This is a genomic window from Sulfitobacter sp. 1A15106 (assembly GCF_043556995.1).
Classification (GTDB): Bacteria; Pseudomonadota; Alphaproteobacteria; order Rhodobacterales; family Rhodobacteraceae; genus Sulfitobacter; species Sulfitobacter faviae.
Genome location: NZ_JBIFFM010000004.1, coordinates 113,071 through 334,062 on the forward strand (window position 1 = coordinate 113,071; position 220,992 = coordinate 334,062).

Consider the following 220,992-nt stretch of genomic DNA (forward strand, 5'->3'; position numbering starts at 1 on the left):
CACCAAGGTACAGCGCCCCGAGCCGCCGGTGCAGCGCGAGGCCACGCCGCCCCGTCAAGCTGCGCCCGAGCCTGCCCCGGCAGGCCAGAACCCGGCCCAGATGCGCGCCGCGCGGCTCAAGGGCCGTGCGCAGGTCCGGGGCCAAGCGGCGGTACAGGGCAAATCCGAACTGGTCCGTACCTTTTTCGACATCACCAAGGAGCGTAAGGAATGAGCCGTATTTCCCTGCCCAAGATCGCGCTTTTTGGCCTTGGCGTGGCTGGTGTGCTCAAGCTTACGGTTGAGTTCATGCCGATGATGGCCATCGCCGAAACCCCCGATGACACGCCCCCGGTCCCTGTTGAGCTTGCCGCCGCCCCCGCGCCGCCCAGCTATGACGCCAGCGCCCCGGGCGAGAGCGGCATGTGCGAACCGAGCCATTTGATCGCCGAAGCCATCGCCGAAGAACGCGCGCTGCTGAAAGACCAACGCGACACGATTGCCGATCGGGAAGCCAAGCTCGCGCTGGCCGAACAGAGCCTCAAGGCCGAACAGACCCGCCTCGCCAGCCTGCGCGACGAGATCGGCGCGCAGCTCAAGGTGATCGAAGAGGCGAACAATCAGGACATGACCAAACTGGTCGAACTTTACCGCAACATGAAGCCGCAGGTGGCGGCGGGCATCATGGATGAGATCGACGTGGAAACCGCCGTGCAGGTCATCGGTGCCATGCCCGAACGGGACGCCGCGCAGATCATGGGTTCGTTCAGCCTTGTCCGGGCGCGGTTGATCACGAAAATCCTGCTGGAGCGCTCCAAACTCCCCGCCGACCGCAACCTCGAAGGGCTGCGCCTGCGCTGAACGCGCGTCACTCCTCGCGGATTGACGACCCGGCAGGGGGCTTGCGGCGCACATTGCGGCGCAGGTCCATGACAAAGCCGATGATCTCGGCCACCGCCTGCCAGTGTTCCATCGGAATGCGGTCGTCGACCTCCACCGCCGCGTGTAGCGCGCGGGCCAGCGGGCGGTTCTCGATCATCGGAATGTCGTGTTCCTTGGCCAACTCGCGGATACGGTGGGCCATGACATCGGCCCCTTTGGCCACGCAGACCGGCACATCATCGACGCCCTGTTCATATTTCAGCGCCACGGCGTAATGGGTCGGGTTGGTCAGGATCACGCTGGCATTGGGGATGGCCTGCGCGATGCGCTGACGGGCGCGGGCGCGGCGCAATTCGGCACGGCGGCCCTTGATCTGCGGATCACCCTCACTGTCTTTATGCTCGTCGCGGATCTCCTTGAGGCTCATCATCTGTTTCTTTTTCCACTGCGCCCGCTTCCAGATGATGTCGGCGATGGCGATGGGCACCAGAAGCACGGTGGTGACCAGAAAAATCCAGCGTACCTTTTGCAGGGTCGCTTGCAGCAGCGTCTCAGGGATGAAAGCCTGCGTCTGGCCCAGTGACTGCGCGATGTCGCGCACGGCCCAGACGGTGATGAAACCGATCACCAGCACCTTGGCCGTATTCTTGGCAAACTCCACGAAAGCCTCGGCCGAGAACAGCCGCTTGAACCCCGACAGCGGGTTCAGCTTGGAAAACTTCGGTTTGATCCGCTCTGCTGAGACGACGGTCTCGCCTTGGATTAACACGCCGAAGAGGGCTGCCAGCACCATGATCCCCACCACCGGCATCATCGCCAGCCCCAGCGTAAAGCCGAGCGATTTCAACACTTGGCCCGCTTCGGCGACGCCAGTGCCGCCGGTGCCGATGGCGGTGACACCCGCCCCCAAAAGGGGGCTTTGCAGCGCCGCCACGATCCCGTCGATCGAGGCGGGCAGCACGAAGATCAGGATCATCAGCAGGGCAAAGACCAGCATCGCGGTGCCGGTCTCGCGCGATTGCGGCACGTCGCCTTTCTTGCGCGCGTCGCGGAGCTTTTTCTCCGTCGGCTCTTCGGTCTTACTGCTCTTGTCCTCTTCCGACATGGGCTAGAATCCGTAGGTGGTGAGCCAATTCGCGAAAGGCTCAAGAAACCCGCGCATCATGGTCGGAACCGCCAGCACCATCAAGGCCAGCCCGGCGGCGATCAGCAGGGGCTGGGCGATAAAGAAGACCTGAAGGCTCGCCATCATGCGGTTGGCCAGACCCATGCCGACGTTCAGCACCAGACCCGCCACATAGAAAGGCGCGGCGATCGACAGGCCAAGGTAGAGGCTGACCTGCGTGGCACGGGCAAACTGATCGGTCAGATCGGCCAACATGAAGGTGCCGGGGATGAAAACCTGATAGGACATCAGCAAGGATTCAATAATCAGGTGGTGCAGGTCAGTGATGAAAATCAACGCCGTAGCCCCGATCAGCAGCATCGCCGCCATGGAGGTCGCCCCCTCGAATGCGCCAATGTTCGGTGCCAAGGCATTGGCCAGCCCCGACATCAACGCCATCTGATAGCCCGCGAATTGCAGCGCCGAGAGCAGCGTGCGCGCCACCAGCCCGATCCAGAGGCCGACAGTGATCTCGGACCCGAAGATCAACAGCAAGGCACCGGGGCGATCTTCGGCCACGGGGCCAAGGCCGGTGACCGGATAAAGCGCAGCACTCAGGATCAGACCAAAGAAAAGCCGGTGCCGCGTGGGCACCGAGGTTTCAGCAAAGCCCGGCATGAACAAAAGCGCGCTGCCGATGCGGGCAAAGACGACGAAGTATCCCATCAGCGCGTCGGTCAAAAGGGCGGCGAGGTCCATCCCTAGCCCCCGATGGTGGCGACGGTCCGCAGGGATACCTTGCGATGGATCTCGGCGTTGGAGATCACCGGCGTCATCGGGCTGACCCGCTCCAGCATGGAACGCACATAGGACCGCGCCTCGGGGTTGACCATCAGCGCGGGCCAACTGTCTTCCGAGGCGAAACGCTGGATTTGCTGGCGGGCTTGCAGCACGAATTCCTGCACGCGTTTGGGCGACATGACAAAGGTGCGGTCCTCGCCCACGATCTTGACCGCCTCGATAAACTCCGCCTCCCATGAGGGCGACAGGGTGATGACCGGCACGAAGCCCTGCCCATCGGCCAGCCCTTGGCAAATCTGGCTCGACAGGCGGCGGCGCACGTTCTCCAGTACCAGCGCGGGCTTGGAAGTCTGGCGCGTCGCCTCCGCCATCGCCTCGACGATCAGCGGCAGGTTGCGGATCGAGACGCGTTCAAGCAGCAGTTCCTGCAAGACCTGCTGCACCAGAATGGCGGGGGAGGGGACGGGCAGGTCGTTGACCAGCTTTTGATAGTTCCGGTCCAACCCCTCGATCGCCTCTTTCGCCGCGCCATAGGTCAGCAGTTCCGACATGTTCTCTTTGACGACTTCGGTCAGATGGGTGGTGATCACGCTTTCCGGGTCCACCACCGTATAGCCCTGCGCCTCGGCCTGATCGGCGACCTTGCTGTCGACCCAAAGCGCGTCGAGCCCAAAGGTCGGCTCGCGCGTGGCCTCACCGGGCAGTTGCAGCGGCGCGCCTTCGGGGTTGATCACCATCATCTGGTTGGCGCGGATGTCACCCTTGGCTGCGTCGACGCCGTGGATTTGGAAGGCGTAGCTGTTGATCGGCAGGCTCACGTCATCCTTGATCCGCACCGAAGGCATGGGAAAGCCGAACTCTTCGGCGAAATGTTTGCGCAGGGATTTGATCTTGCTCGGCAGCACCGCATCGGGGCGGTTGGCCAGCGCCACCAGCCCTTCGCCCAGCACCAGCCGCAGTTCGTCCAGATGCATCGGGTTGTTGTCGACCTCTGGCATGTCCTGCTGTTTCTGCGCCTCGGCATCGGCCTTCGCCTTGGCCTCTGCCGCCTCGGCCGCGCCGCGCTGGATCATCAGCCCCAAGCCCACCATGGCCGCGGCCAGAAGGGCAAAGACCAGCAGCGGAAAGCCGGGCAAAAGACCGATGCCAAAGAGCAGCAGAGCCGCCATGTAAAGCGCCTTGGGGAAGTTCGAAAGCTGATCGAAGACCGCCTCATTGGCCGCCCCCCGCGTGCCGCCCTTGGTCACGATCAGACCGGCGGCGAGCGAGACGACGAGCGCCGGAATTTGGCTCACCAGCCCGTCGCCGATGGTCAGCGAGGTAAAGACGTTGAAGGCATCGCCCACGCCCATGCCGCGCTGCACGACGCCGATGAGGATGCCGCCGATCACATTGATCAGCGTGATGATCAGCCCCGCCACCGCATCGCCGCGCACGAATTTCGAGGCACCGTCCATCGCCCCGAAAAAGGCGCTTTCGTCCTCAAGCTCCTTGCGGCGGCGGCGGGCCTCGTCTTCGTCGATCAGCCCCGCGCCCATATCGGCGTCGATCGCCATCTGCTTGCCCGGCATCGCATCCAGCGAGAACCGCGCGGCAACCTCGGCGATGCGGGTCGACCCCTTTGTAATCACGACGAAGTTGATGATCACGAGGATGGCAAAGATCACCACGCCGATGACGAAATTGCCCGCCACGATGAACTTGGAGAACCCTTGAATCACATCCCCCGCCGCATGCATCCCCGCATGGCCTTCGCTGAGGATCAGCCGGGTCGAGGCCACGTTAAGCGACAGCCGCAGCATGGTGGTGACGAGCAGCAGCGTCGGGAAAGAGTTGAACTGCAAAGGTGATGGAATCCAAAGCGCCACCATGAAGATCAGCACCGAGAGCGAGAGCGACAGCGCCAGCCCGAAATCCAGCAGGATCGGCGGCAGCGGCAGGAAGAGCACCGCCAGCACCAACGCCATGCCAACGGCAAAGCTCACGTCCTTATTGGCGCCAAACATGCTCAGTTGCGGCAGAAGGGTATTGGGTTTCGTGATCATCCCGCATCCTCCGCATGGACGGTGGTGAACTGCGGCAGGACCGGCTGCATCTCATGCGCCGAGTAAAGCGAGCGCCGCGCGTTCGCCGCCCCGCCGATCTGCGCGCCCCATGTGGCCTTGGCCGCCAGCCTGTCATAGCGGCTCGCTTCGCGCCGCGCCGTTTTGCGCGGGCGGGCAGGGGCCGGGCTGGCACTGGCCAGCGCCTGAAACTCCGGCAGCCGCGCATTGGCGGCGGAAATGTTCTTTTGCAGCCGGTCGAGGTAGGTATCGCGGTATTCCGGCTCAAAAGAATGATACGAGCCCGCCGCCTGCAGCCAACTGCCCGTGCGCCGATGCAAGCGCTTGAGAAAGCGCGCTGCGTAGTCGACATTCACGCGCGGGTCGAACCCTTGGGCGGGGCTGTCAAACGCCTCCGGGTGCCAGCGCATGTTGATCTGCATACAGCCCACGTCGATGGAGCGGATGCCGCTTGCCTGACGCTCTGCAATCCAATCCAGCGCGGCAGTGCGGCTGTCGAACAGCCGCCCTTCGCCCGCGGCGTTGACCGCATAGGGCCAGACGGTGAAATGCCCGTTGCGGCGGGTGCCCGCCTCTTGCAGGCCGATCGCCAGCAGCAGATTGTCGGGGATGCCATGCCGGGTTTGGGCGGCGAGGATCTCGCGGATGCAGACGCCTTCGGGCCCGCCCTTGGCGGCCAGCGTCCGCGCAGTCTTGGTCACCGCGTTTTTCTGCGATGGCTCATAGAACGACCCCCAGCCTTGGGCGAGGGCAGGGGTCGCAAGCACCGCCCCCAGCAGCGCCGCGCGGGCCATATGCCAAAGCGCTCTCACAGCCCACCGTTCTGCACGAGGTCAAAGACTGTATCCGACAGGTTCTTCAGCGTGGCATACATAAACGGCGTCGCCGCCAGCAGGGTGACAAAGATCATCACAATCTTGGGCACGAATGTCAGCGTCATTTCCTGAATCTGCGTGAGCGCTTGAAAGAACGCGATCACCAGACCAATCGCCAGCGCCACCCCCAACACCGGACCCGAGGCCAGAAGCACGGCCCAGACGGTAGCAGAGATGATGTCATAGGTCTGGGTTTCGGTCATGGCCTAGATCGGCATCCGCAGAATTTCCTGATAGGCTTCGACAAAGCGGTCGCGCACGGAGACAGCCACTTTGACGGTGGATTCCATCGCCAGCATGGCTTCGACAACCTGCTGGGTATCCGCCTCACCGCGCAGCCCGGCTTGGGCCACGGCTTCGCCCTCGCGCACCGTTTCCAACGCGCTTTCCGAGGCTTGCTGCACCATATTGGTGAAACTATTGGCGCTGGCGCCTGCCTCTTCGGTGATAGCTTCGCCCTTTTGCGCCGTCAGAGATTGCGAGGTGCGATAGGCACCGCGAACCGCGGCGGTCGAGATCAGGGAGGCGGGATCGCTCATCTCAGGTCAGCCTCACTTCAGCAGGTCGAGCATCTGACCGCGCATCCGGCGGCCTGACTCGAACATGTTCATATTGGCCTCATAATTGCGCGAGGCTTCGCGCATGTTGGCCATCTCGATGATCGGATCGACATTGGGGCGTTTGACATAGCCGGTTTCATCCGCCGCCGGATGTGCCGGGTCATAATCGCGGCGAAAGGGGGATTGGTCGCGCCCGATACGGTCGACCTCCACCAAAGAGCCGCCGCCATTGCGGTCGATCAACTCTGAGAAACTGATGGTCTTGCGGCGAAATGGATCGGCGCCGGGCGTGGTGCCCGTTGAATCGGCATTGGCCACGTTTTCCGAGATCACCCGCAAACGCGCGGTCTGCGCGGTCATCCCGCTGGCGGCGATTTTAGCGATGGACTGAAGCGGATCCATGGGCTTTCCTTACCTGTTTCCGGTGACGGCAATGGTCAGCATGTCATAGCTTTTGCGGTAAAGCTGTGCGGCCAACCTGTAGTGATCGCCGATCTCGGCGGCCTTCACGGCCTGTTCTTCAAGGTTCACGGTATTGCCATCCAAAGTGGTGCCCTTGGCGTGGCCATCCGTCACCTCGCGCACGCCGGGCGTGCCATGGGCGACGCCGGTGAAGTGTTTGTCATGGGTGGTCACCAGCCCGGTATCGCGCGACAACTCGCCGCTGAGCATCGATTCAAAGGACGATACATCGCGCGCCTTGTAGTTCGGGGTCGAGGCATTGGCGACGTTTTCAGACACGACCTTTTGCCGGGCCGAGAGCCACTGCATCCGGTCCGACGCGAGTCCAAGAATAGAAAGATTAGACAAGTTCATTTTTTTGCCTATAGCCTGTTTAATCCTTGTATAGTAAATATTGCCCCGCGCTCCTAGAGGAAATTTATCCATGCAGACACTCTTTTCCGAGCTGACCAGTTTCGCCCGCGAGGCAGGCGAGGCCGAGATCACCGGCGAAGTGCGCGCGATCACCGGCATCACCCTGACTGCCGTGGGGCTGGAGCGGGTCTTGGGCATCGGCGAGCGCTGCATCGTTCATGGCTCCGACGGGCCGGTCCATGCCGAGGTGGTGGGGTTGGGCAGTCACGGCACCGAATTGCTCCCCTTCGGCTCATGGCGCGGGGTGGCGGCGGGCGACCGGGTCGAGGTCGCGATTGGCCGCGATGTGATCCGCCCCGATGAAAGCTGGAAGGGTCGGGTGATCAGCGCCTCGGCCACGCCGCTCGACGGGAAGGGGCATCTGCCCGAGGGCAACGACCCCCGCCCGCTGCGCGCCGCCCCGCCGGGCGCTTTCGACCGCAAGCGCATCGGGCCGAAACTCGCGACCCATGTCCGCGCGCTGGATGTTTTTACGCCGCTTTGTCAGGGCCAGCGCTTGGGCATTTTCGCAGGCTCCGGCGTCGGGAAATCGACGCTCATGGCCATGCTGGCACGCTATACGGACTGCGATGTGGTGGTGATGGCACTGGTCGGCGAACGCGGACGCGAGGTGCAGGATTTCATCGCCTCCGACCTCGGCCCCGAGGGGATGGAGAAGGCGGTGCTTGTCGTCGCCACGGGCGACGAGCCGCCGCTCACCCGCCGCCAAGCCGCTTGGACCGCCATGGCCGTGGCCGAGCATTTTCGCGATCAGGGCCAGCATGTGCTGCTCTTGATGGATAGCGTCACCCGTTTCGCCATGGCGCAGCGCGAAATCGGCCTCGCCTCGCGCGAACCGCCCACCGCCAAGGGCTATCCGCCGACGGTTTTCTCGGAGCTTCCGCAGATGCTGGAACGCGCCGGGCCGGGGCCAGTGGGCAAGGGCGACATCACCGCAATTTTCACCGTTCTGGTGGATGGCGATGATATGAATGACCCCATCGCCGATGCCGTGCGCGGGATCACCGACGGGCATATCGTGCTTGACCGCAAGATCGCCGAAAAGGGCCGCTACCCGGCGATTGACCTGCTGGCGAGCGTCTCTCGAACGTTGCCGGATTGCCACAGTGATGTGGAATATACGCTGCTCACCGCCGCCCATAAGGCGCTGGCGGCCCACGCGGATATGGAGGAATTGATCCGCATCGGGGCCTACCGCGCTGGCAGCAACCCCGAGCTTGACCGCGCCATCGCCTTTGCCGGCCCTTGCGAGGCTTTCCTGAGCCAGCGCAAGGCCGAGCATACCCCGCCGCAATCCTCTTTTGCCGAGGTGGCAGGGATGCTCGACCGGGCAGGCATCAGCCCGGGCTAGGCCCGGTCACTGCAACCGGCGCAGCAACTCGACCGAAGGTTCACCCGTCGCGGGCAGGCCGACGCTGGCTTGATAGGCGCTGATCGCCTTGCGGCTGTTCGGCCCGATCACCCCATCCGCGCCATCGGTATCGAACCCCCGCGCGGTCAGCCGTTGCTGTAGCGCGATCCGGTCGTCCTTGGTCAGCCCATTGGCATCGGGCGGGAAGCTGCCGAGCAGCGGCCCGCCGCCCGCGATCCGATCCGCCAGATGGCCCACGCCAATCGCATAGCTGTCGGAGTTGTTGTAGCGTTTCAACGCGCGGAAGTTGCTGGTCACCACGAACTGCGGCCCGCCCGCCTGCGGTTGGATCACTGACCCCGCGCTGGCGGGGAGACTGCCTAACTCACCGCCCCATTTCAGCCCCCGCGTCCAGCCGTTGCGCGACAGATATGCGGCGGTCGAGGCCAGCGCATCGCTGGGGTCTTCCGACCAGATATCGCGCCGCCCGTCGCCGGTGAAATCCACCGCGAAGGCTTGGTAAGAGGTGGGGATGAACTGCGTATGCCCCATGGCCCCGGCCCAAGACCCGGTCAGCCGGTCGGCAGTGATGTCACCGTTTTGCAGGATCTTCAGCGCCGCGATCAGCTGCTTTTCAAAGAACGCCCCGCGCCGCCCATCATAGGCCAATGTCGAGGTGGCCGAGACGACAGGCACATTGCCGCGCCGCTCTCCGAAATAGCTCTCCAGCCCCCAGACCGCCGCGACGATCTCTGCCGCCACGCCGTAGCGGCTCTCAATCGCGTTCAAAGTGCTGCGGTGGCGGGCAAAGGCGGCGCGCCCCTTGGAAACACGCTCGTCCGAGGCCGCGATGGCAAGGTAATCTTCCAGACTGCGGCTGAATTCCGTCTGGTTGCGGTCCCGCTTGACCACGCCGGGCAAATAGCCCGTGCCGCGGAACCCGCGGGCCAAGGTGCTGGCCGAAATACCCTGCGCCGAGGCGCGGCTTTTGAACGCCGCGACCCATGCGTCATAGCCTGCGTTGGGCACCGGGCGCAGATCGTCCGGCACCCCCGCCGCCGCCGCGGGGCCAAGCGTGCCGCCGCCGGTCGAACAGGCCGAGGTCAGCCCTAATGCGGCAAGGCCGAATGCAAATGTTCTGCGTGAATGTCTCATAAAACCTGCCTGTCGCTGCGCTGTTGCCTTTTGCGCAGCATATCGCAGGCAGGTCGCCCGACAAGGCGGGATCGCCCCAATGGCAAGGCTTTGCCTAAGCGATCCTCGGCTTTCGGCTACTGACCGGGCTGGTACAGGGGCACCGTCGACATCGATGTCTTGGCCGAGCCGTCTTGCACCCGCTGGCTGTGGCTGATGTAGATCAGCGTGTTGTTCGCTTCGTCGAAAATACGCTTCACCTTCAAGGTCTTGAAGATGATCGAACGCCGCTCGCTAAAGACGTTTTCACCCTCGTCGCCACGGTCGATATCGCCGATCTCAATCGGGCCGGTTTGACGGCAAGAGATGGAGGAGTTCGACGGGTCTTCGAACCAATTGCCCTTTTGCAGGCGGTCGATCAGCCCGCGCTCGAAATAGGCCAGATGGCAGGTCACGCCCTTCACCTTGGGGTCGGCCACGGCTTCGACGATGATGTCATTGCCCAGCCAATCCACATCCACTTTGCCCACCTCTTCGGCGGTGGCGGTGGTGGCGAGGATGGTGGCGGAAAGGGCGGCGGCGCGGGCAATTGTCTTATTCATGGCAGGCAAACGCACGACGGGCAGGGCGGTTCCCGAAATTCCGCTGTGCGCGGTCATTGGGCGCGTTTTGCCAGCGCGCAGACCGCTTCATGCTGGCTGAGGAAGACTTTGCCGGTCAGATCGTCGAGGAAGTGACTGCGTTTCAGCCGGTCCATCACCGGGCCTTTCACCTCGCTCAGGTGCAAGCGGATGTCGGCGTCCTTCAGCCGGGTGTTGATCGCCTCGAGCGACTCCAGCGCCGAGAGGTCAATCTCATTCACCGCTGGGAACATCAGCACCACATCCGTCAGGTCCGGCTTGTCGGCGGCATATTGGGCCAATTGATCCTCCAAGAACCGCGCGTTGGGGAAATAGAGGCTCTCGTCCACCCGCAGGCTCAGCACATGGGGCTGGGTCTCGACCTCGTGGCGCAGCACGTTGCGGAAATGCTCGGTCCCCGGCACCCGGCCCACCACGGCCATATGCGGGCGCGAGGTCTTGTAAAGATGCACGAGGATCGAAGTCACGACGCCCGCGCTCACCCCGGCCTCGACTCCAAAGATCAGCGTCAGCAGGATCGTCACGCTGACGGCGGCGAAATCGGCGTGGCTGAAGGCCCATGCGCGTTTCAGGATGGAGAAGTCGACGAGGCTCAGCACCGCGACGATGATCGTGGCGGCCAGCGTGGCCTTGGGAAGGAAGTAGATCAGCGGCGTGAGGAAAAGCGCGGCAAGGGCCAGCCCAACGGCGGTAAAGGCACCGGCGGCCGGGGTCTCGGCCCCTGCATCGAAGTTCACCACCGAGCGCGAAAAGCCCCCGGTGACCGGGAAACCCCCGGTGAAGGCGGCGCCGAGGTTGGCGCTCCCCAGCCCGATCAACTCCTGATCCGGGTCGATCCGCTGGCGCTTCTTCGCGGCCAAGGTCTGCGCCACGCTGATGCTCTCGACAAAGCCGATGACCGAGATCAGCAGCGCCGGGACGAAAAGCTGTGACAAGAGCTCGGGGGAAAAGGAGGGCAGGGTGAGTGGCGGCAGGCTCTGCGGCACTTCCCCCACGATCGCAACACCCCGCGCACCCAGATCGAAGCCCCAGACCGCCAGCGTCGTGGCCAAGATCGCCAGCACCGGCCCGGTTTTGGCCCCGATATCCGCCATCCGCGGCCCCAGCCCCATGCGCCGCAGCAGCGGTTTCAACCCGCCGCGCACCCAGAACAGGAAGGCCGTGGCGGCCAAGCCCAAGCCGAGGGTGATGCCATTGACCTCCCCCAGATGCGCCCAAAGGCTCGACAGGATCTGCGGCAGGGTATGGCCCTCGGCCTCGATCCCCAGAATGTGCCGCAGCTGGCTTGCGGCAATCAGGATGCCGGAGGCGGTGATGAAGCCAGCGATCACCGGATGCGAGAGGAAATTCGCCAGAAACCCCAGCCGAAACAGCCCAAGCGCCAGCAGCATCGCACCCGACAGAAAAGCCAGCGTCAGCGCCGCCGTGACATAGCCCGCCGTGCCGCTCTGCGCGATCTCGCCCACCGCCGCCGCCGTCATCAGTGAGACCACGGCCACCGGCCCCACCGCCAGCGCGCGGCTGGTGCCAAAGATGGCGTAGAGCACGATGGGCGCGATGGAGGCATAGATCCCGGCCTCGGGCGGCATGCCCGCCAGTAGAGCATAGGCCAGCGATTGCGGGATCAGCATGATCGTGACGATCACCGCCGCGATCATATCCCCGGTGAACTGGCCGCGGTCATAGCGCCGTCCCCAGTCGAGGATCGGCAGGTAGTGCGAAAGCGAAGGGAAAGGCATGGGCGGCGATCCGTCAGATAGGGGCGGCCCCGAGGGGCCACCCGGTTGGCTCAGTCGAAACGGTTCACGGGCAGTTTCAGGTAGTGATGGCCGTCACCCTCCGTCGGAGGCAGCCGCCCGCCGCGCAGGTTGATCTGCAAGGCAGCAAGGATGCGGTTGGGCAGCGACAGGGTCGCGTCCCGCTTCTGACGGCGCTCGATGTAGTCCTCGCGCTTGGTGCCATCCTTGACGTGGATGTTATGGGCGCGGTGCTCGTCCACAGTGGCCTCCCACTGCGGTTCATTGCGCTCATCGGTGCCGTAGTCATGGCCGATGTAAAGCCGTGTGTCGCCGGGCAGGGCGAGGATGTCTTGGATCGACTCCCACAGCTCTTCCGTCGTGCCGCCGGGGAAATCGGAGCGCGAGGTGCCCGCATCGGGCTGCATCAACGTGTCATGCACAAAGGCCGCATCGCCGCAGACATAGGTGATCGACCCCAGCGTGTGACCCGGCGAGAGCATCACCTTCGCGTCCAACTCCCCGATCTTGAAGGTCTCGCCCTCCTGAAACAGGTGATCAAAATCGCGATCCGGGTCAAAGGCATCGGGCATGTTGTAAAGATCGGCCCAAATCTTGGCGATTTCAGGCACCAGCGCGCCAATTGCGTTGGGCGCGCCCGTACGCTCTTTCAACTGGGCCGAGGCCATGACGTGATCCGCATGGGGGTGGGTATCCAGCACCCATTCCACGGTGAGGCCATTTTCCTTAACCAGATCAAGCACCTGATCCATGCTTTCGGTCGTGAATTTGTAGTTCTTCGGGTTGAAGTTCCACACCACGTCGATCAGCGCGGCCTTCTTCGTTGCCGGATCGGCGCAGATGTACTGGATCGAGCCGGTGTCGGGTTCATAGATGCCCCAGACATCGGGGCTGCCCGCCCCTGTTGAGGGGGAGTGGTGCACGACGGGTGAATTGAGAGGGTCGCTCATCAGGCTGGTCCTTTCTTGGTTTTAGAGGTCAAATCAGGGCTGTGCCGGGCGATCCACATGCCGCCCAGCATAAAGGGGACAAAGATCAAAGTGCCGTTGGCCGCGATGGGCAGGGCGGTCAATGCCGGGCCGGGGCAAAAGCCGCCCAAGCCCCAGCCGATGCCGAAAATCGCGGCGCCGGTCAGCAGTTTCGGCTCAAGATCGTTGCGGGTGGGAAGGCGGAATTTATGGTCGAAATAGGGGGTCTGACGGCAGCGGAACAGCCATGCGAACCCCGGTGCCGTAACCGCGATGGCGCCGCCCATGACAAAGGCAAGGCTGGGATCCCATGTGCCGAAAACGTCGAGGAAGTTCAGCACTTTGGCCGGGTCGGCCATGCCGGAAACGATCAGGCCTATGCCGAACAAAAGGCCGGAGAGGAGGGCGAAGAACTGTTTCATGTCACCCTCCGATCACATGGCGCATGACAAAGACGGTCACGAATGCCGTCGCCATGAAGGTCACCGTCGCCACGATCGACCGCGCCGAGCCTCGGCTGATCCCGCAGACGCCGTGGCCCGAGGTGCAGCCGTTGCCATAGGTCGCGCCAAAGCCGACGAGCAGCCCGGCCACGGCCATCAGGACGGGGTTCGAAGGCACCCATTGCTGCGGCCAGCCACCCGAGGTGATCAACCAAAGCGGCGCCGCGAGCAAAAGCCCCAATACGAAGAAAAACGACACGCCCCGCGCTTCGCCGTCGCTGTCACGCGCGAAAAGCCGAGAGGTCAGCCCGCTGATCCCCGCGATGCGGCCGTTCGTGGCCATCAACAGCACCGCCGAGGCCCCGATCAGCGCGCCGCCGCCCAGCGACAGCCATGGTGTGAATTCGGTTTCCATCTCTCAACTCCTTACGGCCCGCCAAGCGGCTGGCTTGTGTCAGACTGGAAACCAGTATATATTACGACCTCATAATATTCAATGATGCTAATATGAAAAACACGGACGACTTTCTGGAGGGCGATATCGCCGGGGCTGCGGCGCTCATGACGATGCTTGCGTCAGAGGCGCGGTTGCAGATCCTGTGCCGTCTGATCGGTGGGGAACGCTCGGTCGGGGATTTGGCGCAGGCCTGCGGTCTGTCGCAATCCACCATGTCGCAGCAGTTGAAAAAGTTGAAGGACGCCGGTCTGGTCGACAGCCGCCGGGCTGGGCAGACGATCTTTTACCGCGTCAAGGGGCAGGAAGCCGTGGCCGTTCTGGAAACGCTGCATGGCCTCTACTGCGCGCAAAAGTAAAACGCCCGGCAAAACCGGGCGCTTCTCTCATGCTTTGCTATCCGCGTAGGATTTGACCAACTGACCGATCTTCTCTTCGGTCAGGTCGATGCCGCGGGCCTTGCCCTCCTGCAGGGCCGTGTCACCGTCCCAACCCTTATCCCCCGCGAGCGCCATCAGGGTCATCGCCCCTGCACGTTTGCCCGAAGCGCAGTGCAGAAACACTGGCTGGGGCAGGTCGTCCAGTGACTTGCGGAATTCATCCACCGTCTCGGGGCCGAGGCAGTACGGCGTCACCGGATGGTGCAGGTAGTTCAACCCCAGCTTCTCGGCCACCAGCCGCTCTGCATCGGGGGAGAGGCCGCCTTTCTCATCCGAGGCACGGAAGTTCACCACCGTTTTCATCCCAGCAGAAGCCGCCTGCTCCAGCGCTTTCGCGTCCGGCATGAACAGAGCCACGTTGTGGGTAGGGTCGATGGTCGCGATCTTTTGGCTGTCGTCGGTCATTCTGGCCTCCTTCTCTGCGCGGATGCAGTCGCCCGCGCGTGGTGGTTTCAGCGGCCCAACCCCAACCCGGCGCAACTGTTCCCCGCTTAGCAGAACGGGCCGCGCTGCGCAGATATAATCCGAGTATTAAAGTCAGGATTGTCACCGCCGCCCGGTTTTGCTAGGCAGCAGGCAGAAATTCCGCTTGGCGCAAGAGGTGCTGCGACGATTCTGCCCCGCTGTGGCAGGCGCCCCAGACCTGCGCCGTGATCAAAGACAAACCCATCGGGAGCCACCCCCATGCCGCATTTTCGTTCCGCGTTCCTCGCGGCCCTGTCCCTGACCATCGCCCAAGGCGCCGCCGCTGAGACGCCCGCCGCGACCCCGGCCAGCGCCGCGCCCGCGCTCAAGGTCGAACTGAACGCCGCCGACACCACGGAAGCCAATTGCAAGCTGACCTTCCTCATCACCAACGAGCTTTCCGCCCCACTCGACAAGGCGGTCTATGAAACCGTGCTGTTCGACCGTGAAGGCACCGTGAACCGGCTAACGCTCTTCGATTTCGGCGAACTGCCCGTTGGCCGCCCGCGCGTGCGTCAGTTCGTGGTGCCGCAGACCACCTGCGAAAACCTTGGCCGCATCCTCTTTAACGGCGCGCAAAGCTGTGACGGCGCGGGGATCGAGGCGGGCACCTGCGAAAGCGCGCTGGCCCCGGCGACCCGGACCGAGATCGAGGTGCTGGGCTGATGGATCAACTTGACGCGCTGCTGACCCCATTGCGGGGCATTGCCGAAACCGGTGGCCCGGTGGTGGTGATCCTGATGGCCGTGGCCGTGCTGACCCTTGCGGTCGCGCTTTATAAAACATGGCAGTTCCGCGCCGCCGCCGTGGGCCGCCACCGGGCGCTGTCCGAAGCGGTCAACGCATGGGAGCGTGGCAATGCCGCCGCCGCCCGCGCGGCGCTGGGCCGGTCGAAAAGCTACCTCGCCCCGGTGATCGAATTGGCCATGTCCGCGCCTGAGGCGGGTGCCTCTCGCTTGCAGGCCGAGGCCGAGATGCGTTTTGCCAAGCTAGAGCGTGGCTTCCGCCTGCTTGATTCCGTGGCGCAGCTTGCCCCGCTCTTGGGTCTCTTCGGCACGGTTCTGGGCATGATCGAAGCTTTCCGCGCCTTGCAGGATGCCGGCTCTCAGGTGGACCCGTCGATCCTCGCCGGTGGCATCTGGGTGGCGCTTCTGACCACCGCCGTCGGGCTTGTCGTGGCCATGCCGACCGCGCTGGTGCTCAGCTGGCTTGAGCAACGCATGGAGAACGAGCGCGTCATCGCCGACAAGGCGATCCTCACCGTGCTGCATCCCGGCCAGAACGCGGCCCCCGCCGCTGCGCCCGCCGCCACCCCCTTTGCCGCCGCCGCGCCCCGGCCAGCCCATGGCTAGGCCACGCCGGCGGCGCAACCGCCTCTCCATGACCTCCCTGATCGACGTGATCTTTCTGCTGTTGTTGTTCTTCATGCTGACCTCGACCTTCTCAAAATTTGCCGAGATCGAATTGGCCGCAGCGACATCCGGGGCAGGGGCCGAGACGGGGGCGAAACCCTATTTCCTGCAACTGACCACCGAGGGGTTGCGCCTCAACGGCGATGCGCTGGCGCTTGAGGCGCTGACCACCAGCCCCTTGGCCGAGGCCGAGGAGGGCGCGCCGCTTCTGGTCTCGCTCGGGGCCGAGGTCGAGGCGCAGGCGCTGGCCGATCTGCTCATCGCGCTGCGCGCCCTGCCGGGGCTTAGCGTCTCGGTTCTGGAGGGCTGACCATGCGACCCATCGCCAAGGCCAAACCGCAACGCGAACCGACCATCGCGCTGATCAACATCGTCTTTCTGATGCTGGTCTTTTTCATGGTCGCAGGCACCCTGTCGCAGCCGCTCGATTCCGATCTCAACCTCGTCGAAACCCGCGAGCTTGAGGGGCGCGCCCCGCCGAATGCGCTGGTGGTCCATGCCGATGGCCGCATGACCTACGCAGGCCAAGACCGCGCCAGCGTGGCCGATTTCATCGACGCGCTGCCCGAAGAAGAGCGCGACACCGTGCGGCTGCTGCCCGACCGCGCGCTGCCCGCCCGCCGCCTTGTCGAACTGACCCGCGAACTGCGCGGGGCAGGGGCCGCGCGCGTCATGCTTGTCACCGAAAGGGCGCTGCAATGATCCCCCGTTCCGGTCTCGTCAAAACACTTTCCATCGGCGTCGCTGCCAGCCTCGTCGTGGGCGTGTCGCAACTCGCCCAGATCGACGACAGCGCCAAGATCGCAGGCGGCGGCGCGCCCGCCGCGGCCCAGCTTGGCACGCGGTTCGAGGATATGGCGGTCGGCACATTGGATGCCGAGCCGGTGGAAGAGATCACCCCAACCCCCGAACCCGAACCGGTGGAGACCGCAGAGGCCCTGCCGCCGACCCCCGCGCCGGAGCCCGCGCTAACATCGACGCCTAGGCCCGTCGCAGAGCCGGTGCAGGCCGTCGAAGCCGAACCCATGCCCGTGGCTCCGCCCGCCGCATCGCCGGCAGAGACGCCGGTCTTGCCCGCGCTGACGCCGGTCGAAACCCCGCCCGAGACGACTGAGGCCACGCCAACGATCACCGCTGCCGCCCCGGTGCCGCCGGTCGAGACCCTCACCGCCGAGGCCGAGGATGACGCGCCGCGCCTGTCGCAGCGCCCGCAACGCCGCGACCCCGAGCGCGCCGCAGAGGCCGCCAAGAAGGCCAAGCCCAAGCCACAGCCGAAGCCCAAGCCCAAACAGACCACGCGCGGCAATGCAAAGCGCAACAACACCAAGGGCGCGCAGACCGCCAGCCGCGCCGGCAATTCCGCGCAATCGGGCAGCCGGCAACGTGCCGCCGCACCTGCGGGGAATGCGGCGGCCAGCAACTATCCCGGCAAGGTGATGAGCCGCATCGCCCGCGTCGGCAAGCCGCGCGTCCGCTCCCGCGGGACGGCTGTGATCGCCTTTTCCATCGGTGGGGGCGGGCAGTTGGCAGGGGTCCGCGTGGCCCGCAGCTCCGGCTCGGCGGCGCTGGACCAAGCGGCGCTTGGCATCATCCGCAAGGCCGCCCCTTTCCCGCGCCCGCCCGCCGGGGCGCGGCGCAACTTCTCGATCCAGATCAAAGGCCGGTAACGGGCAGGCGGAGGGCTCAGCCCTCCGCGATCACCCCGTCGACCGCCGTGCCCAGCATCTCGACCGTCATCTCGATTTCCTCGGGCGGGGAGGTAAAGGCCGGGGCCAGCAGAACGTGATCCCCCGCCGTGCCATCGGCGCAGCCCTGCGAAGGGTAGCAGATCATCCCCGCCTCCATCGCCGCGCGCTGGATCTTGCCCGCAAGGTTGCGGCTGACGTCGAAGGGCGTCTTGCTGTCGCGGTTGGCCACCAGTTCGATGGACCAAAACAGCCCGCGCCCGCGGATGTCACCGACATGGGGATGCTCCCCGAAGCGGTCGCGCAGCGCGGTTTCCAATTGCTGCCCCCGGGTGCGCACCGCGCTCAGCAAATCGCGGCTCTCGACCTCTTGCAGCACCGCCAGCGCCCCCGCCGTGGCCACCGCATGGGACATATAGGTGTGCCCGTTCCACAGGTTGCCGCTGCCCGCCATGATCGCCTCGATCACGCTTTGCCGCGCCATCACCGCCGCGATCGGCTGGTAGCCCGCGCCGAGGCCCTTGGCCATGGTGGTGATATCGGCGCAAATGCCTTCCTGCTCCAGCGCAAAAAGGCTACCGGTGCGCCCCATGCCGCACATCACCTCATCGGCGATGAGTAGCACGCCGTGGCGGTCGCAAATTTCACGCACATGTTTGAAATAGCCCTCGGGCGCGGGCTGGGAGCCGAGCGAGGCGCCGACCACCGGCTCGGCCACGAAGGCGGCAACCGTCTCTGGCCCCAACTCGACGATCCGCGCGTCCAACTGATCCGCCAGTCGCCGCGCGAAATCCGTCTCGCTCTCGCCCTCGCGTTGGAGGCGGTAGGCATAAGCGGCGTCGATATGCTCCACCTCCATCAACATCGGGGCGAAGGGCGCCCGCCGTCCGGCATGGCCGCCCACCGCCAGCGCGCCGAGCGTGTTGCCGTGATAGCTGGGCTTGCGCGCGATGATCTTGGCGCGGCCCGTGTCGCCGCGCTCCAAATGATACTGCCGCGCGAGCTTCAGCGCCGCCTCCATCGCCTCGGACCCGCTGCCCAGATACATGACCCGGCCTTCGCCCGTACCCTCGGGCGCGCGGGCGATGAGATGGTCGGCCAGCGCCTCTGCCGGGGCGTTGGTGAAAAGGCCAGTATGGGCAAAGGCAAGCTTGTCCATCTGCGCGGTGACGGCGGCGCGCACGGCGGCATTGTCATGCCCAAGGCTTGATACAGCCGCACCGCCACAGGCGTCCAGATAGCGCTTCCCTTTGTCATCAATAAGGAAATTTCCTTCTCCGCGTACGATCACAGGTTGCGTGGCGCGCAGGTTACGGTGCAATACATGGCTCATCGTAGAATCCGATCCTTGGGGTCGACCCTATTTACCGCTTCGCCTGCTGACTGCCACATTAATCAGCACAAGGCGCCTATTCGGAAAAGCTTGGGCTGACCTAGGGTCAGGAGAAGCTTGACAGGTAAAATATTTTATCAAACGGTAAAATACCTAACCAACGGGGGATAAAAATGACACAACGCAATTTCACACGCCGCTTCCTATTGGGTACGGCGGCCATGCTGGCGGGTGCCAGCCTTTTGCCGCAGGGCGCGCTGGCCGCCGAGCCGATCAAGGTTGCGGGCGTCTACACCGTGCCGGTGGAACAGCAATGGGTCAGCCGTATCCACAAGGCTGCCGAGGCGGCACAGGAACGTGGCGACATCGAGTATACCTTCACCGAGAATGTCTCAAACACCGATTACGCCCGCGTGCTGCGCGAATATGCCGAGGCCGGCAACCAGTTGATTGTGGGCGAGGTCTTCGGCGCCGAGGCCGAGGCGCGCGAAGTCGCCGCCGATTACCCCGAGGTCGCCTTCCTCATGGGCTCCAGCTTCAAGCAGGACGATGCGCTGCCGAATTTCGCGGTCTTCGACAACTACATCCAAGACGCGGCGTACCTCTCGGGCATCATCGCGGGTGCGATGACCGAGAGCGGCAACATCGGTATGGTCGGCGGCTTCCCGATCCCGGAGGTGAACCGCCTGATGCATGCCTTCATGGCCGGTGCGCAGGAAATGAACCCCGACATCAAGTTCCAGGTGAGCTTCATCGGCTCCTGGTTCGATCCGCCCAAGGCCAAGGAAACCGCGTTCGCTATGGTCGAGCAGGGGGCCGACGTGCTCTATGCCGAGCGGTTCGGCGTCTCTGACGCGGCGCAGGAGAAGGGCGTGCTGGCCATCGGCAACGTGATCGACACCCAAGCGGAATACCCCGAGACCGTCGTCGCCTCCGCCCTGTGGCATTTCGAGCCGACGCTGGACGCCGCCATCGCCGCCGTCAAAGCGGGCGAGTTCAAGGCCGACGACTACGGCCGCTATTCCTTCATGGCCGAGGGTGGTTCCTCGCTCGCGCCTCTGGGCACCTTTGAGGGCAAGGTCCCGCAAGAGGCGATGGACCTCATCGAGGAGCGCGAGAAGGCGATCCGCGACGGGTCCTTCACGGTCGAGATCAACGACGAAGAGCCGAAGTCCAACTAAATGACCGATCAAAACCCCGAGGCGCAGGTGGTCCTGCGCCTCGATGGCATTACCAAGCGATTTGGCAAGCTCACCGCCAATGACGCGATCAGCTTTGATCTGCGGCAGGGCGAAGTCATTGCCCTGCTGGGCGAAAACGGCGCGGGCAAGACCACGCTGATGAATATCCTCTTCGGCCATTACACGCCCGACGAAGGCCATGTCGAAGTGTTCGGCGAGCGTCTGCCCGCCGGCAATCCGCGCGCGGCATTGGCCGCCGGTGTCGGCATGGTGCACCAGCATTTCACGCTGGCCGACAACATGAGCGTTCTGGAAAACATTGTCCTTGGCACCCGATCGATCTGGCGGCCCGGCTTTGGCAGGACGCAGGCGCGGCAGCGAATCGTGGCGCTGATGGAGGACTACGGGCTGCGGGTGGACCCCGACGCGCAAGTCGGCAGCCTCAGTGTCGGCGAACGCCAGCGGGTCGAGATCCTGAAGGCCCTCTACCGCGAGGCGCGTATCCTGATCCTCGACGAGCCGACCGCCGTTCTGACCCCACAAGAGACCGAAGACCTCTTCGCCACCATGCGCAAGGCCGTCGCACTTGGCCTGTCGGTCATCTTCATTTCTCACAAACTACACGAGGTCATGGCGATTTCGTCGCGCGTCGTCGTGCTGCGCCACGGCAAGCTGGTGGCAGAAGCCAAAACAGCCGAGACCGACCGCGCCGCGATGGCGCAGATGATGGTCGGCTCCGAGGTCGCAGCCCCGGTCGTGCGCCGCGCCGATCCGGGCGAGGCTTTGGTCACGCTGAGGGGCGTTTCCACCCCCGACATCGGCTCTGCACCGGGGCTGAAGAACGTCGACCTTGAGTTGCGCGCGGGCCAGATTACCGGCCTCGCCGGGGTGTCCGGCAATGGACAGACGGCGCTTGCCGACCTGATTGGCGGGCTCATTCGTCCTGCCTCGGGCACGTTCCACGTCAAGGGAGACGTCCCGCGCGGCTGGTCGCCCCATGCCGCCATCGGCGCGGGCATCGCCCGCATCCCCGAAGACCGCCATAAGACCGGTACCATCGCCGATTTCGACCTCACCGAAAACGCGGTGCTCGAGCTTTACTCTCGCCCCGGTTTCTCCCGTCACGGCTGGATGAACTGGCGCGCCGCGCGCGATTTCGCGGCCAAGATCATCAAGGGATACGACGTGCGCTGCCCCGGTCCCGAAACGCGCATTCGGCTGCTCTCAGGCGGCAACATGCAAAAGCTGATCTTGGGCCGGGTGCTAGAAACCGCGCCTTCGGTGGTGCTGGCCAACCAGCCGGTGCGCGGCCTGGACATCGGGGCGCTCACCTACGTGCACGAACAACTGCTTGCCGCCCGCGACCGCGGTGCCGCGGTACTGCTGATCTCGGAAGACCTCGACGAGGTCACGGCGCTGTCGGACGTGATCCACGTGATCTCCGAAGGCCGCCTTTCGCCCCCCTTCGCCCGCGGCGCGCTCACCCCCGCCGAACTGGGCGTTTGGATGGCGGGCGATGGATTCGAGGAGACCTCCCATGCGGCTTGAACCCGTCGCCAACCCCACATGGACCCGCTCGCTGGGCCTGCCTGCGCTGGCGCTTTTCGCGACCGTGGTCGTGGCTTCGCTGCTCGCGATGGTCGCAGGCGCGCAGCCGTTTTCGGTGCTGGGCCTGATCGTCAAGGGCGCCTTCGGCTCGAAGTTCGCCCTGCTGGAGACGCTCAACCGCGCCACGCCGCTCATCTTCACCGGGCTTGCCGTCGCCGTCGCCTTCCGCGCGAAACTGTGGAACATCGGCGCCGAGGCGCAGCTTTACATGGGCGCGGTGGTCACCGTGGTGCTGGGCACCGGCGCGCTGGCATGGCCCAGCTTTGCGCTGCTGCCGACGATTGCCCTCGCCGCCATGCTCGCCGGGGCCGTGGTGCTGCTGGTGCCGACCTTCCTCAAGACCCGATTCGGCGTCGATGAGGTCGTCACCACGCTGCTTTTGAATTTCGTCGTGCTGCTTTGGGTTTCCATGCTGCTCGAAGGCCCGCTGAAAGACCCGATGGGCCTCGGCTGGCCCAAGTCCGCCCGGCTGATCGGGGAGGCGCGTCTGCCGCGCATCGCCGAGGGGCTGCGGCTGCATTGGGGCTTCGCCCTTGCGCTGATCTCGGCCCTCGTCGTCTGGGTGATCCAGCGCCGCAGCACGCTGGGCTACGAGATGCGCGCGGTGGGTCTGAACCCCGCGGCGGCGCGTTTCGCGGGCATCCCGGTGAACGCCGTGCTGATCAAGACGGCGCTTCTGTCGGGTGGCCTCGCCGCGCTGGCGGGCTTTTCCGAGGTGGCGGGGCTCAAGGGCAGCCTCACCTTGGATATCTCGCCGGGCTTTGGCTACACCGGGATCATCGTCGCCATGCTGGCGCTGCTGAATCCGCTTGGCGTGGTGGTCGCGGCACTCTTCGTCGCGGGTATCTTCGTCGGGGCCGACAGCATGAGCCGCGCCGCGGGCGTGCCCACCTACCTTGCCGACATCATGCTGGCGCTGGCGCTGCTGGCGATGGTGCTGGCGATCATGCTCACGAAATTCCGGGTGAGGCGCGACTGATGGATATCTTCGACATTCTCCTTCAGGCGAGCTTCTGGACCGCCGCGATCCGCATCGCCTCGCCGCTGATCTTTGCTGCCCTGGGCGAGCTGATCTGCGAGCGGGCAGGGGTGCTGAACCTCGGCATCGAGGGCATCATGGTCGTCGGCGCCTTCGCCGGTTGGCTCACCGTCTACCTCGGCGGCGGGCTGTGGTTCGGTGTGGCGGTGGCGATGCTTTCGGGCATGGCCTTCGGGTTGGTGCATGGCGTGCTGACGGTGCCTTTCGGCCTCAGCCAGCATGTCGTCGGCCTCGGCATCACGCTTTTGGCGACCTCGCTCACCTACTATTGCTACCGTCTGGCGCTGCCCGAGGTCACCTCGCCGCCGAAGATTGAAGCCTTCCAACCGCTTGAAATCCCGCTTCTGTCCGACATCCCGGTGATCGGCCCCGCGCTCTTCAATCAGACCCCGCTGACCTATCTGGCCTTTGTGCTGGTGCTGGTGGTCACGCTGGTGCTCTACCGCACGCCCATGGGCCTCGCCCTGCGCGCGGCGGGCGAAAACCCGGCAGCGGTCGAGGCGCAGGGGCTCAGCGTCTCGGCCATCCGCATCGGCGCGGTGATGGTCGGCAGCGGGCTGATGGCTGTAGGCGGGGCGTTTCTGACGATGAGCGCCTTCAACTCCTTCTTTTTTGAGATGGTCAACGGGCGCGGCTGGATTTGCATCGCGCTGGTGGTTTTTGGCTCGTGGAAACCGGGGAAGACGCTTCTGGGCGCGGTGCTCTTCGCCGCCTTCGACGCACTGCAGATCCGGGTGCAGCAGACGCCGCTTGGGGCAGACATTCCCTATCAGATTTTCCTCATGGCGCCTTATATCCTGTCGATCCTCGCGCTTGTCGTCATGTCGCGCCGCGCGCAGGTGCCAGCGGCGCTGATGGTGCCGTTCAACAAGGGTGAGCGCTGAACGCAGCGCTCCCTCTCAACCCTTCCGTCCGGCCGCAGGCCGGGCAGCCCCCGGCCGCCCCCCGGGCGGGGGCTTTCACCCCCCACCCGCGGCCGGGGACTGCCCTTCGTGGTATTCAGCCCCGCAGTCACAAGGACCAAACCATGTTCGACCTCATCATCAAAGGCGGCACGCTCCCAGACGGCCGCAGCACCGACATCGGCATCAAGGGCGACCGCATCACCGCCATCGAAGACCTCTCCACGGCAGAGGCCCGCGAGACCATTGACGCCAGCGGCGACCTCGTCAGCCCGCCCTTCGTCGACCCGCATTTCCACATGGACGCCACGCTCAGCTACGGCACCCCGCGGATCAACGCATCCGGCACGCTTCTGGAGGGCATCGGCCTCTGGGGCGAGCTCAAAGAGGTCATGACCCAAGACGAGGTCAAAGCCCGAGCACTGGAATACTGCGATTGGGCCGCCTCGCTGGGCCTTCTGGCGATCCGCAGCCATGTCGACACCTGCGACGACCGCCTTTTGGGCGTCGAAGCCCTGCTCGACGTGCGCGAGACGGTGAAGGACTACATCGACCTGCAACTCGTCGCCTTCCCGCAAGACGGGCTCTACCGCGACCCCACGGCGCATGAGAACACCATTCGCGCCCTCGATATGGGTGTCGACGTGGTGGGCGGCATCCCGCATTTCGAACGCACCATGGCCGACGGCGCGCGCTCCGTCACCGCCCTATGCGAGCTCGCCGCAGAACGCGGCCTCATGGTCGACCTGCATTGCGACGAGACCGACGACCCCCATTCGCGCCATATCGAGACGCTGGCCTATGAGACCCAACGCCTCGGCCTGCAGGGCAGGGTGGCCGGCTCGCATCTCACTTCGATGCATTCGATGGACAATTACTACGTCTCGAAACTGCTGCCGCTGATGGCCGAAGCCCAAGTCGCCGCGATCCCCAACCCGCTGATCAACATCACCTTGCAGGGCCGTCACGATACCTACCCGAAACGCCGCGGCCTGACCCGGGTGAAAGAGATGCAGGCCATGGGCATCGACGTCGGCTGGGGGCAGGACTGCGTCATGGACCCGTGGTATTCCATGGGCACGGGCGACATGCTCGACGTGGCCTTTATGGGGCTGCATGTGGCGCAGATGACCTCGCCAGAGGAAATGCGCCGCTGTTTTGACATGGTGACGAATGTGAACGCGCGGATCCTCGGGTTGCAGGACTACGGGCTGCGCGTCGGCGCGACCGCCTCGCTGGTGGTACTGGACGCGGGCAACCCGATCGAGGCGTTGCGCCTGCGGCCCGACCGGCTCTGCGTCGTGGCTAAGGGCCGCGTGATCTCACAACAGGCGCGCAATGACGCACGGCTCAGCCTGCCGGGGCGGCCCGACAGCGTGCGCCGCCGCCATAGCGCGCATTCGTAAACCCGGGCTGAAAGCAGGCCCAAAATCGGCGCCTTGAAACCGGGTGCCGATTTCCTACCTCTGGCCAATTGAACTCCATCACACCCAATGCTATGTTAGCGCTAACCGCGCCAATCCGCCCGAAACCGGGCCACCGGAGGACTCACCATGACCACTAAAATCGCCATCAACGGCTTTGGCCGCATCGGACGCTGCGTGCTGCGCGCGCTGATCGAGAACGGCTTTGACGGGATCGAAGTCGTTGCCATCAACGACCTGACCGATGCCGAGAACCTGCTGCACCTGCTGAAATACGACTCCGTCCATGGCCGCCTGCCGGTGGATGCGGAATTGAAGGACGGCACCCTGCATGTGGCGGGCCAGAGCATCCGCATGACGGCAGAGCGCGACCCGGCGAAGCTGCCTTGGGGCGACGTCGATGTGGCCTATGAATGCACCGGTTTCTTCACCGCCCGCGACGCGGCGGCGAAACATCTGGAGAATGGCAGCAAACGCGTGTTGATCTCGGCCCCCGGCAAGGGCGTGGACCGCACCGTGGTCTACGGCGTCAACCATGACGAGTTGACAGGCGAAGACGTGATCGTCTCCAACGCGTCCTGCACCACCAACTGCCTCGCCCCCGTGGCCAAAGTGCTCGACGATACCTTCGGAATCGAGACCGGCTATATGACCACGATCCACGCCTATACCGGCGACCAGCCGACCCATGACAGCCCGCACCGCGACCCCTATCGTGGCCGTGCCGCCGCCCTGTCGATGGTGCCCACCTCGACCGGCGCCGCCGCCGCGATTTCCGAGGTGATCCCCCATCTGAAAGGCGTGCTCGAAGGCTCCGCCGTGCGGGTGCCGACGGCCAATGTCTCGCTCGTGGACCTGTGCATCATGCCCAAGAAACCCGCCACGGCAGAGGCGGTGAACGCCGCGATGCAAGAGGCCGCCAATGGCGCGTTGAAAGGCGTGTTGGCCTATGAGCCCGCGCCGCTGGTCTCGACCGATTTCAACCACGATCCGCATTCCTCCACCCTCGCGCCCGATCAGACGCGGGTGACCGATGGCGGCATGATCCGCGTGGTCAGCTGGTATGACAATGAATGGGGTTTCTCGAACCGCATGAACGACACTGCGCGCGCCATTGCCGCGCTGATTTAAGCTATTGCCGGCGCGGGGGGCAGCCCTCGCGCCCGCGCTCTACAGTGAGGCCGCCGCGCGGCTCGCTTGGTCATATTGCCCCGACATCGCCCGAAGCTGCGCCGCAATCTTGCGCAGTTCGTCGCCCGAGATATCGGTGCGCGGCAAGCCATCCAGAAAACACGCCTGACGGATCGCGCGATAGGCTTCGCACAGCTCGGCGCCCGCAGGCGAGGTGCGATAGAACACCTCCTTGCCGCGCTTCTCTGCGCTTAGCAATTCGGCCTTCACCAGCTTGCGAAGGGCGTAGTTCACCGTATGCGTGTCTTCGATGTTGAGCAGGAAGCAGATATCCGTCAGCCGCTTCTCCCGGCCCCGGTGGTTGGCGTTGTGCAGCACGAGGATTTCCAGCGGCGTCAGATCGCCATTGCCCGCCGCCGCCATGCAGCGCGACATCCAGCGCGTGAAGGCGTTGTAGGCGATGATCATGCCGTATTCGAGTTCGGAGGCCTCCCAGCCATCGCCCTCGGCCAAGTGACGTGAAGAGACGATGCGGCGTGACGGGGTGGGGGGTACTTCTTCCGACATGCGGTGCCTCCGGCTGTTTGACCCCTCTGACGTTACCAAGACGCTGACAATTTACAAGCGTTTCGCAGCGCTTCGCCGGTGCCGCAGGGGTGAAGATCAATTTGCAACAGGTTGCGCCGCCACATTCACGCCATCTTTCGCGAGCGCCCCGCCTTTGCTAGGCTAACGGTAATAATAAAGAGGCAGGCAGAGCAGTCATGAAAACGGGCTTTCGGGGCACGTTTGTCATCAGCTGGTCGCAAACAGAGATCGACGGTCTGGAGGCCGCGCCGGTGCAGTCGCTCAAACTGGGCTCGGCCTGGGCGTGGCGCGGGGATACCATCCGGGTGGATGGGCCGAATGATGTGCTGCGGCTGGATATGGCGGACGGGGCAGAGCGGCTGCGCAAACGCGCGGCCCGCAAGGTGCAGCGCCTGATCGGGGCCGCGCTTGAGGAGGGGGGCATACTGCCGCCCGCACCGCGGCGCGATCTGGGCACGGCCCCGCTGCCCGACGACAGCTTCATGGTCACCAATGGCGCGCGGACCTATACCGTCACCCTGATTGACGCAGGCCCGGGGCGGATGCCGCTGCTGATGTTCGTCGATGAAATGCCCCCGCGCAACAGCGAGCTTTGGGTGATGCACAGCACCCTGACCCCGGCGCGCGATGACCGGCCCGAGGGCGGCGGGGTGATCTGTTTCACCCCCGGCACCCCCATCCGGACCCCCAAGGGCAGCGCCCTGATCGAAGAGTTGCGCGAGGGCGATCTGATCCAGACGAAGGACAATGGCGCGCAGCCGCTGGAGTGGATCGGCAGCCGCCGGATGACCGGCGCGCGGCTACATGCCATGCCGCATCTGCGCCCCGTGCGCTTCCGCCCCGGAGCCTTGGGGATTGCCCAGCCCGACGCCCCGCTGCTGGTCTCCCCCGATCACCGGATCGTGCTGCAAGGCGCTCAGGCCCGTGATCTGTTCAACTGTGACGAAGTGCTGGTCGCCGCCAAGGACCTGATCAACGGCCACAGCGTGGCCAGCGATATGTCCCTGCGCGAGGTGACCTATGTCCATGTGTTGCTGGCCGAACATCAGGTGATGTGGGCCAATGGGGTCGAGACGGAAAGCTTTCATCCCGCCTCGGCCCCGCTCACCAGCCTTGGCGCGCAGGACCGGGCGCGGCTGCTGGAGGCCTATCCGCAGCTTGAGACGGACCCGCACAGCTATGGCGGTTTCGCGCGGCGCAATCTCAGCACTTCGGAGGCGGCGATCCTGCGGCATGTGGCGTGAAGGCCGGGTCCGGGCGCCCGGCCTTGCGTTGGGCGCTTAGCTTTCGGCGCCTTCTTCGATCAGGGCCGCGATGATCGCCCGTGCGCTGTCGGAATCCCATTTCGCATCGCCCTGCAACCGGGCAATCTCGCGCCCCTCGCGGTCTAGGATCACGCTGATCGGCAGGCCGAACACGCCCATCTGGCTGGCAAGCTTTTGCTTCGGGTCTTGGTGACGGGGCAGGCTGTCGACGCCCGCTTCCTCAAAGAAGCGTTTGATCCCTTCTTCTGAGTTACGCCCCGTGGCGATGGTCAGCACCTGAAAATCATCGCCGCCGAATTCCTTTTGCAGGGCATTCAACTGCGGCATTTCCTTGCGGCAGGGCGCGCACCATGTGGCCCAGAAGTTCACCAACACGATCTTGCCTTCGTAATCCGCCAGCGACATCGCCTCGCCATCGTCCACACGCTCAAAGGTCACGTCAGACGCCGCCTGCGGCGCGTCATGGATCACGAGTTTCTTCATGTCCCCTTCGCGCAGCCCCGCGATGTCAGCCGTTCCGGCAAGGGCGGGGTTTGCACCTGCGACAAGCAGCGTATAAACGAGGCCGAGAACAAGATTTTTCATACGTCCCTCCAAGGGTATTCAACATGACCGACACGACCTCGAACAAAATGTGGGGCGGGCGTTTCGCCGCCGGACCGGATGCGATCATGGAGGCGATCAACGCCTCGATCGGGTTCGACAAACGGATGGCCGCGCAAGACATCAAAGGGTCGCGTGCCCATGCCGCCATGCTGGCAGCCACAGGCATCCTGACTGATAACGACGCTGACGCGATACGGGAAGGGCTTCTCACAATCTTGTCAGAGATCGAAGAGGGCCGGTTCGAATTCTCCGCCGCGCTCGAAGACATCCACATGAACGTGGAGGCGCGGCTGAAAGACCTGATTGGTGAGCCCGCAGGCCGCCTGCACACGGGCCGCAGCCGTAATGACCAAGTCGCGACCGATTTCAAACTCTGGGTGCGTGACCAGTTGGACGCGGCCGATGAGGGGCTGCAAGCCCTGATCCGCGCGCTTTTGTCTCAGGCCGAAGCGGGGGCCGATTGGGTCATGCCGGGCTTTACGCATCTGCAAACCGCGCAGCCCGTGACATGGGGGCATCACATGATGGCCTATGTCGAGATGTTTGGCCGTGACCTGTCGCGCATCCGCGATGCGCGGGCGCGGATGAACGAATGCCCGCTGGGGGCCGCCGCATTGGCTGGCACCTCCTTCCCGATCGACCGCGAGATGACGGCAGAGGCGCTTGGTTTCGACCGCCCCGCCGCGAACTCCCTCGACGCGGTGAGCGACCGCGACTTCGCGCTGGAATTCATGTCAGCCGCCAGCATCTGCGCCATGCACCTGTCGCGCTTCGCCGAGGAACTGGTGATCTGGTCCTCCGCGCAGTTCCGTTTCGTGGCGCTGTCGGATCGCTTCTCGACCGGCTCTTCGATCATGCCGCAGAAAAAGAACCCCGATGCCGCCGAGCTCATTCGCGCCAAGGTGGGGCGCATTTTTGGGGCCAACACCGCCCTGATGATGGTGATGAAGGGGCTGCCGCTGGCCTATTCCAAGGACATGCAGGAGGACAAAGAGCAGGTCTTCGACGCTGCCGACAACCTGATGCTGGCGCTGGCCGCGATGACCGGGATGGTGGGTGACATGACCGCCGAGCGCGAGAACCTTGCCGCTGCCGCGGGCTCGGGTTTCTCCACCGCCACCGATCTTGCCGACTGGCTGGTGCGCGTGCCGAACCTGCCGTTCCGCGACGCGCATCACGTGACCGGCACGCTGGTGGCCATGGCCGAGGCGCAGGGCTGCGATCTGCCCGACCTGACGCTGGAGCAGATGCAATCGGTCCATGCCGAGATCACGTCGGACGTTTTTGATGTGCTTGGCGTCGAAAATTCGGTAAACTCGCGCATGTCCTATGGCGGCACCGCGCCTGCGCAGGTGCGTGCCCAGATCGCGCGTTGGAAGGAAATCCTGAAGTGAAACGCCTCCTTGCGGCCCTTTCCCTGTTGAGCCTTGCCGCCTGTGGCGCGGATGGCGAACCGGTGCGGCCCACGGCGAGCAGCAGCATCACCATGTCCTCGTCGGGCGTCTCGGTAGGCACAGCGGTGGGGCTGCGCCGGGGGCCGTTCTCCGTCTCGCTTGGGGCCGGGTCGTGAGGCCGCTGTTGCAGATCACGCTGGTGGCCGGGGGGCTTGCTTTGGCCGCTTGCACCCCGCCGCAGCCCAGCCCACGGCAGGCCGCGCCGACACCGCCGACCGAGCCGGGGATCAGCCTGTCGGGCTATGCCACCGTCGGCGTGGTCAAGAGTTTCTGATGTCGCCTTTGCGGATGCTCTACCTCGCCCTCGCGGTCTGGGGTGCGGTGCATCCGATGTATTACTTCGTCACATGGTTCAACGCCGAAGGCTGGAGCCTGAGCGCCATGGTGGACGCTTGGCACGCCAATGCCGCCGCCAGCGGGCTGGTCTGGGATCTGACCATCGCTGCCGTCACTTTGACCATCTGGATCATTGCCGAGGTCGCCGTGCGGCGCAATTTCCTCAGCCTGATTGCCATTCCCGCCACGTTCTGTATTGGGGTGAGTTGTGGCCTGCCGCTCTATCTGTTCCTGCGGACAGCGCCCATCAGATAAGCGGCGACGACATGGGGCCAAGCGCAGATGGATCATTTTCTCTATAAAGACGGTGTGTTGCACGCCGAAGACGTAAGCCTCGCCGAGATTGCCGCCGCCGTGGGCACGCCCGTCTATGTCTATTCCACCGCCACGCTGCTGCGCCATTTCCACCTTTTTGACGATGCGCTGTCGGGGATGGACCATCTGGTCTGCTACGCGATGAAGGCGAACTCCAACCAAGCCGTCTTGCGCACGTTGGCGCAGGCGGGCGCGGGGATGGATGTGGTCTCGGGCGGGGAATACCGCCGGGCGAAAGCGGCAGGCGTGCCGGGCGATAAGATTGTCTTCTCCGGCGTTGGTAAGACCCGGGAAGAGATTGAGCTGGCGCTGACGGGGGGCATCCGCCAGTTCAACGTCGAGAGCGAACCGGAGATGATCCTGCTGGATGTCGTGGCGCGGGAATTGGGCAAAGTGGCCCCGATCACCATCCGCGTAAACCCGGATGTGGACGCGAAAACCCACGCCAAGATCGCCACCGGCAAGAGCGAGAATAAGTTCGGCATCCCCATCGCCCGCGCCCGCGAAGTCTATGCGATGGCGGCCAAACTGCCGGGGCTCAAGATTGTCGGCATCGACGTGCATATCGGCAGCCAGTTGACCGATCTCGCCCCCTTTGAGCAGGCCTACGGCAAGGTCGCGGAACTGACCGAGGTGCTGCGGGCCGATGGCCATGACATCCGGCGGCTCGACCTTGGCGGCGGCTTGGGCATCCCTTACGAGCGGTCGAATTCCGCCCCGCCGCTGCCCACGGATTACGGTGCGATGGTGCAGCGCACGCTGGGGCATCTGGGCTGCGAGGTCGAGATCGAGCCCGGCCGCTTGATCGCGGGCAACGCAGGTGTGCTGGTGAGCGAGGTGGTCTATCTCAAATCCGGCGAGGGCCGCGATTTCCTGATCCTCGATGCCGCGATGAACGATCTGATCCGCCCCGCGATGTATGACGCATGGCATGACATCGTGCCGCTGAACGAACCCGCCCCGGGGGCCGAACCGCGCCCCGTCGATATCGTGGGTCCGGTCTGCGAATCCGGCGATACTTTCGCCAAGCAGCGGATGATGCCGGTGCTGGGCTCAGGCGATCTGGTGGCCTTCCGCTCTGCCGGGGCTTACGGCGCGGTGATGAGCAGCGAGTATAATTCGCGACCCCTGATCCCCGAGGTGCTGGTGAACGGCGATCAATTCGCGGTTATCCGCCCACGGCCAAGCTTTGACGAAATGATAAACCGCGATACCATCCCTGAATGGCTTTGACGGCATCCCGCCGCCGGGCCACCGGAGCGTGACGCATGGAGAGATCCGCTGACAGGACAGACGGGCTGCGCGCTTTGCGTTGGCCCCTGCGACTGACCTGGGCGGGGATGCTGGCCGAGGCGCTGGTGCAGGCGTTCTGGCCCATGCTGGCGCTGGTGCTGGCGGTGTTGGCGGCGCTGATGATGGGGGCGCAGGATGCTCTGGCAGGCGGCGCGCTTTGGGCCGTGCTGGCCGTCGTCGGTTTTGCGGCCCTCTTTGCTTTGTTCTTTGCGCTGCGCCGTTTCCGTCTGCCGTCCCGTGCAGCGGCGCTGGCGCGGTTGGATGCCAGCCTTCCGGGGCGGCCCATCCGGGCGCTCTTGGACGATCAGGCGATTGGCGCAAGCGATGCCGCCTCGGCGGCCGTCTGGCAGGCGCATCAGCGGCGCATGGCTGCGCGGGCGGCTGCGGCCAAGCCGGTGAAGGGCGACCTTCGGGTCGCGCAGGCCGATCCCTATGCGCTGCGCTATGTGGCGCTGCTTGGGTTCATCGTGGCGCTTGTCTTTGGCTCCGTCTGGCGGTTGGCCGAGGTGACGCATCTGGCCCCCGGCGGGGCGGGTGGCACGCTCGCCTCCGGCCCCGTTTGGGAAGGCTGGGCCGAGCCGCCGCGCCATACCGGCAAGCCGACGCTCTACCTCAACGATCTTGAGGCCGGGGCGCTGTCGCTGCCTGAGGGCACGTTAATTACCCTGCGGCTCTATGGCGAATTGGGCGCGTTGACGGTGGCGGAGAACGTCTCGGGCCGCGAGGTGGCGGCATCCGCAGAGCCCGCGCAAGATTTCACCCTGCGCCAAAGCGGGGAGATCAGCATCGACGGGCCGGGCGCGCGGGCGTGGCAGATCACGCTTTTGCCCGATGCTGTGCCGCAGGTCGAACGGCTCGGCCCGCCTGAGGTGACCGCCTTGGGAGAGATGAGCCTGCCGTTCCTTGCGCGGGATGACTATGGCGTCGAAGCCGGAGAGGCGCGGATCAGCCTCGATCTGGCCTCCGTCGACCGACGCTATGGTCTGACCGTCGACCCCGAGCCGCGGCCTGAGATCGTCGTGCCGCTGCCCATGCCGATCAGCGGCGACCGGCGGGATTTCGAAGAGACGTTGATCGAGAATTTCTCGAAACACCCATGGGCCAATCTCCCGGTGTCGCTGCAACTTTCGGTCTTGGACGCCTCCGAACAGCAGGCCTTGACCGAGGTGAGCCAGCTGACCCTGCCGGGGCGGCGTTTTTTCGATCCGGCGGCGGCAGCGGTGATCGAGATGCGGCGCGATCTTTTGTGGTCGCGCGCCAATGCGCCGCGCATCGCGCAGGTGTTGCGCGCCGTGACCTACGCCCCCGGCGATGACCTGCGCTCGGAGGTGACAGCACTGCGGCTCAAGCAGGTGATCCGGCGGTTGGAACTGCGGGCGCGCTACGGGCTGGACGAAGAGATGCAGACCGATCTGGCCGAAGACCTCTGGGCGCTGGCGATCGAGTTGGAAGAAGGCGTGTTGGCCGATGCGCTTGAGCGGATGCGCCGCGCGCAGGACCGGCTGAACGAGGCGATGAAGAACGGCGCCTCTCAGGCCGAAATCGCCGAGCTGATGGACGAGCTGCGCCGCGCCACCGAAGACTACCTTGAGCAACTCCAGCGGCAGCAGGCGCAGGAGGGCGCGGGCGAAGACCAGCAGCCGCAGGGCGAAGCGATGCAGATGACCCAAGACGATCTGCAACGCATGATGGACCGCATTCAGGAGTTGATGGAACAGGGCCGCATGGCCGAAGCCGCCGAGGCGCTGCGCCAGTTGCAGGAAATGATGGAGAACATGCGCGTCACCGAAGGCCAGCCGGGTCAGGGCGGCAATTCGCCCGGTGAGCAGGCGATGGAGGGGCTGTCGGACACGCTGCGTGAGCAACAGGGGCTGAGCGATCAGGCCTTCCGCGACCTGCAAGAGCAGTTCAATCCCGGCACCGGCGCGGGCGAGAGTGACGGCAACGAAGGCCGCAACGGCGGGCAGGGGCGCGGCGAGAGCCATGAAGGCCAGCGCGGGCAGGGCGGCCCCTCCGGTGAAGATGGGGCCGAGGAGGGGCTGGCCGGTCGCCAGCAGGCACTGCGCGACGAGCTGCGCCGCCAGCAAGGGCGTTTGCCCGGGCAGGGCACGGCTGAGGGGGACGCGGCCCGCGACGCGCTGGACCGCGCGGGCGAGGCGATGAACCGCGCCGGAGAGGCGCTGCGCCGCGATGAACTGGCCGAGGCGATCGACAATCAGGCGCAGGCGATGGAAGCGCTGCGCGAGGGCATGCGCGCCCTCGGTGAAGCGATGGAACAGGAGCAACGCGCAGGCCAGCCGGGCCAAGGCACGGCAGAGGGCGGCGATCAGCGCGGCGAGGGGCGCGATCCGCTTGGGCGTGAGCAGGGCGGCAGCGGGGCCAACAGCTCGGACGCGCCGCTGGCGCAGGGGCCGGACGATCAAGGCCGGGCGCGGCGGTTGCTGGACGAAATCCGCCGCCGCTCAGGCGAGGCGGAGCGGCCCGAGGTCGAGCGGGATTACCTTAACAGGCTGTTGGATCGGTTCTGATCGGGCCTAGCCCTGCGACTGGGTCGCCACGGTGTCGAGCCAGACCAGCAGGTCTTGCAACTGCCCGTCGAGCCAGAGCCGCGCATCATCCATCCATGCCACATAGGATGACAGATAGGGATCGGCCTGCGGCAGGGACTGCGCGATCTCGGGCGCGTAGACATAGACCGCCGCGAGGATGGCGGCCAAAACGATCATTATAGTGAACCCACGCATGAACCCGCCGGATTTCTGCGGCTTTTCGGGGCGGTCGAGCGCGGCGGTGGGGGTGGGCCCAGCCTGCGCGCCCTCTTGCCCGTCATGGCGCAGAGTCGAGTTAATCTCTTCGATATCGGGCAGAAGATCGCGGCGCGAGGCGCTGCCATAGGCGTCGACCTCGCTCTCGGGCACCGGCTCTCCGCGCATCTTGGCCATGCGCAGGCGCGCCTCATGGGCGCGGCGGGCGTCTTCATCCTCGGGCACATGGTCGTCCGCGGCGATCTCGGGCGTGCGCTGCGGCTGGGGCGCATCGTCTAGGCCAAGGTCCGGCTGGCTTTCCAGCGGTTCGGACTGGCGGCGACGGCGGGCTTCTTGCTCTGCCGCGGCCTCTTGGCGGAGGATCTCGGCGATGGCGGGGTCGAGGGGGCGGCGCACCGGCGCGGCGGGGGCGGGTTGGGGCGTTTCCTCCTCGGGGTCGAATTCGTCTTCGAAGTCGTCGTCTTGATCGTCTTCGAAGGGCGCGTCTTCCTCTTCATCGCCGAAGGGCTGCAAATCGGGCAGGCTGGCCGCTGCGGCGGCTTCCGTGTCCTCATCCGGGCCGCGCTGCTTCATCCGCATCACGTCGTCGGCGAAATCATCCTCTTCGGCCTCTGGCGCATTGTCGGGGTGATGCTGGAACCACGTCTGCCCGCAGTTGGAACATTGCACGTCACGCCCCGCCGCCGGCATCACATCGTCGGGGACTTCGTATTGCGCGTCGCAGTTGGGGCAGATCAGCCGCATGGTCATTCCTGGGTTCGTTCGGTGCTCTGAGATCGTAACGGGCAGCATATGTCCTAGAATAACGTAGGAAAAGTGATATCTGGGCAGGGTGCTGGGGTTCTGAGTGATTGAATCCTTTCCGGTGCTGAGGCACAACAGGTCGAAGTTTTTTAAGGTGGATGCGTGATAGAGCTCGAAAATGTGGCCTACAGCTATGGCGGGGGCGAATTGCTGTCCGACATCACGCTGAAACTCGCCCCCGGATCGTTCCATTTCCTGACCGGCCCCTCGGGCGCGGGCAAGACCACCTTGATGAAGCTCTGCTACGGGGCGCTTTTGCCCACGGCGGGGCATCTGCGGATGTTCGGGCAAGACGTGCGCGGGCTGGGGCGCGATGACATCGCGTTGATGCGCCGCCGTGTCGGCGTGGTGCACCAAGACGTGAAATTCCTCGACCATCTCCCCCTGACCGAGAATGTGGCCCTGCCGCTCACTGTCTCGGGCCGCGGGGCCGAGGCGGGGGGCACCGATCTGGAAGAATTGATGTCTTGGGTGGGCCTCACCAACCGCGCCGACGCCCTGCCGCCTGAGCTCTCGGGCGGGGAGCGGCAGCGGGCCGCATTGGCGCGCGCGGTGATCATGTCGCCCGATGTGATCCTCGCGGATGAGCCGACGGGGAACATCGACTGGGAGATGTCCCAGCGGCTGCTGCGCCTGCTGATCGAGTTGAACCGCATGGGCAAGACCGTGTTGATCGCCACCCATGATCTGGGCCTCATCCGCGCTACCAAGGCGCATGTGCAGGCCCGGGTGCTGCGCATCGCGAACCGGCGCATCCAACTGGCGGGGGCGGATCTGTGAAGCGCTTCGATCTGGGCGCCCTGCGCGCGATTTTCAAAGGTGATCGGCAGGCCGACCGCGTTGTGCCGCCTTCGGGTTTCACCGCACAACTGACGCTTTTCGCAGCGGCGGCGATGGCCTTTCTGGCGGTCTTTGCCTTGGCGCTGTCGCTGGCCTCGGGCCGTTTGGCGCAGGTCTGGGGGCAGGAGTTGGCGCAGTCGGCGACGGTACGGATCGTGGCGCCGCTGGATCAACGCGCGGCCCAGACGGAGGCGGCTTTGAAGGTGTTGCAGACGACCAAGGGCGTGGCCTCGGCCCGTGCCCTGACGGATGCGGAGCAGGAAGAGCTGCTCGCCCCGTGGTTCGGCCCGGAATTGGCGATGGAGAACCTGCCGGTGCCGCGCCTGATCGAAGTGGTCGAGGAAGGCGAGGGGTTGGACCCCGTGGGCCTGCGCCTGCGTCTCTCGGCTGAGGTACCGGGCGCGGTGCTTGACGATCACAGCCGCTGGCGCGCGCCGCTGGTCGCGGCGGCGAGCCGCCTGCGCCTCTTGGGCTGGATTTCGACGCTGTTGATCGGTGCTGCGGTGGCCGCGATGGTGACGCTTGCCGCGCAGGCGGCGCTTGCGGCCAATGCGCAGGTGATCGCGGTGCTGAGGTTGGTGGGGGCGACCGATGATTATATCGCGCGGGCCTTCATCCGCCGTTTCACCCTGCGCGCGCTGCTGGGTGCGGCGGCGGGCACGGCTTTGGGCATGATCGCGGTGGTGTTGCTGCCTGACGCGGGCGAGGCGGGCGGATTCTTGACCGGCTTGGGCTTCCAAGGCTGGCATTGGGCCGTGCCGCTGATGGTGCCATTCCTTGTCGGCGCGGTCGCCTTTGTCGCCACCGGGGCCGCCGCGCGGCGTACATTGAGGGAGTTGACATGAAGCTGCTGCAATGGGTCCGCTCGATCCTTTATATCGTGCAGGTGACCGTGGCGATGCCGGTGATCGGGCTGGCCTTCGCGCCTTGGGCGATGTTTTCCAAACGCGGCGCCTATGCGGGCTGCAAAACCTATGCCGCTTGGGCCATGTGGACGGCGCGTTGGCTGATCGGGCTGCGCTGCGAAGTGCGCGGCCAAGTCCCCGAGGGTGAGGTTCTGATCGCGGCCAAACATCAATCGTTCCTCGATATCATCATGATCTTCCACGCCCTGCCACGGGCCAAGTTCATCATGAAGCGCGAGGTGCTTTGGACGCCGGTGATCGGGCAATACACCAAGCGGATGCAAATGATCGCCGTGAACCGGGGCAAGCGCGGGCAGGCGATTACCAAGATGATGGAAGACGTAAACGCGGGCCGGGTGGAGCCGGGGCAGATTGTGATCTATTCCCAAGGCACCCGCGTCGCCCCGGGGCTGAGCGCGCCTTACAAAGTCGGCACGGCGGTGCTTTACGATCAACTGGGGCAGGTCTGCGTGCCTGCGGCGACCAATGCGGGCTACTTCTGGCCACGCCGGGGCCTCTACCGCCGCCCGGGCTTGGCTGTGGTGGAGTTTCTTAAGCCGATCGAGCCGGGGCTGGGCAAGCGCGCCTTCATGGCGCGGTTGGAGCAGGAGGTGGAGAGCCATTCCGACGCGCTGCTGCGCGAGGCGGGGTGGCGGCCTGCGGAGGCGGGGTAGGCGCAGGGCGCTCGCCTTTGTTGGTCTTCGAGGGGCTCTCGGAATGACCCGCCCGGCCGCAGGCCGGGCAGCGCCGACCCGCCCCCCTGGGGCGGCGCTTTCAGCACCACCCCGCGGGTCGGCGCTGCCCTTCGCGATTTTTCGGCATGCTGTAGTGCCCGCTGAAACGATGGTTTCGCGGGACGCAAACTCAGAAATTTAGGAAGCCGTTCGAAAGTGGCGGCGCCGCCGAGGGTGGTGGAAAAGACAGGCGTCACCCTGCATGTCTCTACGTATCGACATGACCCGCGAGGGGCCTCGTCTTCCGTGAATGTCGCGACGGGGGAGGTTGTAGGGCAGGGGTGTTAACGCGCGATAGCCGCAGCGTGCGCCGCCTGCGCAACGAAAAGGGGCGGACCCTTGGCCCGCCCCGTCGTCTTACATGTGGATCGGCCCGTCGCCGCAGGCCAGTGCGGCTTCGCGCACGGCTTCGGAATAGGTCGGGTGCGCGTGGCAGGTCATCGCCAAATCCTGCGCCGAGGCGCCGAATTCCATCGCCACGCAGACCTCGTGGATCAGGTCGCCCGCGCCGGGGCCGATGATGTGGCAGCCGAGGATGCGGTCGGTCTCTTTATCCGCGATCAGCTTGACGAAACCGTCGCCGGCAAAGACCGCCTTGGCCCGCGCGTTGCCCATGAAGGAGAATTTGCCGACCTTGTAGGCCCGGCCCGCTTCCTTCAGCGTTGCCTCGGTCTCGCCCACGCTGGCGACTTCCGGGTGGGTGTAGATCACGCCGGGGATCACGCCGTAGTTTACATGGCCATGCTTGCCCGCGATGACTTCGGCGGCGGCCATGCCTTCGTCCTCGGCCTTATGCGCCAGCATCGGGCCCTCGATCACGTCGCCGATGGCATAGACGCCTTTGACGGAGGTCTCCCAATGCTCGTTGACGGCGATCTGGCCGCGCTCTGTCATCTTGATGCCGAGATCATCGAGCCCCATGCCCTTGACCACCGGCTTGCGGCCTGTGGCGACGAGCACGGCATCGGCTTCGATCTCATGTTCGCTGTCGTCCTTGCGCAGCTTGTAGCTGACCGTGGCCTTGCCCTTGGCGACTTCGGTCTTCTGCACGGCAGCGCCCATGACGAAGTTCAACCCCTGCTTTTTCAGCATGCGCTGGAAGGTCTTTTGCACCTCGGGGTCCATGCCGGGGGTGATCACGTCGAGATATTCGACGACCGTAATCTCGGTGCCGAGACGGGCGTAGACGCTGCCCAGTTCCAGCCCGATCACGCCCGCGCCGATCACCACCATCTTCTTGGGGATCTTGCCCAGTTCCAGCGCGCCGGTGGAGGTCACGACGGTTTTCTCATCGACCTCGACGCCCGGCAGCCCTGCGGGCTCAGAACCGGAGGCGATGATGATGTTCTTGGCCTCATGGACCTCATCGCCAACCTTGACCTTGCCCGCTTCGGGGATCGACCCCCAGCCCTTGAGCCAGTCGATCTTGTTCTTCTTGAACAGAAATTCGATGCCCTTGGTGTTGGTCTCGATCGTCTTGTCTTTGTAGGTCAGCATCTGCTTCCAATCGACGGTCGGCGCTTTCGCCTTCAGACCCATCTCTTCGAAATTATGCTCGGCCTCATGCAGCATATGCGTGGCGTGCAGCAGCGCCTTGGAGGGGATGCAGCCCACGTTGAGGCAGGTGCCGCCGAGGGTCTCACGGCCTTCGACACAGGCGGTTTTCAGGCCCAGTTGCGCGCAACGGATGGCGGCGACATAGCCGCCGGGGCCGGAGCCGATCACGATGACATCATAGCTCGACATGGGGGTCTCCTTAGCAGTCGGGTGGTGCAGGCAAGGTATGAGGCGCGGGTTTCAGGTGCAAGCGCCGCTGCCTGCGGGTGTTGGGGGAAAGGGTTAAATGAGGGCCGCCAGCAGCATCAGCATGGTCGCGGCGAAACCGATGATCCAGATGAACGACCGATGCGGGCGCAGGCCAAGCGCATAGGCGGGAATATAGAGCAGCCGGGCGATGAGATAGACCCAAGCGCAGGCGGCGGTGAAGGCGGTGTTCTGGGCCGACATCTGCACCACGCCCACGGCGATGCCGAAAAGGATCAGCCCTTCGAAATGGTTGTTCATCGCGCGGCCCAGACGGGCGGTGCGGTCGCTCATGGCGCGCGACGGCTCACGGTCACGCGCCGACATGGTGTAGCCGGGGCCAAGCTCGCGGTTGGCGGGCACGGCGTAGAGCACGAATTGCAGCCCCTGTAGCAGGGCCGCGAGGGTCAGGACGGTCAGCTCGGCGCTCATGCGGATTTCACGAAATAGGCGGTGGAACTGGTCACGGTGCCCTTGTCATCGCTGCTGAGCGCATCGGAGCGGGCGAGCCAGTCATCGGCCTTTTTGCGGTCGTTCACATCCAACAGGACAGAGGCTTTGCTGCTGCTGTCGGCGTGTTGCCAGATTTGCAGCACCGAGAGCCCCGCATTGCGCCGCGCCTCGGCATCGGCGTCGAATGCGTCTTTCCAAGCGGCGAAATCGGTGACGTCGAAGTGGCAGATCATCTGCATGGGAATGCCTTTCAGAGCGCGTGGAAATAAAGAACGGCGGTGGCGGCATAGCCTGCGAGCCACGCCAGCGTGCGGATCGTCGGCACGCCGAGGGCGTAGACGATCAAATAGATGATCCGCGCCAGCAAAAAGACCTGTGCGGCGAGCAAGGTGGCGCTGTTGTTGCGGCCCATGATCTCGACCAGCAGCACGGCGGGGGCGAAGATCGCCATGGCCACGACGGAGTTATCAAGCGCGCGGCCCAGACGGGCGGTCATGCCAGTGGTGGTGCGCGTCTCGTCGCGCGAGGACATCAGGTAGCCCATCGAGAGTTGCCGGGTCGCGCCCAGCACCTGCAAGAGGATCGTCAGCATGACCAGAAGGCCATAGGCGGCGAGGAGGGTTGTTTCACTCATGGTCTGTGTCCTTTCGCTATGTGGGAAAACCCACGGGTCCACAGGTAGATAGGGCGGGGGTCGCCCCCCGCCCATAGTATCACAGATCCATCAACAGACGGCGCGGATCTTCCAGCATCTCTTTGACGCGGACGAGGAAGGTCACAGCGCCCTTGCCGTCGATCAGGCGGTGGTCGTAGCTGAGCGAGATATACATCATCGGACGGATCACGACCTCACCGTTGATCGCCATCGGACGGTCCTGAATTTTCGCCATGCCGAGGATGCCGGACTGCGGCGGGTTCAGGATGGGCGCGGTCATCAGCGAGCCGTAGACGCCGCCGTTGGAGATGGTGAAGGTGCCGCCGGTCATGTCGGCCATGGTGAGCTTGCCGTCACGGGCCTTTTTGCCCATGGCGTTCACGGCCTTTTCGATCTCGGCAAAGGACATCGCATCGGCGTCTTTGATCACCGGCACCACAAGACCCGTGGGCGTGCCCGCGGCGACGCCCATGTGGACGTAGTTCTTGTAGATCACGTCGGTGCCGTCGATCTCGGCGTTGACCTCGGGGATCTCTTTCAGCGCGTGGCAGCAGGCCTTGGTGAAGAAGGACATGAAGCCCATCCGCACGCCGTGCTTCTTCTCGAAGTCGGCCTTGTAGGCGTTGCGCAGGGCCATGACCTCGGTCATGTCGACCTCGTTGAAGGTCGTCAGGATCGCGGCGGTGTTCTGCGCTTCCTTCAGGCGGCGCGCCATGGTCTGCTTGAGGCGGGTCATCTTGACGCGCTCTTCGCGGGCGGCGTCATCGGGGGCGGAGGCAGCGCGGGGTGCTGCGGGTTTCGCCTCGGCTTTCGGCGCGGAGGCGCCGGCGGCCACGGCTTTGGCCACGTCTTCCTTCATCACGCGACCGTCACGGCCCGAAGCTGTGACCTGATCGCGGCTGATGCCTGCTTCGGCCATCGCTTTCTTGGCGGAAGGCGCGTCTTCGACATCTTTGCCATCGGCGGGCTTGGTCTCAGGCGCGGCACCGGCACCGGATTTGGCGTCTTCACCCTTGGGGGCGGCAGCGCCTGCGCCGGTGGTCAGCGCGGCCAGCGTGGCGGAGGCTTCGACGGTGCTGCCTTCTTCGGCAAAGATCTCGGCCAGCACGCCTGCGGCGGGGGCGGGGACTTCGACGCTGACCTTGTCGGTCTCCAACTCGCAGAGCATCTCATCGGCTTCGACCTTGTCGCCAACCTTTTTGAACCAAGTGCTCACGGTCGCTTCGGTCACCGACTCGCCCAAGGTGGGCACCTGTACGTCGATGCTTTGACCTTCGCGAGCGGCGACTTCGGTAGCGCCTGCGTCGATGGCTTTGGGCGCATCGCCGCCACGGTCGGACTGGGAGGCGGCGCCAGAGTCTTCGGCGGCCTCCTTGGCCTTGGGCGCGGCGGCAGAACCGCTGTCGCCTTCGCTGACATTGGCCAGAAGGGCGTCGACGCCCACGGTGTCGCCTTCTTGGGCCACGATCTCGCTCAGGGTGCCTGCGACGGGGGAGGGCACCTCGACAGTCACCTTGTCGGTTTCCAACTCGCAGAGCATTTCATCCACCGCGACGGTATCACCGGGTTTCTTGAACCATGTGGCAACGGTGGCTTCTGTGACGGATTCGCCCAGCGTTGGGACGCGTACTTCGCTTGTCATGGTTTACTTTCCTTTGATGGTCAGCGCCTCGTCAACGAGGGCGGCTTGTTGTGCTTTGTGCTGGCTGGCCAGACCCGTGGCGGGCGAGGCCGAGGTGGCGCGGCCCACATAGGAGGCGCGGCCATGTTTCGCGTCGATGCGGCCCAGAACCCATTCGATGTTGGGCTCGATGAAGGACCATGCACCCTGGTTCTTGGGCTCTTCCTGACACCAGATCATCTCGGCCCCTTTGAAGCGTTCCAGCTCCTTCACGGCGGATTGCGCGGGGAAGGGGTAGAACTGCTCGAAGCGCAGGAGGTAGATGTCGTCGATGCCGCGGGCGTCCCGCTCTTCCAGCAGGTCGTAATAGACCTTGCCCGAACACATCACCACGCGCTTGATCTTGTCATCCGCGACCAGTTTGGTGTCGGAGTTGCCCTTTTCGGCGTCATCCCAGAGCACCCGGTGGAAGCTCGACCCGGTGGTGAATTCATCGGCCTTGCTGACGGCCAGCTTGTGGCGCAGCAGCGACTTGGGCGTCATCAACATCAGCGGCTTGCGGTAGCTGCGGTGCAGCTGGCGGCGCAGGATGTGGAAGTAGTTGGCGGGCGTGGTGCAGTTCGCCACGATCCAATTGTCGCCGCCGCACATGGTGAGGAAACGCTCCAGACGGGCCGAGGAGTGCTCGGGCCCCTGACCCTCGTAGCCATGCGGCATCAGGCAGACGAGGCCCGACATCCGCAGCCATTTGCTCTCACCGCTTGAGATGAACTGATCGAACATGATCTGCGCGCCGTTGGCGAAGTCACCGAATTGGGCCTCCCAGAGCGTCAGCGCATTGGGTTCGGCCAGCGAATAGCCATACTCGAAACCCAGCACCGCATATTCGCTGAGCATCGAGTCGATGACCTCATAGTCGGCCTGACCTTCGCGGATGTGGTTCAGCGGGTAGTAGCGGTCTTCGTTCTCTTGGTTGATGAAGGCCGAGTGGCGCTGGCTGAAGGTGCCGCGGGTGCTGTCCTGACCCGACAGGCGGACCTTGTAGCCCTCGGTCAGCAGGGAGCCGAAGGCGAGCGCCTCAGCCGTGGCCCAGTCAAAGCCCTCACCGCTTTCGAACATCTTCTTTTTCGCGTCGAGCAAACGGCCGATGGTCTTGTGCAGGGGGAAGCCCTCGGGCGCGGTGGTGATCGCCTTGCCGACGTCTTGAAGCGTTTCGGGGGCGATGGCGGTTTTGCCGCGTTGGTAGGACTTGTTCTTTTTGTCCATGCCGGACCACTTGCCGTCGAGCCAGTCGGCCTTGTTCGGGCGGTAGTCTTTTCCGGCCTCGAACTCATCATTCAGATGGTTCTGGAAGGCGGTCTTCATGTCTTCGATCTCACCCTCGGGGATCAGACCGTCGGCCACCAGACGCGAGGTATAAAGGCTCAGCGTGGTTTTCTGTTTCTTGACGCTCTTGTACATCACCGGGTTGGTGAACATCGGCTCATCGCCTTCGTTGTGACCGAAGCGGCGGTAGCAGAAGATGTCGATGACCACGTCCTTGTGGAACTTCTGGCGGAACTCGGTCGCGACGCGGGCGGCGTGGACCACGGCCTCCGGATCATCGCCGTTGACGTGGAAGATCGGCGCCTCGACGACCAACGCGTTGTCGGTCGGATAGGGGGAGGAGCGCGAGAAATGCGGCGCGGTGGTAAAGCCGATCTGGTTGTTCACCACGATATGCATGGTGCCGCCGGTCTTGTGGCCCTTGAGGCCCGAAAGCGCGAAACATTCCGCCACGACGCCTTGGCCCGCAAATGCCGCGTCACCGTGCAGCAGCACGGGCATGACGGCGGTGCGGTCTTCGTCGTTCAATTGGTCCTGCTTGGCGCGGACCTTGCCCAGCACCACGGGGTTCACCGCTTCAAGGTGGGAGGGGTTCGCGGTCAGCGACAGGTGCACGGAGTTGCCGTCAAACTCACGGTCGGACGACGCGCCGAGGTGGTATTTCACATCGCCCGAGCCATCCACATCGTCAGGCTTGAAGCTGCCGCCTTGGAATTCGTTAAAGATCGCGCGGTAGGGCTTCTGCATGACATTGGCGAGAACCGAGAGGCGGCCCCGGTGCGGCATGCCGATAACGATGTCCTTGACGCCCAACTGGCCGCCGCGCTTGATGATCTGCTCCATCGCCGGGACAAGGCTTTCGCCGCCATCAAGGCCGAAACGCTTGGTGCCCATGTATTTGACGTGGAGGAACTTCTCGAAACCTTCCGCTTCGACCAGCTTGCTCAGGATCGCCTTGCGGCCCTCCTTGGTGAAGGCGATTTCCTTGCCGTAGCCTTCGATCCGCTCTTTTAGCCAACCGGCCTGTTCGGGGTCGGAGATATGCATGTATTGCAGCGCGAAGGTGCCGCAGTAGGTCGAGCGGACGATGCCGACGATCTGCTTCATGGTGGCCACTTCGAGGCCCAGCACATTGTCGATGAAGATCGGGCGGTCCATGTCAGCATCGGTGAAACCGTAGGACTTGGGGTCAAGCTCGGGCTGCTCGCCCATGTCGCGCATGCCCAGAGGGTCGAGCGTGGCGGCGAGGTGGCCACGAATGCGGTAGGCGCGGATCAGCATGAGCGCGCGGATGCTGTCGAGCACGGCGGCGCGGATTTGATCGTCGGAAACGGGCACGCCCTTTTCCTCGGCCTTTTTCTTGATCTTCTCGCCTGCGGCCTTCGCCTCGGTCGGTTCGGGCCAGACGCCGGTCAGCGCGCCCATCACCTCGCTCTGCGGGGCGGGGGGCCAATCGGGGCGTGCCCAAGAGGGGCCAGCGGCCTCGGCCTGCGCGGTTTCGGCGTCATCGCCCATCGCCGCAAAGAACGTTTGCCATGCCTCGTCAACCGCGTTGGGATCGTTGGCATAGCGGGCGTACATCGCCTCAAGATATTCCGCGTTGTCGCCTTCCATAAAGGAAGAGGCGTGGAATTGTTCGTTGGCGGGTTGGTCGGTCATTGGGTCACCTTTGTTCGGCGGGGCAGACGGGACAGGGTCAGAATCAGGGTCGGTCTATAGTCAGGCCCGGGGCGGGGGGCCATAGGTATTGAAGGCGGAGGTGCAGGGCCCTGCGAAGCCGCCGGTTCGGGCGCTTGCCCGCGGGCCGGCGCCGGGCGAAAGCGGGCAGAGATTGACCGCGGTCTGAATGTGCATCTTGCCCTCCTTCGCTGTCGGCGGCGCCGGGTGGTTTTTATCAAGACCCCGAAAAACATAGTGCTTTGCGGAGTGGGTCAATGGGCGGGCCGTGGCCCGCCCGGCAGGCATCAGCCTTTGTCGATCGCTTCTTTGACCGCTTCGCCCAGTGTGGCGGGGCTGTCGGCGACTACGATCCCGGCTTCTTTCATTGCTTCGATCTTGCTCTCCGCGTCGCCCTTGCCACCGGCGACAATCGCGCCCGCGTGGCCCATGCGGCGTCCGGGAGGGGCGGTGCGGCCTGCGATGAAACCGGCTGTGGGCTTCCAACGGCCCTTCTTCTTCTCATCGGCGAGGAACTGTGCCGCTTCCTCTTCGGCGGAGCCGCCGATTTCGCCGATCATGATGATCGATTGTGTCTCGTCATCGGCAAGGAACATCTCCAGCACGTCGATATGCTCGGTCCCTTTGATCGGGTCGCCGCCGATGCCCACGGCGGAGGATTGGCCGAGGCCCATGTCGGTGGTCTGCTTGACGGCCTCATAGGTCAGCGTGCCCGAGCGCGACACGACGCCGACGGAGCCGCGGCGGTGGATGTGGCCCGGCATGATGCCGATTTTGCAGGCATCGGGCGTGATGACACCGGGGCAGTTCGGGCCGATGAGGCGCGACTTGGAACCTTCGAGCGCACGGGCGACGCGGGCCATGTCGAGCACCGGGATACCTTCGGTAATGCAGACGATCAGCTCCATCTCGGCGTCGATCGCCTCAAGGATCGAGTCGGCGGCGAAGGGCGGCGGGACGTAGATCACGGAGGCATTGGCCTCGGTCGCGTGTTTGGCTTCGTGCACGGAATTGAAGACCGGCAGGTCGAGATGCGTTTGACCGCCTTTGCCCGGTGTCACGCCGCCGACCATCTTGGTGCCATAGGCGATGGCCTGTTCGGTGTGGAACGTCCCCTGCGAGCCGGTCAGACCCTGACAGATGACTTTGGTGTTTTCGTTGACTAGTACGGCCATGATTTCTTCCTTGGTCGGTGATGTTTAATCCCGGGGGCAGGCCCCGGGGGCGTCAGACGCGGTGCGCCCGGTTGGTGGGATGGGCCGTGGCAGGCGCAGGGCCGGGCCACAGCAGGATGGCGACGAGGAACATGACCGGGATGCCAAGCTCCCCGATCTCCTCGACGACGAAAGCGGTGCGTTCGGCATCGGCGCTGACCTCGATCCCCAAGGGGGCGAGTTTGCGCGCGATGCCGTCGAGCAGTTTGTAAGCGACGGTGAAACCGATCCCCAGCAGGACGGCCCCCGCCCAAGCGCGGCCCCGAAACAGAGCCGTGAGATAGGGCCGGGCGTGACGCCAGAGCATCAGCAGGATGGCGGTGACGATCAGCGCAAGGATCAACCCGGCGATCAGCCTTTCGCCCAGCGGGACGCCCTCACCAGTATATTGCCGGGCTTTGAACAGGCCGCGGGTGAACAGGCTTTTGTCGAGGTCCAATTCACGCGCCGCCATGACCGCGAGTACCAGCGGCAGATACCAGACCCGCTGCACCGCGCCGCGCAGGGTCCAGACCAATGCGAGAATGCAAAGGATGTAACCCACGACGGAGAGGCTTTCGTAAAAGCCGCCTTCGGCCAGTAGCGTGGTTTGGGTGGCGGCGGGCAGGCCGTTCACGACGACCATCTGCGCGGCAAAGGCCAGGATCAGGGCAAGGATCACCCACCAGCCCGCGCGGGAAGAGGCAAACGCCTGTGTCATAGGCCCGCCTTTCGCGGGGCGCTGTCGCGCTTGGCCGCATGTTGGGTAAAGGGGGCGAGCGACAGCACGGGCATCAGTAAAGCTGCTCATCTTGATCGACCAATAGGTCCAGCACCCGCAGGGTCAGCAGACCCGCGCCCATGATCATCAGGCTGCGGCCAATGGAGCCAGTGAGGTTCGACGGCAGGATCATCGCCAGCCCGTCACGGGATTTCCGCGCGGCGCGGCGTAACCCGCGGTCGTGGCGCCGGTGGTTGACCGGTTCGGGCAGGCGCAGGGCGCCGGGTTGCCATTGGCGGATCAGAATGCCCGCCCCCAATAGCGCAATACCCGTCAGAACGGGGGAGGATTTGGGAGATTGATCCATACTGACCTCATTGCGTGATCGGGTGGGCGCGGCGCGGTGTCGTCGCATCTGCCCCCGCCGCCAAGGGGCGGCGGGAACGGTGATATCGGCCATGCCCGCGGGGCGCCGTGCCCTGCGGGAACGGCCAAAAAGGCTTAGCCTTTGACCGCTTTCACGATCTTCTGCGCGCCATCTTTCAGGTCGTCGGCGGCGATGACGTCGAGACCGGAGTTGTTGATGATCGCCTTGCCTTCTTCGACGTTGGTGCCTTCGAGACGGACAACCAGCGGCACTTGCAGGCCGACCTCTTTCACCGCAGCGACAACGCCTTCGGCGATGACGTCACAGCGCATGATGCCGCCGAAGATGTTGACGAGGATGCCTTTGACGTTCTCATCGGAGGTGATGATCTTGAACGCCTCGGTCACCTTCTCCTTGGTCGCGCCACCGCCCACGTCGAGGAAGTTGGCAGGCTCCGCACCGTAGAGCTTGATGATGTCCATGGTGGCCATCGCCAGACCCGCGCCGTTCACCATGCAGCCGATCTCACCGTCGAGCGCGATGTAGTTCAGGTCATACTTGGAGGCTTCGAGTTCCTTGGCGTCTTCCTCGGTCTCGTCGCGCAGGTTGGCGATGTCGGGCTGGCGGTACATGGCGTTGCCGTCGAAGCCGACTTTGGCGTCCAGCACCTTGAGTTCGTTGCCGGGCATGACGATCAGCGGGTTGATCTCCAGCATCTCCATGTCCTTCTCGATGAAGGCTTTGTAGAGCTGACCCATCAGCTTGACGCATTGCTTGACGGCGGCGCCCTCAAGACCCAGCGAGAAGGCAACGCGGCGACCGTGGTAGGGCTGGTAGCCGGTGGCCGGGTCGACGGAGAAGCTGAGGATTTTCTCAGGTGTCGCTTCGGCGACTTCTTCAATGTCCATGCCGCCTTCGGTGGAGCAGACAAAGGAGATGCGGCTGGTCTGACGGTCGACCAGCAGGGCGAGGTACAGCTCACGCTCAATGTCGGAACCGTCTTCGATGTAGATGCGGTTGACCTGCTTGCCTGCCGGGCCGGTCTGGTGCGTGACCAGTGTTTTGCCCAGCATCTTCTTGGCTTCCTCGGCCGCTTCTTCCACGGATTTGGCAAGGCGCACGCCGCCCTTTTCGCCAGCGGCGGCTTCTTTGAAGCTGCCCTTGCCGCGACCGCCTGCGTGAATCTGCGCTTTGACAACCCAGAGGGGCCCGTCCATTTCGCCGGCTGCGTTCTTGGCGTCCTCTGCCTTCAGCACAACGCGGCCGTCGGAGACAGGGGCGCCATAGCTGCGCAGGAGGGCTTTTGCCTGATATTCGTGGATGTTCATGAAAACGGTCCCGTTTCTGTTCCAGTTGCCCCGTAGTATGGGGATGACTTTCGTTCCTGTAAGGGTTTTTTCGGAGAAAGCCGGGTTTGGCCAGCTAAAAATGAGTTTTGTGATCACACGATAAATAGGTGTGATCACATTTCCGCTCAGCGGCTCCGAATCGGCTGATTCTTGCTTGAATAAGGGGGGATAGGGCGCCCCACCGAAGGGGCGGACCGGCTGTTTAGCGCGGCATGAGCGCCCAGTAATCGAGGTCAAGCAAAACCTCGGGGCGGTATTTTCCGACCTCGTCGCGCAGCTCGAAGGGGGCGCCGCCTTTGGTCGCCACAAGGCGCAGACGCAGCGCGCCGACACCGGGGGCCGACGTCTCGGCCTTGTCGAGCACTTCGGTCCAGGCACGCACGGTATCGCCCGCAAGGCAGGGGTTGGCATGGGCGCCGCCGTTCAGCCCCACGACCATCTGCGCGTTGGCCAGCCCGTTGAAGGACAGCGCGCGGGCCATGGAGATCACATGACCGCCATAGATCAGCCGCGAGCCATCGGGGCGGGCGGAGGTGTCAAAATGCACCTTGGCCGTGTTCTGCCACAGGCGCGTGGCCATCATGTGCTCGGCCTCTTCGATCGTGACGCCGTCAACGTGGTCGATCTTTTCACCCACGGCGTAGTCGCCCCAGCGGTGCGGCTCCCCGGCGCGGGCGAAGTCATAATTGGAGAAGTCGAGGCCCTGCGGGATGTGCAATTGATCCACGCTCAGCGCATCGGGCAGGTCGGGCACTATGGTCTCGGGCGCGGGGGCGTCGAGGTCGCCTTTGCGCACCATGACCCAGCGGACATAGTCGAGCACCTTTTCGTCATTCTGGTTCAACCCGGTGGTGCGGACCCAGACGACGCCGGTCTTGCCGTTGGAGTTTTGCTTGAGGCCGATGACCTCGCTTTCGGCGCGCAGCGTGTCGCCGGGCCAGACGGGGCGCAGCCAGCGGCCTTGGGCATAGCCCAGATTGGCCACGGCATTGAGCGAGACATCCGGCACGGTTTTGCCAAAGACGATGTGAAAGGCGATCATATCGTCGAGCGGGCTGGCCTTCAGCCCGCAGGACTGGGCGAAACTGTCGGCGGAATAGAGCGCGTGCCGGGCGGGGTAGAGCGCGTGATAAAGCGCGCGTTCGCCCGCGCCGACTGTGCGGGGCACCGCGTGATGCAGCACCTCGCCCAGTTTGTAGTCTTCGAAAAAGCGGCCCCGGTTGGTCTTGCTCATCACTGCTCGCCCAATTTGGTGTCGGGCGAATAGGTGCCGGGGGCGTCTTTCACCACGGCTTGGCCGCAGCGCATGACCCCGGCCTTGTGGTCCCATGTTTGGGTGGGAGAGCCGTAAAGCTCCCAGCCTTTGTTCAGCGCATCGGTGACTTTGTGGCAAAAGGCGGATGTGTCTTCTTCGGAGAGGAATCGGTAAACTTTCATGGAAGGCTCCGGGATCAATGGGGGAAGGGGATGACGCCGAGCCATGTGTGAATGCCGGCGACGAGAACGAAGAGGATCGTTGAGATCACGATGAGGCGGATATAGGTGGCGCGGCCTGCCTGGGGCGGGGGTGTCCAGCCCGGCTCGGCGTGGTTGATCAGGATCACCTCGCTCACCGCCCAGCCGAGCATGGTGCCGAAGAGCAGGATGGAGGCGAGATCGCCGTTGACCAGAAGGTGTGCCGTGGCCCAGATCTTCACCGCCAGCAGTTGCGGGTGGCGGGTTTTATAGGCGGGCCATGCTTTGGCGCCCTTAGCAGCACTTGAGCCGAAGACCCAGAAAGCCAGCACCATTAGAAGATTGTTGATGTGCGTCAGGAAGCTGGGCGGGTTCCAAACGGGAATGAACTCCGCCGCGCGGTAGCCCCAGATGATGAGGGCCAGCGCCACGACCAATGCGGCGGCCACCGCGCCCCGGCCCGCGGTGCCCATCTGCGCCCGTTGGGCAGGCATCAGGCGTTTGAAGAGATGGGCCCCGATCCAAAGGATCAGGCCGAGGATGAGGATTGTCATGGCGAAGGCTCCGGGCTCATGGCTGCAATTGCCGCCAGTTTTGCCAGTGTTTCGCGGGCGGTGGCAACATGGAGATTTTCCACGATTTTACCATCGACGACCGCCACGCCCTGACCTGCGGCCTGTGCCTCTTCATAGGCGTCGATCTGGCGGCGGGCGAGGGCCGCTTCTTCCTCTGACGGGGTGAAGGCGGCATTCGCGATGTCGAGCTGCGCGGGGTGGATCAGCGTTTTGCCGTCGAAACCCATGTCGCGGCCCTGTTCGCATTCGGCGCGCAGGCCGTCTTCGTCTTTGAACGCGTTATACACCCCGTCGATGATCGCCACGCCATGCGCTTTGGCGGCCAGCAGGCAAAGCCCGAGGCCGGTCATCAGCGGCAGCCGGTCGGGGCGGAAGCGGGTTTGCAGGTCTTTCGCCAGATCGTTGGTGCCCATGACCATCGCCTGCAACTGGCGGTGTCCGGCGATGGCGGCGGCGTTGAGCATCGCGCCGGGGGTTTCCATCATCGCGCAAAGGGGGATGTCGCCCACGATCTCGGCCAGCGCTTCGAGATCGGCGGGGGAGCCGACTTTGGGCAGGAGAATCGCATCGGGGTTCATCGCGGCGGCGGCGCGGGCGTCATCGGCGCCCCATTCGGTATCGAGCCCGTTGATCCGCACCACCCGCATCCGCGCGCCGTAGCCGCCTTCGGCCAGTGCCTCGGCCAATGTTTCACGTGCAGCGACCTTCTCATCGGGGGAGACGGCATCTTCGAGGTCGAAGATCACCGCGTCGCAGGCCAATCCGCGGGCCTTGTCCAAGGCACGGGGCTTGGAGCCCGGAATGTAGAGAACGGAACGCAGGGGGCGGGTTGTGGCGGTCATGAAAGTCTCCTCAAGCAGGGCGGCGTGCTGGCCGCCTAACATTATTGCGCACAGAGGGGCATTTTTGTGCGAAAACTTCAAGGCAAAACATGCCGCGACGCAGCGAAGCTGTTGCGGTGATTTCCGCGCGGCGGATTAACCAGTCTTTCAGCCTTGGGGCGCACTGTCAGTTGCATCGCATCTGCCGCAGTTTCCAGCGCAGCGGATGCAGTCATTTCAACCAAGGCTGCTTTGGGGGCCGGTGCGAAAGACGGCGCATTGCCATCCCCCAAGGATCACGCCTTTCGATGCGAAGGCAGATGCTATGACAGGTTTCGTTAAATTTCTTCACCTCGCGGCGCTCACCGCGGCTTCGGCGATTGTGCTGGCCACCACGACCGAGGCGCAGACGCCGCGCAATTGCGCGCCGCGCGATCATGTGGTGCTGCGGCTGGCCGACGGCTATGGCGAGACGCGTCAGTCGATGGGGTTGGGCGGCGACAACGCAGTGGTTGAGGTTTTCGCCTCTGACCAGACGGGCAGTTGGACGATCACGGTGACTGGCGTGAACGGGATCACCTGTCTGGTTGCCTCGGGGCAGGGGTTCGAGGCGCTGGCTGAGGGATTGCCCGCCAAGGGCGAAGACGCCTGAGGGCGGAATATATCGGGAAAGCGCGGGCGGCCTGGGGCCGCCTTTTCTATGTTTGGGGCTTGCCGCTGCTTGGGCGAAGTTTCGCCATTTATTTGTGCCGCCGTGGAACTGGAGAGGGCCATCCGGGTTGTGGTTCCAGAAGAGCAAGCAACGCTCATTTTTGGAAGGAGACCTACAATGAAACGTTTTCTGAGCACGACGGCCATCGTATTGACCATGACCGGCGCAGCCTTTGCTGACGCGCATTCCGAAGGCTTTGGCAACGTTGCCGTAGAGCAGACAGATTTCCTTGCATCCGACCTGATCGGCATGCGCATCTACAACTCCGAAGCCGAAGTTGACGCGGCAACCCCCGTTGCCGATGGCGCCGAGCAGGAGTGGGATGATATTGGCGAGATTAACGACATCATCGTGTCGCAGGACGGCGAAGTGACTGCCGTGATCCTCGGCATCGGCGGCTTCCTTGGCATGGGCGAACGTGACGTTTCCATCTCCATGGACAAGATTCGCATCCTGAACGACGAAGGCGGCGAGCGCTTCCTCGTTGTGAACACCTCGAAAGAGATGCTGGAGCAGGCGCCTGAGTTCGAACGCCCCATGATGGATGGCGAGCGGATGGAAGGCGACGCCATGAACGAGACTGACGCGAACGTCACCGTCATCAATGGCGAGACCGAAGCCGAAGAGATGGCGAACGATGTCGAAGCCGAGACCGAGGAAATGGCCAATGACGTAGAGGCCGAGACCGAGGAACTGGCGCAAGACACCGAGAACGCGGCCGAAAACCTTGAAGCCGAAACCGAAGAGATGGCCAATGATGTAGAGGCCGAATCCGAGGAAATGGCGCAAGAAGCCGAAACCATGATGGAGAACGCCGAAGCCGAGACAGAAGAAGCTGTCAACGAAGCCGAAACCAACACCACCGTGATCACAGGCGACGAAACCGTTGAGCGTGAACTGCTGCCGCGCCCCGAAGTTGAGCGTGAAGGTTATGCCAATGCCGAAGCCGAGATGATTGAGCAGATGAGCGCCGAAGACCTTGAAGGCTCCTATGTCTATGGTGCCAACGACGAAACCGTGGGTGAGATCGACACCCTGCTGATCGGCGACAACGGCCAGATTGACCGTGTGGTCATCAACGTGGGCGGTTTCCTTGGTCTGGGCGAAAAGCCGGTGGCCGTGACATTTGATGAACTTCAGGTTCTGCAAAACGTGGAAGGCGATGACGTGCGCATCTACATCGACAGCACCGAAGAGCGTCTGGAATCGCAGCCTGAGTACCAAGGCGACTAATTCTTCGCCTTAAGGTTTAGCAATTGGCCGCCCCCCCGGGGCGGCCTTTTTCGTGGTGAGGGCAGGGGTTAGCCGCCCGCCAATGCTGCAACTTGCACGGGACCGTGCATTTCGGTATCTCCGGCGCAAATGAAACCTCTGTCGGAGACATGACCATGGCCAGACCCAAAATCGCGCTTATCGGCGCGGGGCAAATCGGCGGCACTCTTGCCCATCTCGCAGCTTTGAAAGAATTGGGCGATGTCGTCCTGTTCGACATTGCCGAGGGCACCCCTGAGGGCAAAGCTCTCGATATCGCGTCGTCGGGCCCCTCAGGCAAGTTCGACGCCACCATGTCGGGCACCCAAGACTACGCCGACATCGCCGGCGCGGATGTCTGCATCGTCACCGCCGGTGTGGCGCGCAAGCCGGGCATGAGCCGCGACGACCTCTTGGGCATCAACCTCAAGGTTATGAAATCCGTGGGCGAGGGCATCGCCAAACACGCCCCCGACGCCTTCGTGATCTGCATCACCAACCCGCTTGATGCGATGGTCTGGGCGCTGCGCGAATTCTCGGGCCTGCCGCACAACAAGGTTTGCGGCATGGCTGGCGTGCTCGATAGCGCGCGTTTCCGCCACTTCCTCGCGACCGAATTCAACGTCTCGATGAAAGACGTCACCGCCTTCGTTCTGGGCGGTCACGGCGACACGATGGTGCCGCTGGTGCGTTACTCCACCGTCGCAGGCATCCCCCTGCCGGATCTGGTCAAGATGGGCTGGACCACACAGGACAAGCTAGACGCGATCGTGCAGCGCACCCGTGATGGCGGTGCCGAGATCGTTGGCCTGCTGAAGACCGGTTCGGCCTTCTACGCGCCTGCCACGTCGGCGATCGAGATGGCTGAAGCCTACCTCAAGGACCAAAAGCGCGTGTTGCCCGCGGCGGCGCATGTCGATGGGGCCTACGGCTTGAACGGCTTCTACGTGGGCGTGCCCACCGTGATCGGCGCAGGCGGTGTTGAGCGTGTCGTCGAAATTTCGATGAACAAAGACGAGCAGGCGATGTTCGACAACTCCGTTAGCGCGGTCAAAGGTCTGGTCGAAGCTTGCAAAGGCATCGACGAGAGCCTCGCCTAAGCCTCAAGGCATATGCGTTCGAAAGCGCGTCCCAATCGGGGCGCGCTTTTTCGTTCGGGGGTGGGGTAGGTTTGTGATCACACGATAATCTGCTGTGATCACAAAAGCGGGCAGGACCACCTCACTCTGTCATTTTTCCACCGAAACACCGGCCAAACCCCGCAGATTCCCCGCAGTTCCCCGTGACAGTCCTGTAAAAACCGCTATCAAGATGCAAAGCACAGGACAAAGCACAGGACAAAGGACCGCGCCATGGCCGATGTGAACCGGGGTAACCGCCCGCTTTCCCCGCATTTGACGATCTACCGCCCTCAATTGACCTCCATGACGTCGATTCTCACCCGGATCACCGGCAACGCGATGCTGATCACCGCGCTGCTGATCGTGTGGTGGTTCCTCGCCGCGGCCACGTCGCTTGAGTATTTCGACACGGTGAACGGGATCATGACCAGCTGGTTCGGTGATCTGGTCTTTACCCTGTCTCTCCTAGGTCTGTGGTATCACACGCTGGCCGGTGTGCGGCACCTGATCTGGGACACGGGCCGCATGCTCGATATCCCCACTGCGGAAAAGCTGGGCTGGACCGTGCTGATCGGATCGGTCGTGCTGACCATCCTGACCATCATCATCGTTTGAGGAGCGACACCATGGCATACATGACAGATCGCAAACGCGCCCGCGGCCTTGGCTCGGCGAAAACCGGCACCGCGCATTTCTGGGCGATGAAAGTCTCTTCGCTGGCGCTGTTGGTACTGATCCCGCTGTTCGTCTTTACCTTCGGCAGTGCGCTCGGCGGCACATATGAAGAAATCCTTGCCTATTACGCGCGTCCCTTCCCGGCCATCGTGGCGGCGCTGACGCTGATCGTGGGCTTTAAACATTTCAATGACGGCGTGCAGGTGCTGATCGAGGACTATGTCCATGGGCTGGCCAACAAAGTCGCCCTCATCGTGATGACCATCATCAGCTACGGCGCAGCAGCGGTCGGCGTTTTCGCCATCGCCAAGCTCGCCCTGTAACAATACGCCCAAACGGGAGACCGATTAAATGGCAGCATATGAATACGAAACCCACGAATATGACGTTGTCGTGGTGGGGGCAGGCGGTGCTGGTCTGCGCGCGACTTTGGGCATGGCGGAGCAGGGGCTGCGCACGGCCTGTATCTCTAAGGTGTTCCCGACCCGCAGCCACACCGTGGCCGCGCAGGGCGGCATAGCCGCGTCCTTGAGCAACATGGGCCCCGACAATTGGCAGTGGCATATGTATGACACGGTCAAGGGGTCGGACTGGCTGGGCGATACCGACGCGATGGAATACCTCGCCCGCGAAGCGCCCAAGGCGGTTTACGAGCTTGAGCATTACGGCGTGCCCTTCTCGCGCACTGAAGAGGGCAAAATCTACCAGCGTCCTTTCGGCGGCCACACCACCGAATTCGGCGAAGGCCCGCCCGTGCAGCGCACCTGTGCCGCCGCTGACCGGACCGGCCACGCGATCCTGCACACGCTTTACGGCCAGTCGCTGAAGCAGAGCGCGGAATTCTTTATCGAATATTTCGCCATCGACCTGATCATGTCGGACGACGGTGTCTGCCAAGGTGTGCTCTGCTGGAAACTCGACGACGGCACCATGCATCTGTTCAGCGCCAAGATGGTCGTGCTGGCGACAGGCGGCTATGGCCGCGCCTATTTCTCGGCGACCTCCGCACATACCTGCACCGGCGACGGCGGCGGCATGGCGGCCCGCGCGGGTCTGCCGTTGCAAGACATGGAATTCGTTCAGTTCCACCCCACCGGCATCTACGGTGCGGGCTGCCTGATCACCGAAGGTGCGCGGGGCGAGGGTGGCTATCTCACCAACTCCGAAGGCGAGCGCTTCATGGAACGCTACGCGCCGACGTATAAGGATCTGGCCTCGCGCGACGTTGTTTCGCGCTGCATGACGATGGAAATCCGCGAAGGCCGCGGCGTGGGTGAGAATAAGGATCACATCCACCTGCACCTCAACCACCTGCCGCCGGAGACGCTGGACCTGCGCCTGCCGGGCATCTCGGAATCGGCACGCATCTTTGCCGGTGTGGACCTCACGAAAGAGCCGATCCCGGTGCTGCCCACCGTGCACTACAACATGGGTGGCATCCCCACGAACTACTGGGGCGAGGTGCTGAACCCGACCGCCGACAACCCCGATGCCATCGCACCCGGCCTGATGGCCGTGGGCGAGGCGGGCTGTGCTTCTGTACATGGGGCCAACCGTCTGGGCTCCAACTCGCTCATCGACCTCGTGGTCTTTGGCCGCGCCGCTGCGATCCGGGCCGCCAAGATCGTCGACGCCGACAGCCCCGTGCCCGCGCCGAACCTCAAATCGGTCGAGAAGGCGTTCGATCGCTTCGACGGTCTGCGCAATGCCAAGGGCGGCACGCCGACAGCCGAACTGCGCCTTGAGATGCAAAAGACCATGCAGGCCGATGCCGCCGTCTTCCGCACCGACAAGACGCTGGAGGAAGGCCGCAAGAAGATGATCGACGTGGCCGACAAGCTGAACGATCTGCATGTCACCGACCGCAGCCTCGTGTGGAACTCCGACCTGATGGAGACGCTGGAGCTGACCAACCTGATGCCCAACGCCACCGCCACGATCACCGCCGCCGCCGCGCGGAAAGAGAGCCGGGGCGCGCATGCGCATGAGGATTACCCGGACCGGAACGACGACGAATGGCGCAAGCATTCGCTGGCCTGGTTCGATGGCAACGATGCCAAGCTGACCTACCGCGCCGTGCACCTTGATCCGCTGACCAAGGAAGACGAAGGCGGGATCGATATGAAGAAGATCGCCCCCAAGGCACGGGTGTATTGATGGTTCGCACAGCACTCATCGCGGCCACACTGCTCGGCCTGTCGGCCTGTGTCGAGGTTCAGCAGGCGGTGGATGACACCGCCCGCCAGACCTCCAAAGGCGTGGTGACCGAGGTTCTGGCCACCCGTTTCCCGCAGGTGCCGAAAGAGCTAATCACCCCCTTCACCGATTGCATCATCGACAATGCCGACGCGCTGGAGCTGCGCGAATTGGCCCGCGCCACCGTGGTTGGCGTGGATGAGACAACAGCGGGCTCCGTGCGCACCATCCTGTCGCGCCCCGAGACCCGTACCTGCCTGCTGGCCGCCGCGCCCGCAGCCGGTCTGACGCTTTAGGAGACGCATAATGGTTCAACTGACGCTTCCGAAAAACTCCCGCATGACCAGCGGCAAGACATGGCCCAAGCCCGAAGGGGCAACCAACCTGCGCGAGTTCCACATCTATCGCTGGAACCCCGACGACGGGAAGAACCCGGCGCTCGACACCTATTTCGTCGATATGGACGATTGCGGGCCGATGATTCTCGACGCGTTGATCAAGATCAAGAACGAGATCGACCCGACGCTGACCTTCCGCCGCTCCTGCCGCGAGGGCATCTGCGGCTCTTGTGCGATGAACATCGACGGGATCAACACGCTGGCCTGCACCTACGGCATGGAAGAGATCAACGGCGTGGTGAAGATCTACCCGCTGCCGCATATGCCGGTGGTCAAGGACCTGATCCCCGATCTGACCCACTTCTACGCCCAGCACGCCAGCATCCAACCATGGCTGGAGACCGACACGCCCGAGCCGCGCAAGGAGTGGAAACAGTCGATCGATGACCGCGCCAAGCTCGACGGTCTGTATGAGTGCATCATGTGCGCCTGCTGCTCGACTTCTTGCCCCAGCTACTGGTGGAACGGCGACCGCTACCTCGGGCCAGCGGCCCTGCTGCATGCCTACCGCTGGATCATCGACAGCCGGGACGAGGCGACGGGCGAGCGTCTTGATGACCTCGAAGACCCCTTCAAGCTCTACCGCTGCCACACGATCATGAACTGCGCCAAAACCTGTCCCAAGGGGCTGAACCCGGCGGCGGCGATCGCCAATATCAAGAAACTGATGGTCGAGCGCACCGTCTAATCCACCCAATCCGACAGGAAGGCCCGGCCAAGCGCCGGGCCTTTGGTTTTTCCCATGATCCTGCCCTTTGTCATCGTTATCGTCTTTGTGATCGTGCTGATCTTTGCCCGTCGCAACGCGCCCACGCGCGACTGCCGCTGGCGCGAAGACCGGGCGGGGGACAAGGGCGCGCTGCGCAAATACCACTGCGTCGCCTGCGGGGCCGAAGCCTACCGCAGCGAAGGCCCGCCCGACCGCTGCCTCAAAGGGCTCGACACTCCGCGCCTGTGACTTGCTTTTGCCCCCAGCCCGCCGCAAGCTTGCCGGAACAGGGGAGGTGGGAATGGGTGAGCGTTTCAATGCAGATGTGATCGTGGTGGGGGCGGGTCTGGCCGGCATGGTCGCCGCCCATGAGGCCGTGCTGCGCGGTCGCCGGGTGCTGCTCATGGACCAAGAAGGCCCGCAAAGCCTTGGCGGGCAGGCCTATTGGTCGCTCGGCGGTCTCTTCATGGTCGACACACCCGAACAGCGCCGCATGGGCATCCGCGACAGCGCGGAACTCGCCTATCGCGACTGGATGGGCTCGGCGCAGTTCGACCGGGCAGAGGACGCCAATCCCCGCAAGCTCGCGGAAGGGTTCATCGACTGGGCCGCGGGCGACATGCGCGCTTGGCTGCACCAGATTGGCCTGCGCTGGTTCCCGGTCGTCGGCTGGGCCGAGCGCGGCGGGGCAGGGGCCCATGGCCACGGCAACTCTGTCCCGCGCTTTCATATCACCTGGGGCACCGGCACCGGCGTCGTCGCCCCCTTCGCGCGGCTGATGCAGGACTACGCGGCAGCGGGCAAACTGCGCCTTGCCTTCCGCCACCGCGTCACCCGGCTGGTCACAACGGATGGCGCGGTCACCGGCGTGGCGGGCGAGGTGCTGGAAAACAGCGACGCCCCGCGCGGTCAGAGCACATCGCGCAATGTCACCGGCGACTTTGAGCATACCGCCGAGGCCGTCATCCTCACCACCGGCGGCATCGGCGCCAACCACGATCTGGTGCGGCAACACTGGCCCAAAGACCGTCTCGGCCCCGCGCCGCGCCACATGGTCAGCGGCGTGCCCGACTACGTCGACGGCAAGATGCACGCCATCGCGGCAAAGGCCGGGGCGGGGCTCATTAACGAAGACCGCATGTGGCACTACTGCGAAGGCGTGCAAAATTGGGATCCGATCTGGCCCAACCACGGCATCCGCATCCTACCCGGTCCCTCGTCCATGTGGTTCGACGCGCAGGGCAATCGGATGGAAGCGCCCTGCCTGCCCGGCTTCGACACGCTCTCGACCCTCAAACGCATCCTGCAAGCAGGCGAGCACAGCTGGTTCATCCTCACGCAAAAGATCATCGAAAAGGAATTCGCCCTCTCGGGATCCGAACAGAACCCCGATCTTACCTCCGGCAAATGGGGCGAAGTCCTGAAAGCACGGCTCGGCAAGGGGGCAACCGCCGCGGTCGAGGCCTTCAAAGAAAAAGGCGCGGATTTCATCGTCGCCGAGGACTTGGAAACCCTCGTCACCCGCATGAACGCCGTCACACCCGAGACCCCCGTCGCCCTAGAGCACATCCGCGCCCAGATCAAAGCCCGCGACGGCCAATTGGGCAACCCCTTCGCCAAAGACGCCCAGATCACAGCAATACGCGGCGCCCGCAACTACCGTGGCGACCGCTTGATCCGCACCGCCAAACCCCACGCCATTCTCGATCCGGCCAACGGCCCGCTCATCGCCGTGCGGCTCAACATCCTCACCCGGAAATCCCTCGGCGGATTACACAGCGACACCCAAGGCCGCGTGCTCACGCCTGCGCGCACCATCCTCCCCGGTCTCTTCGCAGCCGGAGAGGTCTGCGGCTTCGGCGGCGGCGGCTACCACGGCTACAACGCCCTCGAAGGCACCTTCTTGGGCGGCTGCCTCTACTCCGGCCGCCTCGCCGGCCAACACGCCTGAAAGACGCACCACACCCCCTCCCTTCATCCTTTCCCAAATACCTTCCGCACTTTCCCCACACGCGAGCGCCAACCAACGAAGCACCCCCCTCGCTCACACCACCCGCCAAGCCACGAAAAAAGGCGCGACCCCCGCCGCGCCCCTTCATCCTTTTTCAAATACCAATCCCGCCCTCTCAGCAGGCGCCGCACTCAGGCAAAGGCCGCCTCCAGCGCAATCTCGACCATATCGCCAAAACTCTTCTCGCGATCCTCCGACGGCAACGCCTCGCCGGTCTGCAAATGATCGCTCACCGTCAACACCGCCAAGGCACGCCGCTTGTGCCGCGCGGCCAGCGTGTAAAGCTCCGCCGCTTCCATCTCGACACCGAGGATGCCATGGCGCACCATCTGCTCATCGAGATCGGGGCGCTCCGCATAGAAAACATCTGAGGAATAGATCCCGCCCACATGGGTCTTGGCCTCCAGCTTTTCGGCGGCAGCGACAGCAGCGCTCAAAAGGCCGTAATCGGCGCAGGGGGCGTAGTTCAATTCGCGGAAAATGCCGGAGGAGGGCGAGGTGATCGTGCTCGCCGTCATGGCGATGATCACGTCGCGGATGCCGACATGGGATTGCATCCCGCCACAAGAGCCGATGCGGATCAGGGTCTGCGCGCCATATTCGGTCATCAACTCATTGGCGTAGATCGACAGCGACGGCATGCCCATGCCCGAGCCTTGGATCGTCACCCGGTTGCCGCGCCATGTGCCGGTAAAGCCGAGCATACCGCGCACTTCGTTGACCAGTTCGGGCCCTTCAAGAAAGGTCTCCGCCGCCCATTTCGCGCGGTAGGGGTCGCCGGGCATCAATACGGTTTCGGCGATATCGCCGGGTTTTGCGCCAATATGGACGGTCATTTCTGTCTCCTGATGTTTGGCGCATTTTGCCTGCGCAAGGCGGGCTTCACAAGGGCTGCGGTGGGGCAGGGGGCGTGACGTAAACTTCCGCTCGGCGCCGTGCGGGCGGTGACTATCGAATTCACATTTCCGTTAGCAACAAAAAAGCGCCGGTGAATTGCTATTCAGCCGGCGCGAAATTCCCGTATTTCGGGAAGTATTAAACCCGCATCGTTTCCGGATCGGCACCATTCTCTACTTGGGCGCGGAACCAATTCGGCTGGCGGCCTTTTCCAGTCCAAGTCTGGGACGGGTTCTCCGGATTGGCGAACTGAGGTTTCGATTTCGGACCGGCGGGCGCTTTGCGCGGCTTCTTGGCCTTCTTGGGCGCGGGGGCCTCATCAGCTAACTCATTCAGGGAAAAGCCATATTCCGCCGCTGCCTTTTGCGCGGCCTTGCGTGCGGCGCGGCGTTCGCGCGCCTGCGCGGCCTGCAATGCCTTTTTGACATCCGACAGAAGTTTCTCCAGTTCCTTACGGCTCATGGATTTCAGGTCTTTTTCCATATCTGATATTTCCTTTCCAGATTGTGCTGGTAGAGGGAATTATAGAGGCAATAAGTTAATTGCACGATGTATTTTGTGTCAGCCTATTCCGCCGCCACTGCTTTGGGATCGGCGAGCGTAATGATATCCTGCATGATGACGTTCAATTCGAAGTCCTTCGGCGTATAGACCTGCGCCACCCCGGCGGCGCGCAAACGGGTCGCGTCGGCCTCGGGAATGATGCCGCCGACGATGACGGGAATATGGGTCAACCCGGCCTCGGCCATGCGTTTCATCAGGTCTTCGACCAGGGGCACGTGAGAGCCCGAGAGGATCGACAGGCCGACCACATGGGCAGCTTCCGTTTGTGCTGCTTCGACGATCTCCGCAGGTGTCAGACGGATGCCTTCATAGCTGATGTCCATGCCGCAATCGCGGGCGCGGACGGCGATCTGCTCGGCCCCGTTTGAGTGGCCGTCGAGGCCCGGTTTGCCGACGAGGAATTTCAGCCTGCGGCCCAATTTGTCGCTGACCGCGTCTACCGCGTCGCGCAGGTCGTCCAGACCTTCGGTCTTGTTGGACTGGCCTGCGGAAACCCCTGTGGGGCCACGATATTCCCCGTGAACGGCGCGCATCTGCGCGGCCCATTCGCCGGTGGTCACCCCGGCCTTCGCGGCGGCGATGGAGGCGGGCATGATGTTCTCGCCGCCCTGCGCTGCGGCGCGCAGATCGGCCAGCGCCTGTTTCACGGCACCCTCGTCGCGCGCGCTGCGCCATGCGTCGAGCCGGGCGAGCTGGTCGGCCTCGGCGCCGGGGTCGGATTGCATGATATCGCCCGCGCCGGTCATCAGGGGCGAGGGCGCGCCTTGCTGCCATTTGTTGACGCCCACCACGACGGTTTCGCCGCTTTCGATGCGGCGCAGCCGGTCGGCATTGCTTTCGACCAAACGTCCTTTCATGTAATCGATCGCGGAAATCGCGCCGCCCATACCGTCGAGATTCGCCAATTCGGCCCGTGCGCCTTCTTTGAGCAATTCGACCTTTGCATCGACCGCCGGGTTGCCGTCGAATAGATCGTCGAATTCCAAAAGATCCGTTTCATGGGCCATGATCTGCTGCATCCGCATCGACCATTGTTGATCCCAGGGGCGGGGCAGGCCGAGGGCTTCGTTCCATGCGGGCAATTGCACGGCGCGGGCGCGGGCTTTTTTCGACAGGGTCACGGCCAGCATTTCGATGAGAATACGGTAGACGTTATTCTCGGGTTGTTGTTCGGTCAGCCCCAGCGAATTGACCTGCACCCCATAGCGGAAACGACGGAATTTTGGGTCTTCAACCCCATAGCGCTCGCGGCAAATCTCGTCCCAAAGGTCTACAAAGGCGCGCATTTTGCACATTTCGGTGACGAAACGGATGCCTGCGTTCACGAAGAAGGAGATGCGGCCCACCAATTTCGGGAAATCCTCTGCCGGGACGCGGGGTTTCAGCGCGTCGAGCACGGCGGTGGCGGTGGCCAGCGCGAAGGCCAATTCCTGTTCCGGCGTCGCGCCCGCCTCTTGCAGGTGGTAGGAACAGACGTTCATCGGGTTCCATTTCGGGACATTCGTATAGCAGAATTCGGCCACATCCGCGATCATCTTGAGCGATGGCGCGGGCGGGCAGATATAGGTGCCGCGGCTGAGGTATTCCTTGATCAGGTCGTTTTGCACCGTGCCTTGCAGCTTTGAGACATCCGCGCCCTGTTCCTCGGCCACCGCGATATAGAGCGCGAGCAGCCATGGGGCGGTGGCGTTGATCGTCATCGAGGTGTTCATCTGTTCCAGCGGGATGCCGTCGAACAATGCGCGCATATCGCCGAGGTGATTCACTGGCACGCCCACTTTGCCCACCTCGCCACGGCTGAGCACATGGTCGCTGTCATAGCCCGTTTGGGTCGGCAGGTCGAAGGCCACTGAAAGCCCGGTCTGCCCGCGCTCGAGGTTCGAGCGGTAGAGCGCGTTGGATGCGGCGGCGGTGGAATGGCCCGCGTAGGTGCGAATGAGCCAGGGGCGGTCTTTCTGCGGTTGGGTCATCGTGGCCTCATGAATCTGGGTGGCAATAAAGTTGCGTTGCGATGTTGATAGGGGAAATAATATGCCTCTGTCAATTCGCTGCGTTGCGGCATCACCTGCGTCGCGCAAGGGGGCGCTAGACAGATAAATATTGTCCTCTCGCCCCTGCACTGTAAGGGTTAAGCCATGACGCAGACTGTGCAATTGCCCCTTTGGCTGTTCATCCTCATCGTGGTTTTCGCAGCCGTCACGGCGCTGAGCCATTTTCTACTGCCTTCGGTGCGTTGGTTCTTTCGCCGGCGGCTTGAGCGGGCGGTGGCGCGGTTGAACAAGCGGCTGACGCGGCCCATTGAGCCCTTCAAACTGGCGCGGCGGCACGACATGATCCAGCGGCTGATCTATGATCCGGAGGTCAGCCAAGAGATCGTCAACTATGCCCGCAGCAACGGCGTGCCCGAGAACGTCGCCTTTCAAAAGGCGCGGGAATATGCGCGCGAGATCGTGCCGCGGTTTTCGGCCTTTGCCTATTTCAGCTTTGGCATCCGGCTTGCGCGGTTGTTGACCAATACGGTCTACCGGGTCGAAACAGCCGTGAGTAACGAGACGACATTTGCCGCGCTGCCGCGGGATGCCACGGTGGTCTTTATCATGAACCACCGGTCGAACATGGATTACATGCTGGTGACCTATCTCGCCGCGCGGTCTTCGGCGCTGAGCTATGCAGTGGGGGAATGGGCGCGGGTTTGGCCGCTGAGCACGCTGATCCGCTCCATGGGGGCCTACTTCATCCGCCGCCGGTCGCGCGGGGCGCTCTATCGCAAGGTCTTGGCGCGCTATGTGCAGATGGCCACGACGGGCGGGGTGACGCAGGCCTTCTACCCCGAGGGCGGCTTGAGCCTGACCGGGGCCTTGCAGCCGCCGAAGGTCGGGCTTCTGTCCTATGTCGTGGATGGGTTCGACCCCGAGGGCGAGCGCGATATCATCTTTGTGCCCGTGGCGATTAACTATGACCGGGTGCTGGAAGACCGCGTGTTGATCGCCGCCGGGCAGCGCGGGGACCGGCGTTTCGGAGCGCGGATCACGGTGGTTGTGGGTTTTGTGCTGCGCAAGATGTGGCGGCGGCTGCGCGGGCGCGACACGCGTTTTGGCACGGCGGCGGTGACTTTCGGCGATCCGCTGTCGCTGCGTCGTACTGGGGCCGGCGTGCCGGTCTCGGAGTTGTCCGAGATGTTGATGGAGCGGATCGCGCAGGCGATGCCGGTGCTGACCGTGCCGCTGATCGCGCGGGTGATGTTGCAGGCCGCCCGCCCGATGAAGGAGGCCGATCTGCTGGCCGAAGTGGCTGCCACTTTGGAGCAGATGCCACCGCGCAATCGGGTGCCAAAGCCGGAAGTCCTGCCCGAACGGGTCGCCCGCGCTGTCGCGCGGCTCAAGAAACGTGGCGTCATTTCCGAAGGCCCAGAGGGGCTGGAGATCGTCGAGGGGCAGGGGCCTGTTTTGGCCTTCTACGCTAATTCCATTGCACATTTCCCCTCGGAGGATGCTGCACCTGCGGCAGAAATTGCTGCGACTGCTGGGTCATAAAATTACAAACGGCGGCATCTAGGGGTTGCATTGTTGCGCGGTGGGTCATATCCCGAAAGGGAGCCGCCGCGATTCTGCGGTGCGGCACAGACCTTGTAGACACCGATCACCGGCAGGAGGCCCACATGGCACTGGATACGAAACACGCCGAATATGACGCCCCGCAAAAGGACCTCTATGAAGTGGGCGAGATGCCCCCGATGGGGCATGTCCCGAAACAGATGTATGCCTGGGCGATCCGCCGCGAACGGCACGGCGACCCCGACAGCGCGATGCTGCAAGAGGTGGTCGACGTGCCCAAGCTTGATAGCCAAGACGTGCTGGTTCTCGTGATGGCGGCGGGCATCAACTACAACGGTGTCTGGGCCGCGCGCGGCGTGCCGATCAGCCCCTTCGACGGCCATGGCGAGCCTTACCACATCGCAGGCTCCGATGCCTCGGGCATCGTTTGGGCGGTGGGCGACAAGGTGACCCGTTGGAAGGTCGGCGATGAGGTGGTGATCCACTGCAACCAAGACGACGGCGACGACGAGGAATGCAACGGCGGCGACCCGATGTATTCTCCCAGCCAGCGGATCTGGGGCTACGAGACGCCCGACGGCTCTTTCGCGCAGTTCACCCGGGTGCAGAGCCAGCAGTTGATGCCGCGCCCCAAGCACCTCACGTGGGAGGAAAGCGCCTGCTACACGCTGACGCTGGCGACCGCTTACCGGATGCTCTTTGGCCATGAGCCGCATGACCTGAAGCCCGGCCAGAACGTGCTTGTCTGGGGCGCCTCCGGTGGCCTCGGCTCCTATGCGATCCAGCTCATCAACACCGCGGGCGCCAATGCGATCGGCGTGATTAGCGACGAGAGCAAGCGCCAGTTCGTGATGGATCTCGGTGCGAAGGGGGTGTTGAACCGCAAGGACTTCAACTGCTGGGGCCAACTGCCCACGGTGAACACGCCGGAATATGCCGAGTGGTTCAAGGAAGCGCGGAAGTTCGGCAAGGCGATCTGGGACATCACCGGCAAGGGCGTGAACGTCGATATGGTGTTTGAGCACCCCGGCGAGGCGACCTTCCCGGTCTCCACCTTCGTGGTGAAGAAGGGCGGCATGGTGGTGATCTGCGCAGGCACAAGCGGGTTCAACCTGACCTTCGACGTGCGCTACATGTGGATGCACCAGAAGCGCTTGCAGGGCAGCCACTTTGCCCACCTCAAACAGGCGAGTGCGGCCAACAAGCTGATGATGGAGCGGCGGCTCGACCCCTGCATGTCCGAGGTCTTTAGCTGGGCCGACCTGCCCGAGGCGCATATGAAGATGATGCGTAATGAGCATAAGCCGGGGAATATGTCGGTACTGGTCCAAGCGCCGACGACCGGGCTGCGCACGTTGGAAGACACGCTGGTCGCCCGCGACTGAGCATCACGGATCGGCTAAGATGAAACCCCCGTGGCTTCGGCTGCGGGGGTTTTGCATGGTGCCCTGTCGAAACAGAGGCTTAGCGCCCGCAGCCCCGCTATTTATGTGGGGGCAGAAAGCGCGGATGGTGCAAAATTTCGTACATGCTATGGTTGTATTAATCTGCCATTAACCAAAGCTGGGCGACCCTCATGCGAGATGATTGGATATTGGACGTTTTGGCCGATCTCAGGGCTTTTGCCATGGCGAACCAACTGCCGCGCACGGCGGAACAGTTGGACGACGCGGCGCTGATCGCTCTGGCTGAGATGTCCTTGCAACGCGAAAGGGCCATGGGCCGGACGCATGAGGATAAAGCCGCATCTGGAACGGATTTGGGAAAGGCTGGCGCAGGCTGATGGCCAGCCCGCCCTTGGGCAGGCCTGCAAAGACCTGCGCGATCACTATGGCATTTTGCATGTCGTCTATCACTGGGTCGACACGGCGGGGGTGCAATATGGCTGCGGCACCTATGGCGCGCTCTGGTCTGAGCGCTATCAGGCGCATAATTACCTGCGGATCGATCCTGTGGTCTCGGGCTGCTATCGCCGGTTCGAGCCGGTGGATTGGAAAGACCTCGATTGGTCCTCTCGCGCCGCGCGGCAGTTTCGCCGGGATGCTTTGGACCATGGGGTTGGCGATCAGGGGTTCTCGGTCCCGATCCGGGGGCCGCATGGGCAATTCGCGCTTTTCACCACGAACCACAGTTGCACCGATCGGGTTTGGGCCGCTTTCACCGCGCGGCACCGGCGCGATTTGATTTGGGCGGCCCATTGCTTCAACGAAAAGGCGCTGGCGCTGGCCCCGGAGCGGGCACCGGGTGCCGTGCAGGCGCTGTCCCCGCGCGAGGTGGATGCGATGACCCTGCTGGCGGTGGGCTACAGCCGCGCGCAGGTGGCTGACCGTCTGTCGATCTCGGAACATACGCTGCGGGCCTATGTGGAAAGCGCCCGCTTCAAACTGGGGGCGTCCAACACCACCCATGCCGTCGCCCGTGCGCTCAGCCGGGGGCTGATCGTCGTCTAAGGCGGATAATCCACATGAATCGCAGGCGCGCGGGGCAAAGCCATCTGGCCCCCGGCGCGGGGCTCATTTAGGGTCGCCCAATGACATCTACCGCGCTCACCTATTCCGAAGACCAAGCCGCCGCCCATGACAAGGTGGCCGATATGCTGCGCTCTGCGGGCATCGATCTGGACGACTCGCTTTTGATGCCGCCTGCGGGCGGGCCGGATCAGGTGATGGCGGTGACCGGCAAGGCCGGATCGGGCAAGACCCTGCTGCTGGCCGAGCTTTACCGCGCGCTGGAAGGGGCCGGGGTCGAGATCGTCTCGGGCGATTACGAATCGCGCAAGAAGCGGGAGAAGCGCACCTTGGCGATCCTCGCGCCCACCAACAAGGCGGCGAGCGTGCTGCGCCTGCGCGGGGTGCCCGCGACGACGATCCACCGCATTCTCTATACGCCGGTCTATCACCCTGAATACGAGCGCATCGCCGAATGGCTGACCGGCAACGGCGAAAAGCCCGAGATCGAGGGCCTCAGCGAAATGGCGCTCGACCGCGCGGCGGCGTTTTTCGCGAACAACAAGTCGGTGCCCGGGGCGCTGGCGGCGGCGGGGCTGCGTGGCAGCGACTTCATCACCGGCTGGAAACGGCGGGAAGAGCCCTTGGATATCGGTTTTGTCGACGAAAGCTCGATGCTGGACGACAAGCAGTTCGAGGATTTGAAAGAGATTTTCCCGACGCTGCTGCTGTTCGGCGACCCGGCGCAGTTGGCACCGGTGGGGCAGTCGGGCACGATGGTCTTCGAGAAACTGCCCGAGAAGCGCGTCTTGAACCTCAACCGCATCCACCGGCAAGAGGCCGACAACCCGATCCTTGATCTCGCCCATGCGCTGGCCGATCCGCAGTTGGAGTTTCATGACTTTGAGCGGATGATTGAAGACGCGGCGCGCCGCGATGACCGCGTGGTCTGGGGCCAGCGTGTTGAGGTCGACCTGATGGCGCGCAGCCCGGTGCTGGTCTGGCGCAATGCGACGCGTATTCGGCTCATCAATGCGTTCCGCAGCGTGCATGGCGCGCCGGAGGATGCGTTGTTGGCGGGTGAGCCGCTGATCTGCGATGGGATCGAACTGCCGCTGAAACACCGGAAGAAACGGCTGGACCTTGAAGCGCGCGGCCTGATCAAGGGCGCGCAGGTGGTCTATCTGGGCGAGGGGCGCAAGCCCGGCTTTAGCCGCTTGCATGTGATCGGGGCCGAGGACCCGCAGGTGAGTGCCGCTTCGATCGTGAAGATCGAGAAACCCGACGAAGAAGAGCCCTTCATCCCCTTCGCCGCGCGCATGGGGGCGACCTTTCTGCACGGGGCGGCGGTGACGATCCACAAGGCCCAAGGCAGCCAGTGGGAGAATGTGCAGGTCTTCGCCCCCGATCTCTATGCCGCCGCACGGATGGGGCGGAGTGAGGCGGGGCAGCCGCTGTGGAAACGGCTGGCTTACGTCGCCATCACCCGCGCTCAGGAGCGGCTGATCTGGGTGGTGCGCAACCGGCTCAGCAAGCCTTCGGGGCCGCTGCGGGTGGACGATCTGCGGGCCGCGCCAGCGGCGGCGCTGACGCTTGAGGCGACCGAGGATGGCGCGGCTTAGCGGCGCATGAGGCCGAAGACGGCAGAGGCGCCCCAGCCCGCCGCGACCGCGATGAAGAGCGACAGGAGCCCGTAGAGAAACGCCTGTTGGTGGGCGAGGTTGAACAACCAACGCTCCATCCCGACTTTGCGCACGTCGATGATCGTCTCATATTGCGCCACCACATCGCCGCCGCGCGTGAGGAAAATCCGCGTGTCATAGGCCCCTTCGGTGAGCGAGGCGGGCAGGGCGACGGCGGCGCGGAAGAGGGTCTGCTCATCCACCTTCACCCCGTCTTCGATGACTTGGTACAGGTTCGCATCTTTGCGCACGCGGATCAGCGCGTCGGTGAATTGGGTGGGGTCCGCGATTTCCATCGGGGCGCCGACCGACCGGATGGCGCGGGGGATGGAGATGCGGTGGCGCAGGTCTTCGATGCGTTTGAGCACCTCGGCCAGCGGGCCGGAGGTGACCACGGCGTAGAAGCTTGGTGCGCGGTCGACCTCAACCGCGGCGGTGTTCACCCAGATGCCAAAGCGCCGCTCTTTGCGGCGCACCATCACCGGGGCCGAGGGGCCGGAGACGGTAATGACGACTTCGAGCGGCGCGCCATCGGGGATCGGGGTTTCGCGTTTGACGGCCCCGTAGACGAGGATCTCGGACCCGTCGAAATTGGTGGTGATGGAGACTTCGGCCTGGCTGAGGCCAAGCACGATTTCCTCTTCCGCCGTGGCGGTCAGGGCCGTGAAACACAGGCCAAGGAAGGCGATCAGCGCGCGCATCATTCCGCCGCCACCGGGCTGAGTGAATAGAGTTCCGCCGGCTCCAGCAACAGGTCGAGCGCCAGCTTGCCGCAGACCGCCAAGACCAGCACCGCGAGCAGGATGCGCAGCTGTTCGGCCTGCATCCGCACGCCGATCCGCGTGCCCACCTGCGCGCCGAGTACGCCGCCCACCAGCAGCAGCACTGCCAGCACGATGTCGACCGTCTGGTTGGTGGTGGCATGCAGCATGGTGGTGAAGCCGGTGACGAAGATGATCTGCAACAGCGAGGTGCCGATCACCACTTTTGTCGGCATGCCGAGCAGGTAGATCATCGCGGGCACCATGATGAAACCGCCGCCCACGCCCATGATCGCCGAAAGCATCCCGACCGCCGCGCCGACCAGCACCGGCGGGATCACCGAGATATAGAGGCCCGAAACCCGAAAGCGAATTTTGAACGGCAGCCCATGCACCCAATAGTGCTTCTTGCGTTTGACTCGGCCCCCCTTGCGGGTGCGGCGGATGGCGCGGAGCGATTCCACGAACATCAGCCCGCCGATAATGCCAAGGAAGACGACATAGCAAAGCGTCACCAGCAGATCGACTTGGCCGAGCGATTTCAGGTAGTTAAAGATGAACATGCCGATGCCGGAGCCGATCAGGCCCCCGGCCAGCAGCACCCAGCCCATTCGGAAATCGACCGTCTTTCGCTTGAGATGCGCCAGAAGCGCCGAGAAGGAAGAGGCCACGATTTGATTGGTCGAGGTCGCCACCGCCACGGCGGGCGGGATGCCGACAAAGAACAGCAGCGGCGTGATCAGAAACCCGCCGCCGACGCCGAACATGCCCGAAAGGATGCCCACGATGCCGCCCAATCCCAAAAGGAGGAAGGCGTTGACCGATACTTCGGCAATGGGCAGGTAGATTTGCATGACGTTTCCTAGCCCCGAACGGCCGCGCAGTTCAACATAGCTTGTCGCGGTGAGGCGACCACTTTGACAGGTTGCGCCGATCCGGCCCTCGGGTGCAAGGGCCGGAAGGAAGTGTCAACGTTCTTTCACATAGGGCTCGCCACCCGCGCGCGGCGGGATCGCTTTTCCGACAAAACCGGCGAGGATCACCACGGTCATCAGGTAGGGCAGGGCGCCCAGAAGCTGGCCCTGCACCTTGATGCCGATGACCGACTGGATCACGTCCGGTCGGGTCTCCAGCGCGCCGAAGAGGCCGAAGAGCAGGGTGGCCCAAAGGGCGTACCACGGACGCCACTTGGCGAAGATCAGCGCGGCCAGCGCGATGAAGCCGCGGCCCGCCGACATGTCCTTGACGAAACCCGCCTGCAGCGCGGTGCTGAGGTAGGCGCCCGCCACGCCGCAGAGCAGCCCCGCGATGGCCACCGCGGCATAGCGCAGACCCACGACCGAGACACCGGCGGTGTCGACGGCGGCGGGGTTCTCGCCCACCGCGCGCAGGCGCAGGCCGAAGCGGGTGCGGAACAGGATCCACCATGTCAGCGGCACGGCGAGGAAGGCGGCATAGACGAGGATCGAATGGCCCGAGATCAGCTCTTCGTAAAGCGGGCCGATGACGGGCACGCTCTCCATCGCCTCAGCGAAGGGCAGAGTGATCGGCTCGAACCGCGCGCCGCCGAAGAGCGAGGGGGTGCGGCCCCCTTGGGCGAACCAGTCCTGCGCGATCAGCACGGTCATGCCCGCGGCGAGGAAGTTGATCGCCACGCCTGAGATCAGCTGGTTGCCGCGGAAGGTGATCGAGGCAAGGCCATGCACGGCGCTAAGCGCCAGCGAAGAGGCGATGCCCGCCGCCAGACCCAGCCAGACCGACCCGGTGATTGAGGCGAGCGCCGCCGAGAAGAAGGCCGCGGCCAGCATCTTGCCCTCAAGCCCGATGTCGAAGACGCCCGCGCGTTCGGAGAAAAGACCGGCAAGACAGGCTAAGAGCAGCGGCGTCGCGAGCCGCACGGTGCTGTCAAGCAATTGGATGAGCGTGATGTAGTCCATAGGTCAGACCCGCTTTCTCAGGGGGGTATAGGGGCTCATTCCGCGCTCTCCGACTGGGCGCTGCGGGGGCCGGGTTTGGGCGGGCCGGGGCGGCGGAACATCAAGAAGAAACGCTCCAGCGGCATCCGCACCATATTGTCGAGCGCCCCGGTGAAGAGGATCACCAGCGCCTGGATGACGACGATCAGCTCGCGCGGGATCGAGGTCCAGAGCGCAAGCTCCGCGCCGCCTTGGTAGAGGAAGCCAAAGAGCAGCGCGGCAAAGAAGACGCCCACCGGGTGCGAGCGGCCCATCAGCGCCACGGCGATGCCGATGAAGCCCGCGCCCTCGGTCGCGTTCAGCACCAGACGTTCGCTTTCGCCCATGACGTTGTTGATCGCCATCAGCCCTGCCAGCGCGCCCGAGATGATCATGGTGATCATGGTGATGCGCACGGGCGAGATGCCGGCGTATTTCGCCGCCGGCTGCGAATGGCCGTAGGCGCGGATTTCATAGCCCAGACGGGTGCGCCAGATCAGCATCCAGATCGCCACGCAGGCGCCGACGGCCACCAGCAGCGAGACGTTGGCGGGTGCGGATTTGGAGAAGGCGATGCCAAGGGGGGCAAGCAACTCGTGCAGGGTCGGCAGATGCACGGCCTCGGGGAAGCGGGCGCTCGCCGGGTCCATGCTGCCGGGCGGGCGCATGACGTTGACCAGCACGTAGTTCAGCAGCGCCGCGGCGATGAAGTTGAACATGATCGTGGTGATGACGACGTGGGAGCCGCGCTTGGCCTGTAGCCAGCCGGGGATCGCGGCCCAGATGGCGCCCAGAAGACCGGCCATGACGCCGCAACCGATCAGTGCCAGCGTCCAATGCGGCCAGGGGATGTAGAGCGCGGCCAGCGCCACGCCAAGGCCGCCCAGCATCGCCTGACCCTCGCCACCGATGTTGAACAGCCGCGCGTGGAACGCCACGGCGACGGCAAGGCCGGTGAAGATGAAGTTGGTGGCGTAGTAGAGCGTGTAGCCCCAGCCATAGGTCGAGCCGAGCGCGCCCTTGACCATCAGGTTCACGGCCGCGATCGGGTCTTCGCCGATCGACAGGATCACCAGCGCCGAGAGCACGGCAGCCAGCAGCAATGAGATCAGCGGCACGAGGATCACCTCGGCCCATTTCGGCATCACGTCCATCTCAGACCTCCTTGCGCGCGTCGCCGCCCGCCCGGGCGAGATTGGCCTCGACCTCGGCCACGCTATGTTCGTTCTCGGTATCGGTGATGCCTGCCATCAGCAGCCCAAGCTCCTTTTCGTCGGTCTGATCGGCGGCGCGTTCGCCCATGATCTGCCCGTCGAACATCACCGCGATGCGGTCCGACAGGGCGAGGATTTCCTCGAGCTCGACCGAGACCAGCAGGATCGCCTTGCCCTGATCGCGCAGGGCGATGATCTGCTCGTGGATGAACTCGATCGCGCCGATGTCGACGCCGCGGGTGGGCTGGCCGATCAGCAAAAGATCGGGGTTGCGCTCGATCTCGCGGGCCAGAACGATCTTCTGCTGGTTGCCGCCCGAGAAATTCTTGGCCGCCAGCGTCGGATCGGGCGGGCGCACGTCGAAACGGGCCATCTTGTCTTCGGCATCGGCGCGGATCGCGGCATGGTCCATCAGCATGCCGCTGTTGAAGCGATCGTCGTGGTGGTAGCCGAAGACGTTGTTCTCCCAAGCCTGGAAATCCATGATCAGGCCTTCGCGCTGGCGGTCTTCGGGCACATGGGCCACACCACGCGCACGGCGCGACTGGCCGTCGCTCTTCTTGCCCGAGAGATCCAGCGGGGTGCCGTTGAGCGTGACGTTGCCGGTGCCGTCGGCATAGCCGCCTAGCACTTCCAAGAGTTCCGACTGGCCGTTGCCCGCAACGCCCGCAAGGCCCAGCACTTCGCCGGCGCGAATCTGCAGATCAATCCCGCGCAGCCGCTCGACGCCCTTGTCGTCGACCACCCGCAGGCCCTTGATGTCGAGGATGACATCGCCCGGGGTGGCGGGCTCTTTGTTCACGCGCAAGAGCACCTTGCGCCCGACCATCAGCTCGGCCAGTTCCTGCGGCGAGGTCTCGGCGGTTTTCACGGTGGCGGTCATTTGGCCGCGGCGCATGACCGACACGGTGTCGGTGATCTCCATGATCTCGCGCAGCTTGTGGGTGATGAGGATGATGGTTTTGCCCTCGGAGCGCAGACGCCCGAGAATGCGGAACAACTGGTCGGCCTCGGCCGGGGTCAGCACGCCGGTGGGCTCGTCGAGGATGAGGATATCGGCCTGCCGGTAGAGCGCTTTCAGAATTTCCACACGCTGCTGCATGCCGACGCCGATGTCCTGAATCTGCGCGTCGGGGTCGACGTTGAGGCCGTAGTCCTTCGACAGTTCGATCAGCGTCTTGCGCGCCTTCGACAGCGAGGGCTTCAAGAGGCGGCCATCCTCGGCACCGAGGATGATGTTTTCCAGAACGGTGAAGTTCTCGACCAGCTTGAAGTGCTGGAACACCATGCCGATGCCTGCGGCGATGGCGGCTTGACTGTCGGGGATCTCGGTCTTGCGGCCACCGATGTAGATCTCGCCCGCGTCGGCCTTGTAGAAGCCGTAGAGGATCGACATCAGCGTCGATTTACCGGCGCCGTTCTCGCCGATGATGCCGTGGATCGTGCCCGGCATGACGCGGATGGAGATATCTTTGTTGGCCTGTACCGGGCCGAAGGCCTTGGAGATGCCCTTGAGTTCGATCGCGGGGGCGGTATCGGTCATGTCAAAAGGTCCTGCGGGCGTTGCAGCCCTTGATCTGGCGTTGGTCCATCGCTGCCCCGGTCACGCTGTGGGGTTTTAAAAGGGGCCGCGCCGATGATCGGCGCGGCCCCGGGGGTCGATTGTGGATAAATCGGACTCAGAAGTCCAGTGCCGGGCAGCTGTCGTTCTCGTAGTAGGAGACGACTTTGATCTCGCCGTCGATGATCTTCTGGCGCGCTTCGTCGACAGCGGCCTTCATCTCTTCGGTCACGAGATCTTGGTTATGCTCGTCGATGGCAACGCCAACACCTTCTTCGGCAAGGCCAAGGGTCACGACTTCGCCGACTTCAAGGTCTTCGCCCGCCATCATCGCGTCATAGACGGCGACATCGACGCGTTTCAGCATGGAAGTCAGGACCTTGCCCGGGTGCAGGTGGTTCTGGTTGCTATCGACGCCGATCGACAGGATGCCTTCGTCGGCAGCGGTTTGCAGCACGCCCACGCCGGTGCCGCCCGCCGCGGCATAGACCACGTCAGCGCCTTGGTTGATCTGGGCCTTGGTGATCTCGGAACCCTTCACCGGGTCGTTCCACGCGGCGGGGGTGGTGCCGGTCATATTGGCGATGACGGTTGCGTCGGGGTTGGTCGCCTTGACGCCTTGGGCATAGCCGCAGCCGAAGTGACGGATCAGCGGCACGTCCATGCCACCGACGAAGCCCACGGTGTCGCTCTCGGAGGCCATCGCGGCCATGACGCCGACGAGGTAGGAGCCTTCATGTTCGGCAAAGCTGACCTGACGCACGTTGGGCAGGTCGAGCCAGTTCACGTCGATCACGGCGAACTTGGTGTCGGGATAGTCGGGCGCGACGGTCGCCAGCGGATCGGCCATGGCAAAGCCCATGGTGATGATCGGGTTGGCACCGGATTCGGCGAAGCGGCGCAGGGCCTGCTCACGCTGCGCTTCGGACTGCATTTCGATCTCGGCGAATTTGCCGCCGGTTTCTTCGGCCCAGCGGGAGGCACCGTTGAAGGCCGCTTCGTTGAAGCTCTTGTCGAACTTACCGCCGAGGTCGAAGATCAGCGCCGGTTCAGCCGCTGCCGCGCCCGCGGTGAGCGCGAGGCCCGCAGCAGCGCCGAGGAATTTCGTCATGAGGGTCATTTGGTGTCTCCCGGGTTGTGGTGTCGGGCGGTCAATCAGATGCTGCCGCCACGGCGTTTGTGGATCATGTGATCAAGTATAATCTAGGGCGCAGGCGGGGGGTAGGGTCAACCGCTTTTTGAGGGCAAGCCGCCCGGATCGCCAGCGTGACCATGGGTCAAGACGCGTTGCAGGATGCAGGCATCCACAGGTGGGACGCCGCTGCGCGCGTAATAGGCACGGCGGGTGGCGATTTGGGCAAAGCCTTGATCGGTATAGAGCGCGCGGGCGGGTAGATTATCGGCAGCGACTTCGAGAAAGGCACTTTCGCAGTCGGCGGGCAAGGCCGCCAGCCAGTCGCGCAGCAGGGCCCGGCCCAGCCCCCGGCGCTGCTGCGCAGGGTCCACGGCAAGCGTCAGCAGTTCGGATTCGCCCGCGATGGTGCGGGTCAGGGCAAAGCCGCCGGGGCGGGTGAAAAGCTGCACGAAGGGGCTGTCGAGCAGGCTTGCGAACTCCGCCTCTTGCCACGGCCTGTCTTGGGTGAAGGCCGCAGCATGGAGCGCGGCGAGGGCCGCCGGTGTCACGGCAGCAGAACCGGTGCCGCGTCGCGGGCGGGCGCGGCATCGGCGGGGCGCAGGTAAAGCGGCGCAGGGCGCGGCGGATTGCTGGCAAAGCGGCGCGCGGCGATGAGGGCGATGGCTTCGGCCACCGGCATCGCTGGCGGCTCTCCGCCCGCGCCGATCAGCGGGCCGGTGAAGGCCGGGAGGGCGGCGGCGTCGTGTAGTGCGGGTTCGGAAATGCCGGGGTTGTCAGAGCCTTGCAAGAAAACTTGATCACGGCGGGCATCCACCGCACAGGCACAGGGGCCATCATGGCCTTCGCGCAGCGCGTCAAAGGCGTTGACCCCGACCGCCGGAATGCCAAGGCCGAGCGCCAGCCCGCGCGCGGTGGACACGGCGATGCGGATGCCGGTGAAATTCCCCGGCCCGATGCCGACGCCAAGCGCGGTGAGATCGGCATAGACCACGCCCGCTTCGGCCAGCAATTCTTCGCAGAGGACCAGCAGGCGTTCGGCCTGTCCCTTGGTCATCGGCTCGGTACGGGAAGCCAAGATCCGATCGCCCGACAGCAAAGCGGCCGCGCAATGCGCGGCCGATGTGTCGAAGGCCAGAATCAGTGGCCCTCTTGCGTGATGCTCAGGCAACCGGGCGCACCTCTGTGACCTCGGGGATGTAATGGCGCAGCAGGTTCTCGATGCCCATCTTTAGCGTCAGCGTCGAAGAGGGGCAGCCCGCGCAGGCACCCTGCATGTGCAGATAGACGACGCCACGCTCAAACCCGTGGAAGGTGATGTCACCCCCGTCTTGGGCCACGGCGGGACGCACGCGGCTGTCCAGCAACTCTTTGATCTGGCCGACGATTTCACCGTCTTCGCCGTCATGCGCGGCGTGGCCGGATGTGGGCTGGTGGTCAGAGGCCATGACCGGCTCGCCGGACTGGAAATGCTCCATGATGGCGCCGAGCAGGGCGGGTTTCACATGGTCCCATTCCACCGCGTCTTGCTTGGTCACGGTGACGAAATCGGTGCCGAAGAACACACCGGTCACGCCCTCGACCGCAAAGAGCCGTTGGGCCAGCGGGGAGGTTGCCCCGGCTTCGGGGGAGGGGAAATCAGCGGTGCCCATCTCCAGCACGGTCTGACCCGGCAGGAACTTGAGCGTTGCGGGGTTCGGAGTGGATTCGGTCTGGATGAACATGGGGTGTACCTCGCTTTCGGCGTGGCTCCTGATATGCGCCTGCGCGGGCGGCAAGTCAAGGTTTAGAACCGTTCTAAATTGCGGCGCCGGGCATTGGGCGGGCGGCAGAGCGCTTAGGTGATCGCTTCGAGCCGTTCCTTGCTCAGATCGCCGGGCACGATGGTGATCGGCACGGGCAGGGCACCGGCAGAGCGCGACAATTGCGTGACCAGCGGGCCGGGGCCTTTCTTGCGGTCACCGCTGGCGCCGAGCACCAGAACGCCGATGTCGGGGTCGTCGGACAGCTGCTGGATGATCTCATCCGTGTGTTCGCCCTCGCGGATGATCAACTCAGGGTCGACGCCCTGTTTGTCGCGCATCCATTTGGCGAAAACCTCGAAATGCACTTCGATCCGCTCGCGGGCCTCTTCGCGCATCAGGTCGCCAACGCCGATCCAATGGTTGAACTCTTCGGGCGGGATCACCGACAGGACGGCCACGCCGCCCCCCGTGCGCGCCGCGCGCAGGGCGGCGAAACGCATGGCATTCAAACATTCGGTGCTATCGTCCAACACCACTAGGAATTTCCGCATCAAACCCTCTCTCCGCACCTCCTCCCGGTGCGGTACGATCATGGCGCGGGCGGGCGGCGCTGGCAATTGCTTTCGCGCGCCGCCGCCGTACGGGCCTTCAGCCGCGCTGACTTGCGGCCCAATCCCAATACATTTCACGCACCCGGCGCGTGACCGGGTTCTGGTTGTCCCCGGTGCCATATTGCGTCTCGTCAAAGGCGCTGACAGGCGTGACCTTCATCATATTGCCCGACAGAAAGACCTCATCGGCGGCATGGAAGTCGTCAAAGCTGAGGACGGTCTCATGCACCTTCATCCCCGCCTCGCGCATGTTCGACATATGCCGCGCGCGGGTGATCCCGGCAAGGAAGGTGCCATTGGGAATGGGGGTGAAGACCTCACCATCCTTGACCATGAAGACGTTGGCGCTGGCGCTTTCGGCGACATTGCCCATGGCATCGGCCACCAGCGCGTTGCCAAACCCTTTGGCGCGCGCCTCGACCATCATGCGGGCGTTGTTGGGGTAGAGACAGCCCGCCTTGGCGTTAACGACGTTATCCTCCAGCACCGGGCGGCGGAAGCGGGTGCGGGTGAGGGTGGTCGCGGCTTCGGGCGGGGCCATGGGGATGGCCTCAAGGCTGATGGCAAAGCCGGTGGCACCTTCGCGCGGCACGATGCCCAACTCGTCACCCGCCAGCGCCCAATACATCGGGCGGATATAGACCGCCTGATCGCGCGAATAGCTCTTCAGCCCCTCGCGGCACATCTCGATCATATCCTCGGTTTCAACCGTGGGAGTGATCATCAGCGCGCGGGCCGAGCGGTTGATCCGCGCGCAATGCGCCTCGAGGTCCGGGGCCAGCCCGTCGAACAGCCGCGCCCCGTCGAAAACGGTGGTGCCCAGCCATGCGCCGTGGTCGGCGGCTTTGATGGTCGGCAGATCGCCGTCATGCCATGCGCCGTTGAAATAGGTCTTGATGTCTGTGCCGGTGGCCATGTGACGATCCTCAGGAATTGCTTCGGTAGATGCCCTCGGGCAGGTTCAAGGCCGCCGTCAGATCGCTCAGCTGCGCGGGGGACAGGGTGATCTTGGCCACACGGTCGGTTCGGGCGTCCCATTGCTCGATCGTAATCTGCCCCGCGAAAGCAGAGACGGTGACGTCCTCGCGCAGGGGCGCGTCGGATTCGTCGATCAGGGTGATGACGGTGGCGTCGAATTCATGCTCGATGGTAAACATGAGGGCACATTAGGCTTTGTGCTCACGAGCGCAAGACAGGCTTTGTGCTCACGAGCGCAAGACAGGGTTTGTGAAGCCAAGCGCAAGACCGCCGTGGGATGTCAAAGCGCCGTGAACGGGGGTGGCGGCGGCAGGGCGTCATGATAGACAGGTGGCTCAAGGACCCCCGAGCGAGGATCAGCCGTGAAATTGTTAAATGCCCTTGGCGCATTTGCCGTCATCGCCCTGCTTTCTGCCTGTGAGGTGGCACCGATCCAAACAGGCCCGATCCCGGTCGACCGGCCGCAGACCACGGGAAAGACAAGCCCGCAGCTGAGCGCGAGCGCGGCGGCGCGGAGCTTTGTTCAGGTGGTCCGCACGCTCGAACCCGTGGCCGAACGGGAGTGTCGGAACCGGACGACGGGGATGAACTGTGATTTCAATATCGTGGTCGACGACCGCCCCGGCCAACCGGCCAACGCCTTTCAAACGCTTGATAAAAATGGCCGCCCCATCGTGGCGTTCACATTGGCGCTGATCGCCGATGCCCGCAACGAAGACGAGCTTGCTTTTGTGCTGGGCCATGAGGCCGCGCATCACATCGCGGGCCATATTGAACGGCAGCAGCAAAACGCCATGGCGGGGGCGGTGATCTTTGCCGGTCTCGCTACGCTGAGCGGGGGCGATGCCAATGCCGTGCGCACGGCGCAGGAATTGGGCGCAGAGGTCGGCGCGCGGCGTTATTCCAAGGATTTCGAGCTTGAGGCCGACGCCCTTGGCACGATCATCACCGCGCGGGCGGGCTATGACCCGCTGCGCGGCGCCGAGTTCTTTACCCGCATTCCCGATCCCGGCGACCGTTTCCTTGGCACCCATCCGCCCAATAACGCCCGGATTGATATCGTGCGGCGCACCATGGCGGGGCTGTAACGCTTTGCGCAAACTGGGTCAGGTGCTGAACGACCGCGGGTCGAAATATGCGGTGTCGGGCTGCCCTGCGCGCAACCGGGCCGAGGTCGATGCCGCGTTGAAAGACCTCAAACGCGAGAAATCCTACGCCAAGGCCACGCATAGCACTTGGGCGGTGCTGCTGTCGGATGGCGGCCCGCTGAAAGGGGACGATGGCGAATCCGGCGCGGGCATGGTGATCCTGCGGATGTTGGAGCGCGAGGGGCTGACCGATCATCTGATCGTCGTCACCCGCTGGTACGGCGGCAAACATTTGGGCGGTGACCGGTTTCGCCATGTGCAGACCTGCGTGCGGGCCTATCTGGATGAGGCCGCAGGCTAAAGGCTGAGCGCGATGGCGGCAAAGAAACAGGCCGTGGCGACCAGCACAAAGACATGCCATATGGCGTTTTGATAGCGCATGCCGGGATGGGCATAGACCAAGGTGCCCGCCGAATAGGTCAGCCCGCCCGCGGCCACCAGCGCCAGTGCCGCCCCCGGCAGATTGTGCCACATCGGGTAGATCAACAGGACCGAGAGCCAGCCCATGCCGAGGTAGAGCGCGAGCGATCCGCGCGCATCGGTGCGCCAGAACCAGAGCTTGGCCACCGCGCCGATCACCGCCAGCGCCCAGACCACGCCGAGGATGCCATAGGCAAAGCCCGAACCAATCACCATCACCAGCGGCGTATAAGTGCCCGCGATCTTAAAGTAGATCGCCGCATGATCGACCCGGCCCAGAAAGGCGCGGCTGCGGTCGAAGGGCAAAAGGTGATAGATGGCGGAGGCAGTGAAGGAGGCAAGGATGCAGCCCGCGTAGATCGCGGTGGCGGTCAATTGCCCCTCTTGCCCGGCGGCATGGATCATCAAAAGGATACTGGCGGGAATGGCGAAGCCAAGGCTCAGCACATGCACGGTGCCGTCGGCCAAAGTCTCAGCGATGGAGGTCGGATAGCCCATGACAGAAAGGTAGCAGCGAAACCGCTTTCTGCCATGGGTGACGAAAGGGAAAGCGCCGAGCCCGGTGGATCAGCGCGGTTTGTTCCCGTCGATCCAGCGCGACATCAGGGTCTTGTCGCGAAAACACTCCTGCGGGACATCGCGGCGTTTCAACCGCGCGATGCGTTCGGCAAAGGCGACTTGTTTGGCGGAAGGGTAGGCGGCAAAAGGCCCCTCCAACGTCTGCGGTTTATGGGCGTCGATCCATTCCGAGACTGCCGCGCGATCCGCTTCGATGCCTTTGGGAAGCTCTTCACCCGTTCGCTTGGCGAGGGACTGGGCGTATTGCATCTGTTTTTCGGTCGCGGGCATGCGGCGGTCGGCCTGTTTGGGCTGCGCGCTATCGTTGCCACGGGGCGGGCGACCTTGCTGCTCAAGGTCGAAGATGCCGGGGAACTGAGGTTGAAAAGACATGTGGTCATTCCTCTGCTACTGCGTTCTACATATAGAACAGAAAGGGAACATATGCAAGTCTCTCCGTAATCTCGCCCTTCCATGGTAGTATATCTAGTAGCGGGGCTGTTTTGTTCCACAATATCTGCGATGCGTGCGCTATCGCAGCTGTTCCGCCGCCTCTGCGATCAGTTCCGCCGTCTTCACCATCCGCGCGGGCAGGGGGCGCCCGCGCCGGGAGGCGAGCCAGAGGTCATGCCAACGCCGCTTGGGCAGAGGCAGTAGGCGCAACCGGTCCTTGGCTGCAAAAGTCTCGACCCCGCTGCGGGGCAAGAGCGTATAGCCCACGCCCCGCGCCACCGCCGCTGGGATCTGGCCGATCTGGTTCACATAGCCACGCAGGCGCATCCGGTCGGCCCCCGGATAGCTTTCCGGGAAATTGAGCTGGAGCAGATCGTCGGCATAGGCGAAGCCATCGGGGTGGGCGATGAAGCCCCGGCTTTCGAGATCGGCAAAACTTTCTATCCGTTCCAATGCATTAACCGGCAGCACGAGGCAAAGTTCCTCGCGCCCCAGATGCCGGGCCTCTAACCTTGCGTGGGCAGGGTCATCGGCCAGCACGCCCAGATCGAAGCGCCCATCGAGCAGCCCGGCGCGGATCGTGGCTTGGGGGGCGGCTTCGAGGTGGAGAGAGAGGTCTGGCGCTTGGGTCATCCAGTCCAGCAGCAGCGGCTGGAGCAGCATGGCGAAACTGCCGGAACAGGCGATATGCACCACGCCCCGGTCGGGCAGGTCGGTCGCGATGCGTTCGCGCAGGCGCTGCTCTTCGCGGCGGCGGGCAAGGCCGGTTTCAAACAACGCTTCGCCCGCCGGGGTCAGGGTGAAGCTTTTGCCCTCGCGCGCGATCAGCGGCTGGTCCAACTGGTCTTCCAGCTTGCGCAGATGCTGCGACACCCCCGGCTGGGTCATGTTGAGCCGCTGCGCCGTGCGGGTGAAATGGCCGGTCTCGCAAAGGGTGGTGAAGGTCTCAAGCCAAGTGGCGTTCAGCATGGCAAACAGTTCGTTATGATTTCGATGAGATTTGATAATTTCACATGTGGGGTGCGCCTGTCTATCTCAACCTCAACGCAAACAGGAGACCGCATATGACCACCCCCCGTACCTTTTCCCACATCGGCCTATCCGTGCCGGACCTCGACGCCGCCGTGAAATTCTATTCCGAAGTTCTTGGGTTCTATGTCGTGATGCAGCCCACCGAAGCGGTGGAAGAAGACACCGCCATCGGCGTCATGTGCACCGATGTCTTCGGCCCCGGCTGGGGATCGCTGCGCATCGCCCATTTGGCGACAGCGGATGGCATCGGAATCGAAATCTTCGAGTTCCCGGGCAACTACGCCCCCGAAGAAAAGCTGGAGCATAAGCGCCACGGCACCTTCCACTTCGCCATCCAAGACCCCGATGTCGAAGGTCTGCTGGAGCGGATCATCGCGGCGGGCGGCAAGCAGCGGATGCCGGTGCGGGAATATTTCCCGGGCGAGAAACCCTACCGCATGGTCTATGTCGAAGACCCCTTCGGCATCGTCTTCGAGCTTTACAGCCACAGCTATGAGCTGACCTATTCGGCAGGCGCTTACGCCTGAGAGAAACCCGCGGGGGCGTCAGGTGATCTGACGTCCCCAAAGATCGTATTCGCCCGCCTCTTCGACTTCGACGGTGACGATATCGCCGACCTTGAGGTTCTGGAAATCCTCGTCGATGAAGAGATTGCCGTCGATCTCGGGCGCGTCGGATTTGGTGCGGCAGGTGGCGGCGTCTTCGTCGATCTCATCCACGATCACGTCGAGGCGTTTCCCGACCTTGGCGGCGAGCTTGGCCTCGGAAATGGCCTGCGCCTTTTCCATGAAGCGCTCCCAACGGTCTTGTTTGATCTCGGGCGCCACATGATCCGGCAGCGCGTTCGACCGCGCGCCTTCGACGTTTTCATATTGGAAGCATCCGACCCGGTCGAGCTGCGCCTCGTCCAGCCAGTCGAGCAGGGTTTGGAACTCCGCCTCCGTCTCACCCGGGTAGCCGACGATGAAGGTTGAGCGCAGGGTGATGTCGGGGCAGGTGTCGCGCCATGCGGCGATCTCGTCGAGGGTTTTCGACGCAGCGGCGGGACGGGCCATGCGTTTCAGCACGTCCGGATGCGCGTGCTGGAATGGAATGTCGAGGTAGGGCAGTACGAGGCCCTCGGCCATCAGCGGGATCAGCTTGCGCACATGCGGGTAGGGGTAGACGTAGTGCAACCGCACCCATGCGCCGAGGGAGCCGAGATCCCGCGCCAGATCGGTGATATGGGCACGGTGGCCGCGGTCTTCGGCATGTTTGATGTCGACCCCGTAGGCGGAGGTGTCTTGGCTGATGACCAAGAGTTCCTTCACGCCATTGTCGACCAGCCGCTCGGCCTCGCGTATCACCGCATGGGCGGGACGCGATTGCAGCCGGCCGCGCATGTCGGGGATGATGCAGAACTTGCACTTGTGGTTACAGCCCTCGGAAATCTTGAGGTAGCTGTAGTGCCGCGGGGTGAGCGAGACTTGCTGCGCGGGCAGAAGGTCGATGAAGGGATCGGGGCTGGGCGGCACTGCGCCGTGCACCGCGTCGAGCACCTGTTCATATTGATGCGGGCCGGTCACGGCGAGGATCTTGGGGTGGTGTTCGCGGATGTATTCCGGCTCGGCCCCGAGGCAGCCGGTGACGATCACCTTGCCATTTTCGGTCAGCGCCTCGCCAATGGCGTCGAGGCTTTCGGCCTTGGCGCTGTCGAGAAACCCGCAGGTGTTCACGATCACCGCATCGGCGCCCGCGTAATCGGGCGAAACGCCATAGCCCTCGGCGCGGAGCCGGGTCAGGATGCGTTCGGAATCGACCAATGCCTTAGGACAGCCGAGGCTGACCATGCCGATGGTCGGCTGGCCAGGGCGGGCGGGATCGCTGATCTTCGCCTGCGGGGCGAGGTCGGGGCGCAGATTGGGTGGGTTTGTGCTCATGGCTTGCGCTATAAGGCAAGCGGATGAGCGGGGAAAGAGCCGCCGGGCAGGAGGAGAGAGCCATGAGATGGATTATGCGGGTCATCGGCGCGCTGTTGCTGATCGTCGTAATCATGCTGGGGGCGCTGTTCCTGCTGCCCGGCGAACGGATCGCGCGGATCGCCAGTGAGCAACTCAGCCGGATGACCGGGCGCGAAGTGTCGATCACCGGGGATGTGGGCGTGACGCTCTGGCCGGTGCTGGGGGTGACCGCGGGCGGGCTTGAGGTCGGCAATGCCGATTGGACCGACAAGGGCGCGCTGCTGACGGCGGCCAATGCGGCGATTGGGGTGGATGCGGGCGCGCTTTTGCGCGGTGAGATACGCATCACCAATATCGCAGCGCAAAGCCCGGTAATCCGGTTGGAGCAACGTCTTGATGGCCGTGCAAGCTGGCAGTTCACCGACAGCGCCAGCGGTGCGCGGATCGAGACCGAGAGCGCGCCGAGCGCCAGCCGCCGCCCGCTGAGTATTCAGAAGCTGACGGTGACCGATGCCACGCTGATCTATGACGCCGAAGGGGCGGACCTGCTGCGCTATGATGGTGTCGATCTGGCGCTGGACTGGCCCGAGCGGGGCGGGGCGGCGGAGATCACCGCCAGCATGGCACCCGCGGGCGAGCCGGTTAAGCTTGCCGCGCGGATCGAAGGATTCGCGGATTTTCTGGAGGGCGGCGTGCAGCCGCTGCGGGCGGAGGTTGCGACGGGCGGGGGTGAAGCCCTGTTCGATGGGCGCGGCGCGCTCAACGGGGCGCTGGCGGGTAATATTCGGATCGACAGCCCCGATACGGCGCGGTTTCTGGCATCGCTCGGCGCGGGCGCTGTGACGCTGCCGCGCGGTTTGGGCCGGTCGGTCGATCTGCGCTCTGGGCTGACCCTGACGGCGGATCGGCGTCTATCGCTGCGCAATCTCGCGGTGGATTTGGGTGGCAACAGCCTGGCTGGGCAGGCCGATCTGGCCCTGAACGGCAGGCCGCGGATCACCGCAAACCTGCGGACCGGGGCGCTGGACCTTTCGGCCCTGTCCGAGGAAACCGGTCAGGCCGCAGGCGCCGACGGCACCGCCACGGCGGATGCAGAGGGCTGGTCACGGCAAGAGATCAACGCCGATTGGCTCGCCGCCTTTGACGGGAACATCACCCTGAGCGCGGAAAGCATCGATCTGGGGCAACTCGACCTTGGCCCCACCCGCGCCGTGCTGCGCAATGACCGTTCGCGGATGGTCTTCGATCTACAAGATATGAACGCCTATGGCGGCAAGGTCGCGGGGGAGTTTGTGATGAACAACCGCGATGGCCTGTCGGTGGGCGGCAAACTGCAAGCGCAAAGCGTGCAGATGCGCGACCTGCTTGAGGATACCGCCGGGGTGACGCGCTTTACCGGGGCGGGCGATGCCGAACTGTCGTTCCTCGGGGTGGGGCAGTCTATTGACGCGATCATGCGCTCGCTCAGCGGCTCTGGCGCGCTGTCCATGGGGCGCGGCACGATTGCGGGGATCGGCTTGGACGCGCTGCTTGGCTCCGTCGATGCCGAAGGCGGCAGCACGGTGTTCGATTCCGTCCAAGCGACGTTCGAGATCGCCAAGGGCGTCTTGCGCAACGACGATCTGCTGATGCTGCTGCCGAATTTCAACGCGACGGGGGCAGGGCAGGTCGATCTGGGGGCGCAGAGGCTGGATTATACGGTCACGCCCAAGGCGCTGCGCGTCAATGCGTCGCGCGGTGGGCTGGCGGTGCCGGTGCGGATCAGGGGGCCATGGGCGGACCCTGAGATCAAGGCCGATCTGCGCGCCGCGATCGACCTGAACTTTGCCGAGGAAAAGCAGCGGGCCGAGGATGTGGTGCGCCAGAAAATACAGGAAGAATTGAACATCGCACCCGACGACACCCGCTCGACCGAGGATATCGTGAAAGATGAGTTGGAGAATGCGGTCAGACGCGAGTTGTTCAAACTGTTCGACTAGGCGCCCCCCCGCCGCCCCCTGCCGCCGCTTGGCGAAACTCATGGTGGCGTAGGCGGGCGGGCTGCGGTAAGGCTGACGCGACATTCTAGGAGAGGCGCAATGGCCAACGATCTTTTCAACAGCTTCATGACCGGCCCCGACGAACAGGGCCGTTTCGGCGATTTCGGCGGGCGCTTTGTCTCGGAAACGCTGATGCCGCTCATTCTTGAGCTGGAAGAACAATATGAGAAGGCCAAGACCGACGACAGTTTCTGGGCCGAGATGCACGACCTCTGGACCCATTACGTTGGCCGCCCCAGCCCGCTCTATCACGCCGAGCGGCTGACCGAGCATCTGGGCGGTGCCAAGGTCTATATGAAGCGCGACGAGTTGAACCACACCGGCGCGCATAAGATCAACAACGTGCTGGGGCAGATCATCCTTGCCCGCCGCATGGGCAAGAAACGCATCATCGCCGAGACCGGGGCGGGCCAACACGGTGTGGCCACGGCGACGGTCTGCGCCAAGTTCGGCCTGAAATGCGTGGTCTACATGGGCGCGCATGATGTTGAGCGTCAGGCCCCCAACGTCTTCCGCATGCGCCTTTTGGGCGCCGAGGTGGTGCCGGTGACGAGCGGTCGCGGCACGCTGAAGGACGCGATGAACGACGCGCTGCGCGACTGGGTGACCAATGTGCGCGACACCTTCTATTGCATCGGCACCGTGGCCGGGCCGCACCCCTATCCGGCGATGGTTCGCGACTTCCAGTCGATCATCGGCAAGGAAGTCCGCACCCAGATGGAAGAGGCCGAGGGCCGTCTGCCCGACACGGTGATCGCCGCCATCGGTGGCGGCTCTAACGCCATGGGGCTGTTCTACCCCTTCCTCGACGACAAATCGGTGAACATCATCGGTGTTGAGGCCGGCGGCAAGGGCGTGGACGAGAAGATGGAACATTGCGCCTCGCTTACCGGCGGGCGGCCGGGCGTGCTGCATGGCAACCGGACCTATCTGTTGCAGGACGACGACGGGCAGATCCTCGAAGGCTATTCGATCTCTGCCGGGCTGGACTATCCCGGCATCGGCCCTGAGCATTCTTGGCTGCATGACATCGGTCGTGCGCAATATGTCTCGATCACCGACCGTGAAGCGCTGGAGGCATTCCAGCTCTGCTGCGCGCTAGAAGGCATCATCCCGGCGCTTGAGCCGAGCCACGCGCTCGCACATGTGCTGAAGATCGCGCCGGAGCTGCCGAAGGATCACCTGCTGGTGATGAACATGTGCGGCCGGGGCGACAAAGACATCTTCACCGTCGCCCGCGCATTGGACTTCGACATGGGTGAATTCGCCTAAATTCCCATCCGAATCCGAGTCGAGTTTGACGGGCCCGCGTGAAAACGCGGGCCCGTTTTTTATGCGGCGCCCCGCTGCGCGTGATTTGCGCATAAACTTTGGGCAGGGGGCGAAGTTCTTTGCCGAAAAAGCACGAAAAAACTTTCACATCGCGAAAAGACCAGCTAGCCTTTCGTTGCAGCCCGCGCGCCTGCCCGCGAAACCCCGTTTCGCCCTTGCAGGCTTGACGCTAAGGCAATCCACCCCCGTTTTTCGCGCCCGATTGGCTTCGTAAACCAAAGTTTATGACGCTCTTACAGGGGTTTAGATCGGACGATTTAAACCCGGGGCAGATAGCCAATCCCCCCTCGAATGCCCTTTTCCCTGTCATCCCAACGACGCCGCGTCACCGATGAGCGGCTCGCAACCCAACCCGGGACTGAAAGGAACACGACATGAAAAACGCATTCGCAACCGCCGCACTGATCCTTGCCACAGCAGGCACCGCCGCCTTCGCACAGGGCATGGAAGGCCAGCAGGTCGGCTATACCGCAGATAACGCAGATGCCGCCTATTCGACACGCAACGTCACTTCCGACGCTCTGAGCTTTGACGACCTGCGCGCCGAAACACCTGCCGAGGCAACAGCGACCGTATTCGTCACCACACAAGACGCACAAGAAGATGGCCGTTTCGTCCGCTAAACGCGGGCCACGGCTCCTCCCCCTAACTTTCTCCCCCGAAAGGCTAAAACGATGAAAAAGACACTCGCAACAACCGCACTGATCCTCGCCACCGCAAGCACCGCTGCTTTCGCTCAAGGCATGGAAGGCCAGCGCATCGGCTATAACGACAAGACCGACAACGGCGTTTCCTATTCCAGCCGCAGCGAAGCCGTGGACGAGACCAAGCTGGAAATCTTCCAAGACGGTATCCTGCGCGCCGAGGACCTCTCCGACGTGACCATCACCGTTTTCCCGACCGCGCAGAGCGACGCTTCGGTCAACCGTTTCCCGCGCTGATCCCTGCGCGACCCTAACTTTCCCCCGAAAGGACACGACATGAAAAAGACACTCGCAACCACCGCCCTGATCCTTGCCACCGCAGGCTCCGTCGCTTTCGCACAGGGCATGGAAGGCCAGCAAATCGGCTATAACGACAAAGCTGATGCAGGCGTTTCCTACGCCAGCCGCAACGACGCGGTCGACAATGTAAAACTGGACGTCTTCAACAGCGGCACCTTCCGTGCAGAAGACACATCCGACGTGACCGTCACCGTCTTCCCTGCTGCGCAAGACGCCGAGAAAGTGAACCGTTTCCCGCGCTGATATCGGCTCGATGCCTGCTAAGGCATTGCGGTAAAACAGTCTTCCGGCCAGCCAAGCAACCCTGAACTGGCCTCAAGAGAATGCACTCGCCCCCCGGGGCGGGTGCCAAATCACTAAGGGTTGATCAGGGCGCATGCCCGCCATCCCTTGCACTTCGGTGCGCCGCGGTTAAATACGGCGAACACCAAGGCAAGGCTTCACCATGAATAATAAGAAAAAGATCGCACTGTGGGTTATCGCCGCTCTACAGTTCAACGCCACTGTCTATTTCGTGCTTGTTTTTGCACTGGAGGGGCGCGGCGTGACGCTTTTCGGCACCCCGCTGGCTGACATTGGGCCGAACAAGGGCATTCAGGTTTTGGGTCTGATTCTCGGGGTCGTTCTAGGCTGGATGGCACTGCGGATGAGCCTCCAGCGGGCCGAGCGGGCAGAGACGGCGCTGCGTCATTGTACGGTGGAATTCGCCGATGTGCTCGAAGAACACTTCCGCGAATGGCACCTCACCCCGGCAGAGCGCGACGTGGCGATTTTCCTCACCAAGGGTTTGAATACACGCGATATTGCCGAGATGCGCGGCACTTCCGAAGGCACCGTAAAGGCGCAGACCAATGCGATTTACCGCAAGGCGGGCGTGACCGGGCGGACCCAGCTTCTCAGCACCTTTATCGAAGACTTGATGGACGATTCCCTGATGCCGCGTCCCAAGTCGAAACTGCAACTCTGCCACGCGGCCTAAGGGCGGCGTGGCGCCTTAGCGCGTCAGTTCCAGAATATCGAAATCGCTTTCCACTGCGGGTGACGGGAACAACAGCCGCGCGCGGGTGGGGCTGACCCGCTGGAACACGGCCACGTCGCTTTGTACTTTGCCGCCTGAGGTGGAATCTTCGGGCAGATCGGCATAATCGGGCGGCGTTTCGCCCCGGACATAGCCCACCCCGGCATAGATCGCGCGGCCTTCGCGCAGGGTGATCTCACCCTTGGTAAGCTGTGATCCGGTGAGTTTTTCAAAGGTGAAACCGCGATTGCTGGCGGTAAAGCGGCATTTGAACGGGCTATAGGCCACAAGCGGGCTGATCCCGCCCAGTTTGATCGTCCGGCAAGACCAATCGCCCTGCAAATCGGCAGAGAATGCGACCTGAGGTTTGCCGGAAAGCGCGCGGGTCAGCGCCGCCACATCCCCCGCCTCGCCCCCGTTCAGCGCTTGCATCATGGCATCGCCAAAGGCGGCGTCAAAGGTCTCTAACCGGGCGCTATCGGCGGGGCGGAGCGTGGTTTCCGCCCAAGCGGTGACGGGCAGAAGCAGCAGGAGGGGCAAGAGGCGCAGGCGCATGATTAATCCTCACTCGGGTCGATGGCATGGTCGCGCAGCACCTCCAACGGCACGATATCGAGCGCGCGCAGATGCGTGGCGGCCAGATGCACCCGCGGGGCGCAGCCCTCATCCGCGGCTTGCAGGAACCGCGTGGCACAGAGGCACCATGCGTCGCCCGGCTTCAGCCCGGCAAAGCCGAACTCAGGGCGCGGGGTGCTGAGGTCATTGCCGACATATTTCGAATAGGCCAGAAATTCCGCCGTCATCACCGCGCAGACCGTATGGCTGCCCTGATCCTGTGCGCAGGTGTTGCAATGGCCATCGCGGAAAAAGCCCGTGACCGGATCGGTCCCGCAGATGGCGAGGGGCTGGTTCAGAACGTTGATGCTGTCGTCCGGGGTCATGGTTTCCTTTCTGTCTCAGCTTTCCTCATCGAGTGAGGCCGCGATCTGGCGGAAAATCACGATGTTCTGTTCCGCCACTCCGGCCTCACGGAATTTACGGTCGGCGGCATTGGTGGCGATGACCACATCGCGGGCGCTGTCGACATAGATGTACTGCCCATAGATGCCGCGCGCCATATATTCCCCCTCGGGCGCGCCCTGCGGGATCCACCATTGGTAGCCATAGCCGATGCGGCCCTCGGCGGTGGGGGCGGTGGGGCTGGTTGATTCTGTTACCCAGTCTTCGGGCACGATTTGCTGGCCGTTCCATTCCCCACCTTGGGCGAACATCTGGCCGAAACGGGCATAGTCGCGCGTGGTCATATTGAGGCCCCCGAGCACGAAGGCGGTGCCGGAGCCATCGACGATGTAATAGGGCGCATGTTCCAGCCCCAACGGCGCGATGACCTTCTCGCTCAGCAACTCCGGCACGCTGCGCCCGGTAGCACCACGCACCACCATGCCGATCACATGGGTGTCGATCGAGACATATTGCCATTGGCTCCCCGGCGCGGTGAAGGTCTCGGACAATTCGGCGGTGAAATCGTCGAGCTTGCCGCCAAGCGCCACCACCCGGCCCATGCGGTTGATGTCCGAATCGTAGTCCAGATAATCTTCGTCGAAGGTGACGCCGCTGGCCATATGCAGCACATTGCGCAGGCTGGCCCCGTCATAGGCGCTGCCCGTCAAGCTGGGGGCATATTTGGTCACCGGATCGTCGAGGGATGCGATCTGGCCCTCCTCCAGCAGGATGCCAACCAGCGCCGAAAGATAGCTTTTCGCCACCGACCAGCTGATGCGGCGGTCCTCGGGGCCGGTGCCTTTGAAGTAGTTCTCATAGACGATGGCACCGTCTTTCAGCACCACCAACGCGGTCACGTCGCGCACCGCGATCCAGTCATCGACAGTTTCAGGCAGTTCGGTCTCGGGGCCATAGGGAAGCTCGGTCGTCAGCCCGTCTCCGCGCGAAACGGGGGCGGAGAGGAAAGCACCGTCCATATGGCTGAAGTTGTGGACGATCTTCTCTTCGGAGAAGAGAGAGTTCACCGCCAAGAGCCGTTCGATCTCTTCCCGCTTCCAAAGGCCGATGACGATGGCCGCCAGCAAAAGCGCCAGCAAGACCCGGCCCAGCCATTTTCCGAATGTACGCATGATATCTCCCCTGTTGGCCCGCAGTGAACCACGGCGCGGGGGCGGGGGCCAGCCCGACATTGCGTCAGCAGGGGCGTCAGGAGGGACGCCAAGGGAGGCGTGAGGCCAAAAGCGTCAGCGGAAGCGGTCCATCAGCTTTTGCAGCGGCGATTGGGGCACTGCCTCCGGCTCGGGCTTGCTGGGGGCGGGCTTTGGCTGGGCTTCGGTGGGTTTCTTTGGCCCCTTGCTGCCGGTGCCCGAGCGGGGCGGGGCCACGCGCAGCGCCACGGCATTCATGAAACGGCCAGTGTCGCCTCGTGCAAGATCCGCCGCCCCGTCCGAGACGCCGCGCAGCACATCGTCCAGCCAGCCTTCGTCTGCTTTGGGAAAGTCGCGCAGCACATAGCCCGCCACCGCATCCTTATGGCCGGGGTGGCCGATGCCCATGCGCACGCGGTCGTAGTCCGCCCCAATATGCGCGTGGATCGAACGCAGCCCGTTGTGGCCTGCATGGCCGCCGCCGGTTTTGCATTTGACCTTGCCGGGGGCGAGGTCCAATTCGTCATGAAAAACAATCACATCAGCGGGGTCGATCTTGTAGAACTTCATCGCCGCCTGCACCGATTGGCCGGAGTTGTTCATAAAGGTTTCGGGCTTGAGCAGCACTGCCCGGTCAGAGCCGAAACGCCCTTCGCTGACGCTGCCCTGAAACTTGCCCTTCCACGCGGAAAACCCGTGATCATCGGCAATGCGGTCCAGCGCCATGAAGCCGATGTTGTGACGGTTGCGGGCATATTTCGCGCCCGGATTGCCGAGGCCGACGATCAGTTTCATGGGCGAGGTCTCCTTTGGTTTCGCCTATCTTAACAAGCGGGGCGGGAGAATGTCCCCAAGGTCGCCGGAATTTTTGTAAATTCCGGGGCGATTTCTTTGAAAGAAATCGGGCCCCAAACGCAAAACGGGGCCGCGTGATGCGACCCCGTTTCAGCACGGCCTTGCGGCGCGCTATCATTCACCGTCGGGCGGGCCCATTTCGGTTGTCGGCACTTCGTCCGCTGCCGTGTCGTCATCGTCGTCATCCGACGCGGCCAGACCAGCAGGTGCAGAGATCGTGGCGACGACGAAGTCGCGGTCGATCGTGGGTTTCACACCTTCGGGCAGGTCGACGCGGCTGATGGTCGCGCTGTCGCCGATTTCGAGGCCGGTGATGTCGACGGTCACATGCTCGGGGATGTCCGCGGCGGTGACGACCAGTTCAACTTCCGGACGGACCAGAGTGAGCACGCCACCCTTTTTCAGGCCGGGGCATTCTTCTTCGCCTTTGACGTCGACGTTGATGAACAGGTTGATCTTGGTGGTCCGCTTGAGGCGCATCAGGTCGATGTGCGTGGGCAGGTCCTTGACAACGTGGCGCTGAACGTCGCGGCAGATCACACGAACGTCGTCGTGGCCTTCAACCTTGAGGTTGAACAGGGTCGCTTTGAAGCGGCCTGCACGCAGCTTGGTCAGCAGCTTGTTGAAGGGGATGTTGATCGGCAGCGGCTCTTTGTCGCCACCAAATACGATACCAGGAACCATGCCGTCACGACGTGCTTGGCGAGCGGCGCCCTTGCCTGTCCCCGCGCGTACCTGGGCTTCAAGATCAGGAATCTCTCCGGCCATTTTAGTCTCCAAATTTGTTAGGGCGGGAATCCTCCAAGGCTGTATTCCCGCGTGAAGCCGCGCGTATAGACCGGTTTTGCCCGGCTGGAAAGGGCAAAAGGGCGGGGGCGGCGCTATTCCTGCGGCGTCTGCAGATAGCCATCCGCCGCCATGAGCCGGTCATAGAGGGCGAACTCCTTGGCCCGCGCGGCGCGCAGGCGGGATTCGACCTTACGCGACAGGGGCGCGGGCAGATCGGGGGAGACGTTCTTGGGCTTAAGCTTGACCTCCCGCCCCAGTCTTTCGGCCAGAAAATCGCGAAAGGCCGGTTGGCGTTCATAGGCGAAGAGGTGCTCGACCAGCAGGTCGTCACGGTCAGAGGTCAGAAAGGAAAACTGGCTGCCGATCTGCGCGCGGGGCGGGGGCGTCTCGGAAATGACTTCAAGCGCGAAGTCCTCGAAACTCAGCCCCTTGGTGCTGAGCGGTTTGCCATCCAGCCGGGGCTGGCTGCGGTAGCGATACCAGCTTCGGATTTGCTCGACAGGGTTGCGCATCACCGCCAAAGCCTCGGGGGAGGCCGAGAAGGTTTCCTGCAAAAAGGGCAGAACGCGCCGCCGATAGCGCAGGGCAGTCACATGTTTGCGCCCCCGCGAAAAGATGATCTCGGCCTCGGGTTTCAGCGCCATTTCGACTGCGGTGGTCCCGGTTTTCGGCGTGGCGAGAAAGGTAAGGTTGCGGCTGAGAAAGATCAGCATGTGCCCGGATCGCGCGGCCGTTCCTGCCAATCACCGCCAAAGTTGCGCGGGATCAGCAGGTTGTGCCGCCCGAGGTTGGCGATTTGCGTCTCTCCGCAGAGCGCCATGGTCAGATCCAACTCGCGGTGGATCACCTCCAGCGCGCGGGTCACGCCCGGCTGCCCCATCGCGCCCAGCCCATAGATGAAGGCGCGCCCGATGTAGGTGCCCTTGGCCCCCATGGCCATGGCTTTGAGGACGTCCTGACCCGAGCGGATACCGCCGTCAAGATGCACTTCGATCTGGTCGCCCACCGCGTCGAGGATCTCTGGCAGCATACGGATCGAGCTTAGCGCCCCATCGAGCTGCCGCCCGCCGTGGTTGCTGACGATGATCGCATCGGCCCCGACTTTCAGCGCCATGCGCGCATCCTCGGCATCCAGAATGCCCTTGAGGATGACCTTGCCGCCCCATTGCTCTTTGATCTTGGCAATCTTGTCCCAATCGAGAGAGGGATCGAACTGCTCCGCCGTCCAAGCACCAAGGTCGGCGTTGTCGGTGACCCCATGCACATGGCCCACGATATTGCCGAAATGCCGCCGCTTCGCGCCCAGCATCTCGCGCCCCCAGCCCCATTTGGTGGCAAGGTTGGCGAGTGTTTTGACCGTCAGTTTGGGCGGGGCGGAAAGGCCGTTTTTCAGGTCTTTGTGGCGCTGTCCGAGGATTTGCAGATCAAGCGTGATGACGAGGGCCGAGCAGTTCGCGTCCTTCGCGCGCTGGATCAGGCGGCTGACATAATCCTGATCGCGCATGGTATAGAGTTGAAACCAAAAGGGTTTCGTCGTCGCATCTGCCACATCTTCGATGGAATTGATCGACATGGTCGAGAGGGTGAAGGGCACGCCAAAGGCTTCGGCTGCGCGCGCGGCTTTGATTTCCCCGTCGGCACATTGCATCCCCGTCAGGCCCACGGGGGCGAGGGCCACCGGCATGGCCACGTCTTCGCCGATCATCTGCGTCGCCGTGCTGCGCCCCGACATATCCACCGCGACCCTCTGGCGCAGGCGGATTTGGTCAAAGTCGCTGCAATTCTCACGGAAGGTCTGTTCGGTCCAGCTGCCCGATTCCGCGTAGTCGTAGAACATCTGCGGGACGCGGCGTTTGTAGATACGTTTGAGATCGTCGATGCTGGTGATGACGGGCATGGGCCACCTGTGCTGAATGGGTTAACTTTTGGTAGCAACTGGTGGGGGGCTTGGCAATTGGGAAGGCTGCGGCGACGAAAAAGCCCGCGCGGCCAGTGAGGCAGCGCGGGCTTGGGGTCGTTTCCCAAGGCGAGGGGGGGGTTACGCTGAATGCGCCCCGTCGGCCAGTGACTTCACAAAGCCCAGCACATCCTCTGCGCTGTCGCCATTGGCGATCCGGCTGACGATGGCCGAGCCGATCACCACACCGTCGGCCACTTCGGCGATGGCGCGGGCTTTCTCGGGCGTGTTCACGCCAAAGCCGACGATGACGGGCAGGCCGCTGGCCTTTTGAATGCGCGCCACCTCGGGCGAGACATCGGCGGCATTCGCCTCGGCCGAGCCGGTGATGCCGGTGATTGAGACGTAATAGACAAAGCCTGAGGTGTTCTGCACCACGCGCGGCAGGCGCTTGTCGTCCGTCGTGGGGGTGGCAAGGCGGATGAAGTTCAACCCGGCGTCCTGCGCGGGCAGGCAAAGCTCGATGTCTTCTTCGGGCGGCAGATCGACCACGATCAGCCCGTCGATCCCGGCGTCTTTGGCCTCTTTCAGGAACGTCTCGACGCCCATCGAATAGATCGGGTTGTAATAGCCCATCAGCACGATCGGGGTCGTGTCGTCATTTTCGCGGAAGGCGCGGACCATTTCCAGCGTGCGGTTCAGTGTCATCCCGCCTTCGAGGGCGCGTTGACCGGCAAGTTGGATCGTCGGGCCATCGGCCATCGGATCGGTAAAGGGCAGGCCAAGCTCGATGATGTCGACCCCGGCAGCGGGCAGGCCGCGCACGATTTCCAGCGAACGGTCGAAATCCGGGTCGCCCGCCATCACATAGGACACAAACGCCTTTTTGCCGCGGGCGCGGAGGTCTTCGAATTTGGCGTCGATACGGGTCATGTGGCTTGCCTCATTTGGTGCTTTCCTCGGCAATGCCGAATGTCGCGGTGAAAATCAATCCACCGCGGGGCAGGGGGCGGCAAAATTCGCCTCCGGTGGGCGCCTATGGCACGCCGCGCCCTTCCATTTTGCGTAAAGCCTCCTATCTCATGGGCCATGAATTATGTACTCGCCCTTTTCCTGCCACCGCTGTCGATCCTGTTGATCGGACGGCCGATCCTGTCCATCGTGGTCTTCCTGATCTGGCTGCCTGCGATCATCTTCTCGGGCGGGTTGACGCATCCGATGTTCATCCTGCTGGCTTGGATCCTGATCTATCAGGCGCATCAGGACCGACGCGCGCGCTGAGCCTTGCGCTTTGCGGCCCTTACCCCTAACACACGCGCAGCTTTCATAGGGGTATCGTCATGGGTTTCAAAATGGGCATCGTCGGTCTGCCGAACGTCGGCAAATCGACCCTTTTCAACGCGCTGACCCGCACTGCTGCGGCGCAGGCGGCGAATTTTCCGTTCTGCACCATTGAGCCCAATGTCGGCGAGGTAGCGGTGCCCGATGCGCGGCTCGACAAGCTGGCCGAGATCGCCAGTTCGAAAAGCATCATCCCCACGCGCATGACATTCGTCGACATCGCCGGTCTGGTGAAAGGCGCGTCGAAAGGCGAAGGTCTGGGCAACCAGTTCCTCGCCAACATCCGCGAAGTCGACGCCATCGCCCATGTGCTGCGCTGTTTTGAAGACGGCGACGTGACCCATGTCGAAGGCCGCGTTGACCCCGTGGCCGATGCCGAGACCATCGACACCGAACTGATGCTCGCCGATATCGAGAGCATCGAAAAGCGCCTGCAAAACATCGTTCGCAAAGTGCGCGGCGGTGACAAGGAAGCGGTCCAGCAGGAGCGTCTGATGCGCATGGCGCTGGAGGCGCTGGAAGACGGCAAGCCCGCCCGCGTGGTCGATGTCGACGAGGACGACGCCAAGGCTTGGCGCATGCTGCAGCTGCTGACCACCAAGCCCGTGCTTTACGTCTGCAACGTGGGCGAATCCGAGGCCGCCGAAGGCAACGAACATTCCGCCAAAGTCGCCGAGATGGCCGCCGCACAGGGCAATTCCCATGTGGTGATCTCGGCCCAGATCGAGGAAGAGATCAGCCAGCTCGAAGCCGAAGAGGCCGAGATGTTCCTTGAAGAAATGGGGCTGAAGGAAGCCGGCCTCGACCGGCTGATCCGCGCGGGCTATGAGCTTTTGCACCTAGAGACCTATTTCACCGTCGGCCCCAAAGAAGCGCGTGCTTGGACCATCAAGTCCGGCACCTCCGCGCCCAAGGCGGCGGGGGTCATCCACGGTGATTTCGAAAAGGGTTTCATCCGCGCCGAGACCATCGCCTATGATGATTTCGTAAGCCTCGGCGGTGAGGGCCCTGCAAAAGAAGCAGGCAAGATGCGGGCTGAAGGCAAGGGGTATATCGTCAAAGACGGCGACGTGCTGCACTTCTTGTTCAACACCTGATCAGCGGGGCAGGGGGCAAGGCCTCCGCCCACATAAAAAGCCCGGCAGCGCGCGCTGCCGGCCTTTTTGTTTGTTAGGGCAACAGCTTACTTGCTGTCGTTGCCCGGGCCAAAGCCACCGTAGACATAGCCTTCACCGGGGCTGCGCAGGGCGTTGCGTGTGCTCATCACGGTGTCGCGGTTCTTGTCGGTGTCGGCGGTGTTCAGCATGATGTCGTTCGCCTTGGTCGAGGCATGCGGGTTCCGCATACGGTCGCTGTTGCCATAGACGTCGCTTGCGTCAGCGTTCACCGAAGTGTCGAGGAAAATGTCGTTGTGACGGGTGGAGTTGTCGGCAACGGCAGCGGTCGAGATCAAAGCGGCGGCGGCGGTGGTCATGATGAGTTTCATAGCGTGTTCCTTCAGGTTTCTGTTAAATCGCGTCATTGCGATGTCATCGTTTGTGGTGAAGTAACGGGCGCTCCGCCGCGAAAGTTTCGCTGCCGTTGCGAGATTGGGGATAGGGTGGGGCGTTTTGCTTGTTCGAAGGAAGGCTGCGGTCTGTTTTTCTGTATATATTCAGTTAGTTGCTATATCCCTCGCATTGTTTCACAAGTTATTCACGCCGCCGTGTAAGTTGCTACAGCCGCGCCAAATGGCCGGGAGATGCCAGTGGTTGGGGCTGCTGGGATGGCTGCTTCTGCACAGCAGCACAGTTGATCACGCAGCATTCCGTCTCAGCGCGGCGGATCAGCGGGCGGGAAAAGAAACCCACCGCAAGAAATGCAGAATTTCCCACGAATTTCGCCTTGCCCCTCGGGCGCGACCTCTTTAGACGGGTCGACGGAGACGTGGCCGAGTGGTCGAAGGCGCTCCCCTGCTAAGGGAGTAGGCCCGGAAGGGTCTCGAGGGTTCGAATCCCTTCGTCTCCGCCACCCACACCTGCACGATAGACCGCCCCCGACCGGGCCGTCATCGCATGCGCCCCCAGCGTACCCCCGCTTTGCAACTTTGTTATATTTGCCCGGCACGGTCTTACCAGCCCTCCGCCTTATTCTTGGCAGAATTTTCGGCCAGCATTCTAACCATCCGGGGGGACCAGATCCTTGGCGATGGCGGCGAGACGCCCCATCGCTCAGCGAAAGGGAGGTTTCAGATGTTGGTTAACGTAAGAGACTGGTCTCGCATCCTGCATAATTGCATCTTCTCCGATGCCGATCAGTCGCTCTGTGCAAGGGCGTGGCAATACCGGGAGGAGAGCGTTCTTTGGGCGCTTTGGGTCATGATCTTCACCCCGGGCCATTGCGAGCGGAGTTTCCGCCACCATCGCAAGATGCTGCGCCTCAAGGCGCGCAGCTCCGCGGGCAGCGGCGGGTAACAAAGCCGCCAACAAGCACGTTATCCCAGCGGAATTCTCCCGCTGGGCAGTTGCATGCAGATGCATTCACGTTCACTTTGCCGGCAACGCCGCAGGCGGCCGGTTTTACCGTGCCGCTGGCCTTACCCAAGCAAAGGACAGCCATGCTTCGTCACGATCCCATTTACCCGTCCCACCGATCTCCTGTGGTTGCCGACAATGTTGTCGCGACCTCTCAGCCCTTGGCCACGCAGGCCGGTCTCTTGATGATGCAGCAGGGGGGCAATGCGGTGGATGCGGCGATCGCCACCGCCGCGGCGCTGACGGTGGTGGAGCCTACGGGCAATGGGCTGGGTTCTGACGCTTTCTGCATCCTGTGGGATGGGGAGAAGCTGCATGGGCTCAACGCCTCGGGCCGCGCGCCTGCGGCTTGGTCGCCTGAGCGGTTCCCCAATGGCATGGTCGAGCATGGTTGGGACAGTGTCACCGTGCCGGGCGCGGTCAGCGCTTGGGTCGAATTGATGGAGAAGTTCGGCAAGCTTGATCTGGCGACGGTGCTGGCCCCGGCGATCCGCTATGCCGAAGAGGGCTTCCTCGTCTCGCCCACTATCGCGACACTCTGGGCGCGCGGGGCCGAGGTTCTGGGCAAGCAGCCGGGATTTGCCGAGACCTTTCTCCCCGAGGGGCGCGCCCCGAAAGCGGGGGAGCGGTTCCGCAATCCCGGCGCGGCCCGCACCCTGCGGCTGATCGCCGAGACCAATGGCCGCGCCTTTTACGAGGGGGAGATCGCCGAAGAGATCGTCGCCCATGCCAAGGCCAATGGCGGCGCGATGACCATGGCGGATCTGGCGGCCAATAAGCCCGAATGGTGTGGCACGATCAGCCAGAGCTTCGATGATGTGGAACTGCATGAAATCCCGCCAAACGGGCAGGGGATCGCCGCGCTGATGGCGCTCGGCATTTTGGAGCATAGTGACATTCGCGCGCATGGTGCAGACGAGCTGATGGCGGTGCATTTGCAGATCGAAGCCTGCAAGCTCGCCTATAGTGATCTGCATGCCTATGTGGCGGATCGCACGGCCATGACGGAGGTCGACGAAAAGGCGCTGCTAGATCCCGAATACCTCAAGTCGCGCGCCGCGCTGATCTCGACCGAGAAGGCGCAGGACTTTGGCGCGGGCGCGCCCAAGCAAGGCGGCACGGTTCTGATGAGCACGGCGGATGCCTCGGGCATGATGGTCAGCTTCATCCAGTCGAACTACGCGGGCTTCGGCTCGGGCGTGGTGGTGCCGGGGACGGGCGTATCGATGCAGAACCGCGGCTTTGGCTTCACCACCGAGCCGGGGCATCAGAATATCGTGGCGGGGGGCAAGCGGCCCTTCCATACGATCATCCCCGGCTTCGCGATGAAGGACGGCCAGCCCCTGATGGCCTATGGCATGATGGGCGGCCCGATTCAGGCCCAAGGCCATATGCAACTGTTGCTGCGCACGCAGCTTTGGGGGCAGGACGTTCAGGTCGCCGCCGATGCGCCGCGCTGGCGCATTCTGTCGGGGCTGGAAGTGGCTTGCGAGCCTGCGATGGCGCCCGAGCTTTTGCAAGGGCTGCGCGATCTGGGCCATGTCGTCCATGTCGAAGCGCCGGACAACGCTTTCGGCTTCGGCGGCGCGCAGCTGGTGCAGCGCCTGCCCGAGGGCGGATATTCCGCCGGGTCCGATCCGCGCAAAGACGGGCAGGCGGCGGGTTTCTGATCCGGGCCGCTACCCCTGTGAGTTTGGCATGGCCCGTTCCAGGGCCATGCCGTTTTGTTTTCAGCCTTGCCCGCGCATCGCGTCGACCGACCAGGGCCCCGGCCCGGCGGCTGCGAGGTAGAGAAAGCCAAAGCTGTAAAGCGCCGCCAGTTCACCGCCATTCAGCAGCGGAAAGAACCCCTGCGGCATATGCGCGATGAAATAGGCCACCGCCGTCAAGCCGCTCAGGATAAAGGCTGACAGGCGCGAGAACAGGCCGATCACCAGCAAGACGCCAAAGACCAATTCGATCACGCCCGCGATTCCACCCATCGAGGCGATCGACACGCCGTTCATCGGCCCGGCTGGAAAGCTAAGGATCTTGGTCGTGCCATGTTGCAGCACCAAGAGCCCCGACATGATGCGGAAAAGCGAGAGTATCTGCGGCTGGTAGGGGGAGAGGAAGGTCATGTTTTCCCTTTCAGGACATTGAGTTGTTCATACGAGCCCAGTTTCAACCGCAGCCCGCGCAACCCGTCCAGCCCTAAGCGCCGGGGGAGGAGATGTGTAACGGACCTGTGATGCCGACTCCCGGTGCCGAACCGTGTCGCGGGGCGCATTTCACGGGCGTTTGCAGATAATCGAAAAAAATTCACTTCAATCGGTCAATTGCTCTTGCGCACCCCGGACCGCCCGCGTTAAAGAGCCGCTGTCCGAGGGCGTTGCCCGAAAGACAGACATAGGCATTCCGGCGTAGCTCAGCGGTAGAGCAGTTGACTGTTAATCAATTGGTCGTAGGTTCGATCCCTACCGCCGGAGCCAACCTCCTCTGAACTGGTTGGAAACAAACGAAAAAGCGCTCCCTCGGGGGCGCTTTTCGCGTTTCGGACACAGGTTTTGACACACCGCCTTACACACTCCGGACACAACGGAGTCACAAGGAGTCACTCTTGGTGCCACAACCCCGTTCCAAACACGCGCGCATTCCTCATCTCGAACTTCGACCTCAGGGATACGTTTGGCGACGACGAATCCCCCGTTCAATCCTTCATCTGGATGAGGTCGCGAAAGGCCCCCAACCGCCAGGACTCGTCCCAGATCGAGTCAAACCGACCCAAGCCATGTGCGTTTTGCGCAATGCAAACCTGCCTTCGGACGGGATACCGGATTTGCATAAGAATAAATGTGGGATTCAAACCGTCGTTGCGGGATCCTCAGTATGTTTTCCGCTGAAGACCTATGCTTTGCCGGAGGCCGCTGCTCTTGCCCGCAAGCTCAGTGCCCTCAGTGATCAGATTTTCCTCTACGCAGCGACGACCATGAGCCTTTCTCTCCAAGATACCAGAACCTTGCTGACAGCTTTCGCCCGCTTCGAAATCGAGGCGGATGATCGCGAGCGTGCGCTGGCAGATCCAAGATCGCCTAAGCTTGCGCAGGCGGCACTTGAACGAGAGGCCGCCCGTCAGACGGTTCTGCGGCAGGCATTCTTTCAGCATGATTACAGCGTTGTGCGGGAACCGCTGCGGCATGTTGCCAACCATCTTGGCATCAAACTTCCCGATGCGGCGAGCGAACAGGCGCGCCTTCTCGCCTACGAAGCTACTCGCGTGATGCTCGATGCGAGCCAAGAGAAGGTCCGGCGCGACCAAGGAGAGTTCCCCGGTCCGAGTCCCTACTTTTCCAGCGTGATTGCTGAACAATCAAACCCCGGCACAATTGCCCAAACTCCCACGACGATGACGCCCATCTCTCCAACTGACAAGGAAGAAGCCATGAAATTGTTTCCCCGATCTTGGTTTGCATCATCCAAAGCATCGCCACTTCAAACTGAGGTTCTTGAAGAACACACACCTGCGCCCTCGACGCCTACACAGGAGGAAGGGCTCCACGCCCTATTGAGAAGCCGAGGTGTGCTGCAGTCCTGCTCTCCTGAGGTTCTCGCAGCTTTAAAGAAAGGTGGTGCAATGGAGGTGTCAGACGGCTTCTTGGTCTATACCGCCTTGAAGTCCGCAGGGTTCGGCGATGAATGGCAAAGGCATCAGAAACCGGACAAGGCGGTAGGGGACAGGTGGCAAAAGTCATCGCTTTCCTCAGTGAGGACGGCTTCCAAAATTTGGGCCGAGGAGTTTCGAGCGAAAGAGTTTACGCAAGCGTCTCCCGACGACATTGAAAGCACAATCGAAATGATCCGGAGGCTGTCAAAATACCATGGCAAGGGTAGAAAATATACTGCGAAGAGCTACCGAGCGCTAAACGCAAAAGTGGATAAGCGCGAAGCAGCAGCCATGGATGCGGCCGAGCGCGAAGCCCGGCGAAACGGCATCACCAATGAGGCAGAAATTCGCGACCTCCGCATGGCAGAGGCTGAACCACGACTGCGCGTGAATACCTTCGTGCGGCTTGTCCGCTCCGTTAATAGAGTGGGCACCATGCTCAAGAAGCTCGGTGTTATTGAAGTGAATCCCTTCGATATCTGCTCCTTCACCAACCGTGAAGAAAAAGCTTTGAAGGCGACGGAGGCCCTGCTGGAGCGTGAGCCCTGGGACGATCGGTTTGACGAGTTTTTGGCGTCTCCTGTGTTTCAGGGGAAGGCGAATGGCGACGCAGATCCACTCTTCTGGATGCCGCTGATTGCCGCCCTGATGGGGCTTCGCAGTGAAGAGGCCGCCCAACTGGGACCGATGGATGTTCAATGGGACAGCAAGGTCGCCTACGTCATCGTGCGGCAGGAATTGGGAGATTCAGTCAAATCTGCAAATGCGACACGAAAGGTTCCTGTGCATCCGGCTTTGATTGAACTGGGTTTCTTGGAATTGGCTGAGCGGGCAAAAAAGAACAGCCAACGTCGCCTCTTTCCTTCGCTTAAGCGAGGTGCGAACAAGGGCACCTACACCGAGAATTTCACAAAGACATTCGGGTATTATCGCCGCACAAATGACGTCTATTGGCACGGGCTTGATTTCCACGCCCTACGCACCACATTCCACCACCGTCTATTAGATGCGTCTTGTCCGGGGGCCCACCGGCGCAAACTCATGGGGCACGAACCGTTGGATGAAGGAGAGAAGTCCTACGCGCAGAAGGGCATCAGCATGCCAAGCCTTCTGAAGGAGGTGGGCAAAGTTCCGTTCGATACAGCGCGCGTGCGAAGTCCGCTCGCAGATTATCCCAAGGCATTGCATGAAGGTAAAGGACTACGCCTGGTGCAGAGGAGTGTGTCATGAAACAGAAGGGCAACAAGTTTGAGGGGGGGCTTGGCCCTCGTTCAGGTGGAGAGAAGAGCAACTCAGGAGAGGATGGTGACCTTCCGTTCGAAGTAATGGAAGAGGGAGATGCTATGGTTGCATCCGGCACTGTCGCCGAGAGTAACACAGGATCAACTTACGTGGCGGTTTGCTACAGGGGCGCACAACTGACGATGGAAGCGACCTATCAACCGAAGCGGCGAGGGCCGATCAAGGCTTCGTTCTCTCTTCCTCTGGATTTCTCCGAACCTTCCTATCTGTTCCCCCTCCTCGAGGGGGAGCGACCGTGGAGCGATTGGGTGCCGATCGAACACTTCGTGCGTAAAGCCCTGGAGGCCATGCCGATTCCGCCATCGGAGATTGAGATTCTCAAACGCCATCTTAGGGTTCTAAGATCTGTGAGAAACGGACCAGAGGTTTCGAAGCTCCTTTCCGCGCGACCGGAGAAACTCCGCCAAGACGCCCTTGCCGGTGTGGATGACGAGCAGGTGGCCAGTCAACTCGCAGGAATAATTGAGGGGCTGCAACGGAATATTAACCATCCTAAAATTCCTTTAGAAACTCTCGCTGCGGCTGGCAACTTCATACGAATGTATGAGGAGTTCTTCCGTGAACGGCAGCGGCGTGATGCGATGTCGGCATACGACAGAATGGGCGAGAAGATATTCTTGAAAGAAATGGTGAAAACTCGTCATAGACCTTACCGGAGGTAAATTCGGGACTGAATATTTAGGGGTAAGGCCCAAAATCTTCCAGATTGAAAGCGTAAGGGGCTCGGAACCAGCAATCTGGATTGGTGATATATTTTCCCATAGCTCAACTCCAAGGCGGCTGAACACGGCCACTCACATTGTCCCAGAATTGCGGCCCTGGTTCCATTGGCCACGCAACGCAATTATCTTAGGGAAAGCCGCGCGACGCCACCTCGATTACAGCTGTGCGCTATCGCCGATGTGCCACAGGTTCAGAGTTCACGTCACAGAAGAGGGTGGGGGCACCTGTTAATCTCGATTTTGCTACCCCTTAGTCCACAATCAAGCTTTCTAACCAACCAAGCTAAGGCGGCGCTGGGGTAGATTTAGCGCCACCCGGTTTTAGCGTCATTTTTATGATAGACTCAGTCCAGCAGAGTAGGAACACTGGAATGACAGACCAAAAACCGGATGAAGCAGACCCCAAGTGGACTGAATGGTTTATAGAGAAGATGGGCCAGCCTGGACCCGATGAGGAAGCGTTTTTCGAACGACGCCGACGTCTTGGAATTGGAGTTGGCCTCGATGAGGATGGGAACCTTGTCTATGCCAAGGACCTTCCCGAGGCCAAGAAAACCTCAAAGCCAGAGCCGTAAATAGAGGCGTTTAATGGTGAATTGAAAACCCACTTATCGGTGGTTAGGCGCTGTAGTCGTCTGGCGGCTGGGGCGCAGCGAGTGCTAAGGGGAACGGACAAAGCGCCTGAAAGTGCTTCGCGACCTGCCGCACCTTGTCATGGGGAAGTCCCATCTCTGACATGAAAGACAGTTGAAGCTCCGGGGGGATTTCAGAGAAGAAGGAGAAGGCCGGTCCCATGGCAGACTGAGCGGTCTCAATGTCTGAGATTACGGCGGCAAGCTGACAAGCCGGAAGGTTCGCACTGTATGGTGCGTTCACAGTTTCGAGGATCTTCGATGCGACGTGCATTTCTCCTCACATACGCGCCATTGGCAAGTTAGTCCCTGTCGTTATCTGACGACAGGGACGCAGCGAGTGCCTGAATACGCTTTGCTGGGCCTTTGTAACGCGCCCCTCGGACGAAACCGCCGTTAGCGCGCGCCATATCAGCGGGCGAAACTTCACCAGAACGAAGTAGTTCTTCATCGCGTTCGCGCGCGGCGGCTTTCTCAGCTGCGCGGTCTTCGAACGAAAATCTGGGCGCCTTGGGTTTCATGTTGCCTCCCTCGCGTGAAGCTTATCACATCGATGTCGATTTCCTCCTGGGAAACCGGGACACCTGTGGCCTGCCTGTGCCGCACTTGCAGAATGTGAAAAGTGCCAACTGAAGATATTAGCCTCTTCAACCATGGGGGAAGATCTGTCGAGGGGTTACATGCCACCGGCCTTCGGAGCAATTGCTTCGATTGCAAAAGTGCGCCAGAACCTAAATCTGGCGCACCGAGGGAGAACAGCGATCTCTGATCTACTGTTACTTAACGGCTGTCATTGCCGGGGCCGTAGCCACCGTAGATGTAGCCTTCGCCGGGGCTATGCTCTGCGGAGCGGGTGCTCATGACTGTGTCGGCGTCGAAGGTGTTGTCGGCTGTGCTGAATGTGATGTCATTGGCTTTGGTCGACTCAAGGGGTGCAAGCATGCGGGCTTCATCACCGTAGGTCTTCTCAGCACCGATCGAGGTATCCAGGAAGAGGTCTTGGCGGTAGGTCGATGTGTCGGCCAGAGCGGCGGTGGAAATCAGGGCGGCGGCGGCTGTTGTCATAATCAGTTTCATTCTGCGATCCTTTGATCTTACGACTGTCGCGTGATTGCGACTTCATCGTTGCTGGGGGAGTAACGGGATCAGCATGATTAGAGTTTCTGCAGTGCAGCGCACACGGTCTGTGCATCACCAAACAATTCATCGATCTCGCGAAACGGCCTACATCGACGTAGAGGCTTTACGCGGATATCTGGTCACCTGTGGCCAGCCTGTGCCGCACTTGCAGACAGACCGGCGCTCGAACTCGTGTTGGGTAATGCCGTCGGGCACATCGCCAGGCCTGCGGGTCACCGTATGACCGCACTCCCAACATCGAACCTCGATATGAGTGATGCCGGGTGAGAACAGTTCATTAATGGTGGAGGTCATATTTGATCGACATACGCCATTGCCATCATGCCGCCAATACAGCGGCTGCGACGGTTTCTCCCTCAAACTCTTCCTGTGTGTCTGCGCAGCTGTCGTAGGTCAGCTGGTCCAGCAGCTCCGCCACCTGGATAACGCGCGCTTCAAGTGCAGGGTTAGACAGCTGGGCACGGTAGTCAGGGTCTCATAAGCATTGTTCAAGTCAGCATAGGCGATTGACCATGTAGTCACTGTATTCACGCCGTCCTTACTGGGATTGATCCCGAGAGCGACGAGCTCGCAGTAAATGTAGGAGGTGGCAATGTCAGCGGCCTCATCAGCGATGCAAGGATCGTTAATCGGGCTATTGGCCAAAAGGTCCCACGCATGATCCAATAGAGCCCACCAGCGGCGCAGTGTCCCGACCTCACCAGTGAACGGCCAGCGACGAACTGCGCTGTGGCGCGCCGGATCACCGCCGCATGTTCGGTGAAACCATGTCGGCGCAGGGCGGAGATCGTCTCTTGGGTGGCCTTTACCAGGCCTCCGGCGTCCGCTGCGTGGAAGATGGTGGTGTCGGTGTCAGAAATTTTCGTCAAAATGCTTTGCTTCTATGGTGATAGGAGCAAGGTGGTTATGTTCGACTGATTCAAAAAATAGAATCTTTCCGGGTCGGCAATCCGTAAAATGAAGAAGATGGATGATATGCCCCTATGCCGGTCTTTGGCGATCGCACCTGGAGTTGATTAGCCCATTCCCGTTTGCACTGGCGGTGTAAAGCCTCTTTGCCGATACTTCGGCAGCGTAGCTTGTTTCGTCGTCACAAACGAAGGGCCCCCTGCAAAATGTGCGTGGTTCGGCATGCCTTGCGACAGAACCTGTGCTATATGTATCTTGTTCATTGCGACATGGATGACGGAACAAAGGAGAGAACATGGCTACCTTTGACATTGTTGTGTCAACCGCGTCGGTTGTTGTGGCTGGCATGACGATCGCCTATATGGCCTACTTGGCTCGGGTTAGCGGTCGGGACCGGCCGCACGATCCGGAGCGCCTGCGCCGATTTATCGCGAATGCGCCCTACCATCTCCTCAAGGGGGAAAAGAATAACGGGAGTAGATGACCGGATTCCTTATAGCGATACCTTGTCCGTGGGCGACCCACTGGCGGGGGCATTGTTGACTCTGGTCGCTAACCCAATAAAGAAGATTTCTGACGACGCCCTTGCCCAGCCAGTAGTCCAACGCCGCGGCGTTCCATTCGCAATTACTCCTTTAGAATGTCAAACCCTTCACTGACCAAGGGTCCTCGGCTCCTGCCACAATAGCTGCGCAGTCTTCCAAGTGAAGGGTCCCTCCAAAGGTCTTTGCAATTTCTTTGAAATTGCTTAGCAGCCGCTGCGAAGCCTTATTGCGTTTTAAGTATCCTTTCACCGCATTCTCGTTTTTGAAAACGCTTGGGGCTCCTGCTGCAATACTCTTGTAATCGAACTTGACCATTCTTCCTTCGACCAATGCCAGCGCAATAGCTGCCTCAATGCGGTCCCCCTGCAAATCATTCCAGCTGATTAATTCATTTACAGGCAAACCAGGTATCGGAATATTGCAAACCAGAATAACTCGTTTTCGATAGCGGGCATGTGCCAATCTGACCCTCTCGACCAGTTGCCGTGTAGCCAACTCCCGAGATTGAAGTTGTAGTCGTCGGATGCGGGCATCTGGATGACAAGGCACCATGACTGCAAACCCACTATGGTCTGCCATTTCATAAGGCACTTCAGTCAAAGGGAGCCGATGTTTTCCATTCAGGTCTGGTGCCACTAAATCGAGCGGGTTGCCGGCTGTATCGCCCCAGAGTGCACGACCTTGATCTTCGAGAGCCGATATTGGCAACTCCTGACGCCCGAGAACGATGACGGTTCCGCAGTCCTTGTAACGGTTTGAGCCTAACGACCGGCTTCCGAACCAAAGCCAATCGGCACCATGTAATTTAGTATTCAGCAAAATTTGGCATATTTCTGCGTCGCTTTTTGCGCTGAAATCCCAACCCGCGTCCTCAAATATTTTCCTGACTACTTGCTTGGTAGCTCCAACAAGAACACCCTCTTTTCTTGAGAGCTGATCTCGCAATACTTCCCTCGCAATCACCCGGCGGAAGCCTTCACGCTGTCGTTCGCTTTTCAACAGCGCGGTGCTGGACATCTGTTGATCGTGGACCTGCACTATATGCGCGTTCGGCCGTAGCGATAGCTTATGTTCAGCTTGCACATCGCATCCAATCGCAGTCAGAATTTCGGTATCCGCGTCTGCATCCAAAATTAGCATAGGTTCCTTGTGCTTAAGGGGACGGCAGCGGCTCACGCGAAGGAATTCTCTCTGATTGTTGGCAAATAGACGAAGCCGTTCGCAGTCTGCGAGGTTCTTTTGCTTGGCCTCGCCCAAGACTTCCCAAACCGCAGCGAACCGGGATACCTTGAGATGCAACCCCTCGGCGGCTTCCAGCTTCCTTTTCTGCGTTTCAATGTCCTGATCTGGCCGAATTTCGGCACCAGGTGCCTGTGCTTTCCGCTCAAGCTGAGCAAATGCCGTGTAGTGGCTTGCTGTATACGGCAGGGTTAGGGGAGATTCACCTGAACAGAGCTTTCCAACAACCTGTGCGGCAGCCGTTAGCAGCTTAGTATGGGCGGCCACTTCGGAAATCGTCAAATAAGTTCGGGGCGCTTTGAAGCTAACAACATCAATGTCCTTAATCCACAAGAGGCTTGCCCAGAATGTTTCGTCAATGACACGTAGTGACGGTTTCAGAGCGGCTGGATTAGGCAAGCTCAAATACGCGGTCGCAAGGAAATGGCAGCTGGCATCACTTTGGAATTGTTTCACGTAAGCGCACGCGTCGAAATGATCACATTGAATTACGGAACCATCTTCCGTTTTCATTTTGCAGAAGTGTTCTCCCGCCGAGATACCAATCCGGCTTGCTTTCGCGACCAGTTCAGCCTTGACGCACATCGGTCCGATCCCTTCGGTATTTCGAGCAGCTCGACCCCGGATGGCTTGCGCTTGAAGGCCTCGTGCCGTCGCATGGCAGGACGCTTCCTCAGCCAAGTCAAGGGTAGGAACGTGGAAAGCAACTGGTCTGTCGTCTCCTTCGGCGGCGCGTTCGCCCATAAGTTCTCGTTGTAGCGTGCTCTTTCCAGAGCCCGGGCTGGCTCTAATAACGGCGCTCGGCACACCTTCGCTGACGACCATTTGCCGTAAGGTTCTATCGGCGTCTTCAAGTGCGCTTCTTAGCGCTTTGCGTGCCTCTGATGCAGGGGTGAAGGGGGAGGGGACACATGCATTGGGAACTTGATATGCGCCGAAATTGCAAAACCGACCCGAGCTGTCACGGGCCGTCGCTTTTTGGTCTGTAGAAGTCATCAACTATTTCCTGATCTGTTCAGGAGGTAGATGAGTCCGGTTCGGGAAATCGAGAAGAAATCGGTTGGATTCGGAAAAAATGGTGTCATCCCGGTAGTAAATACCTCTTACCGGTTTGACACTTTTCCTTTTCAGGAGGTCGACGGAACGCCCTGATCTGAAGTCCATTTTCGGGACCGGAGGCCCAACTTTATTGCTCCGGAAATTTCCGAGAAAGCCGTGCGGAACCTAATTCCTCCGTAACCCAATGGAGGAAAAGAGTGAGAAAGCCTGTCTATTACACCGCCAACGAAGTTGCGGAAATCTTTAACCGAGATCCTCATACGATCCGGGACTGGATCAACCACGGCTGCCCGACACCAGAAGGTCTTGTGAGGCTTCAAGCCGCGAAGCTCGGCAAATCGTGGACGATCAAGGACGAGTGGCTGGCGATCTTCGAGCTTCGAGTCCGGCCTGACCCTGTGAGGCCGGACCTCGAACTCGAAATCCCCCGCGAACCTGAAAGGGAAACTCCATGACACTCGATCAAATATTGCGCAGTTACCTGGAAACCAGCGGTGAAAGCATGCGCGCGCTTTCTCTCCGTGCAGGGCTGAACCCGAAAGCCGTCAGCGACATCCTGAACATTCCCGGCCTTCGACCGCGTCATTCCACACTTTCGGCGCTGTCTACAGCAACCGGCTCGGATTTGTTTGGGGCGCAAGTGATTACCTGTGTTACCTATGCCGACCTGATCGAAAAGGCTCACCGCCAAGGAGAAAGCGGTCTGGTTTCAAGACTACGTTGGTTGTGCCGCCATGCTGGGTGGGCCCCCGAACTGAAACAAGTTTGCAAGCAGGATGTAATTGACTTTTTCGACAGTAATGAGCCTGCACGGTTCACCCTGAGCAAAGGAAGCTATGCAACCTACCGCTCGGCGTTGGTAAACGCCGCTGGGCGCGACCAGCCGCGGGAGCGCAAACGCTCTATCAATGATATAGCCGGGCACTATCAGAGAGCTTATAAAGCCATTCAAGATAGTGACCTCCCATGCTCGGCAAAATACGCCTGCGGCCCGTTTCTCGTCTTTCTGCACGAGGAGGGAATTGCTCCGGACGAGATTACCACAGCGACCCTTGCAGCTTTCTACAACTATCGCGTCGAAACATCTTCAAAGAGCGCTGCACGTTGCGAAAAGCAGGTTCGCGAGATCTCAACACTGCTGAGCCACCTCGCATCTGAACCAAAGTTGGCGCACCTCGACTTTGCGACGGCTTGCCATCCCTTTTACGACGCACGGGACAAATTCGGTGTCGATGACGCGATACTTGCGCCGCTACTGGAAGAATTCGACACCAGAGTGGCTCCCTGGGCACAGGGGAAGGTCTCACGTGATGGACTATCCCGGGCCGCGTTCATAGCGCGAATGGATCAACAAGAGGCTACCGGCGAAATCAGCGACAAGAAGGCCAAATTGCGCGCCAAACGGCAGGAGAAAGCCGAAAGGCCCGGTCAGTCCACTAAACAGGATGGCCCAAGCCGGTCGGAGTTGTTGCGCCAAGCGGGTTTCCTGGTCGGCAAACACACTTGGAAAGCCGAAACCTTAAAGACACGGCGCGGATACATTAAGTCGCTGGCTAAAGCTGTTGCTTCGTCGGCTGACGTCGTGCCCGAGACCATCGAAGAACTCACCGATCCGGAATTCCTCGACGTAGCGGCGGAGACCCTTAGCGAAGTCAACCAAGGCGATTTTCCGAGTGCTTACGTCACAAGCGTTCTCAAGACGGCGCGCAAGATCGCCCGGGACTATCTGAACCGGTCGCCGGAAGAGCTCCGTGAACTCGATGATACGATCGCGCTGCATAAGGTGAACTATCAGGGCATCGCACCGCGGAACATGTCCAAGCTCAGGCTGTTTAATGGCACCCGCATTCAGCAGACCATCGACCTGAGTGCGATGCTGCTTGCGGACATAGACGCATCGATCAAGGCGAAGCGTAAAGCCTGCCAGAAAAAGAACGGAGTGCTCCCACCGCCGGCCGAGGTGCTCGACCCTGACCTCGGTCGAGATATCATGGCCACCTTGGCCCACGATATCTTGCTGGCAAGAGCCCCTCGCAGTGCCAATGTTCTGCGTGCGCGTCTCGATTGGATCGCATGGTCTGATGGCCGCGCCCGTATCGTAGTGCCCGCTTCGGAAGTGAAAATGCGGAGTGCAGGTGATGCTGATTTGACAGTTCAGCTGGGCACGACGGCGAGCAAGCTCCTGAAAACGTATTTAGAGATCGTGCGCCCAACGATGCTGGCACCATTGCAGAAGAAAAACCCATATCTCTTTCCCGGACAGGGAAAGACGAACGCTGACGGCTACTACTCCGGCCTTCTGCATCGGGTGACAAAGAGGTTGCACCAAAAAGTCGGCGTTCGCATCAATCCGCATCTCTATCGCCACCTGATCGGCTGGATCTGGCTGAAAGACAGCCTCGATAACTTGCCCAAGGTGCAACGCCTGCTTGGGCATAAGAAATTGCAGACGACAATCAATCACTATGCCGAGCTCGACGAGAGCCTCGTTTTTGACGAATGGCTCGCGCGACTGGACAGACGCCCCGCCGCCTGAGGGCGCGAGGCAACCAAAGGAAAGCTTCAAGACATGAATGAACACCTCGCTATCTTGGCCCGTATTCGCTGCGCCGGCCCCGGTTCCTCCCCTCCGGGGCAGCACGACCTCAAGCGCCATCTCAGCGGCAGGCTGCAACAGATCGGAGCGCCTGCAATAATGGAGTTTGCTTACGTCCAAAAGGTGGCCGCTGAGGTCTGGGGCGCAGAACGCTGCGCCCATTTTGCCAGCGTTCTGCGCGAGGCGCGGGTGACCCCAAAGTCGCCTCGTCGGACCTCATGGCAAACGGCAAGAATGCGCCTTTCCGACCTTCCCGATCAATGGCAACCAATCTTCGCTGAACGGATCGAGGCTTCCGAAGCTGGCGTCCGCAAGAAGGGACAGGTTCTCTGGAGTGCCGCGCATACACAGAACGTCATTCGCGCGTTGAGCGGATGGGTTACGTATTGCAGAGCGCAGGATCTTCCGATGTCGCCAACCGGTGGAACGCTCGAGGGCTACGCAAGGGTAGTGACTCAAAAGGCTTCGGTAAGAACGGCGTCAGATTACATCAGCCGCATACTTACAGGGATCAAGCTCGTCATGCCGGGGTTCTCCTCGCAAGCCTGCGAGTTTGTGGCCTGCGATTGGCGTGAACGCGCGGCAGAAGCCGGCTCCACGACGAAAACAGGCGCCCAACTCGTTGGTGCTACGCGGATCTATGATCTTGGCTTCGACCTTATGCAGCAAGCCCGGTCCCGTCGTCTTCGCAGCCTGCATGCCGCGAAGGACTTTCGGAACGGCATCCTTCTGAGTGTCGCGGTTGCATTGCCACAACGTGCCCGGGCACTGTCCGCACTTGCGTTTGGCCGGACCCTCGACATCCCATGTGAGGGAATGGTGCACATTCACCTCCCGGCCCGCATGCTGAAGTTGCGTGAGGGTCAGAAGGCGGGGGCACCGTTCGACCGGACCCTATCCAGTCAAAAGCTCGCTTCTGCACTGGAGGAATACAGGCATTCCTATCGCCCACTGTTTGACGATAGAGACTCCCTTTTCCCGTCCATGCATGCACGTGGCGCAGCAATCAGCGAGGCTCAGATCGGCCGGCTTACAGGCGATTTGACAGAGCGCGCTTTCGGTGTGCGGGTCTCCATCCATCGGCTGCGTGACAATGTCGCCACTGAAGCCAGCGAGCACCTCGCATCAGGCGGGCGTGCCGCCACGGCCTTGCTCGGACAGCGCGACGAGCAAACGGCCCAGCGGCACTACGATCACTCCACAGGGCTGGCGTCCGCTCAGGAATTCGTTGACATGATCGAGCGACAACGTAGCTTTGAAGTCGAGCTTGATCTGTGACGACAAGGCGGCAGCGACGGCGCATACCGCTGTCTTTCGCCGGAAATTCCCTTATTTCCGAAGGGTGTTGAAAACGTCCAACTATCATCCGCACGGGATGGACGGAGGGCGTTTTTAACATTTTCTCGCCCTCGCCGGAATTTCCACAGCACGCTGAACACGGCTCGCCTTGGCCTCAACAAGAGGCCGGACCACCTCCTACAAGCCCGACGGGATTGGGTTCCTCGTATTTTTCAGCGTTTAGCGAGGCACCCCGTCCCCTGCGCAGAAGAAACCGTTTCTCGTTTTCTAAAAAAACCCAATCTCCAGTCTACCCATACGGGCAAACAACAAAAGGAACGAGACCATGACCGCCTACATCGAACTTGAAGGCATCGAACCCACGGAACTTAAGGAAATAGCTGGCGATCCGAAAGCGTCCGCGGCGTTGAACTCCAACTACCAGGATGCCGAAGCCTGCCGCCGAGTTCTTCTCGGCCAACAGGAAGCAAGGGAAGCAGTGCGGGGAGTGTCGACAAGCGAGGCGATTACGATCGCGCTTGCCTTCGGGCGTGATGACCTTCTGCCAATGTCCCATAGCGACTTTCGTTCGGCTTGGCGCCGCATTGACAACCGGCAGCGTCGGCTGGTGGATGTCGCGGCAAGGGCGAAGTGGGCGACGCAATACGAGAGCCCGGCCTGCAACGGGTAACCTGCACGTCCGCGAGCCAAACCTCTTCGTCTACGTCCATTGATTGATGGGGAGAGCCGCTGCGGCGATTTCATCTGTTCGAGCCTAAATGCGTCTTACGAAATTGGTTGATTTCACAAAGGGGATGAGCGCCATTTACAGGCAAGCGTTAAGTTTGCATTCGCAATGAGCCGAAGCGTCGTTGCGATCGGCCCCCTGCGGACTTTGGCTCCTTGCATCTTCGCTGCTGCGGCGCAGCTTCCCCGAACCCCCGCCACCCCCAAGTCCGGCCCAGCAATTTCGATCGATCCAGATAAGCATTGCGCAAAAAGGAAGCTCTGCAACGCACAGCTGAAATTCAGACATGCCCTGTGGCCAGATCCGTCGCTGGTCGACGTCCAGTCGCAGCGCTGAACGAGGTCATTCAAAAGTTCGGCCCCCCGCCTGAGATCATGAACACAGATCAAGGATCCCAGTTCACTTCCTTCGCGTGGACGGATCGGCTGCGGCGTTCCGGGGGGCGGGTCTCGATGGGTGGAAAAGGCTGGTTCCTCGACCATATCTTCATCGAGGGGCTATGGCGCACCCTGAAATACGAGTGTGTCTACCTGCGTGCCTGGAAGACCGGATCAGAGCCGAAACCGACCACCCGGAAATGGATGACCTTCTACAATCACCAGCGTCCTCACTCAGCCCTCGGCGGCAAACCAGCGGCGCTGGTCTACTGGCAGAAAATGCAATCAACTAACCCGATCTGTAGTTGCAACGAGTAGCTTAAAATACGCCAGATCTTGGCCAAGAGATAGGGAGTAGCTCACGATGCTGCTCTTTCAAAGATCTGCCAGCATGGTGTGCGAAGTGCAACGGAAGATGGCCTGGACCTGGTGCGACGGGCGAGATATGGTGAGAACAGAAAAGGACTAACACATGACCCAGGGCTTTACGTTCATTGACTTGTTTGCGGGAATCGGGGGGCTCCGGGTCGCGATGGAGAGCATTGGTGGTCATTGCGTCTTCACGTCTGAGTGGGACAAGTTTGCGCGGCAGACATATGAGGCGAACTATCGCGACAATCGCCCGATTGCGGGAGACATCCGGGACGTTGATGCGGCTGACATTCCGCCGCACAACGTGCTCGTTGCAGGGTTTCCTTGTCAGCCTTTTTCTCTTGCTGGGGTCAGCAAGAAGAACTCGCTGGGGCGACAGCATGGCTTTGCGTGTGAGACGCAGGGCACGCTGTTCTTCGATGTGGTCAGAGTGCTGGAACATCATCGACCCGAAGCGTTTCTGCTCGAGAACGTCAAGAACTTGAAGAGTCACGACAAAGGCAAGACTTTTGAAGTGATCATGGGTGCGCTCAAGGAACTTGGCTATTCTGTCGATACCCGGGTGATCGATGCGCAGCACTTTGTGCCGCAGCATCGCGAACGGATTGTCATCGTGGGGTTCCGAGAAAAGACGTCGTTCAGTTTTGACGAATTTCTCCTCCCAGAAAAGGGTCGGGTCAGGCTCGGCGACATCTTGCATCCTGAAGACGGCAGCGAGGAACCAGAAGGGCACTTCACGGAAGGCGCAGCGGCTGCTGTGAACCCCAAGTATATCCTGAGTGACCACCTCTGGGGCTATCTCCAAGCGTATGCGGCAAAACACAAGGCGGCAGGGAACGGATTTGGTTGCTCTGTCGTCGGTCCTAAAGATGTGTCCCGAACTCTGTCGGCTCGGTATCATAAGGATGGATCGGAAATTCTCATTGAGAGAGGGACGGGCGAGAACCCGAGAAGACTGACACCTCGCGAATGCGCACGCCTCATGGGTTACCCCGACACCTTCAAAATTCCCGTATCGGACACACAGGCATATCGTCAGTTTGGCAACAGCGTCGCAGTCCCGGTTTTTGAAGCCGTTGCGAAGCTGATGGCCCCACATATCGCATTGCTTCTGGATGCGCCGATGAAAGAGGCCGTTCCTGCCTGATGTTCATGACACGCAGACGCGAAGCCGCAACATGGCGGCGATCAAGGCGAAGAACACGAGGCCGGAGATAATCGTTCGAAAGGGCTTCCATCACCGCGATTTCAGATACCGTGTGCACGACCGTGCGTTGCCAAGGACGCCAGATATTGTTCTCAAGCGCTACCGAGCAATCATTGATGTAAGAAGCTGCTTTTCCACGGGCATGATTGCGGCCTATTCAAGCTGCCGGAAACGCGCTGGGAATTTTGGCAGAAGAAGATCTTGGCGAATTTTGATCGAGGCCATCGCAGCCTCGTTGAACAGCGTGACATAGGCTGGCGCAATGCTATCGTTTGAGAATGTGCGCCTCGAAGTTCCGGCAGGCTGGATATTTCCTATTTATTCGATCAACTTGAAGGATGGCTGGCTGCAGATATTAAGTTTGAAGAGTTACAAGGATGGAACACTCATTTACATCATTGAAAGAGCTGGTTGACGCGATGGGCGCACACGGGGTGACTCGTCTCTATGCGAAGCGGTTGGCTCCGAATGACAACTCAAAAAACCAAGTTTATCTCGGGGGCGGCTTCGAAGCTCTGAACGTTCTGCCACATGGTGAAGTCGAAACGGACTTCGAGCAGAGAGCCGGGTCAGTCCGCCGAAGAGACAAGGCTTCCGTGAAATTCGAGTGGATTCACGCCGAAGGGTCTTCACCCGCGCCCGATGCGCAGTTGATACTGTATCCCAAATATCCCGAAGTCCGGATGTCCGGGTTTCTTAGGGGAGCAGCCCGTGCACCAAAGGAACTCATGACCAGCCGGGACCTTGGAAGGGCTCTGTTTTTCGGCGTGGTCCCATCCGGATTAATACTTGGATATGTTTCCGCAGCGCCAAGCGGCGTTGTCAGAGAACTCGAGGCAATCGGTGATCTGCCAGACATTGGCGTTTTCCTGGATCTCACGAAACTCATATCTGCGTCTGGCAGAGACCCGAAATCTGAGCTGCTGTCTGAACTTAGACGGATCCATAAAAAGGGGTGGATCGCTGGGCAACGCTCGCACTCTGATGGCAAAGTCAGGCCGTATGCCGCGCCGAATGGCGGTGGTTACACCTTGGAAGCTGAGCTGGGCATAATTCCCAATGGAGTGGCCGAGCCAGATTTCTTGGGATGGGAACTGAAGCAATACGCAGTTCGTGATTTTGCTTCGCTGAGGGCGACCTCGCCAGTGACTTTGATGACGCCTGAACCAACGGTTGGCCGCTACTCCGAGGATTTTCATGGGTTTATGGCTTCGTTCGGCTACGATGATACGAAAGGCCGCCCGAACAGAAGAAATTTTGGCGGTATCTATCGAAACCTTGCGCCCGAAAGCGCCCGAACCGGCGTTCGAATGGTGCTTGAGGGTTACGATGCTTCAAAGGGAAAGATCGACGACCTTGGCGGAAAAGTCCTTCTTGTGAACGGAAATGATGAAGTCGCTGCCGGCTGGGAATTCGCCAATCTGCTGAACCATTGGAACAGAAAACATGCTCAAGCGGCATATGTTCCGTCAGAATCCAGCGGCAAACCCAAGAGCTATCGATATGCCGATCAAGTGCAGTTTGGGACGGGAACTGATTTCTTCATGTTCATGAAGCTTATTCACAAAGGAAAAGTGTATCTCGATCCCGCGGTCAAAGTTGAGAATGGGAAGGTCAAGAAGCGAAACCAATTCCGGGTCAACCACAGGGATTTGGCGGATCTCTATGGTCATTTCGAGACTCTGACGCTCTGAAATTTTCGGCCTATGCTTCATAACACCGGCGCTCTCAGTGTCTGATTGGAGACGCCGTTACAGACTATTGAAAGATCTCTTTGGATGCCGCTGATGCGAAGACATCGGCGTCCTTGGATACATAGCGTTGAGCAATACTTTCGCCTTTCTTGACGATCGTGCCGACCTCAGCCGCTGCTCTTTGAAGATCCGCGACGGAGAAATTCATGGACACGTAAGTGCCCGACAAGGAGAAATCCCCTTTCACGTATCTGCTGGAACCGATCCGAAGGAACTTCGAGCCAGAGCCGATCACAAAATGGCCTTTTCTTCTTGCAAGCTGACTGGTGACATAGAGACCGAACCCAGAGTTTTTCCATGTGTCATCTGTCGTTTCCGAGCCGGCTGTAATTGAGCTTTCTTGTTTGTGGACGCCGGATGTGCTTGGCAGAACTGCGAGGCGAAGAGCCTTAAGGTCGTCTCCAATGTTTGAAAATCTTTCGTTTCGTTGCAAAGACCCCAAGATGCCGATGCCATCGTCGAAAATCGTGAGCTCGACCGTGTCTCGCGTGGGCCAGTATTGACCGGTAACCCACATCGTGTCCCCGTTGCCGTGTTCCAATGCATTTCTGACGATTTCACGGAGGCAATACTTCATGAGGTCGAAAAGGTTGCCCCTCGTATCGCGCGCGATCAATCGGGCCATTCTGCCAACGCGTTGGTCAGCCAACTCGCCATAGCTCAAAGAGCCATTCTCAGCATCACTACGCCATTTTCTCAGGTCAACTGCTTGGAGTGGCAAATAGTTATCTCCGCCGGTTGCCTGTCGGCGGGGAACGTCGATACCACATTGCTCGAAGAAACCAACGTTCGCCGCATAGCCATTGGGCTCTTCGCCGGTATGTCCTACGACAATTCCCCGATCCACCGCACTTCGGATGTGCCTCGAAAGCAGCAGCATCCCGGAAGGTGTCGCAAATCCGATATTGCCGAAGTTCAATTTGATCGGATCATTAGAGCGCAGCGTGTTGCCAAACTCAATAACTCCCAGTTCGTCTCGGAAGGCTGGAACCTGCACGACTTTCACAGCTTCAATATGGGAGGGCGGGGCTGAAATTGATGCAGTTGGGCCGTTTGTTGAGAGTGGTAATGTTCTTTTCCGGGGCTTGCCCTCGGACAAGTCTTGAAAAAAGGCAAGGTCGCTTGAACAGAGCAGAGTTCGGTCAAGAAAAGAGTTAAAGCTTTCACAGCTTGTCTCGGGCAGAAAAACGCAGCTGTGGCATGCGGCGTGATTGCCGGACGCTCCGTTGCTCGCGAGACCAGCGCTACAAAGCGGGTCTGCGGAGCAAAGCTCCTGAGAGCTCACGGTTCTCAGGAAACTATGCTCAAATCGTGATGGCGCGGCTTGTCTCGATAGCCCGCCCATTGTGCCGTCGGCATCTGACGTGGAAGTGTAGATCAGAAGTCCAGCCATGTTGGAGTCGACGTAAAGCCGTTCCCTGAGTGATGTCGACGAGTATCCGCTTTCCAAGGAAAGTTCCGAAATGAGTGCATGCGCAAGAGTGTGTATCAGGATGTATCGTGCGCTCAGTTCCGCCGGCAGGCTTGATGGGTTCTCTCCTGCAGCAATTTTTACCTCCATCCACTGCGATTGAAGGCGACGGATATGCGTTTCCACGGCCGGAGAAGTCTCCCAAGTTTGCACTGCCGATTGATCAAGTGCGACGAAGATCCCCTCGCCGTTCACTTCTATTCCGGGCAGCCAGTCTTTCGGGCTTTTCGAAAGGGGCGATGGCGCTGGCTTTCCTGCTACTGACGCTTTGAGACGAGTGAAGCCAGTTAGGGCGCGGACCTCGCGCAGGCGTTCGACACTTGAGATATAGGATACGAGCCCACGCAGAGGTGCGGGAATTTCCTGAGCCGCATTCAGAAGATCCTTCTTTCCAAGTTCAGAGCCGCGTGTATCAGTGCTCAGCATCCGAAACTCAGCCAACTTGAGATCGGCTACGGCATCTTCGGCATCCTTGTCCTTCGCCTCGAAATACAAGTCACAGATTTCTTCTGCGCTTTCGCTGCCTTCCCATTCAGGAGCGACCCGCTTTTGAATAATGCGGAGTAGCATGTCGCGATCATCGTCGAAGTCCTCGAGCACTGAGCGGTTCGCGCCCAGCCGGTCGTAGAAATGAGCTCGCCAATCTGGCAACGTGATCGCGCTCTCGACCACCGGAAAATAAGTGTTGCTCGCACCCCGTTGCGTTGTCCTCGCAGGTGCTTCGCAACCGGTCTCGTAATCACCGAGCCACGGGCGGCCCCCTCTACACGCATGTCCGGGTATGCCGTTTGGAGAGAAGGCCTCGGCGATCGACCTTGTTTCAGAGCAGCCAGTGCATTTGAGCTGCAATCCAGCAATCCCGGCGCCCACTGTGATCAGCTTCAAGAGAGGTTGTTCGCAGTCGGGTTTGTGGTTGATCCATTTATCCCACGGAAAATCATTGAGGTGACCGTGCTCACAGATTGCGACAAAACGCACGGGCACAACCGCGGGTCGGCCCACGCAATGGCCGCAGTGCAGACTGTCTCCTCCGCGTGACGGAGCCCACATTCCCGACTTCTGTATCACATGGCAATCCGGGCAGGATTGCCAGTCCGGGAAGCGACGCACCGGAAGGACGCGATCACGCTTTTCGTTCTGGAACGTATATTGCCCGATCAATGGCGGTCGAAATCCTTTGATCGCGAGTTTGGCTTCCAGACGCGGCTCACGGATTAAATTCGGGTCATTCAGCCCTTTGTTGCTCGGGCCGCTATAGCCGTCCCATGCTTCGAGACCCTGCATGACGCCGGAAAGAAGTGCCCCGGACGGCTGCCTGAAGTCGACAATTGAACCGGGCCCAAAGGGTCCGATGATCTGGCTTCTGCGGATGGATCCAACGTCTTTCATGCCATGGCCCTCAAGTATCTCGCTTTGTAATCACAAATTTGGTGGACGCCTCCACCGATCGCAGTGTGTTCGGTGTCGCTCTGGCGAGCCCTTTCGAGAAATTCGAGGCTTGGCTCTCTGCTGCTTTTTCAGCAGAGATTAACAGAGCTGCGTCCGACCAGTCGTCCCAATAGCCCTTTAGGGTTCCCCGGCGGATCCAATTTTCAAGGAACTCCATAAGTTCTTTCCGCGTCGCCGTGGTTTCGGGCTCGTCAATGTCTGAGACACGCGCACAGATTTTATCGATCATATCTTCGAGTTGTGCCCGATACTTATCGGCATCGTTTGGTGAGTAAAGCATTTCCGGGACAAGGTGCCGGACCATAGCCACGAAAGGCGCGTGTAGCGCCTTATCCCGCGCTCTTGGGGCGAATGGCGTTACGCCGGTAGCCTCGACGTCACGATAAAGAGCCCCATGCCAAGTTGGAAAGTTCTCATAACGGCTTCGGTCCCGCATTTTGTTGGCGTTATAGAGCGTGACCACGAGACCGGGCACGTTGGAGCGTCCGACGCGGCTCGTTGCTTGGATGTATTCTGCAATGGTTTTGGGTTGACCGTTTACGAGCATCAGGCCGAGACGCCTGATATCCATTCCGACCGAGATCATGTTCGAGGCCAATACAATGTCCGCTGCTGCGTCGCTGTCTCGGTCCAGTTCAAGCTCTCTCAGCTTTTCTTTAATTTCGTCCGACTTGACCCGGCTGGTCAATTCGGCGGGCGGATGTAACTGTCGCTCTGTCTCATTTCGACGCTGAGAAATCAGTTGAATGCTGTGCGTAACGTCGTCCTGCATAATGATTGAGGCGCTGCCGAGTTCCCGCAGCGAGTTGAAGTAGCCGACCAGCGTCCAGTATTTGTCCGCGTCAGCGCCGACGAAGCTCGGCTCGGCGGCCGCCTGCAAGAGAGAGGCTGCGATTGCTTGATAAATGTAACTGGCCGTCCTCCCAGCAGACGTTATCCCCACATAAAGTCGGCCCGGGCTGTCTTGTTTTGTAAATGCGAAACCGGAATTCGACTGATCGATGCCAGGTGGGGGGAATTGAGATGAGTCTCGGTTAAAGAGTGATCTGATTTGATCGTCTGCTCGCCGGATCGTTGCGGTGGATCCGATGATCTTGGGCCTATGTCCTTTGTGCGAACACAGCGCGTCAATGGCTGTTTCGAAAAGCCCTGCCATAGTTCCCAATGGTCCAGAGATCAGGTGCAGTTCGTCCTGAATGATCAGATCGGGAGGGTCCCGGTGGGCATCCGCCAATCCAAAAAGTCTGCCGGTTTCAGGTTTGCTGACAATTTGGACAAACTTGTCTGCCGTGCCGATCAGGAGTGAAGGAAGTTCTCGGTAGACGTCTTCATCAACCGTCCAGAAGGGCAAGTGACCCGCAAGCCCATTTGCCGAGCATGCCTGATTGGTGCAAGTCGCAAGGACTCGTTCGCCGTTATCATCCACAGACCAATCAAGTTCCACGCCGCAGACGGGACAATCCGCCACCTGCGCAGGTGAGCCGTCCTCTCCCACCTTTGCTACTTTATTCGGGCTTGTGTCCTTTCCAACCCAGAGCCCGATAGAAATAGAAGCATCTGATTGGAAGTGATCCGGAAGTTGAACGCCAGGACATTCTTCATCCCCACGGCGCAGCATGTCGCATGCGAGGATCATGGACGCAGCCCGTTGAAATTGCTGGGCGGTCAGCAACCGGAGCGTATAGCGCATAAATGCTGTTACACCGGCGCCTGCTAAGGCGCCGCGAGCTTTCAGTCTGCGCAAGAACACGGTGTATGCTGCGAGGAGAAGGTATGCTTCTGTCTTGCCGCCGCCCGTGGGGAACCAGAGCAAGTCCATTACCGCGCGGCTTGTGTCCGTTTGGTCGCTGGTAGATCTCAGACAAAGAAGGCCAAACGCCAACTGAAATGGTCTCCAAACAAGAGAACGGATCTCTGGGTCGCCCTGACGTTTCCATTCGTTCTGGAGCCACAGAGCTCGGTTTGCGAGCCTGAAGGCCAACAAGGCTTCGGGATCGTTGGAAAGTAATTCCGCACCCTCCAACATTCGGTCCAGTGCTTCCCGGCAGGTGTCCAAGTGCCTTCGGGCAGTTTCATGGTGCTCAGGAGACAGGGCGGTGATCCTCAACTCCTGCGCCGCGATCCAATCAGAGTAGCACTGACAAAATTCTGCGAGGCCGACCATGATCTCAGAGCTGTCAGCTTCGGACAACCATTGCGATCCAAGGACCGAGCTTTCTCCTTGGTCGACGAGATTGCCGAAGAATTCCTCATCGCCGCTTGGGCTGGCGATTGGAACCTCCACCAAAGGCAACCATGCAGAAGACAGCGTAACTGCGCTGTCCCGGTTTTGACGCCAGCTAACGGAACAGGTGTGGCCGACTGCATACTCCGGGGCGTCTCTGTAAAGCATGGAATTCGACTGAATTTCCGGATCAGCAGTTTTTTGAAACACCGACGGTTTGGGCACAATCAAACCAAAATCGGGGTCTGCCTCTAAACTGAAACGAGCCTGATAAAAGTTTGCGGTATCACGCGCGACTGCGTCAGTCGACGTGGAATTCGTCTGCTGGTTCACCAGCATGACCGTTACGAGGAAGACCTCCTGATATCTCCTGCACCGCAACCAATACCCCAGCCCAGGTATCTCGGGAATTGGCGAGATCTCACTGGGAGTTTGATCGTTCACTTCAACTGATAAGGTCTTGTGATTCTGGTGCCGATGCCAGTTGAAGCGGTTTCCCGCGCTCGTGTCTTCCGGAGCGCGCGCTTCGTAGGTGCCAACCGAAACTGAAAGCGTGATAAGTGCCTCATCGCCGTCCTTTGGCGATATCGCAAACGAAACGCCCATGGAACTTGGTCGAAACGCGTTGGGTGGGGTCTTGTCTGATGTTTCGTCATCGTCATCGTTGACTATCGTGTCGTCTTCGGGCTCGATGTTCGAAACGGAGGTTTTTTGAGCATAGAGTATTCCTGAGAAATAAACTTCGGCTGGGCTGTCGCGAAGTATTTCATCTTCGCTATACGGGCCCACCAAGTCTTCATTCAGCCGATCCACAACACGCTGGCGTGCATCCATACGATTTTCGCCAATGGTCATACATTACCCTTTTAATTGGATTGAGAGCCACTTCTGACGGTGCCCTGCAAAACCGGCACGAGCGAAACCCCAATTGGTCTTCCGTCCCGTCGCGTAGTTACTACGGTGGACGCCCCCGCAATTCGCAGGGATCCAAGGGGCAGACCGAGAGATTTACCTGCCAGATAATTGAGGTTCTCCGCGAGAGGATCAATAGCTGTTGCGACAACTTTCCCGTTCTGGAGCACCAACTGCCACTCAGAGGCGATACTCTCCCTTCTGAAAGTGCAGAAGGGCTGATCGAAAGTTGCCTCCCATATAGCGTCGACCGCGTCGCGGCCGGCCAGTGGGGATAGGCCGTCGCTTCCAGACAACGCCAGTCCGCCGTCTCGCCCGGAAATCCATCTGCTTCCGTCTGACCGCGTGCGGCCGAAAACCGGACGCGTTCTTCCAAGATGAAGTCGTTTCGATGCCCGGCTTCCAGCAACAAACAGGATACGAGCTTCTTCGTCCCAGTCGACGTCTTCGCGATCCGGGATCGGCGGCATTAGAAAGAACACGTCGTCCGCTTCTTTGCCTTTCGCGCTGTGAACTGAGCCGATCAACGGGCCTGACTGTCCGATGTAATCATAAGTGATGAATATAGGATTTTGTTCGATCTTGACGATCATGTCACTTAATCGTGGGACAGCTTTGCCCGTCCCGGCAACGCTCTTCAAAAGATCATAGGCGTCATCTGACGTCCACCCAAAGGGTGCCGGAGAAAGCGCATCCATTCGTTGCTCTACATCGCTCTGTGTTAGTAGTTCGCCGGCTGTCTTACCTGCACAAATAGTGCCGATCAGTGGTTCGATTACTTGAGTGTGACCCGACAACTTCAGGCGGTGTGGTCGGCCGCGCAGCGACAATCGGACCGAGGCCGCTTCTGCCGCCATTCGGCTTCGGGTCAGGATCAGGTTGTCAAAACTCCAAGGAATCCGCTGATCCAGCAAATCTGCGCCCTTTGTCGACCCCGCGTCCTCAAGCAGTTCGCGCACCAGAAGGTATCGTTCTTTAGCCTGCAATTCTCTGTTGCCGAGGGCTTTTCGCGCGTTAAGGGCGAATGCCTTTAGTTTTGACGAACCCGCGCGGTGATTGAAGCTGAGCTCAAGTTTCTTCCAGCCCTCAGATGCCAATAAATGTGAGTGTAGATTGCTAACGGGAGGCGAGGCATTCGTGCTTTGATCAGACCAAGCTCCGTAGATCGCCTGCGCCCAATCTCCGAACACTGTAACGCCGACTGATGGAGGTAATGCGGCGATCAACTGGGTGCAGAGCTCCCATCGGATGCCGACAACATCCTGAGCTTCGTCAATGACCAGATGACCAATTCGTCCAACCCAGTCGAGCAATCGCTGTTCTCGGGCTGACAGCAAAGTTGATGCTCGGCGTATCGACCGGTCAAACCCGCCCGACGTGGCCTGTTCTTCGATAGAGCCGATCAGATGCCATGCGAAGGAATCGAGCGTGAAACATTGTATCCCAGCGCCATACACCTGATCGGCAAGCGCAGATGTGACCCTTTGAGAGATTTCCTGTGCCGCTACACGCGTAAAAGTAATCAGGTAAATACTTGCAGGACTAATGCCTGACTTCACTAATTCAATAACCCGGGCACTTGCGGTGTGTGTTTTGCCGGAGCCAGGTCCCGCACTGACGACAAGCCGGGCATTCTTGTCGTGGGAAACAACAACCTGTTGGCTGATGTCCAAGCCGCCGCTTTGGGAGGCAGAAGTGAGCGTTTGTAACGACTCCTTCAAAAAGCCGGCTGCATGGGGCGAGAGTTGCCCGTCCGGCTCGCAGCCCATATGTAGCAGAGCCCTTCTGAGGACTGGTGATAGTGGTAAAGAAGGCGACCAATTGCCATCATCAACCAGCGCTGCAATTGACGGTGCTTCCGCTTCCGAGAGGTCCGGCGAAAAATCGGACGTTTCCTGCCCGAATACAGTATCCGTTGCAATTCGGCGTAAAATCCCAAGAGGCTCTCCATCCATCGGCGGTCCTCCAAGAACAATTGTATCTTGCTCATCAATCGCCATCGCCCGACGATCAAGCAGGAGGATCATCGGCTCACCAAAAGAGGTCCATGCACCAATGTCGCCGGCAAGAACCAAGTCATCAAGGACCTCGTTTGCTATGGCGTGGGAAATCTCTTTCTCGACGCCAAGTGTCTGCGCCTTGACCGAAAGCACTGTGATGGACTTGGATCGAGAAAGTGATCCAAGTGAAAATAATTCGTGTCGCAGAAAATCAGCGAGAATCTGTCGTAGCGTCATTTGAGTTTTAAAGATTTCCTGCTTCAATTTAAGCGCCAGAGTTTCAATAATGCGGCTGCCCTTCAAGTATTATTTTCGATTGAATTTTATGTGCTTCTTGTAAGACAGTGCGCCTCGGGGAGACCGGCTTTGGGCTGGGTTAGCGGTATATGGAACGACTTTCTTTATTTGAAGAACGATTAAGCAATCATTTTACGGCCCTTTCAAGAGAGCGTGCTGAAGAGCCGGTTTTCCTGATTGAACACGGGCTTTTGCCTGCTGAGATTGCCGAGCTCATTCGAGCCGTGGGAACACTGGGAGGCGCGGTAGGCTTCAGATCAGAAATCTGGTGGCCATACCGGCTTTCCCTCGGGGCGGCACTGACTGAGTTTGGCTATCAGTATAGAGGCACGGGGACTGAATTCTGGGGGTTTGCTGAGCGCGGACTGGGGGCTGAAATTGGTCTTGCCGAACGGCCGGAAATAACGGCAGTCTTCCAGCTGCTGAGTAGAGATTACAATATCGCAAGGCCGCTCAACGATCGTTGGTCCGAAGCCTTTGGCCACATCGCGTGGCCTATCAGGAATGCGTTGGTCTCGCGTGAGATCCATAGTCCGCTTGCGCGCTTGGTCAGGGGCGCTCTTCGAGCCAGCAGCTCAGTGGTTTTCAACGCAGCATTCGTGTCGGCTTTGCGAGAAGTTGCAGCCGGCCTTACGTCAAAGCGCCTCGAAGCATGGCTCGCGGATGAAAGTCTCGCACTTTCAGTTGTCAGAGCGCTCGCCGATGGATCTACAAGGGGCCTTCAGGTCGAGCAGACGTTCATGGAGCGGCTTGAGGATGATCTACGTGGAAACCGGGAGGTCCGGCGGCTGACACTCGCTGCGCGTGCTGCGAGACAAGCTCATGATCCCGCACCGCGCAGGTTTCCGAAGCCACTCTACCAATTGTTGATGCATGAGGATGAGCCTGTCGGGCTTGCAATTCGCGGGCCTTCTCTTGATGCGGTGCAACTGGCACATCTCGATGCACTCACCAGTGGCGAATGGAGGGACGCAATCCTGAGTATTGCCGGACGCTCTGTGCCATTTCGAGAGTTTCTTTCCGGAGGAATGATATTCATTGGCCGCCCGCGAGCACTGCCAGCTCCGGACCTCAACGGAATAACCGATATCAGCGAAACAATACCGAGCCTTGTTCTGCCGTCAGAGAACCTGCTGTTCGTTGATGTGGAAAGCGATGGCTATCAACCTCAGATCCTCTCAGGATCGCGGCTGCCAGATGATGCCGGGTTTTTCGAACTGCGCTTGGCTGACGCAGACCCGGAGGACTGGGGCGCCGCCCTTTTTGGGATGAGGGCTAATTCATCCGAGGGGGCTGCGAAGCTATCGGCAAACGGGATATTGATTGCGCAGAAAGAGCTCGTCGAATTTTTCGGTGGAGCAACGCTTGTTCAGTCAGATGAAGAAGTGTCCCAGATTGAGGGACGCGAACTTTGGGTGAAGACGCAGATCGAATCTGTGGATTTGGAGGTGCGATCTGCCACCGGTGATTTCCTGTCCGCGCGTGCGTTACCGGCCGGCGATTGGGTCCGCATAGAAACAACAGACGAACCGTGCAGTCTTCATTTTTCGGACGGTCGTAGCAAGCAAGTTGCCGAGCTGACCTTCAGGAAAGGCAATAGCGTCGAGCCTCTTCGGATAGATGTTTCGCCCGAGCAGCTTACTTTGAATGACGTTGGAGCTGGACTGGGCTCACTCGACGTGAAGGCGCCGTCAAAACTGGATGGTGCGACCGTTCATGTGACGCTGTTGGATGTCCAAGGTAACCGTGTAAATAGCGAGGTTTACGTTGAAACTCTTCCAGCAGCTGTCAGCTTCTCGCTCGATGCAATGAGGCAGATCCGAGACGCAGCACTAAGATGGAGCTTCTCCGGGAAAACGGCGACGATTGTGACCAAAGTCGAGGGCCTTGCGTCAACCGTTCGTTTGCTGCCGGCCCGGTATCTCGACTGGGTTTTTGACGAAAGCCAAAGAACTTGGACCTCGAACAACGGCCGGAGCGTCCGAAGCATTACCTTTGATGCAAGCGGCAACCCAATTTCGCCCCTTTCAAAAGGTGAGAGTTGCGATTTGTCAGCCGAACTCTTGCTGCCAGACGTTGAAGGCGACGAGGCACTGGCTTTGGGGCGGTTCTTCGTCAACTCTGAGCATATAAGTCTGACGGATATCGGCACTGCAAATCCGCTTCGTATCCGAAAGAACCGAAACTCGGTAGACGAATCCGACGGCTTGATCGCAGCAACGAAAGCACTGGTCGCTTGGCAGTCCGGGAGTGCCACGAATCTGGTAGCTGATAGTATTAGGCGTCGGGTCGGTGCATCTGTTGAGGCTGGAATTGTAGAAGCAATTTGCGGTCGAGACTGGCTTGCGGTGGAAAGAAAGTTGGATTTGTCAAATTCGGGCTTTCATGAAAGCTTGGTTCGCTACTCACTGGAGCGAAAGCTTGCCGCCGGAAGCGACAACTTCGATGAGCTATCTGAAGAGCAGTTGAGAGTGCTTTCAAAGCTGCTCCTTATTGAGTTCAGAAGAGTGCTTCCATCGGTGTCGGTCCTTGTCATCCCAGACGGAGATGAGTGGCCGGCATTGGATGATGCCGTCAACGAAGCTTGGACAAATCTCGCATCTCAACTGAAAGAGGCCGGCGGCACACCTGTCGACGGTGATTGCATCGTCTTGGACGGTCAGTGGCAAAAGGCTGTGAAAGATGCACGGGAAGCCGACCTGATGCGCCCGCTCGCTCGAAAGGTATTGCCCATTACTCGGTCTATCGGCTTGGTTCAGTTGCCGTATCTGGACCTCGGCTTTGATGGCCTTATTTCGGAACTGAATAGCCGCCACATGGATGTGCAGAGGACCGGTCGTCACATTCCGCCTGAAGCCCTGCGAACGCTCTTATCGGTTTTCCTTCGACCGTCTCAGACAGTTGAAAACCCTGACTGGAGGAACCTAATAGCGCGTTTCGCTTCCGACCGATTTACAGCTCGGGCTGTGCGGTATGCCGCGCTACGATACCGCGCAGTTCATTGAAAGCGATGAGAGATGGATGATTACACAGGTTTTCTCGTAAGCACATTAGCTTTGCGAAGAGTTCGGGATGCCGCATCATGGGAAAGACTGGGGGCGCTGGGAGTTGCCGCCGACCCTTATGAGCACCAGATACAGAATGTCCTAACGATCCTTGATGCGCCGGATATCAGACATTTGATCGCAGATGAGGTCGGGTTGGGGAAAACAGTGCAGGCGCTCATGGTGTTGAACGTTTTGAAACGTGAGGATCCGTCATTACGGGTTGCCATAGTTGCACCTCAAAGGATCAGCTTCCAATGGCAGGTCGAACTCTCCGCTCGCGGACATATTTCCGCAGAAATGTGGACTGAAGACACGGAATTCGAAACCACTGGAGGAGACGGATACGTCCACATAATCAAGAGTGACTTGGTCAGGTCGAAACCGATTGTGCCGGACCCTGCCAACTATGATATGCTGATAGTGGATGAGCCCCATATTCTGAGCCTCGAACAGGCGAGGTTTCTCTCCACTCTCTGCCGTTCCGGGCGAAATGGTAGCTGGTTCCGGCACGTCCTTCTACTGACAGCGACTCCGCGATTGGGGAGCCCTGATTGGGCACGTGCGGTCTATGGCATGATTGAAACGGATCGCGCCAACCTTGCAAAGCAATCCGGGCAGGAGATGGACGACGTCCTGAAAGAGCTCGGCCGCGACTGCTACGAGATGGTCTCCAGCAATAAGATGTCTCCTGAAGCTGCAATGTGGGCGGTAACCAAGAACCGTCGCATCCTGCGCCAGACTCGGGCCGCATGGCCAGAAACTGCTCCCAAGCGCAGGATCAAGACTATCGTTTCCAAACCAAACGACGCTGAAATGGCGCGCGTCGATTTGGTAAACAAGCGCCTTGCTCAAGAAAACGTGTCGCACAACCTGCAAGTTGATAGTGCCCCTTGGCAACCAGCCAGACAAGTGTTTTGGGGAAGGGAAACCATGCTTCGAGCAATCAGACACGGCACGTTCGCGGCGCTCAAAAAAGACACCCGTGAATGTATCGATGTTTCGTTGGCCGACTATGGGGACACGCTCTTTGAGGACTTGTGCGATACGCTGCTTAGTATCTGGGAGAGGAATGCAGAACGGCGTGCCATTATTGTTGCCGGGGATACACCGACAGTCGACAGCCTGAAGACAAGGCTTTCCCGAATGTTCCCTGAACTCGAAGAAGATGATCTGATCGCGACGATGAGGGGGGGGCAAAACACGAGCATGGTTGACGTCGTCAGTGCGATCCACAGCGGCGCAAAGCTTCTTGTTCTGGAAGAGGTGGTCGAGGCGGGGTTGAACCTACACCATTTCGCCGACGATCTGATTTTCTACAACCTGCCTTGGAGCATTGCGAGGGTCGATCAACTTATTGGTCGATTGGATCGACTCCGTCCAGGCGGGTTCAGGAGGGCTCTGGACGGGAAACGTATCGGGGACATCACCATCTGGCGAATGGTGATGGAGCAATCACCGGATCACAGGGTCTTGCAGGTCATGGATCGTCTCGGCGTGTTTGAAGCTCCATTACCCTATCTCGATGACCAAACTATCTCGCGTCTCGGAAATGCTGTAGCCAGAGCGGCAGGTGGTTTCTTGGGACACCGCGAAGACGAATTGGCACTGTTGGAGGAACTGAGCTCAGGAGTGGAGCAATCGAAGCAGCTCATCTCAAATGAAGCTCTCCCTCACACGGCTCCCGAAGCGCTACGGGACTTTGTCTTGGCCGGAGAAAAGGATGCCGTTTCCGTTCTGAATAATTTGTCGAACAGTGGCGCATTTCGTGTTCATCCCTTGTCGAGCGCCGACATGGAAAAGATCCTGTTACTTAAATACCCACCATTCGGAACGGAACCTCTATTCGTCTTGGGCGACATGGATGAAAGAAATGGGGAAATTTTACGCACTAAACGTTCGCGCCTCAATGACCCGAAAAAGGATGTAATGCTGAAGGGAGATCAGGTCGGTAAAAGAGCACGCTTTTTTTCAACGGGGGATGCTCTGCATGATGATCTGATAGGCCAACTGCGTTCTGAGGTTGAAACTCGTCCTGCTTCACCGCCGCAACATCCGATAGGTGTAGATTTGCCGGAAGGCGCACTCCGGGATTCATGTTCAGACTGCACAATAGCAATTTCGGTGGCGGTGTTCCTCCCCGGATCAGGCCTGCCTGACCCGCGCCTACGTAAACTGGCAGATGACCTTTGGGAACATGGTCGGGTCGACGGCTTAAGGCGCATCGACGAATGGCTTCTCGCCGGTTTTGAGGCTGATCGTCGATGGCTCCAGCTTCGTTTCGACGCATCTCTCTATATCGAAGCGACTGTGATCCAAGATGACGGCGTAACCAGAGACCTTGATCGAGATAATCTGACAGATTTGCTTTCAGGTAAGGGAACACCCAGAACAGGCACCAGATATCCTCGATTGCCAAAATGCGAACGAGCCACCGAGGTTTTCTTTGAACATTTAAGAAGGTTTCACAAGTCAGAGAAAGACAGGCTCGCGGACAAGAGGGCAGGGGTGACCAAAGACTTCCAGACCCGTTCAGCGAGCTTGGCGGCAGATACAGAAGTCTTTGTCAAAGGAAGTTTAGTAACTGCGGAGCGTCTTGCTCAGCGGAAAAGCGCGGCCCAGAATCCCGATCAACAGCAGATGCTCGAAGGACAAGTTACAGCAGAGAAAAGGCGAGCTGAAGCGCGGCGACAGGCGGGGAACCTGCGCGCCGAGCTGCTGTCTCAGGATATCGTTAACATGTTCGATCAAAGCGCTCCGATGATCGCTCGCGGCTTGTTTAGGTTCCTTGCGGCGGATTAATCGGTCAGAACTAAAATGTTCGACGAAGACTTCGGCTCAAGCGCGCTCAAAAATGGCTTCGTCACGGACAACTATCAGGGCAGTTTGTAGCCTTCCTCTCTGAGGATACTGCCGATTTCTGCGCTGAGGACTTCGTATGGTCGGGGGTCCGGGTTTCAGTCGGGAATGCGACCATCTCGGCAAAGAGGGCGTGGATGCGAAGCTCTGTTTCGTCGCCATAGAGTTCCCGGCCCCGGATCCGTTTCAAAGAATGGCCCATGAGTTGCGCCCGCTATTCTTTGTCAAGACCGGCGCGTTTCGTGCGCCTTTCGTAGGAGGGTCCGAGGTGACCTGCCCAATCCGGAACGCTCATTCTTGCGCCAAGAATCGTTCTGTCAAGCGCGCCCAAAACGCTGCGCCTGTGGTCAAGCTCTTATCACCGAAATCATAGGCCGGATTATGCAAGGGCGCCGAACTCTCCCCGTTGCCAAGACGAATGAAGCAGCCCGGCTTGTGTTGCAGAAAATGGGAAAAATCTTCGCTTCCAGGTATCAGGGGGCATTCCGGAACATTGCCCTCACCAGTCAATTCGCGGGCTACAACCGTCGCGAATTCGGTTTCTTCTGGTGAATTGAAGACCACCGGATGGCCGCTATCATACTCGATGCTGGCAGTTGCTCCCCAAGAAGCAGCTTGAGTTTCGACAACCTTATAAATTCGTTCCTTGATCAGCGCACGAACTTGATCGGAAAAGGTGCGGACACTGAGCGTAAGAGTAGCACTTTCTGCAATTATATTAGTGGCGGTGCCTCCGTTGAACGTGCCGACGGTAATAACAGCTGTTTCAGTTGAATCAACGCTTCGAGAAATGATGGTTTGCAGGGCCATGACTATTGATGATCCGACCACGACTGGATCGATGCACAAGTGCGGGCGTGCAGCATGACCACCTTTCCCGTGAACCGTTATCGTTACCGTATCAGCTGCTGCCATCAGCGGGCCAGAACGCATCAAAATAGTCCCCTCTGGCGCGCCGGGGTGGTTGTGCATTCCAAATATAGCATCGCAAGGAAAGCGGTCGAAGAGGCCATCAGCGATCATCGCAACCGCACCACTTCCTATGCCGGATTCTTCGGCGGGTTGGAAAATCAAGTTTAGCGTGCCGGAGAAGTTCCTGGTTCTCGCCAAATATTCAGCGGCGCCCAAGAGCATAGTAGTATGGCCGTCATGACCACAAGCGTGCATTACCCCGTCGATGGTGCTGGCGTATTCGTGCTTTGCGGCTTCAGTAATCGGCAAAGCATCCATATCGGCACGGATCGCAATTGAACGGTTTCCATTGCCTACGCGCATTCGCCCCACAACACCGTGGCCGCCGATGTTGGGAGTTACCTCGTAGCCCCATCCTTCCAGTTTTGCTGCTACAAGCTGTGCCGTCTTTTTTTCCTGATGAGAGAGTTCCGGATGCGCATGTAAATGCCGCCGCAGTTCCACCAACTCTGGTTCTGCATTTTGAAAATCACTGATACTGGCGTATTTTGTCATATCGTTGCTGGCTGTCGCCGTCCTCTTTTCAGGTCAAATCACGCGACGCAAGAAGTCCTGCGTGCGCGAACGCTGCGGGTTCACCAAGACGTCTTCCGGGGCGCCTTGTTCGACGATGTGGCCGCCATCCATGAAGATAACCCGATCGGCCGCTTCACGAGCAAAGCCGATTTCGTGTGTAACGACGATCATCGTGAGGCCTTCGGAAGCCAAATCGCGCATGGTCGCAAGGACTTCTCCGACAAGCTCCGGATCAAGCGCCGAGGTTGGCTCATCAAACAAAAGCATCTTCGGTTTGATCGCCAAAGCGCGAGCAATGGCCACACGCTGCTGCTGGCCTCCAGACAGCTGGCGCGGATAAGCGTCCAATTTATCAGACAGACCTACGCGATTGATCAGCTCTTTCGCTGTTTCGATTGCTTCCCGACGTTTTATCCGATGAACTCCGACAGGCGCTTCGATGACATTTTGCAGCACTGTCATATGCGGAAACAGATTGAAGCTTTGGAAAACCATGCCCATTTTGCTGCGCTGCCTCGCGATTGCAGCAGAACCAAGCGCAACCAATTTGTCGTTACGCAGCTCATAACCGATCTGTTGACCATCAACCTCGATGAAGCCTTGGTCGATATGCTCCAGCCTGTTGATGCATCGCAGAAGGGTGGATTTCCCGGATCCGGAAGGGCCAAGTATCGCTACGACTTCGGAAGGCGCAACATCCAAGTCGATTCCGCGCAATACGTGGTTGTTCCCAAACGATTTATGAACGTTACGCGCACGCAGGATAGAAGGTTTCGGGGCGTTGTTGTTCATAGCGGGGCTTCCTCCTGAGTGGTGCCCAACTCGGGCTTGTCTTTGACGACACGTTGTTGATCGCCACGGGCATAATAGCCTTCGATCCGCGACTGGATTGCGCTGAGCACCGAAACGATGAGCAGATACCAAAGGACCGCGACCATCAGTAGGGGGATGATTTCAAACGTGCGGTTGTAAATGGATTGAACCGAGTAAAGCAGGTCTGCCATAGCGATAACCGATACGAGAGAAGTCGCTTTGATCATGCTGATGAACTGGTTTCCGGATGGGGGAACAATGCTGCGCATCGCCTGCGGAATGACAACTCGCCAAAGTGCGCGCATGGGTTTCATTCCAAAGGCCTCGGCCGTTTCACGCTGACCGCGTTCAACGGACAAAAGGCCACCCCGGATAATTTCAGCCATGTATGCGGCCTCGTTAAGGGCCAAGCCGATGATCGCCGCAGTGATCGGCGTGATCAGATCGTTGGAGCTCCAGGATGCCAGCGTCGGGCCGAAGGGAATGGAAAGTGATATCTCGGGGAACAGAAATGAAAGATTATACCATAGGATCAACTGGACGAGCAGTGGTGTGCCTCGAAAGAACCAGACGAAGAGCCCGGAAATGGATTTCGCGAGCGGGTCGTCCGACATTCGGGCGATCGCGATTGGGAGGCCAAGCATGACGCCCAAGATCATACTGACCACTGCCAACCAGATCGTCACAAACAGACCTTGGAGGACCGTTTCAGCAAAGAAGTATTTCCCTACAGTCGCCCAGCCGAAATTGGCATTTCCGGCCACGATAAATGCGAAGTCGGCGGTAAACAGAAGCACGACGATCCAAAGTATAACTTTGCCCTTCGGGATCGGTCGATGCGCCTTCGCGACATCGCGGAGTGCGTCTGAATGATCATTAACTGACCGGTTCATGTGCGTTTGCGTTGTTACAGAAGGCGCATCGACCATTGTTTTACAGCTCCTCGCCGAGGTTGAAGCCCGCGGCGTCAATCATGTTGTGCTCAAGACCCCATTTGGTCATGATTTCTTCGTAAGTGCCGTTGTCCATCAGGATCTGAAAAGCTTCCTGAAGAACGCCACCTAACGGCGAATTCTTCGGCACGACGGCGCCCTGCACCAGGCTCGGGAAGCCATTCGATTGTCCGACACCAGAAAGCTCCAGTGCTCCGTCCGATTGCTGGACAAAATAGGTCAACGGTGCTTGGGATGAAAAGAAGGCGTCCGCACGGTCGGATCGAACCGATAAGATTGAGCTCGGTTGGTCAGCGTAGGATTGGACCTCAATTGCAGGTTTGTCAGCACTTTGGCACTTTTCAGACTGTGCGTTGATAACGCGCTCTGCCGAGCCGCCCGACATGACTGCAATCCGTTTTCCGCAGGTGGAGTCCAGATCGACAATCCCCTGCGGGTTGCCAGCTTGGACAGCAAATACGACGTATTCCTGCACCCAATCTACGAAATCGTTGGCATCGCGACGTTTTGGAAAGTCCCCGACGGGACCCATGGAAAATTGGTAACGGTCCGCGCCAATTCCGCTGAGGAGGGCAGGGAGGCCTGCCACCGTCGCGTGGGTGATTTCCACGCCCAGTATCTGCGCAATCTCCTGCGCCAGTTCAGGGGTGGCGCCAGTGTGTTTGCGCCCCTCTACAAACTCATATGGTGGGAATGAACCGTTTGTAACTGCAATCATCTTGCCAGCTTCGCGGATATCCGCAGGCAGGCGCGCATTCAGCGCTTCATTGAATTCTTGCTCTGCCTGTGCGGTCAGTGGGGCCGCCAGAGCCGCGAGCGCAAAGCCCATTTGCTTGATGTATTTCATTGTTTTTCTCCCTTTGGTGGTGGCTTGTTAGGCACTCTGTTCGACAGTCTCTTGCAGACCGAACACTTCCTCGGTCTGTAAGGGCCTATTCAGAATGCCTTGTTCATGCATCTGATCGAGGAAATCAGAAATCATGATGCGGTTGGCGGCAATGCCGCTTGCGTCCCAGTCAGGCGAGAGCGCTGTTGCGGTATATAGCATTTCTTCCAACATAAACGGTGTCGTGTCGGCGTAGCGGCGCCTCTTTGAGATCCACATTCGACGGGACTCGTCGATCATGTCGCTAAGTTCTTGCGCAGCCCAAGGATGGACCTCTGCGATTTCGCGATCAAGCGCCAGCAGATGTATGCCGGGGACGTAGCCGACGTCATGGAAGTATGAGGTTTGCGCTTCGCGACAATTGGGCAAAAGCTGTCGAAATTGCGAGTTTTGACTGAAGAAGCCTTCTGGCATGAAGGGGGTAAAGACGGCGTCGAGCCAACCTTCTGCAAGTGATCGCATCATTGGCGTTTCATTTGGCATTGGCTCGATGCGACCGGGCTGCCCGAATTCTCCCAATCGGTCCTGGATCGGGTGAGCCTCGGTCAGTCTGCCTGCATACCAGTAGGCGTCATCGGTCATAATCCCTTCGTTGCGCAAAATCGCGCGGGTCCACGTATTTCCTGAATCACGCCATCCAGTGACACCGATCCGCTTTCCCGCAAGCTCTGTTACCTTTGTAAGAGGGCTGTTTTTTCGGGTGATAATGCAACCGTGGCGAAACCCGCGCATCAGGAAGTTTGGTATGGCAACAGTGCTATTGTGACCCTCAGCCACGTCAGTCAGGTGCCGGCTGAATGATGCTTCGCCTGCGTCATGGGAGCTTCCCTTGCCGATCCCTACCGGCATGGTGGCGATGCGTTCCACTTCCAGCTGCAGTCGCTTCGAGGTGATGTCGCCCAACAACAGCGGGGTCATGTAATCCCAATCGCGGACGGCAAGGCGAATTTTCAGTGTCACGCGGATCCTCCCAAAGCACATGATTGCCTTGGTGGTAGGGGTTAAAAATACTTGCTTCAAATGTTATTATGCTACTGAACATTTAAAGGAATGTGCGGATGCAAATGATTTCAGCAGAGGCGATGGCAGGGTATCTCTCTGATCGCTCCACAAGAGGCATTGCTCGGGACACTGCAAAACTGGTGCGTTCTGGAACACTCCCGGTGGGCGCCCGTTTGCCAGCTCTGCGCGAGTTGGCTTTCGTCATGGGAGTTAGCCCCAGCACGCTCTCGGAAGCTTGGAAAGAGCTTCGTAGGTTAAGGGTTTTAACTGGCAGAGGTCGAAACGGAACCTTTGTCAGTGGCTCAAGTCTCGCGCCGCGTCCTATGCGCGTAGGAGCTCAAGGTCATTTCTCGGCGGGAACACGAAATTTCTCTCTGGCAACGCCTGACTTGGATTTACTGCCGCAATTGGATCGTGCACTTCTTCACGGGGCGAAGGCAGAAAACCTTAACAGCTATGAACGCGTTCGCATTCTGCCAGAACTGGAGGCTGCCTTAAGAGCTGAGTGGCCCTTTAAAGCATCTGAGATGCTTGCGACCAACGGCGGGTATAATGCCGTCTATCTCGCATTGCATGCACTCGTTCCGCCTGGATCCGTCGTGGCCATCGAAACGCCGGCTTCAATGCGGCTGCTCGATATTCTGGAGGATATGGGTGCCATCATCGTGCCGGTAGAAAGCGATGAGTTTGGACCTGATCCGAAAGCACTGAGAGCCGTCATGGGACGGAACCCCTCAGCGTTTGTATTTCAGCCGGTGATCAGCTCAGTCACAGGCCATTATTGCACGGCGGGAAGGCTGCAAGAACTCGGCGACGTATTGAGGGATACTGACACTTTGATCATCGAAGACGATGGTCTGGGGGACATTGCCATATCCGCTGCTCAATCCCTCGGGGATCGCTTCCCAGACCGGACAATTCACATTCGGTCGTTCTCAAAATCTTACGGACCGGACCTGAGAATGGCCGTCCTTTCGGCCTCGGAAGAGCTGGTTGAACAGGTTCAATCTTATCGCGCCTTCAGTGCCGGGTGGACAAGCCGGATACTGCAAGCTTCTGTAGCCTGGTTGCATGAGGATCCTGGCACGCAGGCGCTTGTCTCAAAGGCAGGCAAAATCTACCAGGAGCGTCGCAACAAATTGGCTTCTGAACTCAGAACCCGGGGCATTGACGTTATTGATGGGGGTGGGCTTTGTTTGTTCATGCCGGTTCACTCCGAAACTTTCGCGCTTATTACACTGGCCGCCCATGGTATTTCTGCAGTTCCCGGCGAGAGCTTCTCCTTGGCGGCCTCGGGGCATGTTCGTTTTGGAACGGGGCGTCTTGGTTCTGAGGACTGCAAGACGTTGGCGGACATAGCGAGCCTTGCAGCCGCAGAACCCTTCAACATGAGTGCAGAACCCTGACGAAGCGCACCTTCGTGGAAAGCTTTGGTCAACGAACTCTGCGTAGGCGGTCGCCAGCCCCACACTCTTGGCTCTCACGGTCTCTGACGAACAAGCGCCGGAAAGCGTGCGTAATGACATCTTTAGCCTGAGATGAGGGGGTGGTTTTCACCCGTTTCCGCGCTTTGGTGAATAAACGCCGCAAAACTGTTTTTCCAGATCAAAGCTGGTTGCAGTGAAATAATATCTATATTTCAAAGAGTTGAAATTTTATTTACTCTTCGCTTTGGGTTTTCAATTTCTGGCCAATATCGGTTTTGCCACACAGGAATGTTCCGAGCATTTGACCGAATTGCGTCGCGCCGGGGCGCACCTGACTGGCAGTCGTTTCTCTATCCATAGCAGAGGACGGCTCTCTTGAAGCCCAATGCATCCTGCTGCGGCACAAACCGGGAGAACTATATGTTTGAAATCCCCACTGAACCCACGCGTCTTCATCAATTTATCGAGGAACATTCCATAGCGTTGCAACATGCTGCGTTCAGCATCGGCGGTCGGCCATGGCTGAGGCGTGTTCAGCAGTTGTTGGACGTGCTGCCCAAGGAAGGCTCGCTACTTGGCCATATTGGTAATGAAATAACGGCACTCCACGAACTGTTGACCTCAAAAAACGGAACCTCAAATTCCAGCGACGGGACACGGCATATTTCGTCCATTGATCCAAAGTCCTCTGTTGTTGAAGAGATCTCAGTGCTCGCAGATGAGCTTTGGCAGATCTTTCAAGCGGAGCACGCCACGCAACTTGAGCGTGGCGGAAACGCAGGGGAGGGGGTTTATGTCTAAAAGCAATAACAGGGATGAGCTTACGGTTCGCGTCGAGAGTGCGCTTGATGCGTCTGATGCGACGCTCGAAGCCATCGATTTTATCGAGGGTATGGAGGCATTCGAAGAGGCAATGCTCCTTAACATCTTTCAGGTAAGGGATAAAATTAAGGACGCGACTATATTCGCCGCCGGAGAGCATTTTCTTCTCAGGAAGCTCGCCGATCGGCTCGGGCCCATCATCGCGGATGCTACGCAGGTTCATTACATCCACGATGATTCATGGGACATCAACCCTCCCCAGGAAGAAAGGGTTGTGGAGCCCCATGGGATAGCAGCGATGGAGCTTCGCACCCAACTACGCGAACTCGCGGCTAAATTGGGTGCCGTCCAGAATATGGTCAAAGCCGAAAAACTCGTCGCAGACGTCCGGACCGCGAAGTTCTGATCCACATCCTTGGGCGGCGCAGCGATGCGCCGCCAGCTTACATCGAGGCTGCACAGCGAAGTTGATGCAGATTGTCACAAAGGTCTTGCTGAAGTTGTCACATGCGTGGCACATTCACGGTCACACGCGGAGTCATACTGCGGTCGAAGGCGTTTTTCGTTTGTATTCTTAAGGTTGTGGCTTGTTTCTTGGGCCCCTACCGCCGGAGCCAATCTCTCCTAGAGATCAATTAGATAAAGCCGCCTCCGCAGGCGGTTTTTCTTGTTCTCAGGAGGGGATGGAATGCTCTTCTTGTAGCGCAGAGATGGGTTCCGACCTTAGCCAATTGCCCCATACACCCCCCCTCAAACAGCCACCACAACCGTATCCCCAATACGATGCACCCGGGCCGAAGTCCCATAAACCTCCGAAAGCATCGCATCCGTCACAACCTCTCGCGCTGCGCCGTGATGCGTGATCCGTCCGTCCTTCATCGCCACGATCTGATCGGCATAGGCGGCGGCGTAATTGATATCGTGCAGCACGATCACGATGGTCCGGCCATGGGAGCGGGCGAGGTCTTGTAATGTGTGCATCAGGCCGCGCGAGGCCGCGATGTCGAGGTTGTTAAGCGGCTCGTCGAGCAGGATATAATCCGTTTCCTGCGCGAAGGTCATGGCCACCTGCGCGCGCTGGCGTTGACCGCCTGACAGCGTGTCGAGGCGGCGCTCGGCAAGGGGGGCAAGGTCGAAGGTCGCCAGTGCCGCCTCTACCTTTTCGCGGTCCTCTGCGGTCGGGCGGCCCTGGTGGTAGGGGTAGCGGCCAAAGCTCACCAACTCACGGACCGTCAGCAGGGGGGCCGCATCGCTGGTTTGGGGCAGAATGGCCAAGCGTCGGGCCAATGCGTCGTTCGCGCAGGCGCCGATTTGCAGGTCATCGACCATGATCTGCCCCTGCTGAAGCGGGATCAGCCGGGCGATCAGCGACAGAAGCGTCGATTTCCCCGCCCCGTTGGGGCCGATCAGTGCGGTTATTCCGCCGCTCTGCAAGGTCAGATCGATCTCGCGCAGGGTCGGCTTGCCGTCCCGGTCGTGGTTCAGGTCACGGATGGTGATCATCTGGGTTTCCTCCGCAGCAGCAGGATTAGAAAGACAAGGCCGCCAAGCACATCGACGATGACGACAAGCGGGGTCGAAGAGCGCAGGGCGCGCTCCAGTACCATCTGCCCGCCGACCAGCGTGATGGCCGATACCAGTCCCGCCGAGGGTAGCATGACGCTATGAAACATCACCGGGGTGATCTGTCGCGCCACGCTGACCACCAAGAGGCCGAGAAAGGCCATCGGCCCCACCAGCGCGGTCGAGACCGAGACGAGGATCGACACTAGGACCAGCACTTGGAACATGCCGCGCTTCGGGTCTTCGCCGAGGTTGACGGCGCTTTCATCGCCCAGCGACAGCACGTCGAGCCGGTGGCGCATCCGCCAAGCGGCGATCAGCGCGCCGCCGGTCAAGAGGGCGGCGAGGGTGAGAAGCGGGGTATCGACCCGGCCAAAACGGGCAAAGGCGTTGGCCTGCACGACCATGAATTCATTGGGGTCGATGACCCGTTGCAGAAAGCTTGAGACCGACCGGAACAGCCCGGCAAAGATGATGCCCGTCAGGATCATGCGAAACAGATCATGCCCGCCGCGGCGCAAGAGCGTGCCGAAAAGCGCCAGTGCGGCCCCCATCAGCAGGAGGCTGTTCACCAGAAACTGCGCGATTTCGGGCAGTTCGGTAAAAGTCTGGCCGCCGAGCACGAAGATCAGCACCGTCAGGGTCAGCAGATAAAGCGCATCGAACCCCATGACCGAAGGGGTCAGAATGTGATTGCGGGTGATGGTCTGGAACAGCACCGTGGCGGTCGAGACCGAGACGGCGACCAGCAGCAAGGCGATCAATTTATTGGCGCGAAACGATAGGACAAAGCCCCAGTTCCCCCGCGCGCCGAGCCCGAGGTAGAGCGCGATGCAGAGGCCCAGCAGCGCCAGAAGCCACCAAAGACGCTTAGGATACATGGCGTTTGGGCCCATGCAGCAACCACAGGAACAGCAGCGCACCCACCACGCCGAATACCGTGCCCACGGGGATCTCATAAGGATAGCGGATCAGCCGCCCGAGGATGTCGCACAGCAGCACGAGGCCCGCGCCGGTCATCGCGGTGAGCGGCAGGCTCCGCCGTAGATTGTCGCCTGCCAGCCGGGCCACGATATTGGGCACGACCAGCCCGACAAAGGGGATCAGACCCACTGTCACTACGGTCAGGGCGGTGACGATGGAGATGGCCAGCAGCCCCAGCACCATCGTCTGCCCATAGTTCAGGCCAAGGTTGATGCTGGCCGTGCGGCCCATGCCGATGATCGCGAATTGATCGGCGGCGAAATAGGTCAGCGCCGCCACCAGAGCCACCAGCCACAGCAGCTCATACCGGCCTTGCAACACGCCGGAGAACTCACCGTTCATCCAGATCTCGACATATTGCAGCAGGTCCGCCTGATAGGCGATGAAGGTGACCGCCGCCCCAAGGATGCCGCCGTAGATTAGCCCCACCAGCGCCACCAGCAGGGGCTGGGTCGGGGGCAGGCGCTGCACGATGGCCAGAAACCCCGCGCCCGCCACAAGGGCGGTCAGGGAGGCGAGAACCATCTTGACGAAGATGGAGGCCCCCGGCGCGAAGAGGGTGACCAAAAGGATACCAAGCGCCGCGCCTTGGCCCGTGCCCGCGGTCATCGGTTCGACGAAACGGTTGCGCACCAGCATCTGCATGATTGCCCCGCTCACGGCCAAGGCCCCGCCCGAAATCACCACGGCGATGGTGCGCGGCGCGCGGCTGACCACCAGCAGCTCCAAGGCCGCCGGATCAGACCAGAGCGCTGCCCAAGACAGGTCGATCACCCCGACGAAGAGCGAGGCGACCGATAGGATCACAAGGAGACAGGCAAGGGCGAGCGCCACGGGTTTACTGCTCCGTCAGGGCGGCGTTGATCTCATCCAGCGTGCGGGTCATCGACTGGATGCCGCCGCCTGCGATGTAGATGGGCGCGGCGCTTAGATGCACGACTTGGCCGGTTTTCCATGCGGTCGTCTCATGTACCAATGCGTTGTCGAGCGTGGCCCGCGCGCCTTCGCTTTCCTGACCGATGGCGGCCATCCGGTCGATCACCAGCAGGATGTCGGGGTTGGCCTCGCGGATGAATTCAAAGCTGATCGCCTCACCGTGGTTGGCCATCTCGACATCCTGCACCGCTTCGGGCAGGCCAAGCGCCTCATGCAGCCAGCCAAAGCGCCCGCCAATGCCATAGGCGCTGATCTTCGGCCCGTTGGTCATCACGATGAGCGCGCGGCCCTTGCCGGCCAGCGCCTCTTTGGTTTGGGCAAGCTTATCTTCAAAAGCCGCCGTTAGGGCTGCGGCCTCTTCCTCTTTGTCGAAAACCTTGCCGTAGGCCTCCAGCCGGGCCAGCCCTTCGCCGATGGTGTCTTGCCAAATGGTCATGTCCAAGGTGGGCGCGATCCGCGCCAGTTCCGGCACCTGTTCGGAACTCCGGCCCCCGGCGATGATCAGGTCGGGGTTCAGGGCGAAAAGCGCTTCGTAATCCGGCTCGAAAAGGGAGCCGATGACCTCGGTCCCCGCTGCCGCCTCTTCAAGGTAGGGCAGATAGACCGGGCGCACCAAGCCCTGCGGTGTGATGCCAAGCGCGGTGAGGCTGTCGAAGGCCGCCAAATCGTAGACCGCCACCGTGGCGGGGGTAAGCGGCGCTTCGGCAGGGCCGCGGGCGGTGTCGACGGTCACGGTCTCGGCCAGCGTGGGCGTGGCGAGAAGCAGGGCCAGAAGGGCAAGGGGTTTGATCATAGCGGTAACTCTTTCGTCAAAGGGGTGGGGGAGGCGGGCCGGTGTTTACCATTCCCATGGCCCGGCTTAGGACTAAGGCAGAAAATACATCCGGAGAGAGCGCCATGCCGACGACAACAGGATTTTACCAGACCGAGAACGGCTCGAAATACTTGCAGCAGCTGTGCAAACATTTCGGCCATAAGATCGAGACATCTTACGACAGTGAAAAGGGCTGGGCCGCTTTCGAGATGGGCACGGCCTATATGACGGCGGACAGCAAAGGCCTCACCGTCACGGCGACGCTCGACGATCCCGAGATGGTGCCTGCGCTGCATAGTGTCATTGACCGGCATCTTGAAACTTTCGCCTTCCGTGAAACAGAAAAGAACATGGTTTGGACGGTCGAATAGACCATCCTTCACAGAGAATCCCGGCGCCGCAATGGGCGCCGGGTAAAGGGTCAAACCGGGGTTTGACCAAACGTTGCCTTAGATCAGAAGACGATCTCGGCGCTGACACGGATGGAGCGGCCCGGCTCGGTCAGCGGCTCCACTTCGCCCACGAACTCTTGGCCATAGGTTGCGCGGCTGCTGTACTGCTCATCAAAGAGGTTGTTCACCTCGGCGCGCAGGGTCAGGTTGTCCATCCGCTTGGGCGTGTATTCGGCAAAGACATTGGCGATCGTGTAGCCGTCCAACTCCGGCCCGCTGCCGCCTGTGGCGGCGTCATAGGTATCGTCAAAGTCGAAGGCCACCTGCACATCGCCACCCAAGAGAACCCCGTTGTTCAAACGATGCGCCACTTGGAAGGTCAGGAAATCGCCCATCGGCATGGTCAGATAGTTGCCGTAGTAGGAGTCGGCGGACCGGCCATTGATCTCGGTGTCGATACGGGCAAAGCCAGCGCGGAAGAAACCATCTTCCCATGCGGTGCCGAGGCCTAGTTCAAAGCCGCGCGATTGCACATCCGCCGTGAAGGCCGGGCCACCACGATAGCTGGCGGCGCGGGCGTTGTCGATGTTGGTGGCGAACAGCTTGCCGTCGACGACCCATGCGCCCATGGTGTAATTCGCGGCGAGGTAGAGGTTATCGGCGGTGACTTCCTCAATGCCGGAGCTATAGTCCCACGCGGGGTTGAGGATATAGTTCTCGGCCAGTTCCAGACCGCCCCAGACGTGGGAATAGCCCGCGCTGATCGTCAGGTCGTCCGAGACATCATATTCGCCCGAGATATTTCCCGAGAGGCCCGATTCAGACTGCGAGGAACCGTCGGTCCCCTCGAAATCCTGGAAATCGGCCCGCGCCCCGAAGGACAGCCGCGTATTGCTGCTGGGCTCCATCCGCGCTTGGGCGAACAGACCGATGTTGCTGAGTTTCTCTGTCGCCGCCTCACGCGCGCCGGAGGACAGGGCGAGATAGTCCAGATCGGCTTCGTCGGAGTAGAAGTCGAGACCTGCGTTCAACTCACCCCAGCTCAGTGCGAAACGGTTTGAGAATTCGCCGCTTAGGCTCACGGTTTCACCGCTGGTGATCGAATTGGTCGACAGCGCCGACTCGTCGTTGACCAGTTTGGTGCCGCTGTAGGCCAGCCGTGCGGTGGGGTTCCACATGGCCGTGGGCGTGGTGTCGCTGTAGCTCAGGACGATATTGGTGCGCTCCAGATCATAGGGGCGGTCTGCGGGAAGCGGGCGGCCCCCGACGATGGCACCGAGGTTCGCCCGGTAGGGCCGGATTTCATCGTCGACCACCCGTTCGTAAGACAGCTCGACCCGGTCGCCGCTTTGCGCCTCATAGGCCAGTTTGCCCAGCCCGCTGAGAAGGTCGGTGCCCGAGCCGATGATCTCGTCCCCGTTGCCATCTTCGCGCAGCCCGCCATCGGCGACCTTTGCAAAGCCGAGGTATTCAAACCCGCCCTCGCGGCCATAGACCGACAGGCTGTTCGAGAAGATGTCGCCGTTGCTGTCGTATTCCAGCTTGTAGCGCCCGCCAAAGGTCTCACCCGGGGCCAGCAGGTCGCTCGCGTCTTTGGTCTCATAAGCCAGCGCGCCGCCCAAGGCGCCGGGGCCCGCATCGGCTGGGGCCACGCCGGGGTCGACGCGGGCGGCTTTCAGCAGGGCGGGGTCGATCAGCGTGGTGGTGTTGTGGTGGAACACCTTGTTGTTCTGCCGCGCGCCGTCGATGGAAATGGCGAGGTTGTTCTCCTCGATCCCGTTGACATAGACCTTTTGCGACATCGGGATCGAACTGCCGACCGCAATGGTGGGCTCGGCCACGAAAAGCTCGGACAGATCGGCGGGATTGCTCAGCGCCAGCCCTTCGCTGGAAATTGAGATGTCATCGTCTTCCATCCCCGGAACGGCTGGCATCTCAAGGACGATGGTGCCCAAGAATGCTTCGTCGTTATTGCTCTGCGCATGGCCAGCGGCGGGAATCATCCCCGCGGCAAGGCAAGCAAATGCATGTGTCGGCTTCATCAAATTTCCCCTTACTCAAACGGCCCGGACCCGGAAAAGCACCCCCCGGACGGCGCTGCGGCGATTCCTTATAGAAACTGTCAGGAATCTCAAGAGGCATGATTTGGGCGAGGGGCTGCCTGTGTCTTTTGGGTAAAGGTAGGGGGTGGCAGCAGGGGTGCGGGGCCGTGGATCACCTTGGAAAAGGGGCGGCTCGGACCGCGAAGAGGTGCATTCCCCTTGGCCCCCGAAAGCGCAGGCGGCTCCGTCAGCCCCCCGGCGCATGGCCGCTGCCGCCGAAAGCAACCCTGCTAAAACAAACGGCATTTTCCGCCACTGTCACAAATCTTTTGCACTCTCAGGCCACAAGGAGCCGCGATGCGCCGAAGTATAAATTGACCAACTGGTCTAACGCGCGCATTCTGCCGACAATGAGTACACTAGAAAGAGGATTTCCCATGACAAGAACCATTCTGCTGGCCGGCACCATGCTGGCGGGGCTCGCCTCCGTGGCCCAAGCCGACACGCTGCGCCTTTTGACATGGGGCGGCTACGCACCTGAGGACGTGGTCGCGAAATTCGAAGAAGAGACCGGCCATACCGTCGAAGTCACGAAATCCAACAACGAAGAGATGATCGCCAAGCTGCGCGCCACAGGCGGCGGTGGTTTCGACCTCGCCCAGCCTTCGCAAGACCGCATTATGGGGCCGCAGATGGAATTCGGCATCTACAAGCCGATCGATGTCTCCAAGTTGAACAAAGAGCTTTTCATCCCCTCCATGCTCGACGCGACTATGGCCAACACCACCGTGAACGGCGATGTCTACGGCGTGCCGCATGTCTGGGGCACCTCCGGTCTGGTGATGAACACCGCCGAAGCGGGTGACACCGTCAAGGATTACACCGACCTCTGCGCGCCCGAAGTGGCAGGCAAAGTGTCTTACCGCCTGAAGCGTCCGACGCTGATCGGTTTTGCCTTCGCCATGGGCGAAGACCCCTTTGCCGCCTACGACGACGAAGCGAAATACGCCGAGATCATGGGCAAGGTCGAAGAGAAGCTGATCGAATGCAAAGAGAACGTCAAAACCTACTGGGGCGGCGGCGATGAGCTGATGAACCTGCTGCGCTCGGGCGAAGTGACTGCGTCGATGGCATGGGACACCGGCGGCTGGAAGCTGAACGACGATAACGCCGACATCACCTTCGTGGCCCCGGCCTCGGGTGCGCTGGGCTGGATCGACACCTTCGTTCTGCCCGCCAAAGGGCAGGCCGACGATGTGGCCTATGAGTGGATCAACTTCGTCATGCAGCCGGAAATCGCGGCGATGATCACCGCAGCGGCGGGCAACTTCACGGCCTCCGCAGGCGCGGATGAGTTTGCCGAAGACAGCCTGAAAGCCAAGTATCAGGACAGCTTCCCGCAAGAAGCGATCGACAACATCAAATGGTATCCGCCGGTGCCCGCCGGTCTGGAAACCATCGAAGGTGAAGTGCTGGACCGCGTCCAAGCTGCCAACTGATAACTGACCCTACGAGCGGCACCCTCATATTGGGGGTGTCGCATCTTTATACGGAATTCACATGACCCCAGATCTGGAATGCGTCGACCTCGTTAAGCGGTTCGGCGATACCACCGCTGTTGACAACGTCTCCTTCACGGTGCCGCCCGGCAGTTTCTTCTCCATCCTCGGGCCTTCGGGCTGCGGCAAAACAACAATCATGCGGATGATCGCGGGGTTTCTCGACCCCACCTCTGGTGACATTCGGATCAAGGGCGGCTCGGTGCTCGATACGCCGCCGAACAAGCGCCCGGTGAACATGGTGTTCCAGCATCTGGCGCTGTTCCCGATGATGACGATTGCCGAGAATATCGGCTACGGGCTGCGCCGTCGCGGCATGCCTAAGGCCGAGATCGCGCGCAAGGTCGATGAGGCGCTCGACCGGATCGGCCTGCCGGGTATCGGCGCGCGCAAGGCGGATGAGCTTTCGGGCGGGCAGAAACAGCGGGTCGCCATCGCGCGCTGCATGGTGTTGGAGCCTGACGTGCTGCTGCTGGATGAGCCGCTGGGCGCGCTGGATCTCAAGCTGCGCGAACATATGAAGGTTGAGCTGAAATCGCTGCAAGCCGCCTTTGACACGACATTCGTCTATATCACTCACGACCAATCCGAAGCGCTGGTGATGTCCGACCAGATCGCGGTGATGAGCAATGGCCAGTTCGAGCAGGTGGGCCGGGGTCAAGACCTCTACTACCGCCCCGAAACGCCCTTTGTCGCCGGTTTCATCGGAGAGTCGAACCGCTGGAAGGGCCGGATCGAACGGGTGGAGGGCGACGCCCTGCAATTGCGCACCGACAGCGGGCTTGCCATGCGCGCCACCGGCGTGGGCCTTGTCCAAGGGGCAAAGGCCGAGATTTTCGTGCGGCCCGAATCCATTCGGCTGGCTGCCAGTGCCGATGCGCTGTCGGGTTTCGACAATCAGCTAAAGGGCACCGTCACCAGCCTGTTGTTCAACGGCGCGGCTTCCCGCGTCTTGGTGCAGGATGACGTGGGTGAAACGCTCGAAGTCACGCTGCCGCAATCGGGGGAGTTCTCAAGCCTGAAACGCGGCGACGTGGTGCATATCGGCTGGGGCGCGGGGCAGGCGACCTGCTTTGGGGTCGCGTGATGCGCAGCCAATCCCGACTGACATTCTACCTGCTGCTCACGCCCTTGGTGCTGTGGCTGGGGCTTTTGATCATCATCCCGCATATCGACATGCTGCTGATTTCGCTGCGCGAGCGGATCAGTTTTGGCGTCTATGAAACCAGTCTGGCGCAATATGAAAAGGCGCTGACCGAACCGCTTTACTTGCGCACCTTCTGGCGCACGGCGGTGATGTCGGTGCTGGCAACTGCGCTGACGCTGCTGATCGCCTTTCCGGTGGCCTATTACATCGCCAAAATGGCGAAGGGGCGCTTGCAGCAGGTGTTGTTCCTGCTCTGCCTGATCCCGTTTTACGTCTCGGAACTGGTGCGCACCTTTGGCTGGATGATCCTGCTGCGCGAGACGGGTCTCGTCTCGAACCTGTTGCAATGGGTGGGGCTGGCCGACCGTCCGGTCGAGCTGCTTTACACCGATGCCACGATGATGGTGGGGCTGGTCTATACCTCTATGCTTTTCATGGTGGTGCCGCTTGTCACCACGCTGGAAAGCCTCGACGACAGCGTGATCGAGGCGGGCTATGATCTGGGCGGCAGCGGGCTTTCCGTCCTGCGTGAGATCATCATCCCCCATGCCATGCCCGGTATCGTGTCGGGCTGTATCGTGGTCTTCATGCTGAGCTTGGGCAACTACCTGACGCCGACGATGCTGGGCGGCAAGGACAGCCTGTGGTTCACCGAAATGATTTATAACCAGTTCATCGTGCGCTCCAATTGGGAGCTGGGCGCCGCCTTTGGCTTTATGCTTTTGGTGCTGTCTTCGGTGATCGTCTGGGGGATGCTCTGGCTAACGGGCCGGACCCTCAAGGAAACGATGGGGTGATCCAATGATCCCAACAATCCCGCAATCGCGCAGCTTTCGCATTGTCTATGGTGGCTATGTGGCGCTGTTCTTTCTCTATCTGGCCCTGCCGCTGACCGTGGTGGCGGTCTTTGCCTTCAACGACAGCCAGTTCCCCTCTCTCCCGTGGGAGGGGTTCACATGGAATTGGTTCTTTGGCGAGGAGCGCCCGCAGATCGGCGTCTTTCACGAACGCGGCATTCTGCGGGCGGTCGGCACCTCGGCCTTTGTGGCGCTTTGCGTGGCGGTGCTTTCCGTCTGCGTGGGCACGACCAACGCCTTTTTGTTCAACCGCTATGAGTTCCGTGGCAAGGGGTTCCTCTATGTGCTGATGCTGCTGCCGCTGGTGATCCCCGGCATCGTATTAGGCATCTCGGTGCTGGTGTTCTCTTCGACGCTGGCCAATGGCGTCTGGGACTTGGCGCAGATCGACATTCAGGCGCTGCGCCCCGGTCTACTGTTGGTGATCCTCGGGCAGTTCAGCTTTATCACCACGATCGCCACGCTGGTGATCTCGGCCCGGTTGCAGAAATTCGACCGGACCTTGGAGGAGGCGGCGCTGAACCTTGGCGCGGACCGTCTGACGGCGGTGCGCACGATCACGCTGCCCTTCCTTACGCCTGCGATGGTCGGGGCCGTGGTGGTGGCGTTTTTGATGAGCTTTGAGAACTTCAACACCACGCTGATGCTCGTGGGCTCCGACGCGCCGCTGACCATCGCCATGTTCGACCGGCTGAAAGAGGGGTCGACCCCGCTGCTGAACGCCGTGTCGCTGCTCTTGATGCTGGGCTCGTCGCTTTTGGCGCTGCTGGTGATCCTGTTCCAGAAAAAGGGCTAAGCGCCCTCGGCAGGCCCGCCAGCCGGGCCTGCCACTTCCAACTAAAGCGCGGCACGCACCGCCCGGCTGAACCTTTCAAGCAAATCCGCATCCTCTGCCAGATGGCGCCTCAGCGACCGGGGCAGTTCAAGCTGGACCCCTGCGCCCTTGCGGGTGCGGTTGCAGATGTTCGTCTCATGCAGGCCGGGCAGGGCGGTGTTTACCTCCGCCCCGAAGCCCGCCCTGCGCAGGGCGGAGCCGATGGCACCGCGCACCGCCTTGTCCCGCCCGCCAAGCCATACGGTTTCTGTGCCATCGTCCTTGCGGCCATGCACTGCGATGGCCCCCTCGGCGCCGCCAACAAGCGCCAGCGCCTGCGGCTCATCGAAACGGTGCGAGGTGATGTGAAAATCCCCATGCGCCCCCGGCTTTAGCGCCTCGAAGACATAGAGCGACAGGTCGCGCCCCGCGATGGCCTTGGCGATCAGGCCCGTCTCGGGTTCGATCGTGCCGCCATGCGGGGCCAGAATGACGACCGCGCTGCCGCGGTCCTCGGCCCGGATGCGGTAATCGACGCCCGCGACCATCTCGGCGGAGAGGTCGGCAAAATTCTGGAAGCGATCTGCCATAAAGGCTCCTGTTAAATGGCGGTTACACGTCGAGCTTGCGGACCGTTTTGCGGATCAGCCCGTCCTTCCGCTCCAGAAATACGATCTCGCCGAATTCGATCTTCAGCCATTCCTCCGCGTTTTCGGTCAGCGGTTCCGACGCGAGGATGGCCGAGGTCGCCTCCCCCTCGGGGCAGGCGTCGATGTCATAGGTGTTGGCGTAGTCCTGAAAATTCGCCCCGGTGAGCAGGTAGATCGGCTCAAGCAGCATCGACAGGGGCAGGTCCTCGTCCCGCAGCTTTTGCCAATCGCCTGTGACATCCGTCTCGCCCTCATGGCCGCAGCCAAAGTTCACGCCGATGATCCGCTCCCGGCTGACCAGCGCGATCTTGAGTTTGGTGAGCGCGGCGAGGTCGAGGTCGCGGGCAGCCTTGCAGATCACCTGCAACAGCTTTTCAAACCCGCGCTGCACGTCTTCGTCGCTGTCGCCCTCCAGCAGGGACAGCAGTAGCACATAGAGGAATTCCGTATCCGTCGTGCCGCGCATCTGGGTGAGGTATTGGTCTTTGCAATGGGGCAGGAGTTCACGCTGCAACTGCCGCCAGTGGGGCAGGGCGCCGTTCTGGGCGATGATCCACGGCGTATGGTCAAAGGAGAATGGGTGGCAGTTCTCATCGGCCTGCACCACGCTGGCGTCATAAGAGGCCGCGCGGATATGCGACAGCAGGGTATGGGCCTGAAGGCTAGGGATCACCGATTTGGCGTTGTCGTCGTGAAAGGCGGCCTTGGGCCGGTGGTAGCGCAGCGGCGCGTCGGGATGCAGCAGATGGTCGCTCCAGGCGGCGAACCCCCAGCCGGCCAGTTGCAGGCTTGGGTGCAGTTCCGGGTCGAGGCTTTGGTTCAGCAGGCTGTTCTCAGGCGCAAGGAGCAGCGACTCGATTGGCAATTCAGGTCCGATATAGGCGAGGAAGCGGCACATGGTTTTCCTTACTCTTGAGATATTTCAGCGACTTCGAAAAAGGGTGTGAAGGGCTGAGATAGAGCAAGGCGCGCGAAAATCGACTTAGGACGCGGCAGCGCAGTCAGGGCGATGCGCCCGTCGGCTGGGGGCGGCCCTGCAAACGGGCCACCCGAGTTCATAAATCAAATGTCAGAGATATAATCCGCCGAGACATAGCCCTGCACCTCAGGCGCATCGGCGAGTGAGACGCGGCACCACAATTGTCCGATCTCGGTCACGCAGTCCCGGCGGTTCAGGACGGTGCCGTCGGGCAGCCCCATGATAATCCCGAAGTCCAAGCCCGGCCCGGACCGCAGTTTCAAAAGCTCATCCGGCCCGGTGCGGTGCACCATGACGCGGTCACTGGCCACGCCCGCGCAACCAGCGATGAACATAGCGGTGGAAACGGCTGCGAATGTAATGCTGCGCATGATCTGCCTCTCTTTTGTTTTCTTTCTCATAGATCGAAAACCGGGCTGATCCTAGCCGCCTTATTCCGCCGCCGCCTTGCACTGCTCCAACGCCCGTTTCAACGAATGTTCGTCATAGGGTTTCATCAAGCTGACATAGCGCGCCGCCTCTGCATCGCCTTCGGCATATTCCCGCGGATCGGCGCCTGAGGCGATGATCACGGCGATCTCGGGGCGCAGCTGCGTCACATGCTGCACCAGTTCCATGCCGGAGCCATCGGGCAGGCCAAGGTCGGTGAACATGACATCAAACCGCTCGGCCTGAAGGCTGCGTTCGGCGGCGGCGACGCTGTCGGCCTCGGTCACGGCATAGCCCAGATCAGAGAGCATATCCGCCGTGGCCATGCAGATCAGCGCATCGTCTTCGACCAACAGCACCTTGGGCGCGTCATCGGCGCTTGGCGCGGTCTCTGCCGCTGGCGCGGCGGTGTCGGCACTGGTTTGGCGCGAGAGGATCTCATGGATTTTCAGGGCCAGCCGTTCGCGGGTGTAGGGTTTGCTCAGCAGATCGACCCCTTCGTCGAGCCGTCCGGCATGAACGATGGCGTTCTGCGTATAGCCCGAGGTAAAAAGCACGCCGACATTCGGCAGATGCGCCTTGGCCTCGCGGGCAAGCTCGGGGCTGCGGATTTTGCCGGGCATGACCACATCGGTGAACAGCAGGTTGATCTGGACCCCGCTTTTGACGATCGCCAGCGCACTGTCCGCATTCTCGGCGGTGAGCACGCCGTAGCCAAGATCGCGCAGTTGATCTACGGCAGTCTCACGCACGGCGGCATCGTCTTCGACCACAAGGATCACCTCGCCACTGCCGGTGGGCGTGTCGGTGGTGGCGGGCAGCGGGGCGCTTTCCTCCTTGCGCTGTGTGCGTGGCAGGTAGACCCGCACGGTCGTGCCTTGCTTCTCTTCGCTGTAAAGCTTGATGTGCCCGCCGGATTGTTTGACGAAGCCGTAGACCATGCTGAGGCCCAGCCCCGTGCCCTCTCCGGTCTCCTTGGTGGTGAAGAAGGGGTCAAAGACCTTCTCCATGATGTCGGGCGGGATGCCCGTGCCGGTGTCGGTGATCGCCAGCATGACATATTGGCCCGGCGCCACGTTCGGATGGTTCTGCGTATAGGCATCATCCAGCGCGGCATTGCCCACTTCGATCGTCAGCTTGCCGTGATGGGCCATTGCATCGCGCGCGTTGATGGCGAGGTTCAGGATCACATTCTCCAACTGCGCCAGATCGACAAGACAGTTCCACAGGCCCCCCGAGATCACCGTTTCGACCTCGATCCCTTCGCCAAGCGTGCGGCGCAGCATGTCGTCCATGCCCCGCACCAATCGGCCAAGGTTCTGCGGTTTCGGCTCCAAGGGCTGCTGCCGCCCAAAGGCCAGCAACTGCGCGGTGAGCTTGGCCCCGCGCGACACGCCCGCCATGGCATTGTCGACGAACCGCCGCTTGGCGTCGCCCTCGGGCAATTCTTTCGACAGAAGTTGCAGGTTGCTGCCCACCACTTGCAGCAGGTTGTTGAAGTCATGCGCAATGCCGCCGGTCAACTGGCCCACGGCTTCCATCTTTTGCGCCTGCACCAATTGCGCCTCAAGCCGGTCCCGCTCGGCCATGGCCTCTTCGATCTTGGTTTTCAGCGCGTTGTTGAACTCGATCTCGGCATTGCGGGCGCGCAGTTCTTCGCGCAGGTCGCGCACCTCGATCACCGTGCCCACGGTTTTGCCGGTCTCGTCCTTCATCGGGGAGGCGGTGAAACCCACGGGGTAGAAGCTGCCGTCCTTATGGACAAAGGTCTCTTCCCCTTGGGTCTGGTGGTTCTCGGGAAAGGCGCGGTCGATGGCGCAGTCTTCGATGGGAAAGTGCCGCCCGTCCGGATGGGTGTGGTGGATCACATCATGCAGCGGTCGGCCCGCGGTTTCTTCGAACCGATAGCCGGTCAGCTCTTCTGCGGCGCGGTTCATGAAAACGCATTGCTGCTTGTCGTCCATCATGAAGATGGCCATCGTCGTGTTGCTCAGGATGGCGTCCAGCCGGACCGAGACCTTGGTCAGCGCCGCGTTGGCCTCTTTTTGTTTCGTGATGTCCTGAATGGCCGCGTAGAGGACCGTGTCATTCTCGGTCACGATCAATTGCAGATGGGTCAGCACGTTATAGCGCGACCCGTCCTTGCGTTGGTGGATCGTCTCATATTCCAGCGCCGTCTTCTCACCGCTCAGCAGCGGTTGGACGAGATCCAGAAACGCCTCGCGCGAGAGTTCGGGCTTGATGTCCCAAGCCGCCATGCCGCGCAGCTCATCCATCGAATAGCCAAGGTTCTCCCGCGCGCCGCGATTGGCGAGGGTGAAGGTGAAATCTTCGACTGAAAACAGGTAAACTTCGCTGGCCGCATCTTCGACGATCTGGCCAAGGCGATCACTCGCCAATCTGAATGCTTCTCGCACCACTTTCCTCAAACTTGTCGGCCATGATGACCGGCTAAATTATTCTGCAAGATGCAGGTTTGCTTAACCTAGCCTTATGGAGCGACAAGACGAGGGCAAAAAGCCGCATTCGTACAAGGGGCGGGTTTTCGCGCAGATAAAAGAGAGAGGCGCACCCGCCAAAACCGGCGGATGCACAGGGGGCCGGGCGCGGTCACGCCACGCGGTTGCCCATGGCATAGACCGAAGCCAGGATCGGCGCGTCTTTCATGATGTCAAAGAGGATCAGATCGGCCCGCGCGCCCAGAGCGATCTCGCCCCGGTCGGTCAACCCTGCATGATGCGCGGGCGTGCGGGTCACGGTGGCGAGCCCGCGTGCCATATCGCCCCATAGGTTACCCAATTGCACCGCGCCCAGCAAAAGGGCTGCGGGCACATAGTCGGACGACAGGATATCGAGCAGGTCCAGTTCCGCCAGTTCCTTGGCCGCGACATTGCCCGAGTGCGAGCCGCCGCGCACGAGGTTCGGCGCGCCCATGATCGTGGCGATGTCTTGGGCATGGCACGCCTCTGCCGCTTCGCGGGTGGTGGGGAATTCGGCCAGCCGCACGCCATGGGCATGGCTGGTCGCGACCTGTTCGGCGGTGGTGTCATCATGGCTGGCCAGCGCCGCGCCATAGCGCGCCGCCGCCGCCACCGCAGCCGCCTCATGTTTCGCGCCAAGCCGGTCTTGCAACCCATGTAGGAAGGTGACGTAATCGCCGAAATCCTCACGCGGCAGGCCGTTCTTGCCGCAGACGTAATCCTCGAACTTTTGCACGTCGCGGAATTGCCGCTGGCCGGGGGTGTGATCCATCAAACTGACGATGCCGACCTTGTCGTCGGGGCCAAACTCGGCCAGTTCCTCCTCCAGCGTTTCGGAACAGATCTCGGCGCGCAGGTGGATGTGGTGGCTGATCGCCAGCGCCCCGCTGTCACGCATCATCAGGATCTCATCGGCCATGTCGCGGGCGTATTTCCCGTAGCGTTTGCGCCCTTCGTCCGAGAGGATCGACCCCACCCGGATCGCGTCGAAAACCGTGGTGATCCCGGTGCCCGCCAGTTCGCGGTCATGGGCAATGATTGCGGCACGGTGCGGCCAGTCGACCTTGGGCCGCGGCTTCATATGGCGCTCAAGGTTGTCGGTGTGCAGTTCCACCAAACCGGGGGCGAGGTAGCGCCCCTCGCAATCGACCGCCCCCTGTGGCACGGCGGAGCCTTCGGCGATATCCGCAATCACCCCGTCGCGCAGCACCACGCTGCCGGGGATCACCGCATCGGGCAGGATTATTTTGGCATTGGCGAGAATGGTTTCTTTTGTCATGTGAAGGTCACGCTTGTTGCGCATCTATGGATGCAGGGAGAAGATGAATGAAGTTCGACCGCTACGCGATCTTTTACACGCCCAAGGGCGCATTGGCCGAGGCTGGGGCCGCTTGGCTGGGGTGGGATTTGGCGCGCGGGCGTGCCGTGGCGCATCCTGAGGTCGCGGGGCTGGACGTGGCCGCGCTGACCCAGACGCCGCGCAAATACGGGCTGCACGCGACAATCAAACCGCCGTTCGTGCTGGCCGAAGGCGCATCGGCTGACGGGGTGCTGACCGAGTTCGAGACGCTTTGCATGCGGCTCGCGCCCGCCACGCTGGATGGGCTGGCGCTCACCCCGCTGGGCCGCTTTCTGGCGCTGACGCCCGCGGGGGACACCGCCGCGCTCAACACCATGGCCGCCGAGGTGGTGCGCGGCCTCGATACTTTCCGCGCGCCGCCGACCGAGGCCGATCTGGCCCGCAGGCGTCAGGCCAATCTGACCCCGGTGCAAGAGGCCAACCTCAGCCAATGGGGCTACCCCTATGTGATGGAGGCGTTCCGCTTTCACATCACCTTGACCGGCAAGCTGCCCAAGGGCGATCTGCCGCAGGTCACCGCAGCGCTCGCCCCCTATATCACGCCGCATCTGCCGCAGCCCTTCGTGCTGGACAGCCTGACGCTGGTGGGGCAGGCCCCAGACGGTATGTTCCATGAGGTTCACCGCGCGGCCCTTTCGGGATAAAACGCTGCCAGCGCCTGTGCCACGGTCTGTTTCAGCGGGCCGGAGTTGTCGATCTCGATGGCGGCGATATGGTCGGGCAAGTCCCGCTCGGCCCGGGCCAGCCGGGCGGTGATTTCCGCTTCGCTCTCGCGCCCACGGCCCCGCAGCCGCGCGGCCAGCACTTCGGGCGCGGCGGTGAGCGACAGCACCTCGAACCGCTCAAACCTGAGCTTCGCTTCGGTCAGCACCGCGCGCGAGAGGTTGGCCAGCACGTCGCGCCCCTCGGCCAGCGCCATATCGACCGCGATGGGAATGCCATAGCGCAGCCCATGCGCGGCCCAGCTTAGGGCAAAGGCGCCCCCCGCCTCCAGCCGCAGGAACGTGTTCTCGTCGATCCCGTCGAAGTCTTCGCCGCCCGCTTCGCTGGGGCGGGTGATGGCGCGGCGGGCGAGGAAGAGGTCGGGCTGGGCCTCGGAAAGCGCTTCCATAACGCTGTCTTTGCCCACGCCCGACGGCCCCACTACTGCGATGAAACGCCCGCTCATGCCGCCAATCCGGGGGTGAAGCGGGTCACGTCCACTTCGCGGTCGCAGATTTGGTCCCGGGCGGCTTCGTCGTGGAAGATGCCCAAGATCGCGGTGCCGCGGGCCTTGGCCTCTTCGATCAGCGCCAGCACCGTGGCGCGGTTGGTGGCGTCAAGGCTCGCCGTCGGCTCGTCCAGCAGCAGGACGGGGTAGGGATGCGCAAAGCCGCGCGCGATGTTCACCCGCTGCTGCTCCCCGCCGGAAAAGGTCGTGGGGCTGAGCTGCCAAAGTCGTTCGGGGATGTTGAGTTGTGCGAGTAATTCTCCGGCCCGCGCCCGTGCGTCGGTCTCGCTGCTGCCCACCGCGCGCAGCGGCTCGGCCACCACATCAAGCGTGGCCACCCGTGGCACGACGCGTAGGAACTGGCTGACATAGCCCAGCACATGACGGCGCAGCTCCAGTATCTCGCGCGGGGCGGCTTGGGCGACATCCAGATCGCCCACCATGATCCGGCCCGAGGCGGTCAGGTAGTTGCCATAGATCATCCGCATCAGCGTCGATTTCCCGGCGCCCGAAGCGCCAGTCAACGCCACGCATTCGCCTCGCGCCACGGTCAACTCACCGCCGCGCATCACCGGGATCACCGCAGCGCCCTGATTGTGCAGAGTGAAAGATTTGCTTACATTTTCCACGCGTATCATGGTTTAGCCTTGCTCGGTATAATTCTGAAATTGAATGGTTTTCTTTGCATGCTCACACCTGTAGCACGCTCGAGACCAAAAGCTGCGTGTAGCCGTGCTGCGGGTCGTCGAGCACCTGATCGGTCAGGCCGGTTTCCACCACATGGCCATCCTTCATCACCATCAACCGATCCGCCAAGAGCCGCACCACCGCCAGATCATGGGTCACGATGATGGCGCTCAGCCCCATCTCACGCACAAGCCCGCGCAGCAGGTCGAGCAGCCGCGCCTGAACGCTCACGTCCAGCCCGCCTGTGGGTTCGTCCATGAAGACCAGCCGCGGTCCGGTCACAAGGTTGCGGGCGATCTGCAAACGCTGCTGCATCCCGCCAGAGAAGGCCGAGGGCCTGTCGTCGATCCGGTCTTCGTTGATCTCCACCCGGCCCAGCCAATCGGTGGCGCTGGCGCGGATGTCGCCGTAATGCCGCGCGCCCACGGCCATCAGCCGCTCGCCCACATTGCCGCCTGCGCTCACGTTCATGCGCAGCCCGTCGCGGGCGTGCTGGTGGACAAAGGCCCAATCGGTGCGCGACAGCATCCGGCGCTCCGGCTCGCTCATCGTCACCGTGTCGCGCAGCCCATCGGCGCGGGTGTCGAAACGCACGGCCCCGCGATCAGGCGTCAGATGCCCCGCCAGCGTGTTGAGCAGCGTCGACTTGCCCGAGCCGCTTTCGCCGACGATGCCCATGACTTCGCCGGGGTAGAGGTCAAAGCTGACATCGGTGCAGCCGATCCGCGCGCCATAGAATTTCGCGATGTTTTCAACTTGCAACAAGGGGGTCATGCCATGCCCTCCACCACAGGTGCCGCATCCGCGCCGCGATGCCCGGCGGCCTGACGGGCCGCGCAATAATCGGTGTCGGAACACATGAACAAACGCCCGCCTGCGTCATCGACGATCAACTCATCCAGATAGCTGTCCTCGGCTCCGCAGAGGCCGCAGGGATGGTCGGCCTTGCTCGCCTCAAAGGGGTGGTCCTCGAAATCCAGCGAGACGACCTGCGTATAGGGCGGCAGCGCATAGATCCGCTGTTCGCGCCCCGCGCCGAAGAGTTGGATCGCGGCCATTTCCAGTTTCGGATTGTCGAATTTCGGGATCGGCGATGGATCCATCACATAGCGCCCCTCGACCTTGACCGGATAGGCATAGGCCGTGGCAATCGCGCCGTGTTGGGCGATGTCTTCGTAAAGTTTCACATGCATCAGCCCGTATTCCTCCAGCTCGTGCATTTTGCGGGTCTCGACCTCCGAAGGCTCAAGAAAGCGCAGCGGTTCGGGGATCGGCACCTGATAGACCAGCACCTGATCCTCGCGCAGCGCGGCTTCGGGGATGCGGTGGCGGGTCTGGATGACGCTAGCCTTGGTCGTGGCTTCGGTCACCGCGACGCCTGCGGTCTTTTGGAAAAAGCGGCGGATCGAGACGGCGTTGGTCGTATCATCCGCGCCTTGGTCGATCACCTTGAAGGTATCCTCGGGCGTCAGCACCGCGGCGGAGACCTGCACCCCGCCGGTGCCCCAGCCGTAAGGCATCGGCATCTCGCGGCTGGCAAAGGGCACCTGATAGCCGGGGATCGCCAACCCTTTCAGGATCGCGCGGCGGATCATCCTCTTGGTCTGCTCATCCAGATAGGCAAAGTTGTAGTCGTTCATGCCCCGGTCCTCATGCCTGTCTTGGTCACTCTGTGTCATGGCAGGGTTCATTCCGCGGCCTCCCGTGGTGCGTCTTGCGCCGCGGCTGTCGCCTCGCGGCGCAGTTTGCGGATCAGTTCGAGTTCGGATTGGAAATCGACGTAATGGGGCAGTTTGATATGCTCCAAGAACCCCGTCGCCTGAATGTTGTCCGCGTGATAGAGCACGAATTCCGCGTCCTGCGCGGGCGCGCCGAGGTCGTCTTCGCCCAACTCCTCCCAACGCAATGCCCGGTCCACCAACGCCATGGAGATCGCCTTGCGTTCGGACATGCCGAAAACCAGCCCATAGCCGCGGGTGAACTGCGGCGGCTCGGTTTTGGAGCCTGCAAATTGGTTCACCGTCTCACATTCGGTCAGCTCGACCTCGCCGATCTCAATGGCGAAGCCCAGTTCGGGAATATCCATTTCGACCGCGACTTTGCCGATGCGCAGTTCCGCGACGAAAGCGTGGTTGCGCGCATAGCCGCGTTGCGTGGAGTAGGCCATGCCGAGCACGAAGCCCTCGTCGCCGCGGGTCAGCGCTTGCAGGCGCAGGTCGCGGGTGGCGGGGAGTTCCAAAGGCTCGCGCGTCAGGTCGCGCGGCGGGGTCTTGCTGTCCGTGTCGCGCTGCATCAGCCCTTCGCGGTCGAGGAATTCCATGATGTGCGGCGTGTCCGTAGGCGCTTCGGCCTCTGGCGCTTCGGGGGCGGGGGGCACCTCGCCATCGGCGGCCAGTTTGAAATCCAGCAGGCGGTGCGTGTAGTCGAAGGTTGGCCCCAAGACTTGTCCGCCCGGCGCATCCTTGAAGGTGGCCGAGACGCGGCGATCGCAGGCCATGGTGCCGGTGTCCATCGGGCGCGAGGCACCGAACCGGGGCAGGGTGGTGCGATAGGCGCGGATTAGAAACACCGCTTCGATCAGATCGCCCCGCGCCTGTTTGATCGCCAGCGCAGCGAGGTCAGGATCATAGAGCGAGCCTTCGGCCATCACCCGGTTCACCGCCAGCGTCATCTGCTCGCGAATCTGCGCGACGCTGAGTTCGGGCACCTTTGCGTCACCGCGCCGCTCTTCGGCGAGCCATGCGTGGGCGTTGTCAATCGCCCGCTCGCCGCCTTTTACCGCTACATACATCAGGACACCTTTGTGCTTCGGGGCAGCGCCGCCAGACGGTCGCCGCAGGTGAAAATGAAATCCAAACCACGGGGGAAGAGCGCCGCGTTTTGTTGGAAGGCGGCGCGCTCGGGCAGCGACAGTGCCGCAGTATCCTTGATGCCGGGGCCGGAGAGGGTCGCGCCATCGCCGCGCAGATCATCCACCTCGACGATCAGCGTGGCAGAGCGGTCGGGGTAGGCGGCGGTCCCGAGGGGGAAGTCGCCGCGCGGCAGGTCGTCCCAAGCGCCCAAGGCGAATTGTGCCGCGGTTGCTGGGGCGAAGGGCGCGCCGGTGTGGAAGGTTATCCAGTCGCGCACCTCGGGTCCGTCGAAGCCGGGCGCGAGGTAGAGCGGCGTTTCGGGGTCGCAGAGCGTCAGCAGGACAACCCCGGCGGCGGTGGAGAGACCCGCAGGCGGTTCGGCCCCGGTCACGCTGTTGATCTCCCCCGGTTTGGCCATGGCGTTCATCACCGCGCGAAAGGCAAAAGCGGCGTCTTTGGGCGCGTCGCGAAACCCACCTGTCAGCGATAGGGTCTGCATCAGTCTTCTCCTCTGACCATGGTGAAAAAGTCGACCTTGGTGGCGGCGGCCTTGGCGGCACGGCTGGCGCGGCGCCGGCCCTCGATCTCGGCCAGCGGGTCGAGCAGTTTGGCGCGGACCTCATCCGCCGCATCGCCCTGCATCAGCGCGTCGGTAAGGGCCGCTTGCAGCGCCTTGTCGCGGCTGCGGCCCTGCACATAGGCGTGGCCGTCTACCCCATCCGTCAGCCGCACCGAACAGCGCGTGACCGACATCTCGCCCATGTTGAAGGCATCGCCCACAGCGCCCATCCGGCCCCGCAGCATGACGCCGCCGATCTCAGGCGCGCGGAGCACCTCATGGGCGGGCAGGGGGCCAAAGCCCTCCCAAAGCCGGGCGAGATCGCGGGCCTCGGCCCGTGCGAGCAGGCCCATCCACGCCTGCCTGTCGCGGGTCTTTTCCTTGGTTTCAACCGTCATCTAGACACCTTGTGCATTTGTCTAATTTACTATACAACTAGACAAGTATTAGCCGCTGGCCTTCCGCTGGCGCAAGCTTGGATATGTGAAACTTCTGCGACATGGCCCGTACTGCGATCTGGAAAACCATCACCGCCGCCCTGACCCATGACATCGCCGCGGGGAAATACGCCCCCGGTGACCGGCTCCCGACCGAGGCGCAGTTGGCGGCGCGCTTTGGGGTCAATCGCCACACGGTGCGCCGCGCGATCAGCGACATGAACGAGAGCGGGCTGACCTATAGCCGCCGGGGGGCGGGGGTCTTCGTGGCGCAGCGGCCCACGGATTATCCCATCGGCAAACGGGTGCGCTTTCACAAGAACCTCGCGGCGGCGGGGCGGGTGCCGGCGAAGGAGGTTTTGACGTTGGAGACACGGGCGGCTTCGGCCCATGAGGCCGAGCAGTTGGGGCTGGGTGGGGATGCAATGGTGCATGTCTATGAGGGGCTGTCACTGGCCGATGAGCAGCCCATCGCGATCTTCCGCAGCATCTTTCCCGCCGCGCGGTTTCCTGACCTGTTGGCGGCGCTTGAGGCCAGCCGCTCGGTCACCACGGCTTTGGCGCAGGGCGGGGTGGCGGACTACACCCGCGCCTCGACCCGGCTGACGGCGAAACTGGCCAATGCCACGCAGGCGCTGCATTTGCGATTGTCCGAAGGCGCGCCGATCCTGCGCTCGGCGGGGATCAACGTGGACCCGGAGTGCGTGCCGGTGGAATATGGGGTGACATGGTTCGCCGGGGACCGGGTGACGCTGACGCTCAACCCCGGCGACTAGCCGTATTTCTCCAAAAACACTTCGGCGGGGAGGGTTTGGAAGTCTTTCAATGACGCGTGCAAGCGATCATGCGGCCAATCCCACCACGCCAATTCCTCCATCCGCGCTGCGATGCTTTCGGAAAAGCGGCGGCGCAGCGGTTTGGCGGGGATGCCAGCGACGATCATATAGGGGGCGACATCGCGGGTGACGATGGCCCCGCCTGCCACCACCGCGCCGTGGCCGATGGTCACCTCGGGCCGGACCTGCGCGCCGTGGCCCAGCCATGTGTCATGGCCAATCACCGTGCGGCGGCTGCGGCGCAGGGCAAACCAGTCAGCGTCATTCTCGGCCCCGTCGAAGTAGTCCCCGGCGCGGTAGTGGAAGTGGTGCAGGCTGGCCTTTTCCATCGGGTGATCGGTGGCCCCGATGCGCACACTGGCGGCGATATTGCTGAACTTGCCGACTTGCGTGTTGGCGATGTCGCACCAGCGGTCGCAGTAGGAGTAATCCCCGATCTCGGAATGGGCGAGGCGCGTGGCGCGCCCGATCTCGACATAGCGCCCGAACTGCGTGTCAGTCACTTCGCAGTCCGGGTGAAGGAAGGGCGCATCCGCTTTGAGACGCGCCATCAGTGGCCCGCCTCATTGCCCGCGATCAGTTTGCGGCGCAGCCAGCCCGAGAAGCTGTCCATCGCCACGACCATCAGAATGATCAGCACGATGTAATAGCTCACCTCCTCCCAATCCTTTTGGGTGATGATCGCTTGGGTCAGCAGCAGGCCAATGCCGCCGCCGGTGATCGCGCCGATGATGGTGGCGGACCGGGTGTTGGCTTCCAGATAGTAGAGCACTTGGCTCAGCAGAACCGGGGTGATCTGCGGGATGACGCCAAAGCGGTAGCGTTGCACGGGGGCGGCCCCGGTGGAGGCGATGCCTTCGATCTGTTTGTCATCCACATTCTCCAGCGCCTCGGAGAAAATCTTGCCGAAGGTGCCGGTGTCTGTCAGCAAGATCGCCAGCGATCCGGTCAGCGGGCCGGGGCCAAAAGCGCGGGACAATACGATGGTCCAGATCAGCCCGTCGACCCCGCGCAGGAAGTCAAAGAGCCGCCGCGCGGCAAAGCGCAGCGCGCCGAGCGGAGAGAAGTTCTTGGCCGCAAGAAACCCCAGCGGCAGGGCGATCATCGCCGCGCCAAAAGTGCCGAGGAAGGCCATGAGAACGGTCTCGACCAGCGCCCAAGCCACATCGCCGTGACGCCACATCTTGTTGGTCCAGAAGTCCTGCCAGATCGCGCCGTATTCACCGCTGCGCAACAGTTCGAGCGGGGACATGCCGTAGTAGGGGCTGTCGAGCGTGAAGAAGAACAGCTCCCACCCGTTGAAATAGCGGAAGACCTCGGCCCGGTTTCGGGTGATCGTGAGGCGGCCTGCGTCCGTGGTCACGGCAAGGCGGTTTTTCGAGGCGTTGATCCACTCGGGCAGGGGGCCGTCGGGCAGGGTGGCATTGACGCCGCTGCGCCCCGGTGTGGCGGTGATCAGTCCGTAGCCCGGGACGTCATAGCGCACTTCCGGTCCCAGTTCGACGGTATGGCCGTTGCCCAACTCGACGATAGAAGTCTCGCCCAAGGTGACCCAATCGGGGGCGGTGCCGGGGGCATAGCGGCCCTTGCGCTCGCCTTCGATGGCGATCTCCATCTCGCCGTTGCGGTTGTCGCGGGCGACATGGGTTTTGTAGCTGTAGCTGTCGGCGACCAGCGTCTTCATGTTCGACACGTTGATGCGGTCGCCCAGCCCCGCCACGTCGAAGGCGAAGAAGACGTAGGTGAGGTAGACAAGGATCAACACCGGGGCGGCAAGGCTCGCCATGCGTTTGCGCCGGAAGCTACGGCTGGCGACCTGCTGAGCGGGGAGGGTGGAAGCGGTAAGGTCGGTCACAGGATGGCTCCCTTGTCCTTATAGGCGCGGCCATGGGTCAGCCGATCGCGGAAATGGCTTGAGACTTGGTCAACGATGATGATGGTGCCGAAGAGCAGCAGAAAGATCGCCGCCGCCTCGTCGAATTTGCCTTGGCCCCAAGACATCGTGTTGCGCAGGTCATAGCCGATGCCGCCTGCGCCGACGAAGCCGAGGATGGCCGAGGCGCGGATGTTGATCTCGAACCGCAGCAGCGCGTAGGAGAGGTAGTTGGGCGCGACCTGCGGCACGACGCCCAGCACCATGCGTTGCAGCCAGCCCGCCCCGACGGAGGCAAGGCCGTCGACAGGTTTAAGAGAGGCGTTCTCATTCACCTCGGAAAAAAGCTTGCCGAGCGCGCCCACGGTATGCAGCGCGATGGCGATCATCGCGGGCACCGGGCCGCCGCCCAGAAGGAAGATCAGCACCAGCGCGACGACAATTTCAGGCACCGCGCGCAGCACGTCGAGGAGGCGGCGCAGCGGTGCTACGAGCCACGGGGCCGGGGCAAGGCCGCGGGTGGCCAGAAGGGCAGCGAAGAAAGCCAGCAGCGCGCCGATCAGCGTGGCGGCCCCGGCGATGTTCACCGTCTCGATGAGAGAGGGGAGGTATTTCGCGAAATAGCCGGGCAGCAGATGGATGCGCTCCCAAGCCTCGCCCAGTACATCGGCGGGGAAGTCAAAGACATTGGGCAGCCCGTTCCAGAACCCGCCTGCGTTGCGGGCATTGGCGGTGCCGAAACCGCCGATCAGCAGGGCCACGAAGACGACCAGCAGGATCATGTTCATCACCCGCTTTTGTCGGGTGTGGGCAAGGTAATCCGCCGTGATCTGCGGTGCGGTGGTGGTCTGGTGCATCTGTCGTCCCCCCTATGACGACAGGCCCCGACAATCGTTGTCGGGACCTGCCAGATGTCTTGTAATCGCTGCGATCAGTTGGATTTCGCCTTGCGCGCTTCGACGATGGAAACATAGGCGTCATGCGCGATCGGATCGAAACCAAGGCTCTCGCCCGCGGCCACGCCGTAGGCGCAATCGGCGTCTTTCTCGTGCAGTTCATCCACCAGTTGGGTCATCGTCGCCTTGACCTCTTCAGGCAGGGCCTTGCGCAGCACGACCGGGCCTTCGGGGATCGGCTTGGAGCGCCAGATTTCCACCAGATCGTTCATGTCGACGAGGCCCGCGTCCACAGCTTTGCGCAGCGCGCCGGAGTTGTAGCCGTCTTCCCAGTTGCCCTGACCGTCGGCCCATGTCACGCCGCCGTCGACGTCACCGTTGTTGACCGCGACGATGGTCTGCTCATGGCCGCCGGTGAATTTCACTTCGCCGAAGTAATCGCCGGATTCCATCGTGGCACCAGTGGTCTGGGGGATTTCGATGGAGGGGATCAGGTAGCCCGAGGTGGAGTTCGGATCGCCAAAGCCAAAGACCTTGCCCTGCATGTCTTCGAGGCTCTCGATGCCCGCATCTTTGCGCGCAAAGCCGATGGAGTGATAGCCGTAGGAGCCGTCGAGGTTGATCTTGACCAGCACCGGCTCGACCGCTTCGGGGTCTTGCAGATGCACGGCGGCATAGGCCGAAGCGCCCAGCCATGCCATGTCGAGCGTGCCGCCCAGCAGACCTTGGATCACGCCGTTATAGTCGGCCGGGGCAAAGAGTTTGGCCGGAACGCCAAGGCGCTCTTCGGTGTAGCCGCGCAGACATTCGTAGGAGTTCATCCGGTCCTGCGCGTTTTCCCCGCCGAGGATGCCGATGCGGAATTCGTCGATCTCGGCACTTTGGGCCATGGCGGTGCCGGTGAGGGCCGTGGTTGCCAAGGCGGCGGCGATGAGCTTTTTCATTGTGTCGTCTCCGTTTGCAAAAAATGCCCTTTGGGGCGGGTCGTGTCAGGCTGGCACTTTGTCCAGCGTTTCGATCTCGGTTGAGGTGGCGGCTTCGGAAAAGCTGCTGTCCGCACCGTAGATTTCGCGGGCCATGCCGGTGGTCAGCTGCTCGGGCGTGCCGTCAAAGACGATCTTGCCGTCGCGCATCCCCACCACGCGGTCGCAGTAGCGGCGCGCGGTATCCAGCGTGTGAAGGTTGGCGATGACCATGCGGCCGTCTTCCTCGTGAATGCGGCGCAGCGATTGCATCACCACCTGCGCGTTCATCGGGTCGAGGCTGGCGATGGGTTCATCCGCCAGAATGATCTGCGGGTCCTGCATCAGGGCGCGGGCGATGGCGACGCGCTGTTGCTGCCCGCCGGAAAGCGCCTCGGCCCGTTTGGGCGCGTGCTGTGCGATGCCCAGCCGGTCGAGGATTTCGATGGCGCGGGTGATGTCGGCATCGGGGTAGAGGTTGAAGATGCTGCTGAGCGTCGAGCGACGGTTGAGCGTGCCGTGCAGCACGTTCGATACCACATCCATCCGCGGGACGAGATTGAACTGCTGAAAGATCATCGCGCATTCCGCCTGCCAGCCACGCCGGTCCGCGCCGCGCAGGGCGGTCACGTCGCGCCCCTGAAACAGGATCTGCCCCGAGGAGGCATCGGTCAGCCGGTTGAGCATCCGCAGGAGTGTGGATTTCCCCGCGCCGGAGCGGCCGATGATTCCGATCATCTGCGGCTTGTCGACCTCTAGGTTGGCGCGGGCCACCGCTGTGTTCGCGCCGAATGTTTTGGTCAGTTCAGAAATGACGAGCATAAGTCCCCCGGGGTTTGCGGGGCGACCTATCGCAGCGGTGAATGTCACGAATGTTTAAGTTTGACGAAGCTTTTGTAACGCGTCCCTTTTTGCGGAACGGCTGCCTAAGTCCGCGCGTTTGTGCTGGTTTCATAGGCGCTTGTGCGATGCCGCCGCCGCTGCGCACGGGTCAAAAGAGCGGGGCTGCGAGTGCCGAAGAGCCGGTGGAACGCAATAAAATAAGGGCCTGCGAAATAGAGCTTGCGGAACAAACTGGGCGGATTAATGCTTTCTCTCACAAGGCGGTTCAGATAGGGCCGCATCTGGTCAGGCCGCGCAATTGGCGCAGCGACCGTTAAGATCTTTGGCCGGATCACCGCGCGCGCAGTGTCCTCCACCCGCGCCCCCTATGGTGAGACAGGCCCCCGACAAGCATTCAAAGGAGCGCGTTCATGGACGCCCAAGTTATCGCATTTCTGATTCTGCTGCCGATCACGCTGGTTTTCGTCTACGCAGGGATCCACGAGTTTCGGCGCTACAAAAGCGAGGGCAAGGCGAACTACGGGTTGGTCTTTGACGAGGAAAGCGGCACCACCCATGTCAGCGGCATCGCCGAAGACGAAGACCCGTTCGACCCCGAAGACTTTGACCCCAACGATTACAACGACCCCGAAATCAAAACCGACACGGATGAGCGCAAATCGTGAGCGCGAAGCGCCTTTGCGCCGCGCTGCTGCTTTCGCTGGCATTGCCCGCGCAGGCTGACACCCCCGCCGAGATCGTGATCTTGGGCGAGGTGCACGATAATCCCCATGCCCATCTCGAACAGGCCGCTGCCCTAAAGGCGCTGCGTCCTACGGCTGTGGTGTTCGAAATGCTCACCGCCGAAGAGTCGGCAAAGGCCGACGCCGATCGCAGCCAGATTGCGCAGGCTTGGGCGGCGAGCGGGTGGCAGCAATTCGATATCTATGCCCCCATTTTCGACGCTTTGGGAGACGCCCGCATTATCGGTGCCGCCGCACCGCGCGCGGCGGTGCGGCGCGTGTACCAAGAAGGCGCAGCCGCGCTCTTCGGGCCTGAGGCAGCGCGCTTCGGCCTTGACCAGCCCTTGCCGGAGGATCAGCAGGCCGCGCGGGAAGAGTTGCAATTCGCCGCCCATTGCGAAGCCATGCCGCGCGAGATGATGGGCGGGATGGTCGCCGTGCAGCGCTACCGCGACGCCACCTTCGCCCGCGCCGCGCTCGCCGCGCTCGAAGCCCACGGCCCGCCCGTGGCGGTGATCACCGGCAATGGCCACGCCCGCACCGACTGGGGCATTCCCGCCCTCATCGCCCAAGCCGCGCCCGAAGTCACGACCCACGCCATCGGCTTTGTAGAGGCCGAGACCGCGGTGCCTTTCGATGAGACCCGTCTCATCCCGCCCGCCGAGCGCGACGACCCCTGCAACGCCCTGATCGAGAACTAAAGGAGAGGCCCATGTATCTTGCCATGAACCGTTTCACCGTCTTGCCCGAGAATGCCGCCGCTTTCGAAGCGCTTTGGCTGAACCGCGAAAGCCACCTGAAGGAGAGCGAGGGGTTCGTGTCCTTCCACATGCTCAAAGGGCCGGAGGCGGAGGGGACGATCCTCTATGCCTCTCACACCGTTTGGGAGAGCGAGGCGCATTTTCGGGCTTGGACGACCAGCGATGCCTTTCGCGCCGCCCATGCGCGGGCGGGACAGACCCGCAAGCTGCATGAGGGTTCACCGCAGTTCGAAGGCTTTAGCGCCATTCAGAAGATCGATGCAGAATAACGCGGAAGGGCCGGGGTTTCTATACTTGACTAAAATAATCAGATTAAGTAGCCGTTAAAGGAACCCGGGCGTTTCGCCGGGGTATGAATGACTTTACGCCGAAACCGTCCAAGCCACCGCGCGTCGGAAGCCCGGATGTCAATGGAAAGGAGCCCGCCCCGTGAGGACACCCGTGACCACGCCCGAGCCAATGAGCCATGCCCGGCTACAGACCCCATCCAACAACAGCTGGCGCGACATCGCGCTTGGCAGCAACGATGCCGCAGCCTGCGACGGTTTTGGGCTGGAGCATCTCATCGATCTGCAACGCGCCCGCCAAATGGGAGAGATGGCATGAGCCTGATGCAAAAACTGCCCGATCCATCGCCCGCCGCCCAACCGGCCCAAGAGGCCGTGCATGATGCCCGCGCCTTGGTGCCCAATGGCTCGACCGCGAATATCGTCTTAGACGGCCAGACCTATACGCTGCGCATCACGCGGGCGGGCAAGTTGATCCTGACCAAATAAGCCTGCGCGCTTTCCCAAAGCGCGGCTTGCCCTGTGGGCGCGGCGTCTTTACTGACGCGCCATGCCCTGCCGTCTTTGCCCACTCTTGCCGCTGACATGCTGGCCCTGCTGAGCCTGTTCTTCGCGGCGCTGCTGGCGGCCACCCTGATCCCCGCGCAATCCGAAGCGGTGCTATTGGGGCTGATGTGGTCGGGCGCTCATGCCACGGCGCTTCTGTGGCTGGTGGCGACGCTGGGGAATGTGCTGGGATCGCTGCTGAACTGGTGGCTGGGCCGCTACCTCAGCCATTTCGCCGATCACCGCTGGTTTCCCTTCTCGGCCAAGCAGATGGCCCGCGCCTCTGGCTGGTATCGGCGTTGGGGCTATTGGAGCCTGCTGGCCAGTTGGGTGCCGATCATCGGCGATCCGCTGACCTTGGCCGCGGGCATGTTGCGCGAACAGCTTTGGCGGTTTTTGCTGATCGTCACCCTTGCCAAGGGCGGGCGTTACCTTGTTCTGATCCTGATCGCCCGCGGAGTTCTGTGACCCTTAGTGCGGGGTGATCCCTTCGAGCGGCGGCAGCGGGTTGGGCGCGGTCACAAGATGGGCGCGGCGCTTTTCGTAAAAGGCGTTGCCGCCCGCGGTCACCACATAATGCATGTTGTTGTAGTTCGCATTGTACCACGCCGCGTGAAAGAATCTGGCGCGGGTGACTTTCGGGTGCCGCTCCCCCTGAAGCACCGCCAGTGCCGTGGCGCGGGCCAGCGGGGCGCCGCGGTCGGTCATCGGTTTCGTCATCACGCCGGGGGCGAATTGATTGGGCTGGCCGACCACACCGCAGACCGTGTCAGGGAAGGCGTCGGAGTGGACGCGGTTCAGCACCACCGTCCCCACGGCCACCATCCCGTCGCGGCTGGAACGGTTGGATTCGAAATACATCGCGCGGGCCATACACTCCACCTCATCCGCCGGGACCGCGACGACTTCGGTCTGTTTGCCACCGCAGGCGGCGAGCAGGCCAAGGCCAAAGATCAAAGCGGCAGTGCGGATTTTCGGGGGCTGAACGCGCATGGGCGGCCTTTCTGGCTGAGGGGGCAGGTGGGACGTAATTTTCCAGCAAACGCGGGCAGAGGCAAGACCCGCGCCCGGCTCCGGCGGTATCCCTCCGGGCGGGGCGCGCGGGGGGCGCTTGGGCTGGGGATTGATCTAGTGTAATGCTTGGTAAAACAGTCATGATCGCAGCAGGCCGCCCTATGAAAGTCACCTACCGGGATGTGAAAACCGACATCCTGTCAAAGATCACCAAGGGCGAGTGGCCGTTGGGCAGCCTTGTGCCCAATGAGGTCGATCTGGCCGAGACCTATGGCTGCGCCCGGGCGACGGTCAACCGCGCCATGCGCGAATTGGCCGAAGAGGGGTTCATCGAAAGGCGGCGCAAGGCGGGCACGCGGGTGCGCATGGCTCCGCTGCGGCAGGCGCGTTTCGACATTCCGCTGGTCCGGGCCGAGATCGAAGAGAAGGGCGCCGACTACCGGTATTCGCGGGTCAGTCACGCGATTGAGCCTGCGCCCGACTGGCTGCGCGCCCGGCTAAAAATGGGCGCGGGGTGCGAGGCGTTGCATCTGGTCTGCATGCATTACGCCGATGGCGACCCCTATCAATTTGAAGACCGTTGGATCAACCTCACCACCCTCCCGCAGGCGCGGGAGGAGAGTTTCACCGAGGTTGGGCCGAACGAATGGCTGATCTCGGCCATTCCCTTTTCGGATGTGGAGATCAGCCTTTCCGCCGGTCTGGCCGATCAGCGGCTGAGCGAATACCTCGCCTGCGGCTTGGGCGATCCGGTCTTTACCGTCGAGCGGTCGACGTGGTGGGAGGGGCAGGCGGTGACCTATGTGCGGCTGTCCTATCGCCCCGGCCACCGCCTGACCACGCGCTATTAAGCTGCCGCCGCCGCGGGTGGGCGGCAGCGCTCAGCGCTTAAAGGATGCCCGGCAGGTTCAGCCCGTGTTCGCGGGCGCAATCGCGCGCTTCGTCATAGCCTGCATCCGCATGGCGCATCACGCCCGTCGCCGGGTCGTTCCAGAGCACCCGCTCGATCCGGCGGTCGGCGTCTTCGGACCCGTCACAGCAGATCACCATGCCAGAGTGCTGTGAGAAGCCCATGCCAACCCCGCCGCCGTGGTGTAGCGACACCCAAGTCGCCCCTGAGGCGGTGTTCAAAAGCGCGTTCAGCAACGGCCAATCCGACACGGCGTCAGAGCCGTCTTTCATCGCCTCGGTCTCGCGGTTGGGCGAGGCGACCGAGCCGCTGTCGAGGTGGTCGCGGCCAATCACCACCGGCGCGCTGAGCTCGCCACTGCGGACCATTTCGTTAAAGGCCAGCCCCAGCTTGTGGCGCACGCCCAGACCCACCCAGCAGATCCGTGCGGGCAGCCCTTGGAAGGAAATGCGCTCGCGGGCCATATCGAGCCAGTTGTGCAGATGCGTGTCTTCCGAGAGGATTTCTTTTACCTTGGCATCGGTCTTATAAATATCCTCAGGATCGCCCGAAAGCGCCGCCCAGCGGAACGGCCCCACGCCCCGGCAGAACAGCGGTCGAATGTAGGCGGGGACAAAGCCGGGGAAGTCAAAGGCGTTCTCCAAGCCTTCCTCCTGCGCCATCTGGCGGATGTTGTTGCCATAGTCGACCGTGGGGATGCCCGCGGCGTGGAAATCGACCATCGCCTGCACCTGCACCTTCATCGAGGCGCGGGCGGCTTTTTCGACGGCTTTGGGATCGCTCTCACGTTTCTCGCGCCATTCGCCCATCGTCCAGCCCTGCGGCAGGTAGCCGTTCACCGGGTCATGGGCCGACGTCTGGTCGGTCACGATATCGGGGCGGACCCCGCGTTTCACCAGTTCGGGAAAGACATCTGCCGCATTGCCCAGAAGCGCCACGGACTTCGCCTCGCCCGCGGCAGTCCAGCGGTCGATCATCGCCAGCGCCTCATCAAGGCTGTCGGTCTTTTCATCGACATAGCGGGTGCGCAGGCGGAAATCGATGCTGTCGGGATTGCACTCCACCGCCAGACAGCAGGCTCCGGCCATGACTGCTGCCAAGGGCTGCGCCCCGCCCATGCCGCCAAGGCCCCCGGTCAGGATCCATTTGCCTTTGAGGTCACCGTCATAATGCTGGCGGCCCGCCTCGACAAAGGTCTCATAGGTGCCCTGCACGATGCCTTGGCTGCCGATGTAGATCCACGATCCGGCGGTCATCTGGCCGTACATCGCCAGACCCTTCTTATCGAGTTCGTTGAAATGGTCCCAATTCGCCCAATGCGGCACGAGGTTGGAATTGGCGATCAACACGCGGGGCGCGTCTTTATGGGTCTGAAAGACGCCCACGGGCTTGCCTGATTGTACCAGCAGCGTCTGGTCTTCTTCCAAGGCGCGCAGGGAGGCGACGATCTGGTCGTAGTCTTTCCACGTCCGCGCCGCGCGCCCGATGCCCCCGTAGACGACCAGCTCATGCGGGTTCTCGGCCACGTCGGGGTGCAGGTTGTTCATCAGCATCCGCAGGGGCGCTTCGGTCAGCCAGCTTTTCGCCGAAAGCTCGGTGCCGGTGGCGGGATAGACGTCACGGGTGTTCTTGCGCGGATCGCTCATGCTGTGCCTTTCAGGGTAGGGGCCAGTGCGGCCAGAGTTGTCAGGATATCGGTCAAATGCACGCGCAGCCGCGCGGCCTTGCCGGGGTCATAGGGCCAAGGCGGCGCCTCGGCGCCGAGGTAGCTGCTTTGCGCCAGTTCCATCTGAATCGCGTGGAGCCCTTCGGCGGGGCGGCCATAGTGGCGCGTGGTCCAGCCTCCCTTGAAGCGCCCGTTGCTGACGGACGTGTAGCCGGGTGCTGCGGCGCAGATCTTTTCAACAGCCGCTTCGATCGCAGGCGCGCAGGTGGAGCCGAGGTTCGTGCCGATGTTGAAATCGGGCAGCGGGCCGTAAAAGAGGAAGGGGATCAGCGAGCGGATCGAGTGGCAGTCATAGAGGATCGCGACCCCATGCAGGTCGCGAACGCGGGCCAGTTCAGCCTCAAGCGCTGCGTGATAGGGCGCGTGGTATGCCACGCGGCGGGCCTCAACCTCGGCTGCGTCGGGCGGGGTGGTCCAGATGTCTTGCCCGTCGAAACCCGTCAACGGCACCAGCCCGGTGGTGTTCTGCCCGGGGTAGAGCGATGCGCCCGAAGGGTCGCGGTTGGCGTCGATGACATAGCGGTGGAAGGTCGCGCGCACCGTGGTCGCGCCGGGCAGCAACCCGTCGTAGAGCCGGTCGATATGCCAATCGGTATCCGCCAATTCCCGCCCGCGCGGGTTCAGATCACGCCGGATGCCCTCGGGCAGGTCAGTGCCGGTGTGGGGTAGGCCGAGCACGATGGGGCTGTCGCCGCGGGTGATCTCGACGGGGGTGATCTCAGCGGGGGTCATGTGGAAAGGCCCGGCATCTCGCAGGCGGCGGCGCGGGTGATCTCACCGCGCGCTACCATCCGTGCCGCGCGCTCCAGATCGGGGGCGAGGTAGCGGTCCTCCTCCAGCGTCGCGACCTCTTCGCGGACCCGCGCGACCACCCGCTGCAAGGTTTCGCTGGTGGCCAGCGGCGCGCGAAAGTCGATGCCCTGCGCGGCGCAGAGCAGTTCCACCCCAAGGATACGGTTCAGGTTCTCGACCATCTGCCCCAGCCGTCGCGCGCCATGGGCGGCCATGCTGACGTGATCTTCTTGGTTGGCCGAGGTCGGCGTGCTGTCGGTGACGCAGGGGGTGGCGAGGTGTTTGTTCTCGCTCATCAGCGCGGCGGTGGTGACTTCGGCGATCATATAGCCGCTGTTGAGGCCGGGGGTCGGCGTCAGGAAGGGCGGCAGGTTGAAGCTGAGCACCGGGTCCACGATCAGCGCCACCCGGCGCTGCGCGATGGCGCCGATCTCGGCCACGGCCAGCGCGATCATATCGGCGGCGAAACCCACCGGTTCGGCATGGAAATTCCCGCCCGAGACGATGAGGTCCGCCCCCGTCAGCACCAGCGGGTTGTCGGTGGCGGCATTGGCTTCGACCTCCAGCGTGGCGGCGGCCATGCGCAGCACGTCCATCGCGGCCCCCGTCACCTGCGGCTGGCAGCGGATGCAATAGGGGTCTTGGACACGGGCATCATTCGCCACATGGCTTTCGCGGATCTCCGAACCTGCAAGCAGGGCGCGCATGGTCTCGCCCGCCTCGATCTGGCCGCGATGACCGCGCAGGGCGTGGATCTCGGGCTGTAGCGGCGCGGTGGAGCCCATGATTGCATCCGTCGACAGGGCCGAGATCACCAGCGCCGAGTTCGCGGCCTGCCATGCGTCGAAGAGCCCCGCCAGCGCGAAAGCGGTGGAGAATTGCGTGCCGTTGATCAGCGCCAGCCCTTCCTTGGGGCCGAACTCCAACGGGGTCAGTTCCGCGGCGGCCAGCGCCGCGCCGCCCGTCATGACGCGGCCCTCGAACTCCGCCTCGCCATGGCCCATCATCACGGCGGCCATATGCGCCAAGGGGGCCAGATCGCCCGAGGCGCCAACAGAGCCTTGCGCCGGGATCACCGGGGTCACGCCCCGCTCCAGCATGGCTTCGATCAGGTCCACGACCGCCAGCCGCACGCCCGAGGCACCGCGCCCGAGGCTCAGCAGTTTCAGCGCCATCAGCAGCCGCGCATGGCCGCGCGGGATCGCGGGGCCAACACCGCAGCAGTGCGACAGGATCAGGTTGCGTTGCAGCGCCGCCGTATCCTCCGCCGCGATCTTGACCGAAGCGAGCTTTCCGAAACCGGTGTTCACGCCGTAAACGGCATCCTCGCCCGCCACGGCCCGGGCGATGCGGGCATGGGCCTCTTCAATCGCGGGGCGGCAGGCGGGGGCGAGCCGCACCGATGCCTCTTCGCGGTAGATGCGGGCCAGATCATCCAAAGTGGCCGCGCCGGGGGTGAGGGTCAGGGTGGTCACGATTGGCCTCCGAAAATGCGGGAATGAAGCGGGTTGAAGCCGATGCGGTAGGCAAGCTCGGCCGGGTGTGTGATGTCCCAAACGGCGAAGTCGGCGCGCAGGCCGGGGCGGATCATGCCGCAATCCGCCAGCCCGAGCGCGCGGGCGGCGTGCAGCGTGGCGCCGCGCAGCGCCTCTTCCGGCGTCAGGCGGAACAGGGTGCAGCCCATGTTGAGCGTCAGCAGCAGCGAGTTCAGCGGCGAAGAGCCGGGGTTGATATCCGTCGCCAGCGCCATCGGCACGCCATGGCGGCGCATGAGGTCGATGGGCGGCGACTGGGTCTCGCGCAAGGTATAGAAGGCACCGGGCAGCAGGACGGCGACGCTGCCCGCCTCGGCCATCGCGCTCACGCCGCTCTCATCAAGGTATTCGATATGATCCGCCGAGAGCGCGCCATAGGAGGCCGCGAGCCGCGCACCGCCCAAGTTCGACAATTGCTCGGCATGGAGTTTCACCGGCAGGCCCAATTTCCGCGCCAAGTCAAAGACCCGGGCGATCTGGGCGGGCTGAAAGGCGATGCCCTCGCAGAACCCGTCGACCGCATCGACCAGCCCTTCGGCATGGGCGGCGCGCAGGGCGGGGAGGCAAACATAGTCGATATAGGCATCCGCGCGGCCTGCGTATTCGGCAGGCACCGCATGGGCGCCCAGGAAGGTGGTGGAGACACGGATCGGGCGCTGCTCTCCAATGGCACGGGCGGTGCGGAGCATGCGCAGCTCGGTCTCGATATCCAGACCATAGCCGGATTTGACTTCGATGGCCGTGACCCCTTCGGCGATCAGCACGTCGACGCGGCGCAGGGCATCGGCCAGCAATTCTGCCTCATCGGCGGCGCGGGTGGCGGTGACGGTTGAGACGATGCCGCCCCCGGCGCGGGCGATTTCCTCATAGCTGGCCCCCTCCAGCCGCATCTCGAACTCTCGCGCGCGGTTGCCGCCGTGCACGATATGGGTGTGGCAATCGATCAGCCCGGGGGTGACAAGCCGCTGACCCAGCGATTCGGCGGGCAGGCCGCGGTAGCCTTGCGGCAGATCATCGCGCGGGCCGACCCATGCGATCTGGCCCTCGGCAATCGCGATCGCCGCATCTTTGATCAAACCATAGGGCTGTGGGCCATCCATCGTCGCCGCCGTGAGGTCGACCAAGACCAGATCCTGCGCTGTCATCCTATCGCCTCCTCCTAAGGTTTCGCTTTTCTACATCGGTTTTATTTGCTATATGTCTATACATAAAAATGCAGAGGGCCGTCAAATGATTTTCGCTACACATGCAAAACTGCCGCAGGGATGGGCGCGAGAGGTTCGGATCACGGTTGCCGATGGGCGGGTGACGCAGGTTGAGACCGGGCAGGCACCGCAGGCCGATGACACCCGTGTCGACACCCTGCTGCCCGCGCTGGCCAATCTGCACAGCCACAGCTTCCAACGCGCCATGGCCGGGATGACCGAGACGCGCTTGGCCGGGAAGAACAGTTTCTGGACATGGCGCGATTTGATGTATCGCTTCACCGCCCATCTGACGCCCGCGCATATCGAAGCCATCGCGGCCTTCGTCTTTCTAGAGATGCAAGAGGCCGGTTTCGCCAGCGTGGGAGAGTTTCACTACCTCCACCACCAACCCGACGGCACGCCCTATGACGAACTGGGGGAGCTATCGGCCCGGATCGCGGCGGCGGCGACGCAAACGGGGATCGGGCTGACCCATCTGCCGGTGCTCTATACCTATGGCGGGGCGGGGCAGCAGCCCTTGCAGGCAGGGCAGGCGCGTTTTGGCAATGGGGTGGCGCGCTTCGGCGCGCTGGTTGAGCAGGCGCAGCGGGCGGTGCGGGACCTCCCCCCCGATTGCCGCGTCGGCATCGCGCCCCATTCGCTGCGCGCCACCGCCCCGGCGGAATTGGCCGAGGTGCTGGCCGCCCATCCCGATGTGCCGGTCCATATCCACATCGCCGAACAGCCCAAAGAAGTCGCGGATGTCTCCGCTTGGCTTGGCGCGCGTCCGGTCGACTGGTTGCTGGCCAATGCCGAGGTGGCCGAGAACTGGTGCCTGATCCACGCCACCCATATGACGGAAGGTGAGACCGCTGCCATGGCCCGCAGCGGCGCTGTGGCAGGGCTTTGCCCGGTGACGGAGGCCAATTTGGGCGATGGGCCGTTCAACGGGCCGGGCTACCTTGCCGCCGGGGGGCGGTTTGGCATCGGATCGGATTCCAATGTGTTGATTTCGCTGACTGAGGAATTGCGCACGCTGGAATATTCCCAGCGTCTGCAGGATTTGGCACGCAATGTGATGGTGGCGGGCGAAGGCTCGGTCGGGGCGACGCTTTACACGGGCGCGGCGCGTGGCGGGGCCCAAGCGCTTGGCCGGGGCCGGGGCGAGATCGCAGTCGGCGAATGGGCCGATCTTGTGGCGATCGACAGCCAAGACCCGGCGCTCTGCGCGTTGCGGCCTGACCAATTGCTCGACGGTCTGGCCTTTGCCGCCAAGGACCGGGTGGTGACCGATCTGTGGTCAGCGGGCCGCCATGTGGTGACGGGCGGGCGGCACCGGCAGCGGGATCGGATCGTGGCGGGTTACCGCCGCGCCATGTCAGAGGTGATGGCGCTTTTGTGAAACCTTCCCTTTCCGGGAACTTTGGCACGGCCTGCCGGGTTGGCCCGGTAACGAGGACCGCGCGAAGTGCTGCGCGGCACAGCCCGAAGACAGCGAAAGGGAGCGGATCATGAGTCCACCAGACACGAACCTCAAAAAACAGGAAAGCCGTCACAAATGGCCCCTGATCGGCATGGCGCTTGTGGTGATCTTTGGCGTCGGGATCATCGTCTATTGGACGGGCGAGGAAGTCGCCACCGCGCCCGAGACGGAAGAAGAAGTGATCGTCGACGATGAAAACGTCATCGAAGGCGACGATGAAGCATCCGTGCCGATCGCCCCTGATTAATCCAAACGGACAGCACCCAAACACGAAACCCGGAAGCCTCGGCTTTCGGGTTTTGTTGTTTGACCTTGGCCGCGCGGGCGGGCCATCTTGCACCGGTATCAAGGGCAGCAAGGCAGGCACATGTGGTATTTGGTAGGGGACATCGGCGGCACCAATCTGCGCCTCGCAGCGGTAGACCCCGCGGGGGCGGTGGTAGAACGCCGCACCCAGCCCACCGACGGGCTGACCACTTTGCCCGATGCCTGCGCGACGCTTTGTGCCGAGATGGGCAGCCCGCCCGAAGGGGTCGCCATGGCGGTGGCCGGGGTGGTTGTCGACGGGCAGGTGCGGATGACCAACGCGGCGCGCAGCATCTCGCGGGATGATCTGGCACGGGCCTGCGGTTTGGACCCCGCCAAGGTGCTGCTGCTTAATGATTTCGAGGCGGCGGCTTGGTCCTTGGCCACGCTGGATACTGAGAAAGTGACCTATCTTCAGGGCGGGCCCGACCCGCAACCAGGGGCGCGGGTGATCATTGGGCCGGGGACGGGCCTTGGCGTTGGGGCTCTGGTCTGGCAGGGCGCGCGGCCCACGGCGGTGCCGGGCGAGGGGGGGCACCTGCGGCTCACCCCCCATAGCGCCGAGGAAGTGGCCTATTTCGAAGCCCTGATCGCGCTTTGGCCCGAGGTGCAGATGGGCGCGGCGCTGGCGGTCGAGGCCGAGGCGATCCTGTCTGGCACCGGCATGCCCTATTGGTATCGCGCCATCGCCTCCGCCCGGGGCGACGCGGCGCAATTGGAGGGGGCGGCAGCGATTTTCGCGGCGGCCAAGGCCGGGGAGGACGCGAGCGCCTGTCGTGCGGTTGCCTTGATGGTGCGGTATCTTGGCGGGGTCGCGGGGGATCTGGGCTTGGTCATGGGCGCGCGGGGCGGGGTCTTCGTCACGGGGGGCGTGGCGCAGCAGAACCCGTGGATGCTGGATGACAGCTTCCTCGCCGCCTTCAACGCAGGGGGGCGGCACAGCAAATGGCGCGCGGCGATGCCCTTGGGCCTGTGCAGTGACCGCGACTTCGGCCTCATGGGCGCGCGCAACTGCCTGTTTGTTCAGCATGAACGCCCCCTGCCGGATTGACAGCAGGCAACGGGCCGCCATGATCGCCGCAGCAGTCGGAGTGCCCTATGTCCAACCTCAATGACCCGAAACGCCAGTTCTTGGCCGAATTGTTCGACACCGCCGTCGCCGCCGCCGATCCGCATTTGATCCTGAAAGACCGGCTGCCGCCGCCGCCCAAAGGGCGCACGGTGGTGATCGGTGCGGGCAAGGGGGCGGCGCAATTGGCGCAGGCGTTCGAGGCCATCTGGCCGCATTCCTATGATGGTGTCGTGGTCACCCGCTACGGCTATGGCGCGCCTTGTCAGCGGATCAAGGTGATGGAGGCCGCCCATCCGGTGCCCGATCAGGCCGGGATCGAGGCTGCCCGCGCCTTGCAGGATGCGGTGCAAGGTTTGGGGCCGGAGGATCAGGTGATCGCGCTGATCTGCGGCGGCGGCTCATCGCTTTTGCCCGCCCCGCCAGAGGGGCTGACGCTGGAGGATTTGCAGGCCTTGAACGCGGCGCTCCTGGCCTCGGGCGCGCCGATTTCGGTCATGAACGACATCCGCAAACAGTTCAGCACGGTCAACGGCGGGCGTCTGGCGGAACTGGCCTATCCGGCGCAGGTGGTGAGCCTTGTTGTCTCGGACGTGCCGGGGGATGATCCGGGGGCCGTGGCCTCTGGCCCCACGGTGGCGGGGCGGCGTACTGCGGCGGCGGTGTTGGAAGAGGTGGCCGCGCGGGGGTTGGAACTGCCGGGGCGCTGCATGGCGTTTCTGGAAAAGGCCGCCGCGCAACCGTTGCAGGACGCGCCAAGCACGACGCAGACCCATGTCATCGCCTCTGCCGGTCTGTCGCTTGCCGCCGCGGCCAAGGCCGCGCAGGCGCGGGGGGTGAACGCGTGGATACTGTCGGACGCGATTGAGGGCGAGGCGCGGGAGGTGGCGCTGGTCCATGCGGCCCTCGCGCGGCAGGCGCAGGAAAGCGGTTTTCCCCTTCCCGCGCCGCTGGTGCTGCTTTCTGGCGGGGAGACGACGGTGACCCTGCGCCACAAAGGGCGCGGCGGGCGGAATAGTGAGTTTGCGCTGTCCCTCGCGCTGGCGCTCGAAGGGCAGGAGGGGATCACGGCCTTGGCCGCGGATACCGATGGTATCGACGGGTCAGAGGATAACGCGGGCGCTTTCGTGGAGGCAGGCACAGCGGCTGCGATGCGCGCGGCGGGGGTGGACCCGCGCGGCGCTTTGCAGCGCAACGATGCTTTCGGGGCCTTCGAGACGATAGATGCGCTGTTTCACACCGGCCCCACCGGGACCAATGTGAATGATTTTCGCGCCATGCTGATCGGAGATCTGCCGTAGCGTCCGCCCGCCTCGAAGCCGATTTAGGACCGGTCGAAGACGATCACATTGCGCCGCGCGGCCCCGGTCTTGGTGTCGGCAATCGCCTCGTTGATCTGATCCAGCCGCCAGCGGCCAGAGATCAGGCTGTCGAGTTGCAGACGGCCCTGAAGATAGAGGTCGACCATCCACGGAATGTCGCGCTGGATCACCACATCGCCCATTTTGGAGCCGACCATGCCTTGCCCCAGGGCGGCGAGGACCACCGGTTCATAGCTGGCCTCGGCCCCGCTGTGGGGCATGCCGACCATGATCACCCGGCCTCCGGCGGCAAGGTAGCGCGGCGCGGTTTCATAGGCAGGGATCGCGCCCACGGTGACGATCACGGCATCCGCCCCGCGCCCCATGGCCTTGAAGGCCGCGCGCCACGGTTTCGCCTCGGTCGCGAGCACAGTGTCGGTCGCGCCGAATTCGCGGGCGATGGCGAGTTTGTCTTCGGTCATGTCGACCGCCACGATCCGCCGCGCGCCCGCGATGCGCGCGCCCTGGATGGCGTTGAGGCCGACCCCGCCCGCGCCGATCACCACCACGTCTTGTCCCGCCCGCAGGCCCGCCGCATTGACCACGGCGCCGACGCCGGTGATTACGCCGCAGGCGATCAGGCAGGCGGCGTCTTTGGGGATGTCATGCGAGATTTTCACCACCTGCGACCGGTCTACGACGACCTTCTCGGCGAAACCGCCGGTTTTCATGGCCTGAACGAGCGGTGTGCCCTCCGCCGTTTGCAGCGGCCCTTCGGGCGCTTGCGGGGTTTCGCAGATCGTCGGCTGGCCCGAGGCGCAATTGGGGCAGCTGCCACAGGCGCGGATCAGGGTGACCACCACGCTGTCGCCTTCGGCCAGACCCTGCACATTCGGCCCCACCGCGCTGACCCGGCCTGCGGCCTCGTGCCCATAGACGGCGGGCAGGGTGCCACCCCAGCCGCCTTCGGCAAACAGAATGTCGGAATGGCAGATCGCCACGGCATCCAAGGTCACTTCAACCTCGCCCGATTGCGGTGCCTTGATGCGAATGTCTTCGACGCTCAGCGGTGTGTCAAAGGCATGGCAGACGGCGGCTTTGATGGTTTGCAATGGCCTGTCCCTTTCTTTCAATTTTCGCCAGCCTGACGCGGATGGGCCGGTGGCGCAAGACGGGGAATGGGCCTACTGCGGCGAAGTTTCACCTTGTGACGTGGGGGTAGGGCGGCTGGCAAAGAGCACCAAGCCGCCAAGGGTCAGCAAAAGCGCCAGCAGGAAGGGCGCGCCGGGCAGGTAGAGCGCAGCTTCCGGCGCGGTGAAATAGGCGAAGACTGCGGTCATCGTCAGCGGTGAGAGGATCATCGCCAGCGCGGTGGAGGAACTGAGCGCGCCGTGCAGTTCCCCTTGGGCATCGGCGCTGACGCGGGCCGACATGATGCCTTGAAGCGCGGGCGGAATCACCCCGGCCAGCGCGGCGAGCGGGGTCATGATCAGCGCCCAAGTGCCCGAGGTCAGCACGGTCAGCGCGGCAAAGGCGGCAAGGGCAAAGACATGGCCCAAAATCACCGTGGCGCGCGCGCCCAAGCGGCGGATCACGGGGCCGATCAAGGCGCCTTGGACAAGCGCCATCAGCACGCCGAAAAGGCCCAGAGACAGGCCGATCATCGTCGGCGACCAGCCAAAACGCTCGACCCCGAAATAGGCCCAGACCGCCGGATAGGCGGCAAAGCCCACATGGTAGATGAAATAGACCGCGAGCAGCCTGCCGACCTCGGGCAGTCGGCCAAGGGCGCGCAGCGCGCCCAGCGGATTGGCCCGCCGCCAGTCGAAAGCACGGCGCTGCGTCGGGGGCAGGGTTTCGCGCAGCACGGCCCAGCCAAGCACCGCATTGCCCGCCGCCAGTACCGCTGCCGCCCAAAAGGGCGCGCGGGTGCCATATTCGCCCAAGACGCCGCCCATCAGCGGCCCCAGAACAAAGCCCGCGCCAAAGGCCGCGCCGATCAGCCCGAAACGCGCCGCGCGGTCCTGCGCCGGAGAGATATCGGCCATATAGGCCGAGGCCGTGGCATGGGTCGCCGCCGTGATGCCGCCCACGAGCCGCCCGATCAGCAGCAGCCAAATGCTGCCCGCGAGTGCCATCACGCCATAGTCCACCGTCATCACGATCAGTGCCAGCAGCAGGACCGGGCGGCGGCCAAAACGGTCGGAGAGCCCCCCCAGAACCGGGCCGAAGAGGAATTGCATCGCCGCAAAGCCCGTGGCCAACACGCCGCCCCAAAGGGCTGCATCGCTCAGCCCGCCGCCGCGAACTTCGCGGATCAGGTCGGGCATGACGGGCAAGATCAGGCCGACGCCCATGGCATCGATCATCACCGTCACAAGGATAAAGATCAGTGGCAGCGGCATTCGGTCAGATGTGGTCCGCGCAGGGGCCAAAGGCAAGGGCGGACGTCGCGATAGGGCGCGAATACGGCACGAGGCGCACGCGCATGGCCTGCCCGCTGCCGGAGACACCTGCCGCCACGATCAGCCCTGCGCCTTCGGGATATGCCCGACACTGGCGAGAAAATCGTTCAACGTTTCTGCGTATTCCTGCGGCTGCTCGACACAGGGCAGATGGCCCGCGCGGCGGATCAATTTGAATTTCGAGGCCGGGATCAGGTCCATCAATTCGCGCACCAGATCTGGCGGGGTTGAGCCATCTTCCGAACCTGCGATGCCAAGCGCGGGCAGGCGTAGACCGGAGGTTGGCGTCATGAAATCACTGTGCGAAATCGCCGCCGAACAGCCCGCATAGCCCGCGTCGGGCTGCCGCGTCAGCATGTTGCGCCAGAGCGCCAGTTCCGGCGTGGCGCGGAACCTGGTCGAGAACCAACGCTCCATCACCGCATCGGCGAGGCTTTCGATGCCGCCCTTTTCGACCTCCGCGATCCGCGCATCCCAGATGTCGCGGTTGCCGATCTTGGTGGCGGTGTTGCTCAGCACCAGCGCGCGGATCATGTCGAGCCGTTTGACTGCCAGCCCCTGCGCGATCATCCCGCCGATCGAGAGGCCGACGAAGACGCAGCTGCGCACCTGAAGGTGGTCGAGCAGGCGTTCGGTATCTGTGATAAGCGAGCCCATGGAATAGGGCGCGGGCGGGCAGGACGACAGGCCATGGCCGCGTTTGTCGAAGCGGATGATGCGCAGACCGGGCGCGAGCAGCGGCAGGATCGGGTCCCACAGGCGCATGTCGGTGCCGAGCGAGTTGGCGAAGACTACGGGCGCGCCGTCCTCGGGGCCGTCGACGCGGTAGTGCAGTTGCACCTCGCCGTTGTCGAAAATCTGCATGGGGGTCTCCTTTGGGCGGCGTTGAGGGGCAGCATATCGTGCGAACGCGGGAGGTCAAAGACGGGACAGTTCGAATAGGTACCGCCCGGTGGCGCAGCGGGCAGCGCCGACCCGCCCCCCTGGGGCGGCGCTTTCAGCACCACCCCGCGGGCCGGCGCTGCCCTAATCGCTACCCCAGCGTCTTCAGCGCGCGGGCAAACATATCCGCGTCAACGTTCCCCCCAGAGATGGTGACGATCACATCGTCGCCCTCGATCTCCCCGCCCCGGAACAGCGCTGCCGCAAGCGCCACGGCACCGCCCGGCTCGGCCACGAGTTTCAACCGGTTGAAGGCATGACCCATAGCCTGCAACGCCTCATCGTCGCTCACCACCAGCCCCGGGCCCACCAACCGCTGCATGATCGGAAAGGTCAGCTCCCCCGGCGCAGGCGTGACGATGGCGTCGCAGATCGAGCCGAGCGCCTTCGCATTCCGTTCGATCTGGCCGGAAATCAACGAGCGGGCGGCATCGTCGAAGCCTTCCGGTTCCGCCGGGCGCACGCGGAACCCCGGCGCCTCGGCCTCCAGCGCCAGCGCGATGCCGGAGGTCAGGCCACCGCCGCCGCAGCAGACGATCACCTGGGCCTCTTCGATCCCGGCCTCGGCGGCCTGCTGGGCGATTTCCAGCCCCGTGGTGCCTTGCCCCGCGATGACCTGCGGCTCGTCATAGGGTTTGATCAGCGTAAGGCCGCGTTCCTCGGCCAAGGCCGCACCGATCTCCTCGCGGCTCTCATTCGCGCGGTCATAGAGCACCACCTCGGCGCCATAGGCGCGGGTGTTGGCGATCTTCAGGCGCGGGCTGTCCTCGGGCATGACGATCACGGCAGGCGCGCCGTGCATCTTGGCTGCCAGTGCCACGCCTTGGGCATGATTGCCGCTGGAATAGGCGATGACGCCCTTGGCGCGCTGCGCGCTCGGCAGGGCCGAAAGCGCCGACCACGCGCCGCGGAACTTGAAGCTGCCAGTATGCTGCAAACACTCGGGTTTGACCCAGACCCGGCGGCCCGCGATCTCGTCCAGAAAGGGGGAGTTCAAGAGCGGCGTGCGCCGCACATGGCCCTTGGCGCGGTCGGCGGCGGCGCGGATCATGTCGATGTTCATTTGATTTGTCCTATCCATTCGTGCAGCGCGGCGAGCGCTTGGGGTTCGTCGAGAAAGGGCACATGGCCGCGGTCCGGCACTTCGGCCACGATCATATCGGGGCGGCGGGCCTGCATCTGCATCAGCGTCTCGCGGCTGAACAAGGTGGAATTGGCCCCGCGGATCGTGACCAGTGGCAACCCTTGCAGCGCATCGAAGAACGGCCAAAGGTCAACAGCCTGCTGGCCTGCGGCGGCCACGGCATCGCGCAGATGCGGATCATAGGTGATTTTCAGCCCATCGTCGGTCGCCCTGTAGTGACGCTTGACCTCCTCAAGCCAGTGGCTTTCGGGCACGCCGTGAAACTCGGGGAAGGCGCGGGCCATGGCGGCGGCGGCTTCTTCATAGGTTTTGGCGGCGGGGTTGCGACCGAGATAGCCCATGATGAATTCAACGCCCTTGGGGTCAAGCTCGGGGCCCACGTCATTCAGCGCCACGCCCAGTAGGTGATCGTGGGCGATCATCGCCAGCGCCATGGCATTCAGCCCGCCGCGCGAGGTGCCGATGAGGGCGACCTGTTCCAGCCCCAGATGCGCCAGCAATTCCAACACGTCGCGGCATTCCACCGAGAGCGTGTAGTTCCGCCAATTCGCGTCGAAATCCGAGCGGCCCCGCCCGCGGTAGTCCATGCGGATCAGCCGGTGATCGGCCAAATGCGGGGCGAGGTAGTCGAAATCCGCGCCGGTGCGGGTGAGACCGGCAAGGCAGAGGATCGGCAAGCCACTGCCCTCATCCGTGTAATGCAGCGACAGCCCGTCGGAGGTGGTGAAACGCGGCATCAGAGCCCCGTCAATGCGGGGATGCCGCTCAGCTCGCGCAACTGATGTGCGGGTTGCCACGGCAGCCGGTCCACCGGATCGCCGCCCCGGTTTACCCATGCGGTGGTGAACCCATAGCCCGTCGCCGCCGCCGCATCCCAGCCATTGGAGGACACGAACAGCACCTCGTCCTTGGCACAGCCGAAGTGTGCCCCGACAAGGTCATAGACCGACGCATGCGGTTTGAAGACGCCGACGCTTTCGACCGAAAGCGAGACATCCAAAAGATCATCGATTCCCGCCGATTGCACCGCCCCGTCCAGCATTGCCGGGGCGCCGTTGGAGAGGATCGCGGTGTTCAGACCCCCGTCTTTCAGCGCGCGCAGCATGGCGGGCACCTCGTCATAGGCGCGAAGCTCCCAGTAAAGCGCCAGCAGGCGCGCGCGCAGGGCGGGGTCATCGGCGAGGTTCATCTTCTCCAGCGTCCAATCCAGCCCGTCTTGGGTGACCTGCCAGAAATCGTCATGCGTCCCGGTCACGGCCCGCAGCCATGAATACTGCAACTGCTTGAGACGCCAGTGTTCTGCCAGCTCCGGCCAAGTCTCGGCGATGGCGGCAAAAGCGGGTTCGGCTGCGGCCTCACGGGCGGCGGCGGCCACGTCAAAGAGGGTTCCATAGGCGTCGAAAACGCAGGTGGTGATGGGCATCTGACAGGCTCTCCCTTTCCGTGTCGCGGCAGAGTGGCACGCAGGCGCGGCGGCGAAAAGGGGCGAATTCCGCGATCGACCCGAAGGGGGGGTTTACTCTCGGGGTCACAATCTTCATGCTGTCGCGGAATTTGGAGCACCCGCGCAGATACGCGGCCTCCTTCCCTTTTTTTCCCTACAGATTGGAGACACCCGATGGCTGAGGTCAAATCCGGCGACACAGTACAGATTCACTATACCGGCACGTTGAAAGACGGCACCACATTCGACAGCTCGCAGGGCCGTGACCCGCTGGAGTTCGTCGTGGGTTCGGGCCAGATCATCCCCGGTCTCGACAGCGCGCTGCCCGGCATGACCGAGGGCGACAAGAAGGTTGTTCAAGTGCCCAGCGACGAAGCTTACGGCCCCGTGAACCCCGAGATGCGTCAAGCCGTGCCGCGCGAAGGCATCCCCGCGGACATCCCGCTCGATCCCGGCACGCAGCTGCAGATGCAGACCCCCGAAGGTCAGGCGCTGCCGGTGACCGTGGTCGAGGTTGACGAGACCACCGTCACGCTCGACGCCAACCACCCGCTGGCGGGCAAGGACCTGCAGTTCGACATCGAACTGGTCAAGATCGCTCCGGCGGCCTGATATTGATGGCCGGGGGGACTTCCCCCCGGCACGCCCCAAAGACGTCTCCGGCGTCTTTTCCCCTCGCACGCCGGCGCATTGGCGCTTATGCAGGGGCCATGGATACCCCAGATACATTCGAGATTTTCCTTGTCTGCCCGCCCGGGCTTGAGGATTTACTCTGCGCCGAAGCGCAGGAAAAAGGTTTTGCAGGCGCTCAGGCCCAGCCCGGTGGCGTGACCGTTCAGGGCGGCTGGCCCGAGGTCTGGCGCGCCAATCTGGAGTTGCGCGGTGCCGCACGGGTGCTGGCGCGGATCGGCGGTTTCATGGCCTTCCATCTGGCGCAGTTGGACAAACGCTGCCGGAAGTTCCCCTTCGGCGAGGTGCTGCGGGCCGATGTGCCGGTGAAGGTGCAGGTGACGAGCAAGGCTTCGAAGATCTATCACGCCGGGGCGGCAGCCCAACGGGTCGAGACGGCGCTGCGCGAGAGCCACGGGATCATGGTGGACGCCGAGGCGGCGCTGGTGCTGAAAGTGCGTATTCACGACAATCAGGTGACCTTCAGCCTCGATACCTCTGGCGAGGCGCTGCACAAGCGCGGCCACAAGGAGGCCGTGGGCAAGGCGCCAATGCGCGAGAACATGGCGGCACTGATGCTGCGCTCATGCGGCTATGCGCCCGGCGAGCCGGTGGTCGACCCAATGTGCGGCTCGGGCACGTTCCTGATTGAGGCGGCCGAGATCGCGGCGGGGCTGAAGCCCGGGCGCTCGCGCCGGTTTGCCTTCGAGGATCTGGCGAGTTTCGATGCCGGGGCGTGGGAAGAGATGCGCTCTGCCGGGGCGGAGGCCGAGCCTGCCCTGCGGTTCCACGGCTCCGACCGGGACGCGGGCGCGATCCGCATGAGCACGGCCAATGCCGACCGGGCCGGGGTGGGGGCGTGGTGCCACTTCGCCTGCCATGGGGCAGGGGAGGTGCAGCCGCCCGAAGGCCCGCCCGGGCTGGTGATCGTGAACCCGCCCTACGGAGGGCGGATCGGCAACAAGAAGCTGCTCTATCCGCTCTATGGGACGCTGGGCGAGACGCTGAAGGCGCGGTTCCGTGGCTGGCGGGTGGGGCTGGTGACCTCGGAGCCGCCGCTTGCCAAGGCGACCGGGCTGCCGTGGAAAGGGCAGGGGCCGGCGATTGCGCATGGCGGGATGAAAGTGTGGCTCTGGCAGACAGAGGCGTTGCGGTAGAGATCGAGGGCGAGCGCCTGCCCGTGGGGTGGCGATCCTGACGGTGATGCGTCCCACTTTATTGTGCAAAGTGAGCGCGCCCTCGCAAAGGCGCGCCTAGCCTCACCAAATCGCCTCCCCGCCGGGACGGGCAGGCGATGGCCCGGCGCCTGCGGCTTGATTCCGGGCCGGGGCCAGTCGAAGCCCGTCTTAAAGATGCTCCGCCTGCGGCATTCCCAGCACGTGGAAACCGCCATCCACGCGGATGATTTCGCCGGTCGTGCAGGCGCCTGCGTCGGATGCCAGATAGACCGCCGTGCCGCCCACAGCCTCCAGCGTCGCATTGGACCGCAGCGGCGCATTCTGATCCGTATGCTTATAGGTCTTGCGCGCGCCACCAATCGCGGCCCCCGCCAGCGTCTTCATCGGCCCCGGCGAAATCGCGTTCACCCGGATGCCTTCCGGCCCCAGATCATTCGCCAGATAGCGCGTCGCGCTTTCCAGCGCCGCCTTGGCCACACCCATCACGTTGTAATTCGGCGTGACCCGGTTCGACCCCATGTAGGTCAGCGTCATCAGCGTGCCGCCGTTGTCCTTCATCAGCGGATGCGCGCGGCGCGCCACGTCGATGAAGGAATAGGCCGAGATATCCATGGAGTTCTTGAAGTTCGCCCGGCTGGTGTTCAAAAACCGCCCCGTCAGTTCGGACTTGTCCGAGAAAGCAATGGCATGCACGACGAAGTCGATCGTCGGCCAACGCGCGCCCAGCTCCTCGAAAGCGCGGTCGAGCGAGGCGTCGTCGGTCACATCGACATCGACCATGAAGTTCGAGCCAACGCTCTGCGCCAGCGGCTCCAGCCGCTTGCCAAAGGCTTCGCCCTGGTAGGTGAAGGCCAGTTCCGCCCCGGCCTCGGCCATCGCCTTGGCGATGCCCCAGGCGATGGAGCGTTCATTGGCCACACCCATGACGAGGCCGCGTTTTCCTGCAAGCAATCCAGACATCCCGCGCCCTCAGCCTTGGTATTTCGACAGGATCATCGACCCGTTGGTGCCGCCGAACCCGAAGGAGTTCGTCATCACCGAGTCGAGGCCCGCATTGTCGACCCGCTCCAGCGCAATCTCGGAGGGATCGAGCGCCGGGTCGAGGTTTTGCACATTGATCGACCGTGCGATGAAATCATTATCCAGCATCAGCAGCGAGAAGATCGCCTCCAGCGCGCCGGCAGCGCCCTGCGCATGGCCGGTCATCGACTTGGTGGAACTGACGGGCGGGGTGTTGCCCTGGCCGAAGACGCGGCGCACGGCCTCGATCTCGCCCACGTCACCCACCGGGGTCGAGGTGCCATGGGCGTTGATGTAGCCCACCTTGCGGCCCTCGGGGAGGGTTTCCAAAGCCAGACGCATGGCACGCTCGCCGCCTTCGCCGGAAGGAGCGACCATGTCATGGCCGTCGCTGGTGGCGGCATAGCCGGTCACCTCGGCATAGATTTTCGCGCCGCGCGCCAGCGCGTGGTCGAGGTCTTCCAGCACCAGCATCCCGCCGCCGCCGGAGATCACGAAGCCGTCGCGATCCGCGTCGAAGGCGCGGCTCGCCGTCTCGGGCGCATCGTTGTATTTGGAGGACATCGCCCCCATCGCGTCGAAGAGGCAGCTGAGCGTCCAATCCAACTCCTCGCCGCCGCCGGCGAACATCACGTCTTGCTTGCCCAGCGTGATCTGCTCGGCCGCGTTGCCGATGCAATGCAGGGAGGTAGAACAGGCCGAGGTGATGGAATAGTTGATGCCCTTGATCTTGAACGCGGTCGAGAGGTTCGCGCTGACGGTCGAAGACATGCACTTGGGCACGGCAAAGGGCCCGATGCGCTTGGTCGCCCCGGTGTCCTTCACGATGTTATGTGCGGCGAACATGGCCGAGGTCGACGGCCCGCCGGAGCCTGCCACCAGACCGGTGCGCGGGTTGCTGATCTGCGCCTCGTCGAGGCCCGCATCCTTGATCGCCTGATCCATGGCGACATAGGCATAGCCCGCGCCTGGCCCCATGAAACGCAAGGTGCGCTTGTCGATGTGATCGGCCAGATTGATCTTCAGCGTCCCTGCCACGCGGCTGCGGAACCCGTGTTCGGCCATCTCCGGGCTGGCTTCGATCCCGGAGGTGCCGTTTTTCAGTGCTTCGAGCACTTCTTCGGCGTTGTTTCCGATGGATGAGACAATCCCCAACCCTGTGACGACGACGCGGCGCATGCGCAGCACTCCTTTGTTTTGGCAGCCCCGGTGTATGCCAGCACGCCCATACGGCGCAAGCGGTTTGCCGATCCTCTGCGCGCGAAGGTCGCGGTCAAGGTTCTGTGATGGAACGGGGCGGTGGCAGGCGGTGTTGGCTTCACGAGACAAAAGGAGATTAGAATGCCCAAGATCAATACGGTAAATCCCGCCACCGAAGAGGTGCTCGACACCTATGACGTGATGTCCGAAACCGAAGCGACCCAAGCGGTCGAGGCCACGCATGAGGCGTTTAAGGAATGGCGCAAGCTGACCCATGCCGAACGCGCGCCCTATCTGAAAAAGATCGCCGAGAAGCTGCGCGAAAATAAGGAAAGCCTGTCGGAACTGATGACCCGCGAGGTCGGCAAGCTCTACAAAGACGGGCTGACCGAGGTCGAACTCTGCGCCCAGATCTTCGAATATACCGCTGAGAACGGCCCCGACATGCTGAAGGATGAAGAGCGTAAACACGCGGGCGGCAAGAAGCGCGGTGTGGTGACCTATCAGCCCATCGGCGTGATCTATCAGATCCAGCCGTGGAACTTCCCCCTCTACCAACCCGTGCGCGTGCTGGCCGCGAACCTGATGACCGGCAACGGCTGCGTCCTGAAACACGCGGAAATCTGCACCGGCAGCGGGCTGCGTTTGAAAGAGCTTTGCGAAGAAGCGGGCCTGCCCAAAGACCTGTTCAACGTTATCATCATCGACCACGATACCTCCGACGAGCTGATCGGCCATAAGTTGGTGCGCGGCGTGACCATGACCGGCTCTGACAGCGCGGGCAGCCATATCGGTGCCGAGGCCGCGAAACATCTCAAGAAATCCGTCCTCGAACTGGGCTCGAACGACGCCTATCTTGTGCTCGACGACGCCGATATCGAAACGGCGGTGAAATTCTCGACCATGGGGCGACTTTATAACAACGGCCAGACCTGCGTGTCGGCCAAGCGTTTCATCGTGACCGAGAAGAATTACGACGCTTTCGTGAGCGCCTATGTCGATGCGATGAAAGCGATCCCGATGGGCGATCCGATGGACGAAGACACCAAGCTCGGGCCGCTGTCGAGCCAAGAGCAGTTCGAATCCGTCCGCGATCAGGTGAAAGAGAGTGTTGAGAAGGGCGCCAAGGTGCTTTGCGGTGGCGAAGTGCCCGACCGCACGGGTGCCTATTATCCCGCGACCGTTCTGGCCGAGGTCAAGCCGGGCATGCCAGCCTATGACGATGAGATCTTCGGCCCCGTCGCCTCGGTCATCCGGGCGAAGGATGACGAAGACGCGATGCGCATTGCCAATGACAGTCGCTATGGTCTGGGCGGCGGCATCTTCTGCACGGATGAAGAGCACGCCCTGCGCCTTGCGCGGGATGAGTTCGACACCGGCATGGTGCGGATCAACAACTTTGGCGCCGCCGATCCGAATATGCCCTTCGGCGGGGTAAAGAATTCCGGCTACGGGCGCGAACACGGCGGCTTTGGCATGAAAGAGTTCGTCAACGCCAAGTCGATTTTCCTGCCGTCGTAACCGGAAAAGGCGGGCGGCGCGAGGCGCCGCTCGCCCGTATCAAACTAAATTCCGAGAGGTTCCATATGACCATGAAAATACTTGTCGCCGGTGCGACCGGCAAAACCGGGCGTCTGCTCGTCAGTGAATTGAAAGACCGCGGGGCCGAGCCCATCGCACTGGTGCGCGACGGCTCCGATACCTCTGTTCTGCCCGAGGGCACCGAAGAGCGGAAAGGCAATCTGACCAACCTGCAAACGGGTGTATGCGACGGTGTAGACGCCGTTGTTTTTGCCGCCGGATCAGGCGGCAGCACCGGGCCGGAGATGACCGAAAAGGTTGACCGCGAAGGCGCGCAGCGTCTGGTCGATCTGGCCCGCGAGGCTAAGGTCGACCGCTTCGTGATGCTGAGTTCGGTGGGCGCCGATAACCCGCCTGAGGATCATGAGATGACACATTACCTCAAGGCGAAACAGGCGGCGGATGAACATCTACAGGCCTCTGGCTTGACCCATTCGATCCTGCGGCCCGTGGCGCTGACCGATGACCCCAAGACCAATGCGGTCAATCTGGGCGAGGGGGTCGATCAAAAGGGCGAGGCGCATCGTGCCGATGTGGCAGCCGTGCTGGCCGAGGCCGCGGTTACCGGGCGCTATGACGGTAAGGTGCAGGAAATGCAGACGCTTTGAGCGACAATGCAAAAGGGGGCCGCGCGGCCCCCTTTTCATATCCGTAAAGTCGCAGCGCTTCAACTCTCGCTAAGGGCGACTTTCATGTCTTTTACTTGATAGATCACCTCGCCATCGGCTTCGACGATGCCGTCGGCCACGCCCATGGTCAGGCGGCGGGTTTGGATCGCCTTAGTGAAATCAATCTTATAAGTCAGCATCTTGCGGTCCGGGCGCACCATCCCGGTGAGCTTCACCTCGCCTACCCCAAGCGCATAGCCGCGCCCCTGCCAGCCGCGCCAGCCGAGGTTGAAGCCCGTGAGCTGCCACAGACCGTCAAGGCCAAGACAGCCGGGCATGATTGGGTTGCCGGGGAAGTGGCATTCAAAGAACCACAGGTCGGGGGTGATATCGAACTCGGCGGTGATATGGCCCTTGCCATGAGCGCCGCCATCGGCCGAGACATCGGTGATCCGGTCCATCATGAGCATCGGCGGGGCGGGAAGCTGTGCGTTGCCGGGGCCGAAAAGCTCACCGCGGGCGCATTTCAGCAGATCTTCCTTGTCGAAACTCGTGGGGTAGTCGGCCATCCTGCGGCTCTCCTGCTGCTCTGTTATAACATCCGGCCCCGTTTAGCACCCCGCCGCCGCGTGCCGCAAGGGCCGCGGCAGGGACGCTGCGACGATTGGTGCATGGTTTTCAATTGAAAACCGGGGATTTCCTCCTTTATATGACCCTGAAAGGCAGGGAACTGATGTCCGCAGAGGTACAAGAGGTCGGAACGCGCTGGTTGGCTCAGGCCGGGCTGCGCCCCACGCGCCAACGTGTTACGCTGGCGAGCCTTTTGGTGGGCGATGGGCAAGACCGCCACGTCACCGCCGAAAGCCTGTTCGAGGCCGCGAAGGGGCAGGGCGAAGCCGTGTCGCTGGCCACGGTCTATAACACCCTGCGTGCATTTTGCGATGCGGGGCTGTTGCAGGAAGTGACCGTCGATGGCTCGAAAAGCTATTTCGATACCAACACTCACGACCACCCGCATTTCTTTTGGGAAGACGACAGCAAGCTGACCGATGCGCCCTCGGAAGAGTTGGTGATCGCACAGCTTCCTGACGCGCCCGAGGGGGCCGAGATTGCCTCGGTCGATGTGGTGATCCGGCTGCGCCGGAAGACCTGAACCGGCGGGGCAACCCCCGCCGCCTGCGTGATCAGCCGCGTTTTCGCAGTACCAGAAAGGTCATCATGCCCATGGGCGGCAGGGCGCGTTCGTCTTCGACCTCCAGCGCATCTTGTTGCAACACGGTTTCCATCTCGAAATCAGAATGCCAGCCGAGCGTATTGGCAAAGGGGGCCGAGACTTTCTCAAGAAAGCCCAGCACCCCCGTGGTGCGCATGAAATGGTTGGCGATGACCACCTGACCACCGGGTTTGAGCACGCGGGCGATTTCCTCCATCACGCGCTCGGGTTCGGGCACCACGGACAGCACATGCATCGCAGCAACCGTGTCGAAACTGGCATCGGGGAAGTCGAGGTCGCGCGCGTCCATCTGGCGCAGGTCAGCTACATGTTGCAGCCCTTCACGGGTGACGCGCTGGCGGGCCTTGGCAAGCATCTCGTCGCTGAAATCGATGCCCGTGACGGAGAGGTGCGGCGCGTAGTGGGGCAAGGACAGGCCGGTGCCGACACCCACTTCGAGGACAGAGCCGCTGCCCTTGTTGATATGGGCCACGACATGGCGGCGACCGCCACTGGTCAGCGCGCCGAAGGTCTTGTCGTAGATCGGTGCCCAACGGGCATAGGATGTCTCGACCGCCTTGATGTCCATTTCAATTCCTTTTGGTTAAACTCGTTTTCCGTGCTCTCAAAAGCCCCCAGATCACCATGCCGATATAGGCCAAGCAGAGCACGACGAGCGTGGTCCAAGCGTAGGTGGCCAAGGCGGCGGCGAAAATTGCCACGCCCACCAGCAGGTATTTCACATGGCGTCGGGAGACTTTGGTGGTTTTGAAAGACCATGTGGGGATGCGGCTGATCATCAGAAATCCAATCAGCACCATATGCAGGCAGATCATCCAATCCGGCAGAATGGGCCGGTTGTGAAAGGCAAAGGACAGGGTCATCGGCAAGAGCACCAGCAGCGCGCCTGCGGGCGAGGGGATGCCGGTGAAGAAGGAACCGGATTCGCCCACCGCGTCGCCGTTCTTGGCCTTGGCCGCTTCGGCCTTGTCGTTGACGTTAAACCGCGCCAGCCGCACCACGCAGCAGACCGCGTAGACGAGCACGGAAATCCACGCCGCGCTGCGCATGTCTTGCAGCGCCCAGAAATAGAGGATCAGCGGCGGGGCCACGCCGAAGTTCAGGAAATCGGCCAGCGAGTCCAATTCCGCCCCCATCGGGCTGGAAGACCGCAAAAGCCGCGCAAGCCGCCCGTCCAACCCATCCAGCACGCAGGCCAGAAGGATCAGTTGCACTGCCAGCACATAGTTGCCCTGCACCCCAAAGCGGATCGCCGAAAGCCCTGCGCAAATCGCGGTGATCGTCAGCGCATTGGGCAGAAGCTGGATCAGCGCAAGGTCTGCGCCGGTCTTTTCAGAAGGGGGGCGCATGGGGTCTTTCCTAAAGCGGGGCGGTCTCTATGACCGGCTGTTTCAACTCGGCCAGCACGGTTTCCCCGGCGACCATGGTCTGCCCGATACGCACCATCGGGTCGACGCCTTCGGGCAGGTAAACATCTAGCCGGGAGCCAAAGCGGATCAAGCCGAAGCGTTCGCCGGTCTCAAGCCCGTCGCCGGATTTCACGAAACAGACGATGCGCCGCGCCACGAGGCCCGCGATCTGCACCACGGCAATGTCCCGCCCGTCGTCCATGCGGATGCACAGGCTGTTGCGCTCATTGTCGGCGCTGGCCTTGTCGAGCGAGGCGTTGAAGAACTTGCCCGGTCGGTAGGCCACGGCCTGCACCTTGCCCGCGACGGGGGCGCGGTTGATGTGGCAGTTAAAGACGCTCATGAAGACGCTGACGCGGGTCAGCGGCACATCCGGCATCCCCAGCTCGGCGGGCGGCACCGCAGGCTCGATCAGTGAGACGATGCCGTCGGCAGGGCTGACGATCAGGTCGGGCCGGTCCGGGATCACGCGCTCGGGGTCGCGGAAGAAGTAGTAGCACCAGATCGTCAGGCCGACGCCGATCCAGCCGAGGACTTCTTCGATGGCGAAGAGCACAAGCGTGACAGCGGCGAAGATCGCCACGAATTTGATGCCCTCGCGGTGCATCGGTTTGATGAATGTGTCGAGCAAGTTGACGGCCATCGGACCCTCCCGTTCAGGCTGTCTTCCGTCATAGGTGCATGGCGGGTGAGTGCAAGGAGGTTTTAGGTGGGCGCGTTTTTTGGGCGGTTGCGGGCTGAACGGTGAGGGTCGCGGATACCGGCGGCGTCTTGTCCGGGCATCGAAAAGGTTAGCCGCCATGTGCTGAGGGTGTCGCCCTCCCTGGTGGGCGAGGAGCGGTCGCGTGGTGTGGGGCGGTCATTCTGGACCGTGGCTGGGCCGTATGCCGAAACTTTGCAAGATCGCCCTCCGGGGGGAGGGAGGGCGATGCCCGTGGTTCCCACGGGCGGGACAGTTCAGAGGGGCCGCGCTCAAAACCACTGCCCCGGCTCCATCAAACCCAAATCCATCAACTGCCGGGAATGCCACTCGAACGGCTCGGAGTTGTGCCACTGGAATGTGGGGATGTCATAGCGGCTGCCGGGATTGCGCTTCAGCGCCTTGGCCGTGCGGAACGAGCAGATCGCCGCCGTGACGTTGTGATGCCATTCGCAGGCGTAGGTGTTGTATTCCTCGTCGTTGAACGTGTGGTCGCCGCGCAGCTTCAGCCCCGGTTTGGCGCGAAACAGCGGAATACGGTCGATCTTGCGGCTTTGCGGCGGTACATGTTCCTCGAACCGCCAGCGCAGCCCGCCAAAGAAATCAAGCTGCCGTTCCTTGGGATGCCCCTGCCGGGCCGCATCCTTGCGTGCCAGCGCGTAATAGCCCGAGCGGTCCAAATGCGCCTGCTCGAGTGAAACGGCATTGGGGTATTGCTTGAGGTCCAGCGCATAGAGGTCCACCACATAGGCCAGCATGGAATCGCGCCGCTCTTCGCTGTGAAAGGCCAGCAATTCCTTGACGTTACGTGTCTCGCTGAAGGGGTGGAACAGGTATTCGGCGTTGTAGCAGTAATAAAGCCATTGCCCCGGCACCGCCGCGATCATGCGGTTCACGGCCCGCTCCAACGCGGCTTCGGCAGTGGTGTCATAATCGACCCGCAGCACGCTTCCCTCTAGGTCGCGGGGCAGGTCAAAGCCGGGCGGCATCAGCGCCACGACGCTGTCGAACCCCGCCTGCTGGTGGTGGCGCAGGGTGGTGTCGACCTCAACCTCATCCTCGACCAAAATCATGGCGATAGGGCCTGCGTTCAGCGCCGTGCGGGCCTCTTTGATAAGCTGGTCGAGATCGCGATACCGCATAGGCCCCCGCTGGAATTTGCCGGCGGTAAAGTCGGCCAATTCCGGGTGCATTGCAAGACGCGGCCACCGCTGTTAGACGACGCCATCTGCCCGAAATCCGTCAAAACCCTTGGATGCCCGCCATGACCCAACCGAAAAAGCTGTTCATCAAGACCTATGGTTGCCAGATGAACGTCTATGACAGCGAACGCATGGCCGAGAGCCTGGGCGGGCAGGGCTATGTCACCACCGACCGCGCCGATGACGCGGATATGATCCTGCTCAACACCTGCCACATTCGCGAGAAGGCGGCGGAGAAGGTCTATTCCGAACTGGGCCGTCTGAAGCCGCTGAAAGACGCGCGGCCCGATCTGAAGATCGGCGTGGCGGGCTGTGTGGCCCAAGCCGAGGGCGAAGAGATCATGCGCCGCCAGCCTGCCGTCGATCTGGTGGTCGGCCCGCAAAGCTACCACCGTCTGCCGGAGATGGAAGCGAAGGTACAGGGCGGGCAAAGCGCGCTCGACACCGATTTCCCGGCAGAAGACAAATTCGACCACCTCAAGGGCCGCCCCAAGGCGAAACGCGCCCCCGCGGCTTTCCTGACCGTGCAAGAGGGCTGCGACAAGTTCTGCGCCTTTTGCGTGGTGCCCTATACCCGCGGCGCCGAAGTCTCCCGCCCCGCCGAGAAGGTGTTGGACGAGGCCCGCGATCTCGTCGAGCGCGGCGTGCGCGAGGTCACCTTGCTGGGTCAGAACGTCAACGCCTACCACGGCGGCATGACGCTGGCCGGGTTGATCCGCGCGCTGGCCAAGATCGACGGGCTGGAGCGTATCCGCTACACCACCAGCCACCCCAACGACATGGGCGACGATCTGATCGCGGCCCATGGCGAAGTGTCTGAACTGATGCCCTATCTGCATCTGCCGGTGCAATCGGGCAGCGACCATATCCTGAAACGGATGAACCGAAGCCACACCGCCGAGAGCTACCTCAAACTGCTTGAGCGCATCCGCGAAGCACGGCCCGACATCGTGCTGTCGGGTGATTTCATCGTCGGCTTCCCGGAAGAGACCGAAGCGGATTTCGAGGCCACGATGGAGCTCGTCCGGCAGGTGCGCTACGGCTATGCCTATTCGTTCAAATACTCCACCCGCCCCGGCACGCCCGCCGCCGAACGCCCGCTGGTCGATCCAGCCGTGGCCGATGACCGTTTGCAGCGTCTGCAAGGGCTGATCACCCAGCACCAGCAGGAAATCCAGCAGTCGATGGTGGGACGCGAAGTCTCGGTTCTGGTTGAGAAGAAGGGCCGTCTACCCGGTCAGATGCTCGGCAAGTCGGAGTATCTGCATGCGGTGCATATCGAGGATAGCACGGCGCAGATCGGTGATATCCAGCGTGTGCGGGTGACCGAGGCCAAGACGAACTCTCTGGCCGCCGTTCTGGTCTGATCCGCAGCCCTAAGGGGGGTCTGCAACGGGTGCGCGTCGCCGCGCACCCTTGGCTTGTCAGTAGTTGTGTTTGCGGTGCGATGCGGCATCCGCAAAGATCCGCTTCATCGTCGCTTTCAGCCCCTCGGGGTTGCCGACGAGTGTGTGATCCCGGCAGACCCGTTCTGCCACGGCATGGGCGGTGGCAAAGTCATAGCCCACGGCCACGAGGCTATCCACGAAGACCGAGTTTGGCCGGTCCCAGATCACGTCGTTCCACGGGCCGCGGTAGCAGCTGACGTGGATCACATTGCCCGTGGGATGGGCCACACCTTGGTTGTGATAGGCGTATTTCACGCCCCCCGCGAAAGCGGGCAGGGCAAGCAGGCCGGTGACGGCGGTGGCGAGTAGCGTTTTCATCATAAGTTGGTCCCCCAGTTTTTATTGCAGCAATCAAGATCGGCAAAGCCGCGCGAAGTCCCACCCTCGCGATCCGATGGAACGAGGTTTAGGTCTAAAGGTGCGATTTTCAAGAAAATTCAATGGCAGGGGCTGTTGTTTGCGAACAATCCCAATGGCTTGCATGGGATTGTCGCCAAGCCGTCGTCAATGGCCTGTTTTCGGCGGATCGGGGCAGGGTGAAATGGCCGCTTTCCGAGGCCGTTTTGCCGCTACCCCGCGGTGGATTCGTTGTAAGCCTCCAAGGTTCGGCCACAAAATGTTGATTTCACAGCTTCACAGCGAGACCGTTTTTACCTAACCTGACCCTGTACTCAAAAGGCGCGGGTCCGGGGAGGGGTCGCATTTGCCAAAGATAAGAACCAGAAATTAGAATAGGACAAACGCTGTGGGACCCACTATTTCCAAAGCACTGCGCGCCATGGCCAGCCTGACGATGGCAGCGGCGCTGACCGTGGCCAGTACCTCGGCCGATGCGCAGACACCCTCGCAACAGGGCCGCGACAAGGGCGTTTACACGCCGACCATCTGGGTCGACCCGGATGGCTGTGAGCATTGGGTTATGGATGACGGGGCAGAGGGCTATATGACCCCCCATGTCACCCGGCAGGGCATTCCGGTGTGCCGCCGCGGCGATGTCTGCGGCGTGATGGAGGCGGATCAGTTCTTTGCCACCGACAAATACAGCATCTCGCCGCAAGGCCGGGCGCGGCTGGCGAACTTCTTCCAATCGACCGGGGCGGTATCCTATATCATCACCGGCCATACCGACAGCCGCGCGTCGGACGCCTATAACATGCGCCTGTCCTACAACCGGGCCAATGCTGTGGCGCGCATCGCCAATCAAGTGGGTGCCAAGATCGCCGATGTGCGGGGCTATGGCGAACGGATGCCCGCCGTGCCGAACAATTCCGCTGCGAACATGGCCAAGAACCGCCGTGTCGAAATCATCTGCATTCGCTGAAGGGACCGTAAAAGTGATTAAGACAAAACTTCTCATGGTCACAGCCTGTGCCGTCGGCCTTTCGGCCTGTACCGATTACGAAGGCGGTCTGGGCCGGGGCTACCCTTCGGACAAGACCTTTGACCGGGGCATCGACAAAAAGCACCTGAGCAACCTTCAGGCGGGCATCTGGGTCGATCCGAACGGTTGCGATCATTGGATCATCGACGACGGGGTCGAGGGCTATCTATCGGCACGGCTCGATAAATTCGGCAAGCCGGTCTGCTCGGGCGTAGCGCCACCGACACATACCGCAGGCCACTTCAAGGGTGGCTCCAACATCAAAGACCCGAACTGACCTTGGCGGGCCATATCACAGACCCCGGGCCGGAGCGCGTTGCGCTTCGGCCCTTTTTGTCGCGACGGGTTGGTAAATCGATCCGGTCTGACTATTTCAACATTTAGTGCTTCACAAAGGATACGCGCATTGCCTTCAACTGATCTGATGACACCGGAAACCGCGGCCGAACGGGTGGTGGAATTTCCCGACAACCGCCTTTTGATCGACCTCTGCGGCGCCTATGACGCGCATCTTGCGGCCATCGAAAAATCGCTTGAGGTGCAGATCATAAGGCGTGGCAACCAACTGCAGATTCTGGGCGAAGCCGAGGCTGTTGAGAAGGCTGAGAGCCTGCTCAATGCGCTCTATGTCCGGCTGGAAAGTGGCCGCGCGGTTGAACCTGCGGATGTGGACGGGCTGCTGCGTATGGGCAACTCCGGCGCGGGCACCGGCGTGCGTCAGGGTGACCAGCTTGAAATGCCGATCTCGGATGCGATCGAAATCCAGACCCGCAAGAAACGGGTTGAGCCGCGCACCGATGCGCAGAAAGCCTATGTGCAATCGCTCTTCGACAACGAACTGGCCTTCGGCATCGGCCCTGCGGGCACCGGCAAGACCTATCTGGCTGTCGCCGTGGGCGTGTCGATGTTCATCGGTGGCCATGTGGACCGGATCATCCTCAGCCGCCCCGCGGTCGAAGCGGGCGAGAAGCTGGGCTACCTGCCCGGCGACATGAAGGACAAGGTCGACCCCTATATGCAGCCGCTCTACGACGCGCTGAACGACTTTTTGCCGAGCAAGCAACTGGCCAAACTGCTAGAGGAAAAGCGCATTGAGATCGCGCCGTTGGCTTTCATGCGGGGCCGCACGCTGTCGAACGCTTTCGTGGTGCTGGACGAGGCGCAAAACGCCACTTCGATGCAGATGAAGATGTTCCTGACCCGCCTGGGGCAGAATTCGCGCATGGTGATCACCGGCGACCGGACCCAGATCGACCTGCCGCGCGGGGTGCAATCGGGGCTTCAGGATGCGGAGCGCTTGCTCAAGCAAATCCCCAGCATCAGCTTCAACTACTTCTCGTCCAAAGACGTGGTGCGCCATCCGCTGGTCGCCGCGATTATCGAAGCTTATGAGGCCGATAGCGGTGCCGCTTGACGTGATGCTGGAAGATTTCGACATCGTGATCGAAGACGACCGTTGGGCGGCGGTCGACCTTGAAACGCGCGCCCATGCCGCGGCGCGGGCTACCCTGGGCCACCTCGGTCTTGATGCCGAAGCCGCTGAGATGACCCTGCTGGCCTGCGACGACAGCCGCATCGCCGCGCTGAACGAAGACTTTCGCGGCAAGGCGCGGGCGACCAATGTGCTAAGCTGGCCTGCCGAGGAACGCGGGGCGGTCACCCCGGGCGGCGATCCGCTGCCTGTCGCCCCCGGCATTGACGGGATGCTCGAACTGGGCGACATCGCCTTGGCTTTCGAGACCTGCGCCGCCGAAGCCGAGGCGACGGAGAAGCCATTAGATGCTCATGTGACCCATTTAATCGTGCACGGGCTGTTGCATCTTCTGGGCTATGACCATGAAAATGACCCCGACGCGACGTTGATGGAGGGGTTGGAGCGCGAAATACTTGGCAAAATGGGTTATGATGACCCATATAAGGAAAATGGGCCTTGAGGGGCTTTGTAACACAGACGGGACCCAATGGGCGATACAGACGGATCATCTGACGCGGCGCAGAGCGCGCTGATAGATGAAGACAGACATGAGCAGCCGGATGATGGCGCGATGCGCACCGGCAATTTCTTTTCTCGGGTGTTCGAGGCGCTAAGCCCATCGGACAGCGAGGATGACACGCCAGAGACCTCGGCAGAGGCCGAGCGGCCCACGGGCCATGGCATGATGAACCTGCGCCGGATGCGGGTCGATGACGTGGCGATCCCAAAGGCGGATATCACCGCCGTGCCGGTCAGCGCCACGCTGGATGAACTGGTCTCGGTCTTCAAGGAAAGCGGGATGACCCGCCTGCCGGTCTATGATGGCACGCTCGACACGCCCGTTGGTATGGTCCACCTCAAAGACCTTGCGCTAAACCACGGTTTCAATGGCAAAAACACCAAGTTCGATCTGCGCACCCTGCTGCGGCCCTTGGTCTATGTGCCGCCGTCGATGACCATCGGCGTGCTGCTGACCAAGATGCAGGCCGAGCGGCGGCATATGGCCTTGGTGATCGACGAATATGGCGGTGTCGACGGGCTGGTGACCATCGAAGACCTGATCGAACAGGTCATAGGTGAGATCGAAGACGAACATGACGTCGATGAGGGCACCTATTGGACGGTCGAAAAGCCCGGCACTTATCTCGCGCTTGCCAAGACCCCGCTGGGGGATTTCGAGGCTGAGATTGGCCATTCCCTGACCGATCATGAGACCGTCGACGAGGAAGAGATCGACACGCTTGGCGGCTTGGTCTTCATGCTGTCGGGCCGCGTGCCTGCGCGGGGGGAGGTGGTCTTGCACCCCGATGGTCCAGAGTTCGAGGTGATCGACGCCGACCCGCGCCGCATCAAACGGTTGCGGGTCCGCACCCAAGGGGCCGGGGGATGAGGCAACGGCTGGCGATGCGGGGCCGGTTGCTGCTGGCCCCCCTCGCCGGGGCCATCGCAGCCTTCGGGCAAGCGCCTTATGAACTGCCTATTTTGCTCTTTGCCGGGCTGGTAGCCGCGTTCTGGCTGTTTCGCGCGCAGGCGGGCGGGCCGGCGCGGGTGGCGCTGCTGGGTTGGGGCTTTGGCTTTGGCTATTTCCTACATGCGCTGCAATGGATCGTCTCGCCCTTCATGGTCGATGTGGCGCGGCATGGGTGGATGGCGCCTTTTGCGCTGATCCTTCTGGCCGCGGGCATGGCGCTGTTCTGGGGGCTGGCCTTCGGCCTCGCCCGTTGGATCGCGCCGAAGCGTGGGCTGGCGCTGGCGCTGATTTGGGCGGCGGTGGAACTGCTGCGTGCCTATATCTTCACCGGCTTCCCATGGGCCATGCCCGCTCAAGGACTGGTCGGCGTGATGGCGGGGCAGGGCCTCGCTTGGGTCGGCCCCTATGCGCTGAACCTCTGGCTATTCGCCATTGCCGCGATCTTGCTGCTGCGCGGCCCTTTGAGCCTGCGGTTGGGGCAGGGAGCGTTGGCCTTGTCGACGGTGCTGCTGTTGCTGCTGCCCCCGCAAGCGCCGCCCGCGGTGCTGACCGAGAACGTGGTCCGTTTGGTGCAGCCCAATGCCGCGCAACGCGACAAGTGGAACCCTGATACCTTTGAATTCTATTTCTCCCGCCAGCTCGACTACACTGCCGCTGCGCCGGAAGACGAAGGCGCCGCCCCCGATCTGGTGATCTGGCCCGAGACCGCGATCCCTTGGTCGTTGGACATGGCGGGCAGCGCCTTGAATGAGATCGGCGCAGCCTCGGACGTGCCGGTGGTGCTGGGCGTGCAGCGCCGGTCGAACATGCGCTATTACAACTCGCTTGTTTTGTTGGACGAAGGCGGCGCGGTCGATCAGCTTTATGACAAACATCACCTCGTGCCCTTTGGCGAATATATGCCTTTGGGGGATCTGATGGCGCGTTTCGGCATCCACGGCCTTGCCGCGCAGGAGGGGAACGGCTTTTCCAGCGGCCCGGGGGCGCAGGTGTTGGATATGGGATCGCTCGGCGCCGCATTGCCGTTGATTTGCTACGAGGCCGTCTTTGCCCATGACGTGAACGCCGCCCCGGCGCGACCCGCCTTCCTGATGCAGGTCACCAATGACGCATGGTTCGGCAAGGCCGCAGGCCCGCGCCAGCATCTGGCCCAAGCGCGGATGCGCGCGATTGAGCAGGGGTTGCCCATGGCCCGGGCGGCCAATACCGGCATCTCGGCGATGATCGACCCGCAGGGGCGGGTGATCGCTTCGCTGCCGCTCAATTCCGCGGGCTTCATCGACGCGCCGCTGCCGGCGCCACTGGCGCCCACGCTCTACAGCCGCAGCGGCGATTTGCCTTTGACGCTGCTGCTGGCGCTCTGCCTTGGCGGGCTTGCCGTGGCCCGCCGTCGCAGCCCGGGGAATGCCGATTGACCATCCACCAGCGGTTGTCTAAGCCGTTGGGAGAGCACCACAACGGCTTCCTGACGTGGTGCGTAATTTTTATTGGAGCACTACATGTCCCGTCAGAACTATACTTTCACTTCGGAATCCGTTTCCGAGGGGCACCCGGATAAGGTCTGCGACCGGATTTCCGATGCCATCCTCGACGCTTTCATCAGCGAGGAACCCGAAGCGCGGGTCGCCGCCGAAACCTTTGCCACTACCAACCGCGTCGTGATCGGGGGCGAGGTCGGGCTGGCGAACAAGACCAAGCTCGATGAATATCTGGCGGGTGTTGAGGATATTGCCCGCGCCTGCATCAAAGACATCGGTTACGAGCAGGATGAGTTCCACCACGCGACATGTGAGATCACCAATCTGCTGCACCCGCAGTCGGCGCATATCGCCCAAGGCGTCGATGCCGCCGATGGCAAGGAAGAGGGCGCAGGCGATCAGGGCATCATGTTTGGTTTCGCCACCGACGAGACGCCCGAGTTGATGCCCGCCCCGATCCATTACGCCCATGCGATCCTGCGCCGTCTGGCCGAGGTGCGCAAAGACAGGACCGAGCCGACCCTGCGGCCCGATGCGAAAAGCCAACTTTCGGTGCGTTACGAGAACGGCAAACCGGTGGGCGTAAGCTCCATCGTGCTGTCGACCCAGCATGAGAGCGAAAGCCAGACCAGCGCCGATATCCGCGAGATCGTGGAGCCCTATATCCGAGAGGTTCTGCCCGAGGGGTGGATCGATGGCGATACCGTTTGGCATGTGAACCCCACCGGCGTCTTCGTGATCGGCGGGCCGGATGGCGACGCGGGCCTCACGGGCCGCAAGATCATCGTCGACACCTATGGCGGGGCCGCACCGCATGGCGGCGGTGCGTTCTCGGGCAAAGACCCGACCAAGGTCGACCGTTCGGCGGCCTATGTGGCGCGCTATCTGGCCAAGAACGTCGTGGCGGCGGGGCTGGCGAACAAATGCACCATCCAGCTGAGCTATGCGATTGGCGTGAGCGAGCCGCTGTCGATCTATTGCGACACCCATGGCACCGGTGACGTGCATGACGCCGCTATCGAGAAAGCGATCCGCCAGATCATCGACCTGACCCCACGTGGCATCCGTGAGCATTTGCAGTTGAACAAGCCGATCTATCAGCGCACGGCGGCTTATGGCCACTTTGGCCGCGCGCCCGACGCGGATGGCGGTTTCAGCTGGGAGCGCCGCGATCTGGTCGATCAGTTGAAAGCGGCTGTGTAGAGATATATGGGGGCGGTTTCGCACAAGGCCACGGGCTGCGAGGTGCAGTCCGTGGCCGGTTCCTTTTGCGGACGCATTACTATTCGCAGCCTTGAGGTTGACCGGGCGGACGTAATGGGCATTCGTTGCAACTACGTCGAAGGATTATTCGACTGTGGCTATCAAGGTTAGAACCGCGAGAAACACAGTAAGCAAGGTAAATAGATGTGAGCGGTTGATAACGGCCCAGCCGCTATCTGTTAGGCGGTACAACGATGAAGTGCCTGTAAACAAATCACCCTGCGGAAGTTCGCCCTTGGGGGTCAGCTTGCCTGTTGGTATAGCGTGGTCGATCGGTTCAACCCAGCCTCGCATGTAACATGTTTTCAGGTGCGCTTCCGTATCGTTGTTAATTTCCAACGCCTTTTCGATAACCCAGACGCTGCCGGACTGAGCTGTTAATGCAACTCTTTGACGAGAGAGCTTTCGCAAAATGCGTCTGATTTGAAGTTCTCTACGCATATTATCAAACATGTTCGCTCACCGTTGTTGTCGATGTAATCGGCCCTGCTCGCCTACCGATAGAGTTAAATATTCTGATCGCTATCAAACGCTTTTGACGAAGTTATTTTCTTCTTCCAGCCTAAAATGCTGTCTCTATGAAGGTTATCGTACCGGTAGAAGGGCCCCCTGTACCGGTGCATCAAATATGGGTCACATGCTTCCGCGGACATTGTTGTCACGGACCTTGTATCTAGCGGCCCTCAGATAATTAACTGTAGCACAGAATGCAAAAGCTAGCGCTAAGTCCAACCAAATAATGGTGACGCTGTTAGCCTTGGTCAGCCCCGTTTCGCCTCGACCAAAGCCACGGCGGCGGCCACCGCATCTTCGATCGCCATTTCCGTCGTGTCGATCTGCTTGGCATCCTCGGCAGGTTTCAGCGGTGCTTGGTCCCGGCTCATGTCGCGCAGGTCGCGCTGGCGCACGTCTTCCAACACATCTTCATAGCTGGTCTCGATCCCTTTGCCCGACAGTTCGGCGAAACGGCGCTGTGCGCGCACTTCGGGGCTGGCGGTGATGAAGAGTTTGACCGGCGCGTCGGGGCAGATCACCGTGCCGATGTCGCGCCCGTCGAGCACCGCGCCGCCCGCGCGGGTGGCAAAGCTGCGCTGGAACCGCACAAGGGCGGCACGCACCGCGGGGATCACCGCCACTTTGCTGGCCTCTTGGGCAACCTCGGGGCTGCGCAGAGTAGGGTCTTCCAGATCGACGGGGGCGAGGGTCTGGGCCGCTTCTTCCGGGTCCATCCCGGTGAGGGTCTTGGCCGCGACCGCGCGGTACAAAAGCCCGGTGTCGAGATGCGCAAAACCAAAATGCGCCGCCACCGCCTTGGCCACGGTGCCTTTGCCCGCCGCGGCGGGGCCGTCGATGGCAACGGTGATGCCGTTGGTTTTGTTATCCGTCATCGCAAATTCCTTTTGTTCCGGGCCCGCAGGCCAAGCAGCAGGGCCGCCGTGAAGCAGCCCGCCAGTATCACCCATTTCGCCTTTGTGAACAGGCTCGCCGTAGCGACGGCCTGCGCGGTGATCCGGTCCGGCCCCAATTCGACCAGCCGCCCGATCAGCATGTTTTCGGTGTAATCCGCCCCCAGATACAGCGCCACGGCCAGCGTCAGCCCCAAGCGCAGCCCGCCCACCGACCAGCGCCGGAACCACAGCAGGAGGGCCAGTGCCAAGAGGGCGGGAAAGGCGGTGTCGGCCAGCCGGAACTGGCCCAGATACAGCGCCGTCTGCTCGGGGCTGAGTGCTGACAGATAGGCGCGCGCCCCGGGCAGATCATAGCCCAGAAGCCGCCCGTCCAAGACGCCGATGCCCGCCGCGCGCAGATGTGTCTCGGCAAAGCCCGCAAGGGCTGCAAAGGCCAGTGCAGCGCAAAGGCTGAGCCAGATCAGCCGGTCGCCTGTCACGCAGGCAACCGTTCGACCTGCGCACCCAAGGAGGCCATCAGCGGCTCGAAGATCGGGAAGGAGGTGGCGATGGGTCCGCCGTCATCCACCTGTACCGGCTGTTGCGCGACCATGCCAAGGATCAGGAACGACATGGCGATACGGTGGTCGAGATGGCTCTGACAGGTTGCACCGCCGGGGATATTGCCGTGGCCCAGACCTTTGACGGTCCACCAATCCGGCCCGTCTTCGACCGCGACCCCATTGGCGCGCAGCCCGCTGGCCATGGCCTCAATCCGGTCGCTTTCCTTGACGCGCAGTTCCTTGACGCCGCGCATCACGGTCTCGCCCGTCGCACAGGCTGCCACGACCGAGAGCACTGGGTATTCGTCGATCATGCTCGCCGCGCGTTCGGCGGGGACTTCGATGCCCTTGAGGTTGGGCGAGAATTTCGCGCGTAGATCGGCCACAGGCTCGCCGCCTTCGGTGCGTTCGTTTTCATAGGTCAGGTCCGCGCCCATCTCGCGCAGGGTGGTGAACAGCCCCGCTCGCGTGGGGTTCAACCCGATGCCGGGCACCAGCACGTCCGATCCGGGGACGATCAGCGCCGCGCAGACAGGAAAGGCGGCGGAGGAGGGGTCGCGCGGCACGTCGATATGCTGCGGCTTCAACTCTGGCTGGCCGGTCAGGGTGATGACGCGGCCCTCGTCAGTCTCTTCGACCGTGATCTCGGCACCAAATCCTGCCAGCATCCGTTCGGTATGGTCGCGGGTGGCCTCGGCCTCGATCACCACGGTTTTGCCCGGCGCATTCAGCCCCGCCAGCAGCACCGCGGATTTCACCTGCGCCGAAGGCACGGGCACAGTGTAGCGCACCGGCACAGGCTCGGCGGCACCGACCAGTGTCATCGGCAGGCGGCCCCCGGCGCGGCCCACGGTTTGCGTGCCGAACAGCGCCAGCGGGTCAGTCACCCGCGCCATCGGGCGGCTGTTGAGGCTGGCATCGCCCGTGAAGGTGACCGAGATCGGAGAGGTCGCCATCGCCCCCATCAACAGCCGCACGCCAGTGCCGGAATTGCCGCAGTCGATCACATTGTCAGGCTCGGCAAAGCCGCCGACGCCCACGCCGTGAACTGAATAGGAGCCGCCGCCGTGGTCGACCACCTCGGCCCCGAAAGCGCGCATGGCTTTGGCGGTGTCGAGCACGTCTTGCCCTTCCAAAAGCCCGGTGATCGTGGTCTCGCCCACGGCCATAGCGCCAAGGATCAGGCTGCGGTGCGAGATCGACTTGTCGCCGGGCACTTCAGCGGTGCCGCTAAGCGGCCCGCAGGCGCGCGATGACATGGGAATGGGGCTGCCGTGACTGGACATGAGGTACCTCTGATCTGCTCAAGGTTCCTATTATCGCAGGCGGGCGGCAGCGTCCATCGCCACGCGTGCGATGGATTGGAAACGGGGTGGTATCAGGCGCAAATACTTAGCGTTTGCGGAAGGTCAGGTAATGCGGGGTGCGCCCTTCGCGCAGCGCCTTTTGCTCATAGCGGGTCGAAATCCAGTCATCCCAAGGCGCGCGCCAATCGTCAGGCCCTTCGGCCAGCCAATCAAACCCATGCTGCGGCACCTGTTCGAGCGTCTGGCGAACGTAGTCCTCGATATCCGTCGCCACGCGGAAGATCGCGCCGGGTTTCAACACGCGGGCCAGCGGCTCCAGATGCTCGGGCGTGACAAAACGGCGGCGGTGGTGGCGGGTTTTCGGCCAAGGATCGGGATAGAGCAGGAACGCCCGGTCGATGGAGGCTTCGGGCAACACGTCGAACATATCGCGCACGTCACCGGGGTGAATGGCAAGATTGTCCACGCCCGCGCGCCGGATTTTGCCCAGCAACATGGCGACGCCGTTGATGTAAGGCTCGCAGCCGATGATGCCTACATCGGGGTTCTGCCCGGCCTGATACACCAGATGCTCACCGCCGCCAAAGCCGATTTCCAGCCAGACCTTGCGCCCGCCAAACAGCGTATCAAGGTCAAGGGGCCTTCGGTCGGGATTGCTCTCCCAATCGACGGCCCCCGGCGACAATGCGTCGAGGTCTTCGTCGATATAGGTCTTTTGCGACTTCTTCAGCGCTTTGCCTTTGAGGCGGCCATAGAAGTTGCGGCGGGGGCGTGTTGTATCACTCATGGCGGCTCATGTAGCGGCCCCGCCGCGCCACCGCAACATTCCTCTGCAAGGCTGGCGGCGAATAGGGGCGGGTTAACCATTTGTTAGGCTCCGTGGGTCTAAATGCCGAGGCAAAGCAGGGGGACGGCTGATGAGCGTGGCAAGGCGCGGAAGCGGTGCAGGCGATAGGGCGAATGGCGCAGCTGAGCCTTTGGCGGCGGCGCGCATCCTGATCGTAGATGACCAGCGCTTTGACCGGATGCGGATCAAACGGCTCTGCGGCGGGCTGGACTTTCCTGTCTCTTTGACAGAGGCGGAGAGCCTCGCCGCCCTCGGCCAGCAGTTGGATGAGGGGGCGTTTGACCTGATCTTGCTGGACTACAACCTGCCCGACGGGGATGGCCTGCGCGGCTTGCAGATGATCCGCGCCCATCCACACAACGGCGGTGTGGCCACGGTGATGGTCACCGGGACGGAGCAGAGTGACGTCGCGATCGAAGCGCTGCGCGGCGGTTGTAGTGACTATATCGCCAAGGATGAGCTTTCGCAAAGCACACTCAGGCGTTCTGCCTTTCACGCGCTTCACAAGACCGCTCTGCAACTGAGCGTGGCCACGCAGGAGCAAAAACGGACTGAGCTGCAAAGCGTTCTACGGCGGTTCACCGAGGAATGCGCGCAGGATATCAAGCCGATGGTGAATGAAAGCATGCGCGCGCTATGCGCCTTGGACCGGTCGAACCCCGCCGCCGTGGCGGAGGCGTTAGGAAAGGTCGACTACACTTTCTTGCGTCTGTGGGAGTTCGTTGAGGATCTTGCCAGCTATCAGGGCAGTGACCTTGCCGAAGGCGATCTTGCCGATCCGCCGAAACCCGCGCCGGGGCTGGGCGCGGGCTGGGGCGGGCGAGCGGCGGCTTACCGCGGCAGGGGCCGTGCAGATCGCTAGGAAAAGGTTGCAGCGCCGCGATGGCTCTGATGCATTGTGGTGCCCTCTATCCCCGGGCGCGCTACGGAACCCTCGCCCGGCAGAACCCCGCATATCCCCCGGCCAGCACGCCATAGCCCTTGCAGGAGCGCCAAAATTCGCCTATACGCGCCTTGTCTAAGGGGCGGTTACAGCTTCGGACGCGATATAGCGGGCAGGGTCGGTACTAACCGGCCCTCTTTTGTTTGCGTTCGGCTGCGGGTCAACCGCTGTGCTTTTATGTCGGAGCTTCTCTGACAAGATCGGCACGGTGCCACCACAACGACCAATTGCAACTCCAGACCGGCGGAGACAACCGCGCGGCCAGAAACATTTGATAAGGATACGAAAAGCTACATGACCAAAGCAATGGACGAATTCGAAGCGCTTCTTAACGAGAGCTTTGAAATGGACACGCCCCAAGAGGGCACAGTCGTCAAAGGCAAGGTGATCGCTGTCGAAGCGGGCCAAGCCATCATCGACGTCGGCTACAAAATGGAAGGCCGCGTTGAGCTGAAAGAATTTGCTGATCCCGGCGAATCCCCCAAAATCGAAGTTGGCGACGAAGTCGAAGTTTTCCTTCGCCAAGTCGAAAACGCGCGTGGCGAAGCCGTCATCAGCCGCGAAATGGCCCGCCGTGAGGAAGCCTGGGATCGTCTGGAAAAAGCCTATGCCGCAGAAGAGCGTGTCGAAGGCGCGATCTTTGGCCGTGTCAAAGGTGGCTTCACCGTCGACCTCGGCGGCGCAGTTGCATTCCTGCCCGGCTCCCAAGTCGACGTGCGCCCCGTACGCGACGCAGGCCCGCTCATGGGTCTCAAGCAGCCGTTCCAAATCCTCAAGATGGACCGCCGTCGTGGCAACATCGTTGTATCGCGCCGTGCGATCCTCGAAGAGTCCCGCGCCGAACAGCGTGCCGAAGTCATTGGCAACCTGACCGAAGGTCAGACCGTCGATGGTGTGGTCAAGAACATCACCGAATACGGTGCGTTTGTTGACCTTGGCGGTGTCGACGGCCTGCTGCACGTCACCGACATGGCATGGCGCCGCGTGAACCACCCGTCCGAAATCCTGTCGATTGGCGAGACCATCAAGGTTCAGGTCATCAAGATCAACAAAGAGACCCACCGCATTAGCCTCGGCATGAAGCAGCTGCAGGAAGATCCATGGGATTTGGTTGGCGCGAAATACCCGCTGGGTTCCGTGCACAGCGGCCGCGTGACCAACATCACCGACTACGGCGCATTTGTTGAGCTGGAGCCCGGTGTCGAAGGTCTGGTCCACGTCTCCGAGATGTCCTGGACCAAGAAGAACGTGCACCCCGGCAAGATCGTGTCCACAAGCCAAGAAGTCGAAGTCATGGTTCTGGAAATCGACAGCGCCAAGCGTCGCGTTTCCCTTGGTCTCAAGCAGACCATGCGCAACCCATGGGAAGTCTTTGCTGAGACCCACCCCGAGGGCACTGAAGTCGAAGGCGAAGTCAAGAACATCACCGAATTCGGTCTGTTCGTTGGCCTGCCCGGCGACATCGACGGCATGGTTCACCTCTCCGACCTCAGCTGGGACCAGCGCGGCGAAGAAGCGATCCAAGACTACCGCAAAGGTGACGTGGTTCAGGCCGTTGTCTCCGAAGTGGACGTTGAGAAAGAGCGCATCTCGCTCTCGATCAAGAACGTCGGCGGTGACAAGTTCGCCGAAGCCGTGGGCGGCGTGAAGCGCGGCTCGATCGTGACCGTGACCGTGACCTCTATCGAAGATGGCGGCATCGAAGTCGAATACGAAGGCATGAAGAGCTTCATCCGTCGTTCCGACCTCAGCCGCGACCGTGCCGAACAGCGCCCCGAGCGTTTCTCGGTCGGTGACAAGGTCGACGTGCGCATCACCAACGTTGATGCGAAAGCACACCGTCTGGGCGTTTCCATCAAGGCACGCGAGATCGCGGAAGAGAAAGAGGCGGTACAGCAGTACGGTTCCTCCGACTCCGGCGCGAGCTTGGGCGACATCCTTGGTGCGGCGCTGAAAGGCGACGACGAGTAAGCATATTCCACGTTGAAGATGTGATCTTAGCGAAGGCCCCGCATGGCCACATGTGGGGCCTTTTGCTGTTCAGGGGGCGGGGTCGAATCGCGAAGCGGGTTTTGACCCTTATGCCCAATCCCTACGCGCCGTGGCCTTCAGCGGCGGCAGGCGGCGGAAAAGGGCCGAAATAACAGAGGTTTCGCTGCGAAAAATCTATCGCGGCGTTGGTGGAACACCTTCCCGTGTGGGGCGTTATTTCCTATAGTCGGATAAGACATCAATAAATTCTCGGGGGACGTGCCATGATCCGGTCGGAACTGATCCAGAAGATCGCTGACGACAATCCGCATCTTTATCAACGTGATGTTGAGCGGATCGTAAACACGGTCTTTGATGAGATCACGGGCGCCATGGCGCGTGGGGACCGGGTTGAATTGCGCGGCTTCGGTGCTTTTTCCGTTAAAAAACGCGATGCCCGTGTGGGGCGCAACCCGCGCACCGGTGAGACGGTGAATGTCGAAGAAAAGCATGTACCCTTCTTCAAGACGGGCAAGCTCTTGCGTGACCGGCTGAACGGGAAAAGCTGATGCGTTACATTCGTTATGCCTGCATCGCGCTTTTCGCGATTGCGCTGGTTTCCGTTGCTCTGGCGAACCGGAATATCGTGACACTTCAAGTGCTTCCGACCGAGATTTCAGGTTGGTTTGCCGTGAACCCCTCTATCGAACTGCCGCTCTTTATCGTGATCCTTGGCGGGATCATCGTAGGGCTTTTGGTGGGCTTCGTTTGGGAATGGATCCGCGAACATGGCCACCGGGCCGAACTGGCGCGGCAGGCGCGTGAGCGTCGTCGGTTGGAGCGTGAGGTGATCCGCCTCAAGGAAGAGAAGCATCAGGGCAAGGATGAGGTGCTGGCGCTGCTCGACGAAGCAGGCTAAACCCCACCCATGCCTGAGAACGTTAACGTAAAAATCTGCGGTTTGACCGACCCTGCCGATGTGCCCGCCGCCCTTTTAGCGGGCGCACGCACCTTGGGGTTTGTCTTTTTCGAAAAATCCCCCCGCCATCTGTCGCTGGAGGCCGCGGCGCATATGACCGAGGCAGTGCCTGACGGCATTTGCAAGGTCGCGCTGACCGTCAATGCCGACGATGCGGCGCTAGATGCGTTGCTGGCTGCGGTGCCCTTTTTGGACATGCTACAACTGCACGGCAGCGAAAGCCCTGCGCGGGTGGCCGAGGTCAAGGCGCGCTATGGGCTGCCGGTGATGAAGGCCGTGGGCGTGGCGGATCGCGATGATTTGGCGCTGCTGAACGACTATGTCACAGTCGCGGATCAGCTTTTGGTTGATGCCAAGCCGCCCAAGGATGCGGTGCTGCCGGGGGGCAACGGTTTAGCCTTTGACTGGCGGCTGATCGCTGGGCGGCGCTGGCCCAAGCCTTGGATGCTCGCCGGGGGGCTGAACGCCGAGAATGTGGGGGAGGCGATTGCCCTCACCGGGGCGCGACAGGTTGATGTCTCTTCGGGGGTCGAGAGCGCGCCGGGGGTGAAGAATGCCGAGCGCATTCGCGCCTTCTGCGAAGCGGCGCTGAAGTAAACTCTTCTAGTTCAAAAAAAAGGCCCGGTGGCGATGCCCCGGGCCTTTGTCGTTCTGGTGCCGTAACTGGCGATCAGATCGATTGATCGTAATCGCCGACGCCCGGCTCGGTGCGGATCACCGCATCGATATCGGCGAAGATCGCGCGCATTTCGGCGTCAGATTCGGGGCTTTCGCAGACCACGACCAGGTTCGGCGTGTTGGAGGAGGCCCGCACGAGGCCCCAGCCGCCGTTGTCGAGCATGACGCGTGCGCCGTTGACGGTAATGACCTCGGCAATCGCGCGGCCGCCGATCTTGTCCCCGGCATCGGCCTTGGCGGTGAGCTTCTCCACGATCCGGTCGAGGATGTCGTATTTCTCGGTGTCCGAGGCATAGGGCGACATGGTGGGCGTCGAATAGGTCTGGGGCAGGGCGCGGCGCAGGTCCGACATGGATTTGTCTGGGTTGCGGTCCATCAGCTTGCAGATTTCCACCGCGACGCGCATGCCGCAGTCATAGCCCCGGCCAATCGGCTCGGCCAAGAAATAGTGGCCGGACTTTTCGAACCCCGCCAGCGCGCCCAGTTCTTTGACACGGCGTTTCATGTGGCTGTGGCCGGTTTTCCAATAGTCCGCCTTGGCCCCGTGTTTTTGCAGCTCAGGGTCCGAGGCGAAGAGCCCGGTGGATTTCACATCTGCGACGAAAGTGCTGTTTGGGTGCAGTTTGGCCAGATCGCGGGCCATGATGACGCCCATCTTATCGGCGAAGATTTCTTCGCCCTCGTCATCCACCACGCCGCAGCGGTCCCCGTCACCGTCGAAACCGAGCGCCAGATCAGCGCCGGAGGCGCGGACGCTGTCGGCCATGTCGTGCAGCATTTCCATGGCTTCGGGGTTTGGGTTGTAATGGGGGAAGGTGTAGTCGAGCGTGTTGTGGCTATCGACGACCTCGACCCCCAAGCGGCGGAACAATTCGGGCGCGAAGGCCGATGCGGTGCCATTGCCGGTGGCGCAGACGACCTTCAGTTTGCGGGTCATTTTGAAGTCGCCGACGAGGTCATCCAGATAGGCTTCGCGCACGCCGTCGACGAATTCGTAAGCCCCGCCCGGACGCCGTTCACCACGGCCATTCAGGACGATGTCGCGCAGCTCGGCCATCTCGTCCGGGCCGTGGGTAAGGGGGCGCTGAAACCCCATTTTGACGCCGGTCCAGCCGTTCGGGTTGTGGCTCGCCGTGACCATGGCAACGGCAGGGGCATCGAGGTGGAACTGGGCGAAATAGGCCATTGGGGAAAGCGCCGGGCCGATATCCTTGACCGTGATCCCGGCCTGCATCAGCCCCAGCATCAGCGCATTTTTGATCGAGAGCGAATAGTCGCGATAGTCATTGCCCACGGCGATGACAGGCTCGATCCCGCGCGCATGCATCTGTGTGCCAAGGCCGAGGCCGAGGGCGGTGATGCCGGGCAGGTTGATGTCGTCGGGGTATTTCCAACGCGCGTCATATTCGCGAAAGCCCGTCGGGGTGATCATCGCATCGCGCAGAAATTCCCAAGTGTTCGGGGTCACGGTGGAGGCCGGTTTACTCACGTCAAATACTCGCTTTTTAAGATAAATTTAGAAAGTCAGCGGGTGGCTTTTGGCCAGCGCGTCGAATTGCATCAGTAGGTTGATCAGCCCGGGCATCTGGTCGAGGTAGATCATATTGGGCCCATCACTAGGCGCGCGGTCGGGGTCTTCGTGGGTTTCCATGAAGATCGCCGCAACGCCGATGGCGGCAGCACCGCGGGCCATGACGGGGGCAAACTCACGCTGGCCGCCCGAAGAACCGCCCTTGCCGCCGGGCTGGGCGACCGAGTGAGTCGCGTCCATCACAACTGGGTAGCCGGTCTGGGCCATCTGCGGCAGGCTGCGCATGTCGGCAACCAGCGTGTTGTAGCCAAAGGTGGTGCCGCGTTCGGTCAGCAGGATGTTCTGGTTCCCAGTGCTTTCGATCTTGTCGACGATGTTCTGCATCTCCCAAGGGGCGAGGAACTGGCCCTTTTTCACGTTCACCGCCTTTCCCGTCTCCCCGGCGGCGAGCAGCAGGTCGGTTTGGCGGCAGAGGAAGGCGGGGATTTGCAGCACGTCGACCACGTCACCGGCCTTTGCGCATTGCGCCTCATTATGTACATCCGTCAGCACCGGCACGTCATTGGCGCGGGCCACAGATTGCAGGACTTGCAGCCCCTTTTCGATGCCCAAACCGCGTTTGCCCGAGAGGGAGGTGCGGTTGGCCTTGTCGTAGCTGCCCTTAAAGATGAACTGCGCGCCTGCGGCGTCACAGGCCTCTTTCAGAATGCCAGCGACCATCTGCGCGTGGTCTTCGCTCTCCAACTGGCAGGGGCCAGCGATCACGGTGAGGGGACGATCATTGCCGACGGTCAGATTGCCAATGCGCAGCTGGGTCATGAAGTTACCTGTTCTCTTAGAATGGACGCTGTCAGGGACAACATCAGGTAGATGCCTGCAAAGATAAGGAAAGCCAATATCGTGTTTTCGAACTTGCGGGGGTAGGTCGCCTCGTCCGGGGCCACGGGGTTGACCGCCACGGTGAGGTAGCGGACCTGCCGCCCGGCCTCGGTTCGGGCCTGTTCCATTGCGGTTTGCGCGCTTTGCAGCACCATGTCGGCAGAGGCCAGATCGGCCTGCGCAAGCTGGGCTGCGACCGCCTGTTGCGCCAGCGAGTTTTCGCCTTCGTTGGCGGCGGTCATCCGCTCGCGCAGTTTGGTGAGCTGTTCGCGCAGCCGTCGCACATCCCCGCGCGCGCCATCGACCTTGGCTTGGTTCGGGCGCTGGTTGTCGAGCAGGGCGGCGAGTTCGAGTTCCTTTTCGATCAAAAGGGTCTCGTAATTGGTGATCTGCGTGCGGATCGAGGCGATCATCGCCTCGGGGTCGACGTTGTTGTCGACCTGCAGTTTGATCAGCGCCTCCTGCGCCGCGCGGCGGTTCTCCAGCGCGGTTTCATAACCCTCCAGCGCATCGCGCATCCCGTCTTCGCGCT

Annotated in this window: 227 protein-coding genes, 2 tRNA genes, 1 pseudogene and 1 riboswitch (2 of these 231 cut by a window edge); of the genes and pseudogenes, 108 read left to right on the plus strand and 122 right to left on the minus strand. The window is 62.0% G+C overall.

Annotation, left to right across the window (positions count from 1 at the left end; translation table 11 throughout):
* Both ACGYKA_RS07540 and ACGYKA_RS07545 read left to right on the plus strand, forming a co-directional pair.
* Positions 1-214 carry the 3' portion of a flagellar motor switch protein gene (locus ACGYKA_RS07540; RefSeq protein WP_394422435.1) on the plus strand. 188 nt of this gene lie to the left of the window's left edge, so only the last 214 of its 402 coding nucleotides appear in the window; the start codon falls outside the window, past its left edge; its stop codon occupies positions 212-214.
* Positions 211-840, plus strand: a complete 630-nt coding sequence (locus ACGYKA_RS07545) for a MotE family protein (RefSeq protein WP_394410931.1) — start codon at positions 211-213, stop codon at positions 838-840. Before ACGYKA_RS07540 ends, ACGYKA_RS07545 begins: the two co-directional genes overlap by 4 nt.
* A gap of 7 nt (positions 841-847) precedes the next feature.
* Here the strand turns inward: ACGYKA_RS07545 and flhB are convergent, their stop codons facing one another.
* From flhB to flgB, 8 genes are read right to left on the minus strand one after another with little or no spacing between them, the layout of a single operon-like run.
* Complete coding sequence (gene flhB, locus ACGYKA_RS07550) at positions 848-1,966, minus strand: flagellar biosynthesis protein FlhB (RefSeq protein ID WP_394410929.1); 1,119 nt, start codon at positions 1,964-1,966, stop codon at positions 848-850.
* A gap of 3 nt (positions 1,967-1,969) precedes the next feature.
* Entirely contained in the window at positions 1,970-2,725 is a 756-nt protein-coding gene (locus ACGYKA_RS07555) for a flagellar biosynthetic protein FliR (RefSeq protein WP_394410927.1), read from the minus strand.
* A 2-nt stretch (positions 2,726-2,727) separates the two neighbouring features.
* Positions 2,728-4,812, minus strand: coding sequence for a flagellar biosynthesis protein FlhA (flhA, locus tag ACGYKA_RS07560; RefSeq protein ID WP_394410925.1), 2,085 nt, complete (start codon positions 4,810-4,812; stop codon positions 2,728-2,730).
* Positions 4,809-5,642 carry a lytic transglycosylase domain-containing protein gene (locus tag ACGYKA_RS07565; RefSeq protein ID WP_394410922.1) on the minus strand — a complete coding sequence of 278 codons (834 nt, stop codon included), beginning with the start codon at positions 5,640-5,642 and terminating at the stop codon, positions 4,809-4,811. Before ACGYKA_RS07565 ends, flhA begins: the two co-directional genes overlap by 4 nt.
* Entirely contained in the window at positions 5,639-5,908 is a 270-nt protein-coding gene (gene fliQ / locus ACGYKA_RS07570; RefSeq protein ID WP_067630399.1) for a flagellar biosynthesis protein FliQ, read from the minus strand. Before fliQ ends, ACGYKA_RS07565 begins: the two co-directional genes overlap by 4 nt.
* Before the next feature lie 3 nt (positions 5,909-5,911).
* Positions 5,912-6,244 (minus strand): flagellar hook-basal body complex protein FliE, encoded by a 333-nt coding sequence (locus ACGYKA_RS07575; protein ID WP_394410919.1) that lies wholly within the window; start codon positions 6,242-6,244, stop codon positions 5,912-5,914.
* 12 nt (positions 6,245-6,256) lie between these two features.
* A complete protein-coding gene (flgC, locus tag ACGYKA_RS07580) occupies positions 6,257-6,667 on the minus strand; it encodes a flagellar basal body rod protein FlgC (protein WP_067261031.1) in 411 nt (136 codons plus the stop codon).
* A gap of 9 nt (positions 6,668-6,676) precedes the next feature.
* A complete protein-coding gene (flgB, locus tag ACGYKA_RS07585; RefSeq protein WP_394410916.1) occupies positions 6,677-7,081 on the minus strand; it encodes a flagellar basal body rod protein FlgB in 405 nt (134 codons plus the stop codon).
* Positions 7,082-7,151: 70 nt separating this feature from the next.
* Between flgB and ACGYKA_RS07590 the strand changes: the two genes are divergently transcribed.
* Complete coding sequence (locus ACGYKA_RS07590; protein ID WP_209217492.1) at positions 7,152-8,492, plus strand: FliI/YscN family ATPase; 1,341 nt, start codon at positions 7,152-7,154, stop codon at positions 8,490-8,492.
* A 6-nt stretch (positions 8,493-8,498) separates the two neighbouring features.
* Here ACGYKA_RS07590 and ACGYKA_RS07595 read toward each other — a convergent pair whose 3' ends face one another.
* The 6 genes from ACGYKA_RS07595 to ACGYKA_RS07620 form a co-directional block, all read right to left on the minus strand.
* The gene (locus tag ACGYKA_RS07595; protein WP_394410913.1) at positions 8,499-9,647 is read right to left on the minus strand and encodes a lytic murein transglycosylase; all 1,149 of its coding nucleotides are present in this window, start codon (positions 9,645-9,647) and stop codon (positions 8,499-8,501) included.
* A gap of 116 nt (positions 9,648-9,763) precedes the next feature.
* Complete coding sequence (locus ACGYKA_RS07600) at positions 9,764-10,228, minus strand: CreA family protein (RefSeq protein WP_394410910.1); 465 nt, start codon at positions 10,226-10,228, stop codon at positions 9,764-9,766.
* Positions 10,229-10,281: 53 nt separating this feature from the next.
* Entirely contained in the window at positions 10,282-12,006 is a 1,725-nt protein-coding gene (locus ACGYKA_RS07605) for a SulP family inorganic anion transporter (protein ID WP_394410907.1), read from the minus strand.
* A 50-nt stretch (positions 12,007-12,056) separates the two neighbouring features.
* Complete coding sequence (locus tag ACGYKA_RS07610) at positions 12,057-12,974, minus strand: MBL fold metallo-hydrolase (RefSeq protein ID WP_394410904.1); 918 nt, start codon at positions 12,972-12,974, stop codon at positions 12,057-12,059.
* Positions 12,974-13,414, minus strand: a complete 441-nt coding sequence (locus tag ACGYKA_RS07615) for a DUF6691 family protein (RefSeq protein WP_394410902.1) — start codon at positions 13,412-13,414, stop codon at positions 12,974-12,976. The genes ACGYKA_RS07610 and ACGYKA_RS07615 overlap by 1 nt, the downstream gene beginning before the upstream one ends.
* A gap of 1 nt (position 13,415) precedes the next feature.
* Positions 13,416-13,850, minus strand: a complete 435-nt coding sequence (locus ACGYKA_RS07620; RefSeq protein WP_322329192.1) for a YeeE/YedE family protein — start codon at positions 13,848-13,850, stop codon at positions 13,416-13,418.
* A gap of 92 nt (positions 13,851-13,942) precedes the next feature.
* Between ACGYKA_RS07620 and ACGYKA_RS07625 the strand changes: the two genes are divergently transcribed.
* Positions 13,943-14,248 carry an ArsR/SmtB family transcription factor gene (locus ACGYKA_RS07625; RefSeq protein WP_394410899.1) on the plus strand — a complete coding sequence of 102 codons (306 nt, stop codon included), beginning with the start codon at positions 13,943-13,945 and terminating at the stop codon, positions 14,246-14,248.
* Positions 14,249-14,275: 27 nt separating this feature from the next.
* On the opposite strand, the gene ACGYKA_RS07630 is transcribed toward ACGYKA_RS07625, so the two are convergent.
* The gene (locus ACGYKA_RS07630) at positions 14,276-14,734 is read right to left on the minus strand and encodes a beta-lactamase hydrolase domain-containing protein (RefSeq protein WP_394410896.1); all 459 of its coding nucleotides are present in this window, start codon (positions 14,732-14,734) and stop codon (positions 14,276-14,278) included.
* 279 nt (positions 14,735-15,013) lie between these two features.
* Between ACGYKA_RS07630 and ACGYKA_RS07635 the strand changes: the two genes are divergently transcribed.
* Genes ACGYKA_RS07635 through ACGYKA_RS07655 form a run of 5 tightly spaced genes read left to right on the plus strand, consistent with a single transcriptional unit; the run spans position 15,014 to position 17,873 of the window.
* Positions 15,014-15,460 carry a hypothetical protein gene (locus tag ACGYKA_RS07635; protein ID WP_394410893.1) on the plus strand — a complete coding sequence of 149 codons (447 nt, stop codon included), beginning with the start codon at positions 15,014-15,016 and terminating at the stop codon, positions 15,458-15,460.
* On the plus strand, positions 15,460-16,146 hold the full coding sequence (locus ACGYKA_RS07640; RefSeq protein ID WP_394410890.1) for a MotA/TolQ/ExbB proton channel family protein: 687 nt from the start codon (positions 15,460-15,462) through the stop codon (positions 16,144-16,146). The genes ACGYKA_RS07635 and ACGYKA_RS07640 overlap by 1 nt, the downstream gene beginning before the upstream one ends.
* Entirely contained in the window at positions 16,139-16,516 is a 378-nt protein-coding gene (locus tag ACGYKA_RS07645; RefSeq protein WP_394410887.1) for a biopolymer transporter ExbD, read from the plus strand. The genes ACGYKA_RS07640 and ACGYKA_RS07645 overlap by 8 nt, the downstream gene beginning before the upstream one ends.
* Positions 16,517-16,518: 2 nt before the next feature.
* Positions 16,519-16,908 carry a biopolymer transporter ExbD gene (locus ACGYKA_RS07650; RefSeq protein WP_271692015.1) on the plus strand — a complete coding sequence of 130 codons (390 nt, stop codon included), beginning with the start codon at positions 16,519-16,521 and terminating at the stop codon, positions 16,906-16,908.
* Positions 16,905-17,873 (plus strand): TonB family protein, encoded by a 969-nt coding sequence (locus ACGYKA_RS07655; protein WP_394410885.1) that lies wholly within the window; start codon positions 16,905-16,907, stop codon positions 17,871-17,873. Before ACGYKA_RS07650 ends, ACGYKA_RS07655 begins: the two co-directional genes overlap by 4 nt.
* 16 nt (positions 17,874-17,889) lie before the next feature.
* On the opposite strand, the gene ACGYKA_RS07660 is transcribed toward ACGYKA_RS07655, so the two are convergent.
* Positions 17,890-19,224: an aspartate aminotransferase family protein gene (locus ACGYKA_RS07660; RefSeq protein WP_394410882.1), complete on the minus strand. Its 1,335-nt coding sequence runs from the start codon at positions 19,222-19,224 to the stop codon at positions 17,890-17,892.
* 173 nt (positions 19,225-19,397) lie between these two features.
* On the opposite strand from ACGYKA_RS07660, the gene ACGYKA_RS07665 reads away from it, so the two are divergent.
* The 6 genes from ACGYKA_RS07665 to gap all read left to right on the plus strand — a co-directional run bounded on the left by ACGYKA_RS07665 (position 19,398) and on the right by gap (position 26,509).
* On the plus strand, positions 19,398-20,405 hold the full coding sequence (locus tag ACGYKA_RS07665; protein ID WP_394410879.1) for a BMP family protein: 1,008 nt from the start codon (positions 19,398-19,400) through the stop codon (positions 20,403-20,405).
* Positions 20,406-21,953, plus strand: coding sequence for an ABC transporter ATP-binding protein (locus tag ACGYKA_RS07670; protein ID WP_394410876.1), 1,548 nt, complete (start codon positions 20,406-20,408; stop codon positions 21,951-21,953).
* Positions 21,943-22,992, plus strand: coding sequence for an ABC transporter permease (locus ACGYKA_RS07675; RefSeq protein WP_394410874.1), 1,050 nt, complete (start codon positions 21,943-21,945; stop codon positions 22,990-22,992). Before ACGYKA_RS07670 ends, ACGYKA_RS07675 begins: the two co-directional genes overlap by 11 nt.
* Entirely contained in the window at positions 22,992-23,936 is a 945-nt protein-coding gene (locus ACGYKA_RS07680) for an ABC transporter permease (protein WP_394410871.1), read from the plus strand. Before ACGYKA_RS07675 ends, ACGYKA_RS07680 begins: the two co-directional genes overlap by 1 nt.
* A 143-nt stretch (positions 23,937-24,079) precedes the next feature.
* Positions 24,080-25,360, plus strand: coding sequence for an amidohydrolase family protein (locus ACGYKA_RS07685; protein WP_394410868.1), 1,281 nt, complete (start codon positions 24,080-24,082; stop codon positions 25,358-25,360).
* A 147-nt stretch (positions 25,361-25,507) separates the two neighbouring features.
* Positions 25,508-26,509 carry a type I glyceraldehyde-3-phosphate dehydrogenase gene (gene gap / locus ACGYKA_RS07690; RefSeq protein ID WP_394410865.1) on the plus strand — a complete coding sequence of 334 codons (1,002 nt, stop codon included), beginning with the start codon at positions 25,508-25,510 and terminating at the stop codon, positions 26,507-26,509.
* Positions 26,510-26,548: 39 nt separating this feature from the next.
* Here gap and ACGYKA_RS07695 read toward each other — a convergent pair whose 3' ends face one another.
* The gene (locus ACGYKA_RS07695; RefSeq protein WP_394410862.1) at positions 26,549-27,076 is read right to left on the minus strand and encodes a winged helix DNA-binding protein; all 528 of its coding nucleotides are present in this window, start codon (positions 27,074-27,076) and stop codon (positions 26,549-26,551) included.
* Positions 27,077-27,273: 197 nt separating this feature from the next.
* Between ACGYKA_RS07695 and ACGYKA_RS07700 the strand changes: the two genes are divergently transcribed.
* The gene (locus tag ACGYKA_RS07700; protein WP_394438442.1) at positions 27,274-28,341 is read left to right on the plus strand and encodes a Hint domain-containing protein; all 1,068 of its coding nucleotides are present in this window, start codon (positions 27,274-27,276) and stop codon (positions 28,339-28,341) included.
* A 36-nt stretch (positions 28,342-28,377) separates the two neighbouring features.
* Here ACGYKA_RS07700 and ACGYKA_RS07705 read toward each other — a convergent pair whose 3' ends face one another.
* Positions 28,378-28,947, minus strand: a complete 570-nt coding sequence (locus ACGYKA_RS07705; RefSeq protein ID WP_394410856.1) for a TlpA family protein disulfide reductase — start codon at positions 28,945-28,947, stop codon at positions 28,378-28,380.
* Positions 28,948-28,970: 23 nt separating this feature from the next.
* Here ACGYKA_RS07705 and argH point away from each other — a divergent pair, with 23 nt between their 5' ends.
* The 6 genes from argH to ACGYKA_RS07735 are packed head-to-tail and all read left to right on the plus strand — an operon-like array spanning position 28,971 to position 34,894.
* Positions 28,971-30,362: an argininosuccinate lyase gene (gene argH, locus ACGYKA_RS07710; RefSeq protein WP_394410853.1), complete on the plus strand. Its 1,392-nt coding sequence runs from the start codon at positions 28,971-28,973 to the stop codon at positions 30,360-30,362.
* Positions 30,359-30,538: a hypothetical protein gene (locus ACGYKA_RS07715; RefSeq protein WP_271689320.1), complete on the plus strand. Its 180-nt coding sequence runs from the start codon at positions 30,359-30,361 to the stop codon at positions 30,536-30,538. The genes argH and ACGYKA_RS07715 overlap by 4 nt, the downstream gene beginning before the upstream one ends.
* Positions 30,535-30,696, plus strand: coding sequence for a hypothetical protein (locus ACGYKA_RS07720; RefSeq protein WP_394410850.1), 162 nt, complete (start codon positions 30,535-30,537; stop codon positions 30,694-30,696). Before ACGYKA_RS07715 ends, ACGYKA_RS07720 begins: the two co-directional genes overlap by 4 nt.
* Positions 30,696-31,013 (plus strand): DUF2834 domain-containing protein, encoded by a 318-nt coding sequence (locus ACGYKA_RS07725; protein ID WP_394410847.1) that lies wholly within the window; start codon positions 30,696-30,698, stop codon positions 31,011-31,013. The genes ACGYKA_RS07720 and ACGYKA_RS07725 overlap by 1 nt, the downstream gene beginning before the upstream one ends.
* Positions 31,014-31,040: 27 nt before the next feature.
* Positions 31,041-32,306 carry a diaminopimelate decarboxylase gene (gene lysA, locus ACGYKA_RS07730; protein ID WP_394410844.1) on the plus strand — a complete coding sequence of 422 codons (1,266 nt, stop codon included), beginning with the start codon at positions 31,041-31,043 and terminating at the stop codon, positions 32,304-32,306.
* A gap of 35 nt (positions 32,307-32,341) precedes the next feature.
* Entirely contained in the window at positions 32,342-34,894 is a 2,553-nt protein-coding gene (locus ACGYKA_RS07735) for a DUF4175 domain-containing protein (RefSeq protein WP_394438448.1), read from the plus strand.
* Between the two features lie 6 nt (positions 34,895-34,900).
* Here ACGYKA_RS07735 and ACGYKA_RS07740 read toward each other — a convergent pair whose 3' ends face one another.
* Complete coding sequence (locus ACGYKA_RS07740) at positions 34,901-35,875, minus strand: zinc-ribbon domain-containing protein (RefSeq protein ID WP_394410839.1); 975 nt, start codon at positions 35,873-35,875, stop codon at positions 34,901-34,903.
* Between the two features lie 162 nt (positions 35,876-36,037).
* On the opposite strand from ACGYKA_RS07740, the gene ACGYKA_RS07745 reads away from it, so the two are divergent.
* Genes ACGYKA_RS07745 through ACGYKA_RS07755 form a run of 3 tightly spaced genes read left to right on the plus strand, consistent with a single transcriptional unit; the run spans position 36,038 to position 38,354 of the window.
* A complete protein-coding gene (locus ACGYKA_RS07745) occupies positions 36,038-36,715 on the plus strand; it encodes a cell division ATP-binding protein FtsE (RefSeq protein WP_394410836.1) in 678 nt (225 codons plus the stop codon).
* Positions 36,712-37,620 (plus strand): cell division protein FtsX, encoded by a 909-nt coding sequence (locus ACGYKA_RS07750; RefSeq protein WP_394410833.1) that lies wholly within the window; start codon positions 36,712-36,714, stop codon positions 37,618-37,620. The genes ACGYKA_RS07745 and ACGYKA_RS07750 overlap by 4 nt, the downstream gene beginning before the upstream one ends.
* Complete coding sequence (locus ACGYKA_RS07755) at positions 37,617-38,354, plus strand: lysophospholipid acyltransferase family protein (RefSeq protein WP_394410830.1); 738 nt, start codon at positions 37,617-37,619, stop codon at positions 38,352-38,354. Before ACGYKA_RS07750 ends, ACGYKA_RS07755 begins: the two co-directional genes overlap by 4 nt.
* Before the next feature lie 417 nt (positions 38,355-38,771).
* On the opposite strand, the gene lpdA is transcribed toward ACGYKA_RS07755, so the two are convergent.
* The 14 genes from lpdA to ACGYKA_RS07825 form a co-directional block, all read right to left on the minus strand.
* Positions 38,772-40,160 (minus strand): dihydrolipoyl dehydrogenase, encoded by a 1,389-nt coding sequence (lpdA, locus tag ACGYKA_RS07760; protein WP_067261927.1) that lies wholly within the window; start codon positions 40,158-40,160, stop codon positions 38,772-38,774.
* A gap of 93 nt (positions 40,161-40,253) precedes the next feature.
* On the minus strand, positions 40,254-40,649 hold the full coding sequence (locus tag ACGYKA_RS07765; RefSeq protein ID WP_394410826.1) for an MAPEG family protein: 396 nt from the start codon (positions 40,647-40,649) through the stop codon (positions 40,254-40,256).
* Positions 40,646-40,909 (minus strand): hypothetical protein, encoded by a 264-nt coding sequence (locus ACGYKA_RS07770; RefSeq protein ID WP_271689334.1) that lies wholly within the window; start codon positions 40,907-40,909, stop codon positions 40,646-40,648. Before ACGYKA_RS07770 ends, ACGYKA_RS07765 begins: the two co-directional genes overlap by 4 nt.
* A gap of 11 nt (positions 40,910-40,920) precedes the next feature.
* Entirely contained in the window at positions 40,921-41,304 is a 384-nt protein-coding gene (locus tag ACGYKA_RS07775) for an MAPEG family protein (protein WP_271691987.1), read from the minus strand.
* A 79-nt stretch (positions 41,305-41,383) separates the two neighbouring features.
* Positions 41,384-42,967, minus strand: coding sequence for a 2-oxoglutarate dehydrogenase complex dihydrolipoyllysine-residue succinyltransferase (odhB, locus tag ACGYKA_RS07780; protein WP_394410824.1), 1,584 nt, complete (start codon positions 42,965-42,967; stop codon positions 41,384-41,386).
* 3 nt (positions 42,968-42,970) lie between these two features.
* A complete protein-coding gene (locus ACGYKA_RS07785; RefSeq protein ID WP_271689339.1) occupies positions 42,971-45,931 on the minus strand; it encodes a 2-oxoglutarate dehydrogenase E1 component in 2,961 nt (986 codons plus the stop codon).
* A 305-nt stretch (positions 45,932-46,236) separates the two neighbouring features.
* Positions 46,237-47,124 carry a succinate--CoA ligase subunit alpha gene (gene sucD / locus ACGYKA_RS07790; RefSeq protein ID WP_067261915.1) on the minus strand — a complete coding sequence of 296 codons (888 nt, stop codon included), beginning with the start codon at positions 47,122-47,124 and terminating at the stop codon, positions 46,237-46,239.
* Between the two features lie 52 nt (positions 47,125-47,176).
* Positions 47,177-47,863, minus strand: a complete 687-nt coding sequence (locus ACGYKA_RS07795) for a hypothetical protein (RefSeq protein ID WP_271689340.1) — start codon at positions 47,861-47,863, stop codon at positions 47,177-47,179.
* 73 nt (positions 47,864-47,936) lie between these two features.
* Positions 47,937-48,230, minus strand: a complete 294-nt coding sequence (locus ACGYKA_RS07800; RefSeq protein WP_322329219.1) for a hypothetical protein — start codon at positions 48,228-48,230, stop codon at positions 47,937-47,939.
* Between the two features lie 134 nt (positions 48,231-48,364).
* Positions 48,365-49,558, minus strand: coding sequence for an ADP-forming succinate--CoA ligase subunit beta (gene sucC, locus ACGYKA_RS07805; protein WP_067261910.1), 1,194 nt, complete (start codon positions 49,556-49,558; stop codon positions 48,365-48,367).
* 223 nt (positions 49,559-49,781) lie between these two features.
* A complete protein-coding gene (locus ACGYKA_RS07810; protein ID WP_394410822.1) occupies positions 49,782-50,813 on the minus strand; it encodes a MaoC family dehydratase in 1,032 nt (343 codons plus the stop codon).
* Positions 50,813-51,016, minus strand: coding sequence for a DUF1737 domain-containing protein (locus ACGYKA_RS07815; RefSeq protein ID WP_067261906.1), 204 nt, complete (start codon positions 51,014-51,016; stop codon positions 50,813-50,815). Before ACGYKA_RS07815 ends, ACGYKA_RS07810 begins: the two co-directional genes overlap by 1 nt.
* A gap of 14 nt (positions 51,017-51,030) precedes the next feature.
* Positions 51,031-51,588 carry an NnrU family protein gene (locus tag ACGYKA_RS07820; RefSeq protein ID WP_394410820.1) on the minus strand — a complete coding sequence of 186 codons (558 nt, stop codon included), beginning with the start codon at positions 51,586-51,588 and terminating at the stop codon, positions 51,031-51,033.
* The gene (locus tag ACGYKA_RS07825; RefSeq protein WP_394410818.1) at positions 51,585-52,451 is read right to left on the minus strand and encodes an HpcH/HpaI aldolase/citrate lyase family protein; all 867 of its coding nucleotides are present in this window, start codon (positions 52,449-52,451) and stop codon (positions 51,585-51,587) included. The genes ACGYKA_RS07820 and ACGYKA_RS07825 overlap by 4 nt, the downstream gene beginning before the upstream one ends.
* Before the next feature lie 304 nt (positions 52,452-52,755).
* Between ACGYKA_RS07825 and ACGYKA_RS07830 the strand changes: the two genes are divergently transcribed.
* The 10 genes from ACGYKA_RS07830 to ACGYKA_RS07875 all read left to right on the plus strand — a co-directional run bounded on the left by ACGYKA_RS07830 (position 52,756) and on the right by ACGYKA_RS07875 (position 61,443).
* Positions 52,756-53,082, plus strand: coding sequence for a hypothetical protein (locus tag ACGYKA_RS07830; RefSeq protein ID WP_394410812.1), 327 nt, complete (start codon positions 52,756-52,758; stop codon positions 53,080-53,082).
* Positions 53,083-53,259: 177 nt separating this feature from the next.
* On the plus strand, positions 53,260-54,375 hold the full coding sequence (locus ACGYKA_RS07835; protein ID WP_394410809.1) for a PRC-barrel domain-containing protein: 1,116 nt from the start codon (positions 53,260-53,262) through the stop codon (positions 54,373-54,375).
* 155 nt (positions 54,376-54,530) lie between these two features.
* Positions 54,531-55,493: a malate dehydrogenase gene (gene mdh / locus ACGYKA_RS07840; RefSeq protein ID WP_394410806.1), complete on the plus strand. Its 963-nt coding sequence runs from the start codon at positions 54,531-54,533 to the stop codon at positions 55,491-55,493.
* Between the two features lie 252 nt (positions 55,494-55,745).
* The gene (gene sdhC, locus ACGYKA_RS07845) at positions 55,746-56,129 is read left to right on the plus strand and encodes a succinate dehydrogenase, cytochrome b556 subunit (RefSeq protein WP_067261898.1); all 384 of its coding nucleotides are present in this window, start codon (positions 55,746-55,748) and stop codon (positions 56,127-56,129) included.
* An 11-nt stretch (positions 56,130-56,140) separates the two neighbouring features.
* Entirely contained in the window at positions 56,141-56,512 is a 372-nt protein-coding gene (gene sdhD / locus ACGYKA_RS07850) for a succinate dehydrogenase, hydrophobic membrane anchor protein (RefSeq protein WP_132446572.1), read from the plus strand.
* A gap of 28 nt (positions 56,513-56,540) precedes the next feature.
* Positions 56,541-58,346: a succinate dehydrogenase flavoprotein subunit gene (gene sdhA / locus ACGYKA_RS07855; protein WP_322329225.1), complete on the plus strand. Its 1,806-nt coding sequence runs from the start codon at positions 56,541-56,543 to the stop codon at positions 58,344-58,346.
* Positions 58,346-58,681: a hypothetical protein gene (locus tag ACGYKA_RS07860; protein ID WP_394410802.1), complete on the plus strand. Its 336-nt coding sequence runs from the start codon at positions 58,346-58,348 to the stop codon at positions 58,679-58,681. Before sdhA ends, ACGYKA_RS07860 begins: the two co-directional genes overlap by 1 nt.
* 10 nt (positions 58,682-58,691) lie before the next feature.
* Positions 58,692-59,471 carry a succinate dehydrogenase iron-sulfur subunit gene (locus ACGYKA_RS07865; protein WP_067261891.1) on the plus strand — a complete coding sequence of 260 codons (780 nt, stop codon included), beginning with the start codon at positions 58,692-58,694 and terminating at the stop codon, positions 59,469-59,471.
* 54 nt (positions 59,472-59,525) lie between these two features.
* A complete protein-coding gene (locus ACGYKA_RS07870) occupies positions 59,526-59,741 on the plus strand; it encodes a hypothetical protein (protein ID WP_067261889.1) in 216 nt (71 codons plus the stop codon).
* Between the two features lie 52 nt (positions 59,742-59,793).
* Positions 59,794-61,443 (plus strand): FAD-binding dehydrogenase, encoded by a 1,650-nt coding sequence (locus ACGYKA_RS07875; protein ID WP_394410799.1) that lies wholly within the window; start codon positions 59,794-59,796, stop codon positions 61,441-61,443.
* Positions 61,444-61,634: 191 nt separating this feature from the next.
* Here ACGYKA_RS07875 and deoD read toward each other — a convergent pair whose 3' ends face one another.
* From deoD to ACGYKA_RS07890, 3 genes are all read right to left on the minus strand, one after another.
* Complete coding sequence (gene deoD, locus ACGYKA_RS07880) at positions 61,635-62,339, minus strand: purine-nucleoside phosphorylase (protein WP_394410796.1); 705 nt, start codon at positions 62,337-62,339, stop codon at positions 61,635-61,637.
* A gap of 199 nt (positions 62,340-62,538) precedes the next feature.
* Positions 62,539-62,883, minus strand: coding sequence for an H-NS histone family protein (locus tag ACGYKA_RS07885; RefSeq protein ID WP_271689351.1), 345 nt, complete (start codon positions 62,881-62,883; stop codon positions 62,539-62,541).
* Between the two features lie 83 nt (positions 62,884-62,966).
* Positions 62,967-64,934: a methylmalonyl-CoA mutase family protein gene (locus ACGYKA_RS07890; protein ID WP_394410794.1), complete on the minus strand. Its 1,968-nt coding sequence runs from the start codon at positions 64,932-64,934 to the stop codon at positions 62,967-62,969.
* Between the two features lie 165 nt (positions 64,935-65,099).
* Between ACGYKA_RS07890 and ACGYKA_RS07895 the strand changes: the two genes are divergently transcribed.
* From ACGYKA_RS07895 to ACGYKA_RS07915, 5 genes are all read left to right on the plus strand, one after another.
* Positions 65,100-66,497: a 1-acyl-sn-glycerol-3-phosphate acyltransferase gene (locus tag ACGYKA_RS07895; protein WP_394410791.1), complete on the plus strand. Its 1,398-nt coding sequence runs from the start codon at positions 65,100-65,102 to the stop codon at positions 66,495-66,497.
* A 125-nt stretch (positions 66,498-66,622) separates the two neighbouring features.
* On the plus strand, positions 66,623-67,903 hold the full coding sequence (gene ccrA, locus ACGYKA_RS07900; protein ID WP_209217441.1) for a crotonyl-CoA carboxylase/reductase: 1,281 nt from the start codon (positions 66,623-66,625) through the stop codon (positions 67,901-67,903).
* A 191-nt stretch (positions 67,904-68,094) separates the two neighbouring features.
* Positions 68,095-68,301 (plus strand): hypothetical protein, encoded by a 207-nt coding sequence (locus tag ACGYKA_RS07905; RefSeq protein ID WP_394410788.1) that lies wholly within the window; start codon positions 68,095-68,097, stop codon positions 68,299-68,301.
* Positions 68,249-68,968: an autoinducer binding domain-containing protein gene (locus tag ACGYKA_RS07910; protein WP_394410785.1), complete on the plus strand. Its 720-nt coding sequence runs from the start codon at positions 68,249-68,251 to the stop codon at positions 68,966-68,968. The genes ACGYKA_RS07905 and ACGYKA_RS07910 overlap by 53 nt, the downstream gene beginning before the upstream one ends.
* A gap of 80 nt (positions 68,969-69,048) precedes the next feature.
* Positions 69,049-70,587: an ATP-dependent RecD-like DNA helicase gene (locus ACGYKA_RS07915; RefSeq protein WP_271689356.1), complete on the plus strand. Its 1,539-nt coding sequence runs from the start codon at positions 69,049-69,051 to the stop codon at positions 70,585-70,587.
* Here ACGYKA_RS07915 and ACGYKA_RS07920 read toward each other — a convergent pair.
* From ACGYKA_RS07920 to ACGYKA_RS07975, 12 genes are all read right to left on the minus strand, one after another.
* Complete coding sequence (locus ACGYKA_RS07920) at positions 70,584-71,351, minus strand: TIGR02186 family protein (RefSeq protein ID WP_271689357.1); 768 nt, start codon at positions 71,349-71,351, stop codon at positions 70,584-70,586. The genes ACGYKA_RS07915 and ACGYKA_RS07920 overlap by 4 nt on opposite strands.
* Positions 71,348-72,262: a sulfite exporter TauE/SafE family protein gene (locus ACGYKA_RS07925; RefSeq protein WP_067261874.1), complete on the minus strand. Its 915-nt coding sequence runs from the start codon at positions 72,260-72,262 to the stop codon at positions 71,348-71,350. The genes ACGYKA_RS07920 and ACGYKA_RS07925 overlap by 4 nt, the downstream gene beginning before the upstream one ends.
* A gap of 114 nt (positions 72,263-72,376) precedes the next feature.
* On the minus strand, positions 72,377-73,345 hold the full coding sequence (locus tag ACGYKA_RS07930; RefSeq protein ID WP_271689358.1) for an ABC transporter permease: 969 nt from the start codon (positions 73,343-73,345) through the stop codon (positions 72,377-72,379).
* A 35-nt stretch (positions 73,346-73,380) separates the two neighbouring features.
* Positions 73,381-74,517, minus strand: a complete 1,137-nt coding sequence (locus ACGYKA_RS07935; protein ID WP_394410782.1) for an ABC transporter permease — start codon at positions 74,515-74,517, stop codon at positions 73,381-73,383.
* Between the two features lies 1 nt (position 74,518).
* Positions 74,519-76,120: an ABC transporter ATP-binding protein gene (locus tag ACGYKA_RS07940; protein ID WP_394410780.1), complete on the minus strand. Its 1,602-nt coding sequence runs from the start codon at positions 76,118-76,120 to the stop codon at positions 74,519-74,521.
* 136 nt (positions 76,121-76,256) lie between these two features.
* Positions 76,257-77,258 carry a BMP family protein gene (locus ACGYKA_RS07945; protein WP_271689361.1) on the minus strand — a complete coding sequence of 334 codons (1,002 nt, stop codon included), beginning with the start codon at positions 77,256-77,258 and terminating at the stop codon, positions 76,257-76,259.
* Between the two features lie 107 nt (positions 77,259-77,365).
* Positions 77,366-77,821, minus strand: a complete 456-nt coding sequence (locus ACGYKA_RS07950) for a GNAT family N-acetyltransferase (protein ID WP_394410777.1) — start codon at positions 77,819-77,821, stop codon at positions 77,366-77,368.
* Complete coding sequence (tsaB, locus tag ACGYKA_RS07955; protein ID WP_394410774.1) at positions 77,818-78,441, minus strand: tRNA (adenosine(37)-N6)-threonylcarbamoyltransferase complex dimerization subunit type 1 TsaB; 624 nt, start codon at positions 78,439-78,441, stop codon at positions 77,818-77,820. The genes ACGYKA_RS07950 and tsaB overlap by 4 nt, the downstream gene beginning before the upstream one ends.
* Complete coding sequence (locus ACGYKA_RS07960; protein ID WP_067261530.1) at positions 78,434-78,994, minus strand: NifU family protein; 561 nt, start codon at positions 78,992-78,994, stop codon at positions 78,434-78,436. Before ACGYKA_RS07960 ends, tsaB begins: the two co-directional genes overlap by 8 nt.
* 113 nt (positions 78,995-79,107) lie before the next feature.
* Positions 79,108-79,566 carry a universal stress protein gene (locus tag ACGYKA_RS07965; protein WP_394410772.1) on the minus strand — a complete coding sequence of 153 codons (459 nt, stop codon included), beginning with the start codon at positions 79,564-79,566 and terminating at the stop codon, positions 79,108-79,110.
* Positions 79,567-79,663: 97 nt separating this feature from the next.
* Entirely contained in the window at positions 79,664-80,542 is an 879-nt protein-coding gene (locus ACGYKA_RS07970; protein WP_067261532.1) for a branched-chain amino acid aminotransferase, read from the minus strand.
* A gap of 10 nt (positions 80,543-80,552) precedes the next feature.
* Positions 80,553-80,783: a hypothetical protein gene (locus tag ACGYKA_RS07975; protein ID WP_067261534.1), complete on the minus strand. Its 231-nt coding sequence runs from the start codon at positions 80,781-80,783 to the stop codon at positions 80,553-80,555.
* A gap of 183 nt (positions 80,784-80,966) precedes the next feature.
* On the opposite strand from ACGYKA_RS07975, the gene ACGYKA_RS07980 reads away from it, so the two are divergent.
* Together ACGYKA_RS07980 and ACGYKA_RS07985 are read left to right on the plus strand one after the other, a co-directional pair.
* Entirely contained in the window at positions 80,967-81,692 is a 726-nt protein-coding gene (locus tag ACGYKA_RS07980) for a M48 family metallopeptidase (protein ID WP_394410769.1), read from the plus strand.
* A gap of 4 nt (positions 81,693-81,696) precedes the next feature.
* Positions 81,697-82,053 carry a YigZ family protein gene (locus tag ACGYKA_RS07985; protein WP_394410767.1) on the plus strand — a complete coding sequence of 119 codons (357 nt, stop codon included), beginning with the start codon at positions 81,697-81,699 and terminating at the stop codon, positions 82,051-82,053.
* On the opposite strand, the gene ACGYKA_RS07990 is transcribed toward ACGYKA_RS07985, so the two are convergent.
* The 3 genes from ACGYKA_RS07990 to ACGYKA_RS08000 form a co-directional block, all read right to left on the minus strand.
* Positions 82,050-82,670, minus strand: coding sequence for a hemolysin III family protein (locus tag ACGYKA_RS07990; RefSeq protein ID WP_209217431.1), 621 nt, complete (start codon positions 82,668-82,670; stop codon positions 82,050-82,052). The genes ACGYKA_RS07985 and ACGYKA_RS07990 overlap by 4 nt on opposite strands.
* Positions 82,671-82,739: 69 nt before the next feature.
* Positions 82,740-83,123, minus strand: a complete 384-nt coding sequence (locus ACGYKA_RS07995) for a hypothetical protein (RefSeq protein WP_394410764.1) — start codon at positions 83,121-83,123, stop codon at positions 82,740-82,742.
* Between the two features lie 138 nt (positions 83,124-83,261).
* Positions 83,262-84,152, minus strand: coding sequence for a LysR family transcriptional regulator (locus tag ACGYKA_RS08000; RefSeq protein ID WP_394410761.1), 891 nt, complete (start codon positions 84,150-84,152; stop codon positions 83,262-83,264).
* 95 nt (positions 84,153-84,247) lie between these two features.
* Between ACGYKA_RS08000 and ACGYKA_RS08005 the strand changes: the two genes are divergently transcribed.
* On the plus strand, positions 84,248-84,742 hold the full coding sequence (locus ACGYKA_RS08005) for a lactoylglutathione lyase family protein (RefSeq protein ID WP_067261541.1): 495 nt from the start codon (positions 84,248-84,250) through the stop codon (positions 84,740-84,742).
* Between the two features lie 18 nt (positions 84,743-84,760).
* Here ACGYKA_RS08005 and rimO read toward each other — a convergent pair whose 3' ends face one another.
* Positions 84,761-86,134, minus strand: coding sequence for a 30S ribosomal protein S12 methylthiotransferase RimO (gene rimO / locus ACGYKA_RS08010; protein WP_394410758.1), 1,374 nt, complete (start codon positions 86,132-86,134; stop codon positions 84,761-84,763).
* A gap of 62 nt (positions 86,135-86,196) precedes the next feature.
* On the opposite strand from rimO, the gene ACGYKA_RS08015 reads away from it, so the two are divergent.
* From ACGYKA_RS08015 to ACGYKA_RS08040, 6 genes are all read left to right on the plus strand, one after another.
* Positions 86,197-88,134 carry an AsmA family protein gene (locus ACGYKA_RS08015; protein ID WP_394410755.1) on the plus strand — a complete coding sequence of 646 codons (1,938 nt, stop codon included), beginning with the start codon at positions 86,197-86,199 and terminating at the stop codon, positions 88,132-88,134.
* Positions 88,135-88,233: 99 nt separating this feature from the next.
* Positions 88,234-89,466: a tryptophan synthase subunit beta gene (trpB, locus tag ACGYKA_RS08020; protein WP_067263216.1), complete on the plus strand. Its 1,233-nt coding sequence runs from the start codon at positions 88,234-88,236 to the stop codon at positions 89,464-89,466.
* 434 nt (positions 89,467-89,900) lie between these two features.
* Positions 89,901-90,149, plus strand: a complete 249-nt coding sequence (locus tag ACGYKA_RS08025; protein ID WP_067263219.1) for a hypothetical protein — start codon at positions 89,901-89,903, stop codon at positions 90,147-90,149.
* 51 nt (positions 90,150-90,200) lie between these two features.
* Positions 90,201-90,467 carry a hypothetical protein gene (locus tag ACGYKA_RS08030; protein WP_067263221.1) on the plus strand — a complete coding sequence of 89 codons (267 nt, stop codon included), beginning with the start codon at positions 90,201-90,203 and terminating at the stop codon, positions 90,465-90,467.
* Positions 90,468-90,506: 39 nt separating this feature from the next.
* Positions 90,507-90,773: a tryptophan synthase subunit beta gene (locus ACGYKA_RS08035; protein ID WP_394410753.1), complete on the plus strand. Its 267-nt coding sequence runs from the start codon at positions 90,507-90,509 to the stop codon at positions 90,771-90,773.
* 202 nt (positions 90,774-90,975) lie between these two features.
* Entirely contained in the window at positions 90,976-91,509 is a 534-nt protein-coding gene (locus tag ACGYKA_RS08040; protein ID WP_271689372.1) for a LuxR C-terminal-related transcriptional regulator, read from the plus strand.
* Positions 91,510-91,524: 15 nt separating this feature from the next.
* On the opposite strand, the gene ACGYKA_RS08045 is transcribed toward ACGYKA_RS08040, so the two are convergent.
* The 8 genes from ACGYKA_RS08045 to trpA form a co-directional block, all read right to left on the minus strand.
* Positions 91,525-92,103, minus strand: coding sequence for a DUF4893 domain-containing protein (locus tag ACGYKA_RS08045; RefSeq protein WP_394410750.1), 579 nt, complete (start codon positions 92,101-92,103; stop codon positions 91,525-91,527).
* Between the two features lie 2 nt (positions 92,104-92,105).
* Positions 92,106-92,489, minus strand: coding sequence for a DUF2237 family protein (locus tag ACGYKA_RS08050; protein WP_394410747.1), 384 nt, complete (start codon positions 92,487-92,489; stop codon positions 92,106-92,108).
* Positions 92,490-92,504: 15 nt separating this feature from the next.
* Positions 92,505-93,680, minus strand: coding sequence for a serine hydrolase domain-containing protein (locus ACGYKA_RS08055; protein WP_394410744.1), 1,176 nt, complete (start codon positions 93,678-93,680; stop codon positions 92,505-92,507).
* A gap of 114 nt (positions 93,681-93,794) precedes the next feature.
* Positions 93,795-94,493, minus strand: a complete 699-nt coding sequence (gene pth / locus ACGYKA_RS08060; RefSeq protein ID WP_394410740.1) for an aminoacyl-tRNA hydrolase — start codon at positions 94,491-94,493, stop codon at positions 93,795-93,797.
* A 174-nt stretch (positions 94,494-94,667) separates the two neighbouring features.
* Entirely contained in the window at positions 94,668-95,321 is a 654-nt protein-coding gene (locus tag ACGYKA_RS08065; protein ID WP_271689377.1) for a 50S ribosomal protein L25/general stress protein Ctc, read from the minus strand.
* A 113-nt stretch (positions 95,322-95,434) separates the two neighbouring features.
* On the minus strand, positions 95,435-96,055 hold the full coding sequence (locus ACGYKA_RS08070) for a hypothetical protein (RefSeq protein WP_394410737.1): 621 nt from the start codon (positions 96,053-96,055) through the stop codon (positions 95,435-95,437).
* On the minus strand, positions 96,049-97,239 hold the full coding sequence (locus ACGYKA_RS08075) for an L-lactate dehydrogenase (RefSeq protein WP_394410734.1): 1,191 nt from the start codon (positions 97,237-97,239) through the stop codon (positions 96,049-96,051). Before ACGYKA_RS08075 ends, ACGYKA_RS08070 begins: the two co-directional genes overlap by 7 nt.
* A 141-nt stretch (positions 97,240-97,380) precedes the next feature.
* The gene (trpA, locus tag ACGYKA_RS08080; protein ID WP_271691945.1) at positions 97,381-98,172 is read right to left on the minus strand and encodes a tryptophan synthase subunit alpha; all 792 of its coding nucleotides are present in this window, start codon (positions 98,170-98,172) and stop codon (positions 97,381-97,383) included.
* A 156-nt stretch (positions 98,173-98,328) separates the two neighbouring features.
* On the opposite strand from trpA, the gene ACGYKA_RS08085 reads away from it, so the two are divergent.
* Both ACGYKA_RS08085 and ychF read left to right on the plus strand, forming a co-directional pair.
* Entirely contained in the window at positions 98,329-98,520 is a 192-nt protein-coding gene (locus ACGYKA_RS08085; protein ID WP_067261693.1) for a hypothetical protein, read from the plus strand.
* A 59-nt stretch (positions 98,521-98,579) separates the two neighbouring features.
* Positions 98,580-99,677: a redox-regulated ATPase YchF gene (gene ychF, locus ACGYKA_RS08090; protein WP_394410731.1), complete on the plus strand. Its 1,098-nt coding sequence runs from the start codon at positions 98,580-98,582 to the stop codon at positions 99,675-99,677.
* A gap of 86 nt (positions 99,678-99,763) precedes the next feature.
* Here ychF and ACGYKA_RS08095 read toward each other — a convergent pair whose 3' ends face one another.
* Complete coding sequence (locus ACGYKA_RS08095) at positions 99,764-100,066, minus strand: hypothetical protein (protein ID WP_394410728.1); 303 nt, start codon at positions 100,064-100,066, stop codon at positions 99,764-99,766.
* 434 nt (positions 100,067-100,500) lie between these two features.
* On the opposite strand from ACGYKA_RS08095, the gene ACGYKA_RS08100 reads away from it, so the two are divergent.
* The 3 genes from ACGYKA_RS08100 to ACGYKA_RS08110 all read left to right on the plus strand — a co-directional run bounded on the left by ACGYKA_RS08100 (position 100,501) and on the right by ACGYKA_RS08110 (position 102,763).
* Positions 100,501-100,590: transfer RNA gene (locus tag ACGYKA_RS08100), tRNA-Ser, on the plus strand.
* Between the two features lie 221 nt (positions 100,591-100,811).
* Entirely contained in the window at positions 100,812-101,033 is a 222-nt protein-coding gene (locus ACGYKA_RS08105; RefSeq protein WP_394410725.1) for a hypothetical protein, read from the plus strand.
* 143 nt (positions 101,034-101,176) lie between these two features.
* Entirely contained in the window at positions 101,177-102,763 is a 1,587-nt protein-coding gene (locus tag ACGYKA_RS08110) for a gamma-glutamyltransferase family protein (RefSeq protein WP_394417722.1), read from the plus strand.
* Positions 102,764-102,823: 60 nt separating this feature from the next.
* Here ACGYKA_RS08110 and ACGYKA_RS08115 read toward each other — a convergent pair whose 3' ends face one another.
* The gene (locus tag ACGYKA_RS08115; protein WP_271689384.1) at positions 102,824-103,213 is read right to left on the minus strand and encodes a DoxX family protein; all 390 of its coding nucleotides are present in this window, start codon (positions 103,211-103,213) and stop codon (positions 102,824-102,826) included.
* Positions 103,214-103,489: 276 nt separating this feature from the next.
* Here ACGYKA_RS08115 and ACGYKA_RS08120 point away from each other — a divergent pair.
* From ACGYKA_RS08120 to ACGYKA_RS08135, 4 genes are all read left to right on the plus strand, one after another.
* Positions 103,490-103,564 (plus strand) — tRNA-Asn (locus ACGYKA_RS08120).
* A gap of 347 nt (positions 103,565-103,911) precedes the next feature.
* A complete protein-coding gene (locus ACGYKA_RS08125; protein WP_394438480.1) occupies positions 103,912-105,966 on the plus strand; it encodes a tyrosine-type recombinase/integrase in 2,055 nt (684 codons plus the stop codon).
* Entirely contained in the window at positions 105,963-106,700 is a 738-nt protein-coding gene (locus ACGYKA_RS08130) for a hypothetical protein (protein ID WP_394438483.1), read from the plus strand. The genes ACGYKA_RS08125 and ACGYKA_RS08130 overlap by 4 nt, the downstream gene beginning before the upstream one ends.
* A 431-nt stretch (positions 106,701-107,131) precedes the next feature.
* Positions 107,132-107,335: a hypothetical protein gene (locus ACGYKA_RS08135; protein WP_394438486.1), complete on the plus strand. Its 204-nt coding sequence runs from the start codon at positions 107,132-107,134 to the stop codon at positions 107,333-107,335.
* Positions 107,336-107,694: 359 nt separating this feature from the next.
* On the opposite strand, the gene ACGYKA_RS08140 is transcribed toward ACGYKA_RS08135, so the two are convergent.
* On the minus strand, positions 107,695-107,913 hold the full coding sequence (locus tag ACGYKA_RS08140; RefSeq protein ID WP_394438489.1) for a hypothetical protein: 219 nt from the start codon (positions 107,911-107,913) through the stop codon (positions 107,695-107,697).
* A gap of 259 nt (positions 107,914-108,172) precedes the next feature.
* The gene (locus tag ACGYKA_RS08145; RefSeq protein ID WP_394438492.1) at positions 108,173-108,469 is read right to left on the minus strand and encodes a hypothetical protein; all 297 of its coding nucleotides are present in this window, start codon (positions 108,467-108,469) and stop codon (positions 108,173-108,175) included.
* A gap of 1,267 nt (positions 108,470-109,736) precedes the next feature.
* Between ACGYKA_RS08145 and ACGYKA_RS08150 the strand changes: the two genes are divergently transcribed.
* A complete protein-coding gene (locus ACGYKA_RS08150) occupies positions 109,737-109,925 on the plus strand; it encodes a hypothetical protein (protein ID WP_394438495.1) in 189 nt (62 codons plus the stop codon).
* Positions 109,926-110,076: 151 nt separating this feature from the next.
* On the opposite strand, the gene ACGYKA_RS08155 is transcribed toward ACGYKA_RS08150, so the two are convergent.
* Complete coding sequence (locus ACGYKA_RS08155) at positions 110,077-112,221, minus strand: hypothetical protein (protein ID WP_394438498.1); 2,145 nt, start codon at positions 112,219-112,221, stop codon at positions 110,077-110,079.
* Between the two features lie 260 nt (positions 112,222-112,481).
* Between ACGYKA_RS08155 and ACGYKA_RS08160 the strand changes: the two genes are divergently transcribed.
* The 8 genes from ACGYKA_RS08160 (at position 112,482) to ACGYKA_RS08195 (ending at position 120,556) form a co-directional block, all read left to right on the plus strand.
* A complete protein-coding gene (locus tag ACGYKA_RS08160) occupies positions 112,482-112,739 on the plus strand; it encodes a helix-turn-helix domain-containing protein (RefSeq protein WP_394438501.1) in 258 nt (85 codons plus the stop codon).
* A complete protein-coding gene (locus ACGYKA_RS08165; RefSeq protein WP_394438504.1) occupies positions 112,736-114,820 on the plus strand; it encodes a site-specific integrase in 2,085 nt (694 codons plus the stop codon). The genes ACGYKA_RS08160 and ACGYKA_RS08165 overlap by 4 nt, the downstream gene beginning before the upstream one ends.
* Positions 114,821-114,853: 33 nt before the next feature.
* Positions 114,854-116,158 carry a hypothetical protein gene (locus tag ACGYKA_RS08170; protein ID WP_394438507.1) on the plus strand — a complete coding sequence of 435 codons (1,305 nt, stop codon included), beginning with the start codon at positions 114,854-114,856 and terminating at the stop codon, positions 116,156-116,158.
* Between the two features lie 346 nt (positions 116,159-116,504).
* Positions 116,505-116,849, plus strand: a complete 345-nt coding sequence (locus ACGYKA_RS08175; protein ID WP_394438510.1) for a hypothetical protein — start codon at positions 116,505-116,507, stop codon at positions 116,847-116,849.
* A 431-nt stretch (positions 116,850-117,280) separates the two neighbouring features.
* Positions 117,281-117,601, plus strand: coding sequence for a transposase (locus ACGYKA_RS08180; RefSeq protein WP_394438513.1), 321 nt, complete (start codon positions 117,281-117,283; stop codon positions 117,599-117,601).
* A gap of 154 nt (positions 117,602-117,755) precedes the next feature.
* The gene (dcm, locus tag ACGYKA_RS08185) at positions 117,756-118,802 is read left to right on the plus strand and encodes a DNA (cytosine-5-)-methyltransferase (protein ID WP_394438516.1); all 1,047 of its coding nucleotides are present in this window, start codon (positions 117,756-117,758) and stop codon (positions 118,800-118,802) included.
* Positions 118,803-118,833: 31 nt separating this feature from the next.
* Positions 118,834-119,115 (plus strand): hypothetical protein, encoded by a 282-nt coding sequence (locus tag ACGYKA_RS08190; protein ID WP_394438519.1) that lies wholly within the window; start codon positions 118,834-118,836, stop codon positions 119,113-119,115.
* Between the two features lie 124 nt (positions 119,116-119,239).
* Entirely contained in the window at positions 119,240-120,556 is a 1,317-nt protein-coding gene (locus tag ACGYKA_RS08195; RefSeq protein ID WP_394438522.1) for an MvaI/BcnI family restriction endonuclease, read from the plus strand.
* Between the two features lie 64 nt (positions 120,557-120,620).
* Here the strand turns inward: ACGYKA_RS08195 and drmB are convergent, their stop codons facing one another.
* Genes drmB through ACGYKA_RS08210 form a run of 3 tightly spaced genes read right to left on the minus strand, consistent with a single transcriptional unit; the run spans position 120,621 to position 128,975 of the window.
* Entirely contained in the window at positions 120,621-123,476 is a 2,856-nt protein-coding gene (gene drmB / locus ACGYKA_RS08200; protein WP_394438525.1) for a DrmB family protein, read from the minus strand.
* A gap of 10 nt (positions 123,477-123,486) precedes the next feature.
* Positions 123,487-126,615, minus strand: coding sequence for a helicase-related protein (locus ACGYKA_RS08205; protein WP_394438528.1), 3,129 nt, complete (start codon positions 126,613-126,615; stop codon positions 123,487-123,489).
* A gap of 11 nt (positions 126,616-126,626) precedes the next feature.
* A complete protein-coding gene (locus ACGYKA_RS08210; protein ID WP_394438531.1) occupies positions 126,627-128,975 on the minus strand; it encodes a UvrD-helicase domain-containing protein in 2,349 nt (782 codons plus the stop codon).
* An 83-nt stretch (positions 128,976-129,058) separates the two neighbouring features.
* On the opposite strand from ACGYKA_RS08210, the gene ACGYKA_RS08215 reads away from it, so the two are divergent.
* Entirely contained in the window at positions 129,059-131,974 is a 2,916-nt protein-coding gene (locus tag ACGYKA_RS08215) for a hypothetical protein (RefSeq protein WP_394438534.1), read from the plus strand.
* Between the two features lie 12 nt (positions 131,975-131,986).
* Positions 131,987-134,815: an SNF2-related protein gene (locus ACGYKA_RS08220; protein ID WP_394438536.1), complete on the plus strand. Its 2,829-nt coding sequence runs from the start codon at positions 131,987-131,989 to the stop codon at positions 134,813-134,815.
* 348 nt (positions 134,816-135,163) lie between these two features.
* On the opposite strand, the gene ACGYKA_RS08225 is transcribed toward ACGYKA_RS08220, so the two are convergent.
* Genes ACGYKA_RS08225 through ACGYKA_RS08245 form a run of 5 tightly spaced genes read right to left on the minus strand, consistent with a single transcriptional unit; the run spans position 135,164 to position 139,972 of the window.
* Entirely contained in the window at positions 135,164-136,339 is a 1,176-nt protein-coding gene (locus tag ACGYKA_RS08225) for a M20 aminoacylase family protein (protein WP_394438539.1), read from the minus strand.
* A 33-nt stretch (positions 136,340-136,372) separates the two neighbouring features.
* A complete protein-coding gene (locus ACGYKA_RS08230) occupies positions 136,373-137,152 on the minus strand; it encodes an amino acid ABC transporter ATP-binding protein (RefSeq protein WP_394438542.1) in 780 nt (259 codons plus the stop codon).
* Complete coding sequence (locus tag ACGYKA_RS08235) at positions 137,149-138,102, minus strand: amino acid ABC transporter permease (protein WP_394438545.1); 954 nt, start codon at positions 138,100-138,102, stop codon at positions 137,149-137,151. Before ACGYKA_RS08235 ends, ACGYKA_RS08230 begins: the two co-directional genes overlap by 4 nt.
* Positions 138,103-138,106: 4 nt before the next feature.
* The gene (locus ACGYKA_RS08240; RefSeq protein WP_394438548.1) at positions 138,107-138,973 is read right to left on the minus strand and encodes an ABC transporter substrate-binding protein; all 867 of its coding nucleotides are present in this window, start codon (positions 138,971-138,973) and stop codon (positions 138,107-138,109) included.
* A 27-nt stretch (positions 138,974-139,000) separates the two neighbouring features.
* Positions 139,001-139,972 (minus strand): nitrate ABC transporter substrate-binding protein, encoded by a 972-nt coding sequence (locus ACGYKA_RS08245; protein ID WP_394438551.1) that lies wholly within the window; start codon positions 139,970-139,972, stop codon positions 139,001-139,003.
* A 98-nt stretch (positions 139,973-140,070) separates the two neighbouring features.
* On the opposite strand from ACGYKA_RS08245, the gene ACGYKA_RS08250 reads away from it, so the two are divergent.
* The 3 genes from ACGYKA_RS08250 to ACGYKA_RS08260 all read left to right on the plus strand — a co-directional run bounded on the left by ACGYKA_RS08250 (position 140,071) and on the right by ACGYKA_RS08260 (position 142,669).
* Positions 140,071-141,420, plus strand: a complete 1,350-nt coding sequence (locus ACGYKA_RS08250; RefSeq protein ID WP_394438554.1) for a PLP-dependent aminotransferase family protein — start codon at positions 140,071-140,073, stop codon at positions 141,418-141,420.
* A gap of 441 nt (positions 141,421-141,861) precedes the next feature.
* Complete coding sequence (locus ACGYKA_RS08255; RefSeq protein ID WP_394438557.1) at positions 141,862-142,242, plus strand: hypothetical protein; 381 nt, start codon at positions 141,862-141,864, stop codon at positions 142,240-142,242.
* Entirely contained in the window at positions 142,235-142,669 is a 435-nt protein-coding gene (locus ACGYKA_RS08260) for a hypothetical protein (protein ID WP_394438560.1), read from the plus strand. The genes ACGYKA_RS08255 and ACGYKA_RS08260 overlap by 8 nt, the downstream gene beginning before the upstream one ends.
* 344 nt (positions 142,670-143,013) lie before the next feature.
* On the opposite strand, the gene ACGYKA_RS08265 is transcribed toward ACGYKA_RS08260, so the two are convergent.
* Genes ACGYKA_RS08265 through ACGYKA_RS08280 form a run of 4 tightly spaced genes read right to left on the minus strand, consistent with a single transcriptional unit; the run spans position 143,014 to position 146,539 of the window.
* Positions 143,014-143,766 (minus strand): ABC transporter ATP-binding protein, encoded by a 753-nt coding sequence (locus ACGYKA_RS08265; RefSeq protein ID WP_394410699.1) that lies wholly within the window; start codon positions 143,764-143,766, stop codon positions 143,014-143,016.
* On the minus strand, positions 143,763-144,707 hold the full coding sequence (locus tag ACGYKA_RS08270; RefSeq protein ID WP_394410696.1) for an iron chelate uptake ABC transporter family permease subunit: 945 nt from the start codon (positions 144,705-144,707) through the stop codon (positions 143,763-143,765). The genes ACGYKA_RS08265 and ACGYKA_RS08270 overlap by 4 nt, the downstream gene beginning before the upstream one ends.
* The gene (locus ACGYKA_RS08275) at positions 144,697-145,644 is read right to left on the minus strand and encodes an ABC transporter permease (RefSeq protein WP_394410693.1); all 948 of its coding nucleotides are present in this window, start codon (positions 145,642-145,644) and stop codon (positions 144,697-144,699) included. Before ACGYKA_RS08275 ends, ACGYKA_RS08270 begins: the two co-directional genes overlap by 11 nt.
* 4 nt (positions 145,645-145,648) lie before the next feature.
* Positions 145,649-146,539 (minus strand): siderophore ABC transporter substrate-binding protein, encoded by an 891-nt coding sequence (locus tag ACGYKA_RS08280; RefSeq protein ID WP_394438564.1) that lies wholly within the window; start codon positions 146,537-146,539, stop codon positions 145,649-145,651.
* Positions 146,540-146,643: 104 nt separating this feature from the next.
* On the opposite strand from ACGYKA_RS08280, the gene ACGYKA_RS08285 reads away from it, so the two are divergent.
* Positions 146,644-146,931 carry a DUF2218 domain-containing protein gene (locus ACGYKA_RS08285; protein WP_067261313.1) on the plus strand — a complete coding sequence of 96 codons (288 nt, stop codon included), beginning with the start codon at positions 146,644-146,646 and terminating at the stop codon, positions 146,929-146,931.
* Positions 146,932-147,014: 83 nt separating this feature from the next.
* Here ACGYKA_RS08285 and ACGYKA_RS08290 read toward each other — a convergent pair whose 3' ends face one another.
* Positions 147,015-148,994 carry a TonB-dependent receptor domain-containing protein gene (locus tag ACGYKA_RS08290; RefSeq protein WP_394410684.1) on the minus strand — a complete coding sequence of 660 codons (1,980 nt, stop codon included), beginning with the start codon at positions 148,992-148,994 and terminating at the stop codon, positions 147,015-147,017.
* 437 nt (positions 148,995-149,431) lie between these two features.
* Here ACGYKA_RS08290 and ACGYKA_RS08295 point away from each other — a divergent pair, with 437 nt between their 5' ends.
* The 4 genes from ACGYKA_RS08295 to ACGYKA_RS08310 all read left to right on the plus strand — a co-directional run bounded on the left by ACGYKA_RS08295 (position 149,432) and on the right by ACGYKA_RS08310 (position 153,353).
* Complete coding sequence (locus ACGYKA_RS08295) at positions 149,432-150,493, plus strand: extracellular solute-binding protein (RefSeq protein ID WP_394410681.1); 1,062 nt, start codon at positions 149,432-149,434, stop codon at positions 150,491-150,493.
* Positions 150,494-150,554: 61 nt separating this feature from the next.
* Positions 150,555-151,640 (plus strand): ABC transporter ATP-binding protein, encoded by a 1,086-nt coding sequence (locus tag ACGYKA_RS08300; RefSeq protein WP_394410678.1) that lies wholly within the window; start codon positions 150,555-150,557, stop codon positions 151,638-151,640.
* Positions 151,640-152,497: an ABC transporter permease gene (locus tag ACGYKA_RS08305; RefSeq protein ID WP_209217402.1), complete on the plus strand. Its 858-nt coding sequence runs from the start codon at positions 151,640-151,642 to the stop codon at positions 152,495-152,497. The genes ACGYKA_RS08300 and ACGYKA_RS08305 overlap by 1 nt, the downstream gene beginning before the upstream one ends.
* Positions 152,498-152,501: 4 nt before the next feature.
* Complete coding sequence (locus tag ACGYKA_RS08310; RefSeq protein ID WP_394410675.1) at positions 152,502-153,353, plus strand: ABC transporter permease; 852 nt, start codon at positions 152,502-152,504, stop codon at positions 153,351-153,353.
* 41 nt (positions 153,354-153,394) lie between these two features.
* Here ACGYKA_RS08310 and ACGYKA_RS08315 read toward each other — a convergent pair whose 3' ends face one another.
* The 5 genes from ACGYKA_RS08315 to ACGYKA_RS08335 all read right to left on the minus strand — a co-directional run bounded on the left by ACGYKA_RS08315 (position 153,395) and on the right by ACGYKA_RS08335 (position 159,188).
* Complete coding sequence (locus ACGYKA_RS08315; protein ID WP_394410672.1) at positions 153,395-153,961, minus strand: poly-gamma-glutamate hydrolase family protein; 567 nt, start codon at positions 153,959-153,961, stop codon at positions 153,395-153,397.
* 22 nt (positions 153,962-153,983) lie between these two features.
* Positions 153,984-154,919, minus strand: a complete 936-nt coding sequence (locus ACGYKA_RS08320) for a class II glutamine amidotransferase (RefSeq protein ID WP_394410669.1) — start codon at positions 154,917-154,919, stop codon at positions 153,984-153,986.
* A gap of 164 nt (positions 154,920-155,083) precedes the next feature.
* Positions 155,084-155,371: an SH3 domain-containing protein gene (locus ACGYKA_RS08325; RefSeq protein ID WP_209217398.1), complete on the minus strand. Its 288-nt coding sequence runs from the start codon at positions 155,369-155,371 to the stop codon at positions 155,084-155,086.
* A 60-nt stretch (positions 155,372-155,431) separates the two neighbouring features.
* The gene (locus tag ACGYKA_RS08330) at positions 155,432-157,828 is read right to left on the minus strand and encodes a PAS domain S-box protein (protein WP_394410666.1); all 2,397 of its coding nucleotides are present in this window, start codon (positions 157,826-157,828) and stop codon (positions 155,432-155,434) included.
* A gap of 211 nt (positions 157,829-158,039) precedes the next feature.
* Positions 158,040-159,188 (minus strand): alpha-D-ribose 1-methylphosphonate 5-triphosphate diphosphatase, encoded by a 1,149-nt coding sequence (locus ACGYKA_RS08335; RefSeq protein ID WP_394410663.1) that lies wholly within the window; start codon positions 159,186-159,188, stop codon positions 158,040-158,042.
* A 47-nt stretch (positions 159,189-159,235) separates the two neighbouring features.
* Here ACGYKA_RS08335 and ACGYKA_RS08340 point away from each other — a divergent pair, with 47 nt between their 5' ends.
* Positions 159,236-159,913: a DUF1045 domain-containing protein gene (locus ACGYKA_RS08340; protein WP_394410660.1), complete on the plus strand. Its 678-nt coding sequence runs from the start codon at positions 159,236-159,238 to the stop codon at positions 159,911-159,913.
* Here the strand turns inward: ACGYKA_RS08340 and phnN are convergent.
* The 7 genes from phnN to phnG are packed head-to-tail and all read right to left on the minus strand — an operon-like array spanning position 159,889 to position 164,975.
* Positions 159,889-160,437, minus strand: a complete 549-nt coding sequence (gene phnN, locus ACGYKA_RS08345; RefSeq protein WP_394410657.1) for a phosphonate metabolism protein/1,5-bisphosphokinase (PRPP-forming) PhnN — start codon at positions 160,435-160,437, stop codon at positions 159,889-159,891. The genes ACGYKA_RS08340 and phnN overlap by 25 nt on opposite strands.
* A complete protein-coding gene (phnL, locus tag ACGYKA_RS08350) occupies positions 160,434-161,117 on the minus strand; it encodes a phosphonate C-P lyase system protein PhnL (protein ID WP_394410654.1) in 684 nt (227 codons plus the stop codon). The genes phnN and phnL overlap by 4 nt, the downstream gene beginning before the upstream one ends.
* A 52-nt stretch (positions 161,118-161,169) precedes the next feature.
* Positions 161,170-161,940, minus strand: coding sequence for a phosphonate C-P lyase system protein PhnK (gene phnK / locus ACGYKA_RS08355; RefSeq protein ID WP_007117460.1), 771 nt, complete (start codon positions 161,938-161,940; stop codon positions 161,170-161,172).
* On the minus strand, positions 161,937-162,806 hold the full coding sequence (locus tag ACGYKA_RS08360; RefSeq protein WP_394411193.1) for an alpha-D-ribose 1-methylphosphonate 5-phosphate C-P-lyase PhnJ: 870 nt from the start codon (positions 162,804-162,806) through the stop codon (positions 161,937-161,939). The genes phnK and ACGYKA_RS08360 overlap by 4 nt, the downstream gene beginning before the upstream one ends.
* Before the next feature lie 47 nt (positions 162,807-162,853).
* Positions 162,854-163,957, minus strand: coding sequence for a carbon-phosphorus lyase complex subunit PhnI (locus ACGYKA_RS08365; protein WP_394410651.1), 1,104 nt, complete (start codon positions 163,955-163,957; stop codon positions 162,854-162,856).
* Complete coding sequence (phnH, locus tag ACGYKA_RS08370) at positions 163,957-164,517, minus strand: phosphonate C-P lyase system protein PhnH (protein ID WP_394410648.1); 561 nt, start codon at positions 164,515-164,517, stop codon at positions 163,957-163,959. The genes ACGYKA_RS08365 and phnH overlap by 1 nt, the downstream gene beginning before the upstream one ends.
* Positions 164,517-164,975, minus strand: a complete 459-nt coding sequence (gene phnG / locus ACGYKA_RS08375; protein ID WP_394410645.1) for a phosphonate C-P lyase system protein PhnG — start codon at positions 164,973-164,975, stop codon at positions 164,517-164,519. The genes phnH and phnG overlap by 1 nt, the downstream gene beginning before the upstream one ends.
* A gap of 101 nt (positions 164,976-165,076) precedes the next feature.
* On the opposite strand from phnG, the gene phnF reads away from it, so the two are divergent.
* On the plus strand, positions 165,077-165,790 hold the full coding sequence (gene phnF / locus ACGYKA_RS08380; protein ID WP_394410642.1) for a phosphonate metabolism transcriptional regulator PhnF: 714 nt from the start codon (positions 165,077-165,079) through the stop codon (positions 165,788-165,790).
* Here phnF and ACGYKA_RS08385 read toward each other — a convergent pair.
* The 5 genes from ACGYKA_RS08385 to phnC form a co-directional block, all read right to left on the minus strand.
* Positions 165,787-166,401 (minus strand): chloramphenicol acetyltransferase, encoded by a 615-nt coding sequence (locus tag ACGYKA_RS08385; RefSeq protein WP_394410639.1) that lies wholly within the window; start codon positions 166,399-166,401, stop codon positions 165,787-165,789. The genes phnF and ACGYKA_RS08385 overlap by 4 nt on opposite strands.
* The gene (gene phnE, locus ACGYKA_RS08390; RefSeq protein ID WP_394411190.1) at positions 166,401-167,636 is read right to left on the minus strand and encodes a phosphonate ABC transporter, permease protein PhnE; all 1,236 of its coding nucleotides are present in this window, start codon (positions 167,634-167,636) and stop codon (positions 166,401-166,403) included. The genes ACGYKA_RS08385 and phnE (ACGYKA_RS08390) overlap by 1 nt, the downstream gene beginning before the upstream one ends.
* Before the next feature lie 65 nt (positions 167,637-167,701).
* Positions 167,702-168,580 (minus strand): phosphonate ABC transporter, permease protein PhnE, encoded by an 879-nt coding sequence (gene phnE, locus ACGYKA_RS08395; protein ID WP_394410636.1) that lies wholly within the window; start codon positions 168,578-168,580, stop codon positions 167,702-167,704.
* A gap of 74 nt (positions 168,581-168,654) precedes the next feature.
* The gene (gene phnD, locus ACGYKA_RS08400; protein ID WP_271689405.1) at positions 168,655-169,563 is read right to left on the minus strand and encodes a phosphonate ABC transporter substrate-binding protein; all 909 of its coding nucleotides are present in this window, start codon (positions 169,561-169,563) and stop codon (positions 168,655-168,657) included.
* Between the two features lie 45 nt (positions 169,564-169,608).
* Entirely contained in the window at positions 169,609-170,403 is a 795-nt protein-coding gene (gene phnC, locus ACGYKA_RS08405; RefSeq protein WP_394410634.1) for a phosphonate ABC transporter ATP-binding protein, read from the minus strand.
* Positions 170,404-170,834: 431 nt separating this feature from the next.
* Here phnC and ACGYKA_RS08410 point away from each other — a divergent pair, with 431 nt between their 5' ends.
* The 6 genes from ACGYKA_RS08410 to ACGYKA_RS08435 all read left to right on the plus strand — a co-directional run bounded on the left by ACGYKA_RS08410 (position 170,835) and on the right by ACGYKA_RS08435 (position 173,208).
* The gene (locus ACGYKA_RS08410; RefSeq protein ID WP_209217383.1) at positions 170,835-171,089 is read left to right on the plus strand and encodes a hypothetical protein; all 255 of its coding nucleotides are present in this window, start codon (positions 170,835-170,837) and stop codon (positions 171,087-171,089) included.
* On the plus strand, positions 171,086-171,847 hold the full coding sequence (locus tag ACGYKA_RS08415; RefSeq protein WP_394410632.1) for a ChaN family lipoprotein: 762 nt from the start codon (positions 171,086-171,088) through the stop codon (positions 171,845-171,847). The genes ACGYKA_RS08410 and ACGYKA_RS08415 overlap by 4 nt, the downstream gene beginning before the upstream one ends.
* Before the next feature lie 11 nt (positions 171,848-171,858).
* On the plus strand, positions 171,859-172,176 hold the full coding sequence (locus ACGYKA_RS08420) for an antibiotic biosynthesis monooxygenase family protein (RefSeq protein ID WP_394410629.1): 318 nt from the start codon (positions 171,859-171,861) through the stop codon (positions 172,174-172,176).
* 160 nt (positions 172,177-172,336) lie between these two features.
* Positions 172,337-172,513: a hypothetical protein gene (locus ACGYKA_RS08425; RefSeq protein WP_271689408.1), complete on the plus strand. Its 177-nt coding sequence runs from the start codon at positions 172,337-172,339 to the stop codon at positions 172,511-172,513.
* Between the two features lie 5 nt (positions 172,514-172,518).
* Positions 172,519-172,683: a hemin uptake protein HemP gene (locus ACGYKA_RS08430; RefSeq protein ID WP_082851946.1), complete on the plus strand. Its 165-nt coding sequence runs from the start codon at positions 172,519-172,521 to the stop codon at positions 172,681-172,683.
* 96 nt (positions 172,684-172,779) lie between these two features.
* Positions 172,780-173,208 (plus strand): YqaA family protein, encoded by a 429-nt coding sequence (locus tag ACGYKA_RS08435; RefSeq protein ID WP_271689933.1) that lies wholly within the window; start codon positions 172,780-172,782, stop codon positions 173,206-173,208.
* 3 nt (positions 173,209-173,211) lie between these two features.
* Here ACGYKA_RS08435 and ACGYKA_RS08440 read toward each other — a convergent pair whose 3' ends face one another.
* Positions 173,212-173,733 (minus strand): cell wall hydrolase, encoded by a 522-nt coding sequence (locus ACGYKA_RS08440; protein WP_394410627.1) that lies wholly within the window; start codon positions 173,731-173,733, stop codon positions 173,212-173,214.
* Between the two features lie 182 nt (positions 173,734-173,915).
* Between ACGYKA_RS08440 and ACGYKA_RS08445 the strand changes: the two genes are divergently transcribed.
* Positions 173,916-174,605: a UTRA domain-containing protein gene (locus tag ACGYKA_RS08445; RefSeq protein WP_394410624.1), complete on the plus strand. Its 690-nt coding sequence runs from the start codon at positions 173,916-173,918 to the stop codon at positions 174,603-174,605.
* Between the two features lie 37 nt (positions 174,606-174,642).
* Here ACGYKA_RS08445 and hutU read toward each other — a convergent pair whose 3' ends face one another.
* Genes hutU through hutI form a run of 4 tightly spaced genes read right to left on the minus strand, consistent with a single transcriptional unit; the run spans position 174,643 to position 179,862 of the window.
* Positions 174,643-176,310 carry a urocanate hydratase gene (hutU, locus tag ACGYKA_RS08450; protein ID WP_394410621.1) on the minus strand — a complete coding sequence of 556 codons (1,668 nt, stop codon included), beginning with the start codon at positions 176,308-176,310 and terminating at the stop codon, positions 174,643-174,645.
* Complete coding sequence (hutG, locus tag ACGYKA_RS08455) at positions 176,307-177,107, minus strand: N-formylglutamate deformylase (protein WP_394411187.1); 801 nt, start codon at positions 177,105-177,107, stop codon at positions 176,307-176,309. The genes hutU and hutG overlap by 4 nt, the downstream gene beginning before the upstream one ends.
* 11 nt (positions 177,108-177,118) lie before the next feature.
* A complete protein-coding gene (gene hutH / locus ACGYKA_RS08460; RefSeq protein WP_394410618.1) occupies positions 177,119-178,657 on the minus strand; it encodes a histidine ammonia-lyase in 1,539 nt (512 codons plus the stop codon).
* Entirely contained in the window at positions 178,654-179,862 is a 1,209-nt protein-coding gene (hutI, locus tag ACGYKA_RS08465; protein WP_394410615.1) for an imidazolonepropionase, read from the minus strand. The genes hutH and hutI overlap by 4 nt, the downstream gene beginning before the upstream one ends.
* 85 nt (positions 179,863-179,947) lie before the next feature.
* On the opposite strand from hutI, the gene ACGYKA_RS08470 reads away from it, so the two are divergent.
* The 4 genes from ACGYKA_RS08470 to ACGYKA_RS08485 all read left to right on the plus strand — a co-directional run bounded on the left by ACGYKA_RS08470 (position 179,948) and on the right by ACGYKA_RS08485 (position 184,063).
* Positions 179,948-181,306: a formimidoylglutamate deiminase gene (locus tag ACGYKA_RS08470; protein WP_394410612.1), complete on the plus strand. Its 1,359-nt coding sequence runs from the start codon at positions 179,948-179,950 to the stop codon at positions 181,304-181,306.
* A 109-nt stretch (positions 181,307-181,415) separates the two neighbouring features.
* On the plus strand, positions 181,416-181,634 hold the full coding sequence (locus tag ACGYKA_RS08475; RefSeq protein ID WP_394410609.1) for a hypothetical protein: 219 nt from the start codon (positions 181,416-181,418) through the stop codon (positions 181,632-181,634).
* A 120-nt stretch (positions 181,635-181,754) separates the two neighbouring features.
* On the plus strand, positions 181,755-182,744 hold the full coding sequence (locus ACGYKA_RS08480) for an ROK family protein (protein ID WP_394410606.1): 990 nt from the start codon (positions 181,755-181,757) through the stop codon (positions 182,742-182,744).
* 47 nt (positions 182,745-182,791) lie between these two features.
* The gene (locus tag ACGYKA_RS08485; RefSeq protein WP_394410603.1) at positions 182,792-184,063 is read left to right on the plus strand and encodes a glycerate kinase; all 1,272 of its coding nucleotides are present in this window, start codon (positions 182,792-182,794) and stop codon (positions 184,061-184,063) included.
* Between the two features lie 23 nt (positions 184,064-184,086).
* Here ACGYKA_RS08485 and ACGYKA_RS08490 read toward each other — a convergent pair whose 3' ends face one another.
* From ACGYKA_RS08490 to ACGYKA_RS08515, 6 genes are all read right to left on the minus strand, one after another.
* Positions 184,087-185,175, minus strand: a complete 1,089-nt coding sequence (locus ACGYKA_RS08490) for a zinc-binding dehydrogenase (protein WP_394410601.1) — start codon at positions 185,173-185,175, stop codon at positions 184,087-184,089.
* Positions 185,176-185,247: 72 nt separating this feature from the next.
* Positions 185,248-186,468, minus strand: a complete 1,221-nt coding sequence (locus ACGYKA_RS08495; RefSeq protein ID WP_394410598.1) for a TCR/Tet family MFS transporter — start codon at positions 186,466-186,468, stop codon at positions 185,248-185,250.
* Between the two features lie 120 nt (positions 186,469-186,588).
* The gene (gene pcaD / locus ACGYKA_RS08500) at positions 186,589-187,392 is read right to left on the minus strand and encodes a 3-oxoadipate enol-lactonase (protein ID WP_394410595.1); all 804 of its coding nucleotides are present in this window, start codon (positions 187,390-187,392) and stop codon (positions 186,589-186,591) included.
* Positions 187,393-187,561: 169 nt separating this feature from the next.
* The gene (locus ACGYKA_RS08505) at positions 187,562-188,533 is read right to left on the minus strand and encodes a threonine/serine dehydratase (protein WP_271689420.1); all 972 of its coding nucleotides are present in this window, start codon (positions 188,531-188,533) and stop codon (positions 187,562-187,564) included.
* Positions 188,530-189,351 (minus strand): alpha/beta fold hydrolase, encoded by an 822-nt coding sequence (locus ACGYKA_RS08510; RefSeq protein WP_394410592.1) that lies wholly within the window; start codon positions 189,349-189,351, stop codon positions 188,530-188,532. Before ACGYKA_RS08510 ends, ACGYKA_RS08505 begins: the two co-directional genes overlap by 4 nt.
* Positions 189,351-190,037: a haloacid dehalogenase type II gene (locus tag ACGYKA_RS08515; RefSeq protein ID WP_394410589.1), complete on the minus strand. Its 687-nt coding sequence runs from the start codon at positions 190,035-190,037 to the stop codon at positions 189,351-189,353. The genes ACGYKA_RS08510 and ACGYKA_RS08515 overlap by 1 nt, the downstream gene beginning before the upstream one ends.
* Before the next feature lie 195 nt (positions 190,038-190,232).
* Between ACGYKA_RS08515 and ACGYKA_RS08520 the strand changes: the two genes are divergently transcribed.
* Together ACGYKA_RS08520 and ACGYKA_RS08525 are read left to right on the plus strand one after the other, a co-directional pair.
* Complete coding sequence (locus ACGYKA_RS08520; RefSeq protein ID WP_394410586.1) at positions 190,233-190,670, plus strand: peptidylprolyl isomerase; 438 nt, start codon at positions 190,233-190,235, stop codon at positions 190,668-190,670.
* A 98-nt stretch (positions 190,671-190,768) separates the two neighbouring features.
* Positions 190,769-191,884, plus strand: a complete 1,116-nt coding sequence (locus ACGYKA_RS08525) for a class I SAM-dependent RNA methyltransferase (RefSeq protein ID WP_394410583.1) — start codon at positions 190,769-190,771, stop codon at positions 191,882-191,884.
* Positions 191,885-192,073: 189 nt separating this feature from the next.
* Here ACGYKA_RS08525 and ACGYKA_RS08530 read toward each other — a convergent pair whose 3' ends face one another.
* Positions 192,074-192,865, minus strand: coding sequence for an enoyl-ACP reductase (locus ACGYKA_RS08530; RefSeq protein ID WP_394410580.1), 792 nt, complete (start codon positions 192,863-192,865; stop codon positions 192,074-192,076).
* A gap of 9 nt (positions 192,866-192,874) precedes the next feature.
* Positions 192,875-194,104, minus strand: a complete 1,230-nt coding sequence (fabB, locus tag ACGYKA_RS08535; RefSeq protein ID WP_394410578.1) for a beta-ketoacyl-ACP synthase I — start codon at positions 194,102-194,104, stop codon at positions 192,875-192,877.
* 162 nt (positions 194,105-194,266) lie between these two features.
* Here fabB and ACGYKA_RS08540 point away from each other — a divergent pair, with 162 nt between their 5' ends.
* Both ACGYKA_RS08540 and ACGYKA_RS08545 read left to right on the plus strand, forming a co-directional pair.
* Entirely contained in the window at positions 194,267-195,646 is a 1,380-nt protein-coding gene (locus ACGYKA_RS08540; protein WP_394410575.1) for an NAD-dependent succinate-semialdehyde dehydrogenase, read from the plus strand.
* Between the two features lie 65 nt (positions 195,647-195,711).
* Positions 195,712-196,314, plus strand: coding sequence for an SDR family oxidoreductase (locus ACGYKA_RS08545; protein ID WP_394410572.1), 603 nt, complete (start codon positions 195,712-195,714; stop codon positions 196,312-196,314).
* Between the two features lie 59 nt (positions 196,315-196,373).
* Here the strand turns inward: ACGYKA_RS08545 and fabA are convergent, their stop codons facing one another.
* Positions 196,374-196,883, minus strand: a complete 510-nt coding sequence (fabA, locus tag ACGYKA_RS08550) for a bifunctional 3-hydroxydecanoyl-ACP dehydratase/trans-2-decenoyl-ACP isomerase (RefSeq protein WP_067261401.1) — start codon at positions 196,881-196,883, stop codon at positions 196,374-196,376.
* Positions 196,884-197,047: 164 nt separating this feature from the next.
* Here fabA and irrA point away from each other — a divergent pair, with 164 nt between their 5' ends.
* Positions 197,048-197,467 (plus strand): iron response transcriptional regulator IrrA, encoded by a 420-nt coding sequence (gene irrA, locus ACGYKA_RS08555; protein WP_067261468.1) that lies wholly within the window; start codon positions 197,048-197,050, stop codon positions 197,465-197,467.
* Positions 197,468-197,498: 31 nt separating this feature from the next.
* Here irrA and ACGYKA_RS08560 read toward each other — a convergent pair whose 3' ends face one another.
* The 4 genes from ACGYKA_RS08560 to ACGYKA_RS08575 form a co-directional block, all read right to left on the minus strand.
* Positions 197,499-198,116: a class I SAM-dependent methyltransferase gene (locus ACGYKA_RS08560; RefSeq protein ID WP_394410569.1), complete on the minus strand. Its 618-nt coding sequence runs from the start codon at positions 198,114-198,116 to the stop codon at positions 197,499-197,501.
* A 1-nt stretch (position 198,117) separates the two neighbouring features.
* Positions 198,118-198,897 carry a CDP-diacylglycerol--serine O-phosphatidyltransferase gene (gene pssA / locus ACGYKA_RS08565; RefSeq protein WP_067261404.1) on the minus strand — a complete coding sequence of 260 codons (780 nt, stop codon included), beginning with the start codon at positions 198,895-198,897 and terminating at the stop codon, positions 198,118-198,120.
* Positions 198,898-198,907: 10 nt separating this feature from the next.
* The gene (locus ACGYKA_RS08570) at positions 198,908-199,600 is read right to left on the minus strand and encodes a phosphatidylserine decarboxylase (RefSeq protein WP_394438592.1); all 693 of its coding nucleotides are present in this window, start codon (positions 199,598-199,600) and stop codon (positions 198,908-198,910) included.
* A gap of 329 nt (positions 199,601-199,929) precedes the next feature.
* Entirely contained in the window at positions 199,930-200,799 is an 870-nt protein-coding gene (locus ACGYKA_RS08575; protein ID WP_394410566.1) for a hypothetical protein, read from the minus strand.
* Positions 200,800-200,921: 122 nt separating this feature from the next.
* Here ACGYKA_RS08575 and miaB point away from each other — a divergent pair, with 122 nt between their 5' ends.
* Positions 200,922-202,226: a tRNA (N6-isopentenyl adenosine(37)-C2)-methylthiotransferase MiaB gene (gene miaB, locus ACGYKA_RS08580; protein ID WP_394417716.1), complete on the plus strand. Its 1,305-nt coding sequence runs from the start codon at positions 200,922-200,924 to the stop codon at positions 202,224-202,226.
* A 57-nt stretch (positions 202,227-202,283) separates the two neighbouring features.
* Here miaB and ACGYKA_RS08585 read toward each other — a convergent pair whose 3' ends face one another.
* A complete protein-coding gene (locus ACGYKA_RS08585; protein WP_209217356.1) occupies positions 202,284-202,628 on the minus strand; it encodes a hypothetical protein in 345 nt (114 codons plus the stop codon).
* Between the two features lie 457 nt (positions 202,629-203,085).
* Between ACGYKA_RS08585 and ACGYKA_RS08590 the strand changes: the two genes are divergently transcribed.
* The 7 genes from ACGYKA_RS08590 (at position 203,086) to metK (ending at position 209,314) form a co-directional block, all read left to right on the plus strand.
* Positions 203,086-203,628, plus strand: coding sequence for an OmpA family protein (locus ACGYKA_RS08590; protein WP_394403167.1), 543 nt, complete (start codon positions 203,086-203,088; stop codon positions 203,626-203,628).
* Between the two features lie 13 nt (positions 203,629-203,641).
* Complete coding sequence (locus ACGYKA_RS08595; RefSeq protein WP_197470808.1) at positions 203,642-203,965, plus strand: hypothetical protein; 324 nt, start codon at positions 203,642-203,644, stop codon at positions 203,963-203,965.
* 147 nt (positions 203,966-204,112) lie between these two features.
* A complete protein-coding gene (locus tag ACGYKA_RS08600; RefSeq protein WP_394410560.1) occupies positions 204,113-205,102 on the plus strand; it encodes a PhoH family protein in 990 nt (329 codons plus the stop codon).
* On the plus strand, positions 205,077-205,622 hold the full coding sequence (gene ybeY / locus ACGYKA_RS08605; protein ID WP_394410557.1) for an rRNA maturation RNase YbeY: 546 nt from the start codon (positions 205,077-205,079) through the stop codon (positions 205,620-205,622). The genes ACGYKA_RS08600 and ybeY overlap by 26 nt, the downstream gene beginning before the upstream one ends.
* A 27-nt stretch (positions 205,623-205,649) precedes the next feature.
* Positions 205,650-206,552 (plus strand): hemolysin family protein, encoded by a 903-nt coding sequence (locus ACGYKA_RS08610; protein WP_394410554.1) that lies wholly within the window; start codon positions 205,650-205,652, stop codon positions 206,550-206,552.
* Positions 206,549-208,048, plus strand: coding sequence for an apolipoprotein N-acyltransferase (gene lnt, locus ACGYKA_RS08615; protein ID WP_394410551.1), 1,500 nt, complete (start codon positions 206,549-206,551; stop codon positions 208,046-208,048). Before ACGYKA_RS08610 ends, lnt begins: the two co-directional genes overlap by 4 nt.
* A gap of 31 nt (positions 208,049-208,079) precedes the next feature.
* A riboswitch (SAM-SAH riboswitch) is annotated at positions 208,080-208,128 on the plus strand.
* Between the two features lie 4 nt (positions 208,129-208,132).
* Positions 208,133-209,314: a methionine adenosyltransferase gene (metK, locus tag ACGYKA_RS08620; protein ID WP_394410548.1), complete on the plus strand. Its 1,182-nt coding sequence runs from the start codon at positions 208,133-208,135 to the stop codon at positions 209,312-209,314.
* Between the two features lie 144 nt (positions 209,315-209,458).
* Here metK and ACGYKA_RS08625 read toward each other — a convergent pair whose 3' ends face one another.
* The 5 genes from ACGYKA_RS08625 to ACGYKA_RS08645 form a co-directional block, all read right to left on the minus strand.
* Positions 209,459-209,827, minus strand: a complete 369-nt coding sequence (locus tag ACGYKA_RS08625; protein ID WP_394410545.1) for a hypothetical protein — start codon at positions 209,825-209,827, stop codon at positions 209,459-209,461.
* A 308-nt stretch (positions 209,828-210,135) separates the two neighbouring features.
* Complete coding sequence (locus tag ACGYKA_RS08630) at positions 210,136-210,762, minus strand: d(CMP) kinase (protein WP_271689435.1); 627 nt, start codon at positions 210,760-210,762, stop codon at positions 210,136-210,138.
* Positions 210,759-211,262: a hypothetical protein gene (locus tag ACGYKA_RS08635; protein WP_271689436.1), complete on the minus strand. Its 504-nt coding sequence runs from the start codon at positions 211,260-211,262 to the stop codon at positions 210,759-210,761. Before ACGYKA_RS08635 ends, ACGYKA_RS08630 begins: the two co-directional genes overlap by 4 nt.
* Positions 211,259-212,611 carry a 3-phosphoshikimate 1-carboxyvinyltransferase gene (aroA, locus tag ACGYKA_RS08640; protein ID WP_271689437.1) on the minus strand — a complete coding sequence of 451 codons (1,353 nt, stop codon included), beginning with the start codon at positions 212,609-212,611 and terminating at the stop codon, positions 211,259-211,261. Before aroA ends, ACGYKA_RS08635 begins: the two co-directional genes overlap by 4 nt.
* Positions 212,612-212,717: 106 nt before the next feature.
* Positions 212,718-213,419 carry a tRNA (guanosine(46)-N(7))-methyltransferase TrmB gene (locus tag ACGYKA_RS08645; RefSeq protein WP_271689438.1) on the minus strand — a complete coding sequence of 234 codons (702 nt, stop codon included), beginning with the start codon at positions 213,417-213,419 and terminating at the stop codon, positions 212,718-212,720.
* A 130-nt stretch (positions 213,420-213,549) separates the two neighbouring features.
* Between ACGYKA_RS08645 and ACGYKA_RS08650 the strand changes: the two genes are divergently transcribed.
* The 5 genes and pseudogenes from ACGYKA_RS08650 (at position 213,550) to ACGYKA_RS08670 (ending at position 217,969) form a co-directional block, all read left to right on the plus strand.
* Complete coding sequence (locus ACGYKA_RS08650) at positions 213,550-214,341, plus strand: response regulator (protein ID WP_394410543.1); 792 nt, start codon at positions 213,550-213,552, stop codon at positions 214,339-214,341.
* A gap of 357 nt (positions 214,342-214,698) precedes the next feature.
* Positions 214,699-216,393: pseudogene (gene rpsA, locus ACGYKA_RS08655) on the plus strand (30S ribosomal protein S1); the annotation flags it as partial.
* Positions 216,394-216,677: 284 nt separating this feature from the next.
* Positions 216,678-216,962 (plus strand): integration host factor subunit beta, encoded by a 285-nt coding sequence (gene ihfB / locus ACGYKA_RS08660; protein WP_067261426.1) that lies wholly within the window; start codon positions 216,678-216,680, stop codon positions 216,960-216,962.
* The gene (locus ACGYKA_RS08665; protein ID WP_067261428.1) at positions 216,962-217,312 is read left to right on the plus strand and encodes a lipopolysaccharide assembly protein LapA domain-containing protein; all 351 of its coding nucleotides are present in this window, start codon (positions 216,962-216,964) and stop codon (positions 217,310-217,312) included. Before ihfB ends, ACGYKA_RS08665 begins: the two co-directional genes overlap by 1 nt.
* A 9-nt stretch (positions 217,313-217,321) precedes the next feature.
* A complete protein-coding gene (locus ACGYKA_RS08670; RefSeq protein ID WP_271689440.1) occupies positions 217,322-217,969 on the plus strand; it encodes a phosphoribosylanthranilate isomerase in 648 nt (215 codons plus the stop codon).
* Between the two features lie 73 nt (positions 217,970-218,042).
* Here the strand turns inward: ACGYKA_RS08670 and ACGYKA_RS08675 are convergent, their stop codons facing one another.
* The 3 genes in view from ACGYKA_RS08675 to ACGYKA_RS08685 are tightly spaced (at most 27 nt apart) and all read right to left on the minus strand, a layout consistent with a single transcriptional unit that may run on beyond the window.
* Positions 218,043-219,539: a phosphomannomutase/phosphoglucomutase gene (locus tag ACGYKA_RS08675; protein ID WP_271689441.1), complete on the minus strand. Its 1,497-nt coding sequence runs from the start codon at positions 219,537-219,539 to the stop codon at positions 218,043-218,045.
* Between the two features lie 27 nt (positions 219,540-219,566).
* Positions 219,567-220,400, minus strand: a complete 834-nt coding sequence (gene kdsA / locus ACGYKA_RS08680) for a 3-deoxy-8-phosphooctulonate synthase (RefSeq protein WP_394410537.1) — start codon at positions 220,398-220,400, stop codon at positions 219,567-219,569.
* Positions 220,397-220,992: the 3' portion of a capsule biosynthesis protein gene (locus tag ACGYKA_RS08685; RefSeq protein ID WP_394410534.1), read on the minus strand. Its footprint extends 1,141 nt past the window's final position; 596 of the gene's 1,737 nt are visible here — the last part of the coding sequence; its start codon lies beyond the right edge, outside the window; it ends in the stop codon at positions 220,397-220,399. Before ACGYKA_RS08685 ends, kdsA begins: the two co-directional genes overlap by 4 nt.

Bases quoted from the DNA above. Each gene is read 5' to 3' on its own strand.
- ACGYKA_RS08015 (WP_394410755.1), top strand. From the start codon at position 86,197: ATGAGATGGATTATGCGGGTCATCGGCGCGCTGTTGCTGATCGTCGTA.
- ACGYKA_RS07905 (WP_394410788.1), top strand. From the start codon at position 68,095: ATGCGAGATGATTGGATATTGGACGTTTTGGCCGATCTCAGGGCTTTT.
- ACGYKA_RS08130 (WP_394438483.1), top strand. From the start codon at position 105,963: ATGAAACAGAAGGGCAACAAGTTTGAGGGGGGGCTTGGCCCTCGTTCA.
- sucC (WP_067261910.1), bottom strand. From the start codon at position 49,558: ATGAACATCCACGAATATCAGGCAAAAGCCCTCCTGCGCAGCTATGGC.
- ACGYKA_RS08445 (WP_394410624.1), top strand. From the start codon at position 173,916: ATGAAAGTCACCTACCGGGATGTGAAAACCGACATCCTGTCAAAGATC.
- sdhD (WP_132446572.1), top strand. From the start codon at position 56,141: ATGGCATACATGACAGATCGCAAACGCGCCCGCGGCCTTGGCTCGGCG.
- ACGYKA_RS08305 (WP_209217402.1), top strand. From the start codon at position 151,640: ATGCGCAGCCAATCCCGACTGACATTCTACCTGCTGCTCACGCCCTTG.
- ACGYKA_RS08570 (WP_394438592.1), bottom strand. From the start codon at position 199,600: ATGGCCGTCAACTTGCTCGACACATTCATCAAACCGATGCACCGCGAG.
- ACGYKA_RS07935 (WP_394410782.1), bottom strand. From the start codon at position 74,517: ATGGACGTGATGCCGAAATGGGCCGAGGTGATCCTCGTGCCGCTGATC.
- phnG (WP_394410645.1), bottom strand. From the start codon at position 164,975: ATGACGGTTGAAACCAAGGAAAAGACCCGCGACAGGCAGGCGTGGATG.
- ACGYKA_RS08585 (WP_209217356.1), bottom strand. From the start codon at position 202,628: ATGATGAAAACGCTACTCGCCACCGCCGTCACCGGCCTGCTTGCCCTG.
- ACGYKA_RS08005 (WP_067261541.1), top strand. From the start codon at position 84,248: ATGACCACCCCCCGTACCTTTTCCCACATCGGCCTATCCGTGCCGGAC.
- ACGYKA_RS08025 (WP_067263219.1), top strand. From the start codon at position 89,901: ATGAAAAACGCATTCGCAACCGCCGCACTGATCCTTGCCACAGCAGGC.
- ACGYKA_RS08170 (WP_394438507.1), top strand. From the start codon at position 114,854: ATGAATGAACACCTCGCTATCTTGGCCCGTATTCGCTGCGCCGGCCCC.
- ACGYKA_RS08610 (WP_394410554.1), top strand. From the start codon at position 205,650: ATGGGCGATACAGACGGATCATCTGACGCGGCGCAGAGCGCGCTGATA.
- ACGYKA_RS08435 (WP_271689933.1), top strand. From the start codon at position 172,780: ATGCTGGCCCTGCTGAGCCTGTTCTTCGCGGCGCTGCTGGCGGCCACC.
- ACGYKA_RS07555 (WP_394410927.1), bottom strand. From the start codon at position 2,725: ATGGACCTCGCCGCCCTTTTGACCGACGCGCTGATGGGATACTTCGTC.
- ACGYKA_RS08295 (WP_394410681.1), top strand. From the start codon at position 149,432: ATGACAAGAACCATTCTGCTGGCCGGCACCATGCTGGCGGGGCTCGCC.
- fabA (WP_067261401.1), bottom strand. From the start codon at position 196,883: ATGGCCGACTACCCCACGAGTTTCGACAAGGAAGATCTGCTGAAATGC.
- ACGYKA_RS07765 (WP_394410826.1), bottom strand. From the start codon at position 40,649: ATGAGCGCCGAGCTGACCGTCCTGACCCTCGCGGCCCTGCTACAGGGG.
- ACGYKA_RS07725 (WP_394410847.1), top strand. From the start codon at position 30,696: ATGTCGCCTTTGCGGATGCTCTACCTCGCCCTCGCGGTCTGGGGTGCG.
- ACGYKA_RS07990 (WP_209217431.1), bottom strand. From the start codon at position 82,670: ATGGGCTATCCGACCTCCATCGCTGAGACTTTGGCCGACGGCACCGTG.
- ACGYKA_RS07735 (WP_394438448.1), top strand. From the start codon at position 32,342: ATGGAGAGATCCGCTGACAGGACAGACGGGCTGCGCGCTTTGCGTTGG.
- ACGYKA_RS07770 (WP_271689334.1), bottom strand. From the start codon at position 40,909: ATGCAGATGATCTGCCACTTCGACGTCACCGATTTCGCCGCTTGGAAA.
- mdh (WP_394410806.1), top strand. From the start codon at position 54,531: ATGGCCAGACCCAAAATCGCGCTTATCGGCGCGGGGCAAATCGGCGGC.
- ACGYKA_RS07815 (WP_067261906.1), bottom strand. From the start codon at position 51,016: ATGAAAGTTTACCGATTCCTCTCCGAAGAAGACACATCCGCCTTTTGC.
- ACGYKA_RS08560 (WP_394410569.1), bottom strand. From the start codon at position 198,116: ATGGACATCAAGGCGGTCGAGACATCCTATGCCCGTTGGGCACCGATC.
- ACGYKA_RS08440 (WP_394410627.1), bottom strand. From the start codon at position 173,733: ATGCGCGTTCAGCCCCCGAAAATCCGCACTGCCGCTTTGATCTTTGGC.
- ACGYKA_RS08235 (WP_394438545.1), bottom strand. From the start codon at position 138,102: ATGGTCGATGCGCCTTCTGTAACAACGCAAACGCACATGAACCGGTCA.
- ACGYKA_RS07810 (WP_394410822.1), bottom strand. From the start codon at position 50,813: ATGAGCAAGACCAACCGGGGCCGCTTTTTCGAAGACTACAAACTGGGC.
- trpB (WP_067263216.1), top strand. From the start codon at position 88,234: ATGGCCAACGATCTTTTCAACAGCTTCATGACCGGCCCCGACGAACAG.
- ACGYKA_RS08545 (WP_394410572.1), top strand. From the start codon at position 195,712: ATGACCATGAAAATACTTGTCGCCGGTGCGACCGGCAAAACCGGGCGT.
- ACGYKA_RS08045 (WP_394410750.1), bottom strand. From the start codon at position 92,103: ATGCGCCTGCGCCTCTTGCCCCTCCTGCTGCTTCTGCCCGTCACCGCT.
- ACGYKA_RS07940 (WP_394410780.1), bottom strand. From the start codon at position 76,120: ATGACCGATACCGCCCCCGCGATCGAACTCAAGGGCATCTCCAAGGCC.
- ACGYKA_RS08230 (WP_394438542.1), bottom strand. From the start codon at position 137,152: ATGAACAACAACGCCCCGAAACCTTCTATCCTGCGTGCGCGTAACGTT.
- ACGYKA_RS07545 (WP_394410931.1), top strand. From the start codon at position 211: ATGAGCCGTATTTCCCTGCCCAAGATCGCGCTTTTTGGCCTTGGCGTG.
- ACGYKA_RS08360 (WP_394411193.1), bottom strand. From the start codon at position 162,806: ATGAACGACTACAACTTTGCCTATCTGGATGAGCAGACCAAGAGGATG.
- argH (WP_394410853.1), top strand. From the start codon at position 28,971: ATGACCGACACGACCTCGAACAAAATGTGGGGCGGGCGTTTCGCCGCC.
- ACGYKA_RS07700 (WP_394438442.1), top strand. From the start codon at position 27,274: ATGAAAACGGGCTTTCGGGGCACGTTTGTCATCAGCTGGTCGCAAACA.
- ACGYKA_RS08600 (WP_394410560.1), top strand. From the start codon at position 204,113: ATGACACCGGAAACCGCGGCCGAACGGGTGGTGGAATTTCCCGACAAC.
- ACGYKA_RS08050 (WP_394410747.1), bottom strand. From the start codon at position 92,489: ATGACCCCGGACGACAGCATCAACGTTCTGAACCAGCCCCTCGCCATC.
- trpA (WP_271691945.1), bottom strand. From the start codon at position 98,172: ATGACCCGTATCGACGCCAAATTCGAAGACCTCCGCGCCCGCGGCAAA.
- ACGYKA_RS07795 (WP_271689340.1), bottom strand. From the start codon at position 47,863: ATGACACAGGCGTTTGCCTCTTCCCGCGCGGGCTGGTGGGTGATCCTT.
- phnH (WP_394410648.1), bottom strand. From the start codon at position 164,517: ATGCAGACCCTATCGCTGACAGGTGGGTTTCGCGACGCGCCCAAAGAC.
- ACGYKA_RS07975 (WP_067261534.1), bottom strand. From the start codon at position 80,783: ATGTTTACCATCGAGCATGAATTCGACGCCACCGTCATCACCCTGATC.
- ACGYKA_RS07920 (WP_271689357.1), bottom strand. From the start codon at position 71,351: ATGATGCGCGCGCTGATCGCCTTCCTTGGCCTGTGTTTCACGGCCCTG.
- ACGYKA_RS07670 (WP_394410876.1), top strand. From the start codon at position 20,406: ATGACCGATCAAAACCCCGAGGCGCAGGTGGTCCTGCGCCTCGATGGC.
- rimO (WP_394410758.1), bottom strand. From the start codon at position 86,134: ATGAGCACAAACCCACCCAATCTGCGCCCCGACCTCGCCCCGCAGGCG.
- ACGYKA_RS08175 (WP_394438510.1), top strand. From the start codon at position 116,505: ATGACCGCCTACATCGAACTTGAAGGCATCGAACCCACGGAACTTAAG.
- sdhA (WP_322329225.1), top strand. From the start codon at position 56,541: ATGGCAGCATATGAATACGAAACCCACGAATATGACGTTGTCGTGGTG.
- ACGYKA_RS07645 (WP_394410887.1), top strand. From the start codon at position 16,139: ATGGCTAGGCCACGCCGGCGGCGCAACCGCCTCTCCATGACCTCCCTG.
- ACGYKA_RS07655 (WP_394410885.1), top strand. From the start codon at position 16,905: ATGATCCCCCGTTCCGGTCTCGTCAAAACACTTTCCATCGGCGTCGCT.
- ACGYKA_RS07615 (WP_394410902.1), bottom strand. From the start codon at position 13,414: ATGAAACAGTTCTTCGCCCTCCTCTCCGGCCTTTTGTTCGGCATAGGC.
- ACGYKA_RS07605 (WP_394410907.1), bottom strand. From the start codon at position 12,006: ATGCCTTTCCCTTCGCTTTCGCACTACCTGCCGATCCTCGACTGGGGA.
- phnL (WP_394410654.1), bottom strand. From the start codon at position 161,117: ATGATACGCGTGGAAAATGTAAGCAAATCTTTCACTCTGCACAATCAG.
- phnN (WP_394410657.1), bottom strand. From the start codon at position 160,437: ATGAGCGGGCGTTTCATCGCAGTAGTGGGGCCGTCGGGCGTGGGCAAA.
- ACGYKA_RS08075 (WP_394410734.1), bottom strand. From the start codon at position 97,239: ATGCCCGTCATCACCAGCATCGACGATCTCAAACGTATCTACAAACGC.
- ACGYKA_RS07755 (WP_394410830.1), top strand. From the start codon at position 37,617: ATGAAGCTGCTGCAATGGGTCCGCTCGATCCTTTATATCGTGCAGGTG.
- ACGYKA_RS08515 (WP_394410589.1), bottom strand. From the start codon at position 190,037: ATGCCCATCACCACCTGCGTTTTCGACGCCTATGGAACCCTCTTTGAC.
- flhA (WP_394410925.1), bottom strand. From the start codon at position 4,812: ATGATCACGAAACCCAATACCCTTCTGCCGCAACTGAGCATGTTTGGC.
- irrA (WP_067261468.1), top strand. From the start codon at position 197,048: ATGTCCGCAGAGGTACAAGAGGTCGGAACGCGCTGGTTGGCTCAGGCC.
- ACGYKA_RS07965 (WP_394410772.1), bottom strand. From the start codon at position 79,566: ATGCGGAAATTCCTAGTGGTGTTGGACGATAGCACCGAATGTTTGAAT.
- ACGYKA_RS08215 (WP_394438534.1), top strand. From the start codon at position 129,059: ATGGAACGACTTTCTTTATTTGAAGAACGATTAAGCAATCATTTTACG.
- ACGYKA_RS08410 (WP_209217383.1), top strand. From the start codon at position 170,835: ATGGACGCCCAAGTTATCGCATTTCTGATTCTGCTGCCGATCACGCTG.
- ACGYKA_RS08665 (WP_067261428.1), top strand. From the start codon at position 216,962: ATGCGTTACATTCGTTATGCCTGCATCGCGCTTTTCGCGATTGCGCTG.
- ACGYKA_RS07915 (WP_271689356.1), top strand. From the start codon at position 69,049: ATGACATCTACCGCGCTCACCTATTCCGAAGACCAAGCCGCCGCCCAT.
- ACGYKA_RS07775 (WP_271691987.1), bottom strand. From the start codon at position 41,304: ATGAGTGAAACAACCCTCCTCGCCGCCTATGGCCTTCTGGTCATGCTG.
- ACGYKA_RS08085 (WP_067261693.1), top strand. From the start codon at position 98,329: ATGAATTATGTACTCGCCCTTTTCCTGCCACCGCTGTCGATCCTGTTG.
- ACGYKA_RS07625 (WP_394410899.1), top strand. From the start codon at position 13,943: ATGAAAAACACGGACGACTTTCTGGAGGGCGATATCGCCGGGGCTGCG.
- flgB (WP_394410916.1), bottom strand. From the start codon at position 7,081: ATGAACTTGTCTAATCTTTCTATTCTTGGACTCGCGTCGGACCGGATG.
- ACGYKA_RS08225 (WP_394438539.1), bottom strand. From the start codon at position 136,339: ATGACAAAATACGCCAGTATCAGTGATTTTCAAAATGCAGAACCAGAG.
- ACGYKA_RS08385 (WP_394410639.1), bottom strand. From the start codon at position 166,401: ATGGCGCGTCTCAAAGCGGATGCGCCCTTCCTTCACCCGGACTGCGAA.
- ACGYKA_RS07695 (WP_394410862.1), bottom strand. From the start codon at position 27,076: ATGTCGGAAGAAGTACCCCCCACCCCGTCACGCCGCATCGTCTCTTCA.
- ACGYKA_RS08115 (WP_271689384.1), bottom strand. From the start codon at position 103,213: ATGACCTTCCTCTCCCCCTACCAGCCGCAGATACTCTCGCTTTTCCGC.
- ACGYKA_RS07675 (WP_394410874.1), top strand. From the start codon at position 21,943: ATGCGGCTTGAACCCGTCGCCAACCCCACATGGACCCGCTCGCTGGGC.
- ACGYKA_RS07995 (WP_394410764.1), bottom strand. From the start codon at position 83,123: ATGTCTTTTCAACCTCAGTTCCCCGGCATCTTCGACCTTGAGCAGCAA.
- sucD (WP_067261915.1), bottom strand. From the start codon at position 47,124: ATGGCCGTACTAGTCAACGAAAACACCAAAGTCATCTGTCAGGGTCTG.
- ACGYKA_RS07640 (WP_394410890.1), top strand. From the start codon at position 15,460: ATGGATCAACTTGACGCGCTGCTGACCCCATTGCGGGGCATTGCCGAA.
- ACGYKA_RS08645 (WP_271689438.1), bottom strand. From the start codon at position 213,419: ATGAGTGATACAACACGCCCCCGCCGCAACTTCTATGGCCGCCTCAAA.
- ACGYKA_RS08420 (WP_394410629.1), top strand. From the start codon at position 171,859: ATGTATCTTGCCATGAACCGTTTCACCGTCTTGCCCGAGAATGCCGCC.
- ACGYKA_RS08110 (WP_394417722.1), top strand. From the start codon at position 101,177: ATGCTTCGTCACGATCCCATTTACCCGTCCCACCGATCTCCTGTGGTT.
- ACGYKA_RS07960 (WP_067261530.1), bottom strand. From the start codon at position 78,994: ATGTTCATCCAGACCGAATCCACTCCGAACCCCGCAACGCTCAAGTTC.
- ACGYKA_RS07970 (WP_067261532.1), bottom strand. From the start codon at position 80,542: ATGGCCACCGGCACAGACATCAAGACCTATTTCAACGGCGCATGGCAT.
- hutU (WP_394410621.1), bottom strand. From the start codon at position 176,310: ATGAGCGATCCGCGCAAGAACACCCGTGACGTCTATCCCGCCACCGGC.
- ACGYKA_RS08670 (WP_271689440.1), top strand. From the start codon at position 217,322: ATGCCTGAGAACGTTAACGTAAAAATCTGCGGTTTGACCGACCCTGCC.
- ACGYKA_RS07600 (WP_394410910.1), bottom strand. From the start codon at position 10,228: ATGAATAAGACAATTGCCCGCGCCGCCGCCCTTTCCGCCACCATCCTC.
- ACGYKA_RS08285 (WP_067261313.1), top strand. From the start codon at position 146,644: ATGCCGACGACAACAGGATTTTACCAGACCGAGAACGGCTCGAAATAC.
- pth (WP_394410740.1), bottom strand. From the start codon at position 94,493: ATGAAACTGATCGTCGGCCTCGGCAATCCGGGCGCGAAATATGCCCGC.
- deoD (WP_394410796.1), bottom strand. From the start codon at position 62,339: ATGACCGTCCATATTGGCGCAAAACCCGGCGATATCGCCGAAACCGTA.
- fabB (WP_394410578.1), bottom strand. From the start codon at position 194,104: ATGCGCCGCGTCGTCGTCACAGGGTTGGGGATTGTCTCATCCATCGGA.
- ACGYKA_RS08530 (WP_394410580.1), bottom strand. From the start codon at position 192,865: ATGTCTGGATTGCTTGCAGGAAAACGCGGCCTCGTCATGGGTGTGGCC.
- ACGYKA_RS07925 (WP_067261874.1), bottom strand. From the start codon at position 72,262: ATGCAAATCTACCTGCCCATTGCCGAAGTATCGGTCAACGCCTTCCTC.
- phnE (WP_394411190.1), bottom strand. From the start codon at position 167,636: ATGGCGAGCCTTGCCGCCCCGGTGTTGATCCTTGTCTACCTCACCTAC.
- ACGYKA_RS08300 (WP_394410678.1), top strand. From the start codon at position 150,555: ATGACCCCAGATCTGGAATGCGTCGACCTCGTTAAGCGGTTCGGCGAT.
- ACGYKA_RS08340 (WP_394410660.1), top strand. From the start codon at position 159,236: ATGAAGTTCGACCGCTACGCGATCTTTTACACGCCCAAGGGCGCATTG.
- ACGYKA_RS08205 (WP_394438528.1), bottom strand. From the start codon at position 126,615: ATGACCATTGGCGAAAATCGTATGGATGCACGCCAGCGTGTTGTGGAT.
- ACGYKA_RS08040 (WP_271689372.1), top strand. From the start codon at position 90,976: ATGAATAATAAGAAAAAGATCGCACTGTGGGTTATCGCCGCTCTACAG.
- ACGYKA_RS07630 (WP_394410896.1), bottom strand. From the start codon at position 14,734: ATGACCGACGACAGCCAAAAGATCGCGACCATCGACCCTACCCACAAC.
- ACGYKA_RS08320 (WP_394410669.1), bottom strand. From the start codon at position 154,919: ATGTGCCGCTTCCTCGCCTATATCGGACCTGAATTGCCAATCGAGTCG.
- ACGYKA_RS08630 (WP_271689435.1), bottom strand. From the start codon at position 210,762: ATGACGGATAACAAAACCAACGGCATCACCGTTGCCATCGACGGCCCC.
- ACGYKA_RS07945 (WP_271689361.1), bottom strand. From the start codon at position 77,258: ATGACCCTCATGACGAAATTCCTCGGCGCTGCTGCGGGCCTCGCGCTC.
- ACGYKA_RS08495 (WP_394410598.1), bottom strand. From the start codon at position 186,468: ATGCCGCTGCCACTGATCTTTATCCTTGTGACGGTGATGATCGATGCC.
- ACGYKA_RS07785 (WP_271689339.1), bottom strand. From the start codon at position 45,931: ATGACCGACCAACCCGCCAACGAACAATTCCACGCCTCTTCCTTTATG.
- ACGYKA_RS08280 (WP_394438564.1), bottom strand. From the start codon at position 146,539: ATGATCAAACCCCTTGCCCTTCTGGCCCTGCTTCTCGCCACGCCCACG.
- ACGYKA_RS07680 (WP_394410871.1), top strand. From the start codon at position 22,992: ATGGATATCTTCGACATTCTCCTTCAGGCGAGCTTCTGGACCGCCGCG.
- ACGYKA_RS07620 (WP_322329192.1), bottom strand. From the start codon at position 13,850: ATGGAAACCGAATTCACACCATGGCTGTCGCTGGGCGGCGGCGCGCTG.
- ACGYKA_RS07865 (WP_067261891.1), top strand. From the start codon at position 58,692: ATGGTTCAACTGACGCTTCCGAAAAACTCCCGCATGACCAGCGGCAAG.
- ACGYKA_RS08470 (WP_394410612.1), top strand. From the start codon at position 179,948: ATGATTTTCGCTACACATGCAAAACTGCCGCAGGGATGGGCGCGAGAG.
- ACGYKA_RS08575 (WP_394410566.1), bottom strand. From the start codon at position 200,799: ATGCGGTATCGCGATCTCGACCAGCTTATCAAAGAGGCCCGCACGGCG.
- ACGYKA_RS08540 (WP_394410575.1), top strand. From the start codon at position 194,267: ATGCCCAAGATCAATACGGTAAATCCCGCCACCGAAGAGGTGCTCGAC.
- ACGYKA_RS07590 (WP_209217492.1), top strand. From the start codon at position 7,152: ATGCAGACACTCTTTTCCGAGCTGACCAGTTTCGCCCGCGAGGCAGGC.
- flgC (WP_067261031.1), bottom strand. From the start codon at position 6,667: ATGGATCCGCTTCAGTCCATCGCTAAAATCGCCGCCAGCGGGATGACC.
- ACGYKA_RS08140 (WP_394438489.1), bottom strand. From the start codon at position 107,913: ATGAAACCCAAGGCGCCCAGATTTTCGTTCGAAGACCGCGCAGCTGAG.
- phnC (WP_394410634.1), bottom strand. From the start codon at position 170,403: ATGCTCGTCATTTCTGAACTGACCAAAACATTCGGCGCGAACACAGCG.
- ACGYKA_RS08240 (WP_394438548.1), bottom strand. From the start codon at position 138,973: ATGAAATACATCAAGCAAATGGGCTTTGCGCTCGCGGCTCTGGCGGCC.
- ACGYKA_RS08105 (WP_394410725.1), top strand. From the start codon at position 100,812: ATGTTGGTTAACGTAAGAGACTGGTCTCGCATCCTGCATAATTGCATC.
- ACGYKA_RS08475 (WP_394410609.1), top strand. From the start codon at position 181,416: ATGAGTCCACCAGACACGAACCTCAAAAAACAGGAAAGCCGTCACAAA.
- ACGYKA_RS08195 (WP_394438522.1), top strand. From the start codon at position 119,240: ATGGAACACTCATTTACATCATTGAAAGAGCTGGTTGACGCGATGGGC.
- ACGYKA_RS08000 (WP_394410761.1), bottom strand. From the start codon at position 84,152: ATGCTGAACGCCACTTGGCTTGAGACCTTCACCACCCTTTGCGAGACC.
- ACGYKA_RS08220 (WP_394438536.1), top strand. From the start codon at position 131,987: ATGGATGATTACACAGGTTTTCTCGTAAGCACATTAGCTTTGCGAAGA.
- ACGYKA_RS08190 (WP_394438519.1), top strand. From the start codon at position 118,834: ATGGCGGCGATCAAGGCGAAGAACACGAGGCCGGAGATAATCGTTCGA.
- ACGYKA_RS08525 (WP_394410583.1), top strand. From the start codon at position 190,769: ATGGATACCCCAGATACATTCGAGATTTTCCTTGTCTGCCCGCCCGGG.
- ACGYKA_RS08070 (WP_394410737.1), bottom strand. From the start codon at position 96,055: ATGCTGATCTTTCTCAGCCGCAACCTTACCTTTCTCGCCACGCCGAAA.
- ACGYKA_RS08650 (WP_394410543.1), top strand. From the start codon at position 213,550: ATGAGCGTGGCAAGGCGCGGAAGCGGTGCAGGCGATAGGGCGAATGGC.
- ACGYKA_RS08310 (WP_394410675.1), top strand. From the start codon at position 152,502: ATGATCCCAACAATCCCGCAATCGCGCAGCTTTCGCATTGTCTATGGT.
- ACGYKA_RS07800 (WP_322329219.1), bottom strand. From the start codon at position 48,230: ATGGATCAATCTCCCAAATCCTCCCCCGTTCTGACGGGTATTGCGCTA.
- phnE (WP_394410636.1), bottom strand. From the start codon at position 168,580: ATGCACCAGACCACCACCGCACCGCAGATCACGGCGGATTACCTTGCC.
- ACGYKA_RS08165 (WP_394438504.1), top strand. From the start codon at position 112,736: ATGACACTCGATCAAATATTGCGCAGTTACCTGGAAACCAGCGGTGAA.
- ACGYKA_RS07870 (WP_067261889.1), top strand. From the start codon at position 59,526: ATGATCCTGCCCTTTGTCATCGTTATCGTCTTTGTGATCGTGCTGATC.
- gap (WP_394410865.1), top strand. From the start codon at position 25,508: ATGACCACTAAAATCGCCATCAACGGCTTTGGCCGCATCGGACGCTGC.
- ACGYKA_RS08030 (WP_067263221.1), top strand. From the start codon at position 90,201: ATGAAAAAGACACTCGCAACAACCGCACTGATCCTCGCCACCGCAAGC.
- odhB (WP_394410824.1), bottom strand. From the start codon at position 42,967: ATGACAAGCGAAGTACGCGTCCCAACGCTGGGCGAATCCGTCACAGAA.
- ychF (WP_394410731.1), top strand. From the start codon at position 98,580: ATGGGTTTCAAAATGGGCATCGTCGGTCTGCCGAACGTCGGCAAATCG.
- ACGYKA_RS07740 (WP_394410839.1), bottom strand. From the start codon at position 35,875: ATGCGGCTGATCTGCCCCAACTGCGACGCGCAATACGAAGTCCCCGAC.
- ACGYKA_RS08035 (WP_394410753.1), top strand. From the start codon at position 90,507: ATGAAAAAGACACTCGCAACCACCGCCCTGATCCTTGCCACCGCAGGC.
- ACGYKA_RS08260 (WP_394438560.1), top strand. From the start codon at position 142,235: ATGTCTAAAAGCAATAACAGGGATGAGCTTACGGTTCGCGTCGAGAGT.
- ACGYKA_RS08290 (WP_394410684.1), bottom strand. From the start codon at position 148,994: ATGAAGCCGACACATGCATTTGCTTGCCTTGCCGCGGGGATGATTCCC.
- ACGYKA_RS08150 (WP_394438495.1), top strand. From the start codon at position 109,737: ATGGCTACCTTTGACATTGTTGTGTCAACCGCGTCGGTTGTTGTGGCT.
- phnF (WP_394410642.1), top strand. From the start codon at position 165,077: ATGGCCCGTACTGCGATCTGGAAAACCATCACCGCCGCCCTGACCCAT.
- lysA (WP_394410844.1), top strand. From the start codon at position 31,041: ATGGATCATTTTCTCTATAAAGACGGTGTGTTGCACGCCGAAGACGTA.
- aroA (WP_271689437.1), bottom strand. From the start codon at position 212,611: ATGTCCAGTCACGGCAGCCCCATTCCCATGTCATCGCGCGCCTGCGGG.
- ACGYKA_RS07890 (WP_394410794.1), bottom strand. From the start codon at position 64,934: ATGACCCAACCGCAGAAAGACCGCCCCTGGCTCATTCGCACCTACGCG.
- ACGYKA_RS08485 (WP_394410603.1), top strand. From the start codon at position 182,792: ATGTCCAACCTCAATGACCCGAAACGCCAGTTCTTGGCCGAATTGTTC.
- ACGYKA_RS07705 (WP_394410856.1), bottom strand. From the start codon at position 28,947: ATGAAAAATCTTGTTCTCGGCCTCGTTTATACGCTGCTTGTCGCAGGT.
- ACGYKA_RS08480 (WP_394410606.1), top strand. From the start codon at position 181,755: ATGTGGTATTTGGTAGGGGACATCGGCGGCACCAATCTGCGCCTCGCA.
- ACGYKA_RS08250 (WP_394438554.1), top strand. From the start codon at position 140,071: ATGCAAATGATTTCAGCAGAGGCGATGGCAGGGTATCTCTCTGATCGC.
- ACGYKA_RS07685 (WP_394410868.1), top strand. From the start codon at position 24,080: ATGTTCGACCTCATCATCAAAGGCGGCACGCTCCCAGACGGCCGCAGC.
- ACGYKA_RS07595 (WP_394410913.1), bottom strand. From the start codon at position 9,647: ATGAGACATTCACGCAGAACATTTGCATTCGGCCTTGCCGCATTAGGG.
- ACGYKA_RS07610 (WP_394410904.1), bottom strand. From the start codon at position 12,974: ATGAGCGACCCTCTCAATTCACCCGTCGTGCACCACTCCCCCTCAACA.
- ACGYKA_RS07665 (WP_394410879.1), top strand. From the start codon at position 19,398: ATGACACAACGCAATTTCACACGCCGCTTCCTATTGGGTACGGCGGCC.
- metK (WP_394410548.1), top strand. From the start codon at position 208,133: ATGTCCCGTCAGAACTATACTTTCACTTCGGAATCCGTTTCCGAGGGG.
- pcaD (WP_394410595.1), bottom strand. From the start codon at position 187,392: ATGCAGATTTTCGACAACGGCGAGGTGCAACTGCACTACCGCGTCGAC.
- hutI (WP_394410615.1), bottom strand. From the start codon at position 179,862: ATGACAGCGCAGGATCTGGTCTTGGTCGACCTCACGGCGGCGACGATG.
- ACGYKA_RS07830 (WP_394410812.1), top strand. From the start codon at position 52,756: ATGACAGGTTTCGTTAAATTTCTTCACCTCGCGGCGCTCACCGCGGCT.
- ACGYKA_RS08625 (WP_394410545.1), bottom strand. From the start codon at position 209,827: ATGTTTGATAATATGCGTAGAGAACTTCAAATCAGACGCATTTTGCGA.
- ACGYKA_RS07875 (WP_394410799.1), top strand. From the start codon at position 59,794: ATGGGTGAGCGTTTCAATGCAGATGTGATCGTGGTGGGGGCGGGTCTG.
- ACGYKA_RS07660 (WP_394410882.1), bottom strand. From the start codon at position 19,224: ATGAGCCATGTATTGCACCGTAACCTGCGCGCCACGCAACCTGTGATC.
- ACGYKA_RS07910 (WP_394410785.1), top strand. From the start codon at position 68,249: ATGAGGATAAAGCCGCATCTGGAACGGATTTGGGAAAGGCTGGCGCAG.
- phnD (WP_271689405.1), bottom strand. From the start codon at position 169,563: ATGAAAAAGCTCATCGCCGCCGCCTTGGCAACCACGGCCCTCACCGGC.
- ACGYKA_RS08270 (WP_394410696.1), bottom strand. From the start codon at position 144,707: ATGTATCCTAAGCGTCTTTGGTGGCTTCTGGCGCTGCTGGGCCTCTGC.
- ACGYKA_RS08180 (WP_394438513.1), top strand. From the start codon at position 117,281: ATGAACACAGATCAAGGATCCCAGTTCACTTCCTTCGCGTGGACGGAT.
- ACGYKA_RS07575 (WP_394410919.1), bottom strand. From the start codon at position 6,244: ATGAGCGATCCCGCCTCCCTGATCTCGACCGCCGCGGTTCGCGGTGCC.
- ACGYKA_RS07885 (WP_271689351.1), bottom strand. From the start codon at position 62,883: ATGGAAAAAGACCTGAAATCCATGAGCCGTAAGGAACTGGAGAAACTT.
- ACGYKA_RS08135 (WP_394438486.1), top strand. From the start codon at position 107,132: ATGACAGACCAAAAACCGGATGAAGCAGACCCCAAGTGGACTGAATGG.
- ACGYKA_RS08315 (WP_394410672.1), bottom strand. From the start codon at position 153,961: ATGGCAGATCGCTTCCAGAATTTTGCCGACCTCTCCGCCGAGATGGTC.
- ACGYKA_RS07930 (WP_271689358.1), bottom strand. From the start codon at position 73,345: ATGGACTACATCACGCTCATCCAATTGCTTGACAGCACCGTGCGGCTC.
- ACGYKA_RS08065 (WP_271689377.1), bottom strand. From the start codon at position 95,321: ATGGCCGGAGAGATTCCTGATCTTGAAGCCCAGGTACGCGCGGGGACA.
- lpdA (WP_067261927.1), bottom strand. From the start codon at position 40,160: ATGTCGAGCTATGATGTCATCGTGATCGGCTCCGGCCCCGGCGGCTAT.
- ACGYKA_RS07835 (WP_394410809.1), top strand. From the start codon at position 53,260: ATGAAACGTTTTCTGAGCACGACGGCCATCGTATTGACCATGACCGGC.
- ihfB (WP_067261426.1), top strand. From the start codon at position 216,678: ATGATCCGGTCGGAACTGATCCAGAAGATCGCTGACGACAATCCGCAT.
- sdhC (WP_067261898.1), top strand. From the start codon at position 55,746: ATGGCCGATGTGAACCGGGGTAACCGCCCGCTTTCCCCGCATTTGACG.
- flhB (WP_394410929.1), bottom strand. From the start codon at position 1,966: ATGTCGGAAGAGGACAAGAGCAGTAAGACCGAAGAGCCGACGGAGAAA.
- ACGYKA_RS08255 (WP_394438557.1), top strand. From the start codon at position 141,862: ATGTTTGAAATCCCCACTGAACCCACGCGTCTTCATCAATTTATCGAG.
- ACGYKA_RS08325 (WP_209217398.1), bottom strand. From the start codon at position 155,371: ATGCGCAGCATTACATTCGCAGCCGTTTCCACCGCTATGTTCATCGCT.
- lnt (WP_394410551.1), top strand. From the start codon at position 206,549: ATGAGGCAACGGCTGGCGATGCGGGGCCGGTTGCTGCTGGCCCCCCTC.
- fliQ (WP_067630399.1), bottom strand. From the start codon at position 5,908: ATGACCGAAACCCAGACCTATGACATCATCTCTGCTACCGTCTGGGCC.
- drmB (WP_394438525.1), bottom strand. From the start codon at position 123,476: ATGAAAGACGTTGGATCCATCCGCAGAAGCCAGATCATCGGACCCTTT.
- ybeY (WP_394410557.1), top strand. From the start codon at position 205,077: ATGAGGCCGATAGCGGTGCCGCTTGACGTGATGCTGGAAGATTTCGAC.
- ACGYKA_RS08095 (WP_394410728.1), bottom strand. From the start codon at position 100,066: ATGAAACTCATCATGACCACCGCCGCCGCCGCTTTGATCTCGACCGCT.
- ACGYKA_RS08590 (WP_394403167.1), top strand. From the start codon at position 203,086: ATGGCCAGCCTGACGATGGCAGCGGCGCTGACCGTGGCCAGTACCTCG.
- ACGYKA_RS08510 (WP_394410592.1), bottom strand. From the start codon at position 189,351: ATGCCGCGTTTCACCACCTCCGACGGGCTGTCGCTGCATTACACGGAT.
- ACGYKA_RS07635 (WP_394410893.1), top strand. From the start codon at position 15,014: ATGCCGCATTTTCGTTCCGCGTTCCTCGCGGCCCTGTCCCTGACCATC.
- ACGYKA_RS07650 (WP_271692015.1), top strand. From the start codon at position 16,519: ATGCGACCCATCGCCAAGGCCAAACCGCAACGCGAACCGACCATCGCG.
- ACGYKA_RS08335 (WP_394410663.1), bottom strand. From the start codon at position 159,188: ATGACAAAAGAAACCATTCTCGCCAATGCCAAAATAATCCTGCCCGAT.
- ACGYKA_RS07820 (WP_394410820.1), bottom strand. From the start codon at position 51,588: ATGACAATCCTCATCCTCGGCCTGATCCTTTGGATCGGGGCCCATCTC.
- ACGYKA_RS08365 (WP_394410651.1), bottom strand. From the start codon at position 163,957: ATGTATGTAGCGGTAAAAGGCGGCGAGCGGGCGATTGACAACGCCCAC.
- ACGYKA_RS08520 (WP_394410586.1), top strand. From the start codon at position 190,233: ATGGCTGAGGTCAAATCCGGCGACACAGTACAGATTCACTATACCGGC.
- miaB (WP_394417716.1), top strand. From the start codon at position 200,922: ATGACCCAACCGAAAAAGCTGTTCATCAAGACCTATGGTTGCCAGATG.
- ACGYKA_RS08505 (WP_271689420.1), bottom strand. From the start codon at position 188,533: ATGAACATCGACATGATCCGCGCCGCCGCCGACCGCGCCAAGGGCCAT.
- ACGYKA_RS08155 (WP_394438498.1), bottom strand. From the start codon at position 112,221: ATGACTTCTACAGACCAAAAAGCGACGGCCCGTGACAGCTCGGGTCGG.
- ACGYKA_RS08145 (WP_394438492.1), bottom strand. From the start codon at position 108,469: ATGAAACTGATTATGACAACAGCCGCCGCCGCCCTGATTTCCACCGCC.
- dcm (WP_394438516.1), top strand. From the start codon at position 117,756: ATGACCCAGGGCTTTACGTTCATTGACTTGTTTGCGGGAATCGGGGGG.
- ACGYKA_RS08430 (WP_082851946.1), top strand. From the start codon at position 172,519: ATGCAAAAACTGCCCGATCCATCGCCCGCCGCCCAACCGGCCCAAGAG.
- phnK (WP_007117460.1), bottom strand. From the start codon at position 161,940: ATGACCCCCTTGTTGCAAGTTGAAAACATCGCGAAATTCTATGGCGCG.
- ACGYKA_RS07895 (WP_394410791.1), top strand. From the start codon at position 65,100: ATGACGCAGACTGTGCAATTGCCCCTTTGGCTGTTCATCCTCATCGTG.
- kdsA (WP_394410537.1), bottom strand. From the start codon at position 220,400: ATGACCCAGCTGCGCATTGGCAATCTGACCGTCGGCAATGATCGTCCC.
- ACGYKA_RS08265 (WP_394410699.1), bottom strand. From the start codon at position 143,766: ATGATCACCATCCGTGACCTGAACCACGACCGGGACGGCAAGCCGACC.
- ACGYKA_RS08055 (WP_394410744.1), bottom strand. From the start codon at position 93,680: ATGCGTACATTCGGAAAATGGCTGGGCCGGGTCTTGCTGGCGCTTTTG.
- ACGYKA_RS07825 (WP_394410818.1), bottom strand. From the start codon at position 52,451: ATGACCGCCACAACCCGCCCCCTGCGTTCCGTTCTCTACATTCCGGGC.
- pssA (WP_067261404.1), bottom strand. From the start codon at position 198,897: ATGCGCCCCCCTTCTGAAAAGACCGGCGCAGACCTTGCGCTGATCCAG.
- ccrA (WP_209217441.1), top strand. From the start codon at position 66,623: ATGGCACTGGATACGAAACACGCCGAATATGACGCCCCGCAAAAGGAC.
- ACGYKA_RS07860 (WP_394410802.1), top strand. From the start codon at position 58,346: ATGGTTCGCACAGCACTCATCGCGGCCACACTGCTCGGCCTGTCGGCC.